We start from the raw sequence: 201,228 nt of genomic DNA, 5'->3' as shown, positions 1-201,228 counted from the left end.
CACTGTCAAGGCGGCGCAGCGTTTCCGTTCGGTCGGCAGGTCCACGGGCATGACGTCGCGCCATGGGTTCAACGTACCTCGTCAAGCTCCCTTTGCCGTCGTAGTTTTTTTAGAAGCCTGGCATGTCGTGGTCCTGGCGTGTCTGAACGGCGGCGCAGGCCTGCCAGCCTCCCGGGCCTATGCTGGGCGCCATGCGCGTCGTGCTGAAACTGGGAACCAGTGTGCTCACCGCAGGCACCGACCGCCTGCACCGTCCCCGGCTGGTGGACCTGATCCGGGGGCTGGCCGCCGTCCGGGAGGCGGGACATGAGGCTGTGCTGGTCTCCAGCGGCGCGGTGCTGGCTGGCTGGGAGGCCCTGGGCCTTCCCGCCCGGGACCGGACCGTGGCCGAAAAACAGGTGCTGGCCGCCGTGGGGCAGGGCCGGCTGATGCACACCTATGCGCAGCTGGCCGACCTGTACGGCATGAACGTGGCGCAGGTGCTGCTGACCGCAGACGATTTCCGCAACCGGACCCGTTACCTCAATGCCCGCACCACCCTGGAGGGGTGCCTGTCACGAGGCGTGCTGCCCATCATCAACGAGAACGACGCGGTGGCCGTCGAGCAGATCAAGGTGGGGGACAACGACACCCTGTCCGCTTTCGTGGCCAACCTGGTCGAGGCCGACCTGCTGGTGATCCTGACCGACGCACCGGGCCTGTACACCGCCGATCCGCGCCTGGACCCTCAGGCCACCCTGATTCCGGAAGTGGAGCGCGTGACGCCGGCCATCTGGGCCCTGGCCGGCGGCGCGGGCAGCCACCGGGGGACCGGCGGAATGCACACCAAAATTCAGGCGGCCGAGATCGCCACCCGGGCGGGGACGCCGGTTGTGATCGCCCCGGGCGACGCGCCCGACGCCCTGATGCGCGCCGTGGCCGGTGAGGCCCTTGGAACCCGCTTTCAGGCATCAGGCACCCGGCTCGAAGCCCGCAAACGCTGGATTCTGGCCGAGATCACCACCGGACGGGTGCACCTCGACGAAGGGGCGGCCCAGGCGGTGCGCGAGCGTGGCGGAAGTCTGCTGCCTGCCGGGATCCGGCAGGTGAAGGGGACTTTCGGACGTGGTCAGACCGTCAGCCTTCTGGCCCCCGACGGCTCCGAGGTGGGCCGTGGCCTGAGCCGCTACTCATCAATGGATCTGGGGCGCATTGCCGGGCACCACTCACGCGAGATCGAGGGCCTGCTGGGCTTTACCTACGGCCCGGAGGCTGTGCACCGGGACGACCTGATCTGCCTGTAGGGTGCCGGGCACCGGTGAGGTCTCTATACTGGCGCACGTGCTCCTGCCCCTGCTCACGGCTGCCCTTATGACCTTTCAGGACCCGGTGGGTGATGCGCGTGGCGACGGTGGCTATATCCTTCCGCAGCGTCCTGCCCTGACCGAGCCTATGCTGGACCTGCGAAGCTTCAGCGTACAGACCGTCAACCAGTCGGGCCGCCGCACCATGCGGCTGATTGTTGGACTGGGAGAAATCGGCAATCCGTGGCAGGCTCCTTCCGGCTTCTCAGCCAACGTGACGGATATTTTTGTGCGCACCAGTGTGGGCGGCAGCCGGACGCTGGGTGATACCGGCCTGCAGGTTCGTGGCCCGGGTGGCTGGCAGTACCACCTGCGCGTCACGGGGTTTGGCAGCACGCTGCATGCTGCGCCGACCGAACCCGGCGGGCCGTCTGTGCTCCTGGCGGCGCCCACGGTGCGGGTAGAGGGTACCCGGCTGGTGATCGATACAGGCATTCCAGCCGGACGCTATGCGTACTGGGTCACCAGCAGCGTGTACTCACCGCTGTCGTCAGGCGGCGTGATGCAGCCTTCTGAAAGCACCAGTCCCCTGGCGCTGCAGGCGGCGCGGGCCGGCGGCCCCTCTCCCGTCGACGTGCTGGCTTCCCCTGAGGACTCCCAGGCGTTCACCGCAGGTACTTTGGCACCAGTGGGGGAGACCCGCGACCGCCAGACGCTGACGCTTGCAGGGCTCGGCCTGGCGGGCCTGCTGCTGACCATCTGGGCGACGGTGCAGGTCTGGCGCCGGCCAGTGGTATGAGGACAGGCCAGTGAGTACGCCGGCCGCCAGCGCCGCGCGGCCCGTGCCTGCCCCACTGCTGATCCTGACTGCGGCCGTGCTGTGGGGCCTGCTGGGCATTCTGGGCAAGCAGGCGCAGGCGGCCGGCGTGGGGGCCCTGGAAGTGGCGTTCTGGCGTGCAGCGCTGGGGGGCGGGCTGTTCGCCCTGCACGCAGTCCTGGCCCGTAGCCCGCTGCCCCGCGGACGCGACCTGTGGGTGACGGTGGGCTTCGGAGTGGCCGGCGTCAGCGTGTTTTACGGGGCCTATCAGCTGGCCGTCCAGGCAGGAGGCGCCAGCCTGGCGTCAGTGTTGCTGTATACCGCGCCGGCCTTCGTCGCGCTGCTGGGCTGGGGCCTGCTGCGTGAACGCCTGGGCCGGCGTGAGGGGCTGGCCGTGGGCGGGACGCTGGGAGGAATTGCGCTGATCAGCCTCGGCGGTGGTCAGGGGGTGAACGTGACGGCAGCGGCTCTGACTTTCGGCTTGCTGTCAGGACTGACCTACAGCCTGTACTACCTGTATGGCAAGGCCTATTTTGACCGCTATGCTCCGACCGCGCTGTATGCCGTGGCGCTACCGGTGGGGGCTCTGGGTCTTCTGCCTTTTGTGGAGTGGGCTCCTAAGTCCAGTGCTGCGTGGAGCAGCATGGGGGCCATCGCCGTGCTCTCCACCTATCTGGCGTACCTGGCGTATAGCGCGGGCCTGCGCCGTCTGCCCGCCACCCGCGCCAGTGTGATCGCCAGCCTGGAGCCGGTGGTGGCGGCCCTGCTGGCAGCGGTACTGTTCGCGGAGCAGCTTTCGGCCCTGGCCCTGCTGGGCGCCACGCTGGTGATCGGGGCGGCGCTGACCCTCAGTGTAGAAAAGAAGACGGCACATCCGGCGGGCGAGTAGGTTCTCGACAGGCGCCCTTCTGGGGGCGAGTTCAGCCGGGCAGTATCGGCGGCACCGTCTTCAGCGGGGCTGAAGGTCGAAGTCCCACTCGTAGGAACGGCCCCAGGGTAGGGCAGCGTCCTTGAGGAAGTATTCCTGGCCAATGCGCAGCGGAAAGTATTCCTGGGCCAGCCGGATCAGTGCCGCCTGACCTGCGGGCGTGTTGAGCTGGTCCTCGGGCAATGACGCCCGCAGTGCGGCGCGCAGACCCGCGCTGTAGATCACGTCGTTGGCAAACTCACGGGCCAGCAGAGCGTCCTGACGCACCGGGTCGACCGGGCCGAGGCTGATCCTGGCATGCGCCAGGGCGCTGCCCAGATTGTTCCCGGGTGTTCCCCAGGCGGCCAGCGCCCTCAGGTTGGCGTGCTGGCGCAGGGTGCTCAGGTCGCGCCACAACCGGTTGTTGCCCAGATTGACCTTCTCTACATCCGCGACAGCCACCGGCCCCTGGCGCAGCAGCGTGCTGATCCGCACGGCAGCGCGCCTCGGGTCTCCACCGTTGAACACATACAGGGTCAGGTCCACCGGCTCCTCAACCACCCGGAACCCGCTGGCCCGCGCATGGTTCTCTGCACTCTGATCCAGCGCAATGCCCTCGTACCGGATGACCTGCCGGGCGGCCTGGGGTGCGCTGTACTCCACCCTCACGGTCCGTTCCAGCGGGGCCAGTGCCCGCGCCGTCAGCATGGAAAGCACCTCGTCCGCGCCAGGGTAAATCCGAACATTCTCCGGGGCCTCGCGCTGCAGCGCCGCCCCTTCCCGGAGCGCCGGGCTGCTGGCCTGGGCGTCGTCCCAGGTGACATGCAACTCCCTGAAGACGCCTGAGCGGGCCCACTCCACCATGGCCCTGACAACCTCCAGGTTGCGGGCTCTGTTGGTGGCGTCGGGTTCCCGGGGCAGCGTGATGAACGCATAGATCGGCTGTCCGGTGCGTGCCTGCCAGGCGCGGAGGGGCTCCAGACGGGCCAGGGCCTGGGCCGCCGTCAGGCTGCTGGTACGCGACTGCACCAGCCCTCCGTAGGCCAGGGCGTCGAGGGCCACGATCAGGGGGCCGCCTGGAGCGGGCCGGGCATTCAGCCAGGCAATCAGGGCTTCGGGGTCTGCACCGCGCCTGGCGTCGCCCAGGAGTGCAGCCTCCGGGACCTGGGGCGTACCCCCGGCAAGCGAAGCGATCAGGGCAGGCAGGACGCGTGTGGCGGGCCGCGAATCCAGCGGAATCAGGGTCTGGGCACCGGCCAGACCCGACACTGCCGCACCGAACAGGGAGAGAGGAAGACGCCATGGCATGCAGGCAGGCTAGGGGGCAAGCGTGAGCGCAGGCCCACAGAATCATGGGAGGTCCCCGGCGGTCGAACCGGGGCTGCTGGGTTTCCGGCCATGACGAGGGTCTGCAGCGGCTGCCCTGCTTTCACTCAGGCGCTGCTCTTCAGCCAGAGATGGTCACGGAAAGGCGACGGTGCAGTCAGAGCCTTCTTACAGTTGTCGGCGGGTTATCCCAAGACATAAAGCCCACCCCCTGCGGCGTAGCCTGCGTCCATGAAGCTGACTGACCTGTGGAGACTTGCCTGGCGTGGGCTGACCCGCCGGAAGGTCCGGACCCTGCTCACTGCCCTGGGAATCACGGTCGCGGTGGCCAGCATGGTGGTGTTTCTCTCGCTGGGCGAGGGCATCCGCAAGGTCTTCAGCGCGGAACTGGGCAGCATCGGCCCGGACATTCAGGTCAGCCTCAACGGCCTGTCCCAGGGGTTCTCGCCGCAGCCAAACCTTTCCCAGACAGTCGCCTCGGACATTCAGCGGCTGGCGCCCGAGCTTGGTATCGCCTCTGTGACGCCGGTGGTCATGACGGTTCGGGGCGGGTTTGATCCATCCCGCAGCGCCGTGCTGTATGGCCTGCCCGCCAGCCCGGGTATCCACGCTGTCTTCCCAAAGGTCTCAGCGGCGCAGGGCCGGCTGCTGACCGCCACAGACGAGAACAGGAATGTAGCCGTGATCGGTGCCAAGGCCGCCCAGAACCTGGGGCTCAAAATCGGCAGCCAGCTCAACCTCAACCGCCGCAGCTCCGTCCGGGTAGTAGGGGTGCTGCAACCCGAGTCCGGACTGGTAGACAGCTTCATGTTTCTGCCGCTGTCCACCCTGCAGGCCGCCGAGGGAGCTCAGAACCGCTTGTCGCTGGTGGCCGTCAAGCTGCAGGACCCGGCACGCGCGAGGGCGGTGGCGGGGGAGCTTTCCAGCCGACTGGAACTGGAAGCACAGACACAGTCTGACTTCCTCAGTTTTCTGGAACGGGCCCTGCGGATCGGTGACGCGGTACGGTTCGGCATTTCCATGATCGCGGTGATCGTGGGGGGACTGGCGGTGGCCAACACGGTCATGATGGGCGTGTTCGAGCGTACCCGTGAATTCGGCACCCTGCGCGCCATCGGGGCACGCCCGGGCTTTGTGCGCGCCCTGGTGCTGACCGAGTCTCTGCTGCTGTCGCTGGCAGGCGGGGTCGGGGGCCTGCTGCTGGGACTGGGGGGTATCGGCGTAGTCAATCTCTATACCCAGCAGCTGGCCGGAGTGGAGGCGGCGGCCCTGACGCCCCGGCTGACCCTGCTGGCCCTCAGCATCAGTCTGCTGCTGGGTCTGCTCTCGGGGCTGTTGCCCGCCCGCAGCGCCAGCCGCCTGAACATCACCGACGCCCTGGGACGGCTGTGATGAGCGCGCCATCAGCGATTCGACTGCGCGCCGAGAACCTGTCTCGCGAGTACCCCAGCGGGGAGGACCGCGTGCTCGCTCTGGCGCCGCTGACGCATACGTTTCCGGCTGGCCTGACCGCCGTGGTGGGACCATCGGGCAGCGGCAAGAGCACCCTGCTGAACCTGCTGGCGGGCTTTGACCGGCCGACGACCGGGCACGTCCTGGTGGGGGAGACCGACCTGACCGCCCTGACAGAAGCCCAGCGCGCCGACTTCCGGCTGGCCCATTATGGATTCGTCTTTCAGAGCCACAATCTGGTCGGCATCCTGACTGCTCAGGAAAATGTGGAGTTCCCGCTGACCCTGGCCGGAATGGGCCGCCGGGAGCGCCAGGCCCGCGCCCGTGACCTGCTGTCTCAGGTTGGGCTGGACCGGCGGGGCGGGCATCTGCCCTCCCAGCTGTCCGGCGGGGAAGCCCAGCGGGTGGCGATTGCCCGTGCTCTTGCCTGCGACCCACCCGTGCTGCTGGCAGACGAGCCCACCGGCAACCTCGACAGCCGGACCGGTGAGCGCGTTCTGAGCCTGTTACAGGGCGCAGCCGGTGCAGGCCGCACAGTGGTCCTGATCACCCATGACCGCGAGATCGCGGCGCGCGCAGATCATCATCTGAGTGTGCTGGACGGCGTGGTCACCCCTGCCTGAGAAAGATGCGGACGGTGGGACGCTGAACCAGCTCCCACCGTCTGCCTCCCGGAAATGACAACGACACTTCCTGTTCAGCGTCCCACGCGTGCCTGGGCGTCACGCAGCCAGAACAGCCGCCCCTGCTCGTCTTTCAGTTGCACTACGACCTGAACGCTTTCCCCATTCAGGACTCCTTCGCCACTGCCACGTGCCTGACCCGAGACGCAGGCTGTCCGGCCACAGGTGGGCGCGGCGTCCTTACGGTAGGGAGCGTCCCAGACCCCTCCGCCGGTCACGACATACACGTTCAGGGGTCTCACGCGTGGTATCGGCGCACGGCTGGTATGCAGCCGAACCTTCACCCCGAAGGTTTCCCCGCTCAGCCGCGGTGTTGCGTCCAGCCGCAACAGCTGTCCCTTGAAGTTCAGCGCAGTAGGGGCACTGAGCAGGTCGCCAGCCAGAGGAGCCGGGGCGCTGTCCAGCGAGCCACATCCGCTCAGGCCAGCTAGTGCTGTGGCCAGAACAAGAGGTGCGGCAAGCTTCATAGACCCAGCTTACCTGCTCAGGATGAAGAATCCGTCTGGATGTGTGTTCAGAACCTGGATCTTTTCCTCACCAGTCCAGATCCGGGGCCGTCACGACCTGGTCGGCCGGAACGTCAGTCGTCAGCGGGTAGGTCAGGCTGTAGGTCCCTGGAATCACCCGGCTCAGGACAATGGCGTCGCCGTCTGCCCGGGCATTCAGATTGGCTAGGCTGGGGCCCTGGACACTTAGCGCGCCTCGTCTGGCGGAGGCTCCCGGCAACGGGTCGATCAGACGCACGTTTTCCAGAGTGCCGTCCACCGTCAGCACCAGAGTGACGATATACCCCTGTGGGCTGGCCTCGACGCTTTTTGCCAGGTTCGCGCGCGCACCACCCTGGACGCTGCGGGTCACGTTGGCTCCACCCGGGCTGCGAACCCGGGCCTGCCCGGTGGTGCGCAGCCCGGCCGGATCGAGGACAGCCTCGGCTGTATCGCTGCGGCACACGCGCACCGGCACTTTCAGGCGCAGAGGCTGGCCCTGCATGAACTCTCCGGGAATTTCCAGGGGGTAATCACTGGTCCAGCCGGTTGGCAGGTTCAGCTTCAGGCGGCCGGGCAGACGGAACGGGAAAGCGGTCTTCGCGGTGGCTGTCAGCTGGGTCACGTCGCAGGCACTGAGCACGTCGGGTGAGGTTGCCAGGGTCAGCTCGGTCTGCACGCGGTATTCCAGGGTCACGCGGCCGGTGCCTGCGTCCGGAACACGCCCGGGCAACGGCTGCACGAAGGTGCTTCCCGGAAGCGCGCTGGGCTTCACCGGATAGTCTCCCGGAGCCAGCGGCAGGGTGGCTGGCGTGGTCAGGGTGCGGCCAGCCACCTCGAAGGACACGCCGGTCAACGGCAGACGCTGGTCTCCGAAGACCGCCACGGCATCCACCGTGAGCTGACCCTCGGGGGGACGAACCACGAAGCGGATCTTGTTGAACCCCGGCTGGTAGCGCACCTCGGTGGGCGAGACGATGTTGCCGGTTCCCTGAATAATGCTGCTGCTGACCGGCACGTAGCCTGAAGGCAGTACCGGGCGCACGACCGTCTCACCGATCAGGGCATAACTCGCGCCGGGCACCGGGCGGCCCTGCGGGTCCACCACATCGACCAGCAGCTGGTTGGCGATCTTCAGGTTTTCAGGGGGGGTAAAGCCGCCGACCCTGGCCGGCGTGGGCTGGTCCCCCAGCCGGAACGAGTAGCGCACCGCGTTGCTGTACTGCCGGGTGGTCGGCAGCACCCGGATAAACAGCTGCCATTCGCCTACCATGTCTGCCGTGACGGTCACCCGGTCGGTGGCGGTCCTGCCGTTGTCGCTGGGCGTCAGGTTGACCCGCGCCCCTCCCGGCCGCACCAGCCAGGTTTCGGCCTCCCGGGGGCCGTCCAGGTCGTAGTTCAGCACACTGAAGGTCTTGCTGACCCAGGAGGCGGGCACATTCAGACGCGCGGCCAGGAGGGGAGCCTGCTCGGTGTCGCGGGCGTTGACGCTGAAATCGCTGGTTTCCAGGTTGAATGGAGCGCTGACACGCAGGGCAAACGAATTCTTGCCGTCGCCCCTGCTGCTGACCTTCAGCGTGTAGGTACCGGCGCTCAGGCCTCCGGCGAACAGGCTTTCCCAGGTGTGGGCGCGGTTGGCCCCGTACCGGCGTTCCGCCACCAGCCCACCGGGCCCGCTGAGCGTGAAAGTGCTTTCAAAAGGCTCGTTGGTCTTGTACAGCTCGTCTCCGAAATAGCCCTCGCCACGGCGCCCGTCGGCATAGTCCGCCAGGTTGAGCGTGGGCGAATACACTTCCAGGTTCAGCGGCTTGCCGGCGTCCTGGGCGGATACCTGAATAACGTAGGTTTCCTGGGCCTGCGGCCACTTCTGGCCGACCGACACCAGCGGCAGGATGCCTCCGGTCTGTGCGTGGGCCGGCGCAGCGCCCAGCAGCATGGTCCCGAGCAGCAAAGAGAAGGAGGCGACGCGGCGGGAGGGGAGTCGTGGCATCACTGAAAAAAGCATACACGCCGCTGGTACCGGGCAAACCGGGGAGGCGTAGCATGACCGGCATGCAGTCCCGCGCCCACGCCCTGATCTCTGAAGCTGCTCTGCACCGCAACCTCAGCGGCCTGTCTGCCCGTGCCGGCACCCCGTTGCTGCTGCCGGTCAAAGCCAATGCCTACGGCCATGGTCTTGAACTGATTGCCCGGCAGGCGGCCGCGCACCCGGACGTGTGGGGGCTGGCGGTGGCCACCCCGCGGGAGGCGCAGGCCGTTGCGGCGCTGAATCTGGGCCGGCCGGTGGTGCTGCTGACGCCGCCAACTCCGGATGAGGTGGTTCCCCTGGCGGACCTGGGTGTGCGGCTGCCCGTCTCGTCGCTGGAGGAAGCTGAGGCCCTCCCGTCCCACGCCCGCGGACACCTGAAGGTCGACACCGGTATGAACCGTCTCGGGGCCCGGCCCGAACAGGCCATCCGGATCGGACAACGTCTGGCCGAACGTGGCGTACTGGAAGGTGTCTACACCCACTTCGCCACGGCCGACGAGGAGGACCTGAGCTTTGCCTACGAGCAGCTCCGCCGTTTCCGCAGTGTGCTCGGCAGCCTGCCGCCTGTGCTGCCCCACTGTGCCAACGGAGGCGGCATCCTGAGCCTGGGGCGCCTGGGAGACATGGCGCTTGCGCGGCCAGGGCTGGCCTCCTACGGTTTCGCGCCGGCCCATATGCGCAACGTGGTGCCGCTCACTCCGGTCATGACCCTGCACGCGACGGTGACCCAGGTCCACACCGCTCTGGCTGGAGAAAGCGTGAGTTACGGGGGGCTGTGGAAAGCACCACACGACACCACCCTAGCCACCATTGGTTTCGGGTACGCTGATGGTTATCCTCGCAACGCCACCCTGCGGGCCCAGGTGCTGGTCCAGGGCGAGCGAAGGCCAGTGGTTGGGCGCATCTGTATGGATCAGTGCATGGTCGATGTGACAGGCCTGGAGGTCCGTGCTGGTGATCAGGTCGAGTGCTGGGGCAGCGGCGAGCTGACGGTCAGCGAGGTCGCCGCCTGGGGCGACACCATCGAATACGAGGTGTTGACCGGGCTGGGAGAGCGGGTCGAGCGCAGAGCGGTTCAATAAAAGAGCGCGGGAGACCGTCGTTCCCGCGCCGGTCAGAAGCAACCGCTCAGAAAAAGCGGCTGACGTCGCGCACCACCACAAACAGCATCAGCATCATCACGAAGGCAAATCCGGCAATGTTGATGGCCTGCTCCTGGGCAAAGGTCAGTGGGCGGCCCTTGACGGCCCCCAGCAGCACCAGCAGGATGCGTCCGCCGTCCAGGCCGGGGATCGGAATGAGGTTGAAAAAAGCCAGTGACAGGTTGAGCATGATGGCCACCTGAACCAGCGCCCAGGGGCTGAGCTCCGCGGCGCGGCTGACGATCTCGGCCGTGCCGATGGGTCCACTGACGTTCTCGTCGCGGGAGATGTCCAGGGTCAGGAAGCGTGCAAACAGGGAACCGAAGGCGCGCAGCACCTGCGGGACCACCTCCACCGTGGTGGACACCGAGGCCGCAAACGCGGCGGGCACACTCACCGGCTGCACGTCGGGCCCGTAGCGGATGCCCAGCAGCTGACGCTGCCCACCCACCGTCGGCTGCCAGTCGAAGCGGACCTCCCGGGTCCGGACTGCACCATCCTGCTCCGACCTCACGGTGAAGACATGCGGTCCGGGGCGGGACAGGGTCGTGCGCAGGCTCTCCCAGCCAGCCCGGGCCTGTCCGTTGGTCTCCACGATTTTCGGAATGTCCTGACCGTTGATGGCGGTAATCACGTCTCCGGTGCGCAGGCCCAGTGCTTCTGCGCGCGAGCCTGGATTTACCGATTCAATGCGCGCCCGGTCGGGGGCAGGCATGCCCTGCGAGGAGAACAGCGCAGTCATCAGACCCAGGGCCAGGAGCAGATTCATCAGCGGACCGGCCAGCAGGACGGCAATCTTGCCCAGGGCGGGCAGGGCTGCAAATCCACGCGTAGGAGAACGCAGCTGCCCCCCCGGGCCTTCCTCGGGCGCCATGCCGTCGATCTCCACATAGCCGCCAATCGGCAGCAGGCTCAGCCGCCATTCGGTACCGTGCCAGCTCCGGCGCAGCAGCACTGGCCCCATCCCCACGCTGAAGGACTTGACGGGTACGCCCTGGGCCCGGGCCAGGGCGTAATGAGCAAGTTCGTGCAGGAAGGTCGCGATACTCAGCAGCAGGGCCGTCCAGATCAGCCCCAGAGGTGTCAGGGCCGCCGCGATCCCTTGAATGACGCTCATGCGTGCACCCCGCGTTCAATCAGCTCACGCGCGCGCTGTGTGGCCCAGGCCTCGGTCTGCTCCAGGCTCTCCCAGGTCAGGGTGTCGTGTGGCGTCTCGTCGAGTACCCGCTCAATCAGGCGTGGTATGTCCATGAATCCAATCTCCCCGGCCAGAAAAGCCGGCACCGCCACCTCGTCGGCAGCATTCAGGGCCGTGGGCAGCAGACCGCCCGCCTCACCCGCCCGGTATGCCAGTCCCAGGGCAGGAAAGCGGGCAGCGTCGGGTTTGCGGAATTCCCAGATGCCGTCCAACGGCCAGCCCAGATGCCCGGCGACCTCGGTGCCGCGACGGGCACCACGTACGTCACCAGGGCGCTGCATGCCGGTGGGTGCGGCGTCCATGGCGTAGGCAATCGGCAGCCGCATGTCCGTCGGTCCAAACTGGGCCTTGAGGCTGCCGTCCCGGAAGCGTACGGCTGCATGCACCACACTCTGCGGGTGCACCACCACGCCCACCTGTGCCAGGGGCAGACCATACAGGCTGGCGCACTCCATGACCTCCAGCCCCTTGTTCATCAGCGTGGCCGAGTCGACGGTGATTTTCTGGCCCATGCTCCATGAGGGGTGCTTGAGGGCTTGCTCCGGCGTCACGCGGCTGAGGTCGGCTGGGCCGTCACGGAAGGGTCCGCCGCTGGCCGTCAGGATCAGTTCGGCCACGTCTTCCAGGTGCTCACCGGTCAGGCACTGGTAGATGCCGGTGTGCTCGGAGTCCACCGGCACCAGCCGGCCGCCCCCCTGGGCCGCGGCGGCCCAGATCAGGCCGGCAGCCGTGACCATGGCTTCCTTGGTGGCCAGAGCCACCGCCTGACCGGCTTCCAGCGCTGCGCGCGTGGGGGCAAGTCCAGGAAGGCCACTCATGGCGTTGACCACCACGTCTACCGGCCTGGCGGCCATCTCACCGGGATCCGCGATGACGTTCAGATGTCCGAACCTGGCTTTGGCGTCGGCATAGACCGAGTGGTCCACACTGACCAGCGCCGGCGAGAATTCACGTGCCTGCGATTCTAGAAGGTCCAGGTTGCGCCCGGCGGCCAGACCGTCTACCGTCCAACCACGTTCACGCACCACATCCAGCGCCTGTGTGCCGATACTTCCCGTGCTTCCCAGAACCGTGACCTTCATGTCGCTACAGCATGCCTCAGCCGAACGAGGACGAGTGTGGAATGCGCTGCGGGATCAGAAAATTCTTCTGATCCCGCAGCGCGTCCACGTATTGGTCAGCGCGTAAAGACGCTGATATGCAGAAACAAATAGGTGGCCGGAACGGCGAACAGCAGACTGTCCAGGCGGTCCAGAAAACCGCCGTGGCCCGGCAGGCTGCGGCCACTGTCCTTGGTGCGCAGTGCGCGTTTGATCAGACTCTCGGACAGGTCTCCCAGCTGGCTGGCGCTGGCGACCAGAATGCTGTAGAGCAGCGCATCCATGGGCGACCAGATCTGGGCCACCTGCGTCATGATCAGCACGGTCAGGAAGCTGAACAGCAGCCCGCCGACCGCGCCTTCTACCGTCTTGCCGGGGCTAACTTCGGGAGCCAGCTTGCGCCGACCGAAATGGTGCCCGCCGAAAAATCCACCGATATCGGCGGCAAAGGTCGCCATCAGCGGCAGGGCGAAGTACAGCAGCCCAGCGTCGGCGTTGGGCGTGTATCGCAGCATCAGGAAGTAGCCCAGCAGCCACGGCACATACAGCAGCCCGAACATCGAGTACACCACCCGCTCCAGCGGACGCTCTCCGGGCCGGATGACCTCCATGACCAGCATGTACCCCAGGGCGACGGTCAGCACCGCCTCGCGCCAGGAGCCGTCGGCCCAGGGCGTTTGGGGCCACATTGGCAGGCTCGCGAAAATCAGGGCGGTGCTGAATACCCCTAAAGACACCCGCCGCACATCAATGTCGTTGCGGTCGAGCATCCTCACGTACTCGTACAGGCCCATGGCACTCAGCACCAGCAGGGCCGGCACCATCGCCCAGGCGCCAATCCACACGATGACGCTGAGAATCCCGAAGCCCACGACGGCCGTCAGGATGCGGGTGCTCAGGGTTTCCACGCGGCACCCCCGGGACGACAAGCAACGCGCCGCCGGGGGTGCCGGCGGTCACATATCGGGGCGCCGGGGCGCCTCACCCGAGGATTTCCTGCTCCTTCTTATGGAAGGTGCTGTCCACCCGGGCGATAAATTCATCGGTAATCTTCTGGACTTCGGCTTCACCGCGCTTGATCTCGTCGTCGCCGACACCCTCGACCTTCTTGACCTCGTCGAGCGAGTGCTTGCGGATGTTACGCACCGCAATGCGGGCGTCCTCGGCATAGTTCTTGGCGTTCTTGACCAGATCCTTGCGCCGCTCTTCGGTCAGCATGGGCAGGCTGATAAAGATGGTGTCGCCCTTGTTGTTGGGATTCAGGCCCAGGTCGCTGTCACGGATGGCCTTTTCGATCGGCCCCAGCGCGCCGCGGTCCCAGGGCGTGATGACCAGGGTGCGGGCGTCGGGCGTGGTGATGCTCGCGACCTGATCAATAGGCATGGTGGAGCCGTAGTAGTCCACGACGATTTTTTTCAGGATGCCAGGGTTGGCTCGGCCAGTGCGCAACACGGAAAGGTTACTTTCCAGTGCTTCGATGGCCTTGCCCATGCGTTCACGGGCGTCGGCCTGGATGGATTTCATGTCTGCCATGGTGGAAGTCTCCTTACAGGGAAGTGGAGGGAGTCTAGCGTGTGGCGTGCCGGAGCAGGAGCGACCCGGCGCTCAGCTCTGGATCAGGGTCCCGACGCGCTCACCCTTGAACAGGCGCCGCAGATTGTCTTCCTGGAAAATATCGAACACCACAAGCGGGAGGTTCTTGTCCATGCACAGCGTCAGGGCCGTGGCGTCCATCACTTCCAGGCGCCGCTCGACGACCTCCAGATGGGTCAGCTGGTCGAGCTTCCGGGCATCGGGGTTTTTCCGTGGATCGCTGTCGTACACGCCGTCGACCATGTTCTTGGCATAGAACACCGCTTCGGCCCCGATTTCCAGGGCGCGCAGGGTGGCGGTGGTGTCGGTCGTGAAAAAGGGGGCACCATTGCCCCCGCCCAGAATGACCACACGGCCCTTTTCCAGGTGGCGCATGGCCCGGCGGCGAATGTAGGGCTCGGCGACGGCGTGCATCTGGATGGCGGTCATGACGCGGGTGGGGCGCCCGGCTGTTTCCATGGCGTCCTGCAGAGCCATGGCGTTCATGACGGTCCCCAGCATGCCGATGTAGTCGGCGGTGGCCGGGTCCATGCCCTGACCGTTGCGCGCCCCGCGCCACAGATTGCCGCCCCCGATCACGACTGCCAGCTCCACATCGGTGCCGTCCAGGGCGCCGATAATCAGGCGCGCAAGCTGGGCGGTGGTGTCGGGGTTGATGCCAAACCCGTTTTCGTTGGCCAGGAACTCGCCGGAAAGTTTGAGCAGAACGCGTTTAAACATAGGGACCTCGCAGAGCAGTGGAGTGAAGAGCAAGAAAACGTCCGGCAACCACAGGGGGCCGCCGGACGGTCAAACAGCAGGTGCGGGGGGCCCGTGTTGCGGGTCTTACGCGCCGATTTCGAAGCGCACGAAACGCTTGACGCTGGCATCACCAAGGTACTGGCCCACGGTCATGCTGTTGTCCTTCACGTAGCGCTGCTCGGGAAGAACCTTCTCCTCGTAGAACTTGCCGATCTGGCCACTCACGATCTTCTCGACGATCTGCTGGGGCTTGCCTTCGTTGAGTGCCTTGTTGGTCAGGATCTCGCGCTCTTTCTCGATGTCGTCCTGGTTGACTTCATCGCGGCTGAGGTACTGCGGGCGCTCGGCGGCCACGTGCAGGGCCACGTCCTTGGCCTTGGTATCGTCGCCACCTGCCACGTCGACCAGCACACCGATCTTGCCGTTGCTGTGAACGTAGCCAGCCACCTTGTCGCCTTCCAGGTACGCGACGCGGTTGAGCACCAGGTTCTCGCCGATCTTGCCAGCGGCCGCAGCCACCACGGTGCCGACGGTCTCGCCGTCCATGCCGAAGCTGCGGAATTCCTCGATATCGCTGGTTTTGGCGCTTAGTGCGGTCCGGGCCAGATTCTCGACCAGGGCCTGGAAGTCGCTGTTACGGGCCACGAAGTCCGTCTCACTGTTGACTTCCACGATGGCGGCGCGGTTGCCTTCCACCACGAAACGCACGATGCCTTCCTTGGCCTCGCGGTCAGCCTTCTTGGCCGCCTTCACGATGCCGCGCTCGCGCAGCAGAGCTACAGCCTTGTCTTCGTCGTTGCCGGCGTCGGACAGGGCCTTCTTGACGTCCATCATGCCTGCGCCGGTCAGTTCACGCAGCTTCTTGATCGATTCCATCATGCTTGGTTACCTCCAGAGGTTCAGTTGAGAGCTTGAGTGGCCGTCTGCCCGTCAGGGCCAGGGCAAAGAGGGCGGAGTCCGTGCGTCGTGGCCCGGACAGCACCCTCTCTTGCCGCCGTGCGCCTTAAGCCTGGATTTCTTCGGCCTGCTCGTCGCTCTGGGCGCCCTGCTCCATACCCTCGGCTGCCACGTCCTCGCCGCCGCCGCGCGCTTCGACCAGCAGGTCACCGATGCGGTGGGTGATCAGCTGGATACTGCGGATGGCGTCGTCGTTGCCGGGCACGATGTAGTCGATGACATCCGGGTCGGAGTCGGTGTCCGCCAGGGCGATCACGGGAATGCCCAGCTTGTTGGCTTCCTGAACGGCGATAACTTCCTTGGTGGGGTCCACCACGAAGATCGCGTCGGGCAGGCGGGTCATCTTGCGGATGCCGCCGACGAAGCGCTGGAGACGCTCGCGCTCGGCGCCCAGCTGGATACGTTCGGCCTTGAGGCGGTCGTTGATGCGCCCGGACTCGAACATCTCGTCGAGTTCATTCAGGCGGTCAATGCGGGTGCGCATGGTCTTGAAGTTGGTGAGCATGCCACCGAGCCAGCGGCTGGTGACGAAGGGCATGCCGGTGCGGCGCGCTTCGAGCTCCACGATTTCCTGGGCCTGCTTTTTCGTCCCGACGAAAAGAATCACGCCGCCGCGCTCGGAGAGGTCCTTGATGTAGTCGAAGCTGCGGTCCACCTGCTTGAGGGTCTTCTGCAGGTCGATGATGAAAATGCCATTGCGCTCGGCGAAGATGAAACGCTTGAACTTGGGGTTCCAGCGCTTGGTTTCGTGGCCGAAGTGAACGCCTGCTTCGAGCAGCTGCTTCATGCTGATGTACGACATCATGACTCCTGAGCGTTAGAAATCGGGAAGAGTTTGCCGTCCTCGTGCCAGCCTCGCGTCAGACGACGCTTCTCGGGCCAGGCTCCCACGCGACGCTCGAGCGCGAGGGGGCAGGGATCACGGGGGCACCCAAACGAAAAGTATACCGGCTGCCGGGCTGTCTGGGAATAGGCCAGGTCTCAGCTGATCTCTTCGCCAAGGTCTGGCAGGGCCAGGCCTGCCAGACCCAGCACGTCCTGTGCCTGTTGCGCTTGTCCATCTTCCAGATGCCACGCGGCCGAGAGCCCGGCGTATGCGGCCGTCCAGCGCAGCAGGCGGGTGCGGTCCAGACAGGCTTCTTCGGCAAGAAGGGTGGCCTGGCGCGCCAGCCGGCCAGGGTGGCGGGCAAGATCCAGCGTGGGATTGCACAGGACGTTGGCAAAGTCGAAGGTCCTCTCGCCGACCAGGCCCTTGGGATCAATGGCCAGCCATCCGCGCTGGGAGCTGAACAGGACATTGCCGTGATGAATGTCGCCATGAAGCGGGCAGACCTCTTGTGGTTCACCCAGAAGACCCTGCGCAGTATCCCAGGATCGGGCCAGCAGTCCTCCGCCCGGTGCCGCGGCTTCCAATGCCCGGAACCAGCGACCCAGGGTCGTAAGCTCTGGCCACGGAAGTGGCCGGGGGGCGTGCAGGTGGGCCGCCACCTTGCACAGAATCCGCGTCGCCTGATCATCCTGCCCCGCTTCCACGAGTCCGGTCAGGGTAGGAGAGTCTTCCAGCCGTTCCAATAGCAAGGCTGCGCCTTCATGCTTCAGTACCCGGGCTGCGCCCCGTGCGTCCCACCACACCATCAGCTGGTGGCCCTGCTCTTCCTCGAACGACCGTGCGACTTTCAGCATGGCTTTCTGCCCGGCCCTCAGGACTGGCAGAAGATCGCTGCTGTGGGTATGAACATGAACGCCATCCGGCGTCAGTGACCAGCGGTCAAGCCAGGGAGTGAACATCGTCAGTCAGTCTCCACCATCTGGCTGACGCACGTGTCGGGTGCTGTGGCATTACACTTGCGCGGTGATGGACTGGGTCTACGCCATTGTTTACGGCATCGTGGAAGGCATAACGGAATTTCTGCCGATCAGCTCCACGGGCCATCTCATTCTCACCGGCAACCTGATGGGTGTGCCCTGGAGCAAGGAGGTCAAGGACGCCTTCGAGGTGGTGATTCAGGGCGGCGCAATTCTGAGCGTCCTGGTGTACTACTGGCGCGATTTCCTCAAGATCCGTCACCTGGGCCACGACCGTAGCCAGCAGACCCTGTGGACTGGCGTGCTGGTTGCCACCATTCCGGCCGTGGTTCTGGGACTGGCATTCGGGGACCTGATTCAGGCCGTGCTGTTCAAGCCCAGCGTGGTCGCCTGGGCGCTGATCGTGGGTGGCATCCTGATGTGGCTGATCGAAAGCCGCCGGGTACAGCCTCATGTACAGGCCATCGAGGCCATCGGGGTGCGCCGCTCGTTGATGATTGGTGTGCTGCAGTGCCTGGCGCTGGTGTGGCCCGGCTTTTCGCGCAGCGCCAGCTCGATTCTGGGTGGGATGGCCCTGGGTCTGGACCGCCCCACCGCCACCAAGTTCAGCTTCTATCTGGGCGTGCCTACGCTGGGCGGCGCCGCCCTGCTCAATCTGATCAAGGAGCGTGAGCTGATTTTTGGAGAGATCGGTCTGTTGAACGTGGTCCTTGGCGCCGGGGTTAGCTTTGTGGTCGCCTACCTGGCCATCGGCTGGCTGCTGAGGTTCGTCTCGACCAATAATTTCAAGGGATTTGCGGTGTACCGGGTGGCTGTTGGGGTGCTGATCCTGGTGCTGATCGCGACCGGCGTCATGAGCAACGGCAGTCTGGCCTGAGTTCCTGGCACGTCAACGGGCATTTTCGTCTGCCAGAATTGGCCCATGCGCCCGCCGACCCTGTACCGCCCGTTTATGGACGGCCGGTACAGCGTGTCGGCGGGACTGTTTCGACTGGGCGTGCAGCCTATTCCCTGGCGGGAGGATGGGGAGCCCGAAAGGCATACCTTCACCCTGGACCGGGAGTACCCGCGCTTCGTGGCCAGCAAGGTCGCGGCCCACCGCCGGGCCCTGTACCAGTACTCAGGTGAAGCAGGACTTACGCCCGACCTCCGGGAGGCGGTGCTGACGCATGTGGCAGGTGCGCTCGCAGCCGACAGCGACGGCGCCGTGCACTGGAACGGCCAGACCCTGCGCAACGACCTGCTGGGCTGGGAAGTGGACCTTGATACAAGGTGGGGTGCGGTGGGGACGGTGCGCCGGTTCCCGGCACCGCACGCGGACCTGGTACAGGAGGTACGTCCGTTTCATGCGCTGGATTTTCTGGGTCTGAATGCTCAAGAGGATCTGGCGATTGTCGCGCGGGATGAGCAGGGCGACTGGCTGGCGGCCGCTCATGTGCTCTCACCGCAGCACTGGGACCCCCGTGACAAGCTGGGCCGGGATTTTGTCGCGGTGCATACGCCGGTGGCCGGCAGTGGACTCATGAATGCCACGGCGCCACGTCTGGTCGACGCTGTGATCACACGCGGGCCATTCGTGCGCTTTGCCTGGGGCCTGAGCATGAGTAACCGCCTGGACCATCACCCTGCCGCGCCTCCCGATGCGGACCGGCACGCGGACACCCGCTTCGACCCCGAGCAGGCTTTCCTCCGGGTGGAGCGGCAGACGCTGACAGGTTTTCCGCAGGCAGACGGCGCGCTGTTTACGATCCGGCCGCTGACCACGCCGCTCAGGGAGTCGGTGGTCACTGCTGGTCAGGCCCACGCTCTGGCAGAGGCGCTGCGCAGTATGACGCCCGACCAGATTCGGTACAAGGGACTGGAAACGATTCTTCATGACGCTTTGTCCTGGCTGTCAGCCCAGGCCATACACTCGGACATGTGACCCTCTGCCACGTGCTCCTCCGCCGTGCCCTGCTTGTTCTGCTCGCGCCTCTTGCCGGAGCCGCTTTGGGAAGTTGCGATGCGCCGGCCGAGTCTCAGGCCACCACGCAGATCAGTTCCAATCCCCAACTCAGTACGCCAGCACCAGCGGTTCAGAACCTGCCCTCCCGGACCGGCCAGGCACCACGCGCCCCGGGAACACAGAAATCAGGACTCGACCCGCACAGTGGCCTGCGCTGGATCTCCCGGAGCGATCTGCCGCGTGAGGGTCAGGAGATGCTGAGGCTGATTGCCCGTGGTGGGCCGTTCCGGTACAGCAAGGACGGCGTCACCTTCGGCAACCGCGAGCGTCTGCTGCCAAAAGCTTCGGAAGGGTATTACCGCGAATACACCGTCCGGACACCGGGTGAGTCGGACCGCGGCGCCCGCCGGCTGGTCTGTGGCGGGCAGGAAGAAACCAGCGTCCATGAGTGCTATTACACCGCCGACCATTACGCCAGTTTCCGGAGGGTGCGGCCATGATTCAGATTTTTGGCGGTCCACCGGCCGGGTTGCAAAATGCGCCTCATGACGTTCGGATCATTGCAGCGGGACATCAGGTGGCCGTACGTGAGGTCAACTTCTCGACCGTGCATGACAAGGACAGCCTGATGCTGGCGTTTATGGCGGGTTTGGGCCTGACCGACCGCTTTGGGCACAACTGGGACGCGCTGTACGACGTCCTGACCGATCCTGAAAGTCCCCGGAAGCGGCTGGCTCTGGTGCTGTACGACTACGCCCGATTCCGGAGCCGACGTGCCAACCTGTGTGCACAGCTGGAATCGGTCCTGTTTGACGCGCAGCGCACGGCTGCGGAGCAGGACCGCGACCTGTGGTTGCTGATCGAGGAAGCCGACAGCGACCCGCGCCACTGGTAGGAATCAGGTGAGTCACCTTGAAACAGGGTGACAGCGCTGGATGCAGAGGTTGCGCCGAAACAGGCAAGCGTTCCGGTAGGTGTGGCCCGTTTGCTCACTGAGCAGACCGGCGGCCGTCGACCCGGGTTTCAGCCTGCGCGCATGGGACACCGTGCTGCGCCTGACGGGACCGTCCAGGCTGCGGGCTGCTTCACGAAATTGGGGGTAATCTCCTGATCCAGGTACTGCCTGGACCACACCGGTGTGGTCGCTGGCGAAAGCGGTGGAATCAGCCATGACCAGCGGCCCCTCACCCGGCGACCTGCGCGAGCCTCCTGATCCGCAAAGCGCTCGAATTGCCCGGTGACTGCGTGGTGATCGGCAATACGAACGCCAGCCTGGTCGAACGAGTGCAGAACGGCCACGTTCAGCTCCACCAGCGCACGGTCCTGCCACAGGGATCGCCTCCGGCTGGTGTCGAGACCAAGGGCCTGCGCTACAGTCGGCAGCATGTTGTACCGCTGCTCGTCGGCAAGGTTGCGCGCTGCGATCTCCGTCTGGAGATACCAGCCGTTAAACGGCGCACAGGTCATGTGCTGGCCTGCGACCGAGAGCGTCATATTGCTGATGACAGGCAGAGCCGGCCACCGCAGTCCGAGTTCGTTGATGGCCGGGAAGTCGGGATGGGTGATCCTGACTTCCCGGCCAACATCCTGCGGCAGGGTGAACAGCTCGGTTCGGCCGGTATCGGTCTGCACCGCCACGGGCAGTAGATCAAAGGGAGTGCCCGCTCCACCCTTCCAGCCCAGTTTCTGCAGGTACTGTGTCAGAGCCACGTTCTGGGGGTCACCAGGACCGTACCGTCCGGTTGCAGATATCCGGCATAGCGCAGAAGCTGATCGTTGACGATGCGTACTCCCGGCCCGAAAACACTGATGACCGGCCTGACTCTGCCTCCGGCAAACGCAAGGTTCAGATGTGCGATTAGTTCGGCAAAGACTTCAGCTGGCCGGCTAACATGGCGGCGGTCACGAAGCTGCAGCGCCGTCCACGGTAGGCGGCCGATACAGCGGATGCTGTTGCGCCACGCCACCCGGGCTCCGTAGGCTAGCTCCTCTTCCGTGAGGACCGGGTCCTGTGTCCAGCCAGCGAGTCGGCTTTCCACCCCTGACCGCTGATTCTCGGCGTGGAACTGCCTGAGAAAGTGCTCGGCCTCCACATTCGGGGGTTGTAGTACTCGGGCCTCCATCCCGTCATCCTGGCCAGAGGACTGCGGCGAAATGTCCCATGGAGATGGAGGTTGTGCTTCTATGGCCGCCCCGTCCCGGATACCCGTCCCACCCCTTAGGTTTCAGGCTATGACCGGGCCGAACAGCTACATAAACGTGGGGTGAGCTGTACAGCTCACCCACCGGACGCATCCCGCCTTGGAGTGCAGGGTGACCTCTGCGGGCCATTAATCGCCGTTCGTTTCCACCGCTGCGCCGGGCGTGGGTGCCTGACCGGGGCCCTGCATGCCATCATAGCGGCCCAGCCAGCGCGCGGCATGCCCATACGGGTTCATGACCGGATCGATGGTCATCTCACGCGCGGTGCGGTTTCCCTGGGTGCTGCGGGCCAGCGCCAGCAGGTTGGCTTTGGGCGAGCGGTCCTCGTACAGCAGCCCGTTTTTTTCCTGAAAGGTGTCGGTCAGCTGGGTGTAACAGAAACCGGACAGGCCATGGGACTCGTAGATCGCGGCCATCAGCGCCTCGTAGTCCTTGAGAAAATCGACCTCGCTCTGCGACTCGCTGTAGCCCCAGCCGCTGGTGTGGTCCGGAATGTAGGCAATGCCGCCGAACTCGGACAGGACCACCGGGTGCCCCGCTTCCTCGAAGCCGGTCAGGGTCAGAACCCGGTCGGCAGGCTGCTGCATTTTCAGCGTCTGGCGCGTGATGTCTATGCTGGCGTACCGCTGGCGCAGGACCTCGGGGTCGTCCTCGTAGTCGTGAATGGTGAGAATATCGGTGGCGATGTGCTCCCAGCCGTCGTTCCCGATGACCGGGCGCGACGGGTCAAGCGTCTTGGTCAGGTAGTACAGCGCCCGCACGTAATCCCGGTGAGCCGGATTGGTGGGCAGATCAGGCACGCCCCACGATTCGTTGAGCGGTACCCACGCCACGATGCAGGGGTGCGAGATGTCACGTGCGATCACCTCGGTCCATTCCTGAGTCAGGCGCTCCACTGCACGCTTGGAAAACCGGTACGGGCTCGGCATTTCCTCCCAGACCAGCACGCCCAGGACATCGCACCAGTACAGCCAGCGCGGGCTCTCGATCTTCTGGTGCTTGCGCGCGCCGTTAAAGCCCAACTGGCGGATCAGCTCTACATCGCGCCGCAGTTCCTCGTCGGTGGCGGCCATCAGGCTGTCGGGCCAGTAGCCCTGGTCCAGCACCATTTTCAGGTAGTACGGCCGGCCGTTGAGCAGGAACCGGTTGCCAGCCACGGTGACCGAGCGCAGGGCCGTGTAGCTGTAGACCCGGTCAATGACTTCCTCCCCGATCATCAGCTCGACCTGGGCGTTGATCAGCTGCGGATGCCTCGGGCTCCACAGCAGTTCATTGCGAAAATCATCTATCCCCGGGTCGGAGAGGGAAATCTGGCGGGCAATTTCCTCGTGCCGCATGCCATAGCGGTCTTCCACCAGCAATTCCTCATCGCGGTAAAGCCGTACCCGCAGGGCCAGGCCCTCGGGCAGCGGGCCCTGAACCTCGGCGGTCATTCCGATTTCCCACTGCTCCATATTGCTGGTCCAGGTCAGGCGCCGGATATACGTGTGCGGAACAGACTCCAGCCAGACGGTCTGCCAGATACCGGTGGTGCGGGGATACCAGATGGAATGCGGCTCCAGCTGCCAGTCCTGTTTTCCCCGCGGCTTGGCGAGGTCCGAGGGGTTATCGTGCGCCCGTACCACGATCTCGATCGTCTCGCCCACCTGCGCCTGCTGGGTGATGTCTGCAATAAAAGGCGTGTGACCGCCTTCATGCTGGGCGACGATGCGGCCATTGGCCCACACGGTTGCAGCGTAGTCCACCGCTCCAAAGTGCAGCAGCAGCCTTTCTTCCCGCTCCTTATCGGTGAGGGTGATGGTCCGGCTGTACCACACCACCGAGTGAAAGCTTTCGTCGTGGATCCCACTCAGCCGGCTTTCCGGCGGATACGGAACCACGATCTCGCGGTCAAACTCGACCTCGCTGGGGTGTTTCCAGCGGGCATCATCGTCAAAACAAAACCGCCACGTACCGTTCAGGTCGCGCCAGTCTTCACGTTCCAGCATGGGTTCTGGATGGGTGGAGTACTTCACCATGTCTCCTCTCAAATCGGTTGAGGGTAGCAGCGGCTGCCAGGGCGTCGTCACCGGGCATGTGGACCGGATGGTATGCCACACGAGTAGCGACAGGAGGGCCAGCCTCTGGCAGATAAGAGTTACTGGCCCCGTCATTCTGGTTCCTCACTTGGTTGTTGGCTATGTTCCTAACGTTCACAGTAGGACCACATCATTCATAAAGCGTGGTTCCGGAAGTCTTGGGGCGCCGAGCGGGTGTGGTGATCATCTGCATGGTGGTGTCCCGGCAATATCCACGTGAGCATCAGGTGCTCGAACTGGACGGACATCTATACCCCATAGGGCCAGACTGATCCTCTGCCCAGGACCGCTGTCACGTGGTGCAGGAGGCGGGTCATTCCAGCCTGATCCATTATTCTGGAATGCCGGAACTCCCCTTCAGAAGGTGAGGATTGATCATCAGCAATTTTTTCTGGCTTCCGGATTGATTTGTAGTGACCAGCAGGCGCTGACCGGTGACCCGCAGTACCCGGGCGCTGACTCCAAGCAGCCTCTGCTCGATCTGCTCCAGTTCCGCCCTGCCAGGAGGGATCCCAAGCGTGGCCGCCACGTCTGCTGTGGAAAGGAGCAGAGTGGGATTCACGCACAGTGGGCGCAACAGATGAACTTCGAACTCGTGCAAGGCGACTGGCTCCTTGCGGTGCCACAGAAGTCGGCTGACGGTGTCGAGAAAAAATCGCCAAACTCTGCACAAGCCCTTGAACGCCTGTGGCGGAACCTGCGCAGCCGGGCCTGAAATTCCAGTGGGTGGATCGCCACGTCAAAAGCGTCATCCCCTCCGCAGTCCAGAGCTTGACTCAGGGCCGAAGGCGTGGCTTCGGTCACGACGGCTATGCCCAGGCAGCAGGGGTGACGCTGAGAGTCGGGACCCGGTGGAGGGAGATGATCGAACAGCAGGACGTGGCGCTGCGCTTCTTCCAGGCCAGGCAGAGCAGACTTTCCAGGGTGGGAGAAGGCGATATCAAAATTTTCCTCCCGTGCGGCACCGACCAGCGGCGTGAGCTCCGGCCTGTCCGGTTCCCGACTGATAATAATCATGGCCTCATTCATGTCAATCCAAGAGGAGTGCCGCTTGAAGGCAGCACTCCCGGAACGGTTTCTGATACTGAAGGCGGGTGGTCAGCTTCAGGGAACGACGGTGGTGGACTCCGTCTTGTAGTTCGTCAGCGCCCGGCCACTGCTCTCGGCCGTGTTGTTCCAGCGGTAGGTCTGGAAGTACTGGCCTTCTGCGGTGCCAGCGGGTGCGGTGACCTGGGTACGCACGTAGATCACAGCGCCAGGAGCGACACGGAAGGTCGGGTCGAAGGTGATGGTCTGCTGGCCGGTGCCGCTGGCCGTCGTGGTGTAATTCGTGACCAGGGTCGAGGAAGCGTTCGTGAAGTCGCTGGTAATGGCGCCGGTCGTGGGGTTACGCACCGGAGTGGGATCATAGTAGACCTGAGTATTGCTGTAGTTGAATACCCCTGCCGTCGTCTGGACGGGGTCAAGGACGCCGTAGTTGTAGATAAGCACGTTGTTCGTGGCACCTTCATTGCTGGCCGGTTCAACGCTGGCGTTGCTGGCGACAATGGTACCTGTGGTGTTACCAGGGCGAATCGGGTCAGTGGTATCGACCAGCTGGGTCTGCTCGGCGATGAACGAGGTCACCGTCACGCAAGCCTGAGCCTGACCGGTGCCGCCGTTGGTGCTGCTGTAAGAGCCAGTGTCACAGTACTCGCCGCGTGGGGCGCCCTGGGGAACCGTGCTCGTGATGTTCAGGGTCAGGGTCTGGCCAGGTGCCAGGTTGATGGTCGCAGGGACCGTGCTGACCGTGCGACTGGCTGTGTCGAACGACACGCTGCCGGTCTGGGCAGTGCCGCTGACGGTGTAGTTGCCGGAGCCGAAGTTCATGAAGGTGCTGCCGCCGGTCAGGCTGCCCAGCACGTCCCGCACGGCCACGGCGGTCGCGGTGGCGGAGCCGGAGTTGGTCACCGTGATGGTGCTGTTGTAGCTGCTGCCGGGGGTCAGGGAGTTGATAGGCGGCTGGTTGGGCGCCTGGGTGTTGACCTTGGTGATCGCCAGTTGCGGCGAAGCGACCTTAAAGCACGGAATCTGCGAGGCGACAGGTCCGATGGCTGCACCGTTGTTGCTGGTGGCCGTCATGGTTCCCTGGTCGCAGTAGGTGCCGTCGACGGTGCCGGTGGCGGCAAAGGTGAAGGTCTGGGTGGCGCCGGCTGCCAGGGTGAAGGGAGCCGTGGTGAAGCCGTCGTTGCCAGCCATGGTGGTGGCGACGGTCTGCGGTGCGGTCGTCACCTGACCCTGGATGCCGTAGTTGGCGGCGTTCGTGTTGTTGGCCAGGGCGTCGGTGACAACCACGTTCGTGGCGGCCGCGTTGCCGTTGTTGGTGATGGTGATCCGGGCAAACACCGGGGTATTCGGAGCGACCGTGATGCCATCGGCGATGGGCGTGCCGTTGGCGTCCACGAGGCTCTTGGTGATGTTAAGGTTCGGGGCCGTCACTGTGAGGCAGGCTTCGTCCTGCAGGGCGTTGGGCGTGACCATCCCGAACTCGCCGTTGGTGTAGCTGACAATCGACGCAACGTCACAGTAGACACCGACGGCGCTCGCCTGAGCCGGGAAGGTGAAGCTGCGGGTGGCTCCCGGTGCCAGGTCAAAGGTGGCGTCAAAGCCGTCGTTGGCGTTGGCCGTGCCGCCGGTGGGCGCAGTGATGCTGTACGCTCCAGCGTCACCTGTGCGCAGCACGTCATTGAGGCGAATTCCGGTTGCTGCACCGGCGCCGGTGTTGGCCACCGTAATGGTGAATTCACGGGCCTGGTTCAGCCCAGCCTGGTGTGCTTCCGGGGTCTTGGTGATGGTCAGACGGGCACTTGGAGCGAACGTCTTGTCCAGGAAGCGCTTGGTAATTTCAGTGCCGTTGACGTAAGCCACGGCGCGGACGCGGGCAGTGGCGCGGGTGGTGACGTTGGGATCGTGATTCAGCGCGGTCCAGGTAAACCCGTTGGTGTCGGGGGTGTTGATGCCCGTGACGTTGTACAGCGGGAACTCTGCGCTGCTGGGGAAGCGGGCGTTGTTGCCGGTGGCGCTGTTGGTGTAGGTGTTGGCGCTCAGGGCGTTGTCGTTGATGTCCTGAGAGGTCACCGGGGCGCCGGAGGGCTGCCCGCCGTCATCGGCAGCAGCGAAGCGGACGTTGCCTGCCTGCTCCAGAATGTCCCAGCGCACGTTTGCACCGACGATGGGGTACACGCGGCCGTCCGGAGCCCTGAAGCCCACGTAGCCAGCGGCCACGTTCTGGGTATTCAGAGGTGCAACTTCGTTCATTTCACCAGCGGTCGGGGCGCCGGGGTCAGTGGTGGTCCCTGCGTTGGCGGGGTTGAATCCGCCGGTCTCGTTTTCCATCCATGCGTAGAACACGAAGCGCGTACCGGCGTTGTTCAGGTCCTCGCGCGTGATCTGCACGACCCTGCCGTTGGCGTCCAGGTAGAACGCACCGTTGCCGGCAGGAACGGCCTGCAGCATGGGCGCAACCAGGGAGACGCTCTGACCGGCGGTCACCGTGAACGGAACGGTCTGGCTGACAAAGCCTTCCTTGCTGTAGGTCACCGAGTAGGTGCCAGGAGCCAGGCTGTTGTAGTTGCTGGAAGGAATAACGGTACCGTTGGCGTCCTTGACGACCACGGTGTATCCGTTGGGGTTCTGAACGCCTACACTACCGACGCTGGGCGCGACGGGTGTTGGTGTGGTGGTCTCACCGCCACCGCAAGAGGCGAGAAGAAGAACACTGGTCAAAGCGACGATCCCGAGTTTCATGTTTCCGTGCATGTGAGCCTCCGTGAGATGCGCATCAGTTCACCATGACTGCAAAAGCGACAGAAGTGCTTGACCTTTGTCGATATGAGAAGGTACTAACGGCTCCCGATGAACTCCTTACTTGTATATCGAAGGTTCCTCACCTGACAAGCAGAAATCACATCATGAAGGTAGTTTAAGCTTAATCCTGTTTTAAATATTGATCTGTAGCTGACTTTAGATAAAGAATAGTAGCTACGAATTTAATATATTAATAGGTTTTAAAACTATTGAGGAGGCATATGAGTCCATTGGCTCTCATATTAAAGACCACATGAACACCTGCTCATTGTTCATGTGGTCTTTAATCAGGAAGTTATTCTCATCTTCCTGTCGCTAAGGTTTATCGGGAGTAGAAAGGGCAAACTAAGTTCCCAAGGGGACCCCGGGCCACTTACTGGCCTATCCCACTCGCAAAAATTGTCATGTCCAGCTTTCTGACAGGTCAATAAAAAACCCCGGCTGGGCCGGGGTTTTTCTTGGTGGGTCGTGTAGGACTTGAACCTACAACCCGCTGATTAAAAGTCAGCTGCTCTACCGATTGAGCTAACGACCCGCTGGGCAGCACCTAAGGCACGTTTGGCAGCGGGAGTGAGTATAGGGAGGCAGCTAACGTCTGTCAACGTTTGAAGGCCTGAGGCCCGCCGGGCATGCGCGGCGGCTTCATGCCTTTGGCACCCGGACCGCTCATTCGCTGAAGCATCTTCATCATGTCCTTCATCTGCTCGTGCATTTTGAGCAGGCGGTTGATGTCCTGCACGGTGTGCCCACTGCCCGCCGCAATGCGCTTGCGGCGTCTTCCGTCAATCATCTTGGGATTCTGACGTTCTTTCAGGGTCATGGAACTGATCATCGCGTCAATGCGCTGAATCTGCTTCTCATCAATGTTGAAGCCTTCCGGTAAGGCGCGGCTCATACCAGGGATCAGCTTCATAAGTTCGCCCAGTGGACCCATTTTGCGGATCTGACGCAGCTGGGTCAGGAGATCCTCCAGGTCGAAGTCGCCAGGTTTCTTGACCTCCATTGCCTTCAGGTCTGCCTGCTGCGCCCGCTCGATCAGGCCAAGCACATCGCCCATGCCCAGGATCCGGCCGGCCACCCGGTCCGGGTAGAAGGGCTCCAGCCCGGTCAGTTTCTCGCTGGTTCCAGCAAAGTAGATGGGTTTACCGGTGACGCTGCGTGCCGACAACGAAGCACCGCCACGGGCGTCACCGTCCATCTTGGTCACCACCAGACCAGACAGGTTCACCCGCTGATCAAAGGTCTGGGCCACGTTCAGGGCTTCCTGTCCGGTCATGGCGTCCACAACCAGCAGGGTCTCGGTGGGCTGCAGCTCGGTCTGGAGGTTGGCGAGCTGATCCATCAGCGCCTCGTCGATCTGCAGGCGGCCGGCCGTGTCCACAATCACCAGGTCACGGAAATCGGTTTTCAGGTGCTCATCCACACGGCGACGTGTCTCGCGGGGTGTCTCGCCGTCATTGACCTTCAGGACCGGCACCCCGACCTGTTTGGCTAGCACTTCCAGCTGGTCCCTGGCCGCAGGACGCTGGGTATCGGCAGCAACCAGCAGCACCCGGCGGCCCTTGCTCTTGTAATGAGCAGCCAGCTTGCCGGTGCTGGTGGTTTTCCCCGCACCCTGCAGGCCCACCATGAACCACACGTTGCCTTCGCTTTTCAGCTCCGGCTGGGCCGCCTTGCCCCCCAGGGTCTCGATCAGCTCGTCGTGGACCAGCTTTACCACGGTCTGCCCGGCGTTCAGGCTGCCCAGTACCTCCTGCCCGACGGCCTTTTCGCTGACCCGGGCCACAAAGTCCTTGGCGACTCCGAAGTTGACGTCCGCTTCCAGCAGGGCCATACGGATCTCGCGCATGGCGGCCTTGACCTGCGCCTCGGTGAGTTTGCTCTCGCGCCCCACGCGGTCCAGGATGTCCTGCAACTTGTTGCCCAGCGCCTCAAACATGTCTGCGAGGCTACCACGCTCCTGGGCAGCCAACTGTTGCGCACACAGCGCTGGCGTGCGGCTCAGCTTGAGCTCTTCGGCCGTCCCTGGGTGTGGTACTCGGCATTCGGCAAAAAGCCCAGTGCGCTGCTGACGCGGTTGGTCATATTGAACATGCCGATCACCTGCACGAGTTCTAGAATCTGTGGGTCACTGAGACCCGCCTCACGCAGCGGCACCAGGTCCGCCTGGGTCATGGCCTCGGGAGAGCGGGTCAGCTTTTCGGCGTAGCTGCACATGGCCCTTTCACGGGGCGCCAGATTCGCGTGACGCCAGTTCACGGCCACGGTGTCGGCCATCACCGGGTTCGCGCTGTATTCCCTGAGGGCTGCGCCGTGGGAGACCACGCAGTACACACACCGGTTGACGCCACTGACGACCACTGCGAGCAGCTCGCGGTCAGCATTGGACAGCTGGCCTTCCTTGTTGACCAGCAGATTGAAGTAGTTCCACCACGCCAGGAACTGCTCACCGTTCAGCGCCTGAGCACGGAAGACGTTGGGTACGAAGCCCAGGTTGGCCTCGGCCTTGCTCCACAGTCTGCGTACACCCTCGTGGGCGCCGTGCTCGTCGGGCACCGCCAGCCAGGAAATTTGGTTCATGGTGATTCCAGCTTAGCCGCCTTGCACATGGGGCGTGCGATCATCGGCCTGATGACGCTGGCTGTACGTACCCTGTACGCAAACATAATTCTGCTTGACGGCCCCCAGGGCCGCCTGCTGGTGGATGCCGGGGCCCTGCCGTACGCCCGAATCTTTTCGCGGATCGTCCGCGAGTTCCGGCCCGACGCCCTGCTGCTGACCCATGCCCATGTGGACCATGCCGGAGGTGCGTTCGTGGCAGCGCGCCTGGGGGTCACTGTCCTGGCCCATCCCCTGGAGCACGCGCAGCTGACAGGCAAGGTGCATCACCTGCCGTACCCGGCAGGCCATCCCTGGATAGGTGGGCTCGTGTCCCGGCTGCATCCCAAGCTGAAGACAGCTGAGATTCAGGCGGTTCTTCCCGGGGAACTGCTTTGCGGCTGGCAGGTGGTGGGACTCCCGGGGCATACCGCAGGGCAGGTGGGGGTGCTGCGGGACGGGGTGCTGATCGCCGCTGACGCGGTTGTGGGCTCCACGGATGGAGCGCGTCTGCCACGAGCAGCCTACAACGCCGATCACGTCCAGGCAGGCCAGACACTGCAAACCATCGCCGAGATGGACCTGCGATGCGTGCTGCCCGGCCACGGTGGCGTCTTGACGCCGGAGCAGATCCGGACCCGGGCGCAGCGTGACCGTGCGGATGGTCCCTGACCGGGTCATCACAAGCGCTTACCATAGTGGCGCTATGACGGTCGCTTACGAGAGCCTGGGCACCGGACGCTTCCTGCGCATGCTCAGCATTACACTTGAGCAGCTCGAGGCCGTGCGCGATGCCAACGACCGTGCCGAATTCGCGGGGCTGACCGCCAGGGCCCAGGTGCTGGAACGCGAAACCGACGCACTGGAGCGCGAAATCGAAGACGCCTGTCTGGCGGCCTTTGCCAGTGGGCTCAGCGTCGGGGAACTGGCGTTCTACCTTGTGGTGTTCCGCAGCCTGAGCAATCTGGAGCGCGTCGGCGACTACGCCTTCAGCGTGGCCCGCGACCTGGAAAACCTCGCGCCGCGCACCCGCAGCGCCACCCTGCAGGACGTTCTACCCCTGGTACGTCTGCTGTCAGAGATGGTCGAGACCCTCGCCTTTGCGTTTGCCGAACGTGACATCCGTGCTGCCCGCGAGGTCATGCAGATGGACTTCGAGCAGGTGGACGCGCTGTACGAGCAGATGCAGCGTGCCAGTCTGACCCGCCTGATGGAGCGCCCCGAGGACACCGAGGTGGCCCTGACCGCCGGGCGGATGGCCAGGAACCTGGAGCGGTTGGGAGACCATCTGGTGAATGTGGCCGAGCGTCTGGAAACCATGGTGCTGAGCCAGCGCGCCGGTCGTGCGGCGGGATAAGGCACCCGGCACTTCCGGACACGGCCCGGAAAGCGTGGCTAAGCCATCTGGCGTAAGGAAAACATTCCTGGCCCTGAGGCTAGACTGCCGGCGTGACCACAACCCAGATGCCTGAGATGCCCCGCTGGCGGACCGATGACCTGTACCCCAGCCTTGATGATGCTCGTGTAAGCACCGACCTCGCCGCCCTGAGGGGTCAGGTGGCGGAACTGGAGAGCACCTTCGACCGCCTGAACGTCCGCAAAGGCGAAGCAGTGACGGCCGAGGCGCTCGAACAGGTGCTGAGCGGCCTGAACGCCGTCACGCTGCGGCTGATTACGCTGCGCGGCTACATCAATGCATTTGCTTCGACCGACAGCCGTGACGCTCTGGCCCAGCAGAGGGTGGGTGAGCTGACCACCCTGACGCTCCCACTGGGTCCCCTGCGTTCCCGCCTGACCGCCTGGCTGGGCAGCCTGGATGACGCCTGCCTGGACGCCGTACTGCAGCAATCTGAGGTGGTGCGCGAACACGAGTACCTGCTGCGGCGCAGCGTGCGGTTCGCCCGTCACCAGATGACGCCTCCTGAAGAAGACCTCGCGGCACGCCTGAACCCCAGCGGAGCTGGTGGATGGGCCAAGCTGCACGGGAATTACACCAGTCAGCTGGGCGGCACCTTTCGCGGCGAACGCCTGCCGGTCACGGCCCTGCGCGCCCTGGCCACGGAAGCCGACGAAGGCGTGCGCCGTGAGGCCTTTGATGCCGAGCTTGCCGCCTGGAAAGACGCCGAGCTGGTCTGCGCCGCGTGTCTGAACGGTGTCAAGGGTGAGTCGGGCACCCTGGCGCGCCGGCGTGGATTTTCCGACCCGGTCGAGCCCAGCCTGCTGACCAACGCCATCGACCGTGCCACGCTGGACGCAATGCAGGCGGCCGTGGTCCGCTCGCTGCCGGACTTCCGCCGGTACTTTGCCGCCAAGGCCCGCGCCCTGGGCAAGACCGGGCTCGACTGGTGGGACCTGTTTGCGCCTGTGGGCCGCAGCGAGACCGAATGGACCTACGAGGCGGGGGCCCGTTTCGTGGAGGCGCAGTTCCGGGCCTACAGTGGCAAGCTGGGCGATTTTGCGGCGCGTGCCTTTCAGGAGGACTGGGTCGACGCCGGTCCCCGTGACGGCAAGCGCGGTGGAGCCTTCTGCATGGGCTGGGAGGGTGACGCCAGCCGCATCCTGATGAACCACAGCCCCAGCCTCGACAGTGTCTCCACGCTGGCCCACGAGCTTGGGCACGGCTACCACAACCTCCTCAAAGCCCCCCGGACTCCGCTGCAGCGTGAGACGCCCATGACCCTGGCCGAGACCGCCAGCATTTTCTGCGAGACCATCATTCAGAACGCGGCACTGGAGCAGGCCCGGGGCGAGGAAAAGCTCTATGTGCTGGAAACGCAGCTGATGGGCCACGCCCAGGTGGTGGTGGACATCCACAGCCGCTACCTGTTCGAGCGGGCCGTTCACGAGAAGCGCGAACAGCGCGACCTGACTGCTCAGGAGTTCAGCGACCTGATGACCTGGGCGCAGTGTGAAACCTACGGGGACGCCCTGGACACCCTGCACCCCTACATGTGGGCCGTCAAACCCCACTATTACAGCTCCAGCTTCTACAACTACCCGTACACCTTCGGGCTGCTGTTCGGGCTGGGACTGTACGCCCAGTACGAGCAGGCCCGGGCCAACGGCACGGAGGCCGACTTCCAGGCCCGCTACGACGATCTGCTGGCCAGCACCGGTCTTGCCGATGCCCGTATGCTGGCCCAGCGTTTCGGGATTGACCTGCACGCGCCCGAGTTCTGGGAAGGCAGCCTGAACGTGATCCGCGCCCAGATCGACGAGTATGTGAAAACTGTCGGCTGAGAGGAAGCAGGAATTTCACGAATTAAGGAGGCCGGAGCAATGCATGCTCCGGCCTCTGCACCTGCCTTGCGCGCTCAGCGGACCTTCACTTCCGCGTCAAACCAGGTCAGCACCCGCTCGTGTCCAAAAGGCCAGACCGTGACCTGAGCGGCTCGCACCGCTTCCTGGGCAAACTCGGGCAAGGGGCCGCTGCCCTTGGGCGTGGCGTTCCAGACTGGCGCGTCGTAGGGCAGGCCGGCAAACTCTGTGGCGCGCAGGATGCCGGTCTGCAGGTCGCCCAGTTCATCTACCAGCCCCAGCTCCAGGGCGTCGTGACCAGCCCAGATGCGGCCGCGGCCGATCTCGTTGACCCGCTCCTTGCTCAGCTTGCGGCCCTCGGCTACGCGGGTGATGAAGCGGTCGTACACCTCGGCGATGCCGCGCTCCACGTGCTGGCGTTCCTCGACGGTGTAAGGCCGTGACGCACTGTGCATCAGGGCGCGTTCGCGGCCGACCCGCTCGGGGTTCAGGCCATGGCGGGCATTGAATTCACGCATGATCGGCTTGCCACTGACCACACCGATGCTGCCGGTCAGGGTGTAGGGCGAGGCGACGATGTGACGGGCATGCGTGGCCAGGTAGTAGCCGCCGCTGGCCGCGTATTCGCCCATCACCACGACGACCGGCTTCTCGGATGTCGCCACCTCGCGCCACATCAGGTCGCTGGCCAGGGCACTGCCGCCGCCACTGTTGACATATACAACGATGGCCTTGGTCTTCTTGTCTTCCTTGGCGCGTCTCAGGGCGCCCACCACCGTGTCTGATCCAGCCATCGGTCCGCCCATCAGGGGAAGCGGAATCGGATTGTTGCGGCTCTTGCCGGGCACGATCGTGCCGATCACCGGAATCACCGCGATGCGGCCGGTCTTGGCGTTGGCCTTGCGTGGCATCAGCAGGTCCATCACGGCTGCCAGTGGACGGGTACCGGGTCCGACGAGTTCGTCCTCGTACGCGACCTTGGTGATTAACCCAGCGTCCAGCGCCCCCTGGGCAGAGGTCAGGTCGGCCTCCAGCCAGGCACGCGCAGTGTCCACACTCACCCCCCGGGCTGCGGCCAGATCCGAGGCCCAGGCTGTTTCCAGGCCGGTAATGTAGGCCTGCAACTGCTCGCGGTTGGCGTCGTCCATATGCTCCTGCGAGAAGCGGGTCAGCGCCGCCTTGTATTCCCGGATACGCAGGTTCTCGAATTCAATTCCCTGCTTCTTCAGGAAGGCACCGAGAAAGGTCGGCTCGGTGGCAAAGCCGGCCAACGCCACGTCGGCCGATTCAGGGGCGGCAATTTCCCGGGCGCCGCTTGCGGCAATCAGGGCCGTCATGGTCAGCTGAGGCAGGTAGGCCACGACCCGCTTGTCCTGGCCCAGACGCGAAAGCATTCCCCGTACCGCGTGGGCCGTGGCCGGTGAGCCGGTGAACCCGTGAATGCGCACCAGAACCCCATGCAGCCACTCGGCGTGACGCAGCTTTTCTACCTTGGCCCCCAGGGCTTCAAGCGTCTCGGTGCGGTTCAGCAGCGCCTGGATCGGGCTGCCGGGCTGCCGTTCCGGGTAGGGTCCCGTTACGTCCAGAATGACCCAGGTGGGGTGCGAAACCCCGTCGGGCAGGGTCTTGTCCTTCAGAAAGGGAATGTTAGGAATCATACGGCCCAGAGTACGCTCCTCAGGAGGGGGACGTTCCCGCAGGCTCACGTTTGCTGCTTCTGGCAAGCTTCCCTGCCATGGCATGGGCCCTTGCCAGAAGCAGGCCGGCGGCCTCTGGGGGCAGGTGCGCGTGCGCCGCCAGGGTCAGCAGGCCGAGCCACCGATCCAGATGCGCTGTCCTCACACCCAGACCGGCGTGCACCGTGTTCAGGTTTCCGCGCCACGCAGGCTCCCCGCCCAGCATGGTGACCCAGAAGGCGGTTGCCCGGTCCAGATGGGCGTTCCAATCGGTCACGTGGGTGGTAAACACAGGCCCCAGCAGTTCGTCGGTCCGGGCGCGGGCATAGAAGTCGGCCAGCAGGGAACGCAGCGCTGCCTCGCCTCCCAGTTCCTCAAGCAGCGAGGCCGGCTGACGCGAGCGCAGAGCAGGCAGGGTGCTCAGGAAGTTGGCCACCATGTCCTCTGGCAGTTCCGGGCCTGCCCAGGCACTGACGCGTCCGGCGTGCCAGTGCTGGGGCCGTTCTTGCTGCCACACCAGAACCTCTGCGCCGCGGGGCGCGTGGGCCCATTCGAGCCCTTCATGTTCCTGGACAGCTGCGCCCAGCGCCCGGCCTGCAAGAGCGGCGCCTGAGCCCCAGGCGAGCACCGGCACACCGCGTCTGATAGCCTGAGTCAGCAGTTGCAGAGCGGCCCAGCGGTCGGGTCGGTCCCGAACATCACCCACCCGCTCTCCATCGTGGGGAACCAGCAGGCCGCCGCACCTGACCAGATCCGCTCGGGTGGCCAGCGGCACCTTCAGCAGGGGAGAGAGGCTCAGTACCCGCAGGACTCGGAAGACGTGCGAGTCCTGGCCTGCAGCGGAAAAGCCCACCGGGATGGCGGGCCTTTCAGTAAAAGACATTCAGTTGAGGGTTTTGATGTGCCGGTAAATGTTGGTCACATCCGAATCGGTCAGCTGTTCCTTGGAGAAGCGCGGCATCGCGAGGGACAGTTCGCGCTCGGGCGTGCGGCCTTCACGTAGCGTGGCTGTGAACTGGTCCAGGGTCCAGGACTTGGGGCCATCGGCATCCGTCAGAGCCGGGCCGACGCCGCCCTGTCCTTCCTGCCCGTGGCATCCGGCGCAGCTGGCGGCGTAGGTGAACTTACCGGCCACGGGATCGCCCTTCGGATCACCGGCCAGGGCGTTTTCTGCAGGCGGCTGTCCGGTTGCGCCTGCAGAGTTGGTATCTGCACGGTTGCCCTCGTCGGTCTCACCACTGATGCCGCCGGGGCTGCGCTCGGCGCCATCGTCGGCCTGGGATTCCGGCGCAACCTCAGGGTTGCCCCCCGGCGCGGATTTGGCATCACCCGCCACGGTTCCGGTTTCGGGCGCCTGACCTGTGACGCCCGCGTTGGGCCCCCCGGCGTTGTTCTGCAGTTTGGTAACGTCGCGGTCCTGAACCACATTGGGTCCCGTTCCACCCGGCGCGGCCAGGGGGTCACCCTCTCCCGCGTTGACCGCAGCTTCCGTATCGGTCACCACGTCGTCCCCCTTGGTGCCTTCCATGTTCTTGCCGGCCTCGCCTTCCCCGTGGCCTTCGCCGGCCGCACCCTCGGTTCCGCCGTGGCCGGCTTCGGCCTGGTGCGGCGTGGTGGCCCGTTGAAAGGCCGCGAACGAGCCGCCCAGGGTCAGGGCCAGCAGCAGCGTCATGGAGACGGCGAACGTGTTCTTCATGTCTTCCACCCTACCATACGGTCAGGGGGCTTTTGCCCGGCCTGCACGGTGACGGGACAGTCCTGGAAGGTGATCTGGACAGGGTTTAGAGTAAGTGCCATGTTGCGCCTCGCCTCCTTGACCTCAAGCAACTCGGACATCCTGGCCGCCCTGGGAGCCGCCGGCTGGGTGGTGGCGGCAGACAGCCACAGTGACGCCCCAGGGCTGGAGGGCGCGCGGCGGGTGGGACCGGACCTGAACATTGACGTGGCCGCCGTGGCAGAGGCCCGGCCCGATCTGGTGCTGGCCAGCCTTAGCGTGCCGGGAATGGAAAGGGTCGTGCAGGCTCTGGGCGAAGCTGGGCTGCCGACGCTGGTGCTGGACCCGGTCAGCGTGGCCGAGACTCTGGCCGACATGCGCACCATTGCCCGTGCCATTGGTCTGCCGGAGCAGGGCGAGGCGCTGGTGTCCGATTTTCAGAACGAACTGGCGGCACTTCGTGGCAGCTACCCCCGGCCTCCCCGGGTGCTGGTGGAGTGGTGGCCCCGGCCGATCATTGCGGCGACGCGCGACTCATGGGTGACAGAACTGCTCAGCGCCCTGGGAGCTGAGAACGCACTGGGTGAGCAGCCGGGGCGCAGCCGGCCGCTGACCCTGGATGAAGTCCGCGCGGCACGGCCAGACCTGATCGTCTGCTCCTGGTGCGGCGCCCGCAAGCTGCGCCCTGAGGTGATCGAAGCGCGGGGTCTGGGCGTGCCGGTCAGTGCTATCCACGAAAGCGGACTGGGCCGGCCCGGGCCACGCCTGCTCGAGGGTGCCCGGGCCCTCCGGCAGGCGCTGGACGCGCTCAGGCTCCCTTGAAGGGGCCGCCCAGAATAGCCTGCACGCCGGCCACGCAGTCGGCCCGGTACAGTTCCAGATCTGGGGCAGGGTCGGCCACAAAACGCACGCTGAGACCCTCAACCAGTGCGCGCAGCTGACGCGCCCGGCGTTCGGCGCCGTGCTCACCCGCGAGGCGCGCCAGCTCCATATCGAGTTCCAGCGTCTCTCTGACGAAATCACGTTGAACGGCCATCAGTTCAGGGTCGCGGGTGGCGGCGGCCAGAAAGTCCAGGGAGACGGTATAGAAACGCCGGGTGTTGTCCACGCCGAAAAACTGGTTGTCCACAAAAGCCGCCAGCTTGGCGTCCGGTGACTCCGCCTGCCGCAACGCCCGGCGGGTCGCCACCCCGATGGTGCGGGTGAACCGCCGCACGACTGCAGCCAGCAGGCCAGCGCGGCTGCCGAAGTGGTAGACCAGAGTGCCGCGGCTGACCCCGGCATGAGCGGCGATATCGGCCAGGGTGACGCCGGCGTAGCCGCGTTCGTAGATGGCCAGGTATGCTGCCTTTTCCAGCGCTGCACGTCGGGACCGTTCCTGAATGGGGTTGACCTTGCGCGCCATTGCCCGACAGCATCCCGTGCGTGCCTGGGGCGAGTCAACCGCTGAATCAGGGGGAGCCTCGACCCGAGCTTTCCGCCAGGACTGCCACCACCAGGGTCACGCTCAGCGCCGCAAGTCCCATGCCCAGGCTGCTCGCCGCACCCGTCTCTTCACTTTCCTCGCGCGCGCGCGCGGTGCCGATACCATGCGCCACGCTGCCCATGGCGATGCCACGGGCCAGGGGATGGCGCACGCGCAAGAGGGTCAGGGCCGGCGGCAGAACCAGCGCCCCCACCAGTCCGGACAGCACTGCCAGCGTCGCCGCCAGGGCTGGAGGGGCGTGGGTGAACTGTGCCAGCTGCAGCGCTACCGGGCTGGTCACCGGCGCAGTGCTGAGGCTCCGGGCTGCGTCCGGCGACAGCTGCAGGACACGTGGCAACCAGGTGTCCACCGCCATGCCGGACAGGGTGCCGCACATGCCACCGGCCAGCAGTGCGCGCCACTGCCGGGCGAGCAGGCCGCTCAGCCGGTACATCGGGACGGCCAGTGCCACGACCGCTGGCCCCAGCAGGAAGGTCAGGGGCTCGACCTCACGCAGGTAACTCGCGTACGGATGACGTGCAATCAGCAGCGCCCCGGCGATCAGCAGTGTGGCCACCAGCGTGGGATTGGCCAGGGGAGAGCGCAAGCGGCCCTGCAGCAGACTCCCCAGTACAAAGGCCAGCAGGGTCAGGGCCAGCCAGATCATGTCTGCTCTGGCGCCGGAAGGTCGGGCCGTACCAGCTGCGAAGCAATCACGCCCGCCACGCCTGCCCCCACCAGAACCCCGGAAGTCATGACCAGCAGCCACAGACTCCAGGCCGCTCCGGCCGATAGAAACTGAATGAATCCCACAGTAGCGGGAACAAACAGCAGTCCCAGCACACCCAGCAGGCCATCGGCAGCCGGGGTGATCCAGTGCAGCTTCACTGCGCCGAGCCCCAGCGCGGCCCACAGCAGCGCCAGCCCCGCGACTGAGCCTGGCAGCGGCAGCCCGGCAGTACGCACCAGCAGTTCACCAGCCGCCGCAAAGGTGCTCAGCATCCCCAGCCCCAGCACAAAACGTGTGGTGGCCGGCAGGCGGGCCGTGAGGGACAGTGGGGCAACCGGCGTCACGCGCTTGTGGGGACCAGCCGCGACAGCATGCCACGCACCACCTGCTTGGCGTGCCGCGCCACCAGTGGCATAAAGGTGCGGTAATCCACGTTGGCGTCGTGATCGGCGGTGTCGCTGACGCTGCGGATCACCACAAAGGGAATGCCGGCCTTGGCGCACACCTGGGCGACGGCAGCGCCCTCCATCTCGGCGCACGCGGCTCCGAAGGTGGTCCACAGCCGCTGCACTCCCTCGCGGGAGGCGATGAACTGGTCTCCACTGGCGACCCGGCCGGAGAGAACGTGCACCCCTCCCACTTCCCGGGCCGCCTGCAGGGCAACCGTGCGCAGGGTCTCATCGGCGGGCCAGGCAGGCAGTTCGCCCGGTACCGTGCCAAGCGGATAGTCCAGGGCGCGCACATCCACATCGTGCTGCATGCAATCGGTGCTGACCACGATGTCTCCTACGCGCAGTTCCGGGTGGACGCCGCCGGCGACGCCGGTAAAGATGACGCGGCTGGCCCCCTGGGTCAGCAGATAGGTGGTGGTCATGGCCGCGTTGACCTTCCCGATCCCGGCGCGGGTGACCAGCACCGGCACGCCGTCCAGGACACCACGGTGCAGGGTCACTCCTGGAAAGATCAGTTCTTCATGCGCGGTGAGGTCCGCGAGCAGCAACTCGATTTCTTCGTCCATTGCGCCAATAATTGCCAGCATTCCTGCCAGTGTACTGCCGGATCAGATGCACTTCTTCCCAGCCGGGCCGTTTTCATCGGAACGTTCAGGTGGTGCTATACCAGTGCGGCGCCACACAGGTCCGGGGCGTATGCCCGGGCCGCATCCGGGACTCAGGGGGCCGCATTATCCTGCCCTCTATGGCCCAGGTTGCTGATCTTCACGGCGCGCTCTCACGGGAGTCGCTGCGCCACCCGGACTCCTACAAGTGGACCCTGCATCCGGAAGACGTGATCCCCATGTGGATCGCGGATATGGACTTTCCCGTGGCACCCCCCATCGTGGCGGCGCTGCAGGAGCGCCTGACCCGCGGTCTTGGCTACGCGCAGCTGAACGGCGACCCGGTGCTGAAAGCCGCCCTGCGTGAGCATCTGGCCGGGCATGGTCTGAGTGGCCTGCACGACGAGGGCATCTCGTTCCTGCCTGGGGTCGTTCCTGGAATTTACGCGGCCGTGCATGCCCTGACCACCCCGGGCGAGGCGGTGGTCACCATGACGCCGGTGTATCACCCCTTTCACCTGAGCATCACCGATCTGGGCCGTCGCGTTGCCGGGGTCCCGCTGCGGGACGCCGAGGGTGGGTACGAAATCAACTTTGCAGCGCTGGACGCGGCCTCACGCGGCAGCCGGCTGCTGCTGCTGTGTCACCCGCACAATCCGACCGGCCGGATCTGGAGCGCCGAGGAACTGGGCCGGCTCCGAGCCCTCGCCGTGGCGCGGGACCTTTTTGTGGTCAGCGACGAACTGCACGCCGACCTGCGTTACACCGGCGCCCCATTCGAGGCCTTCGCCGCCGACCCGAAGGTCCGCAGCCGGACCCTGACGCTGACAGGTCCCTGCAAGGCGTACAACACCGCCGGACTGGGCATAGGCGCGATGGTCGGACATAACGAGAAACTCGTTGCGCGTGTACGTGCGGCCACAGGTGGCCTGATGGGCCATGAGTCGGCCCTGAGCGTCACCATGTGGCAGGCGGCGCTGCGCGAAGGAGGGCCGTGGCTCCGGGAGACCCTGGCGTATCTGCAGGGCAACCGCGATTTCCTGAGCAGCTACCTGTGTGAGCATCTACCGTGGGTGCGCTTCCACCCCATGCAGAGCACCTACCTGGCTTGGCTGGACCTGCGGGCCCATCCTCGTGCCGGCGATATTCAGGAATTTTTGCTGCAGGAAGCCAGAGTGGCCGTGCATAATGGCCCGCTGTTTGCACCCGATCCACAAAAGCCCCAGTACCAGGGCTTTATCCGCCTGAACTTCGCCACCAGCCGCGACATTCTGGAAGAGGCCCTGAACCGGATGCGAGACGCCCTCACCCACGAGATGCAGTAGGACCCGCGGTCATCCGGCTGTCTGGGCAACAGCGGGGTGTACGAAACGCGAAATGGGAAAGGCGGACGCTGGACGTGCGTCTGCCTCTTTCTGTATCAGGCCGGCTCGCTCTGGATCAGCTCCCGCAGCCGCTCGATCAGGGGCCGCAGCCGTTCGCGGCGCAGCTTCAGTGCCGCCCGGTTGACGACCAGCCGCGCGGTGGAGTGGAACAGCACATCCAATTCTTCGAGGTTGTTGGCGCGCAGGGTGCTGCCGGTCTGTACCAGATCGACCACCGCGTCAGCCAGTCCGGTCAGGGCGGCCAGTTCAATGTTGCCGCTGAGCTTGACGATCTCGGCTGGAATGCCCCGGGCATTGAGGTATTCGCGCGTGGCGCGGGGGTACTTGGTGCCTACCCGTTGTATGGGTCCTGCCGCGCCCACTTCGCGGATCAGTGACAGGCGACAGCCGGCAAAGCGCAGGTCCACAGGCTCATACACCTGCCGGCCGGATTCCAGCAGCACGTCCTTGCCGACAATGCCAGCATCTGCCACGCCAAGATCAACGTAGACCGGCACGTCCTGATTGCGCAGTTCCAGCACGGTCACGCCAGGAAATTCATGGCGCAGGGCCCGGGATTTTTCCGGCATGGTCAGCGGAAGGCCGGCGTGCGACAGCAGCGTGACCGCCTCTTCCAGAATGCGTCCTTTGGGCAGGGCCAGGGTCAGGTGATCCGGGGTGCGGGTGCCTGCCGGGGTCATGCGCCGCTCCCGCTGGCAGGGGCGCTGGCCTCGAACAGGTCGGTGCCCCGGGCCCAGCGCCGGATGCCACGCGCAGCGCAGAAGGCCCGTAACTCGGCCTGATCCGCGGTCCAGGCCAGTTCGGCTGTGAACCCGGCCGCCCGGGCAGCCAGCGCCCCTTCCAGATCGAGGGCCAGCACCACTTCCGGCTCGGGGGGCAGCAGCGGGGCCAGCACGCCGGTCAGGCGCTCCAGGCCAATGGCAAAACCTGCGCCGGGCAGCCCGTCTTCCAGCGCGTACCGCCCGCCGCCCAGGACCGGCTGGTTCAGACCGTCAGCGTAGGCTCGGAAGGTCACGCCGGTGTAATAGCCGTAGCGCCGGCTGACGCCCAGGTCGAACAGCAGCGGGCCACCGTAGTGGGCAGCGACCGCCCGCAGATGCGCCACGGCCGCCTGGGCACGCGCGCCTCGGGCCATGCGCGCCGCGTCGTCCAGAACCTCCGGCCCGCCGTACAGGTCGGTCAGGTCGTGCAGGGTCCGGGTGATTTCGGGAGCCAGGGCCGCTTGGGTGGCCAGCAGGTCCAGGTCGGCGCCACTCTTGCGGTCGATCGCGTCGTGCAGCGCGTCGCGGGCGTCCTCGGGCAGCCCGGCGTCCTCCAGCACGGCGTCCACAAAGCCGGGGAAGCCCAGTTCCAGCTGGGCACTCACGCCAACTTCGGACAGTGCGGCCGCCGCCAGATGCAGCAGCTCGGCGTCGGACTGCGGCGTATCGACCCCCAGCAGTTCCACACCGACCTGATTGAACTCGCGCAGGCGGCCCAGTTCGCTGGTCTGGGTACGCAGCCACAGCCGCCCGCTGTACTGAAGGCGCAGGGGGAAAGGTCCCTGTGGAAAGCGCAGCCGCACCAGCCGCCCGATGGCCGTGGTGAACTCACTGCGCAGCGCCAGCACCTGTCCCCCGGAGTCGATCAGTTTGAAGGCGCGGCGGTCCTGCGGGTGCGACGGATCGGCGTACTCCAGAGAAGGCAGTTCCACGCCCCGGTAGCCCCAGCCCCGGAACAGCGCCGAGAGGCGGGCACGCAGGTGCTCACGCTGGGCCCACTCGGGCGGCAGGACGTCCCGCGTGCCCTCGGGAATGGCGGAGGAGGCCGGGGCGCTTCGGGAAGCGGTGCGGTTCTGGGCCGCTCGGACAGGAGCACTCACGCGCCGCATTGTACGGGTGGGCACCGGGGTGGTGGCAGGCTGGATAGGTGACGCACTCCTTCAGGGCACCTGGCTCTTTTGCAGCGCGGCGCCCTGCGTATACTTCCTCTTATGTACCGCCCGCTGTGTCTGCTGCCTCTGCTGCTCCTGGTCATGGGAAGCTGCGCCCGTCAGACCGACACTTTTAAACCCCGCATCACTATCACCAGCGGTAACGGCAGTGGGGTCAGCCGCGAGAAGACCTTCAGTGTGCAGGGCTATGTGCTCGACGATACCGGGGTAGCCGGTATCACCGTGGACGATCAGCCGGTCAGCGTGGAACCGGGCCGCCGGCTCGTGCAGTTCCGCTTCCAGGCGCAGGTCGAGGGTGGCCGGGGAGAGTACACCATCACGGCCCGCGACGCGGCCGGCAACCGCAGCACCATGACCCTGCCGGTCACCGTGGACAACCAGAGCCCGGCCATCAAGGTGACCCGCTACGAGCGCACGGGGAATACCATCCGGGTCGCGGGCGTGGTCACCGACGACATCCGGGTGACTCAGGTGCTGGTCGACGGCAACCGCCTGAACATCACCCCGGGTCCGCGTGTGGAGTTCTATGCCGAGACCAGTGGGATCTGGGCCGACATCGAAGTAATGGACGCCGCCGGCAACACGCGCAAGCAGCGTGCCCGATAGGCCAGTCCGGCTGACCGGATGGCGGACCACGGTCGCCCTCCTGCCGGCCCGCTAGCGTGGGTTGGTGCCTCCCCGAGCCTCCCGCCCACCGCTGCATGAGCAGACACCGCCGCCTGACTGGCTGCCCGAGGTGATCGCCCGGCTACGGGCGGAGTACCATCCTGACCTGCCCCTGCCGCGTCCGGAACGCCAGGTTCTGGATGCCCTGCTTCGCACGCTGCTGAGTCAGCAGAACACCTCGACTGTGGCCGCACGGCAATTTGCGGCCCTGAAGGCGGCCTACCCTCGCTGGGAGGCGGCGCTGCTGGACGGCCCGGATGGAATCGAGACCGTCCTCCGGGACGCAGGCGGCGGACTGGCGCGGATCAAGGCCGGTTACATTCATGGAATCCTGGCGCACCTGCACGAGCACCTGGGGACCCTTGACCTAGCGGCCACCCGGCAGCTCAATGACCAGGAGGCCCGCAACCTGCTGGAGGGCCTGCCGGGTATAGGCATGAAAACCGCCAGTCTTGTCCTTCTGTTCGATCTGTTGCGACCGGCGCTGCCTGTGGACACGAATATCGAGCGCGTGGCCAAGCGGCTGGAACTCTTTCCTCAGCGCTGGACAGCCGAGAAGGTCGAACGCTGGTTCGATGCTGTGGTGCCGCGCGAGTGGGCACAGCGCGCTGCCTTTCATGTCGCCGGTGTCCGGCACGGCCGCCTGACCTGCCGTCCCCGCGAGCCCCGCTGTGACCGGTGCGTGCTCCAGGACCTGTGCCCTTCAGCGGCCTTGCTCGGCCCTTCGGAGACCAGGGGTGTAAGGTCGCGCGGAGAGCGTAACCCCGTATCTTCGGAGCATGACTGATCTTCCGAATCCTTCTGGCCTTGTCGCCGAGCTGCAGGTGGCCATCCGCCTGGCCCGAGAGGCCGGCGAACTGCTGCGGTCTCACCTCCGCGCCGGCCTGACCGTTGAACACAAGACGTCAGCGGACGACCCGGTCACGGCAGCCGACCGTGAGGCGTCCACCCTGATTGTCCGTGGCCTGCGCGAGGCTTACCCGGCCGACGGCCTGCTCAGTGAGGAGGAAGTGGATGCCCCCGAGCGCCTTGTGTGTCAACGGGTGTGGATTATCGACCCGATTGACGGCACCAAGGAATTTACCTCCGGCAGCCCTGACTACTGCGTCAGCATTGGCCTGAGCATCGACGGCCAGCCGGAACTGGGTGTGGTGTATGCGCCAGCCACCGACGAACTGTTCAGCGGCGTGGTCGGCCACGGTGTACAGAAGAACGGTCAGGCGACCGGGTTCAGTCGCCGGGACCGGTACGTGGTAAGTGTGTCAGACACCGAGTTCACGCGGGAACTGCACCGCCATGACTTGCCTGGCATGGCGCCGAGCGGCAGTATTGCCCTGAAACTCGCGCGCATCGCTGCCGGGGAGGCCGACGCGACCTTCACCATGTCGCCCCGCAGCGAGTGGGATATTGCCGCCGGGCACGCCCTGGTGCGGGCCTCTGGAGGTGACCTGCGTCGCCGCGATGGTCGCCCGGTGGTTTACAACACCGCCCGTCCGCACATTGAGCAGGGCCTGCTGGCGGGGCGTCTGGAAGCCATGAGCTGGCTGGACACCGAACTGTCGAGCCGGGCGCTTCCGACCGCTCACCTGGGGCTGGGGTCACAGGACCCAGCCTGGAGCGTGCTGGCCCCCGACGACCAGAAGCAGCTCGGCGCCCACCCCGGCGTCAGCGTCAGACACGTGGCTGGTCAGCTCCTGGCATTGCTGGTGGTGGACCCACGTACAGGCCTGGTGCAGCGTGCCGAGGGCGACGCGTTTCACCTGGAGCGCCTCACCCGTGACGTCACGCGTGCCCGGGGCACCCTGAAGGAAGGCTCACCGGGAGAGGCATGACCGGGGGGGACGCCGACCCGTTCGTTCATTGGGGGCGGGTGACCCTCAAGCCGGTCCTGGACTTCACAGCGGGCGAATGGCGGACGCTGCACCGCTTTTTTCGGGACCGCGAACTGGCCGACTGGAACGATGCCCGGCCCATCCGAATGCCCGAATGGCTGTTCCGGCGTGTCATGAGGGACGAGGAAAAGACGGGAGAGCGCGCCGGATTCGGCATTCTCGACGAGGCCGGCAGCCTGATCGGCAGTGCCGAGCTGTATGACCTGACGCCGCCTCCCCCGGCGACCCCCACACGGGCCACGCTGGGGGTCATGATTGGCCGGCCAGAATTGTGGGGACAGGGATACGGCCGGGAGGCGGTGCAGGCCCTGATGTTGTGGGCCTTCGTACGGCGGGAGCAGCCGCTGTCCAGGGTCCGTCTGACGACTTTCGGGCACAACCGCCGCGCACAGAGGGCCTTCCTGGCGTGTGGATTCCGTGAGGTGGGACGCAGTGAGGTCCCCGGGCGCACCGACGTCAATATGGAACTCACGCGCGCCGAGTGGTTGACGCGTTGGGCACCTGATACGGATTCCGCTTGATTCCAGCAGATCCCAGAGAAGCGCCGGGATGCGGGGTAAAGCTGCATCCCGTATTTTTTTACCTTGTATCCGCCCGGAACAGCCCGTATAGAAAGTGAAGCTGTTCGGAATGGGTATGACACGGCACAATAGGCCATGCGCGTTCTGGTACCCGATCTGCCCGAATTCCGAAACCTGACCCACCCGGACGAGAACGGGGTGCCGGGCGTGACGTTCAGCCACTACACCCGGAGCGAGGTGCCGGACGGCCCAGCCGACGGTGCAGTGCTGTGGCTGACCAGCGCTGAGACCCGCCAGCGACTGATGCAGACCCCGGGACTGAAATGGGTGCTGACACTGACTGCCGGAATTGACCATGTGCGGACCGCGCTGCCGGAGGGGGTACGGCTGTACAACGCCAGCCGCCTGCACGACCGGGCTGTCGCTGTGCACGTGGTCGCCGGTATGCTCGGTGCCATGCGTGGGCTTCACCGTTTCCGCGACGCGCAGGGGCGGGGCCGGTGGACGGCGCCCCGCGCTCCCGGCTCTTCGGGCCTGGAAACGCTGGACGGCCGGATGGTCGTGCTGTGGGGGTACGGGCATATCGGCCGTCATGTCGAAGATTTCCTGAGGCCCTTTGGCGCTCAGGTCCACGGCATCCGCAGCTCGACCCCCGTGCAGGAACGCGATGATCTGCTCCGGTCTGCCGATTGGGTCGTGCTTCTTCTCCCCAGTACACCGGAAACCCGGGGCGCCGTAAATGCAGATGTCCTGGCGCTGCTGCGCCCTGGGGCCTGGATCAGCAATCAGGGACGTGGCAACCTGATCGTTACCGAAGATCTGCTGGCTGCTCTTCAAAGTAGGGCTCTTGGGGGAGCAGTGCTGGACGTCACGGATCCCGAGCCTCTTCCGGAGGACCATCCACTCTGGGCTCAGGAAAACGTGATCATCACGCCCCATATCGCCAGCACCACCACCGATCTGGTGCACCGGGGGGCCATGCTGACGCGTGACTTTCTGCTGGACCTGCTGCAGGACGTGGAGCCGCCAGGGTTGGTGGATCTCCGCCGGAGCTACTGAATCAGACGAAAGGCGGCGAGCCTGAAAGCTCGCCGCCTTAAAACACTGCCTTTAAACCGGCGCGCCTGTCGGGCGGCGCTTCGGTGCAGGCTGTAATGCAGGAAGATCGCGGGCATGGTCCTCGATCAGGCCGCCGCCCAGCAGCCTTGGTCCGGCATAAAGGACAGCGCTCTGGCCGGGCGCCACCGCAAACTGCGGTTCGGCGAATGCCAGCTCAAAGCCCTGCTCGTCGGCGTGCACTACACGAGCCTTGACCGGAGCTGTCCGGTAACGTACTTGCACTTCCAGCTCCTGGGGCAGGTCGCGCAGGTCCAGCAGATAGTTGGCGCTGCCGGCGCGCAGCCCGGTCCACATGCAGTCTTCATAGTCCCCGACCCAGACGGTATTCGTGGCCGGGTCCAGGTGCACCACGTGCCTGACCCGGTGCGACTGATACAGACCAAGCCCCTTTTTCTGGCCCAGGGTGTAGAACTGCGTCCCCAGGTGCTCGCCCACGACCTCACCGCTGGCAACCTCACGGATATAGCCGGTGGCCTGGGGCAGGTGCTCGGCCACGAAGTCCTGAACCTTACCCGGCACGAAGCAGATGTTCTGGCTTTCCGGCTTGCGGGCAGTCAGCAGCCCACGTTCCTCGGCGATCTGGCGCACCTGCGGCTTTTCCAGCTCGCCGACCGGAAACAGGATGTAGGGCAGGGCGTCACGCGGTGTGCCCCATAGGAAGTAGGTCTGGTCCTTACGGGGATCGTCCCCGCGCCAGAACTCGACCTCGCCAGCCGCATTTTCCACCCGCTTGACATAATGGCCGGTCGCCACGTAGCGGCAGCCGAGCATCTTGGCCTTCTTGACCAGCTCGTCGAACTTGACCTTGGTGTTGCAGTTCACGCAGGGGTTGGGCGTACGTCCACGCGAGTACTCGTCCAGGAATGGCCCCACGATGTGGCGCTGGAACTGCTCGCGGTAGTCCAGCAGATAGAACGGCACGCCCACCTGTTCCGCCACGCGGCGGGCCTCATAGGCCGCGTCCGGCGAGCAGCAGGTATCGAAGGTGTCGACCCGCTTGTCATCCGGCCAGAAGCGCATCATGGCGCCAACCACCTGATAACCCTGATCCTTGAGCAGGGCCGCCGTGACGCTGCTGTCCACCCCACCTGACATGGCGCACAGCACCCGTTCCCCCTGCTGGGTGGGTGAGTCGGTGCGGGCAGAAGTGGAGGTGACCGTCGTCATACAGCCGGGCAGCTTAACAGCTTTTTTCGTTGCCTGGCGTGAGGCGGACGGCAATTGAGGGCCCCGTTTTCGAGGGGCCGTCGCACCCTGCGCCAAGCGGTAGAAGGGCAATGCGCCTGCTGAGTCCTGGCCCTCAGGTTCATCGCTTACACTCGCTGGCGTGACTTTGCCTGCCGCTGCCCTGCATGACGCCGCCGCCCGCTTCGGAACTCCTCTGTATGTGTATGACGCTTCTGAGCTGGACGCTGCGCTGGAGCGTGTACGCGCTGCATTTGGAAACGCCCGTGTGCACTACGCCATGAAGGCCAATCCCAACCTGCACCTGCTGCGCCGCCTGCACGCCGCCGGCGTGGGCTTTGAATGTGTCAGTCCGGGTGAGATTGCCCGCGCCGAGTACCTGGGCGCCGCAGGGGAGACCCTGATCATCAACGGACCAGCCAAGAGCGACACTGAATACGCCGCCGGCGCGCGTCTGGGCGCCACCTTCGTGGTAGACCGCGAGGAAGAGGTCGGGCTGCTGCCCTCTAGATCCCGAGCGCTGGTCCGGGTCAATCCGGCGCTGAGCGTCAGTACCCATGACCACCTGGCCACCGGATCAGAGAGAAGCAAATTCGGGGTGACGCTGGAACAGGCGCCGCGTGTCCTGGAGGCCCTCCGCGCTGCCGGGCATATCGCGCTGGGCCTGCACGTGCATATTGGCAGCGCCATCCGTGACGCGGCGGACTTCACGGCAGCCTTCGGGCGTCTGAGCGACTTGCGGTCACAGACGGGGCCGCTCGCGGTGCTGGACGCCGGTGGAGGCTGGGGACTGGGGGCCGACCTGCCCGGCATTGCCCGTGAGGCCCACGCCGCCGCGGCCGTATTCGAAGCGCAGCTGTGGGTCGAACCCGGCCGTTACCTGGTGGCCCAGGCCGGCACCCTGCTGACCCGGGTGGTCGGTACCAAGCGCACCGGCCGGCCTTTCGTGCTGGTGGACGCCGGCATGACTGAGCTGATGCGCCCGATGCTGTACGGCGCGGCGCATCCGGTCACGCCCCTGTGGGAAGGCACCGAGCACAGCTGCTGGGACGTTGCCGGACCCGCCTGCGAAAGCGGCGACCTGCTGGCGCGCGAGGTCACGTTGCCCGCTCCATCGCGCGGGGATTTGCTCGCCATCGGTGAGGCTGGCGCTTACGGCGCGGCCATGAGCGGTACCTACCTGACCCGCAGCCGGCCCGCCGAGGTGCTCTGGAACGGAGGCGACTGGCATCTGATCCGCCAGCGGGAGACGCCGCAGGACGTCTGGGCTGCCGAGCTTTAAAGCATTGGCCAAAGAGACAGCACTTACTGACTGAGCGGGACGGGTGGATTTTACCGGACAGAATGCACTATGGCGCTGCCGAGAGTCTGTTTTCTTGGTGGTGCCATTCGGGGAACTGCGCCAGGCCTGCTCCTGACTGTTCCTCTCAGGTCTGAGCCTGCAGAAAGTCGATCAGCAGGTTGTTCACCTTAACGGGCTCATCACGCATGACCCAGTGACTGGCCCGGGGCAGACGGACCAGACGCATGTCCCTTACCCAGGGCTGTGCCTCGGCCATCTCTGGGATCAGGGCCGCGTCGCGCTGACCCCAGATGACCAGGGTGGGTGAGTCGACCTTCTCGTTGTCCGGCTGACGGCTCAGGCCGTGGCGCGTGCCGCAACGCCGCAGGGCCCGGTAATAGTTGACCATGCCGCGCGCCGCCCCGGGCTGCCTCCACGCTGTACGGTACAGCCGCATGTCCTGCGGCGTGAACGCGTCCTGCCGGGTCCCCCGCAGCGCCCAGCGCCCGAAACGTTCCAGGAGCAGTTCCGGCAGTACAGGCAGCTGAAACAGATACACGTACCACGACCGTTTGAGCTGCTCCGGGTGTTTCATGCCCCTGCGTGCAGCGCCCGGATGTGGCGCGTTCAGGATAACCAGTCGGTCCACGGCCTCCGGCTGTCGAATTGCCAGCTGCCACGCCACAATGCCTCCCCAGTCGTGGCCGACCACATGTGCGCGACCGGCACCAAGTGCACGGATCAGCTTCGCGATGTCCTCCTGGAGGGTCTGGACCCGGTATGCCTCGATGTCCTGAGGCTTTTCACTGAGGTTGTAGCCTCGCATGTCGGGGGCCACCACGCGGAAGCCCGCGCGTGCCAGCGGGCCGATCTGATGTTCCCAGGCCCGCCAGTATTCCGGGAAGCCGTGCAGGAGCACCACCAGGGGCCCCGCTGCTGGTCCTGCCTCCACGTAGTGCAGGCGCACGCCGTTGACCCGGATCTCGTGTTCGGTCCACATCGTGCCAGTCTGACATCCAGCCTGGCGGCACGCGGCCTGGTCTGCCACCAGGGCCAAAACCGTGGTGTCGCGCTGAGAGGATGCCCCGGCGTTCCAGCCCTTCAGGTGGCTCATCACATGCCACCGATAACAAAACTGGAGCACCCGGCAGCACAGCAGACGCTCAGGCCCTGCCTGGAACGGGGCGGCAGGGCTGAAGGGAAGGTGCGCCGACAGGCTGGACCGCGGCGCCCTCCCCGGTCGACATGAGGCCCGAGTATCATGAGGACGTGACCGTTTCGACCCCGTACAGCTCCGCCCCTGACAGCACCCGCGCGCGTATTCAGCAGGAGGCGGCGCGGCTGTTCGTGGCCAGCGGATACCACGGCGTCAGCATGCGTGAGGTGGCAGAAGCGGTGGGCGTGACCAAACCGGCCCTGTATCACCACTACGCCGACAAGGAAGCCCTGTTCCTGGCCATGCTGGACGGCGCACTGGCCGGCCTGGGCCGCCTGGTGGCCCACGCTTCTGCCCAGCAGGGCATCCGGGCCCAGCTCGAGACTCTCGTTGGCGAACTGGTGGCCAGCGCTCCCGAGCAGCGTGTCGGCCTGCAACTGGCCAGCGAACTGCGCCATGTCTCGCCGGAACGCCGGGCCGCGTTCGAAGGCGAGTACCGACGCGTGTGGATGGGTGGTCTGGCCGCCCTGTTCGAGGAGGCCGCCTCACGTGGAGAGCTTCGCGCTGACCTGCCGCCTCCGGTTCTGGCAAGAGCATTTCTGGCCATCTCGTATCCGCTGGTGTCGGGTCCTGTACCCCCCGAACCCCAGCAGACGGCCCGGGCCCTGCTGGCGGTGTACCTGGACGGAGCCGCACCCCGCTGAGCAAATTTATGCAAGTCGGATAGAAGGTTTTTGTCTGCCCCGCATAATCGTTGCACAATCTTTTCCGGAGCCTGACCTGTAGCACGTCCCGATCTGCTGGGGTGCCTCTTCTTCAGCTGTACCTACACCGGAAGGCATGAAAGTGCCTCCCACTCATATTTCACTGGAGTGTGCATTCGTGGAATCACTGTTTTCCTGGATTACTCAACCTGAAGCCTGGCTGGCATTCGGCACCCTGCTGCTCCTGGAAATTGTCCTGGGCATCGACAACGTTATTTTCATCTCCATCCTGGCGGCCAAGCTGCCGCCCGAGCAGCAGGCGCGTGCCCGCACCATCGGACTGATGGGAGCCATGCTGATGCGCCTGGGCCTGCTGTTTTCCATCACCTGGATCTACCGCCTCAAGGACGACCTGTTTACCCTGTTCGGTATGGGTTTTTCGGGGCGCGACCTGATCCTTATCGGTGGGGGTCTGTTTCTGCTTTATAAGGCCGTCACCGAGATGCACGAGCAGCTCGAAGGTCCCGAGCACCACACACCGACGGCAGGGGGGCGTGTCGGGGCCAACTTCGCGGCCATCATCGGGCAGATCATGGTCCTGGACATTGTGTTCAGTCTGGATTCGGTAATCACGGCGGTCGGCATGGCTGACGATATCGGTGTGATGGTCTCGGCTGTGGTGGTTACAGTGCTGATCATGCTGGTGGCTGCCGGTCCGATCAGTGGCTTTGTGCAGGCCCATCCCACGGTCAAAATGCTGGCCCTGGCCTTTTTGCTGCTGATCGGAGTGAACCTGATTGCCGACGGTTTCGGCTTCAAGATTCCCAAGGGCTATACCTACTTTGCCATGGGCTTTGCGATCGCCGTGGAACTGCTCAATCTGCGCCTGCGCCGTGGTCGCCCGGTGGATCTGCACCCTACCGATCGTCAGCCGCACTGAGGCAACCCCGGACACGCTGATCGGAACAGGCTCCCGTTGCATGCGGGAGCCTGCCTGTTATCCCAAGAATGGATTACGCCTCAGGTCTGCGGGTCGGAGGGCAACTGTGCGGTCACTCTGTCTTCATCCGCTAGGATGTTCCGGCTGTATTCCGGCCATGAGGAGGCCCTGCTTTGTCCGTGACCCGTCTGGAAATCTGTACCGAACACCTGAGTATCGATCAGCGCGAAGATCTGCTGGACGCCGTATGGACGGCCCTGCGCATCAGTCCAGGCATGGTGACCGCTGACGGAAACGTCGAGCTTGCACTGTGCCAGTGCGGCCAGGGTGTTCTGCCCGAAGACGCGCCGTTTGTCCGGGTCGATGGCCGTGAGTACCGCAACGTCACGCCTGAGCGGCTCACGACCCTGATGCGGCGCTGGGTTCGCTGACTCTGGTATACCGGGCGTCGCCTTAGCGGCCCGTGGCTTCCTTGGCGTCCAGGGCCGTCAGAGCGGCTTCAAGTGTAGAGTCCCGACCCTCGGCGCTGAGCAGGGCCACGTCGGTCGGGGCCAGCACCAGTGGGGTCACCCGGTCGGGCAGCGGCTGACCGTCGGCGGTGAAGGCCTTGAGTACTGTCACCGATACCACGCCGCCGTCCGGCAGCGGAAAGAACAGCACGCCGCTGTTGCCGACACCACGCGTCAATTCCCCCACGGTCACCGCGCCGGCTTTTTGGGCGAAGAACGAGAACACCTCGGCACACGAAGCGGTGTTGGGCCCGACCAGGACGGCCACCGGTCCATTCCAGATGCGGGCGTTGGCAGGGGTGTTGACCCGGCCCATCGCCCCGACGCTCTGGCCGTTCACTCCGACATAGGTGTAGCTGCCCACCTGAAACTGGGACTTGTAGCGGACCGGATTAAAGGTACTGGCTGCCGCCACACACTCGGTCAGACTGCCCCCTGAGTTGAAGCGGAGGTCCACGATCAGCCGGCGGGCGCCCGCGGCCTGGGCTTCTTTCAATTTGGCAAGAAACAGTTCTGAGGAATCGCTGGACAGAAAGGTGGGCAGGTCGATAAGGGCCGTTTTGCCGTCGCTGCCCACCCAACTCAGTGTCGCCACGTCGCGCGCCTTCAGGACAGCAGTAGGGAGCAGCAGTTCACGCTCGGGTTCACCGGCCCTGCGAAGGGTCACCCGGACCGGCTGGCCGGCACGTTCCAGGCGAACAAACTCGATCGGTCCTACGGGGGCGTTTTCGGTCCCCCGCTTGCCGGCCGCCTCTCCATTGACGGTGGGCAGCAGGTCCAGGCGCCGCAGTCCGGCTGCGTGGGCCGGGCTGCCTGGCATCACCGAGGCGACCAGCAAACCACCTTCGACGCGCACCACCCGCACGCCGGTGCGGGAAACCGCCTTGTCCTGCGTCACCTCGTTGAGCCGCTGCGCACCCTCCGGGTCACGGACGTTGGTATGGGCATCACCGAATGCCTTGAACAGGTCAGTCAGCACGGCCCGTCCCGTGCCGTAGTCACAGTTGTCGCCCTGGGGTGCGCAGCGTTCGGCGAGGATGGCCTCGTACTCTCTGGTCAGTGCTCCGAAGTCCGAGGTGGCCCAGCCGTAGTAATCGCGCTTGACGGCATTTGTAGCGGCAGAAAAGAGGTCGGACGCCGGGCTGGCCGACGCCATGCCCAGCACCAGGACGAGCCCGGACAGGCGACGTAGTGGGTTCACGCCTACAGACTAAAGCCAGCGCACCGGCAGACTGTGCGCTGATTGCCGGTGCGCTGGCTGTGGAGTGCAGACAGCCTTAAAGTCTGGCCTGGGCTTTCATGTTGGTCAGCCGGATGCTCTCGGTATCCAGAGGGCGGCCTTCAAGCACCTGCACGCCGAAATAGCCTGTTCCCTTTTTGGCAGCGTCATCTAGCGCCGGGCCCTGCAGCGTAAATGGCATGTTGGTATTGGCGCTCAGGGTCACCGTACCGATGGCCTGGGCGCTTTCGCCGGCAGCCGGGCACACGTAGGCAGTGTTGGCAATCACCGTGCAGCCACTGGTGGGAAGTGCAGAGCGAACATAGAGCCGCACGCTTTTCAGGGTGCCTCCCTTGTTCACGTACAGGGCGTTGCCGCGAATGGTCAGGCCCTGGAGCACTGAAGGCAGGCTCGCTCCACTCAGCGCATTCTGATTCAGGTAGACCACCTGGTCGGATGTGGTCAGGCTGGCCGACAGAGGAATTTCAGCGTCCGGGATCGCCACTGGGGGTGTAGGGATAATTCCGCACGCGGCGAGACTCAGGGCAAATGGAGCCAGAAACAGTGCTTTTTTCATGGATGGTCAACCTCCTGAACCGTACGTCATAAAACAGTTTCATCGTCAGCTTCTGTGGGAACATACTCAGGCTACAAATATTCGAACCGGAGTGTCTTCAGAGTGTCGTCATACATCCTGGGGCCAGCCGGAGGCCCAGACTTCAGGGAACAGCATCAGACCTGAATGCTGTCTCACAGGAAAAATGCGTGGTACCGGCCAGATCCCTGCTGGCCTATGACTGTCCCAAACTCTGACTGCTGGTTACCAGGTGCGCAGCAGCCGGTGAGGTAGCCTGCTCAGATGAAGAAGTCCCCGACCGTCACCATTCAACCCCAGGCGGTGCGGCGCATTGCGGGCCGCTATCCCTTCGGACATTCCGGCGATATCGCTGACGCAGACTCCGGGATCACACCGGGTGAGGTCGTGACCGTGCAGGCCCAGGGAGGCGCATTCCTGGGGCGCGGATACTTCAATCCACAGGGCGCGACGCCGCTGCGCATGCTGACCTGGCAGAAGGAGGAGGTCGACCTGGCGTTCTACCGTACCCGTCTTAAGGCTGCGCGGTCCCGCCGCGACGGACGCATTCTGAACACGAACGGGGTGCGCGTGCTGCATGCCGAAGCAGACGGCTTTCCTGGGGTTATCGCTGACCAGTTCGGGGACGTGCTGAGTGTGCAGCTGAGAAATGCCGGGGTAGAACGCCACCGCGAGCTGATTGTGAAAGCGCTACGTGAAACCACTGGCGCTGTGGCCGCCTACGAGCGCAGCGACACGGGCGAGCGCCGCAGGGAAGGCCTGGATCTGCAGACGGGTGTCCTCTGGGGGAACCTGCCGGACAGGGTGGAGTTTTTTGAAGACGACCTGAACCTGCACTTTTCCCCGATGGACGCCCAGAAGACAGGATTCTTCCTGGATCAGCGCGACAACCGCCGCCTGATGCGAACGCTTGTTCGTCCGGGAGCCGGCTTCCTGGATGTGTATTCGTATACCGGGGGGTTCAGCCTGCATGCGGCGAAACAGGGGGCCAGGGCAGTGGCGGTGGACAAGGATCAGGTGGCGCTGGGTGCCCTGGAGGGAGCCGCCCGTGCCAACGGTCTGAATGTCGGGGTGCGCTGGGGGGACGCCCTGGAGCAGCTTGCTGGCCTGGAAAAGGAGAAGCGGAAGTTCAGCACAGTGGTGCTTGATCCGCCGACCCTGGCCAAACGCCGCGACGATGTGCCCAGGGCCAAACGCATCTTTACCGACGGCGCGGCGCGGTCCCTGCGCATGCTCGAAGATGGCGGGCACCTCCTGATCAGCACCTGCGCCCACTACATCCGCGTGGACGACCTGCTGGACGCAGCCCGGGTGGCGGCCGCCGAGGCCGACACGGACGCTGAAGTGGTCGCCGTTACGTACCAGCCCGCCGACCACCCGCACCTGCTGAGCGTTCCGGAAAGCCTGTATCTGAAAAGTATCCTGCTGAGAAAACAGGCCTGAGGTCCTAGGGAAAGTCAGCCTCGCCGGCAGAGCTGTCAGGAGCAGCGGCCAGCGGAAATGGTCAGTTCGGGGCGTATGGGTGAGAGGGCGCAGTCTGGGATTCTGGGTGCCCGAGGGAGACTTCGACCTTTGCAGCACGCAGGGGCCATAACGCTGCGTGGAAGGTGCTCCACGCGACGTTAATCAACCCATACGCCTGTGCCTGTAGCCGTCTGCCGTCTTGCCCTGCTAGACTGTCTCGTTTCAGAGCGGGGGCCCTGCCTTACGCACGCAACGTAACCTAGGGCGGCTGGTTTTGCTGTGCTGGCCGCGTTCAAGGAGTGGCTGACTTGCAGAACAACCTGATCGTGCGCGGCGCACGCGAACATAACCTCAAGAACATCACTGTCGAGCTTCCCCGTGACCAGTTCGTGGTCATCACCGGAGTGTCGGGCAGCGGCAAGAGCACTCTGGCTTTCGACACTATCTACGCCGAGGGTCAGCGCCGCTATGTGGAAAGTCTGTCGGCCTATGCCCGGCAGTTCCTTGGCCTGATGGAAAAGCCGGATGTGGAGAGCATCACCGGCCTGTCGCCGGCCATCTCGATCGACCAGAAAACCACCAGCCACAACCCGCGCTCGACAGTGGGGACGGTGACCGAGATCCACGACTACCTTCGGTTGCTGTACGCCCGGGTCGGTACACCGTACTGCCCCGTGTGTGGCCGCAAGATCGAGAAGCAGAGCCCCACGGAGATCACCGACCGGCTGCTGGGTGGCTACGGCGACAAACGGGCCATTCTGCTCGCGCCGATGGTGCGTGGCCGTAAGGGCGAGTACCGCAAGCTGTTTGCGGACCTGCGCCGGGAGGGCTTTGCCCGGGTGCGGGTGGATGGCACTCTGTACGAGCTGGAAGAAGCCGAGAAGCTCAAGCTCGAAAAGTTCGAGAAGCATGACGTGGACGTGGTGATCGACCGTCTGACGCTGCGCGATTCCGACCGCACCCGTATTGCCGAAAGTGTGGAACTTGGCCTGCGCCGGGGCGAGGGCCTGTTGCGGGTCCTGATGCCTGACGCCGCAGAGGATGGGGGCGCCCACGAGGAGCTGTACTCCGAGAAGTTCGCCTGCCCTGAGCACGGCAGCGTGCTCGAAGAACTCGAACCCCGGTCCTTCTCGTTCAACTCGCCCTACGGGGCGTGCGGGGACTGCGCGGGGCTGGGCAGCAAGCAGAAGTTCAGCCCCGACATCGTGATCGACGACAAGCTCTCCATCGCTGAGGGAGCCATCCTGCCCTGGAGCAAGAAGGGCACCGGCGGCGGCATCTACTACTGGGACAAGCTGCAGGCCCTGGCCGAACACCTGGGCTTCAGCGTCAAGACCCCCTGGCGCGACCTGCCGGCATCGGCCCAGAAGGCCGTGCTGCACGGCCCGGGCAAGCCCTTTGAGGTGGTCTACCGCCGCAACGGCAAGGAAACCATGCGCTTCATGACCGAGTTCGAGGGTGTGATTCCCAACCTCGAAAGGCGCTACGCGGATACCGAGTCCGAATACATGCGCGAAAAGCTCGAAGAGCTGATGGAACTCCAGCCCTGCCCCACCTGCGGCGGCACCCGCTACAAGCCCGAGATCCTGGCCGTCAGGGTAGGGGGGCTCAACATCTCCCAGACCAGCGGCATGAGCGTGCTGGACGCGGATGCATACTTTGGTCGGTTGCAAGACGGCCTGCTCAACCACGACGGCATTGCTCCGCACCTGAAGAGGCACCTGGGCGGTACCGCACGGGCGCACGGCCCCCGGCACTACGAGTACGCCCTGAACGCCTTCGGCAGCGCCGTCGCCGCCCCGATCCTCAGGGCCATCCGCACCCGGCTGAAGTTCCTGGTAGACGTGGGCCTGGACTACCTGAGCCTGGACCGGACGGCCAACACCCTGAGTGGGGGAGAGGCGCAGCGCATCCGGCTGGCCACCCAGGTCGGCTCCGGCCTGACCGGCGTGCTGTATGTCCTCGACGAGCCCAGCATCGGCCTGCACCCCAAGGACAATCACCGTCTGATCGGCACCCTGAAGCACCTGCGTGACCTGGGAAATACCCTGCTGGTCGTGGAGCACGACGAAGACACCATGATGGAAGCCGACTATCTGGTGGACATGGGTCCGGGTGCTGGCGTCCACGGAGGTGAGGTCGTGGCGGTCGGCACGCCCCAGCAGGTCAAGAAGAACAAGGGCAGCCTGACCGGGCGCTACCTGCGCGGCGAGCTGAAGATCGAGGTTCCCACCGAGCGCCGCCGGGGCAACGGCAAGCGGCTCAGGGTTCTGGGCGCCACCGAGCACAACCTGCAGGACGTCAGCATCGAGATTCCGCTGGGCACCATGACCGTGGTCACCGGGCCCTCGGGCAGCGGCAAGAGCACCCTGATCCACGACATCCTGCACGCCACGCTGGCCCGGGAACTCAACGGTGCCAAGACCACTCCAGGCCGCTGTGACCGCATCGAGGGCATGGAGCACCTAGACAAGGTCATCGAGATCGACCAGTCACCCATCGGGCGCACGCCACGCAGCAACCCGGCCACCTACACGGGGGTGTTCACCGAGATCCGCGACCTGTTTACGCGTACCCCGGAAGCCCGCCGGCGCGGATACCAGGCCGGGAGGTTCTCCTTCAACGTGAAAGGTGGCCGCTGTGAGCACTGCAAGGGCGACGGGGTCATGAAGATCGAGATGAACTTCCTGCCCGATATCTACGTGCCGTGCGAGGTCTGCAAGGGCGCGCGATACAACCGCGAGACATTGGAGGTCAAGTACAACGGCAAGACCATCGCTGACGTGCTGGATCTGACTGTGGAGGACGCCGAGAGTTTCTTTGAGGCCATTCCCGCCATTCAGAAAAAGATGCAACTGCTGTGTGACGTGGGTCTGGGCTACATGCGGATCGGGCAGCCAAGCACCACCCTCTCGGGCGGGGAAGCGCAGCGCATCAAGCTGGCTTCCGAGCTCGCGCGCCGGGCGACCGGAAAAACCATCTACATTCTCGACGAGCCGACCACAGGGCTGCACTTCGAGGACGTGCGCAAGCTGATGGTGGTGCTGCAGCGCCTGGCAGAGGGTGGCAACACCCTGGTCATCATCGAACATAATCTTGACGTGATGAAGTGCGCCGACCACCTGATTGATCTTGGACCAGAAGGTGGCGTGCGTGGCGGACAGGTGGTGGCCATCGGCACCCCTGAGGAACTGGCCGCGCACCCCACCAGCTATACCGGCGAGTATCTACGCCGCGTTCCGGGCATCGTGCCTGCCAGTCCGGCAGAACCTGAGCCGGTTCTTGCGGCACCGGCCCGCAAACCCCGCACCAAGAAGGCAGCGGGCGCTTGACGGCCGTCATGACCGCTGAGACCCGCAACCGCGGCCGGTTCCTGGACTTTATGCGGGTTTTCACCGGCCTGACCCTGCTGGGCATCCTGGCTTTCCTGATGTGGGCTCCCGGTCAGTGGCCGGTGATGCTGTTCACGTGGGTGCTGCTGGTCATTCTGGCCGATGAACTCGGAGGCTGGTTCGGATATCTGGGCCTGCTCCTGGGGGGTCTGGCCTTCCTGGCGCCTGGTGGAGCTCCTCCTCAGTGGCCGGTGATCGTCCCGCTGGTGGCCGGTCCACTGATGGGTCTGTTGCTGATCAAGCATTCAGGGGGACCGTTCGTCCTGCCCTTCGGGGGCCTGCTGTTTGCCGGGACCCTGCTGGTCACAGCCCGCTTCGGCCCTCGCATCGATCCGCAGCTGACCCTGCCGGCCAATGTGGAATTCCAGCGCACTGCCATTCTGGCCATGCTGGCCGGGCTGGCATTCAGCTTTGTCCGTCAGGTTATCGGCATCATGATGCGCCGGCGTGCAGTGCGGGCCCTGAATAAACAGCGGGTCCAGCTTCTGGCAGCGGCTGAACACGGCACCGGGGCCAGCCGCGAGGAACGTGTCCGGGACACGGTTCCCGACAGACAGGCGGTAAACTCCACGACAAATGACGAGACTTCAGGGAAGTAACCCCAACCGAACCATGCTGGTCGTCGGGACGTTGCTGGCTGCGCTCCTGATCGGACTAGCCCTGGTTGCTGTTCGTGGCAAGCCGGCGCCGGGTGCGGGCCTGACGGCGGATTTTAATCTAGCCAACGTGCCCTACGCCGGGCGGGAGGATGCTCCCGTTAACGTGGTCGTGATCGAGGACTTCAAATGCCCGGTGTGCAAGACCTTTGAAGAGACCATTGCTCCGGAGCTAACCAGCAAATACGTGCAGACCGGCAAAGCCAAACTGTATACCGTGGTGTGGCCGTTTCTGGCTGAGGCTCGCCGTCTGCCGACCGACGACAGCAGGCTGGCAGCTCAGGCGGCCCGCTGTGTGTACGATCATGGCGGTAACGAGGCGTTTGGCAGCTTCAAAAGCATTCTTTTCCGTGCGCAGGGGGATGAGGGCACGGTCTGGGCTACCAAGACCCGCCTCAGGGAACTCGCCGGCAACGTCGAGGGCCTGGACACCTCGAAGTTTGCGACCTGCCTGAACAGTGACGCCACTGCTGCCTATGTCGATGCGGAGAAGAAAGTGGTCGAGGATGCCCGTGTGGACCACACCCCGACCGTGTTTGTGAATGGCAGGGAAGTCATAAATGCCCGGGGCCAGAGCAGCTACCTGCTGGCCGATGTCAGCAAGGCCATTGAGGACGCCAGCAACTAAGGTGCTGTCTTCCCCTGACAATCGGATCTACGCCGCCTGGGTGGTGGCCCTGATCGCCACGCTGGGCAGCCTGTACCTCAGCAATGTTCTGGGCTTCAAGCCCTGCGTTCTGTGCTGGTACCAGCGTATCTGCATGTATCCGCTGGCCCTCTGGTTAGGCATTGCAGCGCTGCGTGGAGACACCGGGATCCGGCTGTATGCCTTGCCCCTGGCAGCGACTGGCTGGGTTATAGCCCTGATTCAGAATGCCGAGGACTGGGGCTGGATTCCGACCCTGAAGGCCTGTGCTCCGGATCCCACCACCGTGGCCTGCAATATCCCGTGGCCGCTGTGGGGCAGTGGCGCACTGGCAGGGCTGAACAGTGTTATTACCATTCCCGTGCTGAGCATGGTCGCCTTCACGCTGATCGTGGCTCTGCTGTCCTGGCGCCGCGAAAGACTGCTGTAACGGCAGGAAGTGCGTTCATGCGCCGCCAGGAAGGTAGTCCCTCTCCTGGCGGCTCCCATGTTTTCCCGTTGCCCTGACCGTAGATCAGACCGGTCGTCCTGCCATCATGAAGCTGGCGGTCATGCCGCCGTCCACGGGAACAATCGCGCCGGTCATAAAGCTTGACTCATCACTGCCCAGGAAGTACACCACCTGCGCCACTTCCCGGGGGGTGCCCAGACGCCGCAGGGCATGCAGATCCTCATAATCCTGACGCGTGCTGCCCGGATCAGAACTGTCCTGGATGGCCTGCAGGACGCCCTCGGTACTGATGGCCCCAGGTGCCACGGCGTTCACCCGGATGCCATGAGAGGCGAGGTCCAAGGCCATTGCACGGGTCAGGTTGACCAGGCCGCCCTTGCTGGCGTTGTATGCGGCGTTGTTCTGTTCGGCAAAAAGGCCCTGCACACTGGCGACGTTGACCACCGCGCTTCCGAGGGGCATCAGGTCAATCAGGGTGCGTGTCAGTAGGAGTGGAGCGGTCAGGTTCACGCTGAGTGTCCGGGCCCAGCCGCGCTCACTCACTTCCAGTACGCCTCCGTGCGCTCCCTGAAAAGCCGCGTTGTTGACCAGGACGTTCACGCCTCCCATCTCCCGTGCGGAGCGGCCGATGCGTTCGCGGCCACTGGAGGTACTGATATCTGCCCGTACCCGCCGTTGGCCACGCAGGGGCGGCGGCAGGGTCAGGTCCACGCTCAGCACCCGGGCACCGCGCTCGGCGTACAACTCCGCGATAGCCCGCCCGATGCCACGTGCTGCCCCAGTCACGATCACGCAGGGGGGAGCTTCAGGGGTCTGGGGCGTCATGCTTCAGTGTGGGATAGTGCGCGGGCTGACCTGCAAAGTGTCAAAAAACGCTGAAGCCGAGGGCGCCCCTGAGCTCACAAACAGAACGCGCCGCCCTGAAATGGGGCGGCGCTGCTCAGCCAGGACCGCGTTCTACTTGCGTGCTTCTTCGATCAGCGCTGGGACGATCTGGTTAACGTCACCGACAATGCCGTAATCGGCAACCTTGAAGATCGGGGCTTCAGCGTCCTTGTTGATGGCAATGATGTGCTTGCTCTTGCCCATGCCGGACAGGTGCTGAACCGCTCCGCTGACACCCAGGGCGATGTAGGCGCCGGGCTGCACGGTCTTGCCGGTCTGGCCCACCTGCTCGGCGTAGGGACGCCAGCCGGCATCTACCACGGCGCGGGTTGCGCCCACGCCTGCGCCGATGGCGTCTGCCAGACCCTCGACATAGCTGGCGAAATTCTCGGGACTGCCCACGCCGCGGCCACCTGTCACGATCACGTCGGCCTCGGTCAGGGCCACGCGGCTGGACTTTTCCACGCTCTTACCGGTGACCTCCACGCGGGGGGTGGGCAGGGTAAGTTCCACGTCGTACTGCTCGCCGGCTGCCGCCGCCTGTGCGGGGGCAAAGGAGCCTGGCTTGACCGTCACCACGATCACGGGTCCCTCGGCCTCGACGGTTTCCGTGACGCGGGCCAGATAGGTATAGCGCTGGGCCTGCAGGGCGGTGCCATTGCTGGTGAGCCGGATGGCGTCTTCCAGGTACGGCGCGTCGAGCTTGACAGCGACCCTGGGCGCGTATTCACGGCCCGAGCGGCTGCCGCCGATCATCACCGTGCTTGCTTCGCCTTCCTGTGCGATCTGTGCGGTGGCAGCGGCCCAGAGTTCGGCGTTGTAGCCTGCCAGCTCAGGCAGGTCCGCGACCAGCACCTGATCGGCATAGGCGGCGCCGGCATTGGCCACATCGGCCACGCCACTGCCCAGCACCAGCAGCGTGATAGGTCCTTCGCGGCCACTCTCGCGTGCGGCGGTGACCATTTCCAGGGTGGACTTGCCGAGTTTGCCCCCGGCGTGTTCAGCAACAATAAGAATCATCTGGACTCCTTGTAAGACTGTGGAGATTGGGAGGGGAAACGCGCCTTAAGACAGGACCTTGGCTTCGTTGCGCAGCAGTTCCAGCAGCTGTGCCGCAGCGGCCTGGGGGTCCTTGCCGTCGATCATGTGGTTGCGCCGGGCACGGGTCTGGATCTCGGCGTTGACATACCGCACGGTGGGCTGGGCACCGTACTGCGAGAGGTCGTCCTTGCGCAGCTCCTTTTTCTTGGCCTTCATGATGTTGGGCAGCGTGGGATAACGCGGCTCGTTGAGGCCCTGCTGGGTGGTGACGACTGCCGGAAGGGTGGCGCGGAAGCTTTCGTTACCGTCGTCCACATCGTGCCGGCCTGTCAGGGTATCGCCTTCGACCTTCAGCTCGTTGGTCCAGGTGAGTTGTGGCCAGCCCAGGCGTTCGGCGGTGGCAGCACCCAGCGCCTGCGAGTCCCAGTCAGCTTCCTGGCCGCCCACCAGAATCATCCTGATATTCTCCGCCTGCGCGACCTGGGCCACGATGCGGCTCAGGGCCACCGGATCCAGACGCTCACTGGTTTCCACGTGAATGGCACGGTCCACGCCCATGGCCAGTGCCGTGCGCAGCGCGTCCTCGACCCGTTTGGGGCCGACCGCCAGCGCGATGACCTGTTCCACGGCGACCCCGCTCTCGCGCAGGCGCAGGGCTTCTTCGACACCGTATTCGTCCATGCCGTCGATCACCAGGGTGGTGCCTTCCAGGTCCACTGCCTGAGCATTGATCTTCACGCGGGCTTCCGCGTCCGGAACTTGTCTTACAAGGGTCAGGATGTTCATGGGATCCTCCAGGAAGGGGTAGTTGGCCAGGAATAAGGTCGTTGGACAGACAACTTCCCCAGCATGACAAATTGAACTAAGTACAAGTTACCAGATGGGCCTTCTGTTGCGCCACTCTGCCGGGAACACTTGTTCCGGCAGGTCATAACGGTCCCATTTGACGGAAACATGAGGGAATCCTGATCAGTAACCCTAATTACGTTAACGCCTGATGGGCTAGTTCATGAGTGCTCCTCATCTTTCTGGACGAAGCTGACACTATGAAGAAATTGCTCGCCCTCAGCGCATTTACTGTTTTCGCCACCGCCGGTGCACAGACCCTGAACACCCAGCCGTTTGAGCTTGGTCTCACCGGAGGTTACGCTTCCGGCCTCAGTGGCGAAGTGTTTGTCCACGCGCCGTTCATCGCCGGCCCGTTTGGCGTCAAGGCAGGGGTGGCCTTTACCCGTGCAGCCGACGCCATCAATGATGAGAGTGACCTGGGTGCTGGCCCTTTCAGCGGCTATAAGCAGGCCGGCGCAACAGAGTCGGGAAGCCACTTAGTCGTGAGCCTGGACGGCACCTACAGCTTGGGTGAAGTGGCGCCGGGCCTGGACGCCACGTTGTATGCCGGCGGCCGCTACGGAATGTTCCGCGCCACTGAAGACTACGGCTCGGGCCTGAACACGACCTACACCAGCAACGCTTTCGGCATCGGGGCCGGTCTGATGGCCAGCTACCCCCTCTCCGGGAACATCAGCCTGGTAGGTGACCTGGGTGTGGACCACTTTTTTGACGCCACCATCAGCAGCAACACCAACGCGGCGAACGGACCCCGCAGCGACACCTTTGCGCCAGGGGATCCCTCCTACGCCAGCATCGACAACCGTTTCGTTCGCCCCGGCACCAACTTCAAGGCCCGCGTCGGCTTTAAATTCATATTCTGAGGCACTGGAAACTATAAGTGAGCAGGCAAACTTGCCTGCTCACTCTTTTTGTTGTCCGTCCTCCAGGTGGTGCCGCAGGACCTCAAAGGCACCCACCACCCGGGGGAATCCCAGGTAGGGCACACAGAGGAGCAGGGCGCCTCTGAGTTCAGCTTCGGTCGCCCCCGCATTCAGGGCTCCACGCAGATGCGTACGCAATTCGGGCGGGCTGCCGAGCGACACCAGTAAGGCGCAGGCAATCAGTTCCTTTGTCTTCAGGTCCAGTCCCGGCAGATCGTACACGGTGTCATACGCAAACTCCCTGGTAAAGGCGGCCAGCGTGGGATCCAGCGCTTCCAGACGCTCGATGATCCGGTCATGTTGCCGGCCGAAAATTACCTCACGGGCACGGGCCTGAGGGCTACCCTCGGTATTGGACACTGGCTGATCGGTCATGTGTTCAGGGTAACTGCGGCCGCGCAGATCGAGAAAGATCAAGCAAAGGTCCAGGCAGATGGTGAGGTTGTCCTTACGGGCAGGGGTTCAGGGACGCTACTCTAGCCTTAGCCGCTACCGAATCACACGTCAAATTGACCGTGGACCGCCACGAGGGGGAGCACAATGACCAACCGATACGACGACCGCGCCCGACTGGTGTTCCACTACGCGCGTGAAGAAGGCAACCGCCTGGGCCACGCGATGGTCGGCCCCGAGCACATGCTGCTGGGTCTAATGCGCGAAGGCGGTACCGCCGCCACCATCCTGGGCGAATTCGGCGCCTCGCTCGACGGGCTGCGCCGCCGCGTAGAAGACATTATCGGCCGCGGCGAGGGCAGCCGGCTGAACGACGCCCCGAGCATCACCCCGCGCGCCCGCCGCGTTATGGAACTGGCCTCCAGCGAGGCCCGCAGCCTTGGCGCCCAGGTCACGTCCACCGAGCACATCCTGCTGGGCATTATCCGCGAGGGCGACGGCGTGGCCTTCCGCATCCTGCAGGAACTGACCAAGGACGTCGACACCATCCGCTGGCGGGTGCTGGCCCAGGGTGAAGGCTCCAGTGCCAAGCCCGCCAAGCCGGTGGCCACACCCTTTCTGGACGAGTATGGCCGTGACCTGACCCGCTGGGCGCGTGAGGGCAAGCTCGACCCGGTCATCGGGCGTAGCGAGGAAATCCGCCGCGTCACCCAGATCCTGACTCGCCGCACCAAGAACAACCCCGTGCTGATCGGGGACCCTGGTGTGGGCAAGACGGCCATCGTCGAGGGCCTGGCCCTGGCCATCCATGAGAAGCGCACACCGCCCAACCTGCATGGCGTCCGTCTGGTCAGCCTGGACCTCAGTGGCGTCGTGGCCGGCACCAAGTACCGCGGCGAGTTCGAGGAGCGCCTGCGCCAGATCATCGAGGAACTGCGCAACGCCAAGGTCGTCGCCTTCATCGACGAGCTGCATACCCTCGTCGGTGCGGGTGGAGCCGAAGGCACGCTGGACGCAGCCAACATCCTCAAGCCGGCGCTGAGCCGCGGCGAGATTCAGGTGATCGGCGCCACCACCACTGGCGAGTACCATCGCTACATTGAGAAGGACGCGGCCCTGGAACGCCGCTTCCAGCCGGTGATCGTGCTGGAACCCAGCCCGGCCGAGACCCTGCAGATCCTGCGCGGCTTGCGGCCCAAGTACGAGGAGCACCACGGCGTGCAGATTCCGGATACCGCCCTGGAACTCTCGGTGCGGATCGGCGAGCGCAGCCTGCCTGGACGCAACTTCCCCGACAAGGCCATCGATCTGATTGACGAGGCTGCCAGCCGCGTGCGCCTGAACATGAGCGTAGGTCTGCCGGTGGCCGAGAACGAACAGGGCGAACCCTACGTGACCCGCGAGGACATCGAGAGCGTCATCAACTCGATGGGCGGCATTTACAGCGAGGAAACGGCGGCGCAGCTCAGCGATCTGGACCTGCAGCTCTCCGAGCAGGTGTACGGTCAGCCTGAAGCGGTCAAGGCCCTCAGCTCGGCGCTGCGGCGCGCCCGCGTGGGCCTGGGTGGGCGCACCCGTGTGGCCGCGAGCTTCCTGTTCGTGGGGCCCAGTGGGGTCGGTAAAACCCACCTGGCCAAAGCACTGGCCCGTACCCTGTTCGGCTCGGAGCGCGCCCTGATCCGGGTGGACATGAGCGAATTTCAAGAAAGCCACTCCATCAGCAAGCTGATCGGGTCGCCTCCCGGCTATGTGGGCTTTGAGCAGGGGGGCCGCCTGACCGAGGCTGTGCGCCGCCAGCCCTTCAGCGTGATCCTGCTCGACGAGATCGAGAAGGCGCACCCAGATGTCTACAACACCTTCCTGCAGGTGCTGGACGACGGCCGCCTGACCGACGGCCTGGGCCGCACGGTGGACTTCCGCCGGACCATCATCATCATGACGAGTAACACCGGCTTCAACGTCAACCCCACGGTGGGCTTCAGCCCGGTGACGCCCGACAACAATGCCCCGCTGCGGCACATCTTCACTCCTGAGTTCCTGGACCGCCTGGACGACGTTATCCGCTTCCGGTCGCTGGGTGAAGAGGAACTGGTGCGGGTGGCCCAGCAGCTGCTCGGCGAGATGCGCGAGGAACTGGCCAGCCGCGAGATGCGCGTCACCTTCGATCCTGCAATTGCCGCCTGGCTGGTCGGGAAGCTCAAGGCGCGGAGCCCCAAGCATGCGGTCGGCAGTTCGAGGCAGCTGCGCACACTGGTCCGCGAGGAACTCGAAGATCCGCTGGCTATGGAGCTGATGGGCATTGACGGCCAGGAGCTGCGCGTGGTCCTGGGCGAGAACGGCATTCAGTTTGAGAAGGGCGAGGAGGCCGCGCCGCGGCAGATTCTGGCCTGAGATCAGACATTACCGGAGGTGGGGGCCCTGGTGGCTTCCGCCTTCTTTTGTGGTTCGCGGCAGGCATAGCGCCCGCCAGCCGCGTAGCATGGACCAATGACCAAAAGTATCTTGGACTTTCAGGACGAATTCGGCCGGATCACCACCTGGCCCAGTGACCGCCGCCGAACGCATCAGCTGGCCATTCTTCACCATCTCAAGGGCCTGTTCGAGACAGGTGTGGCCTATGACCAGGGTCAGGTCGAACAGATTCTGGCAGACCACAGCACGCTGGAAGATCCCAGCATTCTGCTGAACGAACTGCTTGACGGCGACTATCTGGTGACTGCTGACGGCGTGTACTGGCGGGCTGACGGGCGCCCAGGTGCACGTGGCTAAAGTCCGCGCCAGTTACGTCTGCAACAGCTGTGGTTATCAATCGGCCAAGCCGCTGGGCCGCTGTCCCAATTGCCAGGCCTGGAATTCCTTCGAGGAGGAGGCTCCGGCCGTGGTCTCGGCAAAAGGGAGGAGCGGAGCGTACGGCGGGGTTGTCGGTGGAAAGGTGACCGCGCTCTCCACCGTTGGCCGCCGAGAGGAGCCGCGCACGTCCAGCGGCATCCCTGAACTCGACCGGGTGCTGGGCGGCGGACTGGTGGCAGGGGGCGTCACCCTGATCGGCGGTGAGCCGGGGATCGGCAAAAGCACCCTGCTGCTGCAGGTCGCCGACCGGGTTGCGCGGGAAAGTGGCCCCGTGCTGTATGTGGCCGGCGAGGAGTCGCTCGAGCAGATTCGTCTGCGGGCTGACCGCCTGGGCGTCACGGCTGACATTCAGCTCACCCGGGACACGCGTGCCGAGCACGTCGCAGCCCTGATGGCCGAGCATAAGCCTGCCCTGTGCATCGTGGACTCGATCCAGACGGTGACCGTGGAAGGGGAGGGCGCTCCAGGCGGCGTGGCACAGGTGCGCGACGGCACCTCCATGTTGACGCGCGCGGCCAAGGAAACCGGCACGGCGACCGTGCTGGTCGGCCACGTGACCAAGGACGGCACGGTGGCGGGTCCCAAGGTGATGGAACATATCGTGGACACCACGGTGTTCCTGGAAACCGTGGGCGCTTTTCGTTTGCTGCGCAGCGTCAAAAACCGCTTTGGGCAGGCCGGCGAACTCGGCGTGTTCGAGATGCGCTCAGAAGGGCTGATTGCTGTGGACAATCCCTCAGCTGCTTTTCTGGCCGAGCGTCCGGTGGGTGTGCCGGGCAGCGTGGTCGCAGCGACCATCGACGGCCAGCGTCCCATGCTGCTGGAAGTGCAGGCCCTGGCCTCCAAAACACCGTATCCCAACGCCCGGCGCGTGGTGGTCGGCCTGGACCCCCGACGGGTGGACGTGGTGCTGGCCGTGCTGGAACGTCGGCTGGATCTCACGCTGGGAGGGCTGGACGTGTATGTCAACCTGGCGGGGGGCCTGAAGGTACCAGACCCGGGCCTTGATCTTGCGGTGGCCCTCGCAGTGTACTCGGCTGTTGTGGGACGTGCCCTGCCCGGAAACGTAGCTGTCTTCGGGGAGGTCGGTCTTGCCGGCGAGGTCCGGTCCACTCAGGCTGCCCTGCGCCGGGCTGAGGAGGCTGGCCGGGCTGGCTATACCCGTCTGGTGGTGCCGCCGGGCCTGGATGGACATGCCGGTATCCGAAGCGTGGAAGAGGCCGTCGGCGCCGTATGGGCCTCGGTGGGCACCACTCGCTGAACATAAATGTGAATCTACAGATTTTCTCAAGCTGTTCGAAACTTTAAGAGCGTGGTTTACGTCACACTACGCCCATGACGAAATTGCTCAAACTGTTGGCCCTGTCCGCTGTGCTCGCCCTGCCCGTTAATGCGGCGGCTGATACTGCTACTGAAACAACGACAGAGACCACCACGACCACCGACGAAACCAACAGCACGGCCACCACGGACACCACCATGGCCGACAACCAGGGCGCCACTGACGCCGCCACTGACTGGGGCTGGCTGGGTCTCGCAGGCCTGCTGGGCCTGGCTGGCCTTGCCGGACGCCGTCACGTAGAAACCACCACCGTCCGTCGCTAAACACAAGACAAGAAAAGCCGCCTCATCAGGGGCGGCTTTCTTGTTGGCTGTCCTGCCCATGTTCGGGCGTCAGCCGGGGACCTGGTTAGTTCAGCACCCCGGTCTGGAACTGAAACTGGCCGTTGGCATAGTCCACATGCAGGCTGCTGCTGTCCGGCACGTGACCCTGCAGGATCTCCCGGGCCAGTGGCGTCTCGATCTCCCGGGCAATGGCGCGCTTCAGGGGCCGGGCACCGAAAGCAGGATCGTAGCCGATCTCGGCCAGGCGGGCCTTGGCCATATCACTCAGGTGCAAGGTCACGCGCCGCTCGGCCAGGCGCCGGCGCAGACCCGTGGTCTGAATGTCCACGATACGGGTCAGGTCGGCGGCTGTCAGGGCATCGAAGACAATGATGTCGTCGACCCGGTTCAGGAACTCGGGGCGGAAGCTCTGGCTGAGCGCTCCCATCACCTGATCACGGATGCTCTCGGCACTGTCGCCACGGGCTTGGGCTTCCAGAATCAGCGGCGAACCGATGTTGCTGGTCAGGATAATCAGCGTGTTGCGGAAGTCCACCGTACGTCCCTGGCCGTCGGTCAGGCGGCCGTCGTCCAGCACCTGCAACAGCACATTGAACACGTCAGGGTGTGCTTTTTCGATCTCGTCCAGCAGGATCACGGCGTACGGACGCCGGCGCACGGACTCGGTCAGCTGGCCACCTTCCTCGTAGCCCACGTAGCCGGGAGGGGCCCCGATCAGGCGGGACACCGAGTGTTTTTCCATGTATTCGCTCATGTCGAGGCGCACCATGGCGTCGGGGCTGTCGAACAGGAACTCGGCCAGTGCCTTGGCCAACTCGGTCTTGCCCACGCCAGTCGGTCCCAGGAACATAAAGCTGCCCAGCGGACGGTTCGGATCGTTCAGGCCAGCGCGGGCCCGGCGGATAGCGTCCGAGACACTGACGATGGCGCGGTCCTGGCCGATGACACGGCCATGCAGGGCCTCTTCGAGCCGCAGCAGTTTCTCGCGCTCGCCTTCCATCAATTTGCTGACCGGGACCCCGGTCCAGCGGCTGACGACCGATGCGACGTCTTCTTCAGTCACCTGTGTATGGGCGAATTCTGCACCCTTGAGCTTCTGGGCCAGGTCGGCCACCTCTTTTTCCAACTGGGGGAGCTGACCGTATTCCAGCTCGGCGGCCCGTTGCAGGTCATAGTCACGCCGCGCCCTTTCGATATCGGTTCGTACCTGATCCAGGGCGTCACGCTTGGCTTTCAGCTCGTGAACGTCATGCTGCTCGCTCTGCCAGCGGGCGCGGACGTCGCTCAGCTCACTTCCCAGAAACTTGAGGCTCTCCTCGATGTCCAGCAGGCGATTTTGAGAGTCCTGGTCCTTTTCCTTGCGCAGAGCCTCGCGCTCGATCTCCAGCTGGAGTTTGCGGCGCTGCAACTGGTCGATCCGCTCGGGGCTGCTTTCCAGGGCCATCCGCAGCCGCGCGGCCGACTCGTCGATCAGGTCGATGGCCTTGTCCGGCAGCTGGCGGTCGGAGATGTAGCGGTTGGACAGCTGGGCAGCGGCAACCAGCGCGGGGTCGGTGATTTCCACGTTGTGGTGGGTCTGATACTTCTCCTTGATCCCGCGCAGGATCGAGATGGTGTCCTCCACGCTGGGCTCGTCCACGAACACCGGTTGGAAGCGCCGCTCCAGCGCAGGATCCTTCTCTATCTCGCGGTACTCGTCCAGGGTGGTCGCGCCGATCAGGTGCAGTTCGCCGCGGGCCAGCGCCGGCTTGAGCATGTTGCCGGCGTCGGGGCTGCCCTCGGTCTTGCCGGCGCCCACGATGGTGTGAATCTCGTCCACGAACAGGATGATTTCGCCGGCAGACTGCACGACCTCGTCGATCACGCCTTTCAGGCGTTCTTCGAACTCACCGCGGAACTTGGCCCCGGCCAGCAGGCTTCCCATCTCCAGACTGACGATTCGCTTGTCCCGGAGGCCTTCGGGTACGTCGCCCTGCACGATACGGATGGCCAGACCCTCTGCGATGGCGGTCTTACCCACCCCGGGCTCGCCAATCAGCACCGGGTTGTTCTTGGTGCGGCGCAGCAAAATCTGCATCGCACGGCGGATTTCCTCGTCACGTCCAATCACCGGATCGAATTTGCCGTCCCGGGCGCGCTGTGTCAGGTCGGTGCCGTATTTGGCGAGGGCATCGAATTGTTGTTCGGAAGTCTTGTTGGTCACGGTTTTCCCCTTGCGTTGTTCGGTAATGGCCCGGTTCAGCTCAGGCTCGGCCGGCAGCCCCTGCCCCCGGTACTCGCCGCGCAGAGCCAGCAGCAGCGTGTCGGCCGCCACAAAGCTATCGCCCAACTGACCGGCCAGGGTGTCGGCTTTGTGGAACGCGCGGCTCAGCGCCGGGTCCAGGTAAAGGTTCTCGCCGCCTCCCTGCACACGCGGCAGCTTGGCTATTTCAGCGTCGAGAGCTGCTCGCACGGCGTTCAGGTTGGCCCCTGCCAGCGTCAGGGCGCGGGCGGCCGTGTCGTTGTCGGTCAGAGTGCGCAGAACGTGGGCGGGCGTCAGGGTCTGGTTGCCGGCGGCCTGGGCCAGTTGCTGCGCGGCGCCAAGGGCCTGGGCACTGGCTTCAGTAAAGCGTTCAGGATTCAAGTCAGGAACCTCCAGAAGAAGGAATGGGTACAGAGTTCAAGCTGCTTCTATTCTGAAACTTGAGCGTGGTCATGTCAAGTTTATTGAGGATTTCGATGGTCGCCCGAATCGCACTCAGGCTGGGCACCGCCCTGGAAAAGAAAAAGGCCGGAGCGTGTTGCTCCGGCCTGAGAAGGGCTGGCTCAGTCTTCGCCGAGGTAGGCCTTACGCACACTTTCGTCCTGCGCGATGTCGCTGGCCACGCCGCTGAGCTTGATCTCGCCGGTCTGCAGCACATAGGCGCGGTGAGCAATGCCAAGGGCCATGTTGGCGTTCTGCTCGACCAGCAGCACCGTCGTTCCGCGCTCCTTGTTCAGCAACTGGACAATGTCAAAAATTGCTTCGACAAAGAGGGGAGACAGCCCCATGCTCGGCTCGTCCAGCAGCAGCAGCTTGGGGTTAACCATCAGGGCGCGGGCAATCGCCAGCATTTGCTGCTCACCGCCGGACATGGTCCCGCCGAGCTGGTTTTCACGCTCCTTGAGGCGTGGGAAGAACTGAAAGCCTTCCTGAATACGCTGCTCGATAACCTTGCGGTCGGTTACCGTGTAGGCGCCCACCTCGAGGTTCTCGCGCACTGTCAGCTGCGGAAAGATCCGCCGGCCTTCGGGTACATGACTCATGCCCTGCTGCATGATCAGGTGAGCCGGAACCCCGGCAGCGTTGCGGCCCTGGTATGTAAGGGTGCCGGTTTTGGGCTTCATCATGCCGCTGATGGTCCGCAGCGTTGTGGTTTTCCCCGCGCCGTTGCCGCCAATCAGGGCGACGATCTCTCCCTGGTTGACCGTCATGGTGATGCCTTTCAGGGCGTGAATATGACCGTAATAGGTATGAACGTCGTTCAGTTCCAGCATGGGCGCGCCAGCGGTGGAGGCGTCCCGCGGGAGGGTCGTGGGATCAGACATGCGGGCGTTCCTCCTTGCCGTACTCGCCTGCGGCTGCGCCGCGCCCCAGGTACGCTTCCATCACCCGGGGATCGTTGCGGACCTGATGTGGCAGGCCCTCACTGATCTTGCTGCCGTAGTCCAGCACCGTGATGTATTCCGAGAGGGTCATCACCAGACGCATGTCGTGTTCGATCAGGCACACCGTGACGCCCAGATCGTCACGGACACGGCGGATCAGGGCCTTGAGATCCTCGGTTTCGCGGGGGTTCATGCCTGCGGCCGGTTCGTCGAGCAGGATCAGCTTGGGCGTGGTGGCCAGCGCGCGGGCGATCTCGAGTTTGCGCTGGTCGCCGTAGGGCAGGTTGGTCGCCAGCTCGTTGCGCCATTTGCTCAGGCCCACGAAATCCAGCATGATCCGCGCCGCGTCTCTTGCCTCGCTTTCGGACTCGTGAAATTTCCTGGTCCGCAGGACGGCATCGACAAAGTTGCTTTTCAGGCGGCTATGGCGGCCCACCATGATGTTCTCCTCACTGGTCATGGTGGAAAACAGGCGGATGTTCTGGAAGGTACGGGCAATACCTGCAGCAGTGACCTCGTCGGGACGCAGCCCCACGATTTCCTGCCCCGCCAGCCGGATGCTGCCGCGCGTGGGCGTGTAGATGCCGGTGATCATGTTGAAAAACGTCGTTTTTCCGGCGCCGTTCGGCCCGATCACGCTGACGATGCTGCGCTCGGGAATGGTCATGGTCACATCGTTCACGGCCGTCAGACCGCCGAAGACCTTGCTGACCTGCTCCACTTCCAGGATGTGGCCACCGGTATTAAAGGCGGTCATTTCTTGCCCCCTGCAGAATCATTTTCGGTGACTGGCGCCAGCCCGGGACTGTACACTTCCGCGCCGGTATTGGACAGGGCGTTGCCGTCTCCGTGGTCACTGTCATCTTCCTGGTTGTCATCGTGATGCAGTTCCAGGGCGCGCCGCCGGCTGGGCAGCAGTCCCTCGGGCCGCAGCAACATCATGGCCACCAGGATGATGCCGAAGATCAGGCGCTGCAACTGCCCCGGGTTGGCCTGCTGGGGAATCCACGGCACGTTGGCGGTGGCCTCGCCGATCCCAGGCAGGACGCGCAGGTTCAGCAGGGTCACCACGGCCGCGCCCAGAATCACGCCGGGGAACGATCCCATACCGCCCAGAATCACCATGCTCAGCACGGCGATGCTCTGGTTGAAGTTGAAGCTCTCCGGGCTTACGAAAGTCTGCTTGGCGGCGAAGATCATGCCCATGACACCCGCAAAGGAGGCGCCGGTGGCAAATGCGATCAGCTTGGTCTGTACCAGCGGGACGCCCATGGCCTGGGCCGCGATCTCGTCGTCGCGGATAGCAATCCAGGCCCGGCCGATCCGGCTCTTGTCCAGGCGGATGTTGACGGCCAGCACTACGGCAATGACCAGCAGCACCAGCAGGTACAGGAACAGCAGGTTGTGCTGGTCCGGCGCAAAGCCCAGCGCTGCGGCAAAACGGTCGAACACAGGTACCGCGGCGCTCTTGATCGGCGTCACGCCCTGCGAGCCGGCGGAGTACAGGTCCAGGTTGTTGGCCAACACCCGGATCACTTCTCCCAGCCCCAGTGTGATAATGGCCAGATAATCGCCTTTAAGCTTCAGCACCGGCAGGCCGATCAGCACACCCACGATGGCCGCCGCCGCGATGCTCAGCGCCAGGAACAGCCAGAAGAAGTTGGGGTCAATGCCGGTGGCCAGCGAGTCGGCCTGACCGGACATCAGCAGCATCACGGCGCGCAGCACCAGGGTCAGCCCGGCGACGGCAGCGAGCGCGGCCATGACCCGCGTGAAGTTCAGCAGGCCACCGCGTACGTCGTGGCCGCGCGACTGGTTGTAGGCCATGAATAGCAGCCCGGCAATCACCGGAAACAGGGTGACCCACAGCGCCGGCAGGGTCCAGCCGCGCTCGCCGAGCGTGAAAAGACTGCGGCCCACGAAAAACCACGCCACGATGCCGGCCACCAGGGCCAGGGCCAGGGTCCAGGCTGTGCGGCTTGGTGTGCTGTCTGCCCGGCGCTTCTGGAGCGCCAGGTAGCCTCCCAGCCCCGCCACAAGGGTTGCCAGACCCAGCAGCATGGTGCCGATGGCATTGGCGCCCGGGTTTTCGCCGAAGTAACGAAGGATCTCGGCAAAGCGTGGGCTGGCAAAAATCCCCCAGACATACGCGCCCACCGCGAAGAACGCCACGTACCCCAGGTCCAGCAGGCCTGCCAGGCCCACCACGATATTCAGGCCCAGAGCCAGCGCGGCAAAGATCATGATCTGAATGCTCAGGTCAAGCAGGCTGGTGTCTGCGCGGCCCGCCAGTGGAAGCACCACCAGCAGGCTTCCCAGACCCACCAGCAGTTTGGCCCAGGGAGCGGCGCGCCACAGGTAGGCGAACAGCACGTTGGCCAGGAAAAGCGAGACCACGAACGCCTCGATGATGGGGTTTTTCAGCACCACACCCAGGAGGCCCATCTGCGAGAGCATGTCTGTGTTGTGCGCCACCAGCAGAATGGCGCTGGTCACCAGAAACAGCAGGACCAGCAGGATGGTGCGGTCGGGTGCTGCCGGGTTCACGCGGGCACGGAAGGGGTTGATGGCCGTCATACCTTCTCCGTGTTGCTCTTGCCGAGAAGTCCGGTGGGTTTAAAGATCAGGATCAGCACCAGCACGATAAATGCGCCGATGCGCTGGTAGGACGCGTCGATGGCCTCCAGGTTGGAGACCTGCCAGAGCCCGCCGAGCACGCTGAACGCACCGCCGATCAGGTTCTGGATGATGCCCAGTGTCAGGCCACCGAGCACGGCACCTGGAATGCTGCCGATGCCGCCCAGCACAGCGGCGGTAAAGGCGATAATGCCGGGGTCAAAGCCACTGTAGGCGTTAACGGTGCCGATCTTCATGCCGAACAGAACGCCACTGACGCCGCCCAGGGCACCGCCGATGGCAAAGGTGGCGCTGATCATGCGGTTACTGTCGATTCCCATCAGGCCAGCGGTTACGCGGTCCTGCGCCACGGCCCGGATGCCCTTGCCCAGGCGGGTGTGGTTCACGACGTGGTTGAGCAGCGCCAGGCTGAGCAGCGAGACGCCGATGATAATCACGTCTTTGAGCTGCACTTCGATGCCGATACCCTTGAGGAAGTTTCCAAACGGCGCACAGGTACTTGCGGCGCCGCAGAAGGGCGCGCCGAAACCCTGCGGAAGGGTGTAGGTCAGGTCGAACCGGCTGGGTGTCTGGAACGCTTCAAACAGCTTCAGCAGATCCTGCAGGATCAGCGAGACCCCAATGGCGGTAATCAGCGGAACCAGCTTGGGGGCGTTGCGCAGGGGCCGGTAAGCCAGACGCTCGATCAGCACGTTCAGCAGTCCCGAGACCAGCATGGCCGACAGCAGAGCCACGATGAGCTTGAGGTAGCCGTTCATGGGGTTGTTGGCCAGGAGGCGGAATACCTCAAAGCCGACGACGGCGCCGGTCACGAACACTTCACTGTGGGCGAAGTTGATCAGCTGCAGAACGCCGTAAACCATGGTGTAGCCGAGTGCGATGATCGCGTACACGAAACCGATCACCAGGCCCCCGGCAATCACGTTCACGAGGAACGGCAGTAGGGTGGCAAGATCCAAATAACTCAACTCCTTTCAAATGAAAAATTCCGGCGTCGTAAGAGCGCAGGAGGCGATTGCCGATATGGCGGAAGTGTGCACAGCGACACGAAGGTCTCGACAGTCAGCGGAGTGTATCTCGCACAGGAGCACAACAGGTTTCGTCAATCTGGCCGTCCAAGATGGTTGGTCAATCTGGAAGGGAAAAACAGTTGTTCAGAGGCCGACCGGACTAGACGAGCTGCTTCCATTCCACAGGAAGAGGCCGAGCACTAGGCCCGGCCTCTTCCTATGAAGTGCCTCGCTGCACCGGGAGCGGAAGCAGACAGAAAGCACCCTTGATCCAGACGATAGACTTACTGCTTCGCAGGCTTGACGGGAATGCTGGTCGCCAGCTTGTACTTGCCGCCGGTGACACTCATCACGTACAGCGTGCCGGCCTTGCGGTCGCCCACGCTGTTGAAGCTCACGTTGCCCGAAAGCAGGCCGTTGAAGGAGCCCTTACGGATGGAGGCTTCGACCTGTGCGCGGGTGGGGAGCTTGTTCTTGTTGGCGCGGATGGCGTTCAGCACACCCTGCAGGGTGACCTTGGCGGCGTCATAGCCGAACGCACCGAAGCCCTGAGCCTGCTTACCGAAGGTTTTCTGATAGCTGGCGGCAAACACCTTGGCAGCCGGCAGCGCTTCGATGGGCGCGGCTACGGTGGTGAAGTAGATGTTGCTCGCGCCAGCGCCGGCGATGGTGGCCAGTTCGCTGCTGTCCAAACCGTCGCCACCGACAACAGGGGCATTGATGCCGGCTTCACGCAGCTGCTTGATGAACACGCCCACCTGGTTGTAGATGCCGCCGAAGTAGATGGCGTCGGGACGCTGGAGCTTGATCTTGGCCACGATGCTGGAGAAGTCGCTCTTCTCTTCGGTGCCTTCGTTGGTCACGATCTGTACGCCCTTGGCGCGCAGGGTCTTCTCGACTTCCTTGGCCAGGCCTTCGCCATAGGCGGTCTTGTCGTTCAGGACGTAGACCTTCTTGGCCTTCAGGGTGCCGGTAATGAAGTTGGCGCCTGCAGGGCCCTGGGCGTCGTCACGGGCGACGATGCGGTTCATGTTGCTCAGGCCGCGGTCGGTGACCTGGTTGGCGGTGTTGGCGGGGCTGACCAGGGCGACACGGCTGGGCTGCAGGGCAGCGCTGCTGGGGATGGCCACGCCGCTGTTCAGGGTGCCCACGACAGCCAGGATCTGACGGTCTGCGGCGATCTTGCGGGCTGCGGCGGTGCCGGTGGCAGGGTCAGCCTGGTCGTCATAGCCGACGAGCTGCAGGTTGAAGCCCAGTTTGCGGAACTGCTCTTTGTATTCGTTGACGGCCAGCTGCGCGCCGTTCTTGATCTGGGTGCCCAGGTCGCTCTGACCGCCGGACAGGGGACTCAGGGTGGCGATCTTGATGGTGGTCTGGGCACTGGCGCTTCCCAGGGCGAGGGCGGCAATCATGGTGAGGCTCAGGGTGGTCTTCTTCATGGATCCTCCGGGTATTGAAGCAGGGGCCGTGAGGCTAAATCCTGCGGATGTAGAGATGCTGAGATTCTAGGCAGGTCTTTATCGGGTGTCAATGCGTGACTCACATTCTGACGTGAAATCTTGCGCCCCAAATGAAGGGAGTCTGGGAGTGGGATTGCGCTCTGATATACCCATAACGCAATCTTATTGCCCTATCTAGGCGGGTCATGGTTGTTTCCGGGCGCAGCCAAGCTGCTGACGGGGTGGTCACTGCGTCTGGGCAGGCCGGACTTCAGATCAGGTCAAGGTAGCGGTCAAGTTCCCAGGCGTGGATGGTGGCACTGTAGTCCTGCCATTCGCTTTTCTTCGCCGCCACAAAATGCGTCAGGACATGATCGCCGAGCGCTCCGGCAATCACATCATCCTTGCCCAGCTCTTCAAGGGCCTCTCGTAGGTCGGTCGGCAATTCGCGGACGCGGTGGTGCCGTTTCTCGCGGACCGTCATCTTGAAGATGTTGCGCTGGATGGCCGGTGCGGGCTCCAGGCGCTGCTCGATGCCGTCCAGACCGGCAGCCAGCATGACCGCCAGGGCCAGGTAAGGGTTGCAGCTGGGGTCAGGCATGCGGACCTCGGCGCGCGTGGAAGCCCCACGCTTGGCCGGAATGCGGATCAGGGCCGATCTGTTGCTGGTGCTCCAGGCCACGTTTACCGGAGCCTCGAAACCAGGCACCAGCCGCTTGTAGCTGTTGACCAGCGGATTGGTGATGGCAGTCATGCCGCCCGCGTGCTCCAGCAGACCAGCAATGAACTGCATGGCAGTCGGGGACAGGCCGTGATCGCCACCCGGGTCTGCGAAGGCGTTCACACCGTTCCTGAACAGGCTGAGGTGGCAGTGCATCCCGCTGCCACTGATCCCGGCTATCGGCTTGGGCAGGAAGGAAGCCAGCAGGCCATATTCAAGGGCCACCCGTTTCACCACGAACTTGAAGGTAGCAATCCGGTCTGCGGCCTCCAGAGCAGGGGCATAGCGGAAGTCAATCTCGTGCTGTCCGGGCGCGACCTCATGATGGGCGGCTTCGATATCAAAGCCCATGTGCAGCAGCTTGTTGACGATCTCGCGCCGGATACGTTCTCCCTTATCGATCGGAGCCAGGTCGAAGTAGCCGGCCTTGTCGTGCGTCACCGTCGTACCCCGTCCGTCACCCGTACGCTCAAAGAGGAAAAACTCCGGTTCGGTGCCTACGAACATCTCAAAGCCCATCTGCTGGGCGCGCAATACCTGCCTGCGCAGCACCTGACGGGGGTCTCCATCAAATGGGGTGCCGTCTGGCAGGGTGACATCGCAGATCAGCCGGGCCACCCGGCCCCGTTCTCCTTCCTCGCGCGAGAACTGGGGGTAGATCAGAAAGGTGCTGAGGTCAGGGGAGAGCAGCATGTCGCTTTCCTCAACACGCGTAAATCCTTCCACGGCGCTGCCGTCAAAGGTGATGTCGCCGCTGAGCGCCTTCTGGAACTGGGAGCGGGGCACCTCAACATTTTTGGTGGTGCCCAGAATGTCTGTGAACTGAAGACGCAGGAAATGAACATCGTCCTGTTCCAGTCGTTGGAGGAGCGCGGAGGCGGTCAAGGCGGAATCCTGGGGGGTAGCGTCAGGCGTCATAGAAGAAAGCAACCTCCGGTAGCACACGACATTGTAAAGAGGCGATTGCGCTGCGCCGGCCTTGGGACACCGCCGGGTCACGGTCATCGCGAAGTGGCATTAGCCGGCAGGATCAGCCTTACAGCACATCAATACGAAACGTCCAACCAGAGTAGACCAATTATCAAAGTTTTGTCGAACGATCTGCAAAATTTCGATGCTCTTTCTGGGGTAGCTCTCATCTATCGTGCAGGTTGTCCAACAGGTTCATTGACCCTGCATAAAGAAGGCTTCTATACTTCTACGCGAGCTGCCGGCTTCAGAACTTTCTTGCCGGTTCCGATTTTTCCTCACCGCACCACCAGGGAGCCCCCATGAACCAGGATTTCGATGTCAACTCGGCCGCCCGCAACTGGCGCGTCGACGCCTCTGTTTCGGCCACCCCCAGTGAGCTGGTCAATCAGCTGTTCGCCAGCGATGTCCTGACCCTCGATCAGCTCAAGGCCCGCCTCAGCAAGCCGGACTACCGCAGCCTGCAGGCCACGCTGGAACGTGGAGAGACGCTTGATTCCAGCATCGCCGACACGGTGGCACTGGCCATGAAGACCTGGGCCATGGAAAAGGGCGCGACCCACTACACCCACTGGTTCCAGCCCCTGACCGGATCCACCGCCGAGAAGCACGACTCTTTCCTGAACCCCGCCGGTGACGGGGTGGCCATCATGTCGTTCTCGGGAAAGGAGCTGATCCAGGCTGAGCCAGATGCCAGCTCGTTTCCCTCGGGTGGCCTGCGCGCCACCTTCGAGGCCCGCGGCTACACCGCCTGGGACCCCAGCAGCCCGGCGTTTATCATCCGCCATGCCAACGGCGCGACCCTGTGTATTCCCAGTGTGTTCCTGTCCTGGACTGGGGAAGCACTGGACCTGAAGATCCCACTGCTGCGCTCCATCGAAGCGCTGAACAAGGCTGTGACCCCAGCACTCAGCCTGTTTGGCGCCTCGGAAGGTACCCGCATCAGCAGCACGCTGGGTGCCGAGCAGGAATACTTCCTGATCGCCGAGGAGTACTATTACCGCCGCCCCGACCTCGTGATGACCGGCCGGACCCTGTTCGGCGCCAAGCCGCCACGTGGTCAGGAACTGGAAGACCATTACTTCGGCGCCATTCCCGACCGCGTGCTGAGCTTCATGACCGACGCCGAAATGCAGCTGTATGCCCTGGGAATTCCGGTCAAGACCCGTCACAACGAGGTGGCGCCGGGTCAGTTCGAGATTGCGCCCATCTTCGAGAACAGCAACATTGCCGCCGACCACCAGCAGCTGATCATGCAGGTACTGCGCTCCACGGCCCGTAAATATGGCCTGGTCTGCCTGATGCACGAAAAGCCCTTTGCGGGCGTCAACGGTTCGGGCAAGCACTGCAACTGGAGCATGGGCACCGATGCGGGCGAGAACCTGCTTGATCCCGGTGAGACGCCGCACCGGAACATGCAGTTCCTGTTCTTCTGCACGGCCGTGATCAAGGCCGTGGACGACCACCAGGACCTGCTGCGCGCCTGCGTGGCCAGTGCCAGCAACGACCACCGTCTGGGGGCCAACGAGGCGCCGCCCGCGATCATCAGCATCTTTCTCGGTAGCGAGCTGACCGACATCTTTGACCGTCTGGCCAGCGGGAAAGGTGGCCGTGGCCCGGAAGCTGGTCTGTTGGGCCTGGGCAGCAGCGTTCTGCCGGAAATTCCGGTCCACGCTGGTGACCGCAACCGCACCAGCCCGTTTGCCTTCACCGGCAACAAGTTCGAGTTCCGCGCGGTGGGCAGCTCCCAGAGCATTTCCTTCCCCATAACCGTGCTCAACCTGATCATCGCCGACGCGATCACCCAGCTCACTGCCCAGCTGCAGGAAAAGCTCGGAGACAGCGAAGCGACGCTGGACAGTGCCGTGGCCGAACTGGTCAAGCAGACCTACACCAAGTACAAGCGCATCATCTTCAACGGCGACGGGTACAGCGAGGCCTGGCACGTGGAAGCCGAGCAGCAGCGCGGCCTGCTCAACCTGCGCACCACGCTGGACGCCATCAAGCACCTGAACAGCGAGAAGAATCTGCGCCTGTTCGAGCAGTACAACGTCCTGAACGAGAGGGAACTTGGTGCCCGGCAGGAAATCATGTACGACATCTACTTCAAGACGGTGAACATCGAAGGCGAGACCACCGAGTACATGGCACAGACCCAGATTCTGCCGGCGGCCATCAGTTACCTCGCCGAGCTGGGTGATGTTGAGATCAAGAGCAAGGCCGTCAAGGGAGTCGCCGAGGAGGTCGTGGAGATCGCCGACGAGCTGTACGTGTGCCTGCGCTCGCTGCGCGAACAGAACGAGGCCCTGGGTGGTGACGAGGTTCATGATAAGGCCCACCACATGCGTGACCATGTCCTCCCTGCCATGCACGAGGTGCGCCGCGCGGCCGACCGCCTGGAGAAAGTCGTGAGCAGCAAGCACTGGCCGCTGCCGACGTACCGCCAGATGCTGTTCGTCAAGTAAGACTTCCCGGCTGGCGCGGGAGCAGCACATTCAACATGGCTTCATTTACCGCCCTTCCGGGGGCGGTGTTTATTTGCGCGGGGGTACACTGGGAACCGTGCTGAACCTGCTGCGCAAACCGGCCGTTTCCCCGGCCCAGCTCGATGACGGGCTGGGAGCCTTAGGACTGGACGGAACCCAGCACCTGATTGTGCACGCCAGCCTCAAGTCGTTTGGGCAGCTTGACGGTGGGGCCCGCACCGTGATCGAGGTGCTGGAGCGGCGCGCGGCGACGGTGGTGGCCCCAGCTTTTACCTACAACACCCTGCTGCGCCATGCGACGTCGCCGGTGCATGCGCGGTACCGGCGTGACAGCCGCGTGAGCCGCGATATCGGCCGGGTGCCGCAGGAACTCGTCGAGCGCGCCGACGCCGTGCGCAGCTTTCACCCGACCCTCAGCTTTATCGCACTGGGACAGGAGGCGGCGCGGATCTGTGGGGCGCAGACCCTGTCGAGCCCCTACCAGCCCATCGGTGCTCTGTATGACCTGGACGGGTATGCCCTGCTGATGGGGGTGGACTTCGGCAGCAATACCACGGTTCATTACGGCGAGCATGTTGCCGGGATGCCGCTGCTGACCCGCTATGTCCCCATGGACGGCGGCGTCCTGCCCACCGCCTTCCCCAACTGCTCCGCCGACTTCGACAACCTGCAGCCCTCCCTGCACTTCGCCATGCGCAGTGTCGTCGTGGGCGGCGCGACCCTGAGGCTGTACCGGGTCCGCGATCTGGTGGATCAGACGGTTGCGCTGCTTCGCCGTGACCCAGAGGCGCTGCTGTGTACCTACTCCAGTTGCCGGTGCCAGGAGGTCCGTAAGCTGGTGCGCGCCCAGGGGCTCAAACCTCGCCCCCATCAACCTGGCCTTTAGGCGCGTTTCTCACTGCTGTGGCCTGGGCGCACCTTGAGCTCAGGTTTGACGTAATGAACCGCGTGATTGGCTGCAATAGCAGCCTGAGCCAGACCCACCGAGATCAGCTTGAAGTCGCCTCCCGAGGTGGTGACGTCGCCAGCCACGAAGATCCCTGGAAGAATGGTCTGTCCACCCGTGCCGTCCGGCACATAGTCACCCTGCCAGTCCAGCGGCCAGGTCTGGACCGGCGCCAGGTCCGGAAGGTAGCCGCCCAGGATAAGTACCGTGGCTGCCGGAACGTGGCGGTGTAGACCGCCCTGAACCAGCAATGCGCCATCTGAAGTCAGGGTGTCCAGAACCCACGGCGCCAGGACTTCAAGGCGTCCGGCTTCTTGCAACAGGGTCAGCCGGGTCAGTTGTCCGGGATGGCCCCGGAAGCCGGCGCGCCGGTGCGTCAGCGTCACTGCTGCGCCGGCATCAACCAGGTCCAGGGCAGCGCGGGTGGCCTGCGGAACTCCTCCCACGACAAGCACCTGCCGCCCTGACAGTGAGGTCGCGTCGGGTACCTCGGTACGCACGTCGGGATGCAGATCCGCCCCTAGAACACGCGCTGGGCGGGCCGTGAGCGCTCCCAGGCCCGGAGCCAGGATGACCGCGCGTGCGGTGTAGCTGGCGCTTCCGGTGTCTATCCGCCAGCCGCCGTCCTCAGCGGTCAGCTGCCGGGCCGTGGCACCTAACTGAACGCAAACCCCGAGCCCGGCCAGCTGGGCAACGAGACTGTTAACCACCTCCGATGCCAGACGAACAGGATGGCCTGGGACGTCATAGACCACCTTGTCGGGGTACAGCGCCTGGAGCTGGCCTCCCAGTTCAGGGCGGGCCTCGAGGACCTGCACACTAAGGCCTCGCCACGCCGCGTAAAACGCTGCGTGTAGTCCTGCCGGACCACCCCCCACCACCAGAATGTCGGAATGCCCGCCGCTCATGTGCCGGCGATTATGGCAAAAGGCTGCCCGGAATTCGGGCAGCCTGCAGTAGAGAGCCCATCAGCATGACTGACTGGTAACGTCATGACGCGCAACTGTCCGCGGGATGTCGCAGATCAGCGCAATGGCTTTCAAGCGATTGAGACGCCTGTCTTACCGATTGCGGTGCGTAAGCATTTCATGTCGGTGGACGACCTTGGCCCGTGGGCGGCCCAGCGCCTGGCCCCTGGCCAGTTCGTGGGCATCCAGCGCCTGCCAGTCCGAGAAGGTATACACGTCGACCCCTTTGGCACGCAGCAGCACGTCGACGTCCTCGCGGCCCTGCGTGGCTGGAGCCAGAATGCCAGCCCTGGCGTCAGCCAGCAGATGAGCCACCGTGTCTGTTGCGTCCTTCCGGTTGGTCCCCACGACCCCGCTTGGCCCGCGCTTGATCCAGCCTGCGGTGTATTCACCGCTGCGGCCTTCGACCCGGCCTTCATCGTTGGGAATGACCCCACGCCGGTCGTCGAAGGGCACACCCGGCAGCGCGACCCCACGGTAGCCGACGCTGCGCAGGACCATCTGCACCGGCAGGGTCTCGTATTCGCCGGTGCCTACTGCATTGCCCTGTTCATCCAGGCGGTTGCGTTCCACTTTCAGGCCGGCCACGTTGCCCTGACCGTCGTCCAGGATTTCCACCGGCGAGACCAGGAAGCGCAGATGCACGCGCCTGGGTTTGCCTTCAGGCGTCCGGGCAGCAAACTCACGCAGAACCTCCACGTTCTTTTTCTTGGTGTTGTCGGTGATGGCCGCTTCCTCGGTATCGGTCAGCGCGATCTCATCCAGGTGCACCAGGGGCTCGGCCTCGTGCAACTCTCCGAACTCGCGCAGTTCCTTGGTGGTGAAGCTGGCCTGGGCCGGACCCCGGCGCCCAAGAATCCAGACATCCCTGACCGGACTCTGCTCCAGGGCGCTCAGCGCGTGTGCGGCGATATCCGATTCATGCAGTTCCGCAGATGTCTTGGCCAGGATACGGGTCACGTCGAGTGCCACATTGCCCACGCCCACTACGGCGACCCCGCTGGCGTGCAGGACCATCTCGCGCGCTGCTGCATCGGGGTGACCGTTGTACCACGCGACAAATTCTGTGGCGCTCATGCTGCCGTTCAGATCCTCGCCGGGAATTCCCAGCCGGCGGTCGCTGCTGGCGCCCACGGTATACAGCAGGGCGTCATAGTGAGCCCGGGCTTCCTCATGCGTCAGGTCGGTGCCAAATTCGACATTACCCAGGAAGCGGACGCGCGGGTCTGAGAGGGTTTTCTCGAAACCACGTGTAACGCTCTTGATCGTCAGGTGGTCAGGGGCCACGCCGTAGCGCACCAGGCCATAGGGCGTCGGCAGACGGTCAAAGACGTCCACCTCCACCGGCACATCGGTCTGCTTGAGCAGGGCCTCGGTCGCATAGATGCCGCTGGGGCCGCTGCCGATCACGGCAACCCGCAGTGGACGCTGGTCATGGAAAGATGAAGTGACAGACTCGCTCATGGTGCCGAGTGTAGCGGTGCGCAGCGCGCGGGGCGTGCTCTTGTCCGTTCAGAATGAACTCCTCCCGCACATAAGACAAACCGCCCGGCACAGGGCCGGGCGGCAGAGAGGGGAGATGCTGGATATCAGGCAGCGGCGATTTCGCCGAGCGCCTTCTCGTTTTTCAGGGTGATCTTGCCGTAGCCGGCGCTGATCACGCCCTCGCGGGACAGCTCGCCCACGACCTTGGTGACAGTCTCGCGGACCGAGCCCACTGCGGCAGCCAGTTCATCGTGCGTGGCGTAGATCATGGTCTCGCCGCTGTCGAGCTGCGTGGCCAGAGCGGTGTCCTTGAGCTCCAGCAGCTCACCTGCGATACGGGCGCGCAGGCGCTTGCCGACCAGGCGGTAGATGCTCTCGTAGGCGCGCTCCAGCGTACGCACGAGGTGCGTCGTGACAATCAGGTTGTCCTCGGCGCTCATCAGCGCGGGGTTGATGACATCGATGCTGCTGTCGGTTACGGCTTCGGCAAAGTAGCCGCGGTTGGCGCCAGCAAGCGCTTCTTCGCCGAAGTACTCACCAGGCTTGACGTAGCGCAGGGTCAGGCCGTTGCCGTCGTCGTCCATGGTGTGCACGCGCACCAGGCCACTCGACACGCGGTAGAGCATGTCACTCTTGCCGGGGTAGAGGATGACGGCGCCCGGGCGGTACGTGACGGTGTCCACGAAGGTCCGGCTGTTGGTGCTGGTCTGGGTCTGTGTCATTTGGGTCGCCTCCTGGGCGGTGAAGTTTGGGGTACCGTCGGGACCATTCCCAACGTTGAACACAGTGTAACCCAGAGCCACATTTTTGTAAACAGTTTTGTTTCTTTAATCAGTATTTACCTTACAAAGTGCTTTAAGTAGCATAGGTTGGAAAGAGCCCGCCAGGACAGCGAATTCCGGACCTGAGGCCCAGCTGATGGCTCACTTCTGTTTCATTAAGGTTCGACGTTGAATGGCTCCAATGAAAAGAAAACCCGGCCAGGACTGGCCGGGTCCTCTACTGCAGACAGAGGCTTAGAGTTCGTCCTCGCGGCGGATCGGGAAAGCGCTGATGACACTGTCGCGTTCTGCGATGTTGATGACTTTGACGCCCTGGGCGTTGCGTCCCGTCACACGAACCTCCTCGACGCGGGTCCGGATCACGGTGCCTTTCTCGGTCAGAACCATCAGTTCCTCGTTGCCCGCCACACGTGCCAGGGTGACCAGCTTGCCGGTCTTGTCGGTCACATCCAGCGTGATGACGCCCATTCCGCCGCGGCCCTTGGCGGGGTAATCACCCACCGGGGTACGCTTGCCCAGGCCGCATTCGCTGACCGCCAGCAACTCGCTGGCCTCATCGCCGCCGGGAACCAGCGCCATGCTGACCACGGCGTCGTCCTCGCCTTCGCGCAGGCGGATACCGATCACGCCCTGCGTGGCGCGGCCGGTGGCGCGCACCTCGTCGCTTTCAAAGCGCATGGCCTTGCCGTTGCGCGTGGCCAGCACCACGTGGTTGTCGTCATTGACGATGCCCACGCCGATCAGCTCGTCACCGGGCTGCAGGTTGATGGCGATCAGTCCGGCTGAGGTGATGTTGCCGTACTCGGTGATCAGGGTCTTTTTCACCACGCCCTTGCGGGTCGCAAAGATGAAACAGCCGGGCTCCTCGAAGCCGCCGACGCTCAGCACGCTGGCGATATTCTCGTCCTCCCGCAGGCTGGGCAAAAGGTTGCGGATGTGGGTTCCCTTGGCGTCCCGGCCGGCTTCAGGCAGGTCGTAGATCTTCTCGTGGAATACCCGGCCCTGATCCGTGAAGAACAGCAGGTAGTCGTGCGTGGAACCCACGAATACACGGGTGTTCACGTCCTCCTCGCGCAGCTTGCCTCCGCTGGCGCCACGCCCTCCCCGGCCCTGGGCCCGATAGGCGTCCAGTTTGGTGCGCTTGAGGTAGCCGGCCTTGGTCATGGTGATGACCATGTCCTCGACGGCAATCAGGTCTTCCTTCCCGATGTCCTCTTCCAGCTGCGTGATGGTGCTGCGGCGCTCGTCGCCGTAGTTGTCGCGGATGGCACGGATTTCCTTCTTGATCTCGCGCCACAGCAGCTTCTCGTCGCCCAGGATCGAACGCAGGAACTCGATGGTCTTCTGCAGTTCGTCGTACTCGCCCTGCAGCTTTTCACGCTCCAGCCCGACCAGGCGCTGCAGGCGCATGTCCAGAATGGCCTGGGACTGGATCTCGGACAGGCCAAAGCGGACCATCAGGGCGTCACGGGCCTCGGCGCCGGTGTTGCTGGCGCGGATCAGGCTGATCACCTCGTCGATATGGTCCAGCGCCTTCAGGAGGCCTTCCAGCACATGGGCGCGTTCCTCGGCCTTACGCAGGTCGTAACGGGTTCGCCGGGTGACCACGTCAGCGCGGTGATCCAGGAAGTACTGCATGGTGTTGAGCAGCGGCAGCACCCGTGGTTCGCCATTGACGATGCTCAGGTTGATCACCGTGTAGGTGGACTGCAGCTGGGTGTATTTGTACAGCTGGTTGAGCACCAGCGTGGGAATCGCGCCGCGCTTGAGCTCGACCACGATACGTACCGGGTCTTTGCGGTCGGACTCGTCACGTAGGGCGCTGATGTCCGGAATCTTGCCGGCCTTGTACATCGCGCTGATGGTCTGGATCAGGTTGGTTTTGTTCACCTGATAGGGAATCTCACTGATGATGATCTGGGTGCGGCCATTCTTCTCATCGATGCGGGCCTTGCCCCGCACCTTCAGGCCAGAGTGTCCGGTGGCGTAGGCTTCCCGGATCCCGCTTTTGCTGATACGGCCTCCAGTGGGGAAGTCGGGACCAGTCACGTGCTCCATCAGGCCGTCGAGCGACAGGTTCGGGTTATCGATCATGGCCAGCAGGCCGTTGCAGATCTCGGTGAGGTTATGCGGCGGGATGTTCGTGGCCATGCCCACCGCAATCCCGGTGGCGCCGTTGATCAGCAGGTTCGGCACCGCCGCCGGCAGCACGCTGGGTTCCTCGGTGGTCTCATCGTAATTGGGCTTGAGATCGACCGTCTCTTTCTCGAGGTCGGCAATCAGCTCCTCGGCCACCTTGGTCATGCGCGCTTCGGTGTAACGCATGGCCGCAGGGGGGTCACCGTCAATGGAACCGAAGTTGCCCTGGGGATGGACCATCGGGTAGCGCATGTTCCACCACTGGGCCAGGCGGACCATGGCGTCATAGATAGACGTGTCCCCGTGGGGGTGGTACTTCTTCATGACCTCGCCCACAACCGACGCTGACTTGGCGTGCTTCTGGTTGCTGTAGAGGCCTTCGAGCAGCATGGCGTACATGATTCGCCGCTGCACCGGTTTGAGACCGTCACGCACATCGGGCAGCGCACGGTCCACGATCACGTTCATGGCGTAGTTGATGAAGTTGGTCTTGACTTCGCTGGTGATGTCAACGGGATGAATTCCAGTCATGGTGCTCCAGTCTGTGGGCTCGGTGGGCGCAGGGACCCAGCCGAGAAGGGGATGAGTCCAGCCTGAAACTCAGGCCGGGAAGTGGCCCCAGTGTACCACATATTATGTTATGGGCGTAATTCCGGGGGCGTGCCTCAACCCCTTTATTCTAACCGAAATTGCCGCCAGATACAGCAAATCGAGCGCTTGCGACGGGGGTAAAGCTCCCCAGTCAGGGTGGTGCGGCAGGGTGCTTTGCAAACTTCTGCACAATCTCGCCCGATGTGTAAGAAATAGGTCGGTCTCAGGCACATATCATGATTGGCGATGCTGCAACACCTTACCCAACTTGTGGCCGATGTGGACGGCGCCTGGGCCGCCGCGATCGGTGGACTCGACGGCCTGCTGGTCGAAGGACACACCTCCACCAACGATGACCTCAACCTGCTGGTGGCCGAGCATGCCGGGCTGTTGCGCTCGGCGTCCGGGGCCTACACCCAGACCCTCAACGGCGGTGAAACCCGCGAGCTGTACCTGCGCGGCGAGCGCCTGAGCGTATACCTGCACCCCATCAACCCCCAGTTTTTCCTGCTTCTGGCGCTCGACGCCCGCAGCAACCTGGGTCAGGCGCGGCTGTATGGCCGTTCGGCTGCCCGCAACCTGGAGAGCCTCCTGTGAAAATAGACGCCCTGAGGAACCTGCCCGGCGTGGTAGCCAGTGCGCTGATCAGCCCCGACGGCCTGCCGCTCGATGCCTACGGTGAAGGCGCCGATGTCCTGGCCGCCGAACTCGCCTCCCTGCGCGCCAGCCTGGACCGCACCAGCCGCCGCCTGGGTGCCGGTGACGTCACGCGCATCGGCTTCACGACCGAGCGCATTGAAGTGGTGGCCGTGACCAGTGGTGACTACACCGTGGGGGCGGTCATGCTGCGTGGCAGCGATACCCGTTCCATCCAGCAGGCCCTGGCCCGGCTGGCTCTGGACCTGCGTGACCTGCCCCGGACGGAGCGCGTATGATCGGCCCGCTCCTGGAAGTGCGTGGCATCCGGCACGCCGCCCTGATGGACGCCGAGGGGCACGTTCTGACCAGTGCCGGCATCGGCGCAGATCACGCGGCGCAGCTGGGCGTGCTGGTGGCCTCCGGGCGCGCCGTGATCGCCAGCCTGCGCAGTGCGACCGGCGCGTCCACCTGGACCGAGCTGATGCTGGACGTCGAAGGCGGACCGGTGCTGCTGACCCCCCACGGCGATCAGGTCCTGCTGGCCGCTTTCGACGACGTGGCCAACCTGGGCCGTGTGCGCTTCGCGGTGCGCCGTCTGCTCGGCAGCGCCTGAAGCCGCCCCTCTGAGGGGCGGCGTTGCATTCGTCCCGCCCCCGTGGCGCTAGCGTAGGCGAATGCAAGTCCGTCCCCGCCGCCTGCGCCGAACCCCTGCCCTGCGCGCCATGACGCGCGAGGTTCATCTCAGTCCCGAGCATTTCATTCATCCGATCTTCGTTCACGAACGCGAAGACGAACATCCTGTTTCCACCATGCCCGGGGTGAGCCGGCACAGCGTCCAGGGGGCTGTTGAACAGGCCCGCCTGGCGCTGTCGCTGGGGATCCCCAGTGTCATCCTGTTCGGTATTCCAGATCATAAGGATGCCCTGGGCACCCAGGCCTACGCCGAGGAAGGCGTCGTGCAGCAGGCGGCGCGGGCCATCAAGGCCCAGGTGCCACAGGTAACCGTGATTGCTGATACCTGCCTGTGCGAGTACACCGACCACGGGCACTGCGGGCCCCTGTGCGAGGTTCCGGGCCAGACCGGGGCCGACGCCTGGACCGTGGACAACGATCCCAGCCTTGAACTGCTGGCCCGCACCGCGGTGTCACAGGCGCAGGCCGGGGCCGATGTCATTGCGCCCAGCGCCATGATGGACGGCATGGTGGCAGCGATCCGCTCTGCGCTGGACGCGGCCGGCTTTACTCATATTCCGGTGATGAGCTACGCCGTGAAGTATGCCAGCGCCTATTACGGCCCGTTCCGGGACGCCGCCGGCAGCGCGCCCAGCTTGGGTCACCGCGGTACCTACCAGATGGACCCCGCCGGCGGGCACCGTGAAGCCCTCCGTGAGGCCCGGCTGGATGTCGAGCAGGGCGCTGACACCCTGATGGTCAAGCCCGCCCTGGCTTACCTGGATGTCCTGAAACTTCTGCGCGACGAGTTCGATCTGCCGGTGGTGGCCTACAACGTCAGCGGCGAATACGCTCTTGTCAAAGCGGCGGCGCAGCTTGGCTTCATGGACGAGCGGCGCACCGTGCTGGAAACACTGACCAGCATGCGGCGTGCAGGTGCCGATGCGATCATCACCTATCACGCCATGGATGCTTCCCGCTGGCTCCGTGAGGCGCAGTCGTGACCCACCGGACCGACTCAGGTCTGGTGGCCTGGTTGCCCACCGCAGTATGGCCAGGACAGCTGGGCCTGTGCGCCGATACCAGGCTACAAACAGCGCAGGAATGGGCGGCACTGGCCCGGGAGGGCGCTGGCCTGGTGGCTTTATTGCTTGATGAGGACGCTCCGGACACCACCGACCTTGCAGACCATGCGGGGAAGGCGGGGTTGGGAGTGGTGTCCTTCGCACTCCCATGGCTGGGCTGGCCCGAAGACCAGGAAAGCTTTGTGGCCTATCTCGATAACTGATGGACGCCTTGCTCGATGGCCGGCAGGTGGTCGCGGTGAGCCGCCTCGGGCAGGGGCATGCCGGGTTGGTGGTTGCACGCCTGCTCATGCAGGCCGGACTGCCTTCCGATGCGGCCATAGAAATGGTCCGGCGAACTTGTGGGGACCACGTTTTGTCTTCCACACAGGGGGAGATGGTCGGTACATTCGAACAGCTTGACAGGGGATCGCACAAGTAGTCTGACCGCTTCCCGGAGGGGGCAGGTCCGCAGAGAGGGAGCCGGTCCCACTGGCCTGGATCGAAACAGGCCAGATATGGCCCAAATGATTCTCGAGACCACGCGCGTGAGCTGTCCTTGCTCATAGGTCTGTCTGGCTTCTGGCTACCAGGATAGGGAAGAAGTGTGTCTCTGACAGAATCGTGGGTCTGAAAAGTGCGAGGTCCATTGGTTCTCGCACATAGACAGACGCGTGAATTGCAGCTGCTGGCTGCGGTGGTTGAAGGACGCAGGTGGACTTGGAGCCTGGCTTCGCAACCGGACCTCTTCATCCAGGTCGCCGTGCCGGATACGAACACGCTGGGTTGGTGGGGCTTCGGCACCATCCATATCCAACGCGGATCATCCTCGAATAGCAGATCCCCAGCTGCGCGGGGCAACCGGGGACACGGAAACTAAAGTTCGGAAGAACTCAGGACTGCTGGAACATGATGGCCCGTTTGACTTCCTCGATCAGTGTGGTGATCGGAATGTCACGGGGGCAGGCTTCCGTGCAGTTGTAGGCCGTGCGGCAGCGCCACACACCGGTGTTCTGGTTCATGATGTTCAGTCGCTGATGGGTGGCCTCGTCGCGGCTGTCGAAAATGAAGCGGTGCGCCTGAACGATCGCAGCTGGGCCCAGGTAAGCACCGTTGACCCAGAAGATGGGGCAGCTGGTCGTGCAGCACGCGCACAGAATGCAGTTGCTGGAGTGCTCCATGCGTTCTGCGTCCAGTTCGCTCTGGTAACGTTCCCCGGCCGGGGCCGGCGACTCGTTGATGAAGTACGGCATGATGGCCTTGTAGGAGTCGAAGAACGGCTCCATGTCGACCAGCAGGTCGCGCTCGACCTTCAGGCCACGGATCGGCTCCACGGTGATGGTGCCGCCGTCCTTGGCCACGTCACGCACCAGCGTCTTGCAGGCCAGCCGGTTTCGGCCGCTGATGAGCATAGCGTCCGAGCCGCAGATCCCGTGCCCGCATGAACGGCGGAAGATCAGGCTGGGCTCGTGGTACCACTTGATGTTATTCAGCACGTCCAATACGCGGTCGCTGGGCTGGGCCTGCACCTGATAGGTATCCCAGTGGGCTTTCTTGTCGGTTTCGGGGTTGAAGCGCAGAATCTTGACGTTCAGATTCACCATCTCCACCGTCGTGGCGGGTGCGGCGGCGCTGTTTGCATGGGTCTGGGTCATGAAGCGTCCTTTCGGGAAAGACCTGATGACGACTGATCTTTCTCAGTACACGCGGGGTTTGGGCTCAAAGGCACGCGTGAAGCCCTTGAGGGCCACATCCTTGTACCCGATCACGACATTGCCGTCGTTGTTCAGGTCCTTGTAGGCCATGGTGTGCTTGAGCCAGTTGGAATCATCACGCTCACGGTAGTCCTCGCGGTCGTGTGCGCCACGTGACTCCGTGCGGTTGAGCGCACTGCTGGTCATGGCCTCAGCACAGTCAAGCATGAAGCTGAGTTCCATAGCCTCGATCAGCTCACTGTTATAGCGGCGGCTCGGGTCAGAAACGCCAACGTTGCGGTAGCGCGCCTTGAGCTCCTGAATGATGCCCACCTGACGCTCCATATCCGGGCCGTTGCGGAAGATGCCGACATTGTTCATCATCGACTCCTGCAGCTCCTTGCGGATGGTGGCGGCATTGTCACTGCCCTTGGAAGCGCGCAAGGTGTCGAACATCTCCTCGCTTTCGCGCAGCGGGTTGTCCGGCAGATCGGCAAATTCCACCTGCCGGGCATACTGCGCGGCGTAGGTGCCGGCGCGGCGGCCGAACACGATCAGGTCGCCCAGGCTGTTGGTGCCCAGACGGTTGGCGCCGTGCAGCGATACACAGGCCTGTTCACCGGCCGCGTACAGTCCTTCTACGGTGCCCCCCAGACCGTCGCTCAGGCACAGCCCGTTGAGGTCGGTGGGGATTCCACCCATGGCGTAGTGCGCCGTGGGCTGAATGGCCACCAGGTCCTTGACCGGGTCCTGGCCCAGGTAGGTGCGCGCCAGGTCCGTGATCTCGGCCAGCTTCCCTTCGATGACCTCGCGCGGCAGGTGAGTCAGGTCGATATGTACGGCGTCCTTGTCCAGGCCCACGCCACGGCCCTCGCGGATCTCGGTCACGATGCTGCGCGACACGATGTCACGCGGCGCGAGGTCCTTGATGGTCGGGGCGTAGCGCTCCATGAAGCGCTCTCCGTTGGCGTTGCGCAGGATCCCACCCTCACCGCGAATCCCTTCGGTGACCAGAATGCCCAGCTTGGCCAGTCCGGTCGGGTGGAACTGGTAGAACTCCATGTCTTCGAGCGGCAGACCCTTGCGGTAATAGATGCTCATCAGGTCGCCGGTCAGGGTCAGGGCGTTGGACGTGATCTTGAAGACCTTGCCGTACCCCCCCGCCGCCAGAATCACGGCCTTGGCGTGGAAGGTGTGCAGCTCGCCACTGGCCAGATCGTAGGCCACGACGCCGCGGCAGCGTCCGTTCTCGATCAGCAGATCGGTGACGTGATACTCGTTGTAGAAGGTGGTCCCGGACTTGACGTTCTGTTGGTACAGCGTCTGCAGGATCATGTGCCCGGTGCGGTCTTTTGCGTAGCAGCTGCGCTCCACGGCGGCCTTGCCGAAATCACGGGTGTGGCCACCGAACTTGCGCTGCGCGATCTTGCCCTCTGGAGTGCGGGAGAACGGCAGCCCCATGTGCTCGAGCTCGTACACGGCGTCGATGATGTCCTTGGCGAACACCTCGGCGGCGTCCTGGTCGGTCAGGTAGTCGCCGCCCTTGACCGTGTCGAACATGTGCCATTCCCAGTGATCCTCGGCCACGTTGCCGAGCGCTGCCCCGATGCCACCCTGGGCGGCGCCGGTATGCGAGCGGGTGGGGTAGAGCTTGCTGATGCACGCCACGGACACGTTGCCCTTGGCGGCGTACAGGGCGGCCATCAGGCCGGCGCCGCCTGCCCCGACCACCAGAACGTCATAACGATGATGCATATTTAAAGTCCTTTAGGAAAAACGCCACGCGTCAAATGGAGATCAGGCCGATCGTGCCGAATGCGAACACCACCGCGATGACCGTGTAGAAAATGGTCTTGACCCACGCACGGTTCGGACGCGAACGGATGTAGTCCTCAATCGAGTACCGTGCGCCGTTTGCACCGTGCAGCAGGGACAGAAACAGAATCATCCAGTCGTAGAACTTCCAGGCAGGGTTGCTGAGCTTGGCCACCACCGCGTCGAAGGTGGCGTCCGATTCGCTGACCTGGATAAAGGTCATGTAGATATGCCCCAGCACCAGGAACACCAGGATCAGCCCGCTGACCCGCATGAAGATCCACCAGTTCAGCTCAGCATTGCTGTGTGACTGCTGACGGGCGTCCGTGAAGGTCCGCGCGCGGATCATCAGTAGCCTCCCATCAGGCGGGGGTACAGGCGGTAGGCCGAGTACGCCGTGGCCAGCACGGTGATGGCCAGAACCACATAGAACATCTGGCGCTGGTAGGCGACGCCCGCACCGGTAAAGTCCATGACGATGATGCGCAGGCCGTTGAAAGCGTGGTACACCACGCCCGCCACAATAAAGATCAGACCCACGCGGAAGACCGGCAGATCATACGTCTCGTGGATTGCCATATAAAAACGCTCGCCGAAAATGTGCGAACCGATGCTGAACACGTGCAGCAGCAAGTAAGCCAGAATCGCCAGCCCCGACAGGCGGTGAAGCAGGAACGCCCACTGCCCCTCTCTTCCTCGGTACATTCCAAAGTCCTCCTGAACGTCTCATGCCCGTCACGCCGCCCCACGAGGGATGACCGGCGCGTTACCGTGTGGGTGAGTGTTCACGCCACCTTTTCAGACTTCTTAAGAATAACACCCATGATGGTCTGGCCGCCGTGCACCAACCCTGTTCAGACGTGTTACCCGAACGGGCAGCATACGCTCAAGTCAGCCTCCGCGCCACGGGCAGGTGTCCTGCCCTGCTCTCTTCTCAGGGTTGGAGCGCTACCCTGATGCCATGACCCGTCCGCACGACCGCGACCCCCTTCAGGAAGCCGAATACCTCCGGAGGCTGGCGCTGGGAATTCTCAGCACCCTGGAACATAAGGGCCTGCTCAGTACGGCTGAAGTCAATGCCATTCTGCGTGCTGCGCAGCAGGCTGCAGTTTCAGCGGCTCCATCACCTGCGTCAGGGGGAGTCCCACAGTCCCCGGCGACCCTGAGCACAAAATGGGTGAAGCCTGGACAGCCGTACCAGCCCATTGACGAAAGCACACCTATTGTTCCGCCGAAGATGCCTCAGGCTGATGCTGGTTCCACCGTATCCATGTCATCTTTGGCAGTCCAAGACCCTGTCCCACAGCTTTCCACCGACGAAGCTGGTGACAAAACACCTGTGCCAGTGTTCGATATCAAAATGGAGTGACAGGAAATAAATAAAGCGCATCGGGGGTGTTGTGACCCCCAATGCGCTTTAGCTGGCGGAAGATTATTCCAGAGTAGAGAGGTAGTAACTGCTTTGGCCCGTGTACTCGGAAGTCATTACGCTGATGCCGCCATTGTCCATGGCGACGGCTCCCGAGATATTACCGGTAAGCATGATCTTGGTTGCTGAGAGGGCCGTGGTGTCGATTTTGACAACCCCGCTGTAGCTTCGGCCCCAGAGGATATGTGAAGCACTCCTGTCGAACCCGATAAGTTGAGGGCCGCCGTCAAGGGAAAGGTTGGTGAATGTCGTGATGCTGCCGTCAGCATTGAGCCGCTTCAGCTGATTGTAGTCCGTCATCCAGATGGTCCCCGCCTTGTCGATGGCAAAGCTGTAGGAGCTGATCAGGTCGATTGTGGAGATTGTCCCGGCTGCAGCATTGATCTTGACAACTTTGTTCGTGCTCCCCGAGTAGGAGGGAACGAAGAGCAGGGTTGTCCCATCAGGGCTGACGACAAACTGCCCACTCTGGGAATACCCATAGTTGGTGGCCGAGTCCACCTGAACAACGGTGCCAGTGGCCGGGTCCCAGTGGGCAAGCCCGGTGGTCATGCCACCCACTCCAGTGGAGGCCCGCTGGATGAACCAGATGCGACCTTTTGTATCAGGGACACCAGCAATCGTGTCGTTGCTCGAGAATGGGTGCGTGGTGGCAGTGGCCGTCCCAGTGGTACTGACGGTGAACGCACTGGTCCCACTGTAATAACCCATGGCCAGCACGCTACCGTCCGCTTTTGGCAGCAGACGAGGCGAGGACATGTCCGCCAGGGTAACGCTCGCGGACTGCTTGCCGGAGACATAACGGCTCACAGTGGTGTCGGTCTTGTACGTGGTTGAATTGTACGCACTTCCTGTAACCAGCCACACGCCAGTCCCGGACGGCGTCAGGCTGGACGCAGAGCTTCCCACCAGGACGCGTTTGGGCATGACACTCAGCTGGAACGAGGCGTTGTGGCTGGTCGACGACAGGTCGGGGGTTGAGACCTTAACTGTGTAAGTCCCGAGCACCGCAGCTGCGGCAGCTGTCACTGGAATTTTGACGGTCGTGCTGGTGGTGGGACTGACCTGCGCGGTTACAGGAGTTGCCGTAACGCCAGTGGGAAGGTCGGCAAGAGTAAGGGTGGTCGTTCCATCAAAGCCGTTCACGCTGGAAACGTTGACTGAAATACTTGCCTCTCCCTCACGAGAAACATAGGCAGAATAGGTCCCTACGCTGACGTTGACACTTGGCTTGGGCACGACCAGATTAACCTTGGCCGACGAGCTTTTGCCCCCGCCATTGGCCGTCAGGGTGATCGGGTAGGTGCCGGGTGCTACGGACGAGTCGCTCGTCAGGGTGACCTCGCCGTAGGCGGAGCCGTTGAGCTTCAAGGTGATGGGCGTTACAGTCACGCCAGCCGGAAGGTCAGTTGCGCTTACCGTGACGTCACCTGTGAAGTTCTGTGTGGCACTCAGCGTCACCGGAACTTTCAGGGAGCTGTTGCGGGGAAGCTGCAGATTGTAGCCCGAAGTGGAAAGCGTGAAGCTCGGGCGAGCGACGACCAAACTGCCGTTTCCGGCCCCCACCTGTTTACCCGCGGCGTCCTTGACGATCAGCTGGAAAGAGGAAGTGCGGTTGTCCGTACCGCTGTACTGAAACGTCAGCTTGGTCGCTACCAGTTGAGGCTTCAGGCCAAGTTGATGGACCCGCTCCTGGTGGGGCTCGTTCGAAGTTGACTGTGCGCTGAGCTTAGGGAGCGCTGGCAAGGTAAGAACTGCAGGCTCGACCGTAAGCCCTGGAATATTTGTGGAGAGATGAATGGTGCCGGTGTAGCCGCCAACCTGTACAACTTCTGCGTCAACCGTAACGGGGCTGTCCGTCGTAAGCTGCACCGTCTTGGGATTAAGCAGCACGGTTACACTTGGAGTTGCACTCTCGAAGACCAGCTGAACGCGGTTGTCGGTGCTGACATTGCGAAGATCCAGCGCAGTCCCAGTGGTGGAGGACACCAGGGCATTCCATCCCTTTGAAACAGAGATGTTTATAGCCTCAGTGATCGAGGTGCCGTTCTGAGCCGGATACGTGCAGGTTCCGGTGAAGGTAAAAGCCCTGTCCGAGTAGAGACGAACGATAATCGGGTTCGTTCTGGTGGCGTCCTGTCCCCCAACAATCTTCTCCACAACCGTGCCCAAGAGGTCATCCTGAACGCCATAAACAGCCAGTCTGGAGTTATACAGCGTACGTGCGGAAGCGTCGCTGTTTGTGCCGGTGCAGTTCTGACCGAACCTGTTTCCGACGAGATCCTCCGTCCCTGGGACAAGGGCGCTGAGGTCGTAGTTCATTGAATTGCGTGTCAAGGGAATCTTGCCGAAAAAGGTACTCTTTGCACTGCCTACGTAAGCATTGCTCATTTCCAGATCGGTGCCGGTGACCTGCCCGGTTATCATGGACTGGCTAAGTGCGCTTCCCACCAATGGTTGATAGGTCAGCGTGACCGTTTTGTCCGCATCCAGTGTGACGTTTTGAGCAGAAGGAGCCGTAAAGTTATTGACTGCTCCTCCTTCAACGCTAAGCACACTGCCGGCTTTCAGCCCCGTAAACGTCTTGCTGCCAGAGAGCATGTCATTAAAGAGCAGAAGGCCCGTAGATGTGTTGGTCACTTTAACTGGAGCGCCACTTGCCCCCGAAAGTGCAACCGTTAGCGAGTGAGTCACCTCGGGTGTCGGGGTGGGGCCGGGGCAAGCAGTAAGAAGAACGGTCAGGCCAAGCGTCGCAGCCGATAAAGGGAGCATCTTCATAAACATTCAGGATTCTAATGTTAAACGACGGACACTTCCAGCAGATTTGCTGGCGCCATTGGGGATATTGCATCCTGGCCCACCCGTCTACACGTCCCTGCCCTGACCAGTTTTCTGCAACCTACACTGCCGTCATGTTCAACGCGCCGTTGCCAGAAAGGAAAGCCCAGGAGGGCCTTCTTCTTCGCTGGGGGCGTTGAGCGCTGACCCCGCGTTCTGCACGTGCCCCCGAAGCCCAGTGGTTTCGGGGGCACGTTCTTGAACGCCCCGCTCTCCACGGAAAGGAAGTGCACCAGTATGGGAATGACAATTGCGGAAAAAATCCTGGCGGCTCACAGCGGGCACGATCAGGTAGTCCCCGGACAGCTGATCGAATGTGCCACGGACTGGGTGCTGTGCCACGAGATCACCACGCCGGCTGCGCTCCGAATGCTCGAGGAGCGGGGCATGGATCAGGTGTTCAACCCGGACCAGATCATGGCGGTGCCGGACCACAGCGTGCCCGCCATGAACATCAAGGCCGCCAAGATGTACCAGAAGCTCAAGTCCTGGGTTCAGGAGAAGGGCATCAAGCACTTCTATGACGTGGGACGCGGCGGGATTGCACATGTGGTGCTGGAGAACACCGGGCTGGTGCGCCCCGGGCAGACCCTGGTCAGCGGTGACAGCCACACCTGTAACGCGGGTGCCCTGGGCATGTTTGCCACCGGAGTCGGCAGCACGGACCTGGCCGGCGCCATCTACGCCGGCAAGGTCTGGTTCAAGGTGCCCGAGACCATGCTGATTCGTGTTACAGGTCAGACACAGCCGGGCGTAACCCCCAAGGACATCGTTCTGGAAGTCATCAAGCGAATTGGCGCGGACGGCGCGAATTACCTCGTCATGGAGTGGGTCGGGGAGTACATCGACCGGCTGGATATGGAAGGGCGCTTCACCCTGACCAATATGGCCATCGAGGCCGGCGGGAAGACCGGCATCGTGGCTGTGGACGACACGACCCGTTCCTATCTGCAGCAGCGAGGCGTCCAGCCCGGCGAGTACACCGAATACGCCAGTGACCCTGACGCGGAATACAAGGTGGTCATCAACATCGATGCTTCGGTGGTTGAGCCCACCGTGGCCTACCCGCACATTCCCAGCAACGGTCGGGTGGCCGGCAGTGACCGGATCGCGGTGACCCATGCCTACGTGGGCAGTTGCACCAACGGCCGTATTGGTGATCTGCGTGAAGTTGCCCGGATTCTCAAGGGCCGTAAGGTGGCCGACGGCGTACAGATGATCGTCGTGCCGGCCACCCAGGCGATCTGGAAGCAGGCCGCCCAGGAAGGGTTGATGGAAATTTTCGTGGATGCCGGGGCCAGTGTGAGCTACCCCAGCTGCGGCGCCTGCCTGGGCATGCACAGTGGCGTCCTGGGACCGGACGACGTATGCATTTCCAGTTCCAACCGCAACTTTGTAGGCCGCATGGGAGACCCCTCGGCGCAGATTTACCTCGCCAGTCCGGCCACGGTGGCGGCGAGCGCGGTTTCTGGCTTTATCAGCGATCCGCGCGAATACAACGGCGAGGCGGCCGACTGACCCGCGCCTCATGCCGACTCTGGGATACTGACGCTTATGGGTGAAGCCAAACGCCGCAAACAACTGGGCCTGATGCCCGAGGTGCACGCTTTCGAGGCGCACATGGACGCCGACGGAGCCGTCACCTTTACCCGCGTGCCACAGGACGCCGCGTTGCGCGACCTGATCGAGGGCGCTCTCAAGGTCTCACAGCCTTACGGCGCGGCCTGGGACAGCGAGTACCGCACGTCCTACGTGATGGCCGGCCGTCCCGACCGGTTCCTGGAGACCGCCGAGGATGTACAGGCCATTCCCGTGCCGCCGCTGCGGCGCTTCAGCGGCGATCTGGTGCTGGGGAAGGCGGCGACCGAAGGCACCGGCATGTCCTTCCCGGTCGAAGGGGGCAGCGTCCGCCTGCGCGAGCAGCGGCATTCTTTCGATGGCCAGCGCTGGGACAGCTTTCCGGCCCATACCGACCCGCGCCGCGCCCTGGAATATCTGTTGCAGCACCCGGCCCTGAACCTGCAGGGAGAACTCGTGGCCACGTTTCTGGTCGAGCAGTGGGCGGAGGGGCGGATCGACGTCACACCGGAACCACCGGATGACCTGCTGGAGGCGCTGGAAGGAGTGGCACGCGAATGGCACGGCGACACGCCGGAGCTGTGGTCAAGTACACACCATGACCTGCTTGAGCAGGACGAAGATGGCCCGGTGCCTGTCGCGCGCCGGCTCGTGCTGGATCTGCGGCGGCCGGCGCCGCTGCACTCACCGCTCAGCCTGGCCTTTGCCACACACGGCAATGTTGAGTTCCATCCCAACACCGAAAAGTCGACCTACTCGCTGGACGGAGAGCTGTGGCATCCTTACGGCGATCCGGACGGGGAGGGGCAGGAAGATGAACTTCATCCTGAGCTGGCCCAGTTCTTCGATGTGGAAACCGCCTCGGTTACGGTGCATGCCGACGGCCATGTGGAATGGGAAGATGGGGCCATTCCCGACGAGCACGCCGAGCACCTGCGCACCGACCTGCGTGAATCCACCGGAGCGGGAAACCAGGATTCCTGGGCCGCCTGGACCAGTGAGCTGCTGCGCTCCACCTTCGACCACGAGCTCACCATCCCTGAGGATGCTGCCCTACCCGTGCCGCTGGCGGTGCGCCTCGACATTCCCCTTGATGCCCTCAGCGACCCGGACCCGCTGGCCCAGACCTTCATGGAATCGGAAATCACCTTCGACGGCACCCAGTGGCGCGACCTGTACGACGAGGAAATCCCCGAAGAACTCCGGCCCTTCGCAGCCGGAAACGCCGCCAACTAAGCCCCAAGGAGCCCTATGCCCAGAGTGCACGTGTTTGCCCGCGATCACATCAATACCGACGAGATCATTCCTGCCCGTCACCTGACCTCGGACATCGAGGCCGAACTGGCCCCCTACGCCATGGAGGACTACGACCGCGACTTCGCCAAGCGGGTCCAGCCGGGCGACATCATCGTGGCAGGGGCAGACTTCGGTTGCGGCTCCAGCCGGGAGCATGCCGTGTGGGCCCTGCGCGGCGCGGGGGTGGGCGCCGTGATTGCCCCCAACTTTGCCAGAATCTACTACCGCAACTCCATCAACAACGGTTTCCTGGCTCTGGAATGCGAGGGCATCGTGGAGGCCTTCCAGGACGGCGACGAGGCCAACCTGGACCTGAAGGGCGGTACCATCACCAACCTGCGCAGTGGCCAGACCCTGACCTTCGTTCCGGTGCCGCAGTTCGCCCTGGACGTGCAGAAAGCCGGCGGCTGGCTGGAGTACATGCGCGCCCAGGCACCGGCGGACGCTGGTTCTGCACCCTCCACTCAGCCCAGAAAGGAGAATGCCCATGCCTAAGATCGTGACGCTGCCCGGAGATGGAATCGGCCCGGAAGTAACTGCAGCTGCGGTGGAAGTTCTGCGCGAGGTGGCGCCGGACGTCACCATCGAGGAGCACGCCATTGGCGGAGGCGCCTACGACACATATGGCGATCCCCTGCCGCAGCGGACCCGTGATGCCCTGGAGGATGCCGACGCAGCGCTGCTGGGCACTGTAGGTGGCGCGCACAACAGCCCCTGGAACACTCTGCCCCGTCACCTGCGTCCCGAGTCCGGTCTGCTGGCCCTACGCAAGATGCTGGGCTGTTATGCCAATCTGCGCCCGGTCCGGGTTCAGCCAGGGCTGGAACACCTGAGTCCCCTCAAGCCCGAACTGGCCCGTGGCGTGGACATCCTGATCGTGCGTGAACTGCTCGGGGGCATTTACTTCGACGGGGACCGCAAGATTGAAGGCGACACTGCCTACAACACCATGCGCTACACCACCGCCGAGGTGGAACGCGTGGCCAAGGTGGCCTTCTGGGCGGCCGAGCAGCGCAAGGGGCGCGTGACCAGTGTGGACAAGGCCAACGTGCTGGAGGTTTCCGAGCTGTGGCGCCGCGACGTCCAGGCCCTGCGTGACCGCGAGTACCGCAGCATTCACCTCAACCATGAATACGTGGACAGTGTCGCCATGCTGATCGTGGCCAATCCGGGCCGCTACGACGTCATCGTCACGGAAAATCTGTTTGGGGACATTCTGTCGGATCTCGCGGCTGTCATTCCCGGCAGCCTGGGTCTGATGCCCAGTGCGTCCCTGGGGGATGGAACAGGACTCTTCGAACCGATCCACGGCAGTGCCCCTGATATTTCTGGCCAGGGAATCGCCAACCCGGCCGCGGCCATCATGAGCGTCGGCATGATGCTGCGCCATGGCCTGCAGCGGGGCGACGCCGCGAATGTCGTGGACCGGGCCGTAGCCCTGGCCCTGCGCGAGCACCCCACCCGTGACCTGGGCGGACGGGCAGATACACGGACGTTTACGCGGACTGTCCTGGACGCGATGGGCACCCCGGCAGTGGGCTGAACTTCCACCTTTGGCGGGCGGACTCCGGGACCGGAATCCGCCTGTTCTTTTTCTTGAGGGTCAGGCGTTGGTGCCCGCTTGCCCACTGCCCGTGGCCCCGGTACGTCATTCTGTTGGCATGGCGACCCCCGCAGTGACCTTCCGTGGTCCACGACGTATTCCGTATCCAGGTGGCTGTGTGCTGGAGCCGGGACCCTTCGCGCTCGACTATCTTCTGAGCTGGCCGGAGGACGTCACCATCAACGGCCAGCTTCATGCCGGTGTACCGGTGTATCCGCTGATCCGGCAGCTGCTCGCTGATCCGGAGTCGCACGGGCTGACCCCTGCGCAGGCCGAGGAAGCGCGAGCACTGTATCTGCGCCTGGCAGGGGAGGCGCTCAGGCAGGAGGGTGGCGACCCGGCATGGCTGGAGCGCGAGTTCGAGCGCTGAATATCCCGGAACTGCTGCCTGCACAGACCGGAGAAACCCTTCACGCTCGGGTCGCCCGCAGTCTGCGTCAGGCGGTGACCCAGGGATACTGGCCCGAAGGCAGCCGTCTGCCGGGCCACCGTGTGCTGGCAGCTGGACTCGGGGTGTCGCGCAACACCCTGGTCGATGCCCTGGATCAGCTGCAGGCGGAAGGCTACGTCACGGCCCAGGGCCGCAGCGGAACACGGGTGAGTGCCGCCCTGCAGCCCGTCAGCCCGGTCCGGCATCCTCCCACCCTGCCCCTGAGTGCCTGGGCGACCCGCGCCCTGGCTGGTCAGGAACAGGATGTGGGAGGCGACTATGTGGTGGACTTCCGGGTGGGTCAACCGGTGCCTGAGCTCTACCCGGAGGCTGCCTGGACGCAGGCCCTGGCCCGCCGGGCGGGGCATGGCAGTGCCGACGCGCAGGTGCTGCGCGACCCCCTGGGCCCACTGGACACGCGCCGCGCGCTGGCGGCGTACCTGAATGCTGAGCGGGGTGCGCGGGTGACCCCCGACATGATCATGCTGACCGGCGGTACCCAGTCGGCGCTGGACGCGCTGGCCCGGGTGTTTCTGGAGCCCGGCCGGAGCTCAGCCATCGAGGCGCCGACCTACCCGGGAGCCTGGGCAGCGCTGGCCGCGACCGGGGCCCAGGTGGTCGACGTACCGGTAGATGCCCAGGGCCTGGATCCCGTCGCTCTGCCTGGGCAGGCCACCCTGCTCTACATCACACCCGGGTGTCAGTACCCCACCACCGTGACCCTGCCGTTTTCCCGGCAAAGGGCGGTCATAGACTGGGCGGAGCAGACGGGGGCGTTCATTCTGGAAGATGATTACGCTGCCGATCTGCACCACACTGGACGCCCGCCAACTGTGATGCAGGGGCTCCTGCCGGACCGGGTACTGCTGCTGGGGAGCTTTAGCAAGAGTCTGGCACCGGTGACGCGGAGTGGATTTCTGGTGGCGCCGGAGGCTGTCACCCGTGTGCTGGCAGGCACCCGCCCCCTGACCGACCGCGTACCGGGGGTACTGGACGCGCTGGCCCTGGGAGACATTCTGGCATCCGGCGCCTATTCGCGGCATCTGCGCAGGGCCCGCCAGACGCTGCGCCACCGACATACGGTCCTGGTTGACGCTCTGGATTCAGCGTTCCCCACGTGGCAGATCACGCCCGCACGCGCTGGTCTTCATGTGTATGTCTGCCTCCCACAGGATGTGACTGCCGGCGAGGTACTGGCGCATGCTGCCGGGCGGGGGGTCGCCATGTCTCCTGCGGGTGCTACGGGAAGGTCGCAGGCGGTACTCATGGCCTTTGGTCATCTCGAGCCACACCAGATCAGGGACGGAGTGGCTCGCCTGGTGTAAGGCTCCCGGGCACACCCGACCAAAGAAGGCTGCCACTCGCAGCGGATTGTGCCTTCCAGTACACTGATGTGAATGCGCCTTCTTGTGCTTGTTCTGATTCTCGCTCTAGCCGCCGTCTATTTCACCATTGGCCTGCGCTTCGGGTATGTCACCCTGACGCCCACCTACATGTGGAATGCCACCGGCCAGAATTCCTATGCTTTCCGGACCCTGGAAGCCGATCAGTCGGTGGGCGTGAAGGGCTCGTGTCAGGTCCGCAGTGGCGGGGCCATCGTGCGGCTCTATGATCCCAAGGGCGGTCAGGTCGCTGGCCAGTCGTGCCAGAAAGGGAAGTGGGCGCTGAACATCACAGGGTCAGGCGCCGCCGGCGACTACCGTCTGGTGGTGGACCTGAACAAATTCAGCGGCGTTCTGGATCTCGAAGAGGTCAGAGGCGGACGGGCGCCCTGAGTGTCCCCGGTACAGGACACAGAGAAGCGGAGAAGCCTGATAGGGGCTTCTCCGCTTCTCTGTGTCCTGCTCGCCTCAGCTTTGCTGGGCGGCCTTGGCGCGGTTGATCGCCTTGGCCAGACGGCTCTTCTTACGGGCGGCAGCGTTCTTGTGCAGCGTGCTGCCCTTGGCGGCCTTGTCGATCAGGCTTTCAGCCTTGCTCTGGGCAGCAGCAAGGTTTTCACCGGTGGTGGCGGCGGCCACAGCCTGCTTGGTGAAGGTCTTGATGGTGCTCTTGCGGCTGCGGTTGATCATGCGGCGCTTGAGGCTCTGGCGGTGACGTTTCTGTGCGGACTTGTGACGAAGGGCCATGCTGTTTCTCCTTGTTCTCCCGGTGCACACGGCGGACCGTAGGCTTCGGGGCGGTTCCGGCGCCAGTCTGGCGGGGAACTCGATGCGTCCGCGTCTGGGCGGCGCGCCGGTATCATCCACCTGTTCAGACGAAATCTACCGGGCCGACCACCTGATGGGTGGGCAACCTCGTGACTATACTGGCAGTTCAGGCCACGTGCAAGCGGCATACTGGCGTTATGTACCGTTCCCGCCGTGCACGCACGCCCGAGGAGGGGCTGGCCCCAGGTGCTGATGCCCGGGCCACAGACAGTCCGAAGCGCCGGACCCCACCGACACCCGAGGAAGCCCGCGAGGCACTGATGGCCTACGCTTTCCGGGCTCTTGCCGGGCGTGCCCTGACCGAGGCTGAGTTGCGTACAAAGCTGGAGCGCCGAAGCGACGACGCGGTGCTGGTCGCCGAGATTCTGGACCGGGTGCGTGAGCTCGGGTATCAGGATGACAGTCAGGTCGCGCGCGCTGAGAATGCCCGGCGGGGGGTCGGCGCCTTCAGGGTCCGGCAGACGCTCAAGCGGCGGGGAGTGGAAGAAGCCCTGATAGAGGACACGCTCGCAGCCCGGGATCCCCAGGCCGAGGCCCAGGAGGTCCGTGACCTGCTGGAGCGGCGCTGGTCGTCGTTTGCCCGCAAGAGGGACGCCGCAGCGAGCGCCTATGCCTTCCTGGCCCGGCGAGGGTATTCCGGAGCGCTGATCTGGCCGGCCATCCGTGAGCAGCAGGCGCAGGCGGGTCTGGACGTTTCCGACCTCCCCGAGGACGACGATTAGCATGGCAGCGCTTTGCTTGACACTGTCCGGAAGCGGCGCGTAAACTACCCGTCGCGCCAATTGGCCCCTCGTTTTCGGGCTCTGATTGGTTCGTGGTTCGGCGGGGCGTAGCGCAGCCTGGTAGCGCACTTCGTTCGGGACGAAGGGGTCGGAGGTTCGAATCCTCTCGCCCCGACCACGATAAAAGCCTCCTGTGAAAGGAGGCTTTTGCTTTTTTCCCAGGAGTTCTATGCGTGTCTTTGCCATTGCCGACCTCCACCTGGCCACCGTGACGCCCAAGCCCATGACGGTGTTCGGACCGCAGTGGTCCGGTCATCCGGAGGCCATCTTCACGCACTGGCGCGAGGTGGTTCGGCCAGAAGATCTGGTGCTGCTTCCAGGTGACCTCTCGTGGGCGATGAGGCTTCCGGATGCCATGACAGACCTGGCACCGGTGGCTGCCCTTCCGGGAATCAAGGTGCTGCTCCGGGGCAACCATGACTACTGGTGGCCAACCGTCTCGAAGCTGCGCGCGGCCCTGCCCTCCGGCATGCTGGCCGTACAGAACGACGCCGTGCGGGTCGGCCCGGTGGTGGTGTGCGGCTCACGTGGGTGGACGACACCGGGGTACGAGCCTCTGAGCGATGAGGATGACCGCTTACTACGTCGCGAAGCCGAGCGCCTCGCCCTGAGTGTGGAAGCGGCGCGCCGCCTGCGCCAGCCTGGGGACCGCCTGATCCTGATGCTGCACTACCCGCCGGCTTCACCACCTTATCCCCCGAACCCGCTGACCCGGGTTATCGAGTCCGTAGGGCCCGACATGGTCGTATACGGGCACCTGCATGGAACTTCGCCTGAGCGGGCCATGCGGCACGTCGGTGGTATCCCGGCGCACCTGGTCGCTGCCGACGGATTACGGTTCAGACCGCGGTTGCTGCTCGACACGGGAAGTGTGGAGTAGTCTTCAGACTGTCCCGGGGCGTGCAGAGTGGTTTACAACTGTCTGTGTGGCGAACAACAATGCCCCCGCCTGAGCGGGGGCATTGTTGTTCGCAGGTCAGGCGTCGGGATTCGGCATGCTTGCCGTCACGGCCGGGTCTACTCCTTCCTCGAACCGCTTGAAGTTCTCGCGGAACATGCGGGCGAGTTTGCGCGCGGTCTCGTCGTACGCGCCCTTGTCAGCCCAGGCTTCACGCGGGTTCAGAACCTCGGCGGGAACTCCAGGAACCTCGGTGGGAATTTCCAGGTGGAAGAAGGGCTCACGCTCGAATTTGACGCTGTCAAGCTGACCACTGAGCGCTGCGTTGATCATGGCACGGGTGTGCCGGATACTCATGCGCCTGCCTTGGCCGTACATGCCTCCGGTCCAGCCGGTATTGACCAGCCAGACCTTCGCACCGCTGGTCTGAACCTTTTCCGCCAGTAGACGGGCATATTCGCCGGGATGACGCGGCATAAAGGGGGCGCCGAAACAGGTGCTGAACGTCGGGCTGGGTTCGGTGACACCGTCCTCGGTGCCGGGAATCTTGGCCGTGAAGCCGCTGATGAACTGGTACATCATCTGCTCGGGGCTCAGGCGGCTGATGGGGGGCAGGACTCCATAAGCGTCGGCGGTCAGGAAGACGATGTTCCTGGGGATTCCGCCCATGCCGTCAGGCTGGCGGTTGTCGATCTGGTCGATGGGATAGGCACTACGGGTGTTTTCGGTCAGTGATCCGTCGTCGAGGTCAGGCGTACCGTCCTCGCGCAAAACCACGTTTTCCAGCACTGTGCCGTAAGTTTCGGTGGTGCGGAAAATGGCCGGCTCCGCTTCCGGATTCAGGTTGATGACCTTGGCATAGCAACCGCCCTCGAAGTTGAACACGCCGGAGTCGGTCCAGCCGTGCTCGTCATCCCCGATCAGCCGGCGGCCCGGATCAGCGGAAAGGGTGGTCTTGCCGGTGCCACTCAGGCCAAAAAACAGGGCGGTGTCACCGTCTTCGCCGATATTGGCCGAGCAGTGCATGGGCATGACGCCCCGTTCGGGCAGCAGGAAGTTCAGGACTCCGAAAATACCCTTCTTGTTTTCTCCGGCGTACTGGGTGCCGCCAGCGATAATCATCTTTTTCGTGAAGTTGACGATGATGAACGTGTCGCTGCGCACGCCATCGGTCGCCGGATCAGCCTTAAAGCTTGGAACATTCAATACGGTCCAGTCGGCCTGGAAGTGGTCCAGTTCCTGGGGGGTGGGACGCACGAACATATTGCGGATAAACAGGCTATGGTACGCCATTTCGGTGACCATACGAACGGCAATACGGTGCTCCGGGTCGGTGCCGGCAAACACCTGCTGAACGAACAGTTCCTTGCCCTCGGTGTGAGCAGCCATTTTGCTCAACAGCCGGTCAAAGACGTCTGCGCCGACTGGGGTATTGAAGCCCCCCCACCACACCGTGTCGCGGGTCAGGTCGTCTTCCACGATGAAACGGTCTTTGGGGCTCCGGCCGGTCTTGTTGGTTTTCACCGCCAGGGGACCGGTTGCTGCCCTGACACCCTCACCCAGGCGGATGGCGTCGGCATACAGCTGATCGACGTTGGGGTTCAGATGGATGCGGACATTCTTGAGACCGAGGTCGGCAAGAGGAGCATGAAGGGTAGTCATCGATTACCTCCGGCCAGCACTGGGCTGACGCTGGACAGGACTTGGTGTGAATTCAAACTTAGATATTGTCGCTCGTGAAGCGATTCCACGCCAACTTTTGTGTTGTCACATGTCTGGGGACAACGTTTTGAAACCGTTTGTCCGATTTGTCTGGACAAACGACAGGTGAGAAGCTGTCTTCGGGCGGGCAGTGTTCAGCTGGCTGCCACGGATTGGCATTGGGAGGACCGCCCTCCCCCAGGACTGGGAAGTTGATTGAGTAGCGGTGCTTCGCCTTCCCATGACTCCGGGCCACTCGCCTACGGCTCCAGGTCCGGCAACGCGTGATCTTCGTCGCCGCCTCGGGTGAGTCCGGCGTGCTCTGAAGGGATTGAAGGAACACACGCAAAAAAGGCGGGCCGAATGGCCCGCTCTAAGATCCTTACCCACTTAGTTGGTGTTATTTGTTCCAGATCGCTTCTCGTCACTGCCGCCTTCAGCCGCCGACCGGTTGACTGCCTTCTCCTGCGCCTGTTCAGCCTGCGTGCGTGCCGCGGCGGGGGAGCCTGGCTCCACGGAAGCGCCCCAGGTGCCACCAGTCGTGCCGGCCTGTGTCGCAGCGGCCGCACCCGGTGCGGGCGTCTGCTTATTTTCCTCGATGCTGTCGAGCCACGCCGAGCCGATCACGTCGCGTGCGTTGCGGCTGGCACGCTTCAGGGACTCGGCAACCTCGGGGTTGACGCTCTCCACCGCGCGGAGGATGCTCTGGCGCACCGAAGGAACGCGGGCCAGAACCGCGATCCCCGTGCCCACCAGCGCAACCGACGTCAACGTGCTGCCCACACCACCGTGTCCGGAACTGGCTTTGTACTGCTTCATGGCTTCCTTATCCAGACGCGCCAGCTCCCGGCGGGTCTGTTTATGCAGTGGGGCGATCCGTTTATTCACAGCGCGCTCCAGCTTGGCTTCCTTCCATTTTCTCCCGCTGCGGCGCAGTTCCTGCTCGGCTTCCTGGCGTGCTTGTGCCAGTCGCCGCTGCGCCTGCCTCCGCCCGGCGGCAACATCATCACCCGCGTCGTGAAACAGATGCTGCACTCCTTCCTGAACACCGGCCAGCACCCCAAGTCCTGTTTCCTTGGCCCCCTGGAGGCTCTGCCCCAGATCCTTGCCGGTGGACTTCAGCGCCCGCCCAGCCTGCCGGCGGTGCTTTTTGGTCTTTTGACCCGCGTCCTCGGCCAGATGGCCGGCGCGTTCCTGCATCGTGTGCGCGAGGTGGCCTGCCGCTTCGACCGCAGTGTGCAGCATGGCCTGCGCCCGCCCAGGGCCTTCCTCGCGGATGGTGCCCAGGGTGCTGGCACTGCGCTGCGCTGCCGCCTGGGCCAGGTCCTGTGCCTGTGAGGCCGCCGTGCCCAGGGCAGGTTTAACGGTCTCGTCGAGGGCCACGTGTGCGCCCTCCCAGGCGTGCCGGGTTCCCCCCACCAGTCGGGTGCGCGCGTCGCGGTTTAATGTCAGTGCCGCCAGGGCGCCCAGAAGCATCAGGCTGCGGTTGCTGACACCAGTATTCATCTCTTTGTTCATCTGCCTCTCCTTTCTCGCCTGAGGCCGGCAATTCCCGGTCAGGCAGATCCGCTCCATTGTTGGCAGCGGCATACCGGAGCAACGTGGGGAGAATGTAACGAGAGATTCATGTTCAGCCGCCGGGAGACTGCCCAGTGCCACACCCGTGACGAGACGACAGTCGATTGATGCACCCAGGCTTTACACTCGGGGGCGTGACCCGTAAGGCCCGCTCTCCCCGCGCTGCAACTGTGACAAGCCCGCCAGCAGTTGAAGCTGCGCCGGTGGGTCCGGCGCTGGCAAGGCTGGAAGTCCGCAACCTGGCCACCATAGAAAGCCTGGATCTGGACTTCGCCCCCGGGTTCAGTGTCTTTACCGGGGAAACCGGCGCCGGGAAAAGCATTATCGTGGACGCGTTGGGCCTGCTGCTGGGCGCCCGCGCCAACACCGACCTGATCCGCACGGGTGAGGAAGGTCTGCTGGTCAGTGGATTCTGGCAGGACGAAGAGATCGCCAGCCGGCGGGTGACCACCCAGGGCCGCAGCACCGCCCGCCTGGACGGGGAAGTGGTGAGTCTGCGTGAGCTGCAGGACTGGGCTCAGCGTCGCCTGACCATTCACTGGCAGCACAGCGCGGTCAGCCTGCTGTCCCCAGCCAATCAACGCGCCCTCCTTGACCGGCAGGTGCCTGGGGAACTGCAGGGCTACCAGGAGGCCTACCGCACCTGGCAGGAGGCCAGGGAACGGCTCGAAACACTGCGCGCCACCGACCGCGAGCGGGCCCGTCAACTGGACCTGCTGACCTTCCAGGCTCAGGAAATTGCACAGGTCGCTCCGCAGATCGGTGAGGAAGAGCCCCTGCAGGCCGATCTGATGCGGCTGTCCAACCTCGATACCATTGCGCAGGGAGCGGCCGGGGCGCTGGAACTGCTGAGCGAAGCCGAAGAGAACGCCACCGGATACCTCGCGGAGGCGGTGCGCGCCCTGAATGCCAGTGCCCGGTATGACGAGACCAGTGCCCAGTTGCAGGTTGAACTGCGCACGGCAATGGAAAGCGTACAGGCCATCGTGGGGGAATTGCGCAACGTGGCCGAAAGCAGCGCCCCTGATCCGGAGGAACTGGCCCGCGTCGAGGGCCGCCTCGGGACCCTCAGCAAACTGCGCGCCAAGTATGGGCCGACCCTGGACGATGTCCTGGAGTTTCACGCTGGTGTGGAGCAGGAACTGGCCCTGTTGACCCGTGACGAGCAGGACGCCGGCACACTGGACGCCGAGGTCAGCCATCTGCGCACGCTGGTCGAGCAGGCCGGCCGCTGCCTGGATGAGGCCCGGACCCGCCGGGCCGGTCCCCTTGCTGCGGAGCTGGTCGAAGTCATCCGGCAGCTGGGCATGCCCCACGCACGGTTGGAGTTTCTGCCCACCCCGCACCCTGAGCCGACCGCGCACGGATTAAGTGACGTCACTCTACGCTTCACCGCCAACCCCGGAGAGGAACTGGCTCCGCTCTCCGACGTGGCCTCGGGCGGTGAACTGTCGCGGGTGATGCTGGCCATCAGCACGGTGCTGGGAGCGGATACCCCCGCTGTGGTGTTCGACGAGGTGGACGCGGGCATCGGGGGAGGCGCGGCGCTGGCGGTGGCCGCACAACTGGGCCGGCTGGCCCGTGAGCGGCAGGTCTTCGTGGTGACACACCTGGCGCAGATTGCCGCCCGTGCCGATCATCACTACAAGGTGGAAAAGGCGGTGGAGGGCGGGCGCACCGTCAGCCGGGTCCGGCGCCTGGTGCCGGCCGAACGGCTTGAGGAGATCGCGCGAATGCTCAGTGGCAATACCTCCGACGCGGCGCTCAAGCATGCCCGCGAACTGCTCGACGTCCCGCACGTGTCCTGACACGCGAGCCAGCGAGCGGATGTGCTTTTGCTCAAGGTGTCCTTCAGTCTGCCGTCAGAACCCCTGCATAAGCTGGGTATCATGAACAAGACACTTTTCCTGGCGCTGGGCTTCAGTGCCGGTCTCCTTTCTGCCTGCAGCATGACCGGTCCCAGCAATCTGCGCGTACACGAGGTCCTGCTGTACGGCGGAACCCAGGAACGGATCACCTGGGTCTACGGCAACCTCAGTGGCGGCCCCAGCAGCCTCAGGATTGGAGGTGCGACCACCGAGGTCCGTGCCCAGGTCCAGGATCCCCTTGCCCTGCCCGGCACGCTCAGTGTCAACGGTGGTGCCACCTACCGCGCTCCGACCACCCGTATGGAGCAGAAGCTGAGCGTGACGCGCGGCACCGATGGCCTGTTCACGGTCGTGCAGAACATGGCCGTGCCGGTGCGTGCGCTGTACTACACCGATGGCCGCAGCTGGCAGAAGCTCTCGGGAACCTCGGGCGTGGTGCGGGCGGAAACTGTGCAGGGGCTGCGCGGCGCAGGGCGGCTGACGGATGCCGAGGGCACAGTCCTGGCCACCGCTCTTCAGGGCCAGGGCCCGCTGGCAGTGGCCGTTCTGGACGAGACCCGGGTTCCCGACGCGGCACTGGCGGTAGAACCACGGCCCACCGAATACCTGCGCACGGCGCTGTATATCCTTCCCGGTGTCGTTACCCTGGCGCGGAGCGCTCCTGCGGTGCCTGCCCCCACCCAGCCGGCGCCCACTCAGCCAGCCCCGACCCCACCTGCCAGCAGCGCCCCCAGTACAGGAGCACGCGTGAATATCACCGAAGTGGCCCAGGGCAACAACGCAACTGTAACGTCGTTCAGTGTGCAGGTGGCCACGACCCAGGCCGCCGCCAGCGCGCTGTACGCCCAGGCCTATGGCCGCCAGACCAGCCCCCCATCGCCACCGAGCGTGGCCGGTGGAACGCTGGTCGGCGTGTTCCTGGGCCAGCGCACCACCGGCGGGTATGCCGTCCGGGTCACCGGAGCCAGTGCCAGCGCAGGTACCCTCACGCTCACGGTCCGGGTGACGGCACCGGGACCGGACAGCATCACGACGCAGGCCATCACGAGCCCGTGGGCGATCGTTCGGGTGCCCGGTACGTTTACCCGGGTGAACGTGGTCGATGAGCAGGGGCGTCCCCTGTCGGATCAGTCGGGCGGCGGCCAGTCGCGCTAACGGCCAGAAAACTTGATATAGAAGCGAAGCCGGTGATCATATGCCGGCTTCTTTGCTGGTGACGTCTGACGCAGGCACCCATCTGAACTGCGACGCGTCTGCCCCTGACGGCCAGATCCAGGTCGGCTCGGGATGACATAAAAAACCGGAGCACCCTGCACATGGGGCGCTCCGGCTGGAAGAGTAAGACTTTACTTGGTCGGAACCTTGATCTGGCCCTTGATGATGCGGGTCTTGATGCTCTCGAGCTTGATGATCTGAGAAGAGGGGATCAGGGCGCGGTTGTACTGGTCGACCGCATAGCCCACGCCGTTCTCGCGCAGACCGAAGCGGCGTTCGCCACCCTTGAAGCGGTCAGCCTTGACGTCGTTGATCAGCGAGTACACGGCGTTGTCCACGCGCTTGAGCATGCTGGTCAGGCCGTGGTTCAGGGTCGCGGGACGCTTGTCGAAGTCGCCCAGGTAGTTCTGGTTGCTGTCCACACCAATAAAGAACATCGGACGGGTGTTGCCGGCGCAGGCGCGCTGGTAGGACGCACTCTTGGGCACCTTGGCGAAGTTGTTGCTGGTGAACTTGATGCTGCCGCTGGCCTTGATGCACTGGGTCTGCTTGATGTAGTCGATCACGCCGTTGCCGCTGCCGCCGGCAGCAGCAAAGATGATGTCAGCACCCTTGGCGCGCATGCTGGCCGCGATTTCCTTGGCCTTGCCAGGGTTGTTCCAGGCGTCAGGGGTGGTACCCACGTACTGGGCGATGACGCGCGCCTTGGGATTGGCGGCCTTGACGCCCGCGGTGTAGCCGGCCTCAAACTTGTGGATCAGGGGGATGTCCATGCCGCCCACGAACCCGACCACGCCGGTGGCACTGTTCATGCCGGCCAGGTATCCGACCAGGTAGCTGCCTTCCTGCTCAGCAAAGACCAGGCTGGCCACGTTTTTCTGCTGGGAGACGTCGTCTACCAGACCGAAGTACAGGTCAGGGTTTTCCTTGGCGACCTGGGTGATGCTGGCGTTGTTGGCAAAGCCGACGCCCACGGTCAGGTCGAAGCCCTCGTTGGCGAAGGAGCGGATGCCCTGAATGATCTGGCTGGGGTCGCTGGGTTCGAAGTCATTGACCTTCACGCCCAGGTTCTTGGTGGCGCGCAGGCTGCCTTCGTAGGCGCTCTGGTTAAAGCTCTTATCGAACTTGCCGCCGGCGTCGTAGGCCATGCCAACACGCAGGGTCTGGGCGGAGGCAAGGGTGGTCGTCAGGGCAAGGGCCAGGGTCAGAAATTTCTTCATGGTGCTCCTTTGAGGACGTGGGAAAATCGTGTACAGAGTATACGAAATGAGGGGGTTGTACAGACTAGATAAATATCATGGCTGACTGACAAAGCCCTGACAGGCAGATAAACATTGTGACCGGGTTGCCTCAAAGTTCCGCTGAGGCACGAACCAGGGGCCGGTGATACGCTGCCTGCATGGATCAGGCCGCCCTGCCCGACGACCACGCCCGCTACCTTTCCCTGCGTGCCGAGGTCGCCCGCCACAACCGCGCCTACTACGAACAGGACGCGCCGGAAATTCCTGACGACGAGTACGACGCCCTGGCCCGCGCGTTGCGAGACCTGGAAGCCCGGCACCCCGAGTGGGTGGAGGACGAGAGTCCGGTACGGACGGTGGGCGGCGCGCCGAGTTCGGCCTTCCAGCCCGTGGCGCATCCTACCCCCATGACCAGCCTGGACAATGTGTTTGATGATGCGGAACTGCGTGACTGGCAGGAAAAACTGGCACGTTCACTGAACCTGCCTCCCGAATCGGACGACTTTACTTTTACAGGTGAACTTAAGATCGACGGTCTGAGTGTCAACCTGTATTACCTGGACGGCGCACTTCAGTGGGCGGCCACGCGCGGCAATGGCAGGGTGGGGGAGATGGTGACTGCTCAGGTGCTGACCGTTCCGGGAATTCCACAGCAGCTGAAAGGCATAAAAGGCCAGCTGGAAGTCCGCGGCGAGGTATATCTGAGCCGGGCAGACTTCGCTGCCTTCAATGCCCAGGCCGAAGAACTGGGCACGACTTTGCTCAAGAATCCTCGCAACGGCGCTGCGGGAGCGCTGCGTCAGAAGGACCCGGAGGTAACCCGAACCCGCAACCTCAAGGCCATTTTTTATAGTCTCGGCAAGCGCGACGGCGTCGGCGCCCGGACACAGAGCGAGGTGCTCCAATGGCTGGCAGGCCAGGGGTTTCCGGTCAGCCATTACAGCGAGACCTTCCGCGGTTACGCCGCCGCCGCTGACTATCACCGCCGGATGACCGAGGCGCGCTCAAACTTCGAATTCGATGCCGATGGCACCGTGATCAAGCTTGATCCTCTGAGCCTGCAGGAGGAAGCCGGTTTTACCAGCAGGGCGCCGCGCTGGGCGATAGCCTTCAAGTTTCCGGTCGAGCAGGTGGAAACGGTCCTCGAATCGATCACCGTCAACGTGGGCCGCACGGGGAAGCTTGCGCCGCTGGCACACCTGGCCCCACGCCTGATCGAGGGCAGCACCGTCAGCAAAGCTACCCTGCACAACGAGGACTACATTCACCAGATGGACCTGCGGATCGGCGATACCGTGGTGGTTCGCAAGTCAGGCGGGGTTATTCCGCAGATCATGCGGGTGGTGACCGAAAAGCGCCCGGAAGGTGCCGTGCCGTTCGTCTTTCCTACCCATTGCCCGGAATGCGGCCACGAGGCCACCCGCGCCGAAGGAGACGCCAACACCTATTGCCCCAATCCTGCCTGCCCGGCCCAGCGTTTCGAGCGGATCCGCTATTTCGTGTCGCGGGGTGCGATGGATGTTCGCGGCATCGGCGAGAAGCTGGTCATGCAGGTGATCGAACATGGTCTGGTCCGCGACGCTGCCGACCTTTATCTGCTGACCGCCGAGCAGCTGTCGGGACTGGAACGCGGGGGCGAAAAGAAGGCGCAGAACATCCTAAGCCAGCTCGAAGCCAGCAAAACGCGGCCCCTGTGGCGGTTGATCAATGCGCTGGGTATGACGCACGTCGGCGAGCGGAATGCTCAGGCTCTGGCGCGTGCGTTCGGCAGCCTGGACGCCCTGCTGCAGGCCACCGAGGAACAGATCGAGGCGGTTCCGGGGATGGGCGGCGTGATTGCTGTGAGCGTCAGCGCGGCGCTGGCCGACCCCACCATGCGCGACCTGATTGCCCGCCTGCGCGCCGCCGGCCTGACCCCTGAAGAGGAGCAAACCGGGCGCGGGGAGCAGCTGGCGGGCGTGAATTTCGTGATCACCGGGTCCCTTTCCCGGCCGAGGGACGAGCTTAAGAGCCTGTTGGAAGCGGCGGGCGCGCGGGTCACGGGGAGTGTGACCAAGAAGACCAGCTACCTTGTCGCCGGGCAGGACGCCGGAAGCAAACTTGACCGGGCGCGTGAACTGGCCGTGCCGGTGCTTGATGAGGCGGCCCTGGACACGCTGTTGCAGGAACGTGGAGTACCGGTTCCGGGCGTTCAGGCGCCTGCCGCGCCCACCGTCTAAACTGAGAAGAACCGCGCAGTGTATTCCCGCTGCGCCCGGAGGCACCACACCATGAGCACCAGTGAAGTCGAAATCAGCAAAAGTGTCCTGCTGGACATTGCCGCCACTACCCTGGAAGGCATCGAGGGCACCGAGATCTCCAGCGCTCCTATCAAAGTCGGAGAAGTTCTTCGCAACCAGCAGGGTGCCCGTAAGCCCCGCGCCCTGAAAGTGACCCGCGAAGGTAACGACGTTACGGTGGACGTCGGCCTCAACGTGGATTACGGACGCAACCTGGTAACCGTGTCGCAGCAGGCCCAGCGTGAGGTGTGCGAGAACATCGAACTGATGACCGGGCTCAAGGTCCGGGCCGTGAACGTCACCGTGCAGGGCGTCTGCCTGCCGAAAGGAAGTGCCGCTTGACGCGCCGCCGGGAAAAGGCGTTGCAGCCTGTGGGCACACGCCGGGCTGCCCGCGAATTCGTGTTCCGGGTGCTGTTCGAGGCCGACCGCGGTGACCTGCCTCTGGATACCGTTTTTACCCGCTCAGAGGGCGCCATGAGGGAGGGCGACGACACGTTTCCCCAGTTGAGTGCCGATGCCCTGACGTTTGCCAACGAACTGGTGCGCGGACTGGAGCAGCACCAGGGAGATATAGATGCGACACTGCGCCGGACCATCCGGGGCTGGAGCTTCGATCAGATGGCCCAGACCGACCTGAACGTCCTGCGGCTGGCGGCGTATGAGCTGACCTATACGCCGGAGCCGCATCCGCCCGTCATCGAGAGCGCGGTGCGTATCGCGCGCAAATTTGGTGGAGACGACTCCGGTCGCTTCGTCAACGGGGTTCTCGCTGGGCTGAGCCGAAGCCTGCAGTCCTCGGGCCCGGCCCGGTCTGACTGCCAGACTGACTCCGCGCAGGACTAGCATGGGTGCCCGCGTCCTGGCGGGCGCGTCCGCCGCAGGTGCCCTCCTGACCCAGGCTTCCCGGCGTGCCTCGAGCCTGAGCATTCGCCCGCATCTGGTGTTGATCCGGGCTGGCACGGACCCGGCCAGCCTGAGCTATATCCGTGGCAAGCAGCGTCAGGCCGAGATAACCGGTCTGCGCACGACGGTACACGCACTGCCGGAATCAGTCACCCTGCCGGAGCTGCTGACGCTGCTGGCGACCTTGAATGCCGACAGCGGCGTTCATGGCATCCTGGTTCAGCTGCCTTTGCCTCCCCATCTGCCGGTCGCTCCGCTTCACGAGGCTGTTGATCCCCGCAAGGATGTGGACGGCTTTCATCCGCTGAATGTGGGACGGTTGTGGTCAGGAACCCGTGCCGTTGACGCCCCGGTCCTGGCCCCTTGCACGCCGCTGGGGGTGCTGGCTCTGCTGAGGCATCACGGGATTCCAGTGGCGGGCCGGCGGGCCGTGGTCGTGGGGCGCAGTGACATCGTGGGACGCCCGATGGCCGCTGTGCTGCTGGGTGCCGACGCCACGGTGACGGTCGTTCACCGCCGGAGCACCGACCTCGCGGCCCTGACCCGTGAAGCCGATGTGCTGGTCGTGGCGGCTGGGCAGCCCTGGCTGATCACCGCAGATATGGTTCGGCCCGGCGCGACGGTGGTGGACGTCGGAATTCACCGCATTTCCGGAGAGGGACAGCCTGTGCGCCTGACCGGAGACGTTCACCCGGAGGTCGCCGGGGTGGCCGGCGCCCTGACTCCTGTGCCGGGTGGCGTGGGACCGCTCACGGTGGCCCAGCTGATGTTGAACACCGTGCTCGCCGCTGAACGGCAGGTAAACTGGAATGTAGTGTGAACGCCCTGCAAGAACTTTTTGGGAATCCCTGGCTGTGGACCGCGGTGCTGGCCTCGACCGGTGCTCAGGTGATCAAGGTCCTTCTGATTCTGCTGCTCGAACGGCGCTGGCGCCCCGGAGCCTTCATGGAAACAGGGGGCATGCCCAGTAGTCACAGCGCCATGGTCACGGCCCTGGCCACCGGTGTCGGCCTGACCCAGGGCTTCGGCAGTCCGCTGTTTGCTGTCAGCGCCGTGTTTGCTCTAATTGTCATGTACGACGCTACAGGTGTGCGCCACAGCAGTGGTCAGCAGGCCCGGCTGCTCAACGAACTCGTCGGAGAGTTGCGCGCCGTGGTGCGCGAGGGCTTTGCTCCGCTGCCCCTCAGGGTATTGATGGGCCACACCTATCTTGAAGTGCTGATCGGGTCGGTACTGGGAATCGTGGTGGGCTGGCTGTCGTTCAACATTCTGTAACCAGAGCTGAGACCCGGGCCGGCAGGAACCGGCGTGGCGCCGTATTTATATGATTGTCGTTTATGTGATTGTCGGGACAGCGGCGTGGCGCCTGGTCCGGCCCCGCTTTCATCCCGACGGTGCAGCGGTCTGCCCCCGTACACCGTCGTGGACGCATTTTCAGACGGCCTGCACACCCCGCAGAACGCCGTCGAGCAGCATCCTGAGACGCTCGCGTGTAAAGGGGCGCTTGCCCTCAAGCAGGATACCGTCGCCAGCATGGAGGTGCCAGTGTTTGCTGCCGCCCATCAGGCGCAGGCTGACCGCCTTGAGATCCGCGTAACGTGGGCTGACCGCCGCCACCATCTGCGGCTGCCCGCCAGCGCTCAGGCTGACACTCATAATGGTCGTCGGCAGCTCGTAGGGCCGTTCCATCCGGTAAATATAATCGGGGAAATCGGCGACCTTCTCGAAGCTCAGGCCGCGTGCGGCGGCCTCCTCCTGAAGCCAACCCAAAAACTCTACCCACTGCGCGTACAACGCCGAGTCCGATGCATGTGACATGTCACCCGAGTCTAGTGGAAAACTGGCCGGGTGTGGACCATGCGCCAGTTGGCCGGTGCCCGGGAGCACCCCGTTGCGACCAGATGACAGGATGCGGCGCAGCATCGTCATTGGCACCACGGGCAGGGGCGAGACGACACTAGCTGCAAGCCTCGCGGGCCGGCTTAATGTGCCTTGCGGCGAGCAGGACGCCTGGAACCACGGACCGCACTTGAGGGAAACGCCGAGGGCTCAGTTTCGTGCCCTTGTGGACACCTTCACGTCGGAGTCAGCCTGGGTCATGGACGGCAACTCCAGCAAGGCACGGGATATTGGCCGGTCACGTTCCGACACGCTGGTCTGGTTTGCACCAAGCCTGCGGTTCCAGAGCGCGCTGCGGACCCAGAGCTAAAGTCTCTGTCAGCCCTGAAGGAGCAGGCGGCCTCCCGCTGCGTCCACCCGGACTTCGCCGCCGGCCACAATTTCACCGGTCAGGGCGTCGCGCCACTCGCCTGCCGGGAGGGTCAGGCTGACCTCGTGGGCCTTGCTGCGCCGGCTGGCCAGGGCGATCACACGTGACAGCTGCCCGTCGGCTGCGGTGACCTCACGCAGGAAGGCCAGGGCGTCAGGCTCAGCGTGCAGAAAGCGCAGGCTCCCGCTGTGCAGGGCAGCGGTCTGGTGCCGCACGGCGATCAGGGCTTTGATTCTGGCCAGCAGTTCCTGGTCCCACTGACTCTCGTCCCACGGCATCGGCTCGCGGCACCAGGGCATGTTTCCGGCCCGGCTCTGGGACAGACCGATCTCGCTGCCGTAGTAGGTGCACGGCACTCCGGGATAGGCCATCAGCAGCGTGAAGGCGGTCAGAAAGCGTGTGCGGTCGTTGCCCAGCCGGAAATGCGCCCGCCCGATGTCGTGCGATTCGAGGAGGTTGAACATGCTCAGCGCGACTTCCGGTGCCAGGGCGTGATAGGCGTCCCACAGGATATCGGCCACTTCCTCGCCATCAAGGCGGCTGGGTTCCTGGAAAAAGGTTGCTCCGGCCAGCCACTGCATGACGGGAAGTCCGAACCCGTGATAGTTCATGCTGCCGTCTTCACCCTGGCCGTCCAGGGCGTGCTCGGGATCATAGAAGCGTTCACCGAAGACGTAGGCATCCGGGCGTTCCTGCCGCGCGGCAGCCTTCAGGGCGCGGTGCAGCGGCAGGTTGTCGGCATCCGTGCCACCGCTCCCGATCATATGGGCGACGTCCAGGCGCCAGCCCGCTGCGCCCTGCCGCAGCCAGTGGCGCACGACGCTGCTCTCCCCACTGAAGAACTCTTCTACCGCACTTTCGTTGCAGTAATCGATCTTGGGCAGGGTAGGTACATCGAAAAACGAGTGGTACGGGGGTTTGCCGGGCTCGTCGCGCCAAGTGAACAGCGCGCGCTCCGGGGCATCCGGGCTTGCCAGGGCTGCCTGGAACAGGGCGTTCTCGTTGCCCATATGGTTGAACACCCCGTCGAGCACGATGCGGATGCCCGATTGATTGGCTTCGCGGACCAGTTCATCCCAGGCCTCTTCGCCCCCCAGGTGGGGATCGACGCGCCGGTAGTCGGTGATGTCGTAGCGGTGGTTGCTTGGCGACTCGAAAATGGGAGTAAGCCACAGCCCGGTAATGCCCAGATCACGCAGGTAGGGCAGCGCCTGGGTCACACCATTCAGGTCGCCGCCGTAATGCCCGTGGATGTCACCCTGGGCATCAACCGGGTGGTCCCACGCGACGTGCTCGACCGGTCGTCCTTCGTAGATGTACTCACCGGTTTTGACGTCGTTGCCGGGATCTCCGTTGCGGAAACGGTCCGGGAAGATTTGATAAAAGACGCTGCACCACGCCCACTCCGGCGCCACGTGCCCGGAGAGATACTGAAACCAGCTGCGAAAGCCCCGGCGGCTGCGGTGCAGCCCCAGCGCCGTCAGGTTAAGGTGGTCGTCAGCGAGGTTGAGCTGCCAGGCGTAGCGCACCCGGTGGTCCTGGAGCGGCAGTTCGGCCTCGAACCAGCGGCCTTCTCCAGAGAATTCAGAGGGAGCAGCAACCTCCTGTGCGGGCAGGGTCTCGATTTCTCCGACCTGCACGACCTTGAGCGTCACGCCTGTGACTGGCAGGGTGGTCCGGACGCGAATACGTACCGTCTGTCCCAGTGGTGCTCCCAGCTGCTGCGTGTACGCCGGGGTGTGATCGTGCTGAGCTTTGTAACCTGTAAACACCATGTCGTTCCTCCAAAAGAGCAGTCCCGGGACAACTCACCCGTGTCAGTGCGGGAGGTCGTGCCGGGACGGCAAGCGTTGCCTGTGAATTTGCTGAAGTCTGCCTGCCCGACCCTGCCCAGGTCAAGCGTGGGACTGGACTGTACATCTCTCCTTGTGCCGCAGCCGTTTACATGTAATACTCACCGGGTTCCAAAATCTGTTGAGTGACTTCATTTGCTGGGTGTGACCTGGCAGATGGCAGGAGGTGCATGTGGTGTTTCAGCCGGTGGCCAGCGCCCGTGTGGTGGACCTGGTTCGGGACAGCCTGCGTCAGGCCATCCTGACGGGTGATCTGACGCCTGGAACCCGGCTCAGCGTGCCGGAACTGGCCAGGCAGTTGCAGGTGTCGCGCTCGCCGGTGCGTGAGGCCGTGTTGCTGCTGGTCGGCGAAGGTCTGGCGGTTGAGCATTCGCGCCGTGGGGTGGAGGTCGCTCAGCTGAGTCTGGCTGACCTGCTCGAGCTGTATGAACTGCGGGCAGCTACAGATTCGCTGGCAGCTGCTCTGGCCGCAGAGCGCATGACGACCACCGACCTCGCGGCCCTGCGCGGCGTTATGGACGCCCAGGGGGCAGCTGCCCTGCGCGACCCGCGGCAGTTCCGGACCCTGGACCGCCGCTTTCATCAGATCATCGTGCAGACCAGCGGTAATGCCCGCCTTGTTCGTCACGCGGAACTGCTTTCGCGTGAGATGTGCCTGGCGGACCACTGGCGGCTGGACACCGAGGCCCACCTGAAACTCAGCCACGAGGAACACCGCACCATCGAGCGGGCCCTGCGTCAGCGTGACGCGCATGGCGCTGAACAGGCCATGCGCGCCCACCTGCGCCGCGTGGCCTGTTCGGTTCAGACTCACCATTGCCCCCACCTTTCCCCGTCCCCCCAAGGAGACAATCATGCGTAAATTTATGCTGCTCACTCTGTCCGTGGCTCTTGCCGGCAGTGCCCAGGCCCAGGGCACCATCAAGATCGGTGCCATCACGTCCGTCACCGGCCGCTTCGCCGAGTTCGGAAAAATGCAGCTGGCCGGTTTCAAGGTCGGCGTGGCGGAGGTCAACCGCAGGGGCGGCATCGGCGGGCGCAAGGTCGAACTGATCATCGAGGACAACGCCTCGGACGTGAACAAGGGCCTGGCCGCCGCCGAGCGCCTGGTGAATGCTGGCGTGCCCCTGGTGATCAATGAGTACAGCAGCTCGCTGGTCAAGGCGCAGGCGCAGTATCTGGCCCGGCAGCGGGTACCGAATCTGGTCATCACGTCCAGCGGTGACGACATCACCAAGCCGGGAAGTGACTACATCTTCCGCCTCAATCAGCCAGCCACCGAGTACGCCCGCGTGATTCTGAATATCTTCCGTGACAAGAAGTTCAAGACCATGGCCGTGATTGCCGGCACCGGTGCCTTCGAAAAGAGCGTGGCGGACGCCGCCCAGGTGATCGCCAAGGAGTACGGCATCAACATCGTGGAAGACCAGCGCTACGACAAGGGTCTGACTGACTTCCGCCCGGTGCTCAACCGGATTAAGGCCAAGAACCCCGACGGCCTGCTGATGGTCTCCTACGCCGAGGACAGCGTGGCCCTGATGCGTCAGGCCCGCGAGGTCGGCGTCAAACCGCGCCTGTTTGCCGGAGGCGCGGCCGGCTTCGCCCTGCCGGAGTTCGTCAAGGACAGCGGCACGGCTGCCGAGAACGTCATCACCGCGACTGCTTGGATTCCGCAGCTGCGCTACAGCGGCGTGCAGAAGCTCAACGTGGAACTGGTTAAAGCGCTGGGCGGCGCCGAACCGAGTTACCACGCCGCTCAGGCCTACGCCGGGGTGATCGTGGCCGCCGAGGCCATCCGGCGCGCCGGAGGCACCGATCGCGAGAAGGTCAAGGTGGCACTCAACGGCCTGAACATGCAGACGGCGTTTGGGCCGGTTCAGTTCAAGGACTATGACGGGTTCCGCAACCAGAATCCGCTGGTGATGGTGGCGCAGCAGGTGCAGGGGGGCAAATTCGTGCCCATCTACCCCAAGAGCGTGATTCCCAAGGCCATCAAGTTCGAGCGCTGAAGGTGAGGGGGCGGCCGCAGACTTACCTGCGGCCGCCCTCCTGCCGGGGCGCCCCGGGGCACGCTGCTCCGCCGTACGCCCCGGAAAACTGGGTGCCCAGCGCAAGCAACGGCGAGCCCGGACCGGGGCGCGGCAGGGCTGACCCACAGCACAAGGGCGACAGACTCCCCCCTGACCTTTCCGCAATTTCTTTCAAGGAGCCCGAATGGACCAAGCAGCCGTCACGGCTTTTTTCCAGACCCTGGTGCAGGGCCTGCTGACCGGGGGCCTTTACGCCCTGATCGGCACCGGCCTGAGCCTGATCTTCGGTGTGATGAAGGTCATCAATTTCGCCCACGGCGACTTTCTGGCGATCGGGATGTTCATTACCCTGGCCCTGTTCAAAACGCTGAACATCGATCCCTACCTCAGCCTGCTGGTGGCTGCGCCCGCGGGTTTTGCCCTGGGATACATCATCCAGCGGTTCGTACTGCGCCGGCTGGGGGACCGCCTGGGCGAGGGGAGCATGCTGGCCACGCTGGGCCTGGGCCTGATCATCAGCAATACGCTGCTGCTGGGGTTCGGAGCCCAGCCGCAGAGCATCAACGTGCCTTACGCCACCAACACCTTTGCCTTTGCCGGGGTTCAGGTCAGCATCCCACTGCTGATCGCCGGACTGGGCACGCTGGCGGTGATCGCGGGTCTGAACCTGCTGCTCTACCGCACTGAACTTGGACGGGCCATTCGCGCCACGGCGCAAAATCCCCTGGGGGCGGAACTGCAGGGAGTCAAGACGGCCAACATTCAGGCCATCGTGTTCGGGATGGGCGTGGCCTTCGCGGCGATTGCCGGCGTGCTGCTGATGCCGCTGCTGTATGCGTTTCCCACGGTGGGCGAGAACTACACCACCAAGGCCTTTATCGTGACCGTCCTGGGTGGCCTGGGGAATCTGCCGGGCGCCGTGGTGGGCGGGCTGGTGCTGGGCGTGATCGAGTCGCTGGGGGCCTTTTATGTCAGCAACAACTACCGGGATGCCTACGGGCTGGTCGCCTTCCTGCTGGTGCTGCTGCTGCGCCCTGAAGGTCTCTTCGGGAAGACGGTGAAACGGGTATGACGGCTGCTCCCATGTCACTTCCGCGTCCGCGCGCCCTGACCTTCGGCAACGTGTGGCTCAGCGCCGTGATTCTGGCGGTGCTGTTCATCTATCCCTTCGTGTTCGGCAAGACCATGAACTTCGGAATCTCGACCCTGCTGTTTGCCGGGCTGGCCATGAGCTGGAACATCCTGGGCGGCTGGGCCGGGCAGACCAGCCTCGGGCACGCCGCCCTGCTAGGTATCGGGGCCTACACCATGACCCTGCTGGCCACGCCCGAGCGAGTGCCGGCATTCTTCGGCGGACCGGTCGCGCCCTGGTGGGGCACCCTGATCGGCATGGTGCTGGCCGTGGCGCTGGCGGCCGTCTGGGGCGGGCTGACCTTCCGGCTGCGCGGCAGCTACTTCACGCTGTCCACGATTGCGGTGGCGCTGGTGATCCGTCTGGTCGCCATCAACAGCGAATGGACCGGCGGCAGCGAAGGCCTGTTCATGCCCGAACTGCCCCGCTTTTTCGGCCTGGACCTGTTCGACCGCCGTGTGGAGTACTGGCTGGCCTTTGCCTTCGTGGTACTGACCCTGCTGGTGACCCACCTGATCCGCCGTTCCCGGCTGGGGTATGCGCTTCAGGCCGTGCGGGAAGACGAGGACGGCGCCCGCGCGCTGGGGATTGATCCGACCCGCATGAAGCTGATCGCGTTCATGATCTCAGCGGCCCTGACTGCGTTGGGCGGCTCGCTGTACGCCATCTACCTGCAGGCCTTCGAGCCCCACACCCTGCTGGAACTGCCGATCAGCGTGCAGATCGCGCTCATGGCGATTATCGGCGGGCGCACCAGCATCCAGGGGCCGCTGATCGGTGCGGTTCTGCTCGCCACCTTCGGTGAGGTGTTCCGCAACATCTTCAGCAGCGCCAACCTGCTGATCTACGGGGTGCTGATCCTGCTCGTGACGCTGTTTGCGCCCAACGGCCTCATGGGCCTGTTCTCGCGCGGCGGCCAGAAACTGGGGACCGCACGATGACGCGCGAACCTGTCACGGACCAGCACCAGCCTGTCCTGCCGGAGCTCACCACCTTCCCCGGTGAGGTCATTCACGCACCCAAGGGGCCGCCACTGCTGGTCGCCGAGGGCATCACCGTGCGCTTTGGCGGGGTCACCGCCGTCAAGGACATCAGCCTGGCCGTTCGTCCCGGCGAGATTCTGGGGCTGATTGGCCCAAACGGAGCGGGCAAGACGACCCTCTTCAACGCTCTGACCGGCTTTGTGCGCCCCAGCCAGGGCCGGGTCACCTTCGACGGCCGTGACATCACCACCCTGCAACCGCAGGCCAGGGCCAGAATGGGCATGGCCCGGACCTTCCAGGTCGAGCGCCCCTTCGAGGACCTCAGTGTGCTCGAAAACGTGCTGGTGGCCGCCTTCCTGAAGCACCGGGGTCGCGCCGCCGAAGACCACGCCTACGTGGTGCTGGAACGGGTCGGCCTGGCTGACCGGGCCGCGCAGCCCGCCTCTCAGCTCAACCTGGCGCGCCGCCGCCGGCTGGAACTAGCCAAGGCCCTGGCACTCGAACCGCGTCTGCTGTTTCTCGACGAGAGCATCGCTGGCCTCAACCCCCCGGCCCAGCAGGAAATGGTGGCCCTGATCCGCGAGCTGGCCCGTTCGGGCCTGGGCATCGTGATGGTCGAGCACATCATGCACGTGATCATGAGCCTGTCCGACCACGTGATCTGCATGGCCTTCGGCGAGCTGCTGGCCGAGGGCGACCCGCATGTCGTGGCCGCCCACCCGGACGTGATCCGGGCCTACCTGGGAGACGACCATGACTGAGCAGAGCGTGATGCCGGCACGGCCCGGTTTCGTTGCCGGCGACCGGGTGCTGGAGGCCAGCAACATTGACGTGGCCTACGGCGAGGTGCAGGTGGTGTTCGGTGTGTCGCTGCACGTGGACAAGGGCGAGCTGGTGGGACTTGTGGGTGGCAACGGCAGCGGCAAAAGCACCATCCTGCGGGTGCTGTCGGGGATGCTGAGGGCCCGCGCGGGAACCGCCACCTACCGCGGTCAGAACCTCAACGGCGTGCCGCCCCACCGCATCACCGACATGGGCGTGGCGCACGTGCCGATGGGCCGTCAGCTGTTCGGCCAGATGACGGTGGAGGAGAACCTGCTGATGGGCGCCTACCTGCCGCGAACCAAGGCCAACCGCGCCGCGAACCTTCAGAAGGTCTACGACTTCTTCCCGCGCCTGACGGAAAAGCGCCTGACTCCAGCAGCAGCGCTGTCGGGCGGTGAGCAGCAGATGGTCGCCATCGGCCGCGCGTTGATGAGCGAGCCCGAGGTCCTGCTGATGGACGAACCCAGCCTGGGGCTGGCTCCGCTGGTGGTGTCCGAGGTCATGCGGGTCATCGGCAGCCTGCGGGAGCTGGGCCTGACGGTGCTGCTGGTCGAGCAGAACGTCCGGCAGGTGCTGCGCGTCACCGACCGCACCTACGTACTGGAACTGGGCCAGCTGGTCAAGGAAGGCCCCAGCCGGGACCTGATGGGCGATCCCGACATTATCAAGGCGTATCTGGGCGTCTAGAAGGTGTGGCTTCCGGGCTCCCGGGTACCCAGCCTGGGAGCCCCGCTCAGTGTTTTCGAAAGACCCGTTGTTGCAGAGCAGTCCCCGCGCTGGTCACGACCGAGGTCAGCCGGCCCACGGCTCCCGCAACCATCCGGGGGACGGGCGACCCATCTCGGCTGCGTTCAGCCGCCTCCACGGCGCGGCGCATGGCCGGCAGCGGATCGGTCAGCACCGGACCGTGGCCAGCAGCAAGAAACCGGGCGGGAATATCCAGCAGCAGGCGCGCACTTCGCACCGTCTGTGCCGGGTCGTGGGTGCCGAATGTCGGCAGGGGAAACACCATACTCAGTTCGCTGGCCACATGCAGGCGCGGCACATTGACGAAGGTGTCTCCGGCATACAGGGCGCCGTTGCGTTCATCGTAGTACGCGACGTGGCCGGGGGAATGGCCCGGTGTGGCAATCACAAGCAGGGACCCGACCCGGTCTCCGTCCTTCAGCACATGGGTTGGAAGGGTCCGGCAGCCGCGCTCGGCGAGGAGGCGCCTGTCCTCCGTTCCGACTAAAATCTCCAGGTGGGGATCGGCCGCTTTCAGGGTGTCCACGGCGCCAAAGTGATCGGTGTGCCCGTGGGTGAGTGTGATGCGCTTCAGGGGTCTGCCGGTGGATTTCACGATGCGCTTGACCGAGCGCTCGAGGCCCGGCAGACCGGCATCGACCAGGGTGAAGCCGTCGTCCTCCGCGACCAGATAGGAGTTGACCAGACCATACTGGACCAGACGAAGTGGAGCGCCTTTCACCGGGTTCCTCCGGCAGCAGGGAAGGTTGACGCTACGGAGCCTTCATATATCGGCTGTTCCAGAGGCTGCTGATCCGCTCCCGTGACCCGGCCCGTGAAAAGCGGACTGCTCAGGGCGTCGGTGTTGCACCAGTCTGGACCAGGAGACGACGTATCAGACCTTCTTCCCCCAAAGTGAACGCTGTTCGTCTTCATGGCTAACACCGTACACCTTGGGCCGGGTAACTGTCAAGGCGTACAGTGTTCACTGTGCCGTTTCCAGCCCGACTTTCTGCCTCCTCCATCATTGACGCTGCCTGGATCCTGCTCCAGGAGGGCGGTCAGGACGCTCTGAACATGCGTGCTCTGGCCGCGGCGCTCGGCGTGCGTCCGGCCAGCCTGTACCGTCATTTCGAAAACCGTGAAGCACTGGTTCGTGCTCTGGCCGAACGTGGTGTGCTTGAGCTTCAGGACGGTATCGCCAGGGCCACTCAGGGCAAGGGACCTCGCGACGCCCTGTGGGCTGCGGCGTCCACGTACCTGAACTACGCCCGTAACCATCCGCACGCCTACGCCCTGATGCTGTTCGGCGACGATTCTGCCCAGACATCGGCGCAGGGCCAGAGTGCGGCCAAAGCGTTGTGGAACACGCTCCTGAAGCTGGTCGGTGACCTGAGCGGTGACCCCGACGACACCGACCAGGCGGTGGCGTTCTGGACCTTTCTGCACGGCGCCGCCATGCTTGATCGCCAGGGCTTATACGGAGCCAGTGGTCCGCGCGGGGGACTCGACGTGGGTCTGACCGCACTTCTCAATCACATGGAGACCGCAGGCGGCTCCGGTGATCCGTCTTCCTGACCGTCCCGGCCTGCCGCGCGTACACTTCAGGGCATGATCACCCGCCGCCAGACCGTCACTGTGGAAGTGGGAGGAATTCCCGTTGGATCGGCCCATCCCATCGTGGTGCAGTCCATGACCAACACCGACACCGCCAACGCTGAGGCCACGGCCATTCAGGTAGCGCAGCTCGCCCGGGCGGGCTCGGAGATCGTGCGCGTCACGGTCAACACCCGCGAAGCCGCAGCGGCCATCCCCGAGATCGTGGCGCGCCTCGACGAAGTCGGACTGAACGTTCCCATCGTGGGGGATTTCCACTACAACGGGCACATCCTGCTGCGCGAGTATCCCGAAACAGCCCAGCTGCTGGCCAAGTACCGTATCAACCCCGGCAATGTCGGCGCGGGGCAGCACCACGACGCCAACTTCGCCACCATGATCGAGGTGGCCAAAGAATTCGATAAACCCGTGCGGATCGGGGTCAACTGGGGCAGCCTGGATCAGCAGGTCCTGGCCCGGCTGATGGACGAGAACACTGCCCAGGGCAGCCCGAAAACCGGTACGGACGTCATGATCGACGCCATGGTCGTCTCGGCCCTGGAGTCTGCCCAGTACGCCGAGAGCCTGGGGCTGGCACACGACCGGATTCTGATTTCCGTCAAGGTGAGCAGCGCGCCGGAACTGTGGCAGGTGTACCGGCAGCTGGCTGCCCGGTGTGACTATCCGCTGCACCTTGGCCTCACCGAGGCCGGCATGGGCATGAAAGGCATGGTGGCGACCAGTGTCGCGCTGGCGCCGCTGCTCACGGAAGGCATCGGGGACACCATCCGCGTCAGCCTGACCCCTGAGCCTGGGGCCAGCCGCAAGCTGGAAGTCGAGGTCGCGCAGCAGATCCTGCAGAGCCTGGGGCTGCGGCAGTTCCTGCCGCAGGTCACCAGCTGCCCCGGCTGCGGGCGGACCACCAGCTCGTTCTTTCAGGAACTGGCCCAGAAAATCCAGGATTACATCCGTGACACCATGCCCGACTGGAAGGGCCGTTACCCCGGAGTGGAGGAGATGCAGGTGGCCGTCATGGGCTGCATCGTGAACGGGCCAGGAGAGAGCAAGCACGCCAATATCGGGATTTCCTTGCCCGGGACCGGAGAAGATCCGCGTGCTCCGGTGTACCAGGACGGCAGACTGCTGACCACCCTGCGCGGCCCACGAATCGCGGAGGACTTTCAGGAACTGCTGGAAACCTACGTCGAAAGGCGCTATGGCCGTCACGAAGTACACCCATGAACGTCTGGGGAACCGGTCCGTTTGAAAACGAGGTGGGCGCCGCTTTCGCACAGGAAGTGCAGCAGGACGGCCCCCTGGCTCTGGCGGAAGCTTTTGAGGTGGCCCTGGACCCCGACACCGACTTTCTGGCGGCCGAGGAAGGTCACCGGGTCCTGGCTGCGGCCCAGATTCTGGCCGCCGTGCTGGGCGGTGACACCGCCTCCCTGACCGATGCCGGGCTGCGGGCCTGGGTGCAGGACCACACCGCTGCCCGCGCCGTCCAGATGGCCCAGTGGCGTGATCTGGCCCGCGAGGCCCTGGACCGGACCCTGGGGCCAGACAGTGAACTGCCTGAACAGTGGGAAGACAGCGCCGACGCGGACACCTGGCGTGCCGAGGTGCAGCGATTGCGCCTCCAACTGGGCTGACCCGACCGTAACCGCCGCAAAAATAACGGTGCTGGCGAGGGGCTCAAGCACCGCGCCAGTTCCTGTGGGGCATGTCGAACTCGGGGCCCGCACCGCCGTGCCACAAATGTGGCATGCAGCCTCCAGATGCATGGTTATGGTGGGGCTGGAAATTTTATGAAGAAAATCACAAGTCCAGCCACCCTTCTGCTCATGCTTCCCCTCACCCTGGCCAGTTGTGGTCTCTTTGAAACCAAGGCTCCTGAAGACCGCACGTTTCAGGACCAGAAACTGAACTGGCACGCCTGTGACCCCTCCATTCTGGGTAAAGACGAGTCCGAGCTGTTCACCACGCTGGGAGAACGTCTGGTCTGCGCTGATATGCAGGTCCCCATGAACTGGGAGGCTCCCGCTGCCGGCAAGGCCAGCGTCTCGCTGATCCGCCTCAAGGCAGCCAACCCCGAGCAGCGCCAGGGCGCCATCTTCTTCAATCCTGGAGGTCCCGGCGGCGACGGGCTGGGTTTTGCGCCGTGGTACGGCTTCGCCTGGGGGAAGGCCGACGCGAACACCCCGGTGGGTGCCAACCTGAAGGAAATGACCGAACAGTTCGATCTGGTGGGCTTTTCTCCCCGTGGTGTGGGCGCCAGCTCCCGCCTGTACTGCGGCAGCAACGAACTGGCCCCGGTTGTTCATTCGCCGGCCAGTGACCGCAGTGAAAAAAACATTTCGGCCATGATCCGAACTGGGCAGCTGGTGGCCAGTGCCTGCCAGAAAAATCCGCTGACTCCGTTTATCAACACCGACGCCACCGTGCGCGACCTGGACCTGGCCCGGCATCTGATGGGTGACCAGAAGCTGAACTACATCGGCTATTCCTACGGCACCTGGCTGGGATCCTGGTACGCCAAGCGCTTCCCTGAGACGACCGGACGCATGCTGCTGGATGCCAACATGCCGTTCCACGCCACCATGCAGGCCGCGTTTGAAGCCGACCCGATGACCTTCCAGCGTGATTTCCGCGAGGTCGTGGTGCCTTACCTGACGCGTCTTGGCGGGATGTTCGGCCTGGGAGAAACACCCGAGGAGGTGTACCAGAAGTACGCTGGTCTTGGCGAGCCCATCAAGAGCGTTGTCGGCGGCGCGACCGCCAGCATGCTGTACAACCGCGACGCCTACCCGTCCATCGGCGTGGTGCTCAAGGTGGCCAGCGTGGTCGACGGCCTGATCAAGGCCAGCCCCAATGCCGGCACGGAAGCGTGGCTAGCTCAGGCTGCCCAGGCCACTTATTTCCCCAATCAGAAGCTCAATAATGTGGCCCGCTCGATGGCTGCCGAACTGCTGTACTACCGCGACAGCCTCGTCACGCAGACGCCTGTGCCTGTGGTGCTCACTGAGGGCAGTGCCACCAACACGGCCGTGATCTGTAACGACACCGCCTGGAATCAGGACCTGGGCTACTGGCGAGGCGCGGACGAGCGCAACGCTGTGGAATCGCCCCTGATCGGCGGTTCGTTCGTATCAATTCCCTGCCTGTACTGGAAGGGCGGACCCACCGTGAAGAAGCCCGAGGTGCCGGCACAGATGCCGCCCGTCCTGATGCTGCAAAACGAGTACGACCCGGCCACCCCGAAAGAAGGCGCGCTGGCAGCCCTGAAAGCCACCCCGAATGCCCGCATGATCATGATCGACGACGAGCCGCAGCATGCGGCGTTCCCGTACGACACGGACTGCGTGGACCTGCCTGTCACCCGCTACTTCCTGACCGGAGAGCTGCCGGCAGCTGAGCTGACCTCCTGCGCGGCCAAGCCTCTGCCGTTTGAGGCGCAGGTCTATCCCGTGGGCGAGAAGTTCACCTCCGGCAGCCTCAGCACGCAGTCGATGCGCGCACAGGCTGTGAAAGATCCCCGCGCCCTGAAGGCCCTGGCGCGCAACCGCCAGACCATTGCTCAGCAGAGTGCCGCCCTGCATGGCATCAGCAGTCCGCTGGACCTCGATGCCCTGAACCGCTTCTTCAAGAAATAACTCCACACAGCAGGACACCCCTTCCTGGTTCTTCAGGAAGGGGTGCTCTTGTGATGGTGTCGTCCAATTGGATCAAGAAGCTGAGGACAAGGATCTCAATCTTGGCATGACCGGAACAGTATTTCTGGCATAGCGGAATTTGCCGCGGCTGTCGCTCCGGCAAATTCAGCCCAATCAGAACCGCAACTCGAGGCCCACGCCTGCTCCCACGGTTCCCGCTGTATTCGCCCGGACACACGCCCTCCAGCCTGCAGGTTCGATCAGGCGACCTCGCAGGCCAGCTTCAGCGAACGCGGCGAGTGTGCCTGGCTGCGCCGCCGTGGCTGCCCGGTATTCTGCGCCGAGTGTGCCCAACGCGTCGACCCTCGTCAACGGCAGGTTGGGATCACGCAGGGTCAGGCCGGCTGCGAACCGACCTGGGGCCCCGCTGTTCCAGGCCCGTTCGGCACTGCCTTCTATACCCACGGTACCCACCAACGGTATGGGCAAGACAGCAACGCCAGCGTGAATGCCATAGCCTTTCGTGGTGGCATTGGGGGGGTTCAGGCAACCGCTGCCTGGGCGCCGCCGGAAGTCAGAGCGATGAGAACCAGGAAGCCACGTTTCACGGCGTGCAATGTACGGGAACGCGGTGAGAATTTCAGCTGTTGAGCCGCACGTCGCCCACCTGGGCCAGCATGCGGAAGGTCTGGAACAGGTGCCAGGCATTCGGGCTTTCCCAGCCTACCGAGACCGCCGACGTCCGCGTGACTCCGGGAACGCGTTCGCACTGGTCAGCGCGGGCCTGGTGATCGAATCCAAGTTCGCACACGGCCGGCCAGTGGGTGGTGTACGGCTGCGCCTCTCCGGCCGACCGGACGGCCAGTTCGGCGCCGTCACGGATACGGCGCTGCGCCTCACGCGGGTGCAGATGAATGGCCGAGAAGGAACTTAGCCCCTCCTTGACCGAAACCGTAACGACCTGAGGCCCCAGCTCTGCCGTGATCTCGCGCATGGCGATATCGTCGCCGGACGCGAAAATCACCGGCACCCCGTAATGTCCGGCCAGCAGGGCATTGAGGCCATACTCGCCGGTCTCGGTGCCATTGATGCGTACCGTTCGCACAAAGCCGTTCCAGGTATGGGCCAGGGGTCCGTGCATGGTCCCGGCCCGGGCGTGGTAGCCCACGAACAGCAGGGCACCCACGTCCGGCTCCTGCACCCCCTGCACCATGCTCAGCGGCTTGTCGCTGCCGGTGGTGTACCTCACCTCATCAGGCAGGAGGTCGGGAAGCAGATTGCGCATGCCGTCGTGGCTGTCGTTGACCAGCACGTCGGTGGCTCCTGCGGCCAGGGCGCCCAGAGCGGCGGCCGCGGCCTCGCGGGTCATGCGCTCGCGGGCCACTTGATATTCCGCGCTGTTGACCAGCCCGCCGAATTCAGGCGGGCTGACCTGCACCCAGCTCGAAACCCCGCATACCCCTTCCATGTCCACGCTGATGACGACTTTCATCCGCCCAGCCTACCTGCTGCGCCGCATACCTGCGTGCTAGCGTGACCTGTTATGAGCCGAGTCGCCCTGAAATCTGCCCGTGAAATTGAGCTGATGCGCCGTGCGGGGGCGCTGGTGGCGGAGACCTTCAGAATTCTGGAACCGTATGTGAAGCCCGGCGTGACCCTGGGTGAACTCGACCGGATTGCCGAGGAGCACATCCGCAAAGCCGGCGCCGTGCCGGCATACCTGGGCTACGGTCCCAGGAGCAATCCCTTCCCGGCCACCATCTGCGCCAGCCTCAACGAGGTGATCTGCCATGGCATTCCCGGAGCGCAGGAACTCAAGGAAGGCGACATTATCGGCGTGGACATCGGCGTGCTGATGAATGGTGTCTACGGCGACGCCTGCACCACCTACACGGTCGGCAAGGTCCGGCCGGAAGTCGCGCAACTCGTGGAGACGACCCGGCAGTGCCTCGACGCCGGTCTGGCCGAGTGTAAGCCCGGTGGGCGCACTGGAAACATCGGCCACGCCATCCAGTCCCTGGCCGAGAGTCGCGGCTTCGGCGTTGTGCGTGAGTACACCGGTCACGGCATCGGCAAGCGGCTGCACGAGGAACCCACCATCTACCACTGGGGCGCGCGCCATACCGGCCTGAAGCTGCAGCCTGGAATGGTCTTCACTGTTGAGCCCATGATCAACCTGGGCACCCCGGAAACGAAGTTGCTCGCAGACGGCTGGACCGTGGTGACCGCCGACCGCAACCCCAGCGCTCAGTTCGAACACACTATTGTGATTACGCCCAAGGGCCACGAAGTCCTCACGCTGTAAGTGAACCGTGATGGCGTTCGGCAACTGCCGAAGGGGCTGGTGCGCAGTCTTTCAGCCTTTGGGTGCGACCGAGGTATGGGCACTGTCTGCTGGCCGTGGACTTCTTTGGATTTCCGCCATACGGGCCGTCTCTGACGTGTTTCCGGTAGGCTCTTTGGATCAGGCCGGGTTCCGTATGCGCCTGGACAGAACCGAGATCTTCTTTGCCCGCTCAGAACAGTCCTGATGTCCTACCGGCCCACTCTTCTGGCCGTCTTCATCCATAGCCCATCGTCGGTACCTGAAACTCGTCGTCGGCCCGCTTCCGCCTATTGTGCGGAATGCATTTCAACGTTGTCCGGCGGGGCCAGGGAAAGCCTCTTCTGCTGATTCACGGCCTGGGGAGCAGCTGGCGCTCGTGGGAGCCTGTGCTTGATGTACTAAGTGCCCAGCGCGAAGTCATCGCGTTGGATCTGCCGGGCTTTGGACACACGCCACCGTTGCCAGGGAAGGCCACATTCCAGCGTCTCGCTGACGCGGTCACGGACTTTCTGCACCAGGAGAACCTGATTGGCGTCGATGCCGTGGGCAGTTCGATGGGAGCGCGGCTGGTTCTTGAACTCGCCCGGCGGGGGGTGCTGGGAGCGGTCGTTTCGCTGGATCCGGGTGGTTTCTGGCGAGGTTGGGAGAAGGTGTTCTTCTATCAAAGCGTGAAGGTTTCGGTGGACCTGATCCGTCTGCTGCAACCCGTCATGCCCGCGCTGACGGGGAGTGCCGTGTGGCGTAGCGTGCTGTTTGCGCAGTTCTCCTCACATCCCTGGACGCTTGGTGCGCAGCTCAGCCTCACCGAGATGCGGTCGTTTGCGACCTCGCCTTCCGTCGACGAGGTGTTGCGTGACTTGGTTGAGGGTCCACCCCAGCAGGGGGTCGCACCGGGGCAACTCACAGCGCCTCTGGTCATCGGCTGGGGCAGGCACGACCGGGTGTGCCTGCCCCGGCAGGCGCAGCGGGCACTCAGGGCGTTTCCGGGTGCCAGCCTGCACTGGTTTGAGCACAGTGGGCACTTTCCACACTGGGATATGCCTGAACAAACGGCAGAACTGATCCTGAAGGTCACCCGCTGAGCGGAGGTGCCGGCTTCAATGGACGGGCAGGCGGTGGGGTAAGCTTCGCGCTTTGAAATGCATGAACATGATTATTGCCGGGTAACGGAGGCATGGCCACGCTTTCAAGGCAAAGACGCAGAAGTCCCTCAGTCAAACTGGTTAACTGGTCTGGCAGCGTCCAACCAGCCGCCGTCGCGCAGGAAGGTCCGGAATTCGCCGAGCAGGGCCCGCGCTTCAGCCGGTTGCGCCTCAGGCAGGGTCCGCGCCCAGGCTTCCCCCGTCAGACGGGTATAGGCGAGCAGGGGTGCCGCGCCGCCGAGATAACGGTCCAGCCCCAGAAGGCTCGCTTCGGCGTGCCGCCGTCGTGCAGCTGGCAGCGCTGGGACAAAGGCGTGAATGGCCTGCGCCAGCAACAGAGGCTGGTTCAAGGAGGCAAGATTGGGGGCCGCGCTCATGCACCCGAGGATTATCCCCGCGCGTCAGCGCACGTTGATCTCAGGGTCAGCCGGTCGTCAGCCCAAGCCATTACGCCCGCAACAGAACCGTTCCTGATAGAATCCCAAAGTGAATTCCGGCCCGGACCTTCCCCCCTCTGACCTCCTGAAAGCGCTCAATGACACCCAGGCGCAGGCCGCTGACCATTTCACCGGCCCCGCCCTGGTCATCGCGGGTGCCGGCAGTGGCAAGACGCGGACGCTCGTGTACCGCATTGCCCACCTGATTGGGCACTACGGGGTCGACCCCGGCGAGATTCTGGCCGTGACCTTCACCAACAAGGCGGCGGCCGAGATGCGCGAACGCGCCCAGCATCTGGTGGAGGGCGCCGACCGGCTGTGGATGAGCACGTTCCACTCCGCAGGCGTACGGATCCTGCGCGCCTACGGGGAGCACATCGGACTCAAGCGCGGCTTTGTCATCTACGACGACGACGATCAGAGTGACATTCTCAAGGAAGTCATGGGCAGCATTCCCGGGATCGGCCCGGAGACCAGCCCACGCGTGCTGCGCGGCATCATCGACCGGGCCAAGAGCAACCTGATCACCCCCGAAAACCTGGGGCGTAGCGGTGAGCCGTATATCAGCGGCCTGCCACGTGACGCCGCCGCCGAGGCTTACCGGCGCTACGAGGCCCGCAAGCGCAGCCAGAACGCGATCGACTTCGGTGACCTGATTACCGAGACTGTCCGGCTGTTCCACGAGGTCCCGGCGGTCCTGAACGCGGTACAGAACCGGGCGCGCTTTATCCACGTCGACGAGTACCAGGACACCAACAAGGCGCAGTACGAACTGACCCGTCTGTTGGCCTCGCGCGACCGCAACCTGCTGGTGGTGGGGGACCCGGACCAGAGCATCTACAAGTTCCGGGGGGCGGATATCCAGAACATCCTGGACTTTCAGAAGGATTACCCCGATGCCAAGGTGTACATGCTGGAGCACAACTACCGTTCCAGCGCCCGGGTGCTGAATCTGGCCAACAGGCTCATCGAGAACAACACCGAGCGCCTCGACAAGACCCTCAAGCCGGTCAGGGAGGAAGGTCACCCGGTCATGTTTCACCGCGCCATGGACCACCGCGGCGAAGGTGAGTTTGTGGCCGAGTGGCTGACGCGTATGCGCGGTGAAGGCCGCAAATTCGCGGATATGGCCATCCTGTACCGGACCAACGCACAGTCGCGTGTGATCGAAGAGTCGCTGCGCCGCGTGCAGATCCCAGCCAAGATCGTCGGCGGCGTGGGCTTTTACGACCGGCGCGAGATCCGCGACATCCTGGCCTATGCCCGGCTGGCCATTAACCCCGCCGACGACGTGGCTTTGCGCCGCATCATCGGCCGGCCCAAACGCGGGATCGGCGACACGGCCCTGGAAAAACTGATGGAATGGGCCCGGCTGAACGAGACCAGCCTGCTGACGGCCTGCGCCAACGCTGCCGAGCGCAATATCCTGGACCGGGGCGCGCAGAAGCCGGTGGATTTTGCCGAGCTGATGCAGGCCATGGCCGACGCCGCCGACAACTACGAGCCGGCCGCCTTTCTGCGTTACGTGATCGAGAACAGCGGGTACCTGGACCTGCTGCGCCAGGAAGGCCAGGAAGGTCAGGTCCGCATGGAGAACCTGGAGGAACTGGTCAACGCCGCAGAGGAATGGTCCCAGACCAACGAGGGAACCATCGCCGACTTCCTGGACGACGCCGCGCTGCTGTCCAGCGTGGACGACATGCGTACTCGCAAGGAAAACAAGGACGTACCGGAAGACGCTGTGACCCTGATGACCCTCCACAATGCCAAGGGCCTGGAATTTCCGGTGGTCTTTATCGTGGGCACCGAAGAAGGGCTGCTTCCCAGCAAGGGGGCCCTGGTTGAGGCCGGCGGAATCGAGGAGGAGCGACGCCTGTTCTATGTGGGCATTACGCGCGCCATGGAGAGGCTCTTTCTGACCGCCGCGCAGAACCGCATGCAGTACGGCAAGACCAACGCTGCCGAGGACAGCCGCTTTCTGGAGGAAATCGAGGGGGGCTTCGAGACCATCGACCCCTACGGACAGGTCACCGAGTACCGTGCCACCAGCTGGAAGCAGTATCGCCCCACCGTCCCCACGACCCCGAGCGCCGTCAAAAATACCAGCCCCATGACAGCCGGCATGGCTTACCGGGGCGGTGAAAAGGTCCGGCATCCCAAGTTCGGTGAGGGCCAGGTGCTGGCGGTGGCGGGAACCGGGGAGAAGCAGGAGGTCACGGTGCATTTCGGTGCGGCCGGGACCAAGAAACTGATCGTAAAGTTTGCCAACCTCACGCCCGCCTGAGGGCCGGCGTTCCATCATGAGTGAGGCGTATGCCACGGCCCCGCAGTACAGGAGGGCAGCCTAACCCTGTTGAACTTTCCAGACCCGACTGAGCAGAGGGCATTTGCCCTATTCCCGGTGAACCAGATGCCTGACCTCGCCCGGCGGCAGGGCCAGCAGGGCGCAGGCTGCCCTGGGGTACACAGGCCGGATGTGAATCTTGTCCAGCGGGAGCCATTCGGCGCGGACGCGAGGATTGTCGGTCAGGGCAAAGGACGCTTCCGGAAGCTGGGGTGGGGCGTCCATGCGGTAGTAGAAGCCGACCTCATGCTCGCGGGCTTCATTGGGGCCGAAAAAGTTCTCCACCACACCTACCAGACGCAGCGGCCCGGCGCTCACCCCGGTTTCCTCGGTCCATTCCCGGGCGGCGGCGGCAGCCGTGTCTTCGTTGGAGCCGGCCGCGCCCCCGGGCAGGAACCAGAAATTGTCCCCAGCAGTACGGTGCACCAGCAGGTGCCCGTCGCGCACGCACAGAATGACGGCCCTCAGACTGAATCTCGTGCTGCCGACCATCATGCGGATGTCATTCACCGGCGCAGTGTTTCAGCCTGAGCTGTTCGGCGCATCCGTCAATCGGCCTGTAGCTCCAGCTCCGTCCTCACACTCGGGTCCGGGTCCGCGGCGAGCTGGCCGCGCAGGGAGGGGGGAAGGTCCGCTCGGCCCGCCACTGCCAGCCGCACACCGTCGTCCGGATCTGCGGCAAGGGCGGGCAGAGCCTCCGCGGGCAGCGTCGGATGCCGGGCGGCGGCGCGCCGGACCCCGGCATTGGCATCCGCCGCCAGCCGAAAGAGGGTTGCCGGGCTCAGGTGCGCCGCGTAGCCTGCGGCCCGGCGCACGTCAGCGCTCTCGTCTTCAGCCAGGCGTGAAAGCTGCCCTGCCGTCAGATCAGGTCGGACCGCCAGCAGGGTGCGGATGGCCGGATCACGGTCGGTGAGCAGCACGTCCAGCACCTCGGCCGACAGCCCTTCGGCACTGGCCACATGCAGCCGGATGTCCTGTTCGGGCGAGCGGGCCAGCGCCAGTACGGCGGCGTCCGGCAGGTCATGGCGCTCCAGCAGGGCGCGGCGCACCGTTTCCGACTCGTCGACGGCCAGCCGCTCAAGCAGCTCGGGGCTGGTATCGGGCCGGCGGGCGAGAGCGGCGCGCACTTCCGGGTCGGCGTCGTGCTCGGCTCTGCCCAGCCATTCGGCGGGCACACTCCAGGCCTGCAGCGCGGCGGCCCGCACGACGTCACTCTCGTGGGTGGCCAGCCAGTGACGCACGTTGCGGGGCAGATCAACGCGCCGGGCCAGGGTGGCCAGGACATCTGCATCGTCGTCGGCCGCCAGCGTCAGCATGCAGTCCAGCGGCAGGTCCAGCCGCCGGGCCACGCTGGAGCGCACCAGACCATGCAGGTCGCGCGCCAGTTCACGGATCGCGTCCCCCGGAAGATCAGGGCGTAAGGCGACGGCCTTGCGCACGTCGTAGTCGTCGTCAGCTGCCAACTGTTGCACCAGGGGGGCCGCCAGTTCAGGTCGCCGGGCCACCGCCTCGCGGACCTGCCACCCGGCGTCCTGGGCCAATGCCGTAATCCGCTCCTCGCTCAGGGTCGGGTGGCCTGCCAGGGTCGTACGCACGGTGTAGTCCTCGTGGCGCATGGCGCTGTCCAGCACCCAGGCCGGAAGATCCGGCAGTCCCAGCAGCGCCAGCATCCCCTCGGCCGGAAAGCTGCTCAGCAACCCGGGGCGCGCCAGCCGTATCAATGGCAGCCCGGGATTGCCCAGCACTTCAGCCGGGTAGTCGGCAGCCAGCATACCCAGGACCTCAACCGGCGTGTTGGGGTGCCGGGCAACCAGCGCACGCACGCGCGAATCAGGATGTGCGCTGAGGCCCGAGAGCGTTTCCGCGGTGGCCCGTGGCATGGCGGCGGCGGCCAGTGCCTCCTCCACGCTCAGGATCGTCAGCGTGCGCGGGTCCAGATCGGAAAACGTCATGGACCAGATGATGGCAGATGCTGGGCACAGGGGCGGGGAACTTCGTCGCGAAAAGCGGGCTACTCTTCGAGTCTGAGTACGTCTCCAAACGGAAAACCTTCGTCTTCCAGGCCTCCGGGAGGCACCACCCACAGGGTAGGCACGCGTGGCGCCGTCTCCGGGAAATCACCGTAGCCGTCGGTCAGGTAGATCAGCACATCCGGCTCGTGGGCGTCAAGCAGCCCGAAAATGGGCCGGAAATCGGTGCCGCCGCCGCCCTGTGGATCCGGCACGGGATCTCCGTCCCGCAGCTCAAAGGGGCCATAAGTCTGGGTGTCGGCGTAGTAAAGGGTGGCCCTGACGTGCGGGTAGGCGCCCAGCACGCCCTGCACTTCGGCGACCAGAGCGCGGACAGCTTCGTCGTCTACGCTGCCGGAGGTGTCCACCGCCACCAGGGCCGTGAGGGTCTCGTCGTCCAGGGCTTCAAGGTACAGCCCGCGGCCCACGAAACGCCGGTCAAAGCCTCCGAAGTCCACCGGCGTGCGCGCCAGGAAGCGCCACAGCTGCGCACGCCAGTCCAGCCGGGCAGGCGCCAGGCGCATCAACTCGCGGTGCATGCCCAGCGGATCATGACCGTGCTCGCCGCTCATGGCGTCCACGCTGCGGGCCTGGGCCATGGCCTGCTGCCACTGCCTCGCCGGGCTGCCGGGGCGACCACTACGGGGAGGGGCGTCCCCGGGTGGGCCGTCCAGCAGATCGTCGCCGTCCGCCTCGCCTTCTCCCTGCGCTTCGCCTTCCATGGAGGTATAGACCTCCTCCACGCTGAGCTTTTCCAGATGCTCATCTCGCTGAAACTGGGGTGGCGTGGGCAGGCCGGCGGCCGAAACCATCCCGTTGACGATCAGGTCCGCTGCGCGGTTCCAGCGCTTTTTCTCGCGTGGGCCGCGCCGCTCGACGTGCGACAGCGCCGCATGCAGGACCTCGTGCAGAAGCAGGCTGTCAAGCACCTCAGGTGCCAGGGTGGCCGCCACCTCGGGGTTGACATAGACCCTTTCTCCGTCCGTTCCAGCCGCCGCCACCTCCTTTGAGGGCACAAATTCGGCGTGCAGCAGCAGGGTGGCAAAAAAGGCCGAGCGTCCCCGCAGGCGCAGCCGTGACCCTGAAATCAGGCGTTGGAAATCAGGCGTGGAGGGGCCGGGGGTCAACGGTCAACCCTCCGTGAGGGTCAGCGTCTGCTGCACCAGATCGGCCAGCCGTGGGTCGCGGCCTACCAGATCCGCGAGGTCCGCGAGCTGTCCGATGGACTGAAATTTGCTGACCAGCGTGGCCACGTACAGTTGCAGCCATTCCGGACCGGCACTATCGGCCAGCCAGGTGAAGGCCGAGAACGCCTCGTCTGCGGTGGCGGCCCGCGCCGCCAGACCCACTACGGCGGCGTAGCGGACGCTGGGTTCATCGGGCAGGCGCAGGCCGCTGCCCTTGCCCTGCAGCACGTGGCCCAGGTCGGGCAACTGCTCATACAGCCGGACAAAGGCACCGAATTCGGCGCCCGCCGCGTCACCGATGGCCGGCGAGGCGTCCAGTCCGGCGCGGTGCAGCTGGGCGGCCATTTCCCATGCCCGAGGACTGGGCCAGGCCGGCTGGGACGGGTCCAGCCGGTGCAACAGTTCGGGCCGGAAGGTCAGGAATGCAATGACGTGCTCGTGCAGGCCGCGGCCCAGGGCATAGGCGCGCCAGGCATCGAAGTCGGCCCGGACACTCAGATGCAGAAAGCGGTTGGCCAGCGGCGCGGGCATGTCGAAGACGCTGGCACGGTCCTCCTTGCGGTTGCCGGCCGCCCACACGAACCAGCCCTCGGGAAGCTCGTAGCTGCCGACCCGGCGGTCCAGAATCAGCTGCTGGGCCATGCCCTGCATGGTGGGCGGCGCCATATTGACCTCGTCCAGAAACAGGACGCCGCGTCCGGCGCGTGGCAGGAATTCCGGCGGGTACCACTTGCTCACGCCGCTGCCCTGCCCGTCTGCTTCCGGGACCGGCAGGCCCCGCAGGTCCGTCGGAGCCAGCTGCGACAGTCGCACGTCCACGAATTCCAGGCCATGCCGGGTCGCCACCTGTGCCACCACACTGCTTTTGCCCACCCCTGGTGGCCCCCAGATCATCGTGGAGAGCTTCAGCTCCCCACTGATCAGGGCGCTGAGGTAGGACTGCAGTTCGGTGGGCGTGAGACTCATAGTGGCAGGCTAGAGCATTTGTGTCTGCGTATGCGGGCCAGCAGCTTCCGGGAGCCGCAGCACCGACGAAACTACTTTCTCCGGAAGGCATTGATCCGTCCGCCTGCGCAGAAATGCGAAAACGTTGACGAGGGGCAGGATCAAGCCCAATACCTTTTCTCGGCGCCAAGTCTTCATGTTCCCGAGTCGCGGGACACCTGACGCCGGCGGGGACCGTCCGGACCGTGTGGCCATGTACCCTGGAGATACGCTGACCCGGTTATACTTTGACTCAGTATAAAATTCCGGACATCATCCACCCGAGGAGACCGACTTGCTGCCGCTTGAGCATAAAATTCTGTTTTTCGTGTTTGCACTGATCGCCGGTGGGCTGGGCGTCTGGGGCTTTTACCGCATGTACCTGCGTATCCGCCGCGGCGCACCGTCCAGCGAGACGCGGGTGGACAATCTGGCTTCCCGTATCGGCTACGCCCTCGTGACCAGTCTGACCCAGGAGCGCACCTTCCGTAAGCGCCGCTGGGTCAGCGTCCTGCACTCGTTCATCTTCTACGGCTTCACGTATTACCTGCTGGTTAATGTCGTGGACGCACTGGAAGGGTATTTCCCCTTCAGTATCACCTCGGACAACCCGCTGGGCGCTGCCTACAATTTCCTGGCGGACCTCCTGAGCATTGCGGTGCTTGTCGGGGTCGTGAGCCTCGTCGCCCGCCGCCTGTGGGGCAAGAGCCGCCGCGATTTCCAGTTCAACGAAAAAAGCCTGCTGCATCCGCTGGTCAAGCAGCGCTATATCCGCCGCGACAGCCTGATCGTCTCGGGATTCATCGCCTTCCACGTGGGCAGCCGCCTGATAGGCAACGCCGCCAAGATGGTGGAGGAAGCCCGGCTGCACGGCGGTCAGTACGACACCTTCCAGCCTTTTTCCAGCGCCCTGGGTGGGCTGCTGTTCGGGGGCCTCAGTGAGCAGGCCATTACTGGCTGGCGCATCTTCGGCTTCTGGGGCGCCCTGGGCAGCATTCTGGCCTTCCTGTCGTACTTTCCGTACAGCAAGCACATTCACATCTTCATGGCGCCGGTCAACTACGCTCTTAAGCGTCCGGTGAACACGGGTACCCTGCCGCCCATGAAGGGCTTGGAAGAGGCCATGGAACAGGAGGAGCCAAAGCTGGGCGTAGAAAAGCTCGAAGACCTGGAATGGCCCCGCCTGCTCGATGCCTACGCCTGTATTCAGTGCAACCGCTGCCAGGACGTGTGTCCAGGCAGCGCCACCGGGAAAGCCCTGAGCCCGGCCGCCCTGGAAATCAACAAGCGGATGGAACTTAACGTCATTGCCGCGCATCCCAGCCCCTTCACGCTGAAGCCAGCGGCCTTCGAGACCGGAGCGTCCACGGCTCACCCGCTGCTCGAATACGCCATCAACGAGGAGTCGGTGTGGGCCTGCACCACCTGCGGGGCCTGCATGCAGGTGTGCCCGGTGCAGGACGAGCAGATGCTCGACATCATCGACATCCGGCGTCATCAGGTGATGGTGGCCGGCGAGTTCCCAGCCCAGCTGCAGACGGCCTTCCGCGGTATGGAACGCGCCAGCAACCCGTGGGGCATCTCTCGGGACAAGCGCCTGGAGTGGGCAGAGGGTTTGAAGGTCCCCACCATCGACGAGAATCCCGAGCCGGACGTCATTTACTGGGTGGGTTGTGCCGCGAGCTACGATCCCGGGGCCCAGAAAGTCGCCCGCGCTTTCGTGCAGTTGCTTGACAAGGCCGGCGTGAACTACGCGGTGCTGGGCAAGAAGGAAGCCTGCACGGGTGACAGTGCCCGTCGCGCCGGCAACGAATTCCTGTATCAGCAGCTGGCGCAGGAGAACGTTGAGACCCTGAATCAGATTGCCCCGAAGCTGATCGTGACCACCTGCCCGCATTGCATGAACGCCATCGGCAACGAGTACCGCCAGATCGGCGGAGATTACCGTACCGTTCACCACACCGAGTACCTCGAGCAGCTCGTCACGCTGGGCAGGCTGCCGCTGGCCGAACTCGATCAGAACGTCACCTACCACGACCCCTGCTACCTGGGCCGGCACAACGGCGTGTATGACGCGCCGCGCACCCTGATCACCAAAATGGCCGGCGAGGTGCTGAGCCTGGAACGTGAGCGCGAGAGCTCCTTTTGCTGTGGGGCCGGCGGCGCGCAGTTCTGGAAGGAGGAGGAAGAGGGCCGCGAGCGGGTCAGCGACAACCGCTTCCGGGAGCTGCAGACCCGCCTCGACCGTGCAGCCGAAGCCAGCGCCGAGTACGAACAGACCGGCAAGGTGGTTGCCGTGGGCTGTCCTTTCTGCAAGTCCATGATGAATTCCACGCCCGAGAAGGCCAAGCGTGACGACATCGTGGTCAAGGACGTGGCGGAGCTGATGCTCGAAAGCGTTCAGCGGGCCACCGGCGAGTGGGTTGCTCCCACCGCTGCTCCGGGAGCTGACGACGTGGCAGTTCCCAATACGCAGACGCCCATGGAGCGGACCCACGAGACTCCTGCGGCCGACGCTCCGCAGGGCGTGCTGGGCACCACCAGTGCCGAGACCGAGAACGCCCAGCCGGGCAGCCCCCTGAACAACGCGCATACCCAGCCGGAGCCCCAGGCCGCCGCGCCCAGTCCGCTGACCAGTCAGGGCGACGCTCCCGCACGGAAAAGCTGGAAACCCAGAGGAGCAGATGACGTCAGCTCGGCTCCGGCTCAGCGTGAGCCAGCCGGGACGGCCGCTGCCCAGCCCGCTGAGGGGGCCAGCGAAGGCGCACCCGCCCGCAAGTCCTGGAAGCCAAAAGCCAGCGATGACGTCAGTCCTGCCCCCCCTGCGCCAGTTGCGGCCTCGGACGCGGCCCCTGAGCCCACAGCACGAAAGACCTGGAAACCCAGAACTGCCGGTGAGGGCGCACCCGCACCAGTGCAGGCTGCGGAAGTGGCGCCAGCCCCGGTTTCACCCGCACTCGCAGCGCCGGCTGAGGCGACTTCGGGGCGCAAGGCCTGGAAGCCCAAGGGGTCACAGGGCGAAGCTCCGGCTGAGGCCGGTGCGGCGGCAGTAGGGCCTGGCCCAGATCCTCATATCAGCGCGCCGGATGCCGCTCCAGCTGATGTGGCGCCTCCTGTCTCCGGCGAGCGGCGCAAGTGGGCTCCCAGAAGCGCCACAGCGCCTCAGGTGCAGGCCCCCTCTGCTTTGCCAGAGACGGGTGCCGTAGAGGCTGAGGTGGGCGCCGCGCCATCTGCGTCTCCCACGTCCACCACCGAGCCGTCCGGCATGCCTCCCGCGCGGCCCAGGTGGGCTCCCAAAGCGCGGTCCGCCTCTGAGCAGTCAGCAGCGCCGGTCAACCCCGCAGATGCCGGAGCCGCGGTGCCGGCAGTGGTAGTTGACAGACTGTCTGCTGCAGAGCCCACGGGTCAGCCGGATGAACCGGGCACCAGTGGCCGCAAGAAGTGGCAGCCCAAGAAAAGCTGATCCGGTCGTGACGGGCCGCGGGGTCTGCTGGGAGACCCCGCGGCCCCGTTTGCGGAGGGTCCTGGGGGCTGTGCCCACGGTAGTATCAGGAATATGACCATCGCCATCGTCACCGACTCCACCAGTGACCTTAGCCCCGAGTTGCTGGGCCACCACGGAATCGTCAGCGTGCCGCTGTATGTGCTCTTCGACGGCAAGATGCACAAAGACGGCATCGACCTGACTCCGCAGGAGTTGTTTGACGGCCTCCGGGCCGGCAAGAAGACCCCCAGCACCAGCCAGCCCAGTCCGGCTGAGTTCGCTGAGGTTTACCGCCAGGCACTGGAATCCGCCGACCAGGTGCTGAGTGTTCATATCAGCGGTCAGCTCTCGGGCACCGTGGGCAGTGCGCGTCTGGCCGCGCAGGAGTTCGCAGACCGCGTCACGGTGGTGGACAGCGGTTCGGTCAGCATGGGTCTGGGTCTGCGGGCGCTGCGGGCGGCGGAGCTCGCCCGTCAGGGTCGGAGCGTACCGGAGATCGTGCAGACCTTAGAGCGAGTCGGCACTCAGGCAGACATCCGCTTCACGGTGGGGACCCTGGAATTCCTGAAGCTCAACGGCCGGATTGGAGGCGCCGCTGCTCTGCTGGGCGGGATGCTGAACATCAAGCCGGTCCTGGTCGTTCGTGGGGGCCGGGTCGAATCTGGCGGCCGGGCGCGGGGCCACAAAAAGGCCATTCAGGACATCGTGGACTACGTACGCAAGTATGTGGAGACCCACGGCGGCGCGCGTGTGGCGCTGATGTCTACGGTCGGCGGTGAAGCCTACGTGGACGAGGTCCGGGCGGGACTGAGCGGCGTTTCTTTCGAGGACATGGGCAACCACAACATCGGCGCGGTGGTCGGCACACATGCTGGCCCCGGTACGGTCGGCGCCGTTCTGGAACCTGTTACCGCCTGAAGTGAAGACCGTTGCTCTGACCCTGGCCCTGCTGGGCCTGTCTGTCACGGTGGGGGCCTGCCGCAAGCCTGAGCCGGGCACCGCACGCGCGCCGGTGGTGCTGGAACGCCGGACCGTCCCGGAGACTCCGGAAGTCACCCAGATCCCTCCCCGCCGCCGCGCCGACGGCTGCCTGGAAGGCGCCCCCGCCGTCGCTAAAGCGCCACCTCCTCCGCATCACCTCAGCGGCCGCCTCGGCCTCTGGGTCGCTCAGGTGGACCCAGTGACGCTGACGCCGGTCCGGGCGGTGGGCACCAACCCCGACAGCGTCTTTCCGCTGGCCAGCACCTACAAGCAGGCGGTCCTCTGGGCCCTGCTGCGTGAATTCGACGCCGGGCGCGTCTCTCCGACCGAGCGCTTCGACGTGACGCATCAGAACCAGAGCCTGGGCGGCTATCCGTACGACGGCACCAACGTGCGCGACCTGTCCTTGCGCATGATCCGCTACAGCGACAACACCGCGACCGACATTCTTCACCGGCGGGTCGGTCTCGAACGGGTGCAGGCCGTGGCTGACGACCTGGGCCTGTGTCACACGCGCCTGATTCTTCCCACCCGCGACTGGTGGGTGGCACAGGTCGGTTTGTCCCAGACCTTCAACAGCACGACCCGCTGGGCCGCCGCCAGAGGCAAGGACCGCCTGAACCTGGCCGCGCTGATCGACAAAGACGCCCAGGCCTACCGCTCCGACTACCTTCAGCGCAAGCTCGATACCTACTTTGAACAGCGTCACAAACTGGACGATGACTTGCGCGTGCACAACCTCAGCACACCCTACGAGCTGGGCACCCTGATCGCATACGAGTTTCTCAAACCCGGCCTGTCCCCGCGCGCCCGGAAATGGCAGCACGAGGTGATGTCCAGCGGTTACGGCCGGTCCGCGCTCCGGGCGCAGCATGCCGGGAATGTCGTCAACTTTGGCGGGAAGGGAGGCAACGGCTGGCGCCTGCTGACCTACAGCGGCTATTTCCAGACCAAAGACGGGCGTCACGTGGTGTATGCCTTCATGCAGCACGGCGCCGATCAGACCTACACCCTGCCGCTGACCCGGCGCGCTTTCGCGTGGATCAACGAAGGGGTGGACGCTGTGCTCGGTCCCCAGAAACCCACAAAGAGCAGGAAGCCGAAGCACTGAAGGCGGACTCCAGTCGGGTCAGCCCCCGGCCGAGCTGCGGGTCAGTTCGGCCAGGACGGCCGCGTCCAGCAATGCACGTGCCTCCATGTACGGTGCTTCGACGGTGGCGCCTGCTGCCGGGACGTGCCCGCCTCCGCCCAGGGCCACCGCCACGTTCTGCGCACTCACGTTGCCGCGGGAACGCAGGGAAAACTTCACCCGGTCGCCGTAATCCTTGACCATGACGGCCAGCTGGGCACCTTCGGCGTTGCGCAGGATGGACACGTAGGATTCGACCTCTTCCCAGCTGGCTCCGGCGCGTTCAAGCATGGCCTCGTCGACCCGGGCCAGTATCACCCGGCCGTCGTGCAGGAATTCCAGCCCGCCCAGCACTTCACGCAGCAGCAGGTAGTAGGTTCTCGGATTCTGGCTGAGCTGGTCACTGAGCCATCCCAGGCGGGCGCCGTGTGCGCGAAGCCGGGCAGCGGATTCGAAGGCCTCGGCTGTGACGCTGTTAAACCGGAAGTTACCGGTGTCGGTGATCATGCCCAGCATCAGGGGCGTGGCGATGGACTCGTTCCATTCCACCCCCAGTGCGTCGATCACGTCGGCCACGATCATCGCCGCAGCAGGCTTTGAGGGGTCCACCACGCTGGCCGTGGCCTGACGCAGGTTCGTCCCGTGATGGTCGAGGTTCACCACCGGTCCCGAAAAGGTACTCAGGTCAGCGCCGGCAACGCGGGCGGCGTCATTGTTGTCCACGTCCAACACAGCCACCAGGGCACCCTCGGGCCATGTTGTCAGGGGCCCGCCCAGCTCACCTGCTTCCGGCAGGAAGCTCAGGAAGCGCGGGACGGTCATGGGTGCGGTCACCTCGCGGCCCATGGCGCGCAGGGCCCGGGTGAGGCCCAGGACGCTGCCCAGGGCGTCTCCGTCGGGATTCTCGTGCGCCAGCACGACAATCGGACCAGGGTGCAGACGCAGCTGTTCGGCAGCACTGCGCACATCCTTGGCATAGTCGGGGCTGGAATCGTTGTAGGCAATCACCCGGCGAGTATAAGCGCGCGGCTCCGGGCGCCCGGTCCCCGCAGCCGCTATGCTGGCTGGTGTGTCCGTCCGCCTGAACCTCGCTGCCCTGACCCCCGAGGAACTGGCAGCGCTGTTCGGCGAGGACGGCGCGCAGCTGAGGCTGCCGGAAGTCAGCCGGGCGCGTCTGGAAAAGCGCGCCCTGCCAGGGCCAGTGCTGAGCCGCAGTTTTGAAGCCCAGCCGCTGGAGGACCGCCCCTGGGGCGCGACCCCCGAGCAGACCCGGGCGCTGGGTTCGCACGACGCGCAGCTGCGTGCAGCCGGGGCCACACCGTTGGGCGTATTTTACCTTCCCCTGGTCAGCGAGGTCCGTCACGTCCGGGCGTACCTGCTGGAGCCAGACCTCGCTATTTCGCTGCGCTGGAGCGAAACGCCGGAGTCCTCGCGTACGGCTGAAGCGTACCTGGAATTTCTTTCGCTGCTGCGTGACCGGGCCAGCGGATCAGCGTGTGTGCTGTCCAGCGGGAATCCCCGGGCCGTGGCTCCGTCGCCCAGCGAGGAAGTGGACCTGCACCAGCACTCCAGCATGGGCGCAGAGGACCTGCTGGCTGCCCACCGGCAACATGTTCTGCGGCATGGCCGGGGGCAGAAGCTCGTGACCGCCGACGCCGCTGGCTGGATGCGGACCTGGCAGACGCTTCATACCCTGAACTTCGCGGCCTGGTCCCGGCGCGGGTTGCTGCTGGAAGAGCCGGGACTCCCAGGCACGGGTGGATAACAGCCGGACGTCCGTCTGCACAGAGGACGCTTTCACGTGGCCAGCCTGAGGAACAATGCCTGCCATGACCGATTCCAAGTTGCCGTCCCGACACGTGGCCTTCGACTGGGGTGGCGTGTTTACCGTGGGAACCTTCGACGGGCGCAGCACCCAGAATCTTGCGGACCTCACCGGGATTCCGGTAGAGCGCGTCCGCGAAAGTTACTTCCGTCATGTGCGTCAGCTGGAAGTGGGTACATGGACCCTGCCACACTTCTGGACCGTGATGCAGGAAGAGGCCGGGCTGCCACTGCCGTACGATGAATTCGAGGCCCTGTACCTGGGCAGCGTGGCGGATAACCTGCCTATGTACGACACCCTGGCGGCGCTGCCCGCAGGTGTGCGGGTCGGCCTGCTCAGCAACAACTACCCAGTGGTCAGTGACCATCTGCGCCGCGACGTCCGCTTCGGGAGATTCGACGCCCTGGTGTTCAGCAACGAGATCGGTCACAAAAAGCCGGCTCCGGAGGCTTTTGCGGCCCTGGAAGCCGCGATGGGGGTTCCGGCTGACCAGGTGGCCTTCATCGATGACGTCCAGGAAAATATCGACGCTGCCTACGCGGCTGGATTTCACGGCCTGCTGTACCACCATGACCACCACGCCGCGTTTGAAACCCGCCTGGCCGACTGGCTGGGCACGCCGGTCAAAATCATGCAGTAGTCCGCTTCTGAGCTGCCGGGGCCCTGCCCCGGTTTTTTCATGCCTCCGGCATGGTGGTGTACCTGTGCTCCTGGTGTACTTCAGACCGTTTCATGTACACCACAAGTCGAATGACTGTGAACCCCGCACAATAGGCTTACCCGCAAGAGGAGGCACATCCGAATGACACAGACGACCCTCACCCGCATCCAGTACCAGCCGCACCCCGACGTGGGCCGCGTGCTGACCGCAGGTGCCCTGGCATTCCTGGAAGAACTCCACACCCGTTTCGATGCCCGCCGCCGGGAGTTGCTCCAGGCCCGAAAGGACCGCCAGCAGCGCCTCGACGCCGGCGAACTCCCCGACTTCCTGCCGGAGACGGCCGAGATCCGCAGTGGCGACTGGAAAATCGCGCCGCTACCGGCTGATCTGCTCGACCGCCGGGTGGAGATCACCGGTCCGGTGGACCGCAAGATGGTCATCAACGCCCTGAACAGCGGCGCGCGTATGTTCATGGCCGACTTCGAGGACGCCAACAGCCCCACCTGGAACAACTGCATCGAGGGTCAGGTCAACCTGATGGACGCCGTACGCCGGACCATCACCCTGGAGCAGGGCGGCAAAAGCTACCGTCTGAACGACACGACCGCCACGCTGCTGGTCCGCCCGCGCGGCCTGCATCTGGAAGAAAAGCACGCCACTCTGGACGGCGAGGTGCTGTCGGGCAGCCTGTTTGACTTCGGTCTGTATGCCTACCACAACGCTCAGGAGCGCACCACCCAGGGCACCGGACTGTACTTCTACATCCCGAAGCTCGAATCGCACCTGGAGGCGCGCTGGTGGAACGACGTCTTCACCTTCACCGAGGACACCCTGGGCCTCGCGCGCGGCGCCATCCGTGCCACGGTCCTGATCGAGACCATCCTGGCTGCCTTCGAGATGGACGAGATCCTCTACGAGCTGCGTGAGCACAGCGCTGGCCTGAACTGCGGGCGCTGGGACTACATCTTCAGCTTCATCAAGAAGTTCCGCAGCCGTGATGACAAGATCCTTCCCGACCGCGCCCTGGTCACCATGGCCACGCCCATGATGCAGAACTACAGCAAGCTTGCCATCCAGACCTGCCACCGGCGCGGCGCCCCGGCCATCGGCGGCATGAGTGCCTTTATCCCTGTCAAGAGTGACGAGGCTGCCAACGAACGCGCCTTCACGCAGGTTCAGGCTGACAAGGAACGCGAGGCGACCAACGGCCATGACGGCACCTGGGTCGCGCACCCCGGCATGGTCGCCCTGGCCACCGAGGTGTTCGACCGCCTGATGCCCGGGCCCAACCAGATCGACAGCGGCAAGCAGGCTGACCTGACGATCACCGCAGCTGGCCTGCTGACCCCTCCGGAAGGAGCCATCACCGAAGCTGGCGTCAACACCAACGTGGATGTCAGCATCCAGTACATCGCCGCCTGGCTCGACGGACGCGGCGCGGTGCCCATCCACAATCTGATGGAAGATGCCGCAACAGCTGAAATCAGCCGTGCCCAGCTGTGGCAGTGGGCCCATCACGACCAGCGCACCGATGAAAGCACGCCTATCACCCCCGAGGGCCTGACCCGCCTGATCGACGTCCACGCCACGCGCCTGGGGGCCGAGCAGCCCGGTCGTGAGGTGCGCATCACGGCAGCCGCCACTCTCCTCAAGCACCTGGTCACCCAGGAACAGTTCGAGGACTTCCTGACCCTTCCCGGTTACCAGCACCTGGTCTGAGCGCCAGCACACTCGTCCGCCTTCCGTTTCCGTTCCTCGCCGCACTGGCGAGGGGCCAGCCTCTCATACCCTAAGGAGACCGCCATGACCCCCACCCCCCGCACACCCGCCGAAATCCTGGAAAAGACCTGGAAGACCGAAGAGCGCTGGCAGGGCATTCAGCGCAACTACAGTGCTCAGGAAGTCGTGCGCCTGCGCGGCAGTCTGCCCATCGAGCATACCCTGGCCAGGCACGGCGCGAACAAGCTGTGGCGCCTGATGAAGGAGGAACCTTTCGTCAATGCCCTGGGAGCCCTGACCGGTAACCAGGCCATGCAGCAGGTCAAGGCGGGCCTGAAGGCGATCTACCTGAGCGGCTGGCAGGTCGCTGGTGACGCCAACAACGCCGGGCAGATGTACCCCGACCAGAGCCTGTATCCCGCCTCCAGCGTCCCGGACGTCGTCAAGCGCATCAACAACACCCTGCGCCGCGCCGACCAGATCCAGCACAGCGAGGGCAAGCATGACATCGACTACTACGTGCCCATCGTCGCGGACGCCGAGGCCGGCTTCGGTGGTCCTCTGAACGCCTTCGAGCTGATGAAGGCCATGATCGAGGCGGGGGCGGCCGGCGTGCACTTCGAGGACCAACTGGCCAGCGAGAAGAAGTGTGGTCACCTGGGGGGCAAGGTGCTGGTGCCCACCAGCCAGTTCATCCGGACCCTGAACGCCGCGCGCCTCGCGGCGGACGTCAGCGGCGTGCCCACCGTTCTGATCGCCCGCACCGACGCCGACGCCGCCAACCTGCTGACCAGCGACGTGGACCACAACGACAAGCCCTTTACCACCGGCGAGCGCACTCCCGAGGGCTTCTTCTACGTCAGGCCCGGCATCGAACAGGCGATTTCCCGCGCCCTGGCCTACGCCCCCTACGCCGACGTGATCTGGTGTGAGACCAGCGTGCCGAACCTGGAAGATGCCCGCCGCTTCGCGGAAGCTGTCCATGCTCAGTTCCCCGGCAAGCTGCTGGCCTACAACTGCAGCCCCAGCTTCAACTGGAAGAAGAACCTGGACGACGAGACCATCGCCAAGTTCCAGGTGGAACTGGGCAAGATGGGCTACAAGTTCCAGTTCATCACCCTGGCCGGCTTCCACAGCCTGAACATGAGTATGTTCGACCTGGCCTACGGGTACGCTCGCAGCCAGATGAGTGCTTTCGTGGAATTGCAGGAGCGCGAATTCGCTGCTCAGGAGCGGGGCTTCACGGCCGTCAAACACCAGCGCGAGGTCGGCACGGGCTACTTCGACCTGGTCAGTACGGCTGCAGGCGGCGGCCAGAGCAGCACCACTGCCCTGGCCGGCAGCACCGAGGCGCAGCAGTTCAGCAGGGAACTGACCGGCGCGCACGACTGATCCGGGGCCAATTACCGCGCCCGGTGTTGGGCCATGACCGCCCAGCAGGGGAGAGCCTTCACCGGTTCTCCCCTTGGGCGTGCGGCAGAGCACCCAAGAGGGCCTTGAACTCCGGTCCTGTGATAAGTCTGTCAAGGCTCCATTTCCATAATGGAGGAATATGCCTTCCCGTCTGCGTCTCCTGCTTGTCGATGAAAATGCCGCAGGAACATTTGTGGCTCGGGAGGCCTTCGAGGGAATGGGGGAGGCGGTAGGCCTCAACACCTGCCGCTCGGGGCGGGACGCGCTGCAGGCCCTTCGCGACTCGCAGGGCACCCCTCCCGATGTCGTTGTCCTCGACATCAACTCGCCGGGTCAGGACGGCTTCGGTGTGCTGACCGCCATCAAGGCTGACCCCCGGCTGGTTCACCTGCCGGTGGTGATGCTCTCGGATTCCGAGCTTCCTGCCGATGTGCAGCGGGCCTATTCCTTGCGGGCCAGCGCCTACGTGGTCAAGTCCCGTGAATTCCCGATCTTTCTGCAGCAGATAGACGCTCTGGTAGGTTTCTGGAAGCTGTGCCGGGTGATGGGCAAACCTATTCGCGCGGTGGCCGGCTGACCGACCTGGTGGGATAGGTTTCCTGCTGGTCTCATGGTACGGCGCTCCAATACCAGTCACACATTCAGCAATCGCAAGCATCTGCTCCTTAAGTAAATGCAGACGTACCCGGTGGACAGCCCGAAGGATGGCCGCGCTTTGGCAGAACCCGTGGGATTCTTAGGATGCGTCCAGACCACAATGTTTCCTTATGAACGCCGCCCTGCGCATTCTTCTTCTGGAACCTGATCCCGGTGACCTGCTGCTGATGCAGGAGGCCCTGGCCCGACATCCCGCAGTTGAGGTAGCTCCTTTTCATAAGGCAGCCGGAGTGCTCAATGCACTGCATGACCCTGGGACAGCGCTTCCTCACCTGATCGTGATGGAACCGCATCTGCCGCAGGAATCAGGTATTGACCTGATCCGGACCATCAAAAACGATCCCAGGCTAAAGACCATCCCGGTGATCGCCATGTCTACCGTCGACGATGTGGAGGAGGTGGCCCTGTCCTACAGTCTGGGGGTCAGTTCTTATGTCCTGAAGCCCTCGACGTACAAGGATTTCGAAGCAAGGCTGGACGCCATGCTGAATTTCTGGCAATTTGCTGGTCGGCATCTTCCGGTTGCCCAGTAGCTCGTGGGAGGGCTGGCCACTCTCATCCTGTCAGGTGACGTCCCTGTCTTACCTTGACATGTCGCTCCTGACTATCAGGATGCCCTGAAGTGTCAAATGACCCCTGGCTGTAATCCCCGATCATCGGCGTGAACCTGGAGGTTCTTCTTGAAAAGAATGGGGCTCCCGCAACAGACAGGGAGACGGGTCCACCGGTACGGCCGTGGCTCGGTCCCCTTTTATTCCTGGTGCCTGCTTACCCCGGAGACATAAACCGGACCCCATGTTAAAACCTGCCCGCAAATCCCATGAGGGATTTGCGGGCGCGTCCTCCTGCAAAGCAACGTGGCTTCCACCCCGACTACTCCGTGCCGACCCCGCGTTCCATTTCCGGCTGCTCCAGCCGGAAGCCATGCGGCAGAAAATCCCGGACCAGACCGCTCAGAACCTCTCCATTCTGGTTGACACAGACCACGCGGGCATCCGGCGCAAATTCGTAGAGGACCTGCCGGCAGGCTCCGCAGGGACTTGCTGGTGGGCTGGCTTCGGAGTACACCACAATGTCTGTAAACTCGCGGGCTCCTGACGTCGCCATGGCCTGGACAGCACTCTGCTCCGCGCAGCGTCCCAGACCGTAGCTGGCATTCTCCACGTTTGCGCCGAAGTAGACCCGTCCGTCCGGAGTCCTCAGGGCAGCGCCCACACGAAATCGGCTGTACGGCGCGTAGGCCTGCTTGAAGGCCGCGACAGCACCCTCCAGAAGCTGTGTGTCGGGTGTCTGGTTCAGGGGATTGTTCTCACTCATGGGCTGGGGTCTCCACTTCGGTCAGAGGGTCATAGTTCAGGGCACGTTCGACTCGCACGCGGGTGACCCGGCGCTGATCGGCGTCCTCGACCGTGAACGACCATCCATTGTGCACAAAATTCTGGCCGATCTCAGGAATGTCCCCGAAGTGGCTGGTCATGAATCCAGACAGGGTGTCAAATTCGCCCTCCCCGTCCTCGATGTTGCTGCTGATCCGCTCCTCAACCTCATGCACGGTCAGACCGGCGTCCATCAGGTAGATGCCTTCGCCCAGCACCTCGATTCTGGACAGCTCTTCCTCGTCAGTTTCGTCGTAGATCTCACCAACGATTTCTTCCAGGGCGTCTTCCAGGGTCACGAGGCCCGAAGTGCCGCCAAACTCGTCGACCACGATGCTCAAATGGCTCTTCTTTTCCCGCATCTTGGCCAGCAGATCGTTGATCTTCATGCTTTCCGGCACAAAGAAGACCGGCCGCATAATGTCTGCCAGGGTGGTGGTGTCCAGGGCGTCAAGGTGACTCAGAACATCGCTGGTGTGCACGATGCCGACAATGTTGTCGGCGGTGTCCTGGTACACCGGCACCCTGGAGTAGCCGTGGTCCGTGCGCAGGTCCAGCAGGCGCCGCAGAGGCAGGGCGCTGTCCGTAACCACCATGTCCACGCGTGGTGTCATGACTTCGCGCACGGTCGTGTCGGAAAGGTCAAACACGTTGTAGACGAGTTCCTTCTCGCTGTCTTCGAGCACGCCCTCCTGGCTGGACGCCGAGACGATCATGCGGATTTCCTCTTCCGAGTAGGCGGTGTGGTGGCCACTTACACCGCGCAGACCAAACAGACGCACCACCCAGTTGCCCATGGCATTCAGAGCAACGATGGCCCAGCGGAACAGCAGGGTAAAGACCCGCAGGGGCCGCGTGACCAGCAGACTGACCTGCTCGCTGCGCTGCAATGCCCAGGTTTTGGGAGCCAGTTCGCCAATCACGATGTGCAACACGGTGCTGATCGCGAAGGCGGTACCGAAGGAGATGGTCTTGATTTCCCTTTCTGAGAACTGCCCCTCGCCAAACAGGGGCTCGATCAGATGCTCGATCGCCGGCTCCGCAACAAAACCAATGGCCAGACTGGCCATGGTGATGCCCAGCTGTGTGGCTGCAATATACAGGTCAAGGTTCTGCAGGGCCTTCTGTGTGAGGCGCGCGGTGGCGTTGCCTTCCTCGGCCAGCTGATCGATTCGGGTGCGGCGGACGCTGACCAGCGCAAATTCCGCCGCGACAAAAAACCCGTTCATCAGAACAAGTAGAAACATGGCCACAAGGCCCAGAACGTCATTCATGTGGTGGCGCGCTCCATGCCGCGCCCCGATCATCCGCAAGGCTCATGCTGCCCACTGCAGCCTGTAGGTGCAGTGTCGGTGACCGGAAAAGACAGAAATCCACAGCAAAAACCCCGCCCTCAGGCGGTGTTCACCGGGCGTCAGGGGAGAGCCAGAACTGGGAGGCTCCATAAACAGGACCAAGTTTATCATGTCCGGTCGTTCCGACCGTGCTCAGGTCGCCCGTCACTTCAGCAGACGCTAGGGTGGGCACATCAGGATGTTCTTCCCCGAGAGGTGAACTGGTTATGACAGACAGAGCTGCTCTTCCCACCACATTCCAGGCCCTGCGCATGGTCAAGGATGACCAGGGGTCCGGTCAGCCGCAGATGCAGACCCTGGCCATCACCGACCTGCCCGAGGGCGAGGTCACCGTGCAGGTCACGCACTCCAGCCTGAATTACAAAGACGGCATGGCGGTGGCCGGGCGCCCGGGGATCCTGCGCCGCCATCCCATGACCCCGGGCATCGATTTTGCCGGCACCGTGTTGCACGACGACAGTGGCACCTACTCCCCGGGGGAGACCGTCATCGTGACGGGCTGGGGTATCGGCGAACGTCATGACGGCGGCTACGCGACCCTGGCACGCGTACCGGCCCGCTGGATTGTCCGTGCGCCGGAAGGCACCGATGCACCCTGGGCCATGGCGGTCGGAACAGCCGGATTCACGGCGATGCTGGCCGTCATGGCCCTGGAAGACCAGGGACTGAAGGCCGGCGAGGTCCTGGTGACAGGAGCGGCAGGAGGCGTCGGCAGTACAGCGGTTGCCCTGCTGGCCCGCGCAGGCTACGAGGTCACCGCCAGCACCGGACGGCCCGAGGAGGCCGGGTACCTGACCAGTCTGGGTGCCCGGCATGTCATTGGCCGGGAGGACCTGCCTGCCCTGAAGCGCCCAATGGAAAGTGAGCGCTGGTCGGGTGTGGTCGACACGGTAGGCGGAGCGACGCTGGCGGGTGCCTACGCCTCGACCCGCACCCACGGCAGTGTGGCGGTGTGCGGCCTGGCCGGAGGGGCCGAGCTGAACACCACGGTCTATCCGATGATCCTGCGGGGCGTGAACCTGCTCGGCATCGACAGTGTTACCTGCCCGGTCGACCGCCGCGAGACTGCGTGGGCCAGACTGGCGCATGAGTTGCCGGCTGCAACGCTGGCGACCATGACTCAGGAACGTGGCCTGAGTGAGGTCCCGGCCCTGGCCCAGGAAATCCTGGCTGGACAAGTGCGAGGCCGGACTGTAATCGACGTCACCCGGTAGGCCACCAGTCGGAGTGCGTGTTTATCTGAGCTGGACGAAGCCTTGAACGTCGGGACATCGGTGCATGGCGCATCGAGACGGGAGGGGGACTACGCGACTGTCCCCCTCCCGTATCAGCCTGTGCCTTACTTGGGTTCCAGACTCCCCACGTTTACCTGAAGGGCGTCCGGTCCCAGCTTGACGGTCCGCTCGTCGCGCGGCTCGTGGCTTTCACCATAGATCTGGTTGCGGTCGCGGTCCCGTCCCCCCACGACGCGGAACGTGCCGTTGCCCAGGTAGGCCTCGAACCGGCCCAGACTGTCGAGCTTGGGCTGGAATACAAACCCCCGGGCGTCCTGCAGCCGCAGCCCCAGCGTGTCACTGATGGCCGGAGCCCCCAGCGCCGCAGCTGCGTTGACCATGCCGAAGCCGAACAGGTCATCCCGACCCTGCGCCCCCAGGTCAGTGGCGGTCGTGGTCAGACGGGCCAGGGTGCCTGCCGCGTCGCTTGTCACCCCTTTGCTCAGCAGGAGAGCCGCCAGCGCCGAGACCTGAGGCGTGGCCTGGCTCGTGCCGGACATGGCCTCGTACTGGGGCTCGTTCTTGACATAGTCCCAGCCGGTGGAAAACACCATGTCCGGGAAGGCCTTGTTGTTCAGCAGCCCGCCGTTGAACACATCTGAGAATTGGTCCGTGCCACCCGGAGCGGTCAGCTGCACCTCCGGGTAGGCATTGCTGTACGACGCGTGACGGGGCGCACTGCCTCCGGACAGGGTCACGCTGCCCACCGCCACGGCGCCGGGGCAGGCGGCCGGGTAGTAGGGAGTCGTGCCGTATGCATTTCCCGCAGCCACAAACACCAGCGAGCCTGCTGAAGTGGCGGCCTTCACCGCCTCGCACAGTGGCCTGGCCTCGTCGGCCGTGATGGCGCCGCCCAGGCTGAGGTTGATCACCTGCGCCCGGCGTGGATTGGTGTATGTGGTGCCCTCGATCAGGGTGGGAATTCCGGCAGCGTAGTTCAGAGACTGGACAATGTCTTCCACGCTGGCGTCACCTGTGGCGTCGATGGCCCGGATGGGCAGCACCTTGACGGGTGCGCGGTAGCTGGCGCCCGCCACGCCGCTGCCGCTGCATCCCGCGCAGTTGCCCGAGTTCTCGCCCCAGCGGGCGACGATGATGCCGGTGACATGGGTTCCGTGGCTTCCCGTGCTGCGCCCGCTTACACTCGGATCGGTCGGATCGGTGTCGACGCCGTCTCCGTCACCGTTGTCGGCTTCAGAAAGCACGTCCAGAGCGCCCTCGCCCGGCTTCCACAGCTGTCCGGCCAGGTCCGGATGATCGAACCGCACCCCACTGTCCACCACCGCGACCGTCACCGCCCGGTTGTACGCGCCAGACTCCATGTCGCGCCATACTGCCGGGTAGCCCATCAGCTTGAACGGCCACTGCAGCGGCGCGTACTGATCGGTGGGTTCCAGCGGCGTGGCAAGCGACTGTCCGGTCTGCTGGACGCGAAGCACCGCGTTCGGCACCGCATACTCGACTTCCGGACTCTGGCGCAAGGCGCGCAGGGCTGCCCCCTGATCCCTGACCTTCAGCGAAGCCAGTCGTCCGCTGAGGCTGCGCGCCGACTGCACGGGCACGCCGGCCCGGGTCAGGACATCGCGGCTCCGGACTGCCGCCGACATCACGGCCGACTGGGCGGTCAGTTCGCCCGCCACATGGTCACGGTATTTGACCAGAATGCCCCGCGCTTCGGCCGGCGCTGGGCGGTTGACGGGCGAAACCACGAGGGCCTGGCCGCTGATCTTAGCCGTATCCACGACCCGGCCGTTCAACCGGTACTGGTCCGCGCTGACCGTGATCGTCGCCGTGGTCCGCGTTTTGTTCTCGGCTGTCAGCTCAAGCGTGATGGTGCCGGTCAGTCTGGCCTGATCCGCTGCCAGGGGGGTGCCCTTGCTGCGGTCAGCGGCAACCGCGAATTTGATCTCACCTGTGCCGGCAGAGGGGGTGACGGCCAGCCACTCGGGCTGACCGATCACCTGCCACGAACCCGAGTACGCCGTGTGCACCGGGGCGCTGACAGCGTGACCCAGATTCAGGGTGGTGGGAACCGGACCGCCTGGGGGCTGAGGAGCTGGGGGCTGCACCACCGGCGGGTCGACGACCGGAGTTGTGTAGTTTTCCGTGCACGCGGCCAGCAACAGAGGCAACGTCAGGACCCACGGCCAGGAACCAGACAATTTTTTCATGTGAGGTCAGGATGCCTCACCCGGGCTGACGGATGATGAACGATTCTTGTCCCGACGCTGAGGCCTGGCCTGCTGCGGCTGGCACAATGGCGGGCGTGCCCAGCGGACGAGTTCATAACCTCATTAACATCGCGGCCTACAGCGTGCTGGCCGGCGCGGTCCTGGCCGCGTCCAGGCAGGAGCTTCTGACCATCACGCCGGCCCAGGCCCTGTATTTCACCCTGGCCTTTGCAGTTGGGACCTTTCTGCTGTCGCCGGACCTGGACCTGGCCGAAGGCAGGGTGGACAGCAAGCGCCACTGGGGTGTGCTGGGAATCCTGTGGGTGCCGTACGGCATGCTGTTCAGCCATCGGGGCCTGTCACACACCTGGGTGGTGGGGCCGCTCACCCGTCTGGTTTACCTGGCAGTCATGGTGGCGTTGGTCGTGGGAGTGCTGCGTTACGTGGCCCCTTCAGTGACGTTGCCGGCCATTCCGCAGCCCATCAGCGTCAAGGTCGTGGCTCCGCTGATCGCCGGGTATTACGTCAGTCAGTGGCTTCATCTGATCGCAGATGGCGTGCGCCCTGACCACGGTATGCGCCGCGGTTTCCGTAAGCTCCGCCGACGCTGAGTCAGTCTGGCCGGAATTCAGCCCACTTCAAGCAGATCCCGGTGGGCCAGGCCACGGCTCTGGGCTGAGCGCCATGCACCTCGCGCGTCCCCGGCCGACACCCGCGCCATAAAAGCCGGGTCACGTGCCAGCGTGGTCAGGACCCAGAAGTCTCCCCAGACCTCGATTCCCCAGGAGGTGCGCATGGCCCGGGCTGCGGCGACCCACACAGGCTCGGACAGGTGTTCCAGCGGCGCAATAAAGTGCAGTTCGCCGTCGGTGCCGGGAGTGCGTGCCACCTCACGGCGGTAGGCGTCCTGCTCGCGGCGGCTCATCTGTTCCCAGGTCCCTGAAGCGCAGTACCGCGCAGGGAAAGCGCTGAAGGTGTCGCGGCACCGGGTGGGGCGGGCGTCGTATTCGCTGCATGCACCTGTGTTGCGGTCCAGCAGCGGACAGAATCCGACCTCCTCACGGTGGCGGCGCACGTACTCTTCATCGTCGCGCGCGGTGCGGGCGTTGGCCAGCGCCGCCCGGGCATGGTTCTCGACCGCCCGGGCCTTGGCAGCATCAAGCGCCTCGGCGGTGATCAGGGCCTCGGCCAGACTGACCCGGATAGGCATGTTGCAACAAGCGAAGCAGCCTGCGCCGCAGTACACCTTGCCCCCCCGGGTCTGATACCCCTGGAGCCACTGACCGGCCTGACGCCCATAGCGTTCATAGCCCCGCCGGACGGGGGCTGTCACGGCTACGTGTGGGCCGCTTGGAGTGGGGCGAAGAGGTGACGTCATATGCGGCAGGGTAGCGCGGGTATACTCGGAGGACCGTGTTCCGACGCCCAAGAACCCCCCCGCCAACGGCGCCCGTCACCGAGGCCCGTAAGCCCACCCCTACACCGGCCGGGGGCGACCTGGATGCCACCCGTGTGCTGAGTGAGCTGCTAGCGCGGCCCAGCCTGGAGGGCATCCTCGAAGGCGCCCTGGCGCACGCCAGCACGCTGGCGGGGGGCGATATGCGCGGATACGCGATTCTCCGGCGGGGTCAGGACAAGGTGGCCGGGGTCTCGGGGTATCCCAAGGCCCTGATCGGCACGGCCCTGAGTGGCCCCTGGACCTCCATGAAGCCGCGCCTGCTGGCCGATGGCACCCGGGAACTGTACGAGGCCAACCCCGCGGAACTGCACAGTACGCTCGACACCTGTGGAATGAAGGACGTCCGGCTGACGCTGGTGGTGCCGCTGAGCGACCGTGGCCGGGCTCTCGGTGCTCTCGTGCTCGACCGCACGTCGGCCGAAGGGATCTCACCGACAGTGCAGGAAGCTGCCAACCGGTGGGGAGCGGCAGTAGCGCCCCTGATCGGCGTCCTGGAAGGCCGTGAAGAGTGGAAGGCCGCGGCACGCCAGATCACCGCGTCGGTGGTAGAGGCGGTCGAAAGCCAGGAATTCGACGCCCTGGGGCACGGGCAGGCCGTCGCGGACCTCAGCCTGAAACTTGGCCGGGCGGCCGGACTGGTGGGCCGGGATCTGGACGAACTGTGGTTCGCGGCGACCATGCACGACCTGGGGAAAATCCACGGTGAAACCGGACATGCCCAGGTTGGAGCGAATTTCCTGCACGGCGTTCCGCACATGACCGAAGCCCAGAAGGCGATCCGTCATCACCATGAGCGTTGGGACGGCCAGGGCGAACCGGATCGTCTGGCCGGCGAGGATATACCGCTGTATGCCCGGATTCTGGCGGTCGCCAACACCTACGTCCGGCTGGGTGACCTGGAGCGCGTCAAAGCTCAGGCGGGCAAGAGCCTGGACCCCAGGCTGGTAGCAACACTGGAGAAACTGCCGCAGTGAACGCCTCCGTGGGCGTCTCCACCACCCGGAGTGGCGCTTGACCCTGCGCCCGGCGTCCACGGGAGAGAGCGCCGCGCCGCGCTTTCCGAATCTGGAAGCGCGGTTCGGACCACTGACGCCCATGGACTCCGGAATGCAGAGCCGGGTCTACGCCACGCAGGACGGTCAGGTGGTGGTCAAAGTCTTCCGCAACCACCAGGGGCACCACCGGCTGGAGGCAGACAACATGCGCAGGGCCGGTATGACCCAGTGGGTGGTGGACGCGGTGGAGGCTGACGGGGTCGAAGCGCTGATCCTGCGGCGCTTCCCGGGCCGTCCCCTGCGTACCACAGACATCCCCGCGGCGCTGCCCGCCCTGCGCCGGATAGTGGGTACGTTGCACCAGGAAACGCGTGGCCACGTCGATCTACGACGGGTCCAGGAGCGGCTGCGCCGTTTTCGCAGTGCGCTGGCCGCGTACCCCCTCGAAGACCTGTTTGAAGCCGTGGAACTCCCGCTGGAACGCGGCGAGTTGATTCAGCCCGCAGCGTTCTGCCATCTGGACCTGTGGCACGACAACATTCTCTTCGCCCCGCAACGCGGCGAGGTACTGGTCATTGACTGGACCAAGGCGGCCTGGGACGATCCCCTGCGTGACCTGGCCCTGCTCAAGACCGGCACCCTGGACCTGCTGGGCGCAGACGAGAGTTTGCAGGCCGCCCTGTCCTTCCTTCCGGAATCGGACACCGCCACCCTGCGCCGCTACCGGGCCTATCTGGCCCTGACCACGCTGCATGACCTGTACTGGTTCCTGATGAACGAGCCCTACGAGTTCGAAGGCGAACGGGCCCGCAAGGTGCCCCGGGCGCGTCATGCACTGGCCCGCCTTCCCCGCTGAGCCGGCCGGGCGGCGTTATGTTGAGGCCATGGTTACGGTTGTTACCCACCCCCTGCTGCAGCACAAGCTCTCGCTGATGCGTGACGTTCAGACTGGCGTCAAGGAATTCCGGGAACTGGCCAGCGAGGTCAGCCTGCTGCTGGCCTACGAGGCCATGCGCGACCTGGAACTGTCTCCGCATCGGCTTACCACCCCGCTGGTCGAAGCTGACTTTCCGATGCTCAGTGGCAAGAAGTTGGCGCTGGTGGCCATTCTGCGGGCCGGACTGGTCATGACCGACGCCATCGTGGACCTCGTTCCCGCCGCCAAGGTGGGGCATATCGGGCTGTACCGTGACCCCCAGAGCCTGCTGCCGGTCGCGTACTACAACAAGCTCCCTGCCGACATCGCCGAGCGGCGCGTCTTCCTGACCGACCCGATGCTGGCCACCGGGGGCAGTGCTAGCGCCGCGATTCAGAGTCTCAAGGACGCGGGCGCCCAGAGCATCAAACTGATGTCGATCCTGGCCGCCCCCGAGGGCATCGCGGTGATCGAGCGGGACCACCCGGACGTCGAGATCGTGGTGGCCGCCGTCGACAGCCACCTGAACGACCACGGGTACATCGTGCCGGGCCTGGGCGACGCGGGGGACCGGATCTACGGCACCAAATAATCTGGTCACCACAGAGGTGCATCTTTGGAACGAGGCACCTGCTCACTCCAACCTTTAGACTTCGGTCAGGGAATGGGGGAGGTCCAGGTTACCGGAGTTCCCTTTATAGTGCCCACGCCGTCTGCTGTCCGGGCAGACGTGGAGGTAATGGATTTATATGGACTCACTGGGGGCGCTCGCCGCGCAATTCGGTATTGCCGACCTGTTTGGACGCGGCTTTTTCAGCGTGATGATCACTTTTTTCGCTGCCTGGGTGTTCACCTGGCAGTTTATTCCCCGGCTCCGGGATTTCGCGGTGAATGCCGGGTGGGCCGACCAGCCAAATGCCCGGCGGCTCAACAAGGAGCCCCTGCCCAACGCCGGCGGGCTGGCTATCTTTGCCGGCTTTGTCACCAGCGTCGTGCTGGCCTGGGCCCTGCGCCCCATCATGGTCGAGATTGTCAATATCCAGGTGCTGTCGATTCTGCTGGGTGCCAGCATCATGGTGCTGGTCGGCTTTATCGATGACCAGTTCGGCCTCTCGCCCATAACGCGCCTGGTGGTCCAGGTGCTGGTCGCCGTGCTCCTGGTGGTCAACGGGCTGAAGATGGATTTCAACGCCATTCCGTTTCTGCCGGTGCTGCCTGACGCCGTCAACGAGCCGCTCAGTACCCTGCTGACCATCGTGTGGATCGTGGGTCTGACCAATGCCGTCAACCTGATGGACGGGGTGGACGGAGTGGTCGGCGGCGTGGGTTTCGTGGTCAGCATGGTGCTGCTGGTGACTGCCGCGCAGTTCACCGACCGGGCCGCAGCCGTGATTCTGCTGGCGGGACTGGCCGGAGCAACTCTCGGCTACCTGCGCCACAACTTCAACCCCAGCCGAATTATCATGGGAGACGCCGGGGCGTACCTGATCGGGTTTACCTTGGCAGCCGTCAGCCTGCTCGGCACCCTCAAATTCAGTGCAGGAGCCAGTCTGATCGTGCCCCTGATCGTGCTCGCGCTGCCTGTGCTGGATACGACCCAGGTGGTCATTGGTCGCCTGGCTCGCGGCATCCGCAATCCCCTGGGGCATCCGGACAAGACCCATATTCACCACCGGGTGCTGGCCCGGACCTCCAGTGCCCGCCGCACCGCCGTCATCCTGTGGATGGTGGCCCTGGCCTGCGGCATGCTTGGAATGTTGTTGCAGGGCGTTCCGATCCTGGCAATCGGCCTGACCGGGGTGCTGGTGCTGCTGTGCCTGTGGTTTGTCGCGCACCGCCGGGTCCGGGCCCACAGCCGTGAAGTGCGGCACCCCGCTCCCCCTGAATCCCATTCCACGAGGCCCTGACCGAATGACCTCTACTGAAAAGCGAATTGTGCTCGCCTTTGGCACCCGTCCTGAAGCCACCAAGATGGCGCCGGTGTACCGCGCCGTGGAGCAGACCTGTGGCCTGAAGCCCCTCATTCTGTCGACCGGTCAGCAGCGCCAGATGCTCGATGGCGCCCTGAATGTTTTTGGCCTCACGCCAGACCATGACCTGAACGTCATGACCGACCGCCAGACCCTGGCCGACCTGACCGCGCGGATCGTTCCCCAGGCGGGCCGGACCCTGCGTGAGATGGGCGCGGATATGGTCCTGGTGCACGGCGATACCAGCACGTCCTTCTGCGTGGCCCTCTCGGCCTTTTACGAAGGCATCCCGGTCGGCCATGTGGAAGCCGGGCTGCGCAGTGGCAACCTCCAGGAACCCTTTCCCGAGGAAGCCAACCGCCGTCTCACCGGCGTGCTGTCCACCCTGGACTTTGCGCCTACCGGAGGCAGCAGGGACAATCTGCTGCGTGAGGGCAAGGCGGAGCACGGCATTTTTGTGACCGGTCAAACGGCGGTCGACGCTGTGCGCGAGGTGGCGGGCCGTGTTCCCCTTCGCCCCGCCTGGCGCCAGCGGATCGAGGCGGGCCAGCGCCTGGTAACCGTCACCATGCACCGCCGGGAGAACCAGCCCATGATGCGCGAAATGGCCGAGGCCCTGGGCCGGGTGGCACAGGCACATCCTGAGCTTCATTTTATTTACCCGGTTCACCTGTCGCCCGCTGTGCAGGAGGCCGTGCGGCCCGCACTCGGCAGCCTGCCGAACTTCGAACTGATCGAGCCGCTGGACTACAGCGAGATGGCTCCACTGATGGCGGCCAGTGTTCTGCTGGCCACCGACAGCGGCGGCCTGCAGGAGGAGGGCGCTGCCCTCGGTGTGCCCGTGGCGGTGCTGCGCAACGTCACCGAACGCCCCGAGGGTGTGGAAGCCGGCGTCCTGAAACTTGCCGGGAACGATCCTCAGCAGCTTGAGGCCACCCTGCTGGACCTGCTGGGTAGCGAGGATCAGCTCGCGGCCATGCGTCGGGCGCGTAACCCCTACGGTGATGGAAAGGCAGCCGGACGCATCGCCCAGGCCATTGCCTGGCATTTCGGCCTGAACCGCCGCCCGGACGACTGGCAATAGGCGCACTGGCCATGAGCCGGTCCGGCTGATCTATGCTGATCTCATTGTGAGTGACCCACCCAGCCGGTTCGAGCGCGTAGCCGTTGTATTGAATTCTTTCGCGGGCGGCGGTCTGGCTCAGCGGGAGTGGCCACGCCTTGAACGGGAACTGCTCGCGCGCGGCCTGCAGTTCGACCTGATTCAGGAAAGCTCCGGGGACGAGGCGCTGAACCGGGTCCAGAACCTTCCTGTGACCATGCCGGTAGTCGCGGTGGGTGGTGACGGCACGGTACGGTCTCTGATACCTGCGCTGGTCGGAACCGGTCGGCCCCTGGTCATCGTGCCCCTGGGCACTGGCAACGATTTTGCAGGCATGCTGGGGCTCCGTTCCGGGCATCTGGAGGCAGCAGTGGCCCACCTGGATGCCCCACCGCGTCAGGTGGACGCCCTGGACGTGACGATCACGGAAGGGGAACGGACAGGGCAACGTGCGGTACTGCTCAACGGCCTGGGAATGGGGTTCGACGCGCAGGTGGCCCTGAACATGACGCGTGCCCCGGTACGGCTGTCCGGGCTGGCCCGGTATGGATGGGCCGCCCTGGTGACCCTGCGGGAGCTCAAACTGGCCACAGTGCGCGTGCTGGTAGATGGCCGCGAGTTCTATCACGGCAAAAGTGCCCTGGTAGCTGTCATGAACGGCACCCGGTACGGCGGTGGCTTTCAGATCAGCCCGGTTTCAGATGTCCAGGACGGCGAGGTCAACGTGCTTGCCAGCGGGCCGCTGGGTCCATTCCGGCTGCTGCTGCTGATGCTGGCGGTGCTGCGCGGGGTTCATCTGGGCCGGGAGGGTGTGCACCACACCCCAGGCCGGTGGATCACCGTCCGGTGGGACGAACCCACGCCGCTGCACCTGGACGGGGACCTGCACGGCTCGGTGCGGGAAGTGCAGGTGCGTGTGCTGCCGGGAGCCGTGACTCTGCTGCATCACCAATGAAGGAAGCCTGCCGGCTAGCCTCTCCTTAAGCGGCCCAATGTTCGATCAAGGAGCTATCCAGTCACGCTTTCTGTGAGCGTCATGACGGCCCGGTTCTCGATAGCCATCAGGGAAATTTGTAGGGCAATTCCTGTAGCCCCCTGAAGCTTCAAGGAGACAGGCGCAAAAAACGCCAGCCCAGGCCCTTGACCTGAACTGGCGATTTAGAAGGAGGAACGTTTTACCGGAGCCTGGCCAGCAGGGTCCTGGCCGCCTCCACATCGCGCTTCTGCCAGAAGCTGTCACCGCCCATATTGATTGCCGCCTGCAGTTGCTGCACGGCAAAGGCCCGGTTGTCCTTGGCATTGAGCAGCAGCATGGCGTTGACATACTCCACACGGTGGGTGGGGTTGGCGGGTTCGAGCTCAATGGCCTTCTTGAAGTTGGGCACCACGTTGTTCTTGTTGGCCCCGGTCGCCTGTGTGGCCACGAACCCCTTGCTCACCAGATTTGCGTTCCACAGCCCCACGGCCACGTAGGCGCCGGCCAATCTGGGGTTCAGCTGCAGGGCCTTTTCAAGGTTCTTCTTCATGTCCCCGGCCAGTCCGAGGCTCTGAAGAATGCCGCTGTATTGCGCCAGCCGGCCCTGAGCGCGGGCCTTTTCAAAATAGGCCTCCGCGTTGTTGCGGTTCTTTTCTATGGCCTTGTCCGCGTAGTCCTGTGCCTGAAGGAAGAGGGCCTTTTTCTGGGTATCGGGGCTGAGGCCGGCGCCCGCCGTGGTGGCTTCGGCCGCCAGCGCAAAGCCCTCGCTGGTGTTCAGGGCGGCGGCAGCCGAGGCGGCCTCCTGCCATTTGCCCTGGTTGAGCAGGGTCTGCGCCTCTTTGAACGTTTGGGCACCTGCCACTCCAGTGATGGCCGCCAGGCTTAGGGTGAGGGTCAGGATTGATGTGCGCATACGTCCTCCAGAGGTGAGGTGAAGAAGAGTTTTCAGAAAACTGGACCGAGTATACACATTTTGCTGATGTGCCTCTTATGCTGTTGCTGAAGAGCTTTGTGGCATTGTTCTGTACCTGGTCTAACCGACGGAGGGCAGATGCTACGCTCAGCAGTGACGTGGACTGGAAAGCGGTACTGGCAGACCTGCGTGCCCACCTGCCTCCTGGTCAGGGCCGTGGCCCCGTAAGAGGCAGCTTACGCTGGCTCGAAGCGGAGATGCGTGGTCGCGGAGGCAATCCGGCGAGCCTGCGCAACATCGTGTACCGCGACATCGGCACACCACAGGACAAGGCCGTGCTGGCTGGCATTCTGAATGATCTGGCCACACTGGCTGGGCGTCCTGCTGCTGCGTTTCCCGCATCTCCGGCGGCGGCCCCACTTCCTGATGAACTCGAACTGCTGGGCCGCTCGAAGAAGAGGGCTTACAAGCAGTTTGTCGCCGGCGTCCGCGTAGGGCGCGCTCCCCGGATGGTCGTCTCCGGCCGGGCGGGCGCGGGCAAGACCATCCTTCTGGGTCAGATCGAGCGCGCCCTGCTGGAGTTGCACATCCCAGTCAGGCGGTTTTCTCTGTCGGGTGACGCGGGCCCGCTGCTGGGTCTGCCCCCACCCGCTGGTCAGTCCTATGCGGCACTGGGACAGGTGCAGACCGACGCGGCCCGAGCTGCGCTGCCTGCCCAGGGCGCGCTGCTGGTGCGTGTTACCCGCGAACTGTCTTTTGCTGGGGACCCGCCCCGAGACAACCGGGGACAGACCATCTCTCCGGCCCGCTGGGCCCAGGAGCATCTACTTCAACGGGCGCCGGATGGGGTGGCGGTATTGCTGGCAGTAGAAGACCCCGACGGACTGGACGAGCAGGGCACCGAGCTGATCGAACTGCGCCCGCCCACCCCCGCCGAGGCCAGAACGTACCTGATGGGGCGTCTGGGCGTGACCCGTGCTGAGGCCGACCGGCTGGTGGCAGAGACCGGCCGACATCTGGACCGGCTGGCGATGCTGGGCAGTCTGGGATCTGGCGCCGGGGAATGGGCGCCTGGTGGACTCGCCGATCTGATGGCTGACCGCGACGCCCGTGCTCTTGCAGAAGCCACAGCGGCGCTGCAGAGCCTTGTTCCTTCTGGGCAGCCCATTCCGGGACCGCTCCTTAGTGCCGCGCTGGGCACGAACATCGGTGCTCTGCCGGCGCATGCCCGCGCCCTCGTGCGTGGAGATGACGGTGGCTGGACCCCTTCGGCCGCCCTGAAGGCCACCTGGTCACAGGTTTCACCCGCAGCCCGTCTGGCGGCCCTGCGTCACGTGGCGGGAGCCGAAGGCACCCTGGAGGCCGGTCTCCGTATGGCGGCGCTGGCTGCCGTTGGAGACTGGGCAGCTCTGTCCACGCTGGCCACGCGTCATCCCGACGACGCCCGGCATCTGCCGCCACTCTGGCCGGCCATCCGGCAGTCGGCGCAGGGAACCGAACTTGAATCACTGGCCCGGGCTGTCGTGGGTCACCATGCCGGGCGCGGAGAATACGGTCATCCCCGACTGCGTGATGGTCTGTTCAGCCTCCTCGAATCTGACCGCGATGTGGTGAGGGCCTGGGCGCGGGTCAAACTCGCCGAGAGCAGCCTGGAGTCGGGCAATATCGAAGCGGCGCACCTGCAGCTTGCCCATGCGGACGTGGCGGCGGTCCTGGAGCCCGGCGCGCCCCTGGAGCCCTGGGCACGCGCAGCCCAGGCCGATGCATTGCTGGTTGAAGCTGCCCTGGCGCGCTGGCAGGGTGACCTGGAAACTGCCACGCTCAAGGCCAGCGACCCTCGAGCCGAACACGGTGGTCCACGGGCCCTGCTCTGGCGCGGCCTGATCGCCAAGGACGCTGGCCGCTGGCCCGAGGCGCTGACCGCCCTGCGCGCGGTTCCGCAGTCCAGTCCGCTGCTCTCGGGGCGGGCCCGCTACCAGGAGGGGGACCTGATGCTGCGTCTGGGGCTGCCGGGAGCTGGACTGCAGGCCCTGGACGACGCCGCACGCCGTCTGGAACTGGCCGGCGGCACCGCCGAGGAACAGGCCCGGGTGCTGGCCCGTTCCGGTACCGCCCTGCGGCGTCTTGGTCTTGCCAGAGAGGGCCTGGAGCGCCTGAACCGCGCTCTGGGCCTGCTTCCGCATGACTCACCCCGCCACGGAGACGCAGTGCCCCGGGCCCGCCTGCTGTCCGAGGCTGCCCCGGTCTATCTGGCGTTGGGCCGGCCTGATGAAGCACTCGGCGTCGCCAGTGAGGCTCTTGCATTGCTGGCCCACAGTGACGGGCGGCGTGCAGAAGCCAGCTACCGCCAGCGCCGCACCGTGCTGCGTGTCGCTCTGGCCTACCTGACGCGTGGCCTGGGCCGCTGCTATCTGCAGCCATTGTCTGGGGCCACGTCCGACGGTCCGGATCTGACCCATGCCCGGCAGCTGATGGATCAGTTGCTGCAACATGACGCCGACACCAGCGACCGCGATCAGATCCTGCGGCTGGACCTGCATCTTAGCCGTTCACTGGCCGAGCCGGACCCGGCGCGTGCCGTGCAGGACGCCAGTACCGGCCTGGCCCTGGCCAGCCATCCTTATGAGGAAGCCCAGGCCCGGGCAGTTCACGCGGACGCCCTGTGGCGTGACGGGCAGCCGGAGGAAGCCCTGGCCGAAGTCAACCGGGCGTATGCCCTGCTCAGAAGGGTGCCGCTGGCAGTCCACGGCTCCACCTTTCCCAGCGGCACCACTGATGTTGACCCCGGGCTTCAGGCACAGCTCCTGGCCCTGGAAGCGCGGATCACCATTCGCGATGGGGTTCGCACCTTGCTGTGGTTGCGTGACGCCCTTCAGGTACCGGGGCTGGGTCCGTTCCGGAGAGGAGTGTGGCGTGAAGTCGGCCTGACGCTGGAGAGGGTTCATCCTCAGGCGAGTGCCGTTGTATTGACCCTGCATCCGGCGGCGGACCTTCAGGTTCTCCGCTTGCCCGACGCCCTGGTTCAGGCCGAGGACAGCCTGTGCGCTGGTCACGTCCCGGCGACTCCCTCCTGACTTTCCGGGGAAGTCGGGTATGCTGTCCGGCGTGAGCATCACCGATTCGCAGGCCGGGGGCCGCGCCGCTGTCCGCCTGTTGCAGGGCTACATGTGGCACCCGCAGGACGCCGACGTGGACCTCGACCACTACCTGCCGCGCGAGCTGGAGCTGCCCGATCCACCAGGAATGAGCGGCACAGAAGACGCGCACGTGCTGTGGGACAGTGTGCAGCCACCGTTTGCCTTTTTCGAGAACGGCGAACCGACTGCATTTCAGGTGTTCTACCAGTTCACGGTGCTGCGGGTGTACGACGAACGACCCGGCAACGACGCCCTGCACGCCGACGCCACCGCGGCCAGCCAGACCCTCAACCCGCTGCTCGACAGCACGCCACCCGGCGTGGGCTGGCAGCTGTGGGAAGACCTGCGCGACCTGTAAGCCTTATGTTCTTGCCCGCCCCGGAGGAAAACTAGCCTGTGATCGCCTGGATTGACCTGTACATCGAAGGAGACCCGCATCCTCGCCGGTTCGATACCCTGCTGACCCTGGGCGACTACCTGCGCCGGATCGAGCGGCTGCCGGACGAGGCAGTCAGTGCGCTGCTGCAGTTCGGTGAGGTGGCCCCGCCCACCGCCCGGCGCGGCTACCGGCTGGGAACCCTGCCGCAGCCGTGAGCAGCCCGTTGGCGCCTGACAGTCCAGAACACGGTGCCATTCCCGGTCCAGTGGTGGCCATTCCGGTCTACGCCGGGGTCAGTGAACTGGAACTGGGGATCATGGTGACGGTCTGCCGGCTGTGCGGCGGACCGGGCGCCACCCGGACGGTCAACCGGTCGCGTGCCAGCATCCTGACGGCAGGCGGACTGGTCAGCACGCCGCACGTGTTGTATGCGGCCCTGCCCGAGCCCGCCGCACTGCTGCTTCCCGGCGGACCAGGGGCAGCAAAGGCGAGCCGCGATCCCCTCCTGCGCGCTTTTCTGAGTGCGCATGCCGCGCTTCCTGCAGGTGCCAGCGGCAGCGGCCTGCTCCTGCTGGGCGAGGCCGGCTGCCTCCGCGGGCGCGAAATCGGCGCCAGTGACAACCTCACGGAGACGTTGTGGAGCTATGAGCCGCTGGAGATACACCCCGGTCAGGCCGTGACTGACACCCACTTGCGGACAGCGCCGGCTGGCCTGGGCGCTTTCGAAGCCGCGCTGCATGTCGCTGGCGCACTCTGGGGAGAGGACGCCGCTGGTGACGCGGCCCGGCGTCTGGGTTACCAGTAGTACCCGACAGACGCTTTGGTTCACGCGCCGCTTTTCCGGCCTGATTCTGTCGAGAAAGCGGCAGAAAATCAGACCGGTTCGAGACTTCAGAGGCCAGAGTCTGGTAGTGGTCCTTCGGAGCTTCAGCTTCAACGCGGGCTCTGGCCCACTCAATCGTCCAGCGCTTCCAGACCCGGCAGGCCGTCAAACAGCCCGCGCAGAGGAAACGAGGGCAGCCCGGTGCGGGTGCCACCCACGGCAAACAGCTCCTGCCCCAGCATCTGCGACTCCATCCGGTCGCGTTCTTCGGCGGACATGCGGCCCAGCAGACTCTGCTCACCCATCTGAGTCCCGTGCGCTGCCAGCGCCGCTTTCTTGTTCCCGGCGTAGGCGCTGACGTCCATGCGCACGGCGATGGTCCCGGGTGACACGCCGTACATCAGCGGGTCAAGGTCCTGACCCATCAGGGCCAGAGCTTCGATCGCCTCGTATGGCAGAGCGGTGTAGTACAGCCGCTGGGGTCCTCCATTCGGCAGATGGCCCGAGCTGAAAAAGGCTCCTGCGGTTGCCCGCTGAATCTGCAGGTGGTCGATATGACCGTAGCTCCCATGCGGATCGAACGTCACCATGACCTGAGGCTGCACCTGCTCGATCAGGGCACGCAGCTGCACCTCCACCTCCGTGGGAGCGACATTCATCAGGGCCAGGGGGTCGTTGTGGCGCGTGCGCTCGAAGCGGCCCGAGTCGTGGTAGTTCAGAAATACGGGCTCGGGGATCTCCAGGGCCATACATGCGTCGCGCAGCTCCTGTTCACGCTGGGCCCCCAGGTCATCCACGGTCATGCCTGGAACCGTGATCTTGCCAGCCTCTCCACGCGTGGCGCAGGCCAGCACGACCCGCACGCCGCGCCGTGCGTAATGGGTCAGGGTACCGCCGACGCTAAAAGCTTCATCGTCAGGGTGGGCGAAAATGGCCAGCAGGGTCGGCGTGGAGGACATACCGGGCAGTCTAGAGGGGTACGCTCTCACCATGAGTGGATGCCTTACAGCCCTGTGGTTCGTGGGGGTGGCCTTTGTGGCGGGCGCCATTGGGCAACCTGTCGGCGGCCCTTCGCGCAACGAGCAGGATCGCCACAGGCGGAAGAAAAGACGCGTCACCCGGCCGTCGGCGAAAGCTGGACCTGTTGGCGCCTTGCGGGCGGTCCTTCGCGAGACTCTGCTGGCGCTGGTCGCTCAGCCCTCACCGGATGACGATTCGGTCTGTTCGGCCTCTTCCAGTCGCCGCCCGCGCAGGTAGAAGTCCCACACGGCGTCGGTCCACGTGGCGTAGATCAGCCGGCGATTTCCGGCGTCCGAGGCCTCCAGCGCCGCCCCCAGCGCGCGGTAAAACCGGCTGCCCTGCTCCTGCATGGCACGCGCGGTCCAGTATGGTTCGGAGGCCAGCAGTTCCTGAAGGCGGTCCGCTTCGGGCATGGTGCCATGATGCCATGCTGGCGGAGTACGTTTTTCTCTGGCCGGTATCTGATCAAATCGCCTGAGGCCACAGAAGGCTGACCCGCTGCCCCAGGGCCCTCTGCTACGCTCCAGCTATGCCCACCGTGCTCGCCATTACATCTGACAAGGGCGGCGTGGGCAAAAGCACCCTGGCGGTTCATCTGGCAGGCGCGCTGACCGAGCGCGGCCTGAAGGCGGTACTGATCGATGAAGATGGCCGGGTGGGCACCAGCCTGAAGTGGGCTGCGCGCGCTACCCAGCGGGGCTGCCCCCTGCCATTTCCCGTCCTGTCTGCCGATGACGTGAAACCCAAACGGCTCACTGACCTCGACGTCGTGCTGATCGACACCGAAGGCCGGCCCAAGCGCAAGGATCTGCGGGCGCTGGCCACCCAGGCGGACCTGCTGCTGATTCCCAGCGGTCCTGGCACCCTGGAACTGGACGCGGCCCGCGGCCTGCTGGACTATCTGGACGATGAGGTCAGCGCGGCGCGGCGTGCGCGGGTGGTCCTGACCCGGGTGCCGGTCCAGGGGAAGGTGGGCAAGGAGGCAAGCGAGGACCTGCGGGATTCTGGCGTGACGGTGTGCAATACCATGATCCGTAACTTCACCGCCTACCAGCGCGCGGCTGAGCTCGCCACCCTGGTACGGGAGGTGCGAGACCCGCGCACGGTGCCGGCCTGGAATGACATCCTGGCCTTGTCCAGGGAACTGATATGAAAACAGGTCGTGACAAACCGCGCTTCAGCTATCTCAAGGATGCCGGTCGCAAGGGAGGGGGCCGCAAAGCCAGCCCGGCCCCGGACGGCCGACGCAAAGGCGAGACCAGCGACCGTCTTGAACCAGTCTATGTCCGCAAGGAAACCGTCCGGGCCGTGTGGCGCGAGGTCAAGAAGGACGGAGGCGAGAGCGTCAGCGAACTTGTCGAGGACCTGCTGCTGATGTGGCTACGCGACCGTGCCTGAGTGCCTCTCAGGGCTGTTCTCTGCTACACGGCGCGCTCTGCGCTGCCACGCTAGCTTGCACCCATGACCGCGACCCCTGCCGTCATTGGCCGCTTTGCTCCGAGCCCCACTGGTGCCATGCACATGGGCAACGCCCGCACCGCGCTGCTGGCCTGGTTGCATTCGCGCGCGGCAGGCGGACGCCACCTTCTTCGCTTCGAGGACCTGGATGTGGGACGCGTCCGGGAATGGGCCTGCGACGCGACGCGCCGGGACCTGGAGTGGCTGGGGCTGGACTGGGATGAAGAGAGCCTTCAGTCGAGGCACATCGAGCGTTATGCGGCCGCTGCGGCGCAGCTGGACACTTACGGCTGCACCTGTACTCGCCGCGAGATTCAGCAGGTCATCCAAGACAGCGCCGGTGCTCCCCACGGTGAGGAGCCCATCTACCCTGGAACCTGCCGGCTGCGTCCCGTGTCCGCGATCCGCACACCGGCGCTGCGCTGGCATGTCCCGGACTGGACCGTCTGTATCAGTGACGCGCTGGGCGGCTCGGCTCTCTGCCAGAATCTGCGGACCGAGGTTGGTGACTTCGTGCTGCGACGCGGCGACGGGGTCTTCGCCTACCATTTGGCCGTGGTGGTAGACGACGCGGCGTCGGGTGTGACCGACGTGGTGCGTGGCAAGGACCTGCTGCCCGCCACCCCCCGGCAGGCCGCCCTGCAGCGGGCCCTTGGTCTGCCCACGCCGCGCTACCTGCACGTGCCCCTGATGACCGGGTTCCGCGGCGAGCGGCTGGCCAAACGCGGCGGCGCCCCACCCCTGATGGCGCTGCGCGAAGCGGGAGAACCGCCGGGCCGCGTGCTGTCCGCCCTCGCGGCTTCCCTGGGCTGGCCGGTACCAGGAGAAGTGTCGGCTTCCGAACTGCTGCCCCTGTGGCAGAGTTTTGTAACCACTGCACAAACTTAGACGAGTTGTCTAAGACAACCCTTCGCCGAACAACCGGTCAGTACGTACCCTTGGGCATCATGGCCCTCATATTCCCGACTTTTCCGCTGCCGGATGTACGCGGTCGCTTTGGCCGTTACGGTGGGCGGTACGTCCCCGAAACCCTGATTCCCGCCCTGGATGAACTCGACTCCGCGTATCAGGTGGCCAAGCAGGATCCCGCCTTCCTGACTGAACTCGACCGCCTGTACCGCGAGTTCGTGGGCCGTCCCAGTGGCCTGTACTTCGCCCGCCGGCTGACCGAGCATGCCGGCGGCGCGAAGATCTACCTCAAGCGCGAGGACCAGAACTACACCGGCGCGCACAAGATCAACAATTGTCTGGCCCAGGCACTGCTCGCCGTACGGATGGGCAAGCGCCGTGTCATCGCCGAGACCGGCGCGGGGCAGCACGGGGTCGCGAGCGCCACGGCCGCTGCCCTGCTGGGCCTGGAGTGCGTCGTCTACATGGGCGAGGAGGACATCCGTCGTCAGGCCCTCAACGTGTTCCGGATGAAGTTGCTGGGCGCCGAGGTCCGGCCGGTGACCAGCGGCACCGGCACCCTGAAAGACGCAACCAACGAGGCCATCCGTGAATGGGTCACGCATGTCCGGGAGACCTTTTACATCCTGGGCAGCGTCGTGGGACCGCACCCCTACCCGGCGATGGTCCGGGATTTCCAGAGCATCATCGGCGAGGAGGTCATGCTGCAGCTTCCCGCGCTTGAAGGCCGCTCCGTCCCTGACGCCGTGGTCGCCTGTGTGGGTGGAGGCAGCAACGCCATCGGCATATTCGCGCCCTTCGCCTACCTGCCGCCGGACCAGCGCCCTCGCCTGATCGGAACCGAGGCGGCCGGAGAGGGCGTGCATACCGGCAAACATGCCGCTTCGGTGGCAGGCGGCCGGGTGGGTGTGCTTCACGGCTCGATGATGTACCTGATGAACGACGATGAGGGCCAGATTGTGCCGCCCCATTCCATCAGTGCTGGACTGGATTATCCCGGCATCGGTCCGGAGCATTGCTACTACAGCGACGCTGGGCTGGCCGAGTACGTCCCGGTCACCGATGCGCAGGCCCTGGAAGCCCTGCAGATGCTGACGCGCCTGGAAGGCATCATTCCTGCCCTGGAAAGCTCGCATGCCGTGTATCACGCAGTCGAATTGGCACGCACCATGCGCCCGGAGCAGGTGATCGTGGTTAACCTCAGCGGACGCGGCGACAAGGACGTGGCCGAGGTCATGCGTCTTCTGGACCTGAGCAGGGAAACAGCAAGTGGACAAAAGATTCAGGAGGTCAGCGCATGACAGCCACCGTGACCCGTGGGGTGGAGCGCCTGCACCGCGCCTTTGCCCGTGCCAATGCCGACGGCCGCGCAGCCTTTATCCCGTTCATGACCGGCGGGTACCCCAGCGTGGAGGCTTTCCCTGCTCTGGCCGACCAGCTGATCGAACAGGCCGACATCATGGAGATCGGCATTCCGTACAGTGACCCCCTGGGAGATGGGCCCACCATCCAACGCGCCTCCGAGCGCGCGCTGGCCGGCGGGACCAGCACCCGGGGCACCCTGGAGCTGATCCGTGAGCTGCGCAGCCGCCACGAAACGCCCATCGTGGTGATGACCTATGTCAATCCCATCTATGCCGTCGGCCCCGAGAAATTCATGGCCCTGGCTGCCGAGGTGGGCGTGGACGGCCTGATTCTGCCGGACCTGCCACCTGACCAGGATCTGGAGATCGCAGACCTCGCTGCAAAGTATGGCCTGGCGGTGACTTTCCTGATCGCGCCCACCTCGACTCCTGCCCGAGTTGAACTCGTGGCACAGGCCTGTACGGGGTTCCTGTATGCCGTCAGCGTGACCGGCGTCACCGGCACCCGTGAGGGAACGGCGATGGGCGAAGTGCCTGCGATGCTGGAACTGGCCCGCAAGCATGCCACGGTGCCGGTTGTCGTGGGTTTTGGGGTCAAGGATGCCGCCACTGCCCATCAGGTGGCACAAGTGGCCGACGGCGTGGTCGTGGGCAGCGCCTTTATCAATGCGGCCCGCGACGGTGCGGACGTTTCCGCACTGGCCAGTGAGATTGCCGCCGGCTGTCGGCGCTGATATCAGCTTTCGCGTCAGAGGGGAGCCCGACCCGGGTTCCCCTCTCCACATGTATGTTTGCGACGTGTCACGACCCGCATGACTTTCCAAGCGCCAATCGTTAGCGCCGCGTATGTGTTGCGCGCGGCGCGGCCGCTGACAGCCTGTGCACGCTTCCAAGGCGGTACCCGCCAGCATGTCGCCCACATTGGAGGTAATGGGAAACAGCGTGGTCACGGCGTGCGGCAGCGTGAGAAGGTGGCACAGGGCAGGCAGTGCAGAAGCACTCACAGTCGATTCCTCTAGTTGTGTCGGCGCAGTGCTAGCCTGGGCCGGTGAACACAACTGAAGTGAAGGTGTTGCCCCCACGCGCCGACGTCTCCCGCGAGGAAACCTGGGACATCGAGGCCCTGTTCGCTACCCCCGAGGCCTGGGAGGCCGAGGCGCAGGTGCTGCCCGGGGCCATCAGTGCCCTGTGCGAGCACGAAGGCAAGCTGGGCAGCAGCCCGGAAGCCCTGCTCGCCTATCTGGCCCAGGCCGATGAGGTGGAGCTGCGGCTGTCGCGCTTTATGTCCTATGCCAGCATGAATGCCAGTGTGGACGGCCGTGACGCGGTGGCCGCCGCGCGCCGGGACCGGGCCAGCGGCATCATGGCCCAGTACGGAGCGGCGTCAGCCTTTGCCCGCCCCGAGATCCTCGCCACTGATGAGCGCAAGTTACGCAGCTGGATGGAAACCCCCCAGTTTGCGGATCAGCGGGTGCGCCTGGAGCGCATTCTGCGCCTGAAGCCCCATGTGCGTTCCGCAGAGGTCGAGGAGCTGCTGGGCGCCGTCCAGGCCCCCTTCGCCAGCGAACGGAGCATCCACCCGACCCTGGCCAACATGGATCTGCGGTTCGGGACTGCTGGGGGCGAGGCGGTCACGCAGGGCAATGTTGACCGCCTGACCAGCCACCCCGACCGCGAGGTGCGCCGGGAAGCCTGGGAACACTACGCCGACGCGCACCTTGCCGTGCAGCATGCCCAGGCCGCCATGTACGCCACGAACGTCCGGCAGAGCGTGTTCCTGGCCCGTGCCCGCCACTACCCCGACGTGGTGACGGCCAGTCTGTCTCCCGACAACATCCCCACTGCCGTCGTGACCACCCTGCTCGACACCTACCGGGCCAACACGCCCATCTGGCACCGCTACTGGCGGGTGCGCCGCGAGTGGCTGGGGCTGCCGGAGTTGCGGGAGTACGACGTCAAGGCGGCCCTGAATCCCCCGCGCGGCGTGAGCTACCAGCAGGCGGTGGACTGGATTGAGCAGGGCATGGCGCCGCTGGGCGAGGACTACCTGCGTGACATGCGTCATGGCCTCACCGAGGACCGCTGGGTGGACTACGCCGAAAACGAGGGCAAACGCCAGGGTGCGTACAGCAATGGGGGAGGCCGCGTCAAGCCCTACATTTTCATGACCTGGAACGGCACTATGAACAGCTACAGCACGCTGGCGCACGAAATCGGCCACTCTATGCATTCGCTGCTGTCCCAGCGCGAGCATCCCTACTCTGTGCCCCGCTACACCCTGTTTCACGCCGAGGTGGCCAGCAACTTCAACCAGGCCATGGTGCGTCAGCACCTGCTCAAGCAGGCCCGCGAGAGTGGTGACACCGATTTCGAGGTCGCCCTTATCGAGGAGGCGCTGAGCAACTTTCACCGCTACTTCTTCATCATGCCGACCCTGGCCGCCTTTGAGCTTGAAGCCTACCGCCGTGTGGAGGCGGGCCAGTCCCTGAGCGCGCCCGACCTGATTGCCCTGACCGCCGACCTGCTGGCCCAGGGCTACGGCGACGGCGTGACCATGGACCGCCAGCGCAGCGGCATTCTGTGGGCACAGTTCTCCACCCACCTGTACGCGAACTTCTACGCCTACCAGTACGCCACCGGCATCAGTGCCGCTCATCAGCTGCTTGAGCAGTTCGGCGCAGATCCAGTGAAGGCCCAGGCCACGTACCTGCGCTTCCTGAAATCCGGAGGCAGCCTGGACCCCATCGATGCTCTGAAGGAAGCTGGCGTGGACATGCTCTCGCCTGAGCCGGTTCAGGCAACGTTCCGGACTCTCGAAGGCTATGTTGCCCGGCTAGAGGAACTGCTGGCTGTTCGCCGCAGCTGAGAGGACAGAGTGAAGCGGGACTGGAGCCAGGATTCGGTCCCGCTTCACTCTGCATTTCTAACGTCCAAAGGTCGGGTACTGCAGTGGGTGATCTTAAAAAGCCCTACATTACTCTGATGATTATCTTGCAGGGAACCTACAAAGTTGCACCCACCAAGCGCCTGACGATCCTTGCGGAACCGGGCAATCAGGACAAGGGGACCCTGGCAGCAGATATTGATGCCCTCACTCATGGCTGTGCACTCGGGGGTGGCAAGTGCAACATTACCGTGACCACTCAGCACGGCCAGATGACTGGGACCCTGTATGAGAAGAAGCCCCGTAAACTCAGCCTCTGGCAGTTCGAGGGCCACCTCTCCTTCCCGCAACGTGATTAAAAGGCGTGAACCAGGGTTGTGCAGGCTGGTCCTGTACAACCCTCATCCATTAGACGACCGGTACTACACTATCTTGCAAACAAAATATTCACGACAAGTATTTATCGTGAAACAATTCACTTGTAGATCGAAGGATCAGGCGGGGAGATACCCCGCCCGTTTCTCACTTATGCCTGAGGCTGCTGGACCTGCATGCCCTGGGGCACGAAGCCCTCGAGCGCTGCGTAGTCGTCCTGGAAATGCATCAGCACGCCGCCGAACAGCGTATCGAAGGTTTCCTGGGGCATCTCGGCCAGGGTGGGGTAGAAGCCGACGTATTCCAGCCAGACGTTGCCGTCAGCATCGATGCTGCGTGCAAAGGCGCGCTCGCGGTTGCGGTCGTTGAGCATGTTCACAACTTCCACACGGCGCTCGGCGTACTGCTTCTGGGTCACGCAGGTGATTTCCAGACGGCTGGTGTTGTTCGGGCCGTCGTTAACGCTGACCAGCACGGCCGCGTCGCCCATCTCGAAACGCCAGCCCATGCGGATGAAGCGCTGGCCGTTGTTCTCTTCCATGTCCAGCTGAACTTCTTTTTCCTTGAGGTACTTCGCGAGCGTATCCAGCGTCAGCAGTGCCGTTTCCATCGTCATTAAAACCATCCTCCTCGGTGGGTGAACCTCAACAGCGGTTTGATCTGTGGTTGAAACCCGACCGATTCTAACATCCGCCCCCCGCCCACATCCGGTAAGGTCAGCTGTGAATTCCTTAGGGCCTTGACATCACTGTCAGCGTCACGGGTGCCACACCTTCGCTCTGCATGCCAAGCACTCGCGCCGCGCTGGTAGACAGGTCGATCACCCGCGAGCGAATGCCGAACGGTCCGCGGTCATTGATCATAACCATCACGCTGCGGCCGGTCCGGGCGTGTGTGACCCGCACCCAGGTTCCGAACGGGAGCGTCAGGTGCGCCGCTGTCATCGGGGTGCGGTGATCGCGGCGCCCTCCGTAATACGCCGCCTGTCCACGCTGAAACACGGCCGAAGCAGCAGGCGGCGTGGCAGGGATCTCACGCGGCGAAGTCACCGTCGTTCCGGGCAGCCGGAGGACCTCACCCACCCGGATGGTCGCGTTGGCCAGACCGTTCAGAGCGAGGACGGACTGAACCGTCGTTCCGTGGGACTGCGCCACCGACCACAGGGTGTCACCGGCCTTGACCCGGTAGACCCGTTCGGCCTCTGCTACACCGAGCATCAGTGTGGCAAGCAGCAGCGCCTTTTTCAAAGCCGATCCTTCTCGGCCCGGCTCAGGACCTCATGGCCGTTTTCCGTGACCAGCAGCAGATCCTCGATGCGGACACCGCCCACCCCGGGCAGATAGGCCCCGGGTTCGATGGTCACGAGCATGCCGGGCTCCAGGACATCGGTGCTGACGCCCCGCAGGCTGGGACCCTCGTGGACTTCCAGCCCGATCCCGTGCCCCAGCGAGTGCGCGAAGGCCTCGCCCAGCCCGTGCCGGGTCAGGATGTCGCGCGCCAGGGTATCGAGGTCCGCGGCCCGCACGCCCGGCTTCACGGCGGCGACGGCGGCTTCCTCGGCCTCCAGGACGGCGCGGTAGACCCGCAGCATTTCGTCGCTGGGCTCTCCCACCGCCACCGTTCGCGTCATGTCGCTGTGGTACCCGCCCAGCCGAGCCCCCATGTCGATGGTCACGAGTTCTCCGTCCAGAATGACCCGGTCCGAAGCCACCCCGTGCGGCATCGCGCCGCGCGGTCCGCTGGCCACGATGATGTCGAAAGCAGTCTCCGCACCTGCCTGGCGCAGCCGCATTTCGATGTCCAGGGCGATGTCGCGCTCACGGGCACCAGCCCGGATGCTGGGCCGCACCTCGGCATACACCCGGTCGGCCAGCGCCTGCGCCGCCCGAACGGCCTCGATCTCCTGCTGGGTTTTCACCATGCGCAGCCCCCGGCCCAGCTCGCGCAGAGGAATCAGGTGGGCGTCCGGCCAGTGCTCGCGCAGATCCTCTAGGACAGCCACAGTCATATGCTCGGCTTCAAAGCCCACCCGCAGCCCACTGAGGCTCGGGGCAGCATGCTGGTAAGTCTCGGGCGGCCGCGCAATAAAAGCGGGGAGAGGTGAGTCCTCCTGGGCCTGCACGGTATAGCGGGCGTCCGTGTACAGCGTCACCGCATGTGCGGTTACCAGAACCTTGGCATCCTTGGGGCTGGTAAATCCACTCAGCGCCCGCACGTTGGCAGGATCACTGATCCACACAGCGTCCACTCCCGCCGGGCCCATGGCCTGGCGCAACTTATCGAGTTGGCTCATGCCCTGCACGGTAACACGCCGCCCCGGTGGTGCTTCCAGGGGCCGGCCGGTGCCGGTCTGTCCCCAGGAGAGGGACAACGGGGGGCATCATGAACGCGGGGCTTATACTCCGTGATTGGGACAAAAGTAGAGCTGGCCCGGGAACACTGGCCAATCACCCCACCATTGAGGAGGCAGGAACCGTGAAACTTCACGAGTATCAGGGCAAGGAAATTCTGCGCCAGTTCGGCGTCAACGTTCAGGACGGCAAGGTCGCCCGTACCCCCGACGAGGTGCGGCAGATCGCCCGCGAATACGGTCAGCCGGTGGTCGTCAAGGCCCAGGTGCACGTGGGTGGGCGCGGCAAGGCTGGCGGCGTGAAGTTCAGCCCCTCCGAGGACAAGGCCTTCGAAAACGGCGAGAAGATTCTCGGCATGGACATCAAGGGCCTGACGGTCAACAAGGTCCTGGTCACCAAGGCCGTGGACATCGACGCGGGCACCGAGTACTACGTCGGCATGATCGTCGACCGCAACGTGCAGAGCTACACCCTGATGGCTTCCGCCGAGGGCGGGATGGAAATTGAGGAAGTCGCCGCCGCGACCCCCGAGAAGATCATCAAGCACCGCGTGGACCCGGTGACTGGCCTGCGTCCCTACGAGGCGCGCGAAGTGGCCATCAAGGCCGGCTTCAAGGGCAACCTGAACAAGATCGCCGACATGATGGTCAAGATGAGCGAGGCCGCGCTGAAGCGCGACGCCGTGCTCGTCGAGATCAACCCGCTGTTCGTTGGTCCCGACGGTGTGCCGCTCGCGCTGGACACCAAGTTCGAGATCGACGACAACGCCATGTACCGTCACCAGGACCTGGCCGACTGGCGCGAGCTGGAAGCCGAGCACCCCCTGGAAATCGAGGCCAGCAAGTACGGCTTTGCCTACGTGAAGCTCGACGGCAATGTCGGCGTGCTGGGCAACGGCGCAGGCATCGTGATGACCTCGCTGGACGTGGTCAACCGTGCCGGCGCCAAGCCCGCCAACTTCCTGGACATCGGCGGCGGCGCCAAGGCCGAGGTCGTGTACAACGCGGTGAAGCTGGTCAGCAAGGACACCGACGTCAAAGCCATCTTCATCAACATCTTCGGCGGTATCACCCGCGCCGATGAGGTTGCCAAGGGCGTCATTCAGGCCCTGAAAGACGGCATCCTGACCAAGCCGGTGCGCATGCGGATCGCTGGTACGGCCGAGGACGAAGCCAAGGCGCTGCTGGCCGAGGTCAACAGCCCTCTGATTCAGATGTACCCCACCATGTTTGAAGCGGCCGATGAAGCTGCCAAGGAAGCAAACGCTGCGGAGGCCAAATAATGGGCATTCTCGTTGACAGGAACAGCAAGGTCATCGTCCAGGGCATGACCGGCCGCGAAGGCGCCAGCCACAGCCGCGCCATGAAGGAATTCGGCACTCAGGTTGTGGCGGGCGTGACCCCAGGCAAGGGCGGCACCGACTTCGAAGGCTGGCCCGTGTACAACTCGGTGGCTGAAGCCAAGGAGAAGCACGGCGCCAACGTCTCGATCATTTTCGTGCCGCCTGCAGGCGCCGCCGACGCCGTGCTGGAAGCGGCCCACGCCGGCATGCCCCTGATCGTGCTGATCACCGAAGGCGTGCCCACCGTGGACATGATGCGCGCTGTACAGGAAGTCAAACTCCTGGACGCCGAGAGCCGTGCGCAGGGTGGCGAAGGCATCCGTCTGATCGGCGGCAACTGCCCCGGCCTGGTGACCAACGGTGAAGCCAAGATCGGCATCATGCCCAACAAGATCTACGCCAACCCCGGCCGAATCGGCCTGATCAGCCGCTCCGGCACCCTGACCTACGAGGCTGCAAAGCTGCTGAACGACGCGGGCATGGGCACCAGCACCACCGTCGGCATTGGTGGCGACCCTGTGATCGGCACAACCTTCGCGGACGTCCTGCCGCTGTTCGAAGCTGATCCCGACACCGACGCTGTCGTGGTCATCGGTGAGATCGGTGGAGCCGACGAGGAAGCCGCCGCCGAATACATCGCCCAGAACATGAAAAAGCCCGTGGTGGCCTTTATCAGCGGCCGCAGTGCACCCAAAGGTAAGCGCATGGGTCACGCTGGCGCGATCATCATGGGCGACGTCGGTACCCCCGAAAGCAAGCTCGCGGCCTTCGCCGCAGCGAACGTACCGGTGGCCGACACCATGCCCGAGATCATCGACCTGGTCAAGCAGGCGCTGAACAAGTAAGCAGGGTTTTGAAGGAGGGCCGGGTCACTTGGACCCGGTCCCCTCTTTTGGCCCTCGCGGACTGTCATGTGGAGTCATATCGCCGTCAGTCAGACCCGTACACTGGAGACATGAAGACTCGTCACGTCCTTTCCCTGATGCTGGGCCTGCTGGCCACGCAGGCCTCGGCCCTGATCGTGTCCGGTACGGTGGACGGAACAGTCACTGCCGACACCCGGGTCAGCGGCTGGGTGGTCAGTCCATTCGGTCAGCCGGTCCAGGAAATCGTCGGTGTACCAGTGCAGGGCAACCGCTTCAGCATGGAAATCCCCATCGCTGCTCCTACGGCGCGGGCACAGGTGGCCCTCACGCCACAGAACGTGTCCTGGCCGGGTGTGATTGACCCGGTTGCTGTGAGTGGACAGGTCCAGTCCGCGGAGTTGCGATTCTTCACCTACCGCGACCTGAACAACAACGGTCGCCGCGATGACGCCGAGCCGCTCAGAGAGGTGGCTGCCCAGGCGGGACGATCCACCCTGTTTATCGTGTGGGTCAACGGGGACGTCACCGTCAAGGCCAACAAGGGGTACGTGGCCCAGGTCAAGCGGGGATGGAACGCATTCCTGGTCGATGTCGGAAGAGCAGTCAGTCTCAGGCCATTTGCCGCAGATATCGGCGTGACCGTCCGGTTGAACCGATAAGGACGATAGGTGAATGAAGGGCCGGGGCCCTTTTTTCTTCGCTAATGCAAGAAGCGAGTAATCATTTCACGAGTGGGTTATATCGTGAAACTATTCACTTAATAGAGGGGCTCAATTGCATGCCAGCCTGGTAACGCTTATTGGCCCGCGACCGTCCGGTGATAGGCGTTCAGGTACTGTGGCACGATCAGCTCTGGGGGAAACCTGTTGACTGCCGCTTGCCGGGCGGCCTGGGCCATGCGGGTATACACGTCACGGTCGCGCAGGATCTGTAGGGCCCGGTCCGCCATGTGGTCTACGTCCGCCACGGGGGAGAGGAAGCCGGTAACACCGTCCTCCACCACCTCGGGCACGCCACCTGCACGGGCAGCCACCACCGGGACCTCGCAACTCATGGCCTCCAGGGCCGCCAGCCCGAAACTCTCGTTGCTGCTGGGCAGCAGGAAGAGATCACTGATGCCCAGGATGGTCTGGACATCTGGAAACGAGCCGAGGAAGTGGGTCCGTCCGATGACGCCCAGTTGTTGGGCAAGTTCAAAGGCGCGGGGACGCTCCGGACCGTCCCCGATCATCAGCAGACGGGCTGGAATCTCACTGGCCACCCGTGCGAAGACCTGAACGACGTCCTCCGGGCGCTTTACGGCCCTGAAGTTGCTGACATGCACCAGCAGGGCCTCATCCGGATGCGCAAAGCGGGCGCGCACCGCAGGATCGGTGATGCGCACAAAGCGGGTACTGTCGACGAAGTTGTGAATAACCTCGATCTCACGATCGGTCCCGAAGACCTCGCGGGTCTGGTTTGCCAGGAACGACGACACCGCCGTGACATGGTCAGACCGCTCGATGGCGTAGCGCGTGGTGTGGCGGAAGGCCGGTTCGGCGCCCACCAGGGTCACGTCGGTGCCGTGCAGGGTGGTGATGACGCGTGTCTTCCCGCTGACGCTGCGGGCATGCAGCGCCGCACTCGCGTGCGGAATCGCGTAATGCGCGTGCGAGAGTTCCACGCCATGCTCGAGGATGACCTCGGTCAGGGTGTTGGCCGCCGCCAGCTCCGGATATGGCTGGTCGAACAGGGCGTAGGCGAAGCCCCCCACCTGATGGAAATAGGGACCGGTCATTCCACCGGCACCGGCCAGCCGGAAGGGTTGCGCTGAGCCCACAAAATGGACCTCATGCCCTGCGCGGGCGACCATCAGCCCGAGTTCGGTCGCGACCACCCCGGAGCCCCCGGCGCTCGCGTGACACAGCACTGCGATCTTCAGGCCGTCTTGTGGGGGAAATCCAGGCGTCATGGTTGCGAAGTATAGAACTCTGTAGCGGTCAGCCGCATGTCAAGCCCAGCCGTCCAGGGGGCGTCATACGCCCCCCAGGGCGTAAGGAAGCTCACGGAAGTGCGTCTGTGGTCCATCTAGGTTGAGGTCATGATTGCCGTGCTCACCGACTCCACCAGCGATTTGTCCCCGGAGGCGGCCCAGACCTACGGCATCGAAGTGATTCCCCTGACGGTTCAGATCGGTGGGCGCAGCTTTCTCGACTGGCAGGAGATCGACCCCGACGCCGTGTACGACCACCTGCGTTCGGGTGGTCAGGCCACCACAGAGCCGCCCAGCGCCGATTTTTTCGAGCAGCATTACCGGGGTCTGCTGGAGACGCATGAGGCCGTCTTCAGCGTACACATTTCCGGCGAACTCTCGGAGACCGTGCGTCACGCCCGTGAAGCCGTCAGCCGCCTGCCTGAGCCCACGCGCGTGCGGGTGGTGGACAGCCTCCTGACCACGGCGCCCCTGGCCGAGGTGGCCCTGGCGGCCCGCGCAGCCCTGGACGCGGGCCAGAGCATGGAGCAGGCCGAACAGCTGGTCCATGCCATCCGCACGGAGATGTCCACCGACTTCAGCGTGGCGTCTCTGGAATACCTGCGCCGCAGCGGACGGATCGGCCGGGCGCAGCAGGTGGTCGGCAACATGCTTAACCTGCGTCCGGTGCTGCACTTCGATCAGGGCAAGCTCAGCGTGGTCAAGCGCCTCAAGGCCCCACAGGTTCTTCCGGACATGCTGGCCAACGCAGTGCAGCGCTTCGGGAACAGGCCGGTCTCCGTAACCATCGTTCACGCCGGGCGCGATGTGGCCCGCATCTCTGAACTGCAGGGTGCGGTCAGCCGCAGTGGGCTAAACATCAAGCAGGGGCGTGCCCTGCTCCTGGGTCCGGTGATCGGGGCCCACGTCGGTCCGGGGACCTTCGGTGTGCTGGTGCGGCCCTACCACGGCTGAGTGAATCGAAAAAAGGGGGCGCCAGCTGGCGCCCCTTTCCCCTTGGCTGAAGCGTTCAGGCGCCCGCCACGGACCCGTCGCGGTCCAGCCGTTCCAGGTACGCCGTGCCACCCTCGACCTCTGCGGCGAAGCCCTCGGCCACGCCGAAGACCAGCGCCTCGGTCAGGGTTTCGCTCATCAGGTACTCCTGCCAGACCTCGGCCGCCTCACGGGTGTCGCCGGTCAGGTCCAGATGCAGCGTGATCCGGTCGGACACTTCGAACCCGGCCTTCTTGCGGCCGTCCTGGATGCCGCGCACCAGGTCGCGGGCAAGCCCTTCAAGCTCCAGCTCGCGGGTCAGCTGCGTATCGAAGGCCACCAGGTAGCCTGCTTCCTCCTGCGCCGCAAAGCCTTCGGGAGAACGGGCGTCCACCAGCACCTCGTCGGGCCCCAGTTCGAAGCGCTCGCCGGTCGGAGCGACGACCTCAAAGAACTTGCCGTCGCGCACGAAACGGGCGACCTCGGAAGCGTCGGCCTCCTGCAGCGCTGCCCGAACCTGCGGCACCGCCTTGCCGAACTTCTTGCCCAGCAGCGGCAGGTTCGGCCGTAGCTGGTAGCTCACCAGCTCGGCGTACTGGTCAAGCAGCTCGACCTCCTTGACGTTCAGTTCCTCCTTGATCTGCTCGGCAAAGCGCCCCAGGGCCGCCGTCTGTTCGGATGTGCGGGCGCGCAGCATCACTTTGGGCAGCGGCTGACGCTGGCGCATGCCCGTCTGCCCGCGTACCGCACGGCCCAGTGACACCACGCGCAGCACCGCGTCCATCTCGCCGACCAGTTCCGGCGCGCTGAGGGCCTCGTTCACCTGCGGCCAGGTGCCCAGATGCACGCTTTCGGGCGCGTCCGGAGTCACGCTGCGGACCAGATTCTGATACAGCGACTCGGCCAGGAACGGCGTGAACGGAGCGGTCAACTGCGTGACTGTCACCAGCGCGTAGTGGAGCGTGGCGTAGGCGCTGAGGTCCACCTGCCCGTCTCCACTCCAGAAGCGCCGACGATTGCGTCTCACGTACCAGTTGCTGAGGTCCTCGACCACAAAGTCCTGGAGCGCCCGGCTCGATCCCGTGGGGTCGTAGCTGTCCAGTGCGGCTGTGACGGTGCCCACCAGCGCCTGCACCTTGGCGACGAGCCAGCGGTCCACCTCGGGCCGCTCCTCGACCGGCGGGGCCGCGCGCAGGTCCGGCTGGTCCAGGTTGGCATACAGCACGAAGAAGGAGTACGTGTTCCACAGCGTCATGAAGTAGCTGCGGAAGGCCTCGCCGATGACATTCAGCCCCACCCGGCGCGACAGCTCCGGCGGTGCGGACACGTAGGTGTACCAGCGCGCGGCGTCCGCGCCGTAGGTGTTGAACACCTCCCAGGGGTCGAGGATGTTTCCCTTGGACTTGCTCATCTTCTGGCCCTTCTCGTCCAGGAAGTGCCCGGCGCAGATCACCGACTTGTAGGCCACCGAGTCGAACACCATGGTGCCGATCTGGTGCAGCGAGTTAAACCACCCGCGGGTCTGGTCGATGGCCTCACTGATGTAGTCCGCCGGGAAGCCGCCCTGCTCGAACAGTTCCCGGTTCTCGAAGGGATAGTGGTGCTGCGCGAACGGCATGGAGCCCGAGTCGTACCACACGTCCATCACGTACGGCACGCGGCGGAAGGTCTTACCATCCACCTCGAACGTGATGTCGTCCACGTAGGGCCGGTGCGGATCGAAGTCCTCGCCGGTCACCTCGGTCCGGCCGCTCAGCTCGGCCAGTTCGGCGTAACTGCCCACGACGCGGTACTCGCCGTCCTCGGCCTCCCAGACCGGCAGCGGCGTGCCCCAGTAGCGGCTGCGGCTGATGTTCCAGTCGATCAGGTTTTCCAGCCAGCCGCCGTAACGCCCGGTGCGGATGTGTGCCGGGTGCCAGTCGATGGTGCCGTTCAGCTCGATCAGGCGGCCTTTGAGGCGGGTGTTGTTCAGGTACCAGCTCTCGGTGGCGTAGTACATCAGCGGGGTGCCGCAGCGCCAGCAGTGCGGGTACGAGTGCAGGAAGTTCTTCTCCTTCCACATCAGCCCTCGCGCGCGCAGGTCACGCACGATCTCGGTGTTGGCGTCGCGGAAGAACACGCCCTTCCACGGCCCGAACCGGTGCTTGCCCTCGCTGTCCACCCCCACGATCACCGGGAACCCGTAGTTGCGCGCCAGCCGCATGTCGTCCTCACCGAAGGCCGGCGCGGTGTGCACCAGGCCGGTGCCGTCCTTGTCCGAGACATAGGTGTCCAGCCCCGACATCCACACCGCCTTGCCTTCGCCCTCGGTCTCGTAGGCCTCGGTAAACAGGGGCTCGTATGGCACCCGCTCCAGCTCGTTTCCACGGAAGCTCTTCACGACCTCGGCGTCCTCGCCCAGCACCTCGGCGCGCAGACTCGCGGCCAGGATCAGCACGCGGCCTTCCTTGTCCCGGGCAGCGACATACTCCAGGTCCGGGTGGACCGCCACGCCCACGTTGTACGGCAGCGTCCAGGGCGTGGTCGTCCACACCAGGAACGCTGTGTCAGCCGGCAGCCCCAGAGCCCCCGGGTCCTTCAGGACGAAGGGTACGTACACGCTGGGGTCCTGGATGTCCTTGTAGCCCTCGCTGACCTCCGCGTTGGACAGGGTCGTGCCGTCCTTGGGACAGTAGGGCGCCACACGGAAACCCTTGTACAGCAGTCCTTTCTGGTCCAGTTGCTGCACGCTCCACCAGATCGATTCGATGTAGTTGCGCTGCAGCGTCATGTAGGGCCGGTCCAGGTCCACCCAGTACGCCATGCGCTCGGTGAAGCGGCGCCACTCCTGCTCGTACTCGAAGACCGTCTCGCGGCACTGAGCGTTGAACTTGTCGATCCCGTACGCTTCAACTTCACGCTTGGTGTTCAGGCCGAGCTTTTTTTCCACCGCGATCTCGACCGGCAGCCCGTGCGTGTCCCAGCCCGCCTTGCGGCCCACGTAGTAGCCCTGCATGGTCTTGAAGCGCGGAAACAAGTCCTTGAGGCTACGCGCCTCGACGTGGTGAATGCCGGGCATGCCGTTGGCGGTGGGTGGACCCTCGTAGAAGGTGAAACGCGGGCCGTCGGCGGTCTGCTCCAGGCTGCGCTCGAAGATGCGGCGCTCCTGCCACCAGCGCAGCGTCTGCAATTCCAGTTCCGGAAAACTGGGATTGGTTGGGACGGTTCCGAACATCGGGGGTTTGGGGGTTACGGTCATAGGGACTCCTGAAGGACGTGGGAAAGGGTGAACAGGCGGGTCAGCTGTATAAAATTCGGGTCAGGGCCAGCTCGACAGGACGCCGGAACCGGTCGAGTTGTCTTTGCACCGTGGCCCTCCTTTCAAGCCAAAAAACAGCCGCGCCCTAGCAGATGCTGGGACGCGGCAGGTTAGTGCGCGTGGTACCACCCAACTTCGCCGGCACCTGGGCCGGCCTCGTTGCAAGGCCCTCTGTCGTGGGGCGTACGGGCGGGTCTACTGGGCCTGAGGCCGTTCTTCCGCCGGCGCGGGAGGTGATCTTCGGAATTCCGGTGCTGGGCGTCAGGCTTCCACCACCCCTGACTCGCTCGTGCCTGCTGTCCGGCCCTACTGTCCTCTCGGTCGTCTTGAATGTTTGACCCCTGCGCGGGGTTGCTGTTCATGGTAGGCCGGCAGGCGCAGGCGGTCAATGCGGCTGTACCCGGCATAGTCAACAGGGGCAGGCGCCTGTCCCGCTTCATGCGGGGTATGCTGATTCATGAACAGGGGGGCAGGGGAGAGCCGCAGTGTGCCCCGCGCCCCCGCTGACCGGGAGGACAAGACACATGGAATTTTTTATTGACACGGCGATCGTGGACGAGATCCGGGAAATCAACGCCTGGGGCGTGCTCTCAGGCGTCACGACCAACCCCAGTCTGATCGTGGCCTCGGGCCGCGACTTCCGCGAAGTGGTGCAGGAAATCTCTGAACTGGTCGGCGGCGCCATCAGCGCCGAGGTCACCGCCCTGGACGCCGAAGGCATGATCCGCGAAGGCAAAGAAGTGGCCGCGTGGAGTGAACACGTCGTCGTGAAACTCCCCCTCACCCCGGCCGGGTTGCAGGCCTGTAAGGCGCTGACGGACGCCGGGATCAAAACCAACGTGACCTTGTGCTTCAGTGTGCCGCAGGCGCTGCTGGCGGCACGGGCGGGGGCGACGTACATCAGTCCGTTTGCGGGGCGGGTGGACGACATCGGGTGGGACGGCGTGGAATTGATCCGGCAGATCAAGGAAGCGTATGTGCTTGCAGGACTGGAGACCAAGGTGCTGGCGGCGAGCATCCGGCATCCGACGCATGTGGTGCAGTCGGCACTGGCGGGAGCGGATGTGGCGACCATTCCGTATAAGGTCTTTACCCAGATGATCAAGCATCCCCTCACCCAGGCCGGCCTCGACGGCTTCATGAAGGACTGGGCCAAACGTGCGGGGGCTGACGCGCATACACCTCCCAGTGAAGCGGGCAGCAATCCACAGACCGGCGGCGTGGACGCCCAGGGAGGCCAGAAGAAGTGACCGAGCCCATGTCCGCCCTGCCGTATCACGAACTTCAACAGAAAATTCTGCCAGAACTACACCTGATTGCCGCCGGTTACGGCATCGAGAACTACCGCAAGCTGAAAAAAGACGCCCTGGCGCTGGCCATCATGGAACATCAGGCGGATGCTGAAGGGCAGATCCTGGCACGCGGGTACCTGGAAATCAGTCCCGACGGCTACGGTTTTCTGCAGGCCGACCTGCTCGATCCCCAGAGCCGCAGTGTGCTGGTCACGGCTGGAATCATCAAGCAGTTTCACCTGCGCACAGGTGACCAGGTCATCGGCCGCGCCCGCCGCCCACGCGAGAACGAACGCTACGGCTCGCTGGTGCGCGTCGAAGCGGTCAACGGCCTTGACCCCGAAGCTGCCCGCCGCCGTCCGCGCTTCGACGACCTGACCCCCACCTTTCCCGACGCCCAGCTCGTGCTGGAAGATCCCGGCACCGACGACACGCTCAGCCTGCGTGTTGTGGACCTGCTGGTGCCGATCGGACGGGGCCAGCGCGCCCTGATCGTCGCCCCGCCCAAGGCCGGAAAAACCACGCTGCTCAAGAAGATTGCCAACTCGATTGTCAAGAACTACCCCGACGTCACCGTGATGGTGTTACTGGTCGACGAGCGTCCCGAAGAAGTGACCGACTTCCGTGAAAGCGTCCAGGGTGCCCAGGTCATCGCCTCGACCTTCGACGAGCCCCCGCAGCACCATGTCCGTGTGGCCGAGTTCGTGCACGAGCGCGCCCGGCGCATCGTGGAGGACGGCGGGCACGTGGTGATTCTGCTTGACTCGATCACCCGTCTGGCCCGTGCCAACAACCTGGTGACGCCTCCAACCGGCCGGACCCTGTCGGGCGGTCTGGACAGCAACGCGTTGCACTGGCCCAAGCGTTTCCTGGGGGCGGCACGCAACATCCGTGAGGGCGGCAGCCTGACCATCCTGGCCACGGCCCTCGTGGAAACCGGCAGCCGCATGGACGACGTGATTTTCGAGGAGTTCAAGGGCACCGGCAACGCCGAACTGGTCCTGTCGCGCCGTCTGGAAGAACGCCGGATCTTCCCGGCGCTGGACATCCTCAAGAGCGGCACCCGTCGCGAGGAGTTGCTGCTGCAGCCCGAGGTCCTCAAGAAGATGTGGCTGCTGCGTAAGGTGATCAGCGACATGGACCCGGCGGACGCCATGGAAATGCTGCTGTCGCGCATGGGCAAGACCCGCAACAACGTCGAGTTTCTGCAGGCCCTGGCCGGCGGTTAAGGAGTTCCACACACCGAATGAAGTTTGCTTTTTTTGCCGGCATGGCCGCACGCCACGTCCTGACGTTCAGCCTGTTTGCCTTCGGTGGTGCCCAGAGCCAGGGAGTCGCCGAGCTTCCCGCACCCCTGTCGGGCCTGTTTCCTGCTGCAGACGCTCTGCTGCAGCCTGCACCCGACGTCACCCTGCAACCTACCCAGGGAGGCACGTCGGTCCTGGTGGTCACCAGTGGTCGGGTGCCCCTCAGGACGGTCGCAGCCCGCTACGGCGTCTCCCAGGGTGCGGCGGCTTTCCTGCCGCGCGACACCGGTCCCGGACGCCTGGTCCGCGTGCTTCTGCCTGAGCCGGCGGTGGAACGTGCGCCGGTCCGGCCTCCATCGATTCAGACCTACCGTGTCACGGCCGGTGATTCGCTGGCCTCAATCGCGGGCCGCTTCGGACTCGGTGTGGTGGACCTCCTGGGCGTGAACCTCAACCTGACCAGCCTGAGTCAGGTGCGGGCTGGGGACACCCTGAACATTCCGACTGGTCCCCGCGGCCTGCTGGTGCGAATCAAGCCCGGTCAGAACGCCTGGTCGCTGATCGCCGGCTACGGCGCGGACCTGCTGAGAACGGTGGAAGCCAACGGCGTGCTGCCCGGGGCACTGCGCGTCGGCGACGAACTGCTGCTGCCCGACGTCCGCGCAGATGGATTCCAGAAGACCCTGCTGGCACGTCAGGCCGCCGAGCGCAAAGCCGAGGCGGTCCGGCGCAAACAGGCACAGTACCAGCGTTTTCTGGCCTGGAAGGCCGAACGCAGGCGTCAACAGCTCCTGGAGAAATACGAACGCCAGGAGCGCTACGAGGCCTACCTGGCCTGGAAGAACAGCCCGGAGCGCCAGCGGCGCAAAGAGGCTTACGAACGGCAGGTGCAGTATGAGGTGGCCCTGGCCCAGGCCAGACAGAAGGCGGAGCAGCAACCCACAGCGCAGGCCAGCCCGACTCAGCCCAATGTGCGGACTGCCAGCAGCGCGGGCGGACATACACTGGCCTGGCCCATGAAGTCCTACCGCCTGACCAGCCGCTACGCTGAACGGGATATTCCCTTCCACGAGCAGGTTTTTCACGGCGGCATCGATCTGGCCGCGCCAGTTGGCACGCCCATCTACTCGGCGTCCGACGGCACGGTCACGCAGAGTGGATACGGTGCCTACGGCCTGAATGTCTATACAGTCAGCGGCGACAGCACCCTGATCTACGGCCACATGAGCCGGACGGCAGTGGCTGAGGGTCAGCAGGTGCGGCAGGGCGAACTGCTGGGGTACATCGGCTGCACTGGTGTGTGCACCGGTCCCCACCTGCACTTCGAGATCCGTCTCGGCGGCCAGACCGTCGACCCCCTGGCTCTGCTGCCATGAAATCCCGGGCCGAAACGCACCTGCTGGTGGTGGACGACGAGGCCCAGATTCTCGAACTTCTGGAACTGACCCTGTCCATGCAGGGCTTCCGGGTGAGCTGTGCCGCGAGTGGGCCCGAGGCCGTGGAGCGCTGCTGTCAGGAGACCTATGACGTCATCGTGATGGACGTGCTGATGTCTCCATGGGACGGGTTCGAATCGGTGCGGGCCCTGCACCGGGAACTGGGAGCAGCGACACCGCCGGTGATCTTCCTGTCGGGACTGACACGGCAGGAACCTCTGCCGGAGCTGGGTGCCCATGTCCGTGCCCAGTACCTGGTCAAACCCTTCAGGCCCTCACAGCTCGTCGAGCGTATCGTGGCGGTCCTGGCGTCCAGTGATGAAGGCCATTCCTGAACTGACCCCTTTGGTTGATCGTTTCTGGCCCTGGTCAAGGGGTCAGTTCGGGGCTATGGTGCGTGCATGACTGAGCACCAGAGTGGTACCCCCCAACTGAAGCAGGGCTTCGCCGAGATGTTCAAAGGCGGCGTGATCATGGACGTCGTCACAGCAGACCAGGCCCGCATCGCGGAAGCGGCCGGCGCGACGGCTGTGATGGCCCTGGAGCGCGTGCCGGCCGACATCCGGCAAGACGGCGGCGTGGCGCGCATGAGCGACCCCAAGATGATCAAGGAGATCATTGGCGCCGTGACCATACCGGTGATGGCCAAGGTGCGCATCGGGCACGTGATCGAAGCCCAGATCCTGCAGGCCCTGGGTGTGGACTTCATCGACGAGTCCGAAGTGCTCACCCCCGCCGACGAGCAGTTTCACATCCTGAAAAGCGAATTCAAGGTGCCGTTCGTCTGCGGCGCCAAGAACCTCGGTGAAGCGCTGCGCCGCGTGGGCGAAGGCGCGAGCATGATCCGCACCAAAGGCGAGGCCGGCACCGGCAACGTCGTTGAGGCAGTCCGCCATGCCCGCACCGTTCTGGGCGAGATCCGCGCCATCCAGGCCAAGCCCGCCGAGGAACTGATGACCACCGCCCGCGACCTGCAGGCGCCCTATGAGCTGGTCAAGTACGTCCACCAGCATGGCCGCCTTCCGGTCGTGAACTTCGCCGCAGGAGGCGTGGCCACCCCGGCGGACGCCGCGCTCATGATGTACCTGGGTCTCGACGGCGTGTTCGTCGGTAGCGGCATCTTCAAGAGCGACAACCCCGAGCGCCGCGCCCACGCCATCGTGAAGGCCGTGACGCATCACAACAACCCGGACGTGCTGGCCGAGATCAGTGAGGACCTTGGTGCCCCCATGACCGGCATCAACATCGATGACCTGATCCCCGCCGAGCGCCTCGCCAGCCGTGGCTGGTAAACCCCTTAAAATAGGCGTCCTGGCCGTCCAGGGCGCCTTTCGCGAGCACCGGCAGCGCCTAGAAGGTCTGGGTGCCCAGGTCCGAGAGGTCCGGCTACCGGCGGATCTTGAAGGCCTTGACGCTCTGGTCATGCCGGGCGGTGAAAGCACCAGCATGGCGCGGCTGCTCGGCGACTTCGGACTGTGGGGCCCCTTGCGTGAATTTCATGCCGGGGGCAGAGCCCTCTGGGGCACCTGTGCCGGGGCCATTCTGCTGGCGCGGGAGGTCGAGGGCGCGCCACCCCAGTTCGGTGGCCATCAGGACAGTCTGGGCCTGCTGGATGTCAACGTGCGCCGCAACGCTTTCGGGCGCCAGGTGGACTCGTTTTGCGTTCCTCTGGCTGTGGACGGGCTGGAGGCCCCGTTCGAGGCCCTGTTTATCCGGGCGCCGGTGCTGACCGACCTGGGCCCTGACGTGCAGCCCCTGGCTGAGCATGCCGGACAGGTGGTGATGGTCCGTCAGGGTCGCGTGTTGGCAAGTGCCTTTCACCCGGAATTGACCCTCGATGCGCGAATTCATGCCCTGTTCCTGGACCTGGTCCGAGAAACCCTTCAGCAGCCTGCGTCAACGACCTGAGAGCCGCAGGATCTAAAGGTTTGCCCCGCCTGACGCCAGGCGGGGCGTCCCGTTATGCTGGGCGGCGTGCAGATTCAGACCTTCCAGGCCGCTCAGGCCACACTGCACATTCAGAAGACCGGTGTCGGACCGCCGGTGGTCCTGATTCACGGATTGAGCGGCTCCAGCCGCTGGTGGCGGCACAACGTCCCTGCACTGTCACAGGAACATCAGGTGTTTGTGCTGGATCTCGCCGGTTATGGCCGGGCGTGGCGCCAGCGGGCCCTGAGCGTGCAGGCCGCCTCCCGGCTGATTGCCGACTGGCTGGTCGCCGAGGACCTGGTAGAGGTGACGCTGGTCGGCCACTCCATGGGCGGGCATATCGCCCTGCGGGTGGCAGCCCTGCTGCCGGAACGGGTGGACCGCCTGGTGCTGGCCTGTGCCA

At 64.5% G+C, this 201,228-nt stretch carries 184 protein-coding genes, 2 tRNA genes and 2 pseudogenes (1 of these 188 running past the window's edge); 111 read left to right on the top strand and 77 right to left on the bottom strand.

Annotation, left to right across the window (positions count from 1 at the left end):
- The first annotated feature begins 191 nt into the window (after nucleotides 1–191).
- The 3 genes from proB to IEY49_RS06880 are packed head-to-tail and all read left to right on the top strand — an operon-like array spanning nucleotide 192 to nucleotide 2,989.
- The gene (gene proB, locus IEY49_RS06890) at nucleotides 192–1,283 is read left to right on the top strand and encodes a glutamate 5-kinase (RefSeq protein WP_189005807.1); all 1,092 of its coding nucleotides are present in this window, start codon (nucleotides 192–194) and stop codon (nucleotides 1,281–1,283) included.
- 37 nt (nucleotides 1,284–1,320) lie between these two features.
- Nucleotides 1,321–2,082 carry a glucodextranase DOMON-like domain-containing protein gene (locus tag IEY49_RS06885; RefSeq protein WP_229780682.1) on the top strand — a complete coding sequence of 254 codons (762 nt, stop codon included), beginning with the start codon at nucleotides 1,321–1,323 and terminating at the stop codon, nucleotides 2,080–2,082.
- A 10-nt stretch (nucleotides 2,083–2,092) separates the two neighbouring features.
- On the top strand, nucleotides 2,093–2,989 hold the full coding sequence (locus IEY49_RS06880) for a DMT family transporter (protein WP_229780681.1): 897 nt from the start codon (nucleotides 2,093–2,095) through the stop codon (nucleotides 2,987–2,989).
- 60 nt (nucleotides 2,990–3,049) lie between these two features.
- Here IEY49_RS06880 and IEY49_RS06875 read toward each other — a convergent pair whose 3' ends face one another.
- Complete coding sequence (locus IEY49_RS06875) at nucleotides 3,050–4,315, bottom strand: DUF4127 family protein (protein ID WP_189005805.1); 1,266 nt, start codon at nucleotides 4,313–4,315, stop codon at nucleotides 3,050–3,052.
- A 249-nt stretch (nucleotides 4,316–4,564) separates the two neighbouring features.
- On the opposite strand from IEY49_RS06875, the gene IEY49_RS06870 reads away from it, so the two are divergent.
- Both IEY49_RS06870 and IEY49_RS06865 read left to right on the top strand, forming a co-directional pair.
- Complete coding sequence (locus tag IEY49_RS06870) at nucleotides 4,565–5,725, top strand: ABC transporter permease (RefSeq protein ID WP_189005803.1); 1,161 nt, start codon at nucleotides 4,565–4,567, stop codon at nucleotides 5,723–5,725.
- Nucleotides 5,725–6,408 carry an ABC transporter ATP-binding protein gene (locus tag IEY49_RS06865; protein ID WP_189005801.1) on the top strand — a complete coding sequence of 228 codons (684 nt, stop codon included), beginning with the start codon at nucleotides 5,725–5,727 and terminating at the stop codon, nucleotides 6,406–6,408. Before IEY49_RS06870 ends, IEY49_RS06865 begins: the two co-directional genes overlap by 1 nt.
- A gap of 74 nt (nucleotides 6,409–6,482) precedes the next feature.
- Here IEY49_RS06865 and IEY49_RS06860 read toward each other — a convergent pair whose 3' ends face one another.
- The gene (locus IEY49_RS06860; RefSeq protein ID WP_189005799.1) at nucleotides 6,483–6,935 is read right to left on the bottom strand and encodes a hypothetical protein; all 453 of its coding nucleotides are present in this window, start codon (nucleotides 6,933–6,935) and stop codon (nucleotides 6,483–6,485) included.
- A gap of 67 nt (nucleotides 6,936–7,002) precedes the next feature.
- A complete protein-coding gene (locus tag IEY49_RS06855; RefSeq protein WP_189005796.1) occupies nucleotides 7,003–8,943 on the bottom strand; it encodes a hypothetical protein in 1,941 nt (646 codons plus the stop codon).
- 53 nt (nucleotides 8,944–8,996) lie between these two features.
- Between IEY49_RS06855 and alr the strand changes: the two genes are divergently transcribed.
- Nucleotides 8,997–10,064, top strand: coding sequence for an alanine racemase (alr, locus tag IEY49_RS06850; RefSeq protein ID WP_189005794.1), 1,068 nt, complete (start codon nucleotides 8,997–8,999; stop codon nucleotides 10,062–10,064).
- Nucleotides 10,065–10,110: 46 nt separating this feature from the next.
- On the opposite strand, the gene IEY49_RS06845 is transcribed toward alr, so the two are convergent.
- From IEY49_RS06845 to IEY49_RS06810, 8 genes are all read right to left on the bottom strand, one after another.
- Nucleotides 10,111–11,241, bottom strand: coding sequence for a M50 family metallopeptidase (locus IEY49_RS06845; protein ID WP_189005792.1), 1,131 nt, complete (start codon nucleotides 11,239–11,241; stop codon nucleotides 10,111–10,113).
- Nucleotides 11,238–12,404, bottom strand: coding sequence for a 1-deoxy-D-xylulose-5-phosphate reductoisomerase (dxr, locus tag IEY49_RS06840; protein WP_189005790.1), 1,167 nt, complete (start codon nucleotides 12,402–12,404; stop codon nucleotides 11,238–11,240). The genes IEY49_RS06845 and dxr overlap by 4 nt, the downstream gene beginning before the upstream one ends.
- Nucleotides 12,405–12,499: 95 nt before the next feature.
- The gene (locus tag IEY49_RS06835; RefSeq protein WP_189005788.1) at nucleotides 12,500–13,330 is read right to left on the bottom strand and encodes a phosphatidate cytidylyltransferase; all 831 of its coding nucleotides are present in this window, start codon (nucleotides 13,328–13,330) and stop codon (nucleotides 12,500–12,502) included.
- A gap of 73 nt (nucleotides 13,331–13,403) precedes the next feature.
- The gene (gene frr, locus IEY49_RS06830) at nucleotides 13,404–13,955 is read right to left on the bottom strand and encodes a ribosome recycling factor (RefSeq protein WP_189005786.1); all 552 of its coding nucleotides are present in this window, start codon (nucleotides 13,953–13,955) and stop codon (nucleotides 13,404–13,406) included.
- A gap of 72 nt (nucleotides 13,956–14,027) precedes the next feature.
- Complete coding sequence (pyrH, locus tag IEY49_RS06825; RefSeq protein ID WP_189005784.1) at nucleotides 14,028–14,735, bottom strand: UMP kinase; 708 nt, start codon at nucleotides 14,733–14,735, stop codon at nucleotides 14,028–14,030.
- 105 nt (nucleotides 14,736–14,840) lie between these two features.
- Entirely contained in the window at nucleotides 14,841–15,635 is a 795-nt protein-coding gene (tsf, locus tag IEY49_RS06820) for a translation elongation factor Ts (RefSeq protein ID WP_189005782.1), read from the bottom strand.
- A gap of 124 nt (nucleotides 15,636–15,759) precedes the next feature.
- Nucleotides 15,760–16,515, bottom strand: coding sequence for a 30S ribosomal protein S2 (gene rpsB, locus IEY49_RS06815; RefSeq protein ID WP_189005840.1), 756 nt, complete (start codon nucleotides 16,513–16,515; stop codon nucleotides 15,760–15,762).
- A 179-nt stretch (nucleotides 16,516–16,694) separates the two neighbouring features.
- Nucleotides 16,695–17,501 carry an aminoglycoside phosphotransferase family protein gene (locus IEY49_RS06810; RefSeq protein WP_189005780.1) on the bottom strand — a complete coding sequence of 269 codons (807 nt, stop codon included), beginning with the start codon at nucleotides 17,499–17,501 and terminating at the stop codon, nucleotides 16,695–16,697.
- 67 nt (nucleotides 17,502–17,568) lie between these two features.
- On the opposite strand from IEY49_RS06810, the gene IEY49_RS06805 reads away from it, so the two are divergent.
- Genes IEY49_RS06805 through IEY49_RS06790 form a run of 4 tightly spaced genes read left to right on the top strand, consistent with a single transcriptional unit; the run spans nucleotide 17,569 to nucleotide 20,359 of the window.
- Entirely contained in the window at nucleotides 17,569–18,396 is an 828-nt protein-coding gene (locus IEY49_RS06805; protein WP_189005837.1) for an undecaprenyl-diphosphate phosphatase, read from the top strand.
- A gap of 45 nt (nucleotides 18,397–18,441) precedes the next feature.
- Nucleotides 18,442–19,443 (top strand): heme-dependent oxidative N-demethylase family protein, encoded by a 1,002-nt coding sequence (locus IEY49_RS06800; RefSeq protein ID WP_189005779.1) that lies wholly within the window; start codon nucleotides 18,442–18,444, stop codon nucleotides 19,441–19,443.
- Nucleotides 19,440–19,964: a guanyl-specific ribonuclease gene (locus IEY49_RS06795; RefSeq protein ID WP_189005778.1), complete on the top strand. Its 525-nt coding sequence runs from the start codon at nucleotides 19,440–19,442 to the stop codon at nucleotides 19,962–19,964. The genes IEY49_RS06800 and IEY49_RS06795 overlap by 4 nt, the downstream gene beginning before the upstream one ends.
- Nucleotides 19,961–20,359 (top strand): barstar family protein, encoded by a 399-nt coding sequence (locus IEY49_RS06790; RefSeq protein WP_189005777.1) that lies wholly within the window; start codon nucleotides 19,961–19,963, stop codon nucleotides 20,357–20,359. The genes IEY49_RS06795 and IEY49_RS06790 overlap by 4 nt, the downstream gene beginning before the upstream one ends.
- Before the next feature lie 128 nt (nucleotides 20,360–20,487).
- On the opposite strand, the pseudogene IEY49_RS06785 reads toward IEY49_RS06790, so the two are convergent.
- Together IEY49_RS06785 and IEY49_RS06780 are read right to left on the bottom strand one after the other, a co-directional pair.
- A pseudogene (locus tag IEY49_RS06785) lies at nucleotides 20,488–21,587 on the bottom strand (nitric oxide synthase oxygenase).
- Between the two features lie 207 nt (nucleotides 21,588–21,794).
- The gene (locus IEY49_RS06780; RefSeq protein WP_189005776.1) at nucleotides 21,795–23,684 is read right to left on the bottom strand and encodes a glycoside hydrolase family 2 protein; all 1,890 of its coding nucleotides are present in this window, start codon (nucleotides 23,682–23,684) and stop codon (nucleotides 21,795–21,797) included.
- A gap of 424 nt (nucleotides 23,685–24,108) precedes the next feature.
- Between IEY49_RS06780 and IEY49_RS06775 the strand changes: the two genes are divergently transcribed.
- Nucleotides 24,109–24,459, top strand: a complete 351-nt coding sequence (locus IEY49_RS06775) for a hypothetical protein (RefSeq protein ID WP_189005775.1) — start codon at nucleotides 24,109–24,111, stop codon at nucleotides 24,457–24,459.
- Nucleotides 24,460–24,848: 389 nt separating this feature from the next.
- On the opposite strand, the gene IEY49_RS06770 is transcribed toward IEY49_RS06775, so the two are convergent.
- From IEY49_RS06770 to IEY49_RS06755, 4 genes are all read right to left on the bottom strand, one after another.
- Nucleotides 24,849–27,542 carry a DUF11 domain-containing protein gene (locus IEY49_RS06770; protein ID WP_189005774.1) on the bottom strand — a complete coding sequence of 898 codons (2,694 nt, stop codon included), beginning with the start codon at nucleotides 27,540–27,542 and terminating at the stop codon, nucleotides 24,849–24,851.
- A 507-nt stretch (nucleotides 27,543–28,049) separates the two neighbouring features.
- Nucleotides 28,050–28,125: transfer RNA gene (locus tag IEY49_RS06765), tRNA-Lys, on the bottom strand.
- Between the two features lie 63 nt (nucleotides 28,126–28,188).
- On the bottom strand, nucleotides 28,189–29,529 hold the full coding sequence (gene ffh / locus IEY49_RS06760) for a signal recognition particle protein (RefSeq protein WP_189005772.1): 1,341 nt from the start codon (nucleotides 29,527–29,529) through the stop codon (nucleotides 28,189–28,191).
- A 62-nt stretch (nucleotides 29,530–29,591) separates the two neighbouring features.
- Nucleotides 29,592–30,170: a peroxidase-related enzyme gene (locus IEY49_RS06755; protein ID WP_189005770.1), complete on the bottom strand. Its 579-nt coding sequence runs from the start codon at nucleotides 30,168–30,170 to the stop codon at nucleotides 29,592–29,594.
- Nucleotides 30,171–30,221: 51 nt separating this feature from the next.
- Here IEY49_RS06755 and IEY49_RS06750 point away from each other — a divergent pair, with 51 nt between their 5' ends.
- The 3 genes from IEY49_RS06750 to IEY49_RS06740 all read left to right on the top strand — a co-directional run bounded on the left by IEY49_RS06750 (nucleotide 30,222) and on the right by IEY49_RS06740 (nucleotide 33,428).
- Nucleotides 30,222–30,860, top strand: a complete 639-nt coding sequence (locus tag IEY49_RS06750) for an MBL fold metallo-hydrolase (protein WP_189005768.1) — start codon at nucleotides 30,222–30,224, stop codon at nucleotides 30,858–30,860.
- 34 nt (nucleotides 30,861–30,894) lie between these two features.
- Nucleotides 30,895–31,545, top strand: coding sequence for a phosphate signaling complex PhoU family protein (locus tag IEY49_RS06745; protein WP_189005766.1), 651 nt, complete (start codon nucleotides 30,895–30,897; stop codon nucleotides 31,543–31,545).
- A 116-nt stretch (nucleotides 31,546–31,661) separates the two neighbouring features.
- Nucleotides 31,662–33,428, top strand: coding sequence for a M3 family oligoendopeptidase (locus IEY49_RS06740; protein ID WP_189005836.1), 1,767 nt, complete (start codon nucleotides 31,662–31,664; stop codon nucleotides 33,426–33,428).
- A gap of 74 nt (nucleotides 33,429–33,502) precedes the next feature.
- Here IEY49_RS06740 and IEY49_RS06735 read toward each other — a convergent pair whose 3' ends face one another.
- Genes IEY49_RS06735 through IEY49_RS06725 form a run of 3 tightly spaced genes read right to left on the bottom strand, consistent with a single transcriptional unit; the run spans nucleotide 33,503 to nucleotide 36,818 of the window.
- Entirely contained in the window at nucleotides 33,503–35,104 is a 1,602-nt protein-coding gene (locus IEY49_RS06735; protein ID WP_189005764.1) for a S49 family peptidase, read from the bottom strand.
- 19 nt (nucleotides 35,105–35,123) lie between these two features.
- Nucleotides 35,124–36,005, bottom strand: coding sequence for a group III truncated hemoglobin (locus IEY49_RS06730; RefSeq protein ID WP_189005762.1), 882 nt, complete (start codon nucleotides 36,003–36,005; stop codon nucleotides 35,124–35,126).
- Entirely contained in the window at nucleotides 36,006–36,818 is an 813-nt protein-coding gene (locus IEY49_RS06725; protein WP_189005760.1) for a c-type cytochrome, read from the bottom strand. It lies immediately after the preceding gene.
- 99 nt (nucleotides 36,819–36,917) lie between these two features.
- Here IEY49_RS06725 and IEY49_RS06720 point away from each other — a divergent pair, with 99 nt between their 5' ends.
- The gene (locus tag IEY49_RS06720; protein WP_189005758.1) at nucleotides 36,918–37,658 is read left to right on the top strand and encodes a helical backbone metal receptor; all 741 of its coding nucleotides are present in this window, start codon (nucleotides 36,918–36,920) and stop codon (nucleotides 37,656–37,658) included.
- On the opposite strand, the gene IEY49_RS06715 is transcribed toward IEY49_RS06720, so the two are convergent.
- The 4 genes from IEY49_RS06715 to IEY49_RS06700 are packed head-to-tail and all read right to left on the bottom strand — an operon-like array spanning nucleotide 37,645 to nucleotide 40,070.
- A complete protein-coding gene (locus IEY49_RS06715; RefSeq protein ID WP_189005756.1) occupies nucleotides 37,645–38,241 on the bottom strand; it encodes a TetR/AcrR family transcriptional regulator in 597 nt (198 codons plus the stop codon). The genes IEY49_RS06720 and IEY49_RS06715 overlap by 14 nt on opposite strands.
- A 46-nt stretch (nucleotides 38,242–38,287) precedes the next feature.
- Nucleotides 38,288–38,968, bottom strand: coding sequence for an LrgB family protein (locus IEY49_RS06710; RefSeq protein WP_189005754.1), 681 nt, complete (start codon nucleotides 38,966–38,968; stop codon nucleotides 38,288–38,290).
- Nucleotides 38,965–39,375, bottom strand: coding sequence for a CidA/LrgA family protein (locus tag IEY49_RS06705; protein WP_189005753.1), 411 nt, complete (start codon nucleotides 39,373–39,375; stop codon nucleotides 38,965–38,967). The genes IEY49_RS06710 and IEY49_RS06705 overlap by 4 nt, the downstream gene beginning before the upstream one ends.
- Nucleotides 39,372–40,070 (bottom strand): 5'-methylthioadenosine/adenosylhomocysteine nucleosidase, encoded by a 699-nt coding sequence (locus IEY49_RS06700; protein WP_189005752.1) that lies wholly within the window; start codon nucleotides 40,068–40,070, stop codon nucleotides 39,372–39,374. Before IEY49_RS06700 ends, IEY49_RS06705 begins: the two co-directional genes overlap by 4 nt.
- Nucleotides 40,071–40,228: 158 nt before the next feature.
- Between IEY49_RS06700 and IEY49_RS06695 the strand changes: the two genes are divergently transcribed.
- The gene (locus IEY49_RS06695; protein WP_189005751.1) at nucleotides 40,229–41,413 is read left to right on the top strand and encodes a MalY/PatB family protein; all 1,185 of its coding nucleotides are present in this window, start codon (nucleotides 40,229–40,231) and stop codon (nucleotides 41,411–41,413) included.
- A gap of 95 nt (nucleotides 41,414–41,508) precedes the next feature.
- Here the strand turns inward: IEY49_RS06695 and hisG are convergent, their stop codons facing one another.
- Together hisG and IEY49_RS06685 are read right to left on the bottom strand one after the other, a co-directional pair.
- Nucleotides 41,509–42,153, bottom strand: coding sequence for an ATP phosphoribosyltransferase (gene hisG, locus IEY49_RS06690; protein ID WP_189005750.1), 645 nt, complete (start codon nucleotides 42,151–42,153; stop codon nucleotides 41,509–41,511).
- Nucleotides 42,150–43,343 carry an ATP phosphoribosyltransferase regulatory subunit gene (locus tag IEY49_RS06685; protein ID WP_189005834.1) on the bottom strand — a complete coding sequence of 398 codons (1,194 nt, stop codon included), beginning with the start codon at nucleotides 43,341–43,343 and terminating at the stop codon, nucleotides 42,150–42,152. Before IEY49_RS06685 ends, hisG begins: the two co-directional genes overlap by 4 nt.
- Nucleotides 43,344–43,445: 102 nt before the next feature.
- Between IEY49_RS06685 and IEY49_RS06680 the strand changes: the two genes are divergently transcribed.
- The 5 genes from IEY49_RS06680 to IEY49_RS06660 all read left to right on the top strand — a co-directional run bounded on the left by IEY49_RS06680 (nucleotide 43,446) and on the right by IEY49_RS06660 (nucleotide 47,544).
- Entirely contained in the window at nucleotides 43,446–44,012 is a 567-nt protein-coding gene (locus tag IEY49_RS06680; protein WP_189005744.1) for a hypothetical protein, read from the top strand.
- Nucleotides 44,013–44,076: 64 nt separating this feature from the next.
- Nucleotides 44,077–44,859: an endonuclease III domain-containing protein gene (locus IEY49_RS06675; RefSeq protein WP_229780678.1), complete on the top strand. Its 783-nt coding sequence runs from the start codon at nucleotides 44,077–44,079 to the stop codon at nucleotides 44,857–44,859.
- Nucleotides 44,852–45,904: a 3'(2'),5'-bisphosphate nucleotidase CysQ gene (locus tag IEY49_RS06670; RefSeq protein ID WP_189005742.1), complete on the top strand. Its 1,053-nt coding sequence runs from the start codon at nucleotides 44,852–44,854 to the stop codon at nucleotides 45,902–45,904. The genes IEY49_RS06675 and IEY49_RS06670 overlap by 8 nt, the downstream gene beginning before the upstream one ends.
- Entirely contained in the window at nucleotides 45,901–46,485 is a 585-nt protein-coding gene (locus IEY49_RS06665; protein WP_189005740.1) for a GNAT family N-acetyltransferase, read from the top strand. Before IEY49_RS06670 ends, IEY49_RS06665 begins: the two co-directional genes overlap by 4 nt.
- Nucleotides 46,486–46,620: 135 nt before the next feature.
- Nucleotides 46,621–47,544 carry an NAD(P)-dependent oxidoreductase gene (locus IEY49_RS06660; RefSeq protein ID WP_189005738.1) on the top strand — a complete coding sequence of 308 codons (924 nt, stop codon included), beginning with the start codon at nucleotides 46,621–46,623 and terminating at the stop codon, nucleotides 47,542–47,544.
- Nucleotides 47,545–47,595: 51 nt separating this feature from the next.
- Here the strand turns inward: IEY49_RS06660 and mnmA are convergent, their stop codons facing one another.
- A complete protein-coding gene (mnmA, locus tag IEY49_RS06655) occupies nucleotides 47,596–48,771 on the bottom strand; it encodes a tRNA 2-thiouridine(34) synthase MnmA (RefSeq protein ID WP_189005736.1) in 1,176 nt (391 codons plus the stop codon).
- Between the two features lie 160 nt (nucleotides 48,772–48,931).
- On the opposite strand from mnmA, the gene lysA reads away from it, so the two are divergent.
- A complete protein-coding gene (lysA, locus tag IEY49_RS06650; protein ID WP_189005733.1) occupies nucleotides 48,932–50,071 on the top strand; it encodes a diaminopimelate decarboxylase in 1,140 nt (379 codons plus the stop codon).
- Nucleotides 50,072–50,216: 145 nt separating this feature from the next.
- Here the strand turns inward: lysA and IEY49_RS06645 are convergent, their stop codons facing one another.
- A complete protein-coding gene (locus tag IEY49_RS06645) occupies nucleotides 50,217–51,071 on the bottom strand; it encodes an alpha/beta fold hydrolase (RefSeq protein ID WP_189005831.1) in 855 nt (284 codons plus the stop codon).
- Nucleotides 51,072–51,340: 269 nt separating this feature from the next.
- Between IEY49_RS06645 and IEY49_RS06640 the strand changes: the two genes are divergently transcribed.
- From IEY49_RS06640 to IEY49_RS06630, 3 genes are all read left to right on the top strand, one after another.
- Nucleotides 51,341–51,931: a TetR/AcrR family transcriptional regulator gene (locus tag IEY49_RS06640; protein WP_229780677.1), complete on the top strand. Its 591-nt coding sequence runs from the start codon at nucleotides 51,341–51,343 to the stop codon at nucleotides 51,929–51,931.
- 136 nt (nucleotides 51,932–52,067) lie between these two features.
- On the top strand, nucleotides 52,068–52,871 hold the full coding sequence (locus tag IEY49_RS06635; RefSeq protein WP_189005729.1) for a TerC family protein: 804 nt from the start codon (nucleotides 52,068–52,070) through the stop codon (nucleotides 52,869–52,871).
- A 179-nt stretch (nucleotides 52,872–53,050) separates the two neighbouring features.
- Complete coding sequence (locus IEY49_RS06630) at nucleotides 53,051–53,302, top strand: NAD(P)H-dependent oxidoreductase subunit E (RefSeq protein WP_229780676.1); 252 nt, start codon at nucleotides 53,051–53,053, stop codon at nucleotides 53,300–53,302.
- Nucleotides 53,303–53,324: 22 nt separating this feature from the next.
- Here the strand turns inward: IEY49_RS06630 and IEY49_RS06625 are convergent, their stop codons facing one another.
- Nucleotides 53,325–54,581: a S41 family peptidase gene (locus IEY49_RS06625; protein WP_229780675.1), complete on the bottom strand. Its 1,257-nt coding sequence runs from the start codon at nucleotides 54,579–54,581 to the stop codon at nucleotides 53,325–53,327.
- Nucleotides 54,582–54,657: 76 nt separating this feature from the next.
- On the bottom strand, nucleotides 54,658–55,176 hold the full coding sequence (locus IEY49_RS06620; protein WP_189005725.1) for a hypothetical protein: 519 nt from the start codon (nucleotides 55,174–55,176) through the stop codon (nucleotides 54,658–54,660).
- A gap of 282 nt (nucleotides 55,177–55,458) precedes the next feature.
- Between IEY49_RS06620 and IEY49_RS06615 the strand changes: the two genes are divergently transcribed.
- From IEY49_RS06615 to IEY49_RS06595, 5 genes are all read left to right on the top strand, one after another.
- The gene (locus IEY49_RS06615) at nucleotides 55,459–56,637 is read left to right on the top strand and encodes a class I SAM-dependent rRNA methyltransferase (RefSeq protein WP_189005723.1); all 1,179 of its coding nucleotides are present in this window, start codon (nucleotides 55,459–55,461) and stop codon (nucleotides 56,635–56,637) included.
- Between the two features lie 329 nt (nucleotides 56,638–56,966).
- On the top strand, nucleotides 56,967–59,990 hold the full coding sequence (gene uvrA / locus IEY49_RS06610; protein ID WP_189005721.1) for an excinuclease ABC subunit UvrA: 3,024 nt from the start codon (nucleotides 56,967–56,969) through the stop codon (nucleotides 59,988–59,990).
- 8 nt (nucleotides 59,991–59,998) lie between these two features.
- Nucleotides 59,999–60,649 carry a hypothetical protein gene (locus IEY49_RS06605; RefSeq protein WP_229780674.1) on the top strand — a complete coding sequence of 217 codons (651 nt, stop codon included), beginning with the start codon at nucleotides 59,999–60,001 and terminating at the stop codon, nucleotides 60,647–60,649.
- Nucleotides 60,627–61,334 (top strand): DsbA family protein, encoded by a 708-nt coding sequence (locus IEY49_RS06600; RefSeq protein ID WP_189005719.1) that lies wholly within the window; start codon nucleotides 60,627–60,629, stop codon nucleotides 61,332–61,334. Before IEY49_RS06605 ends, IEY49_RS06600 begins: the two co-directional genes overlap by 23 nt.
- Before the next feature lies 1 nt (nucleotide 61,335).
- Nucleotides 61,336–61,782, top strand: a complete 447-nt coding sequence (locus IEY49_RS06595; protein WP_229780673.1) for a disulfide bond formation protein B — start codon at nucleotides 61,336–61,338, stop codon at nucleotides 61,780–61,782.
- A gap of 84 nt (nucleotides 61,783–61,866) precedes the next feature.
- On the opposite strand, the gene IEY49_RS06590 is transcribed toward IEY49_RS06595, so the two are convergent.
- From IEY49_RS06590 to IEY49_RS06580, 3 genes are all read right to left on the bottom strand, one after another.
- Nucleotides 61,867–62,628 (bottom strand): SDR family NAD(P)-dependent oxidoreductase, encoded by a 762-nt coding sequence (locus IEY49_RS06590; protein ID WP_189005715.1) that lies wholly within the window; start codon nucleotides 62,626–62,628, stop codon nucleotides 61,867–61,869.
- Nucleotides 62,629–62,760: 132 nt separating this feature from the next.
- Nucleotides 62,761–63,708: an electron transfer flavoprotein subunit alpha/FixB family protein gene (locus tag IEY49_RS06585; protein ID WP_189005713.1), complete on the bottom strand. Its 948-nt coding sequence runs from the start codon at nucleotides 63,706–63,708 to the stop codon at nucleotides 62,761–62,763.
- A gap of 45 nt (nucleotides 63,709–63,753) precedes the next feature.
- Complete coding sequence (locus tag IEY49_RS06580; RefSeq protein ID WP_189005711.1) at nucleotides 63,754–64,515, bottom strand: electron transfer flavoprotein subunit beta/FixA family protein; 762 nt, start codon at nucleotides 64,513–64,515, stop codon at nucleotides 63,754–63,756.
- 260 nt (nucleotides 64,516–64,775) lie between these two features.
- On the opposite strand from IEY49_RS06580, the gene IEY49_RS06575 reads away from it, so the two are divergent.
- Nucleotides 64,776–65,441 carry a hypothetical protein gene (locus IEY49_RS06575; RefSeq protein ID WP_189005709.1) on the top strand — a complete coding sequence of 222 codons (666 nt, stop codon included), beginning with the start codon at nucleotides 64,776–64,778 and terminating at the stop codon, nucleotides 65,439–65,441.
- 39 nt (nucleotides 65,442–65,480) lie between these two features.
- Here IEY49_RS06575 and IEY49_RS06570 read toward each other — a convergent pair whose 3' ends face one another.
- Nucleotides 65,481–65,876 carry a carboxymuconolactone decarboxylase family protein gene (locus IEY49_RS06570; RefSeq protein ID WP_189005707.1) on the bottom strand — a complete coding sequence of 132 codons (396 nt, stop codon included), beginning with the start codon at nucleotides 65,874–65,876 and terminating at the stop codon, nucleotides 65,481–65,483.
- A 165-nt stretch (nucleotides 65,877–66,041) separates the two neighbouring features.
- Here IEY49_RS06570 and IEY49_RS06565 point away from each other — a divergent pair, with 165 nt between their 5' ends.
- The 4 genes from IEY49_RS06565 (at nucleotide 66,042) to IEY49_RS06550 (ending at nucleotide 70,349) form a co-directional block, all read left to right on the top strand.
- Nucleotides 66,042–68,285, top strand: coding sequence for an ATP-dependent Clp protease ATP-binding subunit (locus IEY49_RS06565; protein ID WP_189005705.1), 2,244 nt, complete (start codon nucleotides 66,042–66,044; stop codon nucleotides 68,283–68,285).
- Between the two features lie 96 nt (nucleotides 68,286–68,381).
- A complete protein-coding gene (locus IEY49_RS06560; protein WP_189005703.1) occupies nucleotides 68,382–68,663 on the top strand; it encodes a DUF2087 domain-containing protein in 282 nt (93 codons plus the stop codon).
- Nucleotides 68,656–70,005 (top strand): DNA repair protein RadA, encoded by a 1,350-nt coding sequence (gene radA / locus IEY49_RS06555; protein WP_189005701.1) that lies wholly within the window; start codon nucleotides 68,656–68,658, stop codon nucleotides 70,003–70,005. The genes IEY49_RS06560 and radA overlap by 8 nt, the downstream gene beginning before the upstream one ends.
- 74 nt (nucleotides 70,006–70,079) lie before the next feature.
- On the top strand, nucleotides 70,080–70,349 hold the full coding sequence (locus IEY49_RS06550; RefSeq protein WP_189005699.1) for a WGxxGxxG family protein: 270 nt from the start codon (nucleotides 70,080–70,082) through the stop codon (nucleotides 70,347–70,349).
- A gap of 85 nt (nucleotides 70,350–70,434) precedes the next feature.
- On the opposite strand, the gene clpB is transcribed toward IEY49_RS06550, so the two are convergent.
- The 7 genes from clpB to glnA form a co-directional block, all read right to left on the bottom strand.
- Complete coding sequence (clpB, locus tag IEY49_RS06545; RefSeq protein ID WP_189005696.1) at nucleotides 70,435–72,993, bottom strand: ATP-dependent chaperone ClpB; 2,559 nt, start codon at nucleotides 72,991–72,993, stop codon at nucleotides 70,435–70,437.
- A gap of 182 nt (nucleotides 72,994–73,175) precedes the next feature.
- A complete protein-coding gene (locus IEY49_RS06540) occupies nucleotides 73,176–73,937 on the bottom strand; it encodes an ABC transporter ATP-binding protein (protein ID WP_189005694.1) in 762 nt (253 codons plus the stop codon).
- Nucleotides 73,930–74,754, bottom strand: a complete 825-nt coding sequence (locus IEY49_RS06535) for an ABC transporter ATP-binding protein (protein WP_189005692.1) — start codon at nucleotides 74,752–74,754, stop codon at nucleotides 73,930–73,932. Before IEY49_RS06535 ends, IEY49_RS06540 begins: the two co-directional genes overlap by 8 nt.
- The gene (locus IEY49_RS06530; protein WP_189005690.1) at nucleotides 74,751–76,574 is read right to left on the bottom strand and encodes a branched-chain amino acid ABC transporter permease; all 1,824 of its coding nucleotides are present in this window, start codon (nucleotides 76,572–76,574) and stop codon (nucleotides 74,751–74,753) included. The genes IEY49_RS06535 and IEY49_RS06530 overlap by 4 nt, the downstream gene beginning before the upstream one ends.
- The gene (locus tag IEY49_RS06525; protein WP_189005688.1) at nucleotides 76,571–77,593 is read right to left on the bottom strand and encodes a branched-chain amino acid ABC transporter permease; all 1,023 of its coding nucleotides are present in this window, start codon (nucleotides 77,591–77,593) and stop codon (nucleotides 76,571–76,573) included. The genes IEY49_RS06530 and IEY49_RS06525 overlap by 4 nt, the downstream gene beginning before the upstream one ends.
- A gap of 335 nt (nucleotides 77,594–77,928) precedes the next feature.
- Nucleotides 77,929–79,083: a branched-chain amino acid ABC transporter substrate-binding protein gene (locus IEY49_RS06520; RefSeq protein WP_189005686.1), complete on the bottom strand. Its 1,155-nt coding sequence runs from the start codon at nucleotides 79,081–79,083 to the stop codon at nucleotides 77,929–77,931.
- A gap of 271 nt (nucleotides 79,084–79,354) precedes the next feature.
- Nucleotides 79,355–80,722 (bottom strand): type I glutamate--ammonia ligase, encoded by a 1,368-nt coding sequence (glnA, locus tag IEY49_RS06515; RefSeq protein WP_189005684.1) that lies wholly within the window; start codon nucleotides 80,720–80,722, stop codon nucleotides 79,355–79,357.
- Nucleotides 80,723–81,075: 353 nt separating this feature from the next.
- On the opposite strand from glnA, the gene IEY49_RS06510 reads away from it, so the two are divergent.
- Nucleotides 81,076–83,238: a glutamine synthetase III family protein gene (locus IEY49_RS06510; RefSeq protein WP_189005682.1), complete on the top strand. Its 2,163-nt coding sequence runs from the start codon at nucleotides 81,076–81,078 to the stop codon at nucleotides 83,236–83,238.
- Nucleotides 83,239–83,335: 97 nt separating this feature from the next.
- The gene (locus IEY49_RS06505) at nucleotides 83,336–84,145 is read left to right on the top strand and encodes an AAC(3) family N-acetyltransferase (RefSeq protein ID WP_189005680.1); all 810 of its coding nucleotides are present in this window, start codon (nucleotides 83,336–83,338) and stop codon (nucleotides 84,143–84,145) included.
- Here the strand turns inward: IEY49_RS06505 and IEY49_RS06500 are convergent.
- The 4 genes from IEY49_RS06500 to gyrA all read right to left on the bottom strand — a co-directional run bounded on the left by IEY49_RS06500 (nucleotide 84,142) and on the right by gyrA (nucleotide 90,110).
- Complete coding sequence (locus IEY49_RS06500; protein WP_189005678.1) at nucleotides 84,142–85,113, bottom strand: NAD(P)/FAD-dependent oxidoreductase; 972 nt, start codon at nucleotides 85,111–85,113, stop codon at nucleotides 84,142–84,144. The two genes, IEY49_RS06505 and IEY49_RS06500, sit on opposite strands and share 4 nt — an antisense overlap.
- A 153-nt stretch (nucleotides 85,114–85,266) precedes the next feature.
- Complete coding sequence (locus IEY49_RS06495; RefSeq protein WP_189005676.1) at nucleotides 85,267–86,637, bottom strand: FAD-dependent oxidoreductase; 1,371 nt, start codon at nucleotides 86,635–86,637, stop codon at nucleotides 85,267–85,269.
- Nucleotides 86,638–86,762: 125 nt separating this feature from the next.
- Complete coding sequence (locus IEY49_RS06490; protein WP_189005674.1) at nucleotides 86,763–87,380, bottom strand: helix-turn-helix domain-containing protein; 618 nt, start codon at nucleotides 87,378–87,380, stop codon at nucleotides 86,763–86,765.
- Between the two features lie 294 nt (nucleotides 87,381–87,674).
- Nucleotides 87,675–90,110 carry a DNA gyrase subunit A gene (gene gyrA / locus IEY49_RS06485; RefSeq protein ID WP_189005672.1) on the bottom strand — a complete coding sequence of 812 codons (2,436 nt, stop codon included), beginning with the start codon at nucleotides 90,108–90,110 and terminating at the stop codon, nucleotides 87,675–87,677.
- A gap of 306 nt (nucleotides 90,111–90,416) precedes the next feature.
- On the opposite strand from gyrA, the gene IEY49_RS06480 reads away from it, so the two are divergent.
- From IEY49_RS06480 to IEY49_RS06460, 5 genes are all read left to right on the top strand, one after another.
- The gene (locus IEY49_RS06480) at nucleotides 90,417–90,767 is read left to right on the top strand and encodes a roadblock/LC7 domain-containing protein (RefSeq protein ID WP_189005670.1); all 351 of its coding nucleotides are present in this window, start codon (nucleotides 90,417–90,419) and stop codon (nucleotides 90,765–90,767) included.
- Complete coding sequence (locus tag IEY49_RS06475; RefSeq protein WP_189005668.1) at nucleotides 90,764–91,105, top strand: roadblock/LC7 domain-containing protein; 342 nt, start codon at nucleotides 90,764–90,766, stop codon at nucleotides 91,103–91,105. Before IEY49_RS06480 ends, IEY49_RS06475 begins: the two co-directional genes overlap by 4 nt.
- Nucleotides 91,102–91,422 (top strand): roadblock/LC7 domain-containing protein, encoded by a 321-nt coding sequence (locus IEY49_RS06470; protein ID WP_189005666.1) that lies wholly within the window; start codon nucleotides 91,102–91,104, stop codon nucleotides 91,420–91,422. Before IEY49_RS06475 ends, IEY49_RS06470 begins: the two co-directional genes overlap by 4 nt.
- 61 nt (nucleotides 91,423–91,483) lie before the next feature.
- Complete coding sequence (gene hemB / locus IEY49_RS06465; RefSeq protein ID WP_189005664.1) at nucleotides 91,484–92,485, top strand: porphobilinogen synthase; 1,002 nt, start codon at nucleotides 91,484–91,486, stop codon at nucleotides 92,483–92,485.
- On the top strand, nucleotides 92,482–92,769 hold the full coding sequence (locus IEY49_RS06460) for a hypothetical protein (RefSeq protein WP_189005662.1): 288 nt from the start codon (nucleotides 92,482–92,484) through the stop codon (nucleotides 92,767–92,769). The genes hemB and IEY49_RS06460 overlap by 4 nt, the downstream gene beginning before the upstream one ends.
- Nucleotides 92,770–93,438: 669 nt before the next feature.
- Here IEY49_RS06460 and IEY49_RS06455 read toward each other — a convergent pair.
- From IEY49_RS06455 to IEY49_RS06435, 5 genes and pseudogenes are all read right to left on the bottom strand, one after another.
- A complete protein-coding gene (locus IEY49_RS06455) occupies nucleotides 93,439–94,200 on the bottom strand; it encodes a succinate dehydrogenase iron-sulfur subunit (protein ID WP_189005660.1) in 762 nt (253 codons plus the stop codon).
- A 42-nt stretch (nucleotides 94,201–94,242) separates the two neighbouring features.
- Entirely contained in the window at nucleotides 94,243–95,994 is a 1,752-nt protein-coding gene (sdhA, locus tag IEY49_RS06450; RefSeq protein WP_189005658.1) for a succinate dehydrogenase flavoprotein subunit, read from the bottom strand.
- Between the two features lie 31 nt (nucleotides 95,995–96,025).
- Nucleotides 96,026–96,403 (bottom strand): succinate dehydrogenase hydrophobic membrane anchor subunit, encoded by a 378-nt coding sequence (locus IEY49_RS06445; protein ID WP_189005656.1) that lies wholly within the window; start codon nucleotides 96,401–96,403, stop codon nucleotides 96,026–96,028.
- A pseudogene (gene sdhC / locus IEY49_RS06440) lies at nucleotides 96,403–96,762 on the bottom strand (succinate dehydrogenase, cytochrome b556 subunit); the annotation flags it as partial. The gene IEY49_RS06445 and the pseudogene sdhC, both read right to left, overlap by 1 nt.
- A 724-nt stretch (nucleotides 96,763–97,486) precedes the next feature.
- Nucleotides 97,487–100,267 (bottom strand): SMP-30/gluconolactonase/LRE family protein, encoded by a 2,781-nt coding sequence (locus tag IEY49_RS06435; RefSeq protein ID WP_189005652.1) that lies wholly within the window; start codon nucleotides 100,265–100,267, stop codon nucleotides 97,487–97,489.
- A gap of 291 nt (nucleotides 100,268–100,558) precedes the next feature.
- On the opposite strand from IEY49_RS06435, the gene IEY49_RS06430 reads away from it, so the two are divergent.
- The 7 genes from IEY49_RS06430 to IEY49_RS06400 all read left to right on the top strand — a co-directional run bounded on the left by IEY49_RS06430 (nucleotide 100,559) and on the right by IEY49_RS06400 (nucleotide 107,003).
- Nucleotides 100,559–101,839 (top strand): homoaconitate hydratase family protein, encoded by a 1,281-nt coding sequence (locus IEY49_RS06430; protein WP_189005650.1) that lies wholly within the window; start codon nucleotides 100,559–100,561, stop codon nucleotides 101,837–101,839.
- A gap of 36 nt (nucleotides 101,840–101,875) precedes the next feature.
- Nucleotides 101,876–103,135 (top strand): hypothetical protein, encoded by a 1,260-nt coding sequence (locus tag IEY49_RS06425; protein ID WP_189005648.1) that lies wholly within the window; start codon nucleotides 101,876–101,878, stop codon nucleotides 103,133–103,135.
- A 15-nt stretch (nucleotides 103,136–103,150) separates the two neighbouring features.
- The gene (locus tag IEY49_RS06420) at nucleotides 103,151–103,690 is read left to right on the top strand and encodes a 3-isopropylmalate dehydratase small subunit (RefSeq protein WP_189005646.1); all 540 of its coding nucleotides are present in this window, start codon (nucleotides 103,151–103,153) and stop codon (nucleotides 103,688–103,690) included.
- A complete protein-coding gene (gene leuB / locus IEY49_RS06415) occupies nucleotides 103,683–104,738 on the top strand; it encodes a 3-isopropylmalate dehydrogenase (protein WP_189005644.1) in 1,056 nt (351 codons plus the stop codon). The genes IEY49_RS06420 and leuB overlap by 8 nt, the downstream gene beginning before the upstream one ends.
- A 118-nt stretch (nucleotides 104,739–104,856) precedes the next feature.
- Complete coding sequence (locus IEY49_RS06410; RefSeq protein ID WP_189005642.1) at nucleotides 104,857–105,168, top strand: hypothetical protein; 312 nt, start codon at nucleotides 104,857–104,859, stop codon at nucleotides 105,166–105,168.
- Nucleotides 105,141–106,553, top strand: a complete 1,413-nt coding sequence (pdxR, locus tag IEY49_RS06405) for a MocR-like pyridoxine biosynthesis transcription factor PdxR (RefSeq protein ID WP_189005640.1) — start codon at nucleotides 105,141–105,143, stop codon at nucleotides 106,551–106,553. Before IEY49_RS06410 ends, pdxR begins: the two co-directional genes overlap by 28 nt.
- 72 nt (nucleotides 106,554–106,625) lie before the next feature.
- Nucleotides 106,626–107,003 (top strand): hypothetical protein, encoded by a 378-nt coding sequence (locus IEY49_RS06400; protein WP_189005637.1) that lies wholly within the window; start codon nucleotides 106,626–106,628, stop codon nucleotides 107,001–107,003.
- 75 nt (nucleotides 107,004–107,078) lie between these two features.
- Here IEY49_RS06400 and rpsT read toward each other — a convergent pair whose 3' ends face one another.
- The gene (rpsT, locus tag IEY49_RS06395) at nucleotides 107,079–107,354 is read right to left on the bottom strand and encodes a 30S ribosomal protein S20 (protein WP_189005635.1); all 276 of its coding nucleotides are present in this window, start codon (nucleotides 107,352–107,354) and stop codon (nucleotides 107,079–107,081) included.
- Between the two features lie 218 nt (nucleotides 107,355–107,572).
- Between rpsT and recX the strand changes: the two genes are divergently transcribed.
- From recX to IEY49_RS06380, 3 genes are all read left to right on the top strand, one after another.
- Nucleotides 107,573–108,157 carry a recombination regulator RecX gene (recX, locus tag IEY49_RS06390; protein ID WP_189005633.1) on the top strand — a complete coding sequence of 195 codons (585 nt, stop codon included), beginning with the start codon at nucleotides 107,573–107,575 and terminating at the stop codon, nucleotides 108,155–108,157.
- 101 nt (nucleotides 108,158–108,258) lie between these two features.
- Nucleotides 108,259–108,335: transfer RNA gene (locus IEY49_RS06385), tRNA-Pro, on the top strand.
- Nucleotides 108,336–108,386: 51 nt separating this feature from the next.
- Nucleotides 108,387–109,097: a metallophosphoesterase gene (locus IEY49_RS06380; protein ID WP_189005631.1), complete on the top strand. Its 711-nt coding sequence runs from the start codon at nucleotides 108,387–108,389 to the stop codon at nucleotides 109,095–109,097.
- A 96-nt stretch (nucleotides 109,098–109,193) separates the two neighbouring features.
- Here IEY49_RS06380 and pckA read toward each other — a convergent pair whose 3' ends face one another.
- Both pckA and IEY49_RS06370 read right to left on the bottom strand, forming a co-directional pair.
- Nucleotides 109,194–110,777 carry a phosphoenolpyruvate carboxykinase (ATP) gene (gene pckA, locus IEY49_RS06375; RefSeq protein ID WP_189005629.1) on the bottom strand — a complete coding sequence of 528 codons (1,584 nt, stop codon included), beginning with the start codon at nucleotides 110,775–110,777 and terminating at the stop codon, nucleotides 109,194–109,196.
- 429 nt (nucleotides 110,778–111,206) lie between these two features.
- Nucleotides 111,207–112,334: an alginate biosynthesis protein AlgP gene (locus tag IEY49_RS06370; RefSeq protein WP_189005627.1), complete on the bottom strand. Its 1,128-nt coding sequence runs from the start codon at nucleotides 112,332–112,334 to the stop codon at nucleotides 111,207–111,209.
- 194 nt (nucleotides 112,335–112,528) lie between these two features.
- Between IEY49_RS06370 and IEY49_RS06365 the strand changes: the two genes are divergently transcribed.
- Entirely contained in the window at nucleotides 112,529–114,202 is a 1,674-nt protein-coding gene (locus tag IEY49_RS06365) for a DNA repair protein RecN (protein WP_229780672.1), read from the top strand.
- An 81-nt stretch (nucleotides 114,203–114,283) separates the two neighbouring features.
- Nucleotides 114,284–115,417, top strand: coding sequence for a protease complex subunit PrcB family protein (locus IEY49_RS06360; RefSeq protein ID WP_189005624.1), 1,134 nt, complete (start codon nucleotides 114,284–114,286; stop codon nucleotides 115,415–115,417).
- A 191-nt stretch (nucleotides 115,418–115,608) separates the two neighbouring features.
- On the opposite strand, the gene IEY49_RS06355 is transcribed toward IEY49_RS06360, so the two are convergent.
- Nucleotides 115,609–116,697 (bottom strand): BMP family lipoprotein, encoded by a 1,089-nt coding sequence (locus tag IEY49_RS06355; RefSeq protein ID WP_189005622.1) that lies wholly within the window; start codon nucleotides 116,695–116,697, stop codon nucleotides 115,609–115,611.
- Nucleotides 116,698–116,876: 179 nt separating this feature from the next.
- Between IEY49_RS06355 and ligA the strand changes: the two genes are divergently transcribed.
- From ligA to IEY49_RS06330, 5 genes are read left to right on the top strand one after another with little or no spacing between them, the layout of a single operon-like run.
- On the top strand, nucleotides 116,877–118,937 hold the full coding sequence (ligA, locus tag IEY49_RS06350) for an NAD-dependent DNA ligase LigA (protein WP_189005620.1): 2,061 nt from the start codon (nucleotides 116,877–116,879) through the stop codon (nucleotides 118,935–118,937).
- A 51-nt stretch (nucleotides 118,938–118,988) separates the two neighbouring features.
- Nucleotides 118,989–119,339, top strand: coding sequence for an Asp23/Gls24 family envelope stress response protein (locus IEY49_RS06345; RefSeq protein WP_189005617.1), 351 nt, complete (start codon nucleotides 118,989–118,991; stop codon nucleotides 119,337–119,339).
- Complete coding sequence (gene nusB / locus IEY49_RS06340; RefSeq protein ID WP_189005615.1) at nucleotides 119,336–119,842, top strand: transcription antitermination factor NusB; 507 nt, start codon at nucleotides 119,336–119,338, stop codon at nucleotides 119,840–119,842. The genes IEY49_RS06345 and nusB overlap by 4 nt, the downstream gene beginning before the upstream one ends.
- Nucleotide 119,843: 1 nt before the next feature.
- Complete coding sequence (locus tag IEY49_RS06335; protein WP_189005613.1) at nucleotides 119,844–120,722, top strand: tetrahydrofolate dehydrogenase/cyclohydrolase catalytic domain-containing protein; 879 nt, start codon at nucleotides 119,844–119,846, stop codon at nucleotides 120,720–120,722.
- Nucleotides 120,719–121,177, top strand: coding sequence for a divergent PAP2 family protein (locus IEY49_RS06330; RefSeq protein WP_189005611.1), 459 nt, complete (start codon nucleotides 120,719–120,721; stop codon nucleotides 121,175–121,177). The genes IEY49_RS06335 and IEY49_RS06330 overlap by 4 nt, the downstream gene beginning before the upstream one ends.
- 159 nt (nucleotides 121,178–121,336) lie before the next feature.
- On the opposite strand, the gene IEY49_RS06325 is transcribed toward IEY49_RS06330, so the two are convergent.
- Nucleotides 121,337–121,720 (bottom strand): NADH-quinone oxidoreductase subunit 15, encoded by a 384-nt coding sequence (locus IEY49_RS06325; protein ID WP_189005609.1) that lies wholly within the window; start codon nucleotides 121,718–121,720, stop codon nucleotides 121,337–121,339.
- 399 nt (nucleotides 121,721–122,119) lie between these two features.
- A complete protein-coding gene (locus IEY49_RS06320) occupies nucleotides 122,120–123,946 on the bottom strand; it encodes an alpha-amylase family glycosyl hydrolase (protein ID WP_189005607.1) in 1,827 nt (608 codons plus the stop codon).
- Nucleotides 123,947–124,196: 250 nt separating this feature from the next.
- On the opposite strand from IEY49_RS06320, the gene IEY49_RS06315 reads away from it, so the two are divergent.
- The 6 genes from IEY49_RS06315 (at nucleotide 124,197) to IEY49_RS06290 (ending at nucleotide 129,681) form a co-directional block, all read left to right on the top strand.
- The gene (locus IEY49_RS06315; RefSeq protein WP_189005605.1) at nucleotides 124,197–124,886 is read left to right on the top strand and encodes a GntR family transcriptional regulator; all 690 of its coding nucleotides are present in this window, start codon (nucleotides 124,197–124,199) and stop codon (nucleotides 124,884–124,886) included.
- Complete coding sequence (locus IEY49_RS06310) at nucleotides 124,879–126,033, top strand: ABC transporter substrate-binding protein (protein WP_189005603.1); 1,155 nt, start codon at nucleotides 124,879–124,881, stop codon at nucleotides 126,031–126,033. The genes IEY49_RS06315 and IEY49_RS06310 overlap by 8 nt, the downstream gene beginning before the upstream one ends.
- A 205-nt stretch (nucleotides 126,034–126,238) precedes the next feature.
- Nucleotides 126,239–127,126 carry a branched-chain amino acid ABC transporter permease gene (locus IEY49_RS06305; protein WP_189005601.1) on the top strand — a complete coding sequence of 296 codons (888 nt, stop codon included), beginning with the start codon at nucleotides 126,239–126,241 and terminating at the stop codon, nucleotides 127,124–127,126.
- A gap of 11 nt (nucleotides 127,127–127,137) precedes the next feature.
- Nucleotides 127,138–128,127 carry a branched-chain amino acid ABC transporter permease gene (locus tag IEY49_RS06300; RefSeq protein ID WP_229780671.1) on the top strand — a complete coding sequence of 330 codons (990 nt, stop codon included), beginning with the start codon at nucleotides 127,138–127,140 and terminating at the stop codon, nucleotides 128,125–128,127.
- On the top strand, nucleotides 128,124–128,930 hold the full coding sequence (locus IEY49_RS06295) for an ABC transporter ATP-binding protein (RefSeq protein WP_229780670.1): 807 nt from the start codon (nucleotides 128,124–128,126) through the stop codon (nucleotides 128,928–128,930). Before IEY49_RS06300 ends, IEY49_RS06295 begins: the two co-directional genes overlap by 4 nt.
- Nucleotides 128,923–129,681 carry an ABC transporter ATP-binding protein gene (locus tag IEY49_RS06290; RefSeq protein WP_189005597.1) on the top strand — a complete coding sequence of 253 codons (759 nt, stop codon included), beginning with the start codon at nucleotides 128,923–128,925 and terminating at the stop codon, nucleotides 129,679–129,681. The genes IEY49_RS06295 and IEY49_RS06290 overlap by 8 nt, the downstream gene beginning before the upstream one ends.
- Nucleotides 129,682–129,727: 46 nt before the next feature.
- Here IEY49_RS06290 and IEY49_RS06285 read toward each other — a convergent pair whose 3' ends face one another.
- Nucleotides 129,728–130,462, bottom strand: a complete 735-nt coding sequence (locus IEY49_RS06285; protein WP_189005595.1) for an MBL fold metallo-hydrolase — start codon at nucleotides 130,460–130,462, stop codon at nucleotides 129,728–129,730.
- 248 nt (nucleotides 130,463–130,710) lie between these two features.
- On the opposite strand from IEY49_RS06285, the gene IEY49_RS06280 reads away from it, so the two are divergent.
- The 4 genes from IEY49_RS06280 (at nucleotide 130,711) to IEY49_RS06265 (ending at nucleotide 134,966) form a co-directional block, all read left to right on the top strand.
- Nucleotides 130,711–131,298 (top strand): TetR/AcrR family transcriptional regulator, encoded by a 588-nt coding sequence (locus IEY49_RS06280; RefSeq protein WP_229780669.1) that lies wholly within the window; start codon nucleotides 130,711–130,713, stop codon nucleotides 131,296–131,298.
- Nucleotides 131,299–131,331: 33 nt separating this feature from the next.
- On the top strand, nucleotides 131,332–132,558 hold the full coding sequence (gene ispG, locus IEY49_RS06275) for a flavodoxin-dependent (E)-4-hydroxy-3-methylbut-2-enyl-diphosphate synthase (protein WP_189005593.1): 1,227 nt from the start codon (nucleotides 131,332–131,334) through the stop codon (nucleotides 132,556–132,558).
- Complete coding sequence (locus tag IEY49_RS06270) at nucleotides 132,555–132,965, top strand: DUF4259 domain-containing protein (RefSeq protein ID WP_189005591.1); 411 nt, start codon at nucleotides 132,555–132,557, stop codon at nucleotides 132,963–132,965. The genes ispG and IEY49_RS06270 overlap by 4 nt, the downstream gene beginning before the upstream one ends.
- 192 nt (nucleotides 132,966–133,157) lie before the next feature.
- Nucleotides 133,158–134,966, top strand: coding sequence for an alpha/beta hydrolase (locus tag IEY49_RS06265; protein ID WP_189005589.1), 1,809 nt, complete (start codon nucleotides 133,158–133,160; stop codon nucleotides 134,964–134,966).
- Between the two features lie 174 nt (nucleotides 134,967–135,140).
- Here the strand turns inward: IEY49_RS06265 and IEY49_RS06260 are convergent, their stop codons facing one another.
- Nucleotides 135,141–135,455: a hypothetical protein gene (locus IEY49_RS06260; protein WP_229780668.1), complete on the bottom strand. Its 315-nt coding sequence runs from the start codon at nucleotides 135,453–135,455 to the stop codon at nucleotides 135,141–135,143.
- A 151-nt stretch (nucleotides 135,456–135,606) separates the two neighbouring features.
- A complete protein-coding gene (locus IEY49_RS06255; RefSeq protein ID WP_189005588.1) occupies nucleotides 135,607–136,458 on the bottom strand; it encodes a M55 family metallopeptidase in 852 nt (283 codons plus the stop codon).
- 51 nt (nucleotides 136,459–136,509) lie between these two features.
- Between IEY49_RS06255 and map the strand changes: the two genes are divergently transcribed.
- Entirely contained in the window at nucleotides 136,510–137,271 is a 762-nt protein-coding gene (gene map / locus IEY49_RS06250; RefSeq protein ID WP_189005587.1) for a type I methionyl aminopeptidase, read from the top strand.
- A gap of 320 nt (nucleotides 137,272–137,591) precedes the next feature.
- Nucleotides 137,592–138,374 carry an alpha/beta fold hydrolase gene (locus IEY49_RS06245; protein WP_189005586.1) on the top strand — a complete coding sequence of 261 codons (783 nt, stop codon included), beginning with the start codon at nucleotides 137,592–137,594 and terminating at the stop codon, nucleotides 138,372–138,374.
- A 128-nt stretch (nucleotides 138,375–138,502) separates the two neighbouring features.
- Here the strand turns inward: IEY49_RS06245 and IEY49_RS06240 are convergent, their stop codons facing one another.
- On the bottom strand, nucleotides 138,503–138,811 hold the full coding sequence (locus IEY49_RS06240; protein WP_189005585.1) for a hypothetical protein: 309 nt from the start codon (nucleotides 138,809–138,811) through the stop codon (nucleotides 138,503–138,505).
- Nucleotides 138,812–138,920: 109 nt separating this feature from the next.
- On the opposite strand from IEY49_RS06240, the gene IEY49_RS06235 reads away from it, so the two are divergent.
- On the top strand, nucleotides 138,921–141,155 hold the full coding sequence (locus IEY49_RS06235) for an ATP-dependent helicase (RefSeq protein ID WP_189005584.1): 2,235 nt from the start codon (nucleotides 138,921–138,923) through the stop codon (nucleotides 141,153–141,155).
- Nucleotides 141,156–141,263: 108 nt separating this feature from the next.
- Here the strand turns inward: IEY49_RS06235 and IEY49_RS06230 are convergent, their stop codons facing one another.
- From IEY49_RS06230 to IEY49_RS06215, 4 genes are read right to left on the bottom strand one after another with little or no spacing between them, the layout of a single operon-like run.
- A complete protein-coding gene (locus IEY49_RS06230) occupies nucleotides 141,264–141,725 on the bottom strand; it encodes an NUDIX hydrolase (protein ID WP_229780667.1) in 462 nt (153 codons plus the stop codon).
- Nucleotides 141,726–141,763: 38 nt separating this feature from the next.
- A complete protein-coding gene (locus IEY49_RS06225) occupies nucleotides 141,764–143,167 on the bottom strand; it encodes a hypothetical protein (RefSeq protein WP_189005583.1) in 1,404 nt (467 codons plus the stop codon).
- 59 nt (nucleotides 143,168–143,226) lie between these two features.
- Nucleotides 143,227–144,351: a vWA domain-containing protein gene (locus tag IEY49_RS06220; protein ID WP_189005582.1), complete on the bottom strand. Its 1,125-nt coding sequence runs from the start codon at nucleotides 144,349–144,351 to the stop codon at nucleotides 143,227–143,229.
- 3 nt (nucleotides 144,352–144,354) lie between these two features.
- Nucleotides 144,355–145,377 carry an ATP-binding protein gene (locus IEY49_RS06215; RefSeq protein WP_189005581.1) on the bottom strand — a complete coding sequence of 341 codons (1,023 nt, stop codon included), beginning with the start codon at nucleotides 145,375–145,377 and terminating at the stop codon, nucleotides 144,355–144,357.
- A gap of 313 nt (nucleotides 145,378–145,690) precedes the next feature.
- Between IEY49_RS06215 and IEY49_RS06210 the strand changes: the two genes are divergently transcribed.
- From IEY49_RS06210 to IEY49_RS06200, 3 genes are all read left to right on the top strand, one after another.
- On the top strand, nucleotides 145,691–148,858 hold the full coding sequence (locus IEY49_RS06210) for a heterodisulfide reductase-related iron-sulfur binding cluster (RefSeq protein WP_189005580.1): 3,168 nt from the start codon (nucleotides 145,691–145,693) through the stop codon (nucleotides 148,856–148,858).
- Nucleotides 148,859–148,951: 93 nt separating this feature from the next.
- Nucleotides 148,952–149,797, top strand: a complete 846-nt coding sequence (locus IEY49_RS06205) for a DegV family protein (RefSeq protein ID WP_189005579.1) — start codon at nucleotides 148,952–148,954, stop codon at nucleotides 149,795–149,797.
- The gene (locus IEY49_RS06200) at nucleotides 149,748–150,971 is read left to right on the top strand and encodes a serine hydrolase (RefSeq protein WP_229780666.1); all 1,224 of its coding nucleotides are present in this window, start codon (nucleotides 149,748–149,750) and stop codon (nucleotides 150,969–150,971) included. The genes IEY49_RS06205 and IEY49_RS06200 overlap by 50 nt, the downstream gene beginning before the upstream one ends.
- 18 nt (nucleotides 150,972–150,989) lie before the next feature.
- On the opposite strand, the gene IEY49_RS06195 is transcribed toward IEY49_RS06200, so the two are convergent.
- On the bottom strand, nucleotides 150,990–151,997 hold the full coding sequence (locus tag IEY49_RS06195; RefSeq protein ID WP_189005578.1) for a DHH family phosphoesterase: 1,008 nt from the start codon (nucleotides 151,995–151,997) through the stop codon (nucleotides 150,990–150,992).
- 61 nt (nucleotides 151,998–152,058) lie between these two features.
- On the opposite strand from IEY49_RS06195, the gene IEY49_RS06190 reads away from it, so the two are divergent.
- The 6 genes from IEY49_RS06190 (at nucleotide 152,059) to IEY49_RS06165 (ending at nucleotide 157,797) form a co-directional block, all read left to right on the top strand.
- On the top strand, nucleotides 152,059–152,754 hold the full coding sequence (locus tag IEY49_RS06190; protein WP_229780665.1) for a hypothetical protein: 696 nt from the start codon (nucleotides 152,059–152,061) through the stop codon (nucleotides 152,752–152,754).
- Nucleotides 152,755–152,818: 64 nt separating this feature from the next.
- Complete coding sequence (locus tag IEY49_RS06185; RefSeq protein WP_189005576.1) at nucleotides 152,819–153,454, top strand: HAD family hydrolase; 636 nt, start codon at nucleotides 152,819–152,821, stop codon at nucleotides 153,452–153,454.
- Between the two features lie 162 nt (nucleotides 153,455–153,616).
- The gene (aceB, locus tag IEY49_RS06180) at nucleotides 153,617–155,194 is read left to right on the top strand and encodes a malate synthase A (protein WP_189005575.1); all 1,578 of its coding nucleotides are present in this window, start codon (nucleotides 153,617–153,619) and stop codon (nucleotides 155,192–155,194) included.
- An 84-nt stretch (nucleotides 155,195–155,278) separates the two neighbouring features.
- The gene (aceA, locus tag IEY49_RS06175) at nucleotides 155,279–156,586 is read left to right on the top strand and encodes an isocitrate lyase (RefSeq protein ID WP_189005574.1); all 1,308 of its coding nucleotides are present in this window, start codon (nucleotides 155,279–155,281) and stop codon (nucleotides 156,584–156,586) included.
- Nucleotides 156,587–156,746: 160 nt separating this feature from the next.
- Nucleotides 156,747–157,184 carry a response regulator gene (locus tag IEY49_RS06170; RefSeq protein ID WP_189005573.1) on the top strand — a complete coding sequence of 146 codons (438 nt, stop codon included), beginning with the start codon at nucleotides 156,747–156,749 and terminating at the stop codon, nucleotides 157,182–157,184.
- A 190-nt stretch (nucleotides 157,185–157,374) separates the two neighbouring features.
- Entirely contained in the window at nucleotides 157,375–157,797 is a 423-nt protein-coding gene (locus IEY49_RS06165; protein ID WP_189005572.1) for a response regulator, read from the top strand.
- A 340-nt stretch (nucleotides 157,798–158,137) separates the two neighbouring features.
- Here IEY49_RS06165 and cdd read toward each other — a convergent pair whose 3' ends face one another.
- Complete coding sequence (gene cdd / locus IEY49_RS06160; RefSeq protein ID WP_189005570.1) at nucleotides 158,138–158,581, bottom strand: cytidine deaminase; 444 nt, start codon at nucleotides 158,579–158,581, stop codon at nucleotides 158,138–158,140.
- A complete protein-coding gene (locus IEY49_RS06155; protein WP_189005568.1) occupies nucleotides 158,574–159,914 on the bottom strand; it encodes a hemolysin family protein in 1,341 nt (446 codons plus the stop codon). Before IEY49_RS06155 ends, cdd begins: the two co-directional genes overlap by 8 nt.
- A gap of 287 nt (nucleotides 159,915–160,201) precedes the next feature.
- Here IEY49_RS06155 and IEY49_RS06150 point away from each other — a divergent pair, with 287 nt between their 5' ends.
- Nucleotides 160,202–161,209 (top strand): MDR family oxidoreductase, encoded by a 1,008-nt coding sequence (locus IEY49_RS06150; protein WP_189005566.1) that lies wholly within the window; start codon nucleotides 160,202–160,204, stop codon nucleotides 161,207–161,209.
- A 125-nt stretch (nucleotides 161,210–161,334) separates the two neighbouring features.
- On the opposite strand, the gene IEY49_RS06145 is transcribed toward IEY49_RS06150, so the two are convergent.
- The gene (locus tag IEY49_RS06145) at nucleotides 161,335–163,440 is read right to left on the bottom strand and encodes a S8 family serine peptidase (RefSeq protein WP_189005564.1); all 2,106 of its coding nucleotides are present in this window, start codon (nucleotides 163,438–163,440) and stop codon (nucleotides 161,335–161,337) included.
- A 95-nt stretch (nucleotides 163,441–163,535) separates the two neighbouring features.
- Between IEY49_RS06145 and IEY49_RS06140 the strand changes: the two genes are divergently transcribed.
- Nucleotides 163,536–164,051 carry a metal-binding protein gene (locus IEY49_RS06140; protein WP_189005562.1) on the top strand — a complete coding sequence of 172 codons (516 nt, stop codon included), beginning with the start codon at nucleotides 163,536–163,538 and terminating at the stop codon, nucleotides 164,049–164,051.
- A gap of 17 nt (nucleotides 164,052–164,068) precedes the next feature.
- On the opposite strand, the gene IEY49_RS06135 is transcribed toward IEY49_RS06140, so the two are convergent.
- Nucleotides 164,069–164,818, bottom strand: a complete 750-nt coding sequence (locus IEY49_RS06135) for a YkgJ family cysteine cluster protein (protein ID WP_189005559.1) — start codon at nucleotides 164,816–164,818, stop codon at nucleotides 164,069–164,071.
- A gap of 35 nt (nucleotides 164,819–164,853) precedes the next feature.
- Here IEY49_RS06135 and IEY49_RS06130 point away from each other — a divergent pair, with 35 nt between their 5' ends.
- The 6 genes from IEY49_RS06130 to IEY49_RS06105 all read left to right on the top strand — a co-directional run bounded on the left by IEY49_RS06130 (nucleotide 164,854) and on the right by IEY49_RS06105 (nucleotide 170,837).
- Nucleotides 164,854–165,873 (top strand): HD-GYP domain-containing protein, encoded by a 1,020-nt coding sequence (locus IEY49_RS06130; protein WP_189005557.1) that lies wholly within the window; start codon nucleotides 164,854–164,856, stop codon nucleotides 165,871–165,873.
- A gap of 37 nt (nucleotides 165,874–165,910) precedes the next feature.
- A complete protein-coding gene (locus tag IEY49_RS06125; RefSeq protein WP_189005555.1) occupies nucleotides 165,911–166,750 on the top strand; it encodes a phosphotransferase in 840 nt (279 codons plus the stop codon).
- Nucleotides 166,751–166,778: 28 nt separating this feature from the next.
- Entirely contained in the window at nucleotides 166,779–167,402 is a 624-nt protein-coding gene (upp, locus tag IEY49_RS06120) for a uracil phosphoribosyltransferase (protein ID WP_189005553.1), read from the top strand.
- A 157-nt stretch (nucleotides 167,403–167,559) separates the two neighbouring features.
- Nucleotides 167,560–168,717: an MraY family glycosyltransferase gene (locus tag IEY49_RS06115; RefSeq protein WP_189005551.1), complete on the top strand. Its 1,158-nt coding sequence runs from the start codon at nucleotides 167,560–167,562 to the stop codon at nucleotides 168,715–168,717.
- Between the two features lie 4 nt (nucleotides 168,718–168,721).
- The gene (wecB, locus tag IEY49_RS06110) at nucleotides 168,722–169,864 is read left to right on the top strand and encodes a non-hydrolyzing UDP-N-acetylglucosamine 2-epimerase (RefSeq protein ID WP_189005549.1); all 1,143 of its coding nucleotides are present in this window, start codon (nucleotides 168,722–168,724) and stop codon (nucleotides 169,862–169,864) included.
- Nucleotides 169,865–169,907: 43 nt separating this feature from the next.
- Nucleotides 169,908–170,837, top strand: coding sequence for a diacylglycerol/lipid kinase family protein (locus tag IEY49_RS06105; RefSeq protein ID WP_189005821.1), 930 nt, complete (start codon nucleotides 169,908–169,910; stop codon nucleotides 170,835–170,837).
- A gap of 220 nt (nucleotides 170,838–171,057) precedes the next feature.
- Here IEY49_RS06105 and IEY49_RS06100 read toward each other — a convergent pair whose 3' ends face one another.
- Nucleotides 171,058–171,771, bottom strand: a complete 714-nt coding sequence (locus IEY49_RS06100; RefSeq protein ID WP_189005547.1) for a tetratricopeptide repeat protein — start codon at nucleotides 171,769–171,771, stop codon at nucleotides 171,058–171,060.
- Nucleotides 171,772–171,929: 158 nt separating this feature from the next.
- On the opposite strand from IEY49_RS06100, the gene IEY49_RS06095 reads away from it, so the two are divergent.
- Genes IEY49_RS06095 through IEY49_RS06080 form a run of 4 tightly spaced genes read left to right on the top strand, consistent with a single transcriptional unit; the run spans nucleotide 171,930 to nucleotide 176,092 of the window.
- Entirely contained in the window at nucleotides 171,930–174,845 is a 2,916-nt protein-coding gene (locus IEY49_RS06095) for a hypothetical protein (protein ID WP_189005545.1), read from the top strand.
- Nucleotides 174,846–174,876: 31 nt separating this feature from the next.
- Entirely contained in the window at nucleotides 174,877–175,266 is a 390-nt protein-coding gene (locus IEY49_RS06090; RefSeq protein WP_373291855.1) for a DUF3208 domain-containing protein, read from the top strand.
- 38 nt (nucleotides 175,267–175,304) lie between these two features.
- Nucleotides 175,305–175,502 (top strand): hypothetical protein, encoded by a 198-nt coding sequence (locus IEY49_RS06085; RefSeq protein WP_189005541.1) that lies wholly within the window; start codon nucleotides 175,305–175,307, stop codon nucleotides 175,500–175,502.
- Entirely contained in the window at nucleotides 175,499–176,092 is a 594-nt protein-coding gene (locus tag IEY49_RS06080; protein ID WP_229780664.1) for a type 1 glutamine amidotransferase family protein, read from the top strand. The genes IEY49_RS06085 and IEY49_RS06080 overlap by 4 nt, the downstream gene beginning before the upstream one ends.
- 149 nt (nucleotides 176,093–176,241) lie before the next feature.
- Here IEY49_RS06080 and IEY49_RS06075 read toward each other — a convergent pair whose 3' ends face one another.
- Entirely contained in the window at nucleotides 176,242–177,069 is an 828-nt protein-coding gene (locus tag IEY49_RS06075; protein ID WP_189005539.1) for a PIG-L deacetylase family protein, read from the bottom strand.
- Nucleotides 177,070–177,303: 234 nt separating this feature from the next.
- Nucleotides 177,304–177,543, bottom strand: coding sequence for a hypothetical protein (locus tag IEY49_RS06070; RefSeq protein ID WP_189005537.1), 240 nt, complete (start codon nucleotides 177,541–177,543; stop codon nucleotides 177,304–177,306).
- Nucleotides 177,544–177,659: 116 nt separating this feature from the next.
- Between IEY49_RS06070 and IEY49_RS06065 the strand changes: the two genes are divergently transcribed.
- From IEY49_RS06065 to IEY49_RS06035, 7 genes are all read left to right on the top strand, one after another.
- Nucleotides 177,660–178,283, top strand: a complete 624-nt coding sequence (locus tag IEY49_RS06065) for a nucleotide-binding protein (RefSeq protein ID WP_189005535.1) — start codon at nucleotides 177,660–177,662, stop codon at nucleotides 178,281–178,283.
- Nucleotides 178,280–178,528 carry a hypothetical protein gene (locus IEY49_RS06060; protein ID WP_189005533.1) on the top strand — a complete coding sequence of 83 codons (249 nt, stop codon included), beginning with the start codon at nucleotides 178,280–178,282 and terminating at the stop codon, nucleotides 178,526–178,528. The genes IEY49_RS06065 and IEY49_RS06060 overlap by 4 nt, the downstream gene beginning before the upstream one ends.
- A gap of 63 nt (nucleotides 178,529–178,591) precedes the next feature.
- Entirely contained in the window at nucleotides 178,592–179,476 is an 885-nt protein-coding gene (gene gluQRS / locus IEY49_RS06055) for a tRNA glutamyl-Q(34) synthetase GluQRS (RefSeq protein WP_189005532.1), read from the top strand.
- A gap of 59 nt (nucleotides 179,477–179,535) precedes the next feature.
- Nucleotides 179,536–180,798: a tryptophan synthase subunit beta gene (gene trpB, locus IEY49_RS06050; RefSeq protein WP_189005530.1), complete on the top strand. Its 1,263-nt coding sequence runs from the start codon at nucleotides 179,536–179,538 to the stop codon at nucleotides 180,796–180,798.
- Entirely contained in the window at nucleotides 180,795–181,595 is an 801-nt protein-coding gene (gene trpA / locus IEY49_RS06045; RefSeq protein ID WP_189005528.1) for a tryptophan synthase subunit alpha, read from the top strand. The genes trpB and trpA overlap by 4 nt, the downstream gene beginning before the upstream one ends.
- Before the next feature lie 314 nt (nucleotides 181,596–181,909).
- Nucleotides 181,910–183,727 (top strand): oligoendopeptidase F, encoded by a 1,818-nt coding sequence (pepF, locus tag IEY49_RS06040; protein ID WP_189005526.1) that lies wholly within the window; start codon nucleotides 181,910–181,912, stop codon nucleotides 183,725–183,727.
- Between the two features lie 116 nt (nucleotides 183,728–183,843).
- The gene (locus tag IEY49_RS06035) at nucleotides 183,844–184,104 is read left to right on the top strand and encodes a hypothetical protein (RefSeq protein ID WP_189005524.1); all 261 of its coding nucleotides are present in this window, start codon (nucleotides 183,844–183,846) and stop codon (nucleotides 184,102–184,104) included.
- 167 nt (nucleotides 184,105–184,271) lie between these two features.
- Here IEY49_RS06035 and IEY49_RS06030 read toward each other — a convergent pair whose 3' ends face one another.
- From IEY49_RS06030 to IEY49_RS06020, 3 genes are all read right to left on the bottom strand, one after another.
- The gene (locus IEY49_RS06030) at nucleotides 184,272–184,736 is read right to left on the bottom strand and encodes a YbjN domain-containing protein (protein ID WP_189005522.1); all 465 of its coding nucleotides are present in this window, start codon (nucleotides 184,734–184,736) and stop codon (nucleotides 184,272–184,274) included.
- A 115-nt stretch (nucleotides 184,737–184,851) separates the two neighbouring features.
- Nucleotides 184,852–185,367: a septal ring lytic transglycosylase RlpA family protein gene (locus tag IEY49_RS21820; RefSeq protein ID WP_189005520.1), complete on the bottom strand. Its 516-nt coding sequence runs from the start codon at nucleotides 185,365–185,367 to the stop codon at nucleotides 184,852–184,854.
- Nucleotides 185,364–186,413 carry a M24 family metallopeptidase gene (locus IEY49_RS06020; RefSeq protein ID WP_189005518.1) on the bottom strand — a complete coding sequence of 350 codons (1,050 nt, stop codon included), beginning with the start codon at nucleotides 186,411–186,413 and terminating at the stop codon, nucleotides 185,364–185,366. Before IEY49_RS06020 ends, IEY49_RS21820 begins: the two co-directional genes overlap by 4 nt.
- A 182-nt stretch (nucleotides 186,414–186,595) precedes the next feature.
- On the opposite strand from IEY49_RS06020, the gene sucC reads away from it, so the two are divergent.
- From sucC to IEY49_RS06005, 3 genes are all read left to right on the top strand, one after another.
- Nucleotides 186,596–187,753 carry an ADP-forming succinate--CoA ligase subunit beta gene (gene sucC, locus IEY49_RS06015; RefSeq protein ID WP_189005516.1) on the top strand — a complete coding sequence of 386 codons (1,158 nt, stop codon included), beginning with the start codon at nucleotides 186,596–186,598 and terminating at the stop codon, nucleotides 187,751–187,753.
- The gene (gene sucD, locus IEY49_RS06010) at nucleotides 187,753–188,658 is read left to right on the top strand and encodes a succinate--CoA ligase subunit alpha (protein WP_189005514.1); all 906 of its coding nucleotides are present in this window, start codon (nucleotides 187,753–187,755) and stop codon (nucleotides 188,656–188,658) included. The genes sucC and sucD overlap by 1 nt, the downstream gene beginning before the upstream one ends.
- Nucleotides 188,659–188,768: 110 nt before the next feature.
- Nucleotides 188,769–189,338, top strand: coding sequence for a hypothetical protein (locus IEY49_RS06005; protein WP_189005513.1), 570 nt, complete (start codon nucleotides 188,769–188,771; stop codon nucleotides 189,336–189,338).
- A gap of 137 nt (nucleotides 189,339–189,475) precedes the next feature.
- Here the strand turns inward: IEY49_RS06005 and bshA are convergent, their stop codons facing one another.
- Nucleotides 189,476–190,630, bottom strand: coding sequence for an N-acetyl-alpha-D-glucosaminyl L-malate synthase BshA (bshA, locus tag IEY49_RS06000; RefSeq protein WP_189005511.1), 1,155 nt, complete (start codon nucleotides 190,628–190,630; stop codon nucleotides 189,476–189,478).
- A gap of 129 nt (nucleotides 190,631–190,759) precedes the next feature.
- On the opposite strand from bshA, the gene IEY49_RS05995 reads away from it, so the two are divergent.
- Nucleotides 190,760–191,605, top strand: coding sequence for a DegV family protein (locus IEY49_RS05995; RefSeq protein ID WP_189005510.1), 846 nt, complete (start codon nucleotides 190,760–190,762; stop codon nucleotides 191,603–191,605).
- A gap of 55 nt (nucleotides 191,606–191,660) precedes the next feature.
- Here the strand turns inward: IEY49_RS05995 and ileS are convergent, their stop codons facing one another.
- A complete protein-coding gene (gene ileS / locus IEY49_RS05990) occupies nucleotides 191,661–194,861 on the bottom strand; it encodes an isoleucine--tRNA ligase (protein ID WP_189005509.1) in 3,201 nt (1,066 codons plus the stop codon).
- A gap of 584 nt (nucleotides 194,862–195,445) precedes the next feature.
- On the opposite strand from ileS, the gene fsa reads away from it, so the two are divergent.
- The 7 genes from fsa to IEY49_RS05955 form a co-directional block, all read left to right on the top strand.
- Nucleotides 195,446–196,171 (top strand): fructose-6-phosphate aldolase, encoded by a 726-nt coding sequence (gene fsa / locus IEY49_RS05985; RefSeq protein ID WP_189005508.1) that lies wholly within the window; start codon nucleotides 195,446–195,448, stop codon nucleotides 196,169–196,171.
- Nucleotides 196,168–197,442, top strand: a complete 1,275-nt coding sequence (rho, locus tag IEY49_RS05980; RefSeq protein WP_229780663.1) for a transcription termination factor Rho — start codon at nucleotides 196,168–196,170, stop codon at nucleotides 197,440–197,442. Before fsa ends, rho begins: the two co-directional genes overlap by 4 nt.
- A 17-nt stretch (nucleotides 197,443–197,459) precedes the next feature.
- Nucleotides 197,460–198,836, top strand: coding sequence for a peptidoglycan DD-metalloendopeptidase family protein (locus tag IEY49_RS05975; protein WP_189005507.1), 1,377 nt, complete (start codon nucleotides 197,460–197,462; stop codon nucleotides 198,834–198,836).
- A complete protein-coding gene (locus tag IEY49_RS05970; RefSeq protein WP_189005506.1) occupies nucleotides 198,833–199,231 on the top strand; it encodes a response regulator in 399 nt (132 codons plus the stop codon). The genes IEY49_RS05975 and IEY49_RS05970 overlap by 4 nt, the downstream gene beginning before the upstream one ends.
- Before the next feature lie 66 nt (nucleotides 199,232–199,297).
- On the top strand, nucleotides 199,298–200,188 hold the full coding sequence (gene pdxS, locus IEY49_RS05965) for a pyridoxal 5'-phosphate synthase lyase subunit PdxS (protein ID WP_189005505.1): 891 nt from the start codon (nucleotides 199,298–199,300) through the stop codon (nucleotides 200,186–200,188).
- Entirely contained in the window at nucleotides 200,178–200,804 is a 627-nt protein-coding gene (gene pdxT / locus IEY49_RS05960; RefSeq protein ID WP_189005503.1) for a pyridoxal 5'-phosphate synthase glutaminase subunit PdxT, read from the top strand. The genes pdxS and pdxT overlap by 11 nt, the downstream gene beginning before the upstream one ends.
- Before the next feature lie 54 nt (nucleotides 200,805–200,858).
- Nucleotides 200,859–201,228 carry the beginning of an alpha/beta fold hydrolase gene (locus IEY49_RS05955; RefSeq protein WP_189005501.1) on the top strand. The gene runs 377 nt beyond the window's last position, so only the first 370 of its 747 coding nucleotides appear in the window; it begins with the start codon at nucleotides 200,859–200,861; its stop codon lies beyond the right edge, outside the window.

The sequence above is a fragment of the Deinococcus malanensis genome (assembly GCF_014647655.1).
Lineage (GTDB): Bacteria > Deinococcota > Deinococci > Deinococcales > Deinococcaceae > Deinococcus > Deinococcus malanensis.
Note: the sequence above shows the minus strand (reverse complement) of the source record. Positions and strands in the feature narration are given on the sequence as shown.

Bases quoted from the DNA above. Each gene is read 5' to 3' on its own strand.
- IEY49_RS06735 (WP_189005764.1), bottom strand. From the start codon at position 35,104: ATGATTCCTAACATTCCCTTTCTGAAGGACAAGACCCTGCCCGACGGG.
- sucD (WP_189005514.1), top strand. From the start codon at position 187,753: ATGGGCATTCTCGTTGACAGGAACAGCAAGGTCATCGTCCAGGGCATG.
- mnmA (WP_189005736.1), bottom strand. From the start codon at position 48,771: ATGACGACGGTCACCTCCACTTCTGCCCGCACCGACTCACCCACCCAG.
- IEY49_RS06145 (WP_189005564.1), bottom strand. From the start codon at position 163,440: ATGAAAAAATTGTCTGGTTCCTGGCCGTGGGTCCTGACGTTGCCTCTG.
- IEY49_RS06590 (WP_189005715.1), bottom strand. From the start codon at position 62,628: ATGACGCCCCAGACCCCTGAAGCTCCCCCCTGCGTGATCGTGACTGGG.
- IEY49_RS06700 (WP_189005752.1), bottom strand. From the start codon at position 40,070: ATGCTGGCAATTATTGGCGCAATGGACGAAGAAATCGAGTTGCTGCTC.
- IEY49_RS06740 (WP_189005836.1), top strand. From the start codon at position 31,662: ATGCCCCGCTGGCGGACCGATGACCTGTACCCCAGCCTTGATGATGCT.
- pdxS (WP_189005505.1), top strand. From the start codon at position 199,298: ATGACTGAGCACCAGAGTGGTACCCCCCAACTGAAGCAGGGCTTCGCC.
- IEY49_RS06715 (WP_189005756.1), bottom strand. From the start codon at position 38,241: ATGGCGCGCAAGGTCAACCCCATTCAGGAACGGTCCCGACGTGCAGCG.
- ligA (WP_189005620.1), top strand. From the start codon at position 116,877: ATGGATCAGGCCGCCCTGCCCGACGACCACGCCCGCTACCTTTCCCTG.
- IEY49_RS05995 (WP_189005510.1), top strand. From the start codon at position 190,760: ATGATTGCCGTGCTCACCGACTCCACCAGCGATTTGTCCCCGGAGGCG.
- ffh (WP_189005772.1), bottom strand. From the start codon at position 29,529: ATGTTTGAGGCGCTGGGCAACAAGTTGCAGGACATCCTGGACCGCGTG.
- IEY49_RS06745 (WP_189005766.1), top strand. From the start codon at position 30,895: ATGACGGTCGCTTACGAGAGCCTGGGCACCGGACGCTTCCTGCGCATG.
- IEY49_RS06600 (WP_189005719.1), top strand. From the start codon at position 60,627: ATGACGAGACTTCAGGGAAGTAACCCCAACCGAACCATGCTGGTCGTC.
- IEY49_RS06845 (WP_189005792.1), bottom strand. From the start codon at position 11,241: ATGAGCGTCATTCAAGGGATCGCGGCGGCCCTGACACCTCTGGGGCTG.
- pdxR (WP_189005640.1), top strand. From the start codon at position 105,141: ATGGCTGGAGCGCGAGTTCGAGCGCTGAATATCCCGGAACTGCTGCCT.
- IEY49_RS06265 (WP_189005589.1), top strand. From the start codon at position 133,158: ATGCTTCCCCTCACCCTGGCCAGTTGTGGTCTCTTTGAAACCAAGGCT.
- IEY49_RS05975 (WP_189005507.1), top strand. From the start codon at position 197,460: ATGAAGTTTGCTTTTTTTGCCGGCATGGCCGCACGCCACGTCCTGACG.
- IEY49_RS06725 (WP_189005760.1), bottom strand. From the start codon at position 36,818: ATGAAGAACACGTTCGCCGTCTCCATGACGCTGCTGCTGGCCCTGACC.
- IEY49_RS06665 (WP_189005740.1), top strand. From the start codon at position 45,901: ATGACCGGGGGGGACGCCGACCCGTTCGTTCATTGGGGGCGGGTGACC.
- IEY49_RS06780 (WP_189005776.1), bottom strand. From the start codon at position 23,684: ATGGTGAAGTACTCCACCCATCCAGAACCCATGCTGGAACGTGAAGAC.
- proB (WP_189005807.1), top strand. From the start codon at position 192: ATGCGCGTCGTGCTGAAACTGGGAACCAGTGTGCTCACCGCAGGCACC.
- IEY49_RS06185 (WP_189005576.1), top strand. From the start codon at position 152,819: ATGACCGATTCCAAGTTGCCGTCCCGACACGTGGCCTTCGACTGGGGT.
- IEY49_RS06470 (WP_189005666.1), top strand. From the start codon at position 91,102: ATGATCGGCCCGCTCCTGGAAGTGCGTGGCATCCGGCACGCCGCCCTG.
- IEY49_RS06205 (WP_189005579.1), top strand. From the start codon at position 148,952: ATGACCATCGCCATCGTCACCGACTCCACCAGTGACCTTAGCCCCGAG.
- pyrH (WP_189005784.1), bottom strand. From the start codon at position 14,735: ATGTTTAAACGCGTTCTGCTCAAACTTTCCGGCGAGTTCCTGGCCAAC.
- gyrA (WP_189005672.1), bottom strand. From the start codon at position 90,110: ATGACTGGAATTCATCCCGTTGACATCACCAGCGAAGTCAAGACCAAC.
- IEY49_RS05970 (WP_189005506.1), top strand. From the start codon at position 198,833: ATGAAATCCCGGGCCGAAACGCACCTGCTGGTGGTGGACGACGAGGCC.
- IEY49_RS06165 (WP_189005572.1), top strand. From the start codon at position 157,375: ATGAACGCCGCCCTGCGCATTCTTCTTCTGGAACCTGATCCCGGTGAC.
- IEY49_RS06750 (WP_189005768.1), top strand. From the start codon at position 30,222: ATGACGCTGGCTGTACGTACCCTGTACGCAAACATAATTCTGCTTGAC.
- IEY49_RS06480 (WP_189005670.1), top strand. From the start codon at position 90,417: ATGCTGCAACACCTTACCCAACTTGTGGCCGATGTGGACGGCGCCTGG.
- dxr (WP_189005790.1), bottom strand. From the start codon at position 12,404: ATGAAGGTCACGGTTCTGGGAAGCACGGGAAGTATCGGCACACAGGCG.
- IEY49_RS06345 (WP_189005617.1), top strand. From the start codon at position 118,989: ATGAGCACCAGTGAAGTCGAAATCAGCAAAAGTGTCCTGCTGGACATT.
- IEY49_RS06615 (WP_189005723.1), top strand. From the start codon at position 55,459: ATGAAGAAGTCCCCGACCGTCACCATTCAACCCCAGGCGGTGCGGCGC.
- tsf (WP_189005782.1), bottom strand. From the start codon at position 15,635: ATGATGGAATCGATCAAGAAGCTGCGTGAACTGACCGGCGCAGGCATG.
- IEY49_RS06435 (WP_189005652.1), bottom strand. From the start codon at position 100,267: ATGTTTATGAAGATGCTCCCTTTATCGGCTGCGACGCTTGGCCTGACC.
- IEY49_RS06855 (WP_189005796.1), bottom strand. From the start codon at position 8,943: ATGCCACGACTCCCCTCCCGCCGCGTCGCCTCCTTCTCTTTGCTGCTC.
- IEY49_RS06865 (WP_189005801.1), top strand. From the start codon at position 5,725: ATGAGCGCGCCATCAGCGATTCGACTGCGCGCCGAGAACCTGTCTCGC.
- IEY49_RS06770 (WP_189005774.1), bottom strand. From the start codon at position 27,542: ATGCACGGAAACATGAAACTCGGGATCGTCGCTTTGACCAGTGTTCTT.
- IEY49_RS06445 (WP_189005656.1), bottom strand. From the start codon at position 96,403: ATGATCCGCGCGCGGACCTTCACGGACGCCCGTCAGCAGTCACACAGC.
- IEY49_RS06030 (WP_189005522.1), bottom strand. From the start codon at position 184,736: ATGACGATGGAAACGGCACTGCTGACGCTGGATACGCTCGCGAAGTAC.
- recX (WP_189005633.1), top strand. From the start codon at position 107,573: ATGTACCGTTCCCGCCGTGCACGCACGCCCGAGGAGGGGCTGGCCCCA.
- IEY49_RS06295 (WP_229780670.1), top strand. From the start codon at position 128,124: ATGACGCGCGAACCTGTCACGGACCAGCACCAGCCTGTCCTGCCGGAG.
- IEY49_RS06335 (WP_189005613.1), top strand. From the start codon at position 119,844: ATGGGTGCCCGCGTCCTGGCGGGCGCGTCCGCCGCAGGTGCCCTCCTG.
- IEY49_RS06065 (WP_189005535.1), top strand. From the start codon at position 177,660: ATGCCCACCGTGCTCGCCATTACATCTGACAAGGGCGGCGTGGGCAAA.
- IEY49_RS06565 (WP_189005705.1), top strand. From the start codon at position 66,042: ATGACCAACCGATACGACGACCGCGCCCGACTGGTGTTCCACTACGCG.
- IEY49_RS06035 (WP_189005524.1), top strand. From the start codon at position 183,844: ATGATTATCTTGCAGGGAACCTACAAAGTTGCACCCACCAAGCGCCTG.
- IEY49_RS06510 (WP_189005682.1), top strand. From the start codon at position 81,076: ATGAACCAGGATTTCGATGTCAACTCGGCCGCCCGCAACTGGCGCGTC.
- IEY49_RS06810 (WP_189005780.1), bottom strand. From the start codon at position 17,501: ATGTTCACTCCCTGGCTTGACCGCTGGTCACTGACGCCGGATGGCGTT.
- alr (WP_189005794.1), top strand. From the start codon at position 8,997: ATGACCGGCATGCAGTCCCGCGCCCACGCCCTGATCTCTGAAGCTGCT.
- IEY49_RS06605 (WP_229780674.1), top strand. From the start codon at position 59,999: ATGACCGCTGAGACCCGCAACCGCGGCCGGTTCCTGGACTTTATGCGG.
- rpsB (WP_189005840.1), bottom strand. From the start codon at position 16,515: ATGTCGTACATCAGCATGAAGCAGCTGCTCGAAGCAGGCGTTCACTTC.
- IEY49_RS06495 (WP_189005676.1), bottom strand. From the start codon at position 86,637: ATGAGCGAGTCTGTCACTTCATCTTTCCATGACCAGCGTCCACTGCGG.
- IEY49_RS06560 (WP_189005703.1), top strand. From the start codon at position 68,382: ATGACCAAAAGTATCTTGGACTTTCAGGACGAATTCGGCCGGATCACC.
- aceB (WP_189005575.1), top strand. From the start codon at position 153,617: ATGACACAGACGACCCTCACCCGCATCCAGTACCAGCCGCACCCCGAC.
- IEY49_RS06075 (WP_189005539.1), bottom strand. From the start codon at position 177,069: ATGTCCTCCACGCCGACCCTGCTGGCCATTTTCGCCCACCCTGACGAT.
- IEY49_RS06575 (WP_189005709.1), top strand. From the start codon at position 64,776: ATGAAGAAATTGCTCGCCCTCAGCGCATTTACTGTTTTCGCCACCGCC.
- IEY49_RS06060 (WP_189005533.1), top strand. From the start codon at position 178,280: ATGAAAACAGGTCGTGACAAACCGCGCTTCAGCTATCTCAAGGATGCC.
- IEY49_RS06695 (WP_189005751.1), top strand. From the start codon at position 40,229: ATGGCCCAGGTTGCTGATCTTCACGGCGCGCTCTCACGGGAGTCGCTG.
- IEY49_RS06020 (WP_189005518.1), bottom strand. From the start codon at position 186,413: ATGAGCCAACTCGATAAGTTGCGCCAGGCCATGGGCCCGGCGGGAGTG.
- IEY49_RS06805 (WP_189005837.1), top strand. From the start codon at position 17,569: ATGGACTGGGTCTACGCCATTGTTTACGGCATCGTGGAAGGCATAACG.
- IEY49_RS06620 (WP_189005725.1), bottom strand. From the start codon at position 55,176: ATGAAAAAAGCACTGTTTCTGGCTCCATTTGCCCTGAGTCTCGCCGCG.
- IEY49_RS06660 (WP_189005738.1), top strand. From the start codon at position 46,621: ATGCGCGTTCTGGTACCCGATCTGCCCGAATTCCGAAACCTGACCCAC.
- frr (WP_189005786.1), bottom strand. From the start codon at position 13,955: ATGGCAGACATGAAATCCATCCAGGCCGACGCCCGTGAACGCATGGGC.
- IEY49_RS06550 (WP_189005699.1), top strand. From the start codon at position 70,080: ATGACGAAATTGCTCAAACTGTTGGCCCTGTCCGCTGTGCTCGCCCTG.
- IEY49_RS06150 (WP_189005566.1), top strand. From the start codon at position 160,202: ATGACAGACAGAGCTGCTCTTCCCACCACATTCCAGGCCCTGCGCATG.
- IEY49_RS06425 (WP_189005648.1), top strand. From the start codon at position 101,876: ATGGGTGAAGCCAAACGCCGCAAACAACTGGGCCTGATGCCCGAGGTG.
- trpA (WP_189005528.1), top strand. From the start codon at position 180,795: ATGACAGCCACCGTGACCCGTGGGGTGGAGCGCCTGCACCGCGCCTTT.
- leuB (WP_189005644.1), top strand. From the start codon at position 103,683: ATGCCTAAGATCGTGACGCTGCCCGGAGATGGAATCGGCCCGGAAGTA.
- IEY49_RS06800 (WP_189005779.1), top strand. From the start codon at position 18,442: ATGCGCCCGCCGACCCTGTACCGCCCGTTTATGGACGGCCGGTACAGC.
- IEY49_RS06680 (WP_189005744.1), top strand. From the start codon at position 43,446: ATGTACCGCCCGCTGTGTCTGCTGCCTCTGCTGCTCCTGGTCATGGGA.
- IEY49_RS06875 (WP_189005805.1), bottom strand. From the start codon at position 4,315: ATGCCATGGCGTCTTCCTCTCTCCCTGTTCGGTGCGGCAGTGTCGGGT.
- wecB (WP_189005549.1), top strand. From the start codon at position 168,722: ATGACCTCTACTGAAAAGCGAATTGTGCTCGCCTTTGGCACCCGTCCT.
- sdhA (WP_189005658.1), bottom strand. From the start codon at position 95,994: ATGCATCATCGTTATGACGTTCTGGTGGTCGGGGCAGGCGGCGCCGGC.
- upp (WP_189005553.1), top strand. From the start codon at position 166,779: ATGGTTACGGTTGTTACCCACCCCCTGCTGCAGCACAAGCTCTCGCTG.
- IEY49_RS06200 (WP_229780666.1), top strand. From the start codon at position 149,748: ATGCTGGCCCCGGTACGGTCGGCGCCGTTCTGGAACCTGTTACCGCCT.
- IEY49_RS06755 (WP_189005770.1), bottom strand. From the start codon at position 30,170: ATGAACCAAATTTCCTGGCTGGCGGTGCCCGACGAGCACGGCGCCCAC.
- IEY49_RS06720 (WP_189005758.1), top strand. From the start codon at position 36,918: ATGTTGCGCCTCGCCTCCTTGACCTCAAGCAACTCGGACATCCTGGCC.
- IEY49_RS06570 (WP_189005707.1), bottom strand. From the start codon at position 65,876: ATGACCGATCAGCCAGTGTCCAATACCGAGGGTAGCCCTCAGGCCCGT.
- cdd (WP_189005570.1), bottom strand. From the start codon at position 158,581: ATGAGTGAGAACAATCCCCTGAACCAGACACCCGACACACAGCTTCTG.
- IEY49_RS06860 (WP_189005799.1), bottom strand. From the start codon at position 6,935: ATGAAGCTTGCCGCACCTCTTGTTCTGGCCACAGCACTAGCTGGCCTG.
- IEY49_RS06580 (WP_189005711.1), bottom strand. From the start codon at position 64,515: ATGAACATCCTGACCCTTGTAAGACAAGTTCCGGACGCGGAAGCCCGC.
- aceA (WP_189005574.1), top strand. From the start codon at position 155,279: ATGACCCCCACCCCCCGCACACCCGCCGAAATCCTGGAAAAGACCTGG.
- IEY49_RS06135 (WP_189005559.1), bottom strand. From the start codon at position 164,818: ATGACGTCACCTCTTCGCCCCACTCCAAGCGGCCCACACGTAGCCGTG.
- IEY49_RS06325 (WP_189005609.1), bottom strand. From the start codon at position 121,720: ATGTCACATGCATCGGACTCGGCGTTGTACGCGCAGTGGGTAGAGTTT.
- IEY49_RS06685 (WP_189005834.1), bottom strand. From the start codon at position 43,343: ATGCGGCGCGTGAGTGCTCCTGTCCGAGCGGCCCAGAACCGCACCGCT.
- IEY49_RS06380 (WP_189005631.1), top strand. From the start codon at position 108,387: ATGCGTGTCTTTGCCATTGCCGACCTCCACCTGGCCACCGTGACGCCC.
- pckA (WP_189005629.1), bottom strand. From the start codon at position 110,777: ATGACTACCCTTCATGCTCCTCTTGCCGACCTCGGTCTCAAGAATGTC.
- IEY49_RS06455 (WP_189005660.1), bottom strand. From the start codon at position 94,200: ATGACCCAGACCCATGCAAACAGCGCCGCCGCACCCGCCACGACGGTG.
- IEY49_RS06535 (WP_189005692.1), bottom strand. From the start codon at position 74,754: ATGACCGCCTTTAATACCGGTGGCCACATCCTGGAAGTGGAGCAGGTC.
- IEY49_RS06420 (WP_189005646.1), top strand. From the start codon at position 103,151: ATGCCCAGAGTGCACGTGTTTGCCCGCGATCACATCAATACCGACGAG.
- IEY49_RS06430 (WP_189005650.1), top strand. From the start codon at position 100,559: ATGGGAATGACAATTGCGGAAAAAATCCTGGCGGCTCACAGCGGGCAC.
- IEY49_RS06300 (WP_229780671.1), top strand. From the start codon at position 127,138: ATGTCACTTCCGCGTCCGCGCGCCCTGACCTTCGGCAACGTGTGGCTC.
- IEY49_RS06360 (WP_189005624.1), top strand. From the start codon at position 114,284: ATGAACAAGACACTTTTCCTGGCGCTGGGCTTCAGTGCCGGTCTCCTT.
- IEY49_RS06005 (WP_189005513.1), top strand. From the start codon at position 188,769: ATGAAGACTCGTCACGTCCTTTCCCTGATGCTGGGCCTGCTGGCCACG.
- IEY49_RS06270 (WP_189005591.1), top strand. From the start codon at position 132,555: ATGAACGTCTGGGGAACCGGTCCGTTTGAAAACGAGGTGGGCGCCGCT.
- IEY49_RS06870 (WP_189005803.1), top strand. From the start codon at position 4,565: ATGAAGCTGACTGACCTGTGGAGACTTGCCTGGCGTGGGCTGACCCGC.
- IEY49_RS06645 (WP_189005831.1), bottom strand. From the start codon at position 51,071: ATGTGGACCGAACACGAGATCCGGGTCAACGGCGTGCGCCTGCACTAC.
- rpsT (WP_189005635.1), bottom strand. From the start codon at position 107,354: ATGGCCCTTCGTCACAAGTCCGCACAGAAACGTCACCGCCAGAGCCTC.
- map (WP_189005587.1), top strand. From the start codon at position 136,510: ATGAGCCGAGTCGCCCTGAAATCTGCCCGTGAAATTGAGCTGATGCGC.
- IEY49_RS06245 (WP_189005586.1), top strand. From the start codon at position 137,592: ATGCATTTCAACGTTGTCCGGCGGGGCCAGGGAAAGCCTCTTCTGCTG.
- ispG (WP_189005593.1), top strand. From the start codon at position 131,332: ATGATCACCCGCCGCCAGACCGTCACTGTGGAAGTGGGAGGAATTCCC.
- IEY49_RS06100 (WP_189005547.1), bottom strand. From the start codon at position 171,771: ATGCGCACATCAATCCTGACCCTCACCCTAAGCCTGGCGGCCATCACT.
- hisG (WP_189005750.1), bottom strand. From the start codon at position 42,153: ATGACCCCGGCAGGCACCCGCACCCCGGATCACCTGACCCTGGCCCTG.
- IEY49_RS06520 (WP_189005686.1), bottom strand. From the start codon at position 79,083: ATGAAGAAGACCACCCTGAGCCTCACCATGATTGCCGCCCTCGCCCTG.
- IEY49_RS06170 (WP_189005573.1), top strand. From the start codon at position 156,747: ATGCCTTCCCGTCTGCGTCTCCTGCTTGTCGATGAAAATGCCGCAGGA.
- IEY49_RS06540 (WP_189005694.1), bottom strand. From the start codon at position 73,937: ATGTCTGATCCCACGACCCTCCCGCGGGACGCCTCCACCGCTGGCGCG.
- ileS (WP_189005509.1), bottom strand. From the start codon at position 194,861: ATGACCGTAACCCCCAAACCCCCGATGTTCGGAACCGTCCCAACCAAT.
- IEY49_RS06215 (WP_189005581.1), bottom strand. From the start codon at position 145,377: ATGAGTCTCACGCCCACCGAACTGCAGTCCTACCTCAGCGCCCTGATC.
- IEY49_RS06490 (WP_189005674.1), bottom strand. From the start codon at position 87,380: ATGACACAGACCCAGACCAGCACCAACAGCCGGACCTTCGTGGACACC.
- fsa (WP_189005508.1), top strand. From the start codon at position 195,446: ATGGAATTTTTTATTGACACGGCGATCGTGGACGAGATCCGGGAAATC.
- IEY49_RS06585 (WP_189005713.1), bottom strand. From the start codon at position 63,708: ATGATTCTTATTGTTGCTGAACACGCCGGGGGCAAACTCGGCAAGTCC.
- IEY49_RS06155 (WP_189005568.1), bottom strand. From the start codon at position 159,914: ATGAATGACGTTCTGGGCCTTGTGGCCATGTTTCTACTTGTTCTGATG.
- IEY49_RS06320 (WP_189005607.1), bottom strand. From the start codon at position 123,946: ATGGTGTTTACAGGTTACAAAGCTCAGCACGATCACACCCCGGCGTAC.
- trpB (WP_189005530.1), top strand. From the start codon at position 179,536: ATGGCCCTCATATTCCCGACTTTTCCGCTGCCGGATGTACGCGGTCGC.
- IEY49_RS06355 (WP_189005622.1), bottom strand. From the start codon at position 116,697: ATGAAGAAATTTCTGACCCTGGCCCTTGCCCTGACGACCACCCTTGCC.
- IEY49_RS06115 (WP_189005551.1), top strand. From the start codon at position 167,560: ATGGACTCACTGGGGGCGCTCGCCGCGCAATTCGGTATTGCCGACCTG.
- IEY49_RS06635 (WP_189005729.1), top strand. From the start codon at position 52,068: ATGAAAGTGCCTCCCACTCATATTTCACTGGAGTGTGCATTCGTGGAA.
- IEY49_RS06305 (WP_189005601.1), top strand. From the start codon at position 126,239: ATGGACCAAGCAGCCGTCACGGCTTTTTTCCAGACCCTGGTGCAGGGC.
- IEY49_RS06070 (WP_189005537.1), bottom strand. From the start codon at position 177,543: ATGCCCGAAGCGGACCGCCTTCAGGAACTGCTGGCCTCCGAACCATAC.
- IEY49_RS06225 (WP_189005583.1), bottom strand. From the start codon at position 143,167: ATGACGTTTTCCGATCTGGACCCGCGCACGCTGACGATCCTGAGCGTG.
- IEY49_RS06400 (WP_189005637.1), top strand. From the start codon at position 106,626: ATGCGCCTTCTTGTGCTTGTTCTGATTCTCGCTCTAGCCGCCGTCTAT.
- IEY49_RS06310 (WP_189005603.1), top strand. From the start codon at position 124,879: ATGCGTAAATTTATGCTGCTCACTCTGTCCGTGGCTCTTGCCGGCAGT.
- IEY49_RS06670 (WP_189005742.1), top strand. From the start codon at position 44,852: ATGACTGATCTTCCGAATCCTTCTGGCCTTGTCGCCGAGCTGCAGGTG.
- IEY49_RS06255 (WP_189005588.1), bottom strand. From the start codon at position 136,458: ATGAAAGTCGTCATCAGCGTGGACATGGAAGGGGTATGCGGGGTTTCG.
- IEY49_RS06710 (WP_189005754.1), bottom strand. From the start codon at position 38,968: ATGATCTGGCTGGCCCTGACCCTGCTGGCCTTTGTACTGGGGAGTCTG.
- IEY49_RS06500 (WP_189005678.1), bottom strand. From the start codon at position 85,113: ATGAGCGGCGGGCATTCCGACATTCTGGTGGTGGGGGGTGGTCCGGCA.
- IEY49_RS06370 (WP_189005627.1), bottom strand. From the start codon at position 112,334: ATGAACAAAGAGATGAATACTGGTGTCAGCAACCGCAGCCTGATGCTT.
- IEY49_RS06790 (WP_189005777.1), top strand. From the start codon at position 19,961: ATGATTCAGATTTTTGGCGGTCCACCGGCCGGGTTGCAAAATGCGCCT.
- glnA (WP_189005684.1), bottom strand. From the start codon at position 80,722: ATGACGCCTGACGCTACCCCCCAGGATTCCGCCTTGACCGCCTCCGCG.
- IEY49_RS06410 (WP_189005642.1), top strand. From the start codon at position 104,857: ATGGCGACCCCCGCAGTGACCTTCCGTGGTCCACGACGTATTCCGTAT.
- IEY49_RS06240 (WP_189005585.1), bottom strand. From the start codon at position 138,811: ATGAGCGCGGCCCCCAATCTTGCCTCCTTGAACCAGCCTCTGTTGCTG.
- bshA (WP_189005511.1), bottom strand. From the start codon at position 190,630: ATGACGCCTGGATTTCCCCCACAAGACGGCCTGAAGATCGCAGTGCTG.
- IEY49_RS06530 (WP_189005690.1), bottom strand. From the start codon at position 76,574: ATGACGGCCATCAACCCCTTCCGTGCCCGCGTGAACCCGGCAGCACCC.
- gluQRS (WP_189005532.1), top strand. From the start codon at position 178,592: ATGACCGCGACCCCTGCCGTCATTGGCCGCTTTGCTCCGAGCCCCACT.
- IEY49_RS06730 (WP_189005762.1), bottom strand. From the start codon at position 36,005: ATGTCTTTTACTGAAAGGCCCGCCATCCCGGTGGGCTTTTCCGCTGCA.
- hemB (WP_189005664.1), top strand. From the start codon at position 91,484: ATGCAAGTCCGTCCCCGCCGCCTGCGCCGAACCCCTGCCCTGCGCGCC.
- IEY49_RS06290 (WP_189005597.1), top strand. From the start codon at position 128,923: ATGACTGAGCAGAGCGTGATGCCGGCACGGCCCGGTTTCGTTGCCGGC.